This window comes from Pseudomonas sp. MDT1-17, assembly GCF_054898105.1.
Genome location: NZ_JBUBVM010000001.1, coordinates 2,572,363 through 2,803,048, shown reverse-complemented (window position 1 = coordinate 2,803,048; position 230,686 = coordinate 2,572,363). Strand labels below are relative to the sequence as shown.

Below are 230,686 nucleotides of genomic sequence, written 5' to 3'. Positions count from 1 at the left end.
GAATGCCGTTGATCACCCCGTTGAGGTTGACGTTCAGCATCCGTTGCCATTGCCTCTGAGTGATTTCCCAGCTGTAGCCGGTCTGCATCACTCCAGCATTGTTGAACAGCAGATCAACCCCGCCAAAGTGCTCGACGGCGATATCGCGCAAGCGCTCAACCTGCGCCAGATCGCCTACATCCGTGACGCAAGCCATCGCCTGCGCACCGCCAGCCTGTAATTCATCGCACAGCGCTTGCAGGCCTGGGGCATCCAGGTCGGCCAACACCAGACGCATGCCCTGCTTTGCCGCGTGTTCGGCCAGGCCTCGGCCAATACCACTGGCGGCACCGGTAATCACCGCGACCGGCCCTTGTTCATTGCTCATCGCCAACTCCTGCCATGGGTCCAAGGGCACCAGTAGAGCCGGCCGTCGTTCACCGGCCATCGTCCATTCAGACGATGCCTGCTTCTACAGGGGCGGCAGAATCCCTGATACGCGCCAAACCCGTGAACCTTGGGAGAATAATAAGATGAGTACCCTGCACCGCATCGAAGCCAAACTGCTGGAAGACCGCTACGCCCGTGGCTGGCATTGTCTGGGTCTGGCCGCCCAATACCGCGACGGCAAAGCCCATCGTCTGGAGGTGTTCGGCACCCGGCTGGTGGCCTTTCAAGGCGATGACGGCGAGTTGCATATTCTGGATGGCTACTGCCCGCACATGGGCGCCGACCTCAGTACCGGTTGTGTTGAAGGCAACTCGATTCGCTGCCCGTTCCACGCCTGGCGCTGGGGTGCCGACGGTGTCTGCGATGACATTCCTTACGCCAAGCGTATTCCGCCACGGGCGCGACTAAAGAGCTGGCCGCTCATGGAAGAAAACCAGCTGCTGTTCGTCTGGAATGACCCGGAAGGCAACCCGCCGCTCCCTGAGCAACGCATCCCGCGCATTGACGCTTGCTTCAGTGACGAGTGGGCCGCGTGGGAAGTCGCCGAACTGCAGATTGGTACCAATTGCCGCGAATTGATCGACAACATCGCCGACATGGCGCACTTCGGCACGGTGCATGGCGCACCCGTCGAGGCGTTCAGCAACGTCTTCGAAGGCCACCTGGCCACCCAGATCATGAGCGCTCGCAGTGAGCGCTTGTCCGGTGACAGCGTGTTGAGCACCGTGGCCACCTACTTCGGCCCGGCCTACCAGATCACCGAAATGACCGGCGCGATGAACGGCCAGCCGATCCATTCAATCCTGCTCAACTGCCATGTGCCGATCGACCTCGACAGCTTCACCCTGCGCTACGGCGTGCTGGTGAAAAAGATCCCGGGGCTTAGCGAAGAACAGAATCAGGCGATGGCAAAGGCCTATGTGCAACAGGCCCAGGAAGCCTTTTACGAAGACGTGACTATCTGGCACAGCAAGACCCACGTCGACAACCCGCTACTGTGTGACGGCGACGGTCCGGTCTATCAGTTGCGCCGCTGGTACGAGCAGTTCTACACCGACATCGCGGCACTCTCGGCCGACGTGCTGGAGCACAAACGGTTTGTCGTGCGCGCCAGCGAACGGGCCTGATTCCCACGGCCTGTCGCGCTCCCTGCGCCTGACCGGCTGCCGCCCGTCAGGCCTTGAGCCCGAGCGTTGCAAGGAGTCGATATCGGCGCTTATTCTCGGCCACCGCCAACGCTAATAATAAGAACGGTTTTCCCTATGCAGCAGAGCCTCAGCCTCGATACGTTCAGTGATCTACTCGGCAACCTCTATCAGGGGCCGCTGGAAACCATTCCCTGGGCGACCTTTCTCAACCAGCTCAACGTGTACCTGGAAAGCAAGTACGTGACCTTCATCCTGCGCCCGCCCAGCGCGCATGTGGACGGTCTGATGGTCAACACCACTGGCACCTCGACCGAGGCGACCGCGTCGTACAACAAACACTTTTTTACCCTCGACCCGTTCGTCGACCTGCCCAACCGCCAGGTGGTGACCCTCGCCGAGTTCGTCTCCAACGACGATTGGCAACACTCGGAGTTCTACAAGAATTTCCTCGAACCGGTGGATGTGTTCCACATCCTCGGCGCCGATATCAACACCTGCGACGGCGCCCAGTGCCGTATCCGCATCAGTCGCGGCCGCGATGACAAGGCCTTCGGCAACGAAGAGAAAGCCTTGCTGACGCATTTCATTCCGCACCTGGAACGCTCGATCAAGATCCACATGCAGCTCAATCGCATCGAAGCCGAACGCAACCTTTACGCCGGTGCGGTGAATCAGATGGCGGTCGGTACGATCATCCTCGACGAGGCCGGCAAAGTGCTGCAAACCAACCAGGTCGCCGATCGGCTGATCCAGGAAAAGGACGGCATCAAACTGGTCAACGACGCCCTGCAAGTCGGCACGGCACGTGACACTCAAGAGTTTCGGCGGTTGGTGAAACAATCGCTGCTCTCGCAAAAAAGCAGCAACCCGTCGGTGGTCGAAGCCCTTCGCGTGCAACGGCCGTCCGGGCGTGCGGACCTGGGGATCATCGTGCGCTCGGTGCCATTGTCGGACTGGAGCGAAGGCAAACAGTGCCCCACCGTGGTGATTTTCATCAGCGACCCGGAACAACAGTCCACCGCGCCACAGGAGATCGTCCGCGCGCTGTTCGACTTCACCCCGGCCGAAACTCAACTGGCGATGTTGTTGGCCAACGGCTTGACCCTCGACGAAGCCTCAGAGGCGCTGGGCATCAGCCGCAACACCTCGCGGGCGCACCTTCGGTCAACCTTCTCCAAAACCGGCGTGACCCGCCAGACCATGCTGGTGCGCCTGATCCTGCGCAGCGTGGCGACCCTCGGTTAGCGTTCAACCTCCGCCCTCGTCCGCTCGGACGATGGCGGCCATCCCGGCATGGCGCACAGTGGTTTTATCCCAACCAGGGGCCTGACCATGCGCAACTGTCCAACCATCCTCAAGACCGAATTGCTGGCTGAAAGCGGCTATTTTCAGATCGAAGCGTTGCACCTGCAATTCAGCAATGGCCAGCAGCGGGTTTACGAGCGTCTGCGCGGCACCGGCTATCGCTCGGTGATGCTGGTGGCGATGCCCGATCCGCTGCATGTGTTGCTGGTTCGTGAATATGCGGTCGGTGTCGAAAAAACGGTACTCGGCCTGCCCAAGGGCGGCGCAGAACCCCATGAAGACTATCTGCAAGCGGCGCAACGCGAACTCTGCGAAGAAGTCGGGATGCGCGCCGCACGCCTCAGTGAATTGGGTGAGCTGACCCTGGCACCGGGTCATCTGTGTCATCGCTACCAGGTGGTGCTGGCCGAGCAACTGAGCCCCTGCCAACTGGTCGGCGACGAGCCCGAACCGTTGGAATGCCTGCGCGTGCCCCTGACGCAAATCCCCGACCTCGTCGCCCGCGGCGAACTCAACGAAGCGCGGGCCATTGCTGCACTGTTCATGGCCATGGGGGCCATCGCCCGGCGCATCTAAAATCGCCAAAATCAAAAGATCGCAGCCTTCGGCAGCTCCTACAGGTTTCGTGTACATCCATTGATTTGCGGGTGTACACAATCCATGTAGGAGCTGCCGAAGGCTGCGATCTTTTGATCTTTTTCCATCTAGTCCATTTGGACGAAGCCACGTTCCGCCAGCCGCAATACCTTGCCTCTACAACAATAAAATTTGTGTCGAGACTCGCCATGCGAAAAGCCACCTGTGCCCTGTTTATCATCGTCTGCGCCGGCAGCAGTGCCAGCCTGTGTCAGCTGTTCAAGAACGAAGCCTACCGACCGACCACCGCGTTTTTCAGTTGTTCGAGTGCTGCCATCAACTGCTATCCCCCACTGGTGCGTAATCTTCTTCCATAAAAAAACCACCGGGCCTGCAAGCAAGGCCGGTGGCTTTTTGTGCGGTCGCCAGATCAGGTTGGCAGGACACCCCGCGAACGTGACAGGGTCAGCGCCAGGTCTTCGATCATGTCTTCCTGACCGCCGACGGTGCCGCGTCGACCCAATTCCACCAGCAGTTCACGTGCGGCAATGCCATACTTTTGCTCGGCACGTTTGGCGAACAACAGGAACGAACTGTAGACCCCGGCGTAACCCAGGGTCAGCGCATCGCGGTCGAGACGGATCGGCTGGTCCATCATCGGCACCACCAGGTCCTCGGCAACGTCCATAATCCGGTACAAGTCGATGCCACTGTTGACGCCCATCCGCTCCAGCACCGCGACAAACACTTCGAGCGGCGTATTGCCCGCCCCCGCGCCCAGCCCCGCCACCGAACCGTCGATACGTGCGGCGCCCGCCTCGATCGCGGCAAGGGAATTGGCAATCGCCATGCCCATGTTGTGGTGACCGTGAAAACCTACTTCGGTCCCGGCACTCAGCCCTGCGCGCAATGCAGCGATTTTCTCAGTGACTTCATCAGGCAGCATGTAGCCGGCCGAGTCAGTGCAATAAATGCAGTTGGCCCCATAACTCTCCATCAACCGCGCCTGCTCCAGCAGCTTTTCCGCGCTGATCATGTGCGCCATCATCAGAAAGCCGACGGTATCCAGGCCCATCTTCGCTGACATGCCGATGTGCTGGCCGGAGACGTCCGCCTCGGTGCAGTGGGTGGCCACGCGAATGGTCGATACTCCGTGTTCATGGGCCATTCTCAAATGATCGAGGGTGCCGATACCGGGCAACAACAGCGCCGAGACCTTGGCCTGCTTCATACGCGGGATCACCGCCGCGAAGTATTCCTCGTCGCTGTGGGCGGGCAAACCGTAGTTCAGCGACGCACCGCCCAGGCCATCGCCGTGGGTAATTTCGATCAGCGGCACGCCGGCCGCATCGAGACCGGTCGCCACCGAGATCATCTGTTCCAGACTGATCTGATGCTGTTTGGCATGCATGCCGTCGCGCAGGCTCATGTCGTGCAGACGGACGCTTCTACCTTGCAAATTCATGGCAATTCTCCACTCAACGGACGGGCAGTTGCAGGGTGCCCTTGTGGGCTTCTTCGGCGAACATCTCCGCGGTACGCAGCCCCGCGGCGGTCATGATGTCGAGGTTGCCGGCGGACTTTGGCAGGAAGTCGCCGAGGCCTTCGACCTCGATGAAAATCGACACCTTGCGCCCATCGAACACCGGTCCATTGATCAGCTTGTAGCCGGGAACGTAGCGCTGCACCTCGTGAACCATCTGCAACACCGAGGTGCGAATCGCATCCTGATTCGGCTCATCGTCAGTCAGGCAGTGGATGGTGTCGCGCATCATCAGCGGCGGTTCGGCCGGGTTGATAACAATGATTGCCTTGCCGCGTCGGGCGCCGCCGATCTTCTCGACCGCGCCGGCCGTGGTGCGGGTGAACTCATCGATGTTCTGACGGGTGCCCGGACCGACCGACCCGGAGGACACGGTGGCGACGATCTCGCCGTAACTCACCGACTGGACCCGCGACACCGCAGCCACCATCGGAATGGTCGCCTGACCACCGCATGTCACCATGTTGACGTTCATCGCCAGGCTCAAGGCATGCTCCTTGAGATTGACTGGCGGCACGCAGAACGGACCGATGGCCGCTGGCGTGAGATCAATCATGATCACCCCCAGTTCGTTGAGCTTGCGGCTGTTTTCTGCGTGTACATAGGCCGACGTGGCATCGAAGGCGATGCGAATATCATCGTCGAGCACATGGGGCAGCAGCCCGTCGATGCCCTCGGCCGTGGTTTTCACGCCCAATTCACGGGCGCGTTTAAGGCCCTCGGATTGGGGGTCGACGCCGACCATCCAGACCGGCTCGATCCATTGCGATCGATACATTTTCATCAGCAGGTCGGTGCCGATATTGCCCGGGCCGATAATGGCCGCTCTGAGTTTCTTGCTCATCCGGTTAAACCCCACAGGTCAGGCGCAGAAGGACACCTGGGCACTGCCCAGGCCATCGATGGTCAGAGAAAAACGGTCGCCCGCACGCGCAGGCTCCAGCGGCACCAAAGAGCCTGAGAGAATGATTTCTCCGGCCTTGAACGGAATACCGAAAGCACCCAGGGTGTTGGCCAGCCAGGCCACGGCCGTCAGCGGATTGCCCTGCACCGCCGAGCCCAGGCCTTCGCTGAGAGGCTCGCCATTCTTGAACACGCGCATGCGCAAGTTGGGCAAATCCAGCGTCCGTGGATCGACCTGAACATCGCCCAGCACGAACACACCGCAAGAGGCGTTGTCGGCGACGGTGTCCTGAATGCGAATGCGCCAGTCATGAATTCGTGAGTCGACTATTTCGAAGCACGGCATCACATACTCGGTCGCTTCCAGCACGTCGGCTTCGGTAACACCGGGGCCGATCAGATCGTGCTTGAGCTTGAACGCAATTTCGCCTTCGGCGCGCGGCTGGATCAGCTTGTTCGCGGCGAGGGAGATTTGCGCGTCATTGGCGAATGACATCTGCCGGGTGATGAAGCCGAAATCCGGCTGATGCACGTTGAGCATTTGCTGGACCGCCGCCGACGTTACGCCGATTTTCTTGCCGACAATCCGGTCACCGGCGGCCACGCGGCGTTCGATGCTGTAGAGGGAAATATGGTAGGCGTCTTCGATGCTGATCGATGGCCAGCGCTCGGTCAGCGGCGCCAGGGTGGTGCCGCTCAGTAGCGCCTGATAAAGCTCTTCGCCGTATTGATGACGCAGTTGTTCACTCATGAGCGAGCCTCCTCAAAGAACGCCAGGCACTCGCGGTTGAACAGCTCACGGTGCTCGACCATGACCCAATGCCCGCATTCGCTGAGCAGTACAAAGCGGATGTTCCGGCAGTGCTGCATCATCGTTTGCGCGCCAGACACCGGGCAGAATTTGTCGTTCATGCCCCAGAAACCGAGGGTCGGACACTGCAACTCACCGAGGCGCGAGGTCATGTTCGGTACTTGCATGGTCGACAACACGCAGACCGGTTGTTGTCGCACCACGGCGACCCGCTCATTGACCGTCTCGTCGCTGATCAAGGACTCATCGAACAATTGCAGCGCCAGTAGCCGACGCATTCCTACCGCATCGTGCAGTTCACCCTTGGCGAACGCCGCACCCATTTTCTGGATGCCTTCCATCTGCGAGTAATACTGTTCTTTTTCCATCAGGCCGCCCGGGGCCATCAGCACCAATCGGCTCACCCGCTGCGGCTGGTCGAGGGCCAGTTTGATCGCGATTGCACCGCCCAAAGAATTGCCGACCAGCACGCATCGCTGGATATCCAGGGCATTGAGCAAATCGCTCAAGGCGGCCACAAAGAAGTCCAGGGTGTAGAGGGTGTCTGGCTTATCTGAAGCGCCATAACCCGGCAGGTCGGGGACGATGGTCCGGTAGCCGGCCGCGACAAACGACGGGTAGTTTTGCTTGAAGTTGCCGTGACCACTGGCGCCCGGTCCGCTGCCGTGGATGAAAATCACCGGCTCGCCGCTGCCGACGTCCTGCCCGCCGATGTCCAGATAATGCAGCTGCAAACCCTGCGGCAGCGTAACGAAGTGCCCTTGCGCTGATGCGCCCATAAGGTGTCCTCCCGGCCTGTTGTTGTCGCCGGATTATTCCGAGCGCCCGGGCAAACAACATCGTCCGACAGGACTACGCCGCTCTAGTCTTTTCGGACGTTGGCTACCTGGTGCCGCGGACCTAGCATCGGCAGCATTCCCGAGCGACAGAACGAGGTATCCCATGCTTGATCCGATGGACTTTCGCGGCAAAGTGGTACTGGTCACCGGTGGTGGCAAAGGGGTCGGTCGCGGCATCAGTCAGCGTTTTCTCGACTGCGGCGCCGAGGTGGTGATCTGCGGTCGCGAAGCACCGCAAACGTTGCCCGCCAGTGTTGAACGCGAGGCGCTGTTTGTGCCCTGTGATCTGCGGGATGTCGAGCAGTCCGGGCGGTTGATCGACGGTATCGTCGAGCGTTTCGGTCGCCTCGATGTATTGATCAATAATGCCGGCGGTTCACCGAATGCCGACGCCGCCAGTGCCTCGCCGCGCTTTAGCGAAGCGATCATCCGCCTCAACCTGTTGGCGCCGCTGAATCTCTGTCAGCAGGCCAATCAGGTGATGCAGATGCAGACCGACGGCGGCGCGATCATCAACATTTGCAGCATCAGCGCGACCCGCCCCTCGCCCGGCACTGCCGCCTATGGCGCGGCCAAGGCCGGGCTGCTGAACCTGACCCGCTCGCTGGCCGTGGAGTGGGCACCCAAGGTACGGGTCAACGCCGTCACGGCCGGGCTGATTCTCACCGAGCAGGCGGCCATGCATTATGGCGATCAGGCGGGCATTGCCCGGGTGGCAGCGACCATCCCGCTGCAACGCCTGGCGGCTCCGGAAGACATCGGCGATACCTGTCTGTACCTGGCATCAACGCTGGCACGTTATGTCAGCGGCGCGGACATCACCGTGCACGGCGGTGGCGAGCGCCCGGCCTTTCTCGACGCGGCACACTCCCATTGAACAAGAGGAATTCCAACATGCCCGCGATTGCCAGCCACAGCGTCCTGCTTGACCTTACCCCGGCCGCTGCCTGGGCCAAACTGCGCGACTTGAGCCTCGCCCCGCATTACGTGCCGGGCTTGACCGGTTGCCAGCTTCATCCCGGCGCACGTGAAGGGCTTGGCGCCAGTCGCCGGGTGTTTCGCAAAGGCGGCCAGTGGCTGGATGAGAGCGTGGTGCAATGGCAGGAAGGTGCAGGCTTTGTCCTGATCCTGCACCGCGCCAGTGACGGCGCGCCCTTCCCGTTTCGCGAGGCCAGCTTCAGTTATGCCTTGCAGGCTGAGGGTGACGCGACACGCATCACCACCCAAATGAACTACAGCCTGCGCGGTGGCAGGCTGGTGGAATGGTTGCTGGCCAAGGCGTTCAACAACGTCGTGCGACAGATCGCCGAGAACCTCAAGGCCTTCTACGAAACCGGGCAGACTCAGAATGCGGAATATTCCCAAGCCCTCGGGGTGTAACCGGTCACTGTAGGAGCTGCCGCAGGCTGCGATCCTGGCGATATCTGCGTCGCCGACCAGATCAAGATCAAAAGATCGCAGGCTGCGCCAGCTCTCCTACAGGGAATCGTCTCAGGGCTGCGGGCCCAGATTGACCTCGCTCCAATAGGCTTTCATCGAGCGGATCTTGCCGTCCGCATCGAACTCCATCACATCGATCACATGAAGCGAACACGGTTGCCCGGCCCACTCCATATCAACCCGAAATGGCATAGCCCCGCAACCGTTCGTCGTCGCCCGAACAGGGCCGGTCAAGGTCGCCGAGACGTTGCTCGCGCCCAGACCTTCACGGTAAAAGCGTTCGATGGCGACAAGGCCCTGAATCGGCGGCTTGCCGACCGGGTCTTCGACCACCGCGTCCTGGCTATAGAGCACAATGATTGCGTCGATATCACCGGCATCCACCAACTCCACATAACGCGCCATGGTCGTTTGAATCTGTTGTGCACTGACCATTCAGACCACCTCGAAGAGTGCTGCTGCACCCATGCCGCCGCCGATGCACATACTCACCACCACGTAACGCAAACCGCGGCGCTGCCCCTCGACCAACGCGTGACCGACCATCCGCGCACCGGACATGCCGAAAGGATGGCCCACCGAAATCGCGCCGCCATTGACGTTCATGCGTTCGGGGGGAATGCCCAGGGTGTCGCGGCAATACAGCACCTGACAGGCGAACGCCTCGTTCAACTCCCAGAGGCCAATGTGGTCCACGGTCAGTCCATGGCGCTTGAGCAGTTTCGGGATGGCGTAGACCGGGCCGATGCCCATCTCATCGCTATTGCAGCCGGCGACCGCCATCCCGCGATAAATCCCCAGCGGCTCCAGGCCACGCTTCTCGGCCAATTTGGCACTCATCAACACCGAGGCAGAAGCACCGTCGGACAGTTGCGAGGCGTTGCCGGCCGTGATGAAGCGGCCCTTTTCACTCCACTGACCGCCCGGCCACACCGGTTCCAGCGCACTCAGGCTTTCGCGGGTGGTGTCGATGCGGTTGCACTCGTCGCGCAGCAAGGTGACGGCCTCAAAGCGCGTTTCGCCACTGGCCTTGTCGAAGATCGCCTTGCGGCTGGCCAGCGGTGCGAGTTCACGGTCGAACAATCCATTACTCTGAGCCAGCGCGGTACGCTCCTGGCTCTGGTAGCTGTATTCGTCCTGTTCCTCGCGGGAAATGCCGTAGCGTGCGGAGACGATCTCGGCGGTTTCGATCATTGGGATATAAGCGTGCGGATCCAGCTCAATCACCGAGCCTGACTGATTGCGGTACAGGTTCTTGTGCTTGTTCTGCACCAGCGAAATCGACTCCAGGCCACCGGCCACGGCGATGTCGATTTCATCGCACATGATGCCTTTGGCGGCCATGGCAATGCTCATAAGGCCCGATGAACATTGGCGTTCAACGGCCATCCCGGCGACGGAGGTCGGCAAGCCGCCGGCAATCGCGCACAGACGCCCCAAGTTATAGGACTGCGTGCCCTGCTGCGCCGCCGCGCCGATGATCACATCGTCCACTTCGCCCGGCTCGATGCCGGCGCGACGCACGGCTTCGCGCACCACATGACCGCCGAGCTGCGGGGCTTCGGTGTCATTGAATGCACCGCGAAAGGCTTTGCCGATCGGGGTACGGGCGGTCGAAACGATGACGGCTTCTTTCATACTGGATTCCTCGAATGTTCTGCTAAAGGGTTCACGCGGGGTAGTAACGGCTGATGGTGTCGACCACACAGCCGGGACGCTCCTCGCCGTCGATTTCGACGCTGACGCGAATGGTCGCCTGAACGCCGCCCTTGACCTCCTCGACCGCCATCAATTGCGCACTGCCGCGCACCTGCGAGCCAACACGTACCACCGTGGGAAAGCGCACCCGCTCGCAGCCATAATTGACACCCATGGCAATGCCGCGCACCTCGACGATCTGCGGTAAAAACAGATTGACCAACGCCAGGCTCAGATAGCCATGGGCGATGCAGGCGCCGAAGGGACCGCTGGCTGCCTTGAGCGGATCAACGTGAATCCACTGGTGATCACCGGTCGCCTCGGCGAACCGGTCGATGCGGTCCTGCGCAAGAACCAGCCAGTCGCTGACGCCCAGCACCTCTCCCACGGCATCGTGCAAGGCGCAGGGCGTGTCGAAAACACGTGGCATGTTCAAGCCCTCTGACTGGAAACCGACAACACTTCGCCGGTCATGTAGGAGCTGTAGTCGCTGGCCAGAAACATCATCACGTTGGCCACTTCCCAGACCTCGGCGGCACGGCCAAACGCCTCGTTGGCGGCGAGCTGATCGAGCACCGCCTGGGGGGCGGACTTACGCAGGAAATCGTGCAACGCAATGCTCGGGCTCACCGCGTTGATGCGGATCCCGTAGTCGGCGGCCTCGACCGCGGCGCATCGAGTCAACGCCATGACCCCGGCCTTGGCCGCGGCGTAGTGCGACTGCTCTTTCTGCGCCCGCCAGCCCAGAACCGAAGCGTTGTTGACGATGACCCCGGCGCGCCGCTCGATCATCTTCGGCAACATGGCCCGGGTCATGCGCATGGTGCCGGTGAGCGTCACATCGAGGACCCGGCTCCACTCCTCATCCGTCATGTCTACCAGCAGCCGTGAACCACCCAGACCGGCGTTGTTGATCAGCACATCGACACCCTGCAGATCACGCTCGGCGCTGGCAATCAGCTGTTGAACCTGAGCTTCGTCAGCGACATTGCAGACCTGACCGAAGACCTGTTGCAGACCAGTCGTTTCGCGGATTTTCGACACCGCTTCTGCAAGCCGGCCTTCATGGATATCGCTGATCATCAAGGCGCGGCAACCCTCCTCGGCGGCACGCACCGCGGCGGAAAAACCGATACCGGCACCGGCCGCGGCCGTGATCAGCACCGACTTGTCACGCAACAGGCCGTGACCTGCAACATAGTGAGGAACAGACATGGAAAACTCCTTGGTCAGGTAGGCAGGCGCGGTTCTTTGGGCATTCCCAGGGCGCGCTCGGCGATGATGTTGCGCTGGATCTCGTTGCTGCCGCCGTAGAGGGTGTCGGCGCGACTGAACAGGTACAGCGATTGCAAACGAGTGAGTTGGTAAGGCGCGGCCTCCAGCACTTCGGCCTCGGCGCCGAGGACGTCCATCGCCAGCTTGCCGAGGCTGGCGTGCCAGGTGGACCAGAACAGTTTGTAGATGGTCGCTTCCTTGCGCAGCGAACCGTCCTGCGCACCCGACAGCATGCGCAGCGAGTTGTAGCGCATGATCCGCAGTCCGCTCCAGGCCTCGGCCAGGCGCTGGCGCAGGATCGGGTCACGCGCGGCGCCATTGGCCCGGGCGATGGCGATGATTTCGTTCAGTTCATTGTGAAATTGCATCTGCTGGCCGAGGGTCGATACCCCGCGTTCGAAACCGAGCAACGCCATCGCGATCTTCCAGCCCTCGCCCGGCGCGCCGATGATATTGGCGGCGTCGGTGCAGGCATCATCGAAGAACACTTCGTTGAACTCGCAGGTGCCTGTGAGCTGCTCGATAGGCCGCACGGTAATCTCCGTCTGGGCCATGGGCACTAGCAAGAAGGACAAGCCGCGATGGCCAACGCTGCCCGGTTCAGTGCGGGCGATCACAAAACACCAGTCCGACTCATGGGCCAGGGAGGTCCAGACTTTTTGTCCGTTGATCACCCAAGTGCCGCTGGCTTCATCAAGCACCGCGCGGGTCTTGACGTTGGCCAGGTCGGACCCGGCCCCCGGTTCGGAATAGCCCTGGCACCAGAACGCCGTGCCACTGACGATTCCCGGTAGAAAGCGCTGTTGCTGCTCGGCAGTGCCGAACGCGGCAATGGTCGGCCCGGCCAGCCCTTCGCCGATATGCCCCATGCGACCGGGGCCGCCAGCGCGGGCGTACTCTTCGTGGAAAATCACTTGCTGGCTGATCGACAGACCACGCCCACCGTGCTCCGGCGCCCAACCGACACAGGTCCAGCCGCCCTCGGCGAGTTTGCGTTCCCAGGCTTTGCGTTCCTCGGGAAACATATGTTCGTCACCCGGGCCACCCCGAAAACGCAGGGGCTCGAATTCGCCGCACAGGTTCGCGCTCAACCAGTCGGCCACTTCCTGACGGAAGCACTCGTCCTGCTCACTGAAACTGATTTTCATGGCTGCTCTCCAAGAATCACTGCGGCAATGCGCTCGCGATGCCAGGCCGGTAGCCCGAGAAAGCTTTCGCTGGCACGGGCGCGCTTGAAGTAGAGGTGCGGGTCGTATTCCCAAGTGAAACCAACGCCGCCGTGCAACTGGATCGACTCGGACGCGCAGTGGAAATAGGTTTCGGAGCACTGCGCCTTGGCCAGCGCCGCCGCCAGCGGTAGCTCGGCGGCCACCTGCGGGTCGCCTTCAGGATCGAGGACTTCCTGGGCCACGCAGGCCGCGTAGTAACTGGCCGAACGTGCACATTCGACCTGCAGCATCATGTCGGCGGCGCGGTGTTTGAGCGCCTGGAAACTGGCGATGGGTCGACCGAACTGCTGGCGTTCCTGCATATAGGCAACGCTCAGGTCGAGCACCTGCTGCGCGCCACCGGTCTGTTCGGCAGCCAGGCCGATGCAAGCCAGTTGCAGGACCCGCTGCAGATGCGGCCAGCCCGCGCCGAACTCACCGAGCAGGCAGTCAGCGCTGAGGTACAGCCCCTTGAGCTGAATCCGAGCCTGACGACGGGTCTGGTCCATGGTCGGCAACATTTGACGCTCGATCCCTGCCTGGTCCGCATCCACGGCGAACAGGCTGATGCCCGCCTCGCCGGTCGACCCGGGAGCCCGTGCGGCGATGATCAAGAGGTCAGCGCTGTGCCCGTCGAGCACATGATTGAGGGTTCCATCAAGCACAAAGCCCTCGCCCTCTGTCACCACCGTGGCCTGAACATCCTTGGCCGCCCAGCCGTTGGCGCTGCTGAAGGCCAGCGTTGCGGTGAGGCTGCCGTCGGCGATCAACGGCAGCCAGCGTTGTTTTTGTTGTTCGTTGGCGGCCAGCAACAGCGCGGGTGTGGCCATGCAGGTGGTGGCGAAGAACGGCGAACACAGCAAGCGTCGGCCCATCTGTTCCAGCAAAATCGACAGTTCGACAAAGCCCAGTCCCAGGCCGCCGTACGCTTCGGGAATATGAATTGCCGGCCAGTACATTTCGCGGCACAGGCGCTGCCAGAGCGCCTCGTCAAAACCTCGCTCGCTGACCATCGCCGCTCGCACGGCGGCAGAATCCGAGACGTCGGCGAGAAAGCCCTCGGCCGATGCGCGGATCATTTCCTGTTCGTCGCTGAATGCAAACTCCATCGCGGCGCCTTCTGCTCGTTAGGCGGGGCACGCATGAAGCGACACCCCTCTGGCCTTCGAGTTTGGTGCCAGTGGCACACGACAGAATCGTCAGCCTTGCCTAGTCCGAATGGGCGATGCCGAGGCCGATCCGCCGAGGATTGAACGCCTGGCCCATGGGCGGCCGCCCCCATCACTACTGATACCAACCCTGTAGCACTCGGTAACATCCGGCGCTGTTACGGTGCGTCTTTTCAAAGACTCGACATCACGCGCCCCGCCCTACAAGGCCAAAACAGCCATGGCGTAAATTGTGCATCTAAATGCAATCCAATTCTGCTTGAAGCCGCCATGCGCCCCAAGGAACTGAAACTCTGGACTACCGGTGTTGCCCATTTACTGGACCTTCCTCCCGGGCATGCGCGGTTAGCGGGCTTAAGTCACTGGTTGCGGCAAGTATGCCCGGTCGATCACTTCGTTCTGTTCGTCTATGAAGGCAATCATCGGCCATTGGCGCTGTTCGACACCTTCGCAGCCGACAAGCGTGTGGTGTATGTCGATGACTATCAGTGCGGGCCCTATTTACTTGATCCGTTCTACCTGGCATGCACTCGCGGGCAAGCGCCTGGACTGTGGCGTTTGCGACAGTTCGCACCCGACCACTTCTACCTCGGCGAGTATTACCTGACGTATTACCAGCAAACCGGGCTGGCTGAAGAAGTGGCGTTTTTCGTCGACCTCGGTGGCGGCGCCATGGCCGTTCTGTCGTTGATGCGATCCACCGCCAGCTGTGCTTTTGGTCGTGACGAGATGCAGTTGATCGAGTGCGCGCAGGCCGTGGTTGAACAGGTGATCAATGAAGCCTGGCGTTTGCGTCAAGCCCAGCAACCACGCCCGGCGCAGGACCTGGACTTCAAGATCCGCGAAGCCTTCGATCAGTTCGGCGCGCACATCCTCACCGGCCGCGAACAAGAGATTGTGCAGTTGCTGCTACGCGGTCACTCCAGCGCCTCGGTCGCCGAACAACTGAGCATCAGTCCTGGCACGGTGAAGATTCACCGCAAGAACATCTACGCCAAGCTCGGCATCGGCAGCCAGTCCGAATTGCTCGGGCTGTTTATCCGCGACCTTACCGGCCAGGAACTGGTCGTCGAAACCTGACACCTGAAAACGACTCTATCCCCCAAGGGATATATACAGCGCAAAACCCCGATTGCTAGTTTGGCCCTCGACGCACTGATTCATCACTGCAAGGGAGCCCGCCTCGTGAACAACAGCGTGAACGACACTTCGCCAAGCGATATCGAATTCTGCAATGTGGTCAAACGCTATGGCGAGGTGTCAGCCGTCGATGGCCTGAACTTCGCGGTGCGCCGCGGCTCATTCCATTCCTTCCTCGGCGGTTCCGGCTGCGGCAAAACCACCACCCTGCGCATGATCGCCGGCTTCGAACAGCCCAGTAGCGGCGAAGTGCGCCTGTCGGGCAAAAACGTTGCCGGAGTGCCGGCGTTTGAGCGGCCGGTGAACATGGTGTTCCAGCACTACGCCCTCTTCCCGCACCTGACAGTGGCGCAGAACATCGCCTATGGACTGCGTTATCGCACCCCGCGACCCGACAAAAAAACCCAACTGCGCATGGCTGATGAAGCGTTGGAAATGGTGCGCCTGAGCGGCTTCGGTCAACGCAAGCCGAGTGAACTTTCCGGCGGCCAACAGCAGCGTGTGGCCCTGGCCCGGGCGCTGGTCAATAAGCCGACCGTGTTGCTGCTGGACGAGCCGCTGGCGGCGCTGGACCGCAAGCTGCGCAAGGAAATGCAATCCGAATTGCTGCGCCTGCAACGCGAAGTCGGCATCACCTTTGTGCTGGTCACCCACGATCAGGAAGAAGCCTTGTCGATGAGTGACAGCATCAGCGTGATGCACAACGGTTCGATCATCCAGACCGCCACCCCGGAACAACTGTATGAAGCGCCGGCCAGCCGTTACGTGGCCGATTTTATCGGCGAATCCAATCTGTTCAACGGCACGGTTCGTCAATTGCAGGGCGACTCAGTAGTGCTGCGCACCGAGCAAGGACTGGAACTGACCAGCCCACTGACGCCCACCGGCAAAGCCTTAAGCGCAGACGCCGCCGGTTGCATCGCGGTGCGCCCGGAGCTGATCAGCATCGCCAGCGCCAACGCCGACATGACCCGCGAAGTGAAGCTGCAAGGCTACGTGGAAGACCGCATCTACCTCGGCAACTCCACCGAATATCGCGTGCGCACCCAAGCCTTTGGCGTGGTTTGCGTGCGTGTGCCGCGCCAGCAGGATCACGGCGCCAATGCATTCGAACACGGCGCTGCAGTGAGCGTCGGCTGGGATCACGCCAATGGCCTGGCCATGGCGTTGTAATTCATCGATTCGTTTCATCAACCGAATGTGGAGCGTGCTATGGACCGGAAGACGTTTATCAAAACCCTGCGTAGCTGGCAGAACGGCTCGATCAGCCGCCGCGAGTTCCTTGGCCGCACTGGCCTGGGAATTGCCGCAGCGGTGGTCGCAACCAACATGCCCGGCCTGCTGACCTCCACCGCTGAGGCTGCCGAGCAGGCCAAACTGGGCGATCGCCTGTCGCTGGCGACTTGGCCGAATTACCACAGCCAGGAAAACCTCGACACCTTCGCCAAAACCACCGGTGCGCGCGTTTCGATGAGCGTGTTCGGTTCCAACGAAGAGATGCTTGCCAAATTGCAGGCCGGTGGCAGTGGCTGGGACGTACTGGTGCCGACCAACTACACCATCAGCACTTACGTTGGCCTGGGCCTGATCGAACCATTGGACCTGTCGCGCATTCCCAACTTTGATGCGTCGGCTTTCCAGCAAAAATTCATGGCCCAAGGAACGGTGGACGGCAAGGTGTATGCGGTGCCGAAAAACTGGGGCACTACCGGCATGCTCTACGACACCGGCAAACTGAAGAACGGCCCCTCCAGCTGGAAAGAATTCTGGGTTGCAACTCAAGGCCCCGCCAGCGGCCGGACGATAGTTCACGACTACCAACTGACCGCCATCGGCAACGCGCTGAAAAGCTTCGGCTATAGCTTCAATTCCCTGGACCCGAAAGAACTGGCCGATGCCGAAAAACTGCTGATCGAGGTCAAGCCGCACCTGTTCGCCATCAACTCCGACATCCAGCCGTCAATGCGCAGCGGCGATGCCTGGCTGGCGATGGCCTGGACCGGCGATGCCTCTCAGTTGCACCGCGACAACGCGCAGATGCAGTTCGAACTGGGCAAGGAAGGTGGCGAACTCTGGAGTGACTTCTTTGCCATTCCCAAAAGCTCGGAGCACAAGGACGCGGCCTACGCCTTCATCAACTACCTGCTCGATCCGCAGCACAACAAGCTCGAAGTGTTGAGCCACGGTTACCCGAGCGGCGACAAACGCGTCGATGCGTTGCTGCCCACCGCCATGCTCGACGATCCGATCATGTACCCGGCCGCCGAAGCGCTCAGTCCTCTGGAGTTCGGTGCCGCGGCGACGCTCACCAGCCCGGCGCGCGCCGAACTGATGGCTCGCTTCAAATCCGCCTGATCGCCTAGCCATGGCCAATGAGGAGTCCCCCATGAACGCTGCCACCCACCCGCAAACGGTGCAGCCGGACAATGCCCGGTCGGTCGAGGTTCGCCAGCGGCGCAGCCTCGGCCGGCGGATCACCCTGCTGATGCTCTTGCCCTCGACCTTGTGGTTCCTGCTGCTGTTGTTGATGCCGCTGGTGATCATCCTGGTCTTCAGTTTCGGCGAGCGCAGTGCCGTGGGCGGTTACGCCGGTGGCTTCACGCTGGCCAACTACCTGAACCTCGGTTCCCGTGGCGCGGCGTTCAGTAACACGCTGATGTTGGCGCCGCTGGGCACGCTGGTGTGCCTGGTGGCGGCTTACCCGCTGGCGTATTTTCTGGCGGTCAAGGTCAGCAGGAACCGCTCGCTGCTGCTGACGCTGGTGATTGTGCCGTTCTGGACCAGTTTCCTGATCCGCACTTACGCCTGGATTTTCATCCTCAGCGGCAAGGGCATTCCGGCCTTGCTCGCAAGCCTTGGCCTTGAGGACGTGCGGCTGATCAATACGCCGTGGGCGGTGCTGATCGGCATCGTTTACGGCTACTTGCCGCTGATGGTGTTTCCGATTTACGTCAGCCTGGAAAAACTCGACAAGCGTCTGCTCGAAGCCTCGGCGGACCTGGGTGCCAGCGCTTTCGAAAGCTTGCGACGGATCACCCTGCCACTCTCCGCGCCCGGGATCATCACCGGGGTGATGCTGGTGTTCATCCTGTTGATGGGCGAGTTCCTGATCCCGGCCATTCTCGGTGGCGGCAAAGTGTTCTTCGTCGGCAACGCACTGGTCGACCTGTTTCTGCAATCGCGTAACTGGCCCTTCGGCAGCGCGCTGGCGATGACCTTGGTGGCGATGATGCTGCTGATCATCGGTGTGTATTTGAAACTGGTGGCGCGCTATGGCGGCCGCCCTGCCGACGGAGGGTTGTGACATGTGGCTGCGCAGCTATTCGACTTCGCTGTACCTGTTTCTCTACGCACCGATCGCGTTGATCGTGCTGTTCAGCTTCAACGCCGGGCGCAGTGGCCTGGCGTTCGAATGCTGCTCGGTGCAATGGTTTGGTCGCGCGTTTGGCAACCCGTTCATCATAGAGGCGCTGGGCCATAGCGCGTTCATTGCCTTCACTTCTGCGGTGATTGCGACGCTGTTCGGCACGCTCGCGGTGTTCGGTTTGCAACGTGCCGGCGCCAAAGTGCGGTTGCTGTTCGATGCGCTGACCTATTGCGCAATCATCGTGCCCGGGATCGTCATCGGCATCTCGACGTTGATTGCGTTCATTAGCCTGTTCGACCTGATCAACCCGTTGCTGGCGAGTTGGATACCGAGCATTCCACGGTTGAACATGGGCTTCTTTACCGTGATCGCCGCGCACTCGCTGTTCACCATGGCGTTCATGGTGATCGTGCGCAGCCGCGTCGACTCACTGGACAAGGCCTTGCTGGAAGCCTCGGCCGACCTCTACGCGCCCCCAATGCAAACGTTCTGGCGGGTCACCCTGCCGCAGATCAGTCCGGCGATCATGGCCGGGTTTCTGCTGGCGTTCACCTTCAGCTTCGACGATTTCATCATCGCGTTCTTCGTCGCCGGCTCCGAAACAACCTTGCCGATCTACATCTTTTCATCCATCCGCCGCGGCGTGACCCCGGAGATCAACGCGGTTTCGACCGTCATCATCTGCGCGTCGCTGGCGCTGCTGTTCACTTCCCGTCACCTGCAAAACCGCCGCACCGGCGTCCAGGAGTCTCACAATGCGTGATCAGCTATACATCAACGGCGAGTGGGTCAGCCCGGATCTGGGCGGTTACCTGGACGTCATCGACCCGGCCACCGGGCAGGCTTTCCATCGGGTAGCCGCGGGCACCGAAGAAGACGTCGATCATGCGGTGCGCGCCGCCAGGCGAGCGTTCGATAACGGCTGGAGCCAAACCACTGGCGCCGAGCGCGCGCAGTGGCTGGAAGCGTTGGCTGATGAACTGGACAGTGGTCAACAGGCGTTGGCTGAACTGGAAGTGCGTGACAACGGCAAACCGTTGCCCGAAGCGCAGTGGGACGTTGGCGATGCGATCGGTTGCTTGCGTTACTACGCCGGGTTGGCCCGGGAACTGGACCTACAGCAGGACCAACCGCTGGCGCTGCCGGACGAGCGTTTTCGCTGCCGCATCCGCCATGAACCGATCGGCGTTGCCGGGCAGATCATCCCCTGGAACTACCCGCTGCTGATGGCCGCGTGGAAGGTCGCGCCCGCCTTGGCCGCCGGGGCCACGCTGGTGTTGAAACCGTCCGAACTGACACCACTGACGGCGCTGGAACTGGCCGCGGCCGCCGACCGCATCGGTCTGCCGGCCGGGGTCCTGAACGTCGTGACCGGTCTTGGAGCCGACGCCGGCGGTCCGCTCACCGAACACCCTGGCGTGGACAAACTGGCCTTTACCGGCAGCGTACCCACCGGGGCAAAAATCATGTCGGCGGCCGCTCGCGACATCAAGAACATCAGCCTGGAGCTGGGCGGAAAGTCTGCATTCATTGTGTTCGACGACGCCGATGTCGAAGCGGCGGTGGAGTGGATTCTGTTCGGGATTTTCTGGAACCAGGGCCAGGTGTGCAGCGCCACTTCACGCTTGCTGGTACAGGAAAACATCGCCTCGCGGTTGATCGAGCGACTGGTTGAGGAAACTCGCAAGATCACCATCGGCCCAGGGCTGGAACCCGGCGTGTTGTTGGGCCCTTTGGTCAGCCGAGGTCAACACGACAAGGTCCTCGGCTTTATCGATCAGGGACTGGCCAGCGGTGCACGCCTGCTTACCGGAGGTCGGCAACCGGCGCATCTGCCAGAGGGTTATTTCATCGAACCGGCCATCTTCGACGAGCCCGGACACAGCAGCATCCTCTGGCGCGAAGAGGTGTTCGGCCCGGTGCTGTGCATCAAGCGCTTCAAGACCGAAGAGCAAGCCTTGCAAATGGCCAACGCCAGCCGCTTCGGCCTCGCCGCCGCCGTGATGAGTGCTGATTTGCAACGTACCGCCCGCGTCGCCAACCAACTGCGCGCCGGGATTATCTGGGTCAACTGCTCGCAACCAACCTTCGTCGAGGCACCGTGGGGCGGCATGAAACACAGCGGTATTGGCCGGGAACTCGGCCAATGGGGGCTGCACAATTATCTGGAGGTGAAGCAAGTGACCGAATACGTCAGCGACCAGCCATGGGGCTGGTATCTGAAATAGACGGTCAGTGCCTCAGCTCACGCGACATGACAGCCGCTGCCAGGCCGAAGGGCGATTTACCGCCCAGCTCCCAGCGGCTGCTCCAGCCGAATATTTTCCAGACGACTGAACGCGTCGACCCGCACCCCGCTGCCCACGCTCACCCCCGGTCCAAACACCACGCAAGGTTCGATGCACACGTCCCTGGCGAGCTGCGTATCAGCACTGAAGAACACCGTATCCGCCGCCATCAGGCTGACGCCCGACCGCATGACGGCCTGGCGTCGACGCTGCTGGAAAAGCTGTTCGGCAGCATGCAATTGCTCGCGATCATTAACCCCGAGCACGTCGCCCTCGTCGACCTCCACCGCTGTAACTTGCAGCCCGGCGTTGTTGGCCACGGCAACCGCGTCGGTGAGGTAGTACTCGCCTTGCGCGTTTTGATTGCCGATGCGTTCCAGCAACCAGAGACAGGTGTCTGCACGCAAGCCCATGACACCGCCATTGCAGAAGCCGACTTCCAATTCTTGTGGGCTGTGTAGTGGTCTAATGAAACCGGACACCCATTTAGGCGAGGATGCTCGCCAGATAGAGGTGTCTGATGACCAAGCAAGGTCGCAGGCCTCGTGCTCGATCGCTTCAGATTTTTTTCAACGCTGGTAACGGATTGACGGCGCGCCTTTGTCGTCTGCTGAATGGCTGCGGGACGATCTGCGAAGCGGTGTTGGAACGCTGCTGGCTTCGGCCTCAATTCGGATCCAGCAAACCACCGCTCCAATTACGCGATACCCGGCTGCCGGTGAATTTGGCAACGACCATGCCTTGAGACACCAGCCGATCCCGATTGCGTGTCACCATCCGCCCTGCTTGCTCGGCGTACAACACCACTTCAGAAGAGGGATCGCCTGGCCGTTGGAGGATTCGCGCAAAGCGTTGCGCTGCTTCGACGAAATCGCCCAATTCCTTTTCAAAAATCAGCACCCCGGACTGCGGTGCGAGGTGGGTTTCCATATGGCTCATCTGCACGGCCTCGACGGGCCAGTCGCCGGACGTCAGCGCCTCTTCGATAACACCGAAACCGCACAACCAGGCATACAACCCTTGCGCATCCTGTTCGGCAAACTGATCGCTGACATCGCCCTGCCCTCGCAACTCCAGGGTCGCCGCCATCTTCCGATCGGTGACGCCATCGCGCAGCCAGGGCGCAATGATTGTTTCCTCGAAGGACCCCTCTTCGCCGTCATCCCAGATGATCGCCACGTCCATTTTCATCGCCGCCGCCAGTGCACGGCCACGGGGCCAGAAGCTGCTGTGCATGTAGAGGTATGGCAGGGCTTCATCATCGGTGTGCAGATCAAGCATCACGTCCGCCGTGGCCGCAAGTTGCACCAGGCTTTTTTGCCATTCCTGGACGTTAGTCGAGGGTCGCTGCAGCGCAGCCGACACGTCAAACGAGCGGTTGAAGTTATGCCCGGTCGCGTCATGAAAGCGCCCGAGAATCCGCCCTTGGCGAAACTGCCCGATGCCAAGGGGATTGGCCTGCGGCACCACCGTCACGCTGCTCTTGAGCCGGCCCTCGGCCTCGGCGATCTGAAGCCGCTGTATCAACAGATGCAGGACCAGCATCCCGGCGATTTCATCGGCGTGCACCCCCGCCTGCAAGTGTACATTTGGCCCGTTGCCATTGCCCTCAAAGCGCCAGGCACCGACCCGCACCGCGTCGCCGTTATTGTTGCGAACACTGAACGAAATATCCTGCGCCATCTGTTTGTCCTCCTGTCATGACCATTAAGAAGCGATGTTTCGCCGTCGTCTATGCTGGATATTGAACGCACGTTCAACTAAGCTCGCCAACCAGGCACTGCACCCAAGGATTCCCTTGTGACCACCGACTCTCCAAAATTCCGCCGCGTTGAACCCGACGAGCGTCGCGAACTGATGGTTGCCGCCACCCTGCGTTGCTTGGCTCGCGACGGCCACGCTGGTATCTCCGTGCGCCGTATTGCTACCGAGGCCGGGGTGTCCGTCGGACTGCTCAATCACCATTTCGGCAGCATCGATGCGTTGATTGCTGACACTTACCAGAAGCTCGCCAGCGAACTGACCAGCGCCCTGCTCCAGGAAATCCAGCAGGCCGGTACACCGGCCGAAAAAATGGACACCTTCCTCGTTGGCTCGTTTTCGCCCCGGGTCATGGACCCGCAATTGCTCGGCGTTTGGGTGGTGTTCTGGAGCCTGATTCGTCACTCGGAACATGTCAGCCAGTCACACGAAAAAAGCTACCGCGACTACCTCGACCTGCTTCGCCAACTGCTGGACGATCTAGCGGCCAGCGAGGGGTTCGTAATCCACGACACTCGCCTGGCCGCCATTGGCTTATCGGCGATGCTCGACGGACTCTGGATCGAGTGGTGCCTGAACCCCGAAACCTTCAGCCCCGCCAACGGCCTCCACATCTGTCGTTGCTGGATAAAGGGACTGCGTCACGGAGCATTCAGCACCGACGACGTCCTGTGACGGGTGACGGCCGAAGATCATTGCCAGGGTGCCGCTGACCGCGATCAGCCCGGCACCGATCATCAGCGATACATCCATCAGCGTGCCCCAGATCAGGTTCGATAGCGCAAACGCCCAGATCAGCCCGGTGTACTCGAATGGCGCCAGCAAGGTCGCGGTAGCGCGCTGAAAACTGGCAAATAGCAGGAACTGGCCGATACCGCCCACCAACCCAGCCGCAAGCATTCCCAGCCAGGCCGGTGTCGGCGCCGGGGTGTGAGTCCAGGGCAGCGCCACCATCATGCAAATGACAAACACCACGTTGGTGATCAGCATTTGCTCCAATACCGAAGTCTGATCATCCACCTGCCGCAACTGGATGTAGGTAAATGCCCAACACATTGCCGCCAGGAGCGTAAGGATGATCGGCAAAGGATCGGTGATGTTGCTCGGGCGACAGGCAATGATCACACCGACAAAGCCTATGACCAGGCTGAACCATTGCCAGCCGCTGGCGCGTTCCTTGAGGATCATCGCGGCCAGCACTGTGACCATGATCGGCGCCGAAAAATACAGCGTGGTCATCTCGGCCAGGGTCAGATCCCGGGCTGCCGTGTAGTACAGCAGCCAGGCCACAATCGACAATAAACCGCGAACCACCAGCAAGCGCCGACTCGGCGAACGCCAGGCCCGCTGGATCAGCCGAAGTCGTCCCGCCAGCAAACAGGCGACCACCACCACGAGGCTGCGCCAGAACAGAATGCTGACCACCGAATAGTCGGCCACCAGCCACTTGATGCCCGCGTCCTGCAATGCCAGGAATGCGTAGCCCAAGGTACATAGGCCAATGCCCTGCAGCGACCGGTCGACGACCTGTGGCGTACTCATTACACGGAACTGCGCACGGGTGTCCCGCGCCGCTCAACAAAGGCAAATAGCGCCTCAATCAGGAAGGTCAGGCAAACGTACACCCCTGCCACCAGCAGCAACGGTTCATATACTTGCAGGGTCTGCGCCCGGACCACGTTGGCGGCGCCCAGCAGGTCGATCACCGCGATGGTCGAGGCCAGCGCCGTGGATTTCAGCAACATCACAGTTTCCCCGGCCAATGTTGGCAACAGCAACCGCATGGCGCGGGGCAAACGCACCCGCAACAGTGACTGGCGTGAGGTCATGCCGAAGGCCGAGGCGGCTTCAATTTCACCCTTTGGCACCGCCAGCAGGCCGCCGCGAATCACTTCGCCGACATAGGCGCCCATCGACAACACCAAGGCAAACACGATGTACCAGTAACCGTCACGCAGATAGGGCCAGAGGAAGCTGCCGCGAATCAGCGGAAACTGCGCAAACAGGCTGCCGAGCCCGTAGTAGAAAATGTAGATCTGGATCAGCAACGGTGTACCGCGAAACACGCTGGTATAGAACAGACTGGCCTTGGCGATCACTCTGTATTTCGAGATCCGGGCCAGCGCCACCAACACCGCCAGCAAAAAACCGAACACACTGGACAGCAACAGTAGGGTAATGGTCGTTTGCAGCCCTCGACCCAACAGTGCCGCGTATTCAACTATCCACGCTGGAATCATTTCAATCACTCAGCCAAAGGCATCCAGCGACGAATGCGTCGCTCAAGCCGTCCCGACAGATAGTTGGACACCAACGTCACCGCGTAATACATCGCCGCGGCCGTGAGGTAGAACAACAGATAATGGCGCGTCGAACCCGCGCCTTGCTTGGCGGTGTACAACAGCTCGTTGGTGCCGACCACACTGATCAATGCACTGTCCTTGATCAGGTTGATCCACAGATTCGACATCCCCGCCATCGCATAGGGCGCCATGATCGGCAGTGTGACTCGCCGGAACAGGCCAAACCCACTCAAGCCGAACGCCCTCGCCGCCTCGATCTGGCCGAACGGAATCGCCTGGATCGCCGCCCGGAAAATTTCCGAGGCGTACGCGCCCTGCACCAACCCCAGCACCACGATTGCCGCCAGAGGACCACTGACATTCACAACGCCGTAACCCAGTTGGGCCATCAGCGAGTTGAGGAGCATGGAACCGACGTAGTAGAGCAACAGGATCAGCAATAGCTCCGGCACTGCGCGGAACAACGTGGTGTAACTGCGCATGAGCGCGGCAATCGGTTTCGGGGCGTTCAGCTTGAGGCAGGCAACGACCAGCCCGATAGCTAGCCCGAGCACAAAGGCCCCGGCCGAAATCTGCAGGGTCATCCAGAGCCCTTTCAGCAGCGCACCGCCCCACCCTGTTTCGCTGAAATTGATCAACTCGAACATTGCTGACTCTCCTCTCTCCCGTCGGCGGTCTTGAAAACACCGCCGCTCCTACAGGGATATGTGTTTGTCATACAAACTGTGTTCAGGCCTTGGCGTCAGAAAGCAGGTTTCACGCTGGTGCCGAAGTAGTGCTGGGAGAGGTCGTCGTAGTCCTTGCTCGCCAGCAAGGAGGTGATTGCCTTGTCGAGCTTGGCCTTGAGTTCGGCGTCATCCTTGCGCAGCCCGGCGCCCACACCTTTGCCGAAGATGGGGTCATAGGGCACCACGCCGAGGTAAGCCTGGTCCTTGGCATCGGGGGTCTTGATGAAGGCCGCCATGGCCGTGCCGTCCGCCATCATCAGGTCAATACGTCCGGCAATCAGGTCTGCGTTGGCCGAGTCCTGCGTGTCGTAATACTTAACGTCCGCAATTTTCTCGTAGTAGGTCTTCAGGAAGCTGGCGCTCACCGTCGAGTTCTGCACACCGATGGTCTTACCCTTGAGATCATCCGGATACTTTTTCACTGAAGCGTCCTTCGGCCCGACAATCGCAATCACCGAGTCGTAATACGCCTTGCTGAACGCGATGTGTTTTTCGCGTTCTTCAGTCACGGACATGGAGGAGAAAATCACGTCGATCTTCTTTGCCAGCAGCGACGGAATGATCCCGTCCCAAGCGACTTCCTTGATCTCGCATTCTGCTTTCATTTCGCTGCACAGCTTGTGAATCAGGTCGACTTCAAACCCTTTCCACTCACCGTTGGCCTGTTTCTCGGTATACGGTGGATAGGGTTCCGCTGCGACTGCGAACCTGATCGGCTGCGGCTGAGATTGAGCTTGGGCCGCGCTTATACTGGCCAGCATTACGCAGGCCACGCCGGTCAACCAGTTTGCCAAACGTCGATTTCCCATGATTTTTTCCCGTCTTTTTATAATGCGTTAGCGAGTCTGATGAGCGTTGACGAACTGCCGGCAACGTTCGCTGCGTGGGTGTACGAACACTTCATCCGGCGAACCGGTTTCTTCGATTTGCCCTTGATGCAAATAAGCGACTTTGGAAGACACATCGCGAGCAAAAGCCATCTCATGCGTCACCAGGATCATGGTCCGGCCTTCTTCGGCGAGGGAGCGGATCACCCGCAGCACTTCCCCGACCAGTTCCGGGTCGAGTGCCGAGGTGGGTTCATCGAACAGCATGACTTTAGGTCGCATAGCCAGGGCGCGGGCGATGGCCACCCGTTGCTGCTGTCCCCCGGAGAGAAACGCCGGGTACTCGTTGCGCTTGGCCGCAAGCCCCACGCGTTCAAGCAAGGCTTCAGCCCGCTCAATGGCTTCGGCACGGCTTTCACGCAGGACCTGCGTTGGCGCTTCGATGAGGTTTTCCAGCACCGTGCGATGGGGCCAGAGGTTGAAGTTCTGGAACACCATGCCCAGGCTCGAACGAATACGCACAAGTTGTTTGGCGTCCGACACCAGCGGTGCGCCGGGACGATCGAAGTTCAGGTGAATGCTTTCACCATCCACCAGGATGCGACCCTGGTCCGGCACTTCGAGCATGTTGATGCAGCGCAACAAGGTACTTTTGCCCGAGCCGCTGGCGCCGATCAGGGAGATCACATCGCCTTCGCGGGCGGTCAGCGAAACACCCTTAAGGACCTCGATATTGCCGAAGCGTTTGTGCAGGCCATCGACTTCGATCATGGTTTTGGCCGCGACCGGCTCAACCGCCGCTGCGCTGGTAATGCCCCGCGCAATCACGGGTCTGTGCGCTTCGCCTTTCAACACCAGGACAAAATCGCGAATGCGCTGGCAGGCCTGGGCCAGTCTTTCTTCACCCAGGGTGAACGAAAGTCGCACAAAACCTTGTGCTGGCTCACCGAAAGCGGCCGCATCCAACACCGATACACCCGCCTCGCGCAACAAGCGCCAGGCGAATTCCAGCGAGGTCAGCCCGGTGCCACGCACGTCCACCAGCACAAACATGCCGGCATCGGGGTTGAGCACTGATATCCCTGGGCAATCCGATAGACCGGCCACCACCAGATCGCGGCGATGGCGATAGATTTCGCGCATGCCGTGGGTGACTTCCTCATGGGTCTGCACCGCCTTGAGCGCGGCCTCCATGACAAAACCGGGCAAGCCGTAGAGCATGCTCAGCACCAGATTTTCGGCATGGGCCACCATCGCTTCGTCGGCGACGATCCAGCCGGTGCGCCAACCGGTCATCGCATGGGATTTCGACAGACTGCCGATCACCACGCAACGTTCGCCCATGCCTGGTAAGGCCGCCAGGCTGAGGTGCTCACGTTCAAACGTCAGGCTCTCATAAACCTCGTCCACCACCACCCACAAGTCGTGGGTGATGGCGAGGTCGGCGATGCCTTGCAGCTCCTCGCGGCTGAGCACCACGCCGGTGGGGTTGTTTGGGTTGGAAAAGAAAATGGCCCGGGTCCGTGGGGTGATGGCCTTGGCCAGTACGGCGGCATCAAGCCTGAAACCTGCGTCCGCCGAGCATGGCACGCGGACCAGCGTCGCGCCGGACGCCTTCAGCGTTGCCTCGTAGGTGACGTACATCGGGTCCAGGGCAATCACTTCGTCGCCAGCATTGAGCAGGCACATCGAGGTCGCAAACAGAGCGTTCTGTGCCCCGGCAACGATGATGACATTGGACGCTTGCAGCTCACGGTCGAACAACCCGCTGTACCGCGCAGCGATGGCTTCGCGCAAGGCCTGGCGACCAGCGATTTCCGTGTAGTGGGTGTCGCCCTCACGCAACGCATGGATCGCCGCATCGGTGATGAAATCGGGGGTGGGGAAATCCGGATCGCCAACGCTGAGGATGATCACATCTTCGCCGCGGCGTCGGGCGTCAAACGCCGCATTGTGAATATCCCAAGCGGCCACGCCATCACCTGAAATCCGCTCAACAAAGGGTGAAAACCGCATGCCAGTGCCTCGTTCGAATGGAAGAAACGCAAGCCCGCAACCAACCGGGGGTGGTGGGGCCAACATAGTCGAAGCTGAACAGTCGTTCAATAGAAAAGTCGTGACGCTTCGCGTTCAGCGTAAACAGGTCGTTTTCACGACAGTCGAGCCGTGTTTCAGTACGAGATTTCTTGGGTTTATTGGCAAGCGCAGGCGTGCTTGAGCTCGATCAGGGTCACGCCGCCATGGGTAAAACCGCGGCGCAGATCGCGCTCCAGTTCGTCGAGATTTTGCGGCTCGTGCACCGTGCAGCCGAATGCTTTAGCCAACAGCGCGAAATCCGGATTGCGCGGCAGCACACCCACCGGTTCGATATCCAGGCTGAGCATGTCGTCGCGGATCTGCCCCAGTGCGTCGTTGTTCCAGAGCAGCACCACCAGCGGGCTGTCCAGTTCCTCGACAGCGGTTGCCAACTCCTGCACGGTGTAAAGAAAACCGCCGTCCCCCACCAGCACCAGACCAGGCCGCTGCGGTGCGCCGAATTTCGCACCGATGCCTGCTGGCAAGCCATAACCCAAGGTTCCGTAGCCAGTGGGGTGCAGCCAACTGCGGGTACTCTGGCTGGCGAACGCGTAGTTGCCGGTGTAGGCCAGTTGGGTCATGTCACTGCTGATGCAGGTGTCGGCGGGCATCGCGGCGGCGATGCGGTCCAGTATGTGTTGATGGATCGTTTGTAATTCACCGTGACCGCTGCGGATAGCTGCCTTCAAACCCGCCACTGCCGTCGCCGCTTCACGGGTATCGCGCGCCTCGTCAGGCAAGCGTGCCAGCAAGGCCCCGAGGGTTTGCCGGGCATCGCCGTGCAAGGCAACGGTACAAGGATAGAAATCGTTGAACTTGCGTGAGTCGATATCAACCCGGATCACTTCACCGCTCAGCGGCAGGCGCTCCCGCCAGTAATCGGTATCGGCCATTTCAGTACCGACGGCCAACACCACATCCGCTTGCGCGATCAAGTCCCAACCGGCTTGAACGCAGAGGCTTGAGCCGGCATTCAACGGCGCATCCGGGGCCAACAGACCTTTGCCTGCAACACTGGTGAACAGCGGCGCGGCGAGACGTTCGCTCAATGCCTGCAACTGGGCACCCGCCGCCAATGCACCGCCGCCAGCAATGATCATTGGACGCCTGGCCTCTCGCAAACGCCGGGACGCCTCATCCAGCGCGCCAGCCTCCGGCAGACCGCGCCCGGGGCGAAGCACCACTTCTGCGCTCCAGTCACGACTGATTGCCCCGGACAGCACATCCAGCGGTACCGAAATATGCACCGGCCGTGGCCGCTCACTGTCGAACACGGCAAAGGCGCGGGCGATCAGTTCCGGTAGATCGTCAGTGCTCAGGGCCACCGCCGAAAACGCAGTGATGGGTGCTGTGATTGCCCGTTGATCCTGGGTTTCATGCAGGCAACCCCAGCCTTTGCCGAGGCTGGCGGTGTGGTTGACGCTGGAGATCACCAGCATCGGAATCGAGTCGGCGTAGGCCTGGCCGATAGCGGTCGACGCGTTGGTGACGCCAGGGCCGGTGATGATGAAGCAGACGCCTGGTTTGCCACTGACCCGAGCATAACCGTCAGCCATGAACCCGGCGCCCTGCTCGTGGCGGGTCAACACATGACGAATGCCGCTTCCAGGCAGGCCGCGATAGAGCTCCAAAGTGTGCACGCCAGGAATACCGAACACGGTGTCGACACCGTAATTAGCCAGCAAACGAACCAGTGCCTGGCCGCCGGTGAGACTCGAGGAAAAAGGTTGCAGGGTCGATTGGGAGCTCATGCTAGCCCTCGTTTTTTGTTTTGGAGTGATGGAGGATTGCGTCGATATTAAACACTCGTTCAATAGCGAGGCAAGCTTTTACTTAAGCGCGAAAACACTTCACAAAAACTCGTTAATTGATTGTTTTAAATAGAGTTTATTGAGCTGCAGCAGATAACCGGCTGACGAGTGTTACATCTTCGTACATTCCCGCATGCTCAGGCCGCCAGCGATGTACCGGCGGTAAACAGATAGCCTGCACCGTGAATAGTGATGATCAATTCCGGTTCGGCCGGATCATCATGCAGTTTGCGGCGCAGACGCCCCACTAGCACATCAATGGAACGGTCGTTGGGCAGCCATTCACGGTTGCGCAACTGGTCCATCAATTGGTCGCGGCTCAAGGTGTGACCGCTGTTGCGCATGAATACATTGAGCAACTGGAATTCGCCATGACTGAGCAGGGTTTCGCGACCGTCGCAGGCCTTCAGTCGGCGGCGGTCGGTGTCCAGGGTCCAGTCGGCAAAACGCTTGAGGTGCGCATCGGGTTGCACCGCGGGTTGCGCGAGCAATTGGGCGTGGTGCACGCGACGCAGCAGATTTCGGGCGCGCGTGACCAGCTCAGGTGGGGTCAGGGGTTGGGTCAGGTAATCATCGGCGCCGCATTCCAGGCCCGCGAGACGTCCGGCGTCATCGCAACACCCACCGATCAGGATAATCCCGACCTCCGAACGCTCTCGCCATTGGCGAGTCAGGGTCAAGGCGTTGCTGTCCTGCAAATGCACGTCCAGCAACACCAGCCCCACCGGAAAACAATTGAGGCAAACATCGGCCTGATCGGCAGTGTCGGCACAGTGGACTTCATACCCTTCCCCGGCCAGAAAAGCCTGTAACGGTTCACGGATCAGCGGGTCTTCACTCACCACCAGCACGCACGGCATCACCTTCATGATCTGGCTCCTGTTCGTGCCGCGAACGGCCGATTTTTGGATTTTTACGAAGCGCGAAGAACGGCACTGTAGCGCCTACTGAACAGTTGATCAACAAGCCGACGTCAGTGCTGAATGAAACGTCGGTACCCGCCCATTTGCAGGCCATCGACCCACGCCTCACAAATTTGCATGCCCTGGGCCGGGGTGAACGTGCTGGGATTGAGCCCACATTCCAGCCACAGGCCATCCAGCAAGGCGCTCAACCCGATGGCCGCCAGACCGCTGTCGAAACACTCCCAGCCCTCCTCCTGGGCCAGTAAAGTCAAGGCGTCACCCATAATGGTCCGGTACTCGCCATAGGAATGATCGTGCGCGCGGTTAATGGCGTCGGCAGTTTTCACCGCGCCCCAGAACGCCAGCCAGGCTTCAAGCAGTTCCGGATCGAGCATGCGCGCGGAAAACGATGCCTCGAAGAACGCTGAGAGATGTTGTCGCGCGCCGCTGCCCGACGCAGCCACGGACTCGCGCAACAGTCCCATCACCTGACCGGTGATCTGCAAATAGGCGTCGGCCACCAACTCATCTTTGCCGGCGTAGTGATGACTGATCAACCCCACCGAAACGCCGGCCTCAGCGCAAATCTTGCGGATCGAGGTCCCGACAAAGCCGTACTTTTTCAGGCACGTCAGCGTGGCGGCCACCAGATTGGCCTTGCGTAACTCGGGGTCCATTCGCAGAAAACGCGCTTCCTCGGCCATGGTGCTCCTGCCCTCTTGAAATCAACGGATCGGATACAGCGCCTCGTCAAACTGCGCCAGGAGCGGGAAGACCAGCGGCGAATCCTGCTCTAGATTCTCCAGGCGCTGCTGGTAATCAACCAGAAACTGTTCGCGGGCATCGGCGCTGATGTAAGGCACATGCCACGCCACAAACGGCGGCAGGACGTCCAGGCCGACATACGCCAGCGTGCCGCGCAGCAGTGGCCGCAGCATATCCTCCAGAGGGCCGTGAATCGCGTCTTCGCCGAACATGTGCTCGCGTCCGCCAAGGGTCACGGTGACCAGCGCTTTCTTGCCCGCCAGCCCGCCCTGATCGTAAAAACGCTTGCCGCCGTAGCAAACGCCGGATACCAGCACCCGGTCGATCCAGCCCTTGAGGATGGCAGGCATGGAGAACCAGTAGATCGGAAAGTTAAGAATCAGCAGGTCAGCCCACAGTAACTTGTCCAGCTCCTGCTGGATGTCCGCGGCCAGGCTTTTGGTTTTGACGCCCAGGCGCTGTTCGAGCGCGTACACCAGATAGTCGGGGTTGTCGCGGTCGGAGAAATCCTCGGCGCTGGCGACCGGGTTCCAGTTCATGGCGTAGAGGTCGGAGACCTGGACGTCGTGACCCAAAGCTTGCAGGGTTTGCTCAGCCTGACCGCGCAAAGCGCTGGTGAAGGATTGCGGTTCGGGATGGGCGTGCAGTATCAGAACATTCATTTGAGCAGCCTTATGGCAATCGATGATTCAGTCAGTGTTCAGGCCAGCCGGATCAGTGCATCCACCGCCACAGCGCCTTCGGCATTGACCAGCAATGGATTCACATCCAGCTCCAGCAACCGCTCGGCGTTCTCGCAGGCGTAATCCGCCACCGCACGAATCGCGCGGACTACTGCTGGCATATCCACCGCTGGCCCACCTCGAAAACCCGTGAGCAACGGCGCACAGCGCAGGCCCAGCAGCGCCTCGTGAATGGCTTGGTCGGTGGTCGGTAGCAACAGGCTGCGACTGTCCTTGAGCAGCTCGACCAAAATGCCGCCAGCACCCATCACCAGCGCCAGGCCGAAGCCGGTTTCGCGTTTGATCCCGACGATCAATTCAGCCATGGGTGGCGGCGCCATGCGTTCGAGCAGAACCTGATCGAACACCAACCCCGGTGCATGCCTCGCGAGGCTGCCTCGCATGGTATCCAGCGCTGACTTCAAAGCCGCCTGGTCTTTCAGGTTGAGGTCGACCCCGCCGGCTTCGGTCTTGTGCGGCAGGTCGGCACTGACCACCTTGAGGACCAGCGGATAACCCAGGCTGAGTGCTTCGTCCAGCGCCTGCTCCGGACTGCACAGGCGCGCATCGGGCAATGGCAGTCCAAACGGACGCAGCGCCTGTTTGGACTGCCACTCATTCAGCAACCGCCCTTCAGCCATCGGCGCATCCGGACAGATCGGCGCCAGCGCCGATTCACCATTGGCCAGTAACGCCTGACGGTGCGTCTGGTATCGGGCGATTCGCCCCCACGCAGCCAAGCCATCTTCTATCCCTTGCAGCGCTGCCACGCCGCGGGCATGCAGTCGATCACGAGCAACGGCCGGGAGCAATTCGGGGAACGCCGAGGCCACCACACCGGTCTTGCCATGCCGTTCCAGCAGCTCGCAATACAACTCCAGCAGCAAGTCGCATTCCTTACGTTCACCGGTGAATTCGGCAGGATAATCCAATACCAGCAGTGCCGCATCCGAGGGCGTGCGCAAAGCACTATCGAGCATTTTTTCCAGGGCGTCGCGGTCGCCCCAGATCGCCGTGGTGAAGTCCAGCGGATTGACCAGGTTGGCGTAGCTCGGCAACACCTGCGCCAGTTCAGCGCGCTGGCTGTCGTCAAACCCAGGCAACTTCAGGCCATTGCGTTCGGCGTAATCGGCGATAAACCCCGCGTCGCCACCGGAACAGGCCAGCGCCGTCAGGCGAGGACCTGCCGGCAAACGCCCACAGGCCGCTGCCTTGAGGGTTTCGACAAAACTCACCGGCCCGCTGACACGGATCACGCCGAGACGCTCGAACAGGCTGTCGTACAGCGCATCTGAACCGGCCAGGGAGCTGGTGTGACTCAATGCCAGTTCGGCGCCGATCTGCGACACACCGGTTTTCAGGGCGATCACTGGAATACCCTTCTCCAGCGCCTTATGCGCGGCGCGGGCAAAACCGGGGACATTCTTCAGCCCTTCAAGGTGCAAACCAATGGCCGTGACACGCGGTTCGTCGAGCAGCACATCCATTAATTCTGCCACGCCCAATTGCGCCTGGTTGCCCACCGACGCCATGTAGGCCAACGGCAGCGACCGATCGCTCATGCTCAGGTTGTAGGCAAAGTTGCCGCTCTGGGTCAGCACCGCGACCCCCTTCTCCACGGACTTACCTCCATGGGCCACTGGCCACAACGCGGCGCTGTGCAGGTAGTCGAGCAAGCCATAACAGTTCGGCCCGAGCAGCGCCATGTCGCCAGCGGCTTGCAACAGTTGCGCCTGCATAGCCTGCCCCTGCTCGCCGGTTTCAGCGAAGCCGGAGGCATAACAGATCGCGCCACCAGCCCCCTTGACCGCCAAGTCGGCGACACAGTTCAGCGTAAGCTCGCGGTTGGTGGCGATAAATACCGCATCCGGCCCGCAGGGCAAGTCGGCAATCGATGCCACGCACGGAATGCCGTCAAGGCTTTCGTGCTGCGGATTGACCAGCCACATCTGCCCCTGAAAACCGCCGTCGGCGCAGCGTTTGAACGCCCGCGCCATACTGCGCCCGCCAACGAACGCCAAATGACGCGGGGATAGCAAGCGCTTGAGATTGTCTCTGATTGACATGGGACCCTCCTCGACTAATCAGCGCAACAACGGCCGCAACAGCTCGCGGGAAATGATATGGCGCTGGATCTCCGACGTGCCTTCCCAGATCCGCTCGATCCGCGCGTTGCGCCAGATACGCTCTACCGGCCCCTCGTCCATAAGACCCATGCCACCAAAAATCTGCACCGCCTCATCGGCAGCCCGGCCCAATACCTCGCTGGCGAACAACTTGGCCATGCCGGCCTCGCCGTCAGTCATGGTGCCTTGGTCCATTTTCCAGGCTGCGTGCAACGCCAGCAATTCAGCGGCGCGGATTTCGGTCGCCATGTCCGCCAGTTTGAACGAGATGCCCTGGTAAGTGCCGATGGCCTGACCGAACTGTTTACGGTCCGCCGCCCATTGCAGTGCCACGTCCAGCGCGCGCTGCGCCTGACCGACACAATTGGCTGCCACCATCACCCGTCCCGCGGTCAACCAGGCATTGGCAACGTCCCAGCCTTTGCCAACCTCACCCAGCACCTTGGACGCCGGTACACGGCAATCGTCAAAGAAGATCTCACTGGTGTGATAACCACGGTTGCTCACGCATTTCGGTCCTCGGCGGATGGTCATCCCCGGTGTGTCGCGATCCACCAGGAAGGACGTCACGGCGTTGCGATTGCGGCCGTTATGCTCATAGGTATCGGTTACCGCGAAAACAATGGCGAAGTCGGCATGCCCGGCGTGGCTGATGAAGTGCTTGCTGCCGTTGATCACGAAGTCATCGCCGTCACGCAAGGCGCGAGTCTTGATCGCATTGGCGTCCGAGCCAGCGCCCGGTTCGGTCAGGGCAAAACAGTCGATCTTTTCCCCACGCACGCACGGCAACAGATAGTCCTCGATCTGCGCGCCTGTACAGGCCATGAGTATCTTCGACGGACGCGCGACGAACACGTGCAGCGCCCACGACACCTTGGAAAGCTCGCGCTCGATCAATGCTTGGGACAGATAATCGAGGCCGCCACCGCCGACTTCCTCGGGCATGTTGAAGGCATAGAAACCCGCGGCAATCGCCTTGGCGCGAATCTGTGCGGCCAGTTCCGGCGGCACGGCATCGGCTCGGTCGACGGCTTCTTCGTGGGGCAGCAGTTCTTTCTCGACAAAACGACGCACCGCATCCACCAACATGTCCTGCTCTTGAGTCAGTTGGAAATTCATGGCTATCAGTACCTTCTGTTCGATTACCGGCCGATAAAATTAGGCGAGCGTTTTTCCACGGCAGCCTTGAGGGCTTCGGCGCCGTCGTGGCTGCGACCACAGAGCAAACCAGCGGCCTGTTCGGCCTCAAGCTGTTCGGCGAGGCTGCGTTGGGCACCGTCGCGGATCAGGACTTTGGTCTGGATGAAGGCGAACGTCGGGCCGCTGGCCAGTCGCATCGCCAGCTCGGCGGCGCTGCTCAGCAACTGCTCATCGGCGCAGATTTCGCTGACCAACCCGACGGCCAACGCGCGATCGGCACTCCAGATTTCGTCGAGGAACAGCAGACGCTTGGCCTGTTCGGCGCCGATCAAACGTGGCAGGTGCCAGCTCGCGCCCGCATCCGGCGAGTAGGCCAGGCTGGTGTAGCCAGCCTTGAAACGCGCCGACCGGGCTGCCAGGCGAAAATCGCAGGACAGGGTCAAGTCCATCCCGGCGCCCACGGCGATGCCGTTGATGGCGGCGATGGTCGGTTTGCTGAAACCATTGAGGCGGTTCATCAAGGTGTGGGCTGTCTCGGTCCAGCCATAGCTTTCGAGAATGCCGCGGCTTTCAGCATCGGCCCATTCGGCCACATCGGCGCCAGCGCAGAAGCCTTTGCCAGTACCGCTCAACACCAGTACCCGGACCCCAGGGTCGGTATCATGCTGGTCGAGCAAATTGATCAATGCCTTGAGGGTCGGAATATCCAACGCGTTGCGTTGCTCTGGGCGATTGAGAGTGACCCAGGCGATGCCGTTTTCAACCCGGCTCAGCAGTGTCGAATGGGAAGTCATGAAAGGCCCTCATCTTATTGTTTTTGAACAGCGGGTGTAGAACTGCAGCCGATACTAAACAACTGTTCAGTAAGGCGGCAATCCCGTGCAAAAAGTCGTGCGACGCTTGTCGCAGGACTTAACTCATTGATTAATTGATAACTTTTTAAGAAATAGAAGATGACGAGGATGGAAGTTGTTACATCTTCGAACAACTCCCTCCCCGTTCCCCGTGGGAGCGAGTCTGTATTACTTTCCGGTTTTCACGTTATTCCACACCCGGGTGATTGCCCGCATGCCCTGCGCGTCATGTGTCTTTTGCGCAAACAGGCGCTGACGTGTCGTGTCATCGGGGTAGATAGCCGGGGTGGCAAGCACATCCGCATCGACTAAGGCGGTCGCCGCCGAGTTGCTGTTGGCGTAGTGAATCAGGTTGGTGACGTCGGCCATGTTCTGTGGCTGCAACATAAATTCGATGAACTTGTGTGCATTAGCGGCATGCGTTGAGTCTTTCGGGATGTACAGGTCATCGAACCAGATCAGCGAACCTTCTTTGGGCACGAAGTAAGACAACTCCGTCTTGAGCCCTGCCTCTTTCGCCCGCGCCTGAGCGGTTGCTGCGTCACCCGACCAGGTCATTGCCAGGCAAGTGTCGCCGTTGGGCAAACTATTGAGGTAACTCACCGAGTCAAACTTTTTGATGTACGGGCGTACCGCCAACAGCACGTCCTGCGCGGCTTTAAGATCCTCGGCAGAAGCGCTTTGCGGGTCACGTCCAAGGTATTGCAGAACCAGGGGAATGACTTCGGTGGGGGCGTCGAGCAAGGTCACGCCGCAATCGGCGAATCGCGAAACAACTTTTGGATCGAAGAGCATCGCCAATGAACTGACCGGCGCATCGGGCATCCTTTCCTTGATCATGTCGACGTTGAACGTCACACCATTGCTGCCCCAAGTGTAAGGAGCCGAATAGACGAGACCCGGATCGTAAGTCTGCAACTTTTGCACAATCTCCGGGTTAAGGTTATTCCAGCTAGGCAACTGTTTCTTGTCCAGCGGCTGGAACACGTTCGCCTTGATCAAGGGTGGAACGAGCGAAGCGTTAAGCATGACCAAGTCATAGCCGGAGTGGCCGGTGAGCAGTTTGGCCTGGACCGTCTCGTAACCATCAAAAGTGTCGTAAATGACTTTGATTCCGGTGGCCTTTTGGAAGTCCGCCAGTGTGTTTTCACCGATGTAGTCCGACCAGTTGTAAATGCGAAGCGTGTTATCCGCCTCCGCCGCATGAGTCACCGAGCACAAGGGGAAAATCAAAAGACTGGAAAGGATGGCAAGCGCAGTTCGCATTGTTGTTCACCTGTTGGTGTTTTCTTCTGAAGGAAGCGTGCGCCTCTACTATTTAGCCATTGAGGGAACCGCACCATACTCCAAATGGGTAGGTGCACTTTTGTGCCGATAGAATCCGTTTGCCAAGGCAGCGCTAAGCTTTCTGCAACCACTCGATAAACTGCGCAAACAACTCCGACTGCGAGTTGATGCCCAGCTTCACGTACAGATTTTTCCTGTGCATGCGCACGGTCTCGGGCGAGATGCCCATTTCCCGAGCGGTGGATTTGATCGAGTGCCCGCGCAATACCATGTGCGCAACCTCCCGTTCGCGCTCGGTCAACACGTCACAGCCGAACTGCTGCATCGCCACCTGGATGCGCTGGTTGAGCGCGGTCGACGCCGTTTGCGCGGCGGTTTCGCCGGCCGCAATGATTGAATGGCGTTGCCGGTCGATGTAGCCGCACTGGCTGAGGAACAAACGCACCATCGGCTCGACGGCCCGCAGCACATTCAACTGGTCGGCGCTCAAGCTGCTGGCACCCATGCCCTGGAAAAGACTGACGGAAATCTTGCTCTGGTCATCCAGGTTGACGATGTAATAACTGTCTTCGGTGCAGCCCAGATTCAGGTAATAGGTTTTGTAGTAGTCGCTGTCGAAAAAATTGTCAGGGGCAATCTCGGCCAACGAATAAAAGCCTTGCGCAAGACCACTGTCCACCGCCAGACAGAACGGATCGAGCAAATAGCCCACAGAAAAGTAGCGATTGAGGATGGCGTCCAGGTGCTGCTCGGGAATGCCATGCTGATAGAGCAACCTGGGAGGGCAATCCTTGCGCTCCAGGCTGATCATGACCGACTCGAGCGGCGCCAGCGCCGTCAACGCCACCACCAGATGCCGAAGTGCATCGGGCTCTGCGGCATGTGTGAACGCGCGCTCAAGTTCAACATGCCATTGGTGCAGCGCATGCAATGCCAGAGTGATCGAGTGAGGGGGGGCCAATGATTCCATGCGGGCCAGTCTAGCGATTACCCCCTCCCCGTGCAAAGTTGCGAAGCTGCGGTTCATTGCCCGGCGTATTCACCACTGCATTGAAGCTCCACGGCGACTTCGAGAATACATTCCCGCAGCGTCTCAACGATCTCATCGACCTGTGCATGGCTGATCGTCAACGGTGGTGACATCACGTTGAGGTGCACGATCGGCCGGACCAGTAAACCCTTGTACTGGGCCCGCAGATGGATTTTCTCGCCAATGTTCAATGCCTCTGGGAATAGTTTTTTAGTGCTCTTGTTCTCGACGAACTCAACACAGGCCATCAATTTTTTGCAGCGCACATCACCCACCAGCGGCAGCCCGACCAGGGTCTTCAGGCGCCGTTCAAAGTAGTCTCCAACATCATCGACATGGGCCAGCAGGTTTTCCCGCTCGATGATTTCGATGTTCTTCAGCGCCGCCGTGCAGCACACCGGGTGCCCGCTGTACGTGAACCCGTGGGTGAAGCAGCGTCCCTGGCCTGGCTCGCTGATCACGTCCCAGATGCGCCGGGAAAATATGCAAGCCCCCAGTGGCAGGTACGCAGAAGTCAGGCCTTTGGCGGTGGTGATTATGTCGGGTTGCACACCGAACACATCGCAGGAGGAAAAGAACTTGCCCAAACGACCAAAGGAAGTCACCACTTCATCCGCGACAAAAAGAATGTCGTACTTTTGGCAGACCTCCCACATCCGCAGCAAATAACCTTCTGGCGGAATGATTACACCGCCGGAGCCCATGATCGGCTCGGCATAGAAAGCGGCGACCTTGTCCGCACCGATGCTCAGGATCTTGTCCTCGAACTCGCGCACCAGGAACTCGAGCAGTTGCGCTTCGTTCATGCCATCCGGTGCACGATAAGGATTGGGGCTGGAAACGTGATGGATCTTGTCGTGGACATAATCGAACTCGGGGACCCGGTCCGCCGCTTTGTTGCCAATCGACATCGTCAGGCAAGTCGAGCCGTGATAGGCGCCGAAACGCGCGATCACATGCTTTTTCTCAGGCTTGCCACGGCAGTTCTGATAGTACTGAATCAACCGGTAGCTGGTGTCCACCGCCGTCGAACCGCCAGTGGTCAGAAAAACGTGATCCAGATCACCCGGTGCCAGGCTTGCCAGTTTCTCGCACAAGCGAATGGCGACCGTATTGGCCATATCGGAGAAGGGATTTGAATAGGCCAACTGACGAACCTGGTCTGCGATGGCTTCGGCCATTTCTTCACGGCCAAGGCCAATGTTGGTGCACCACATTCCGCCGACCGCATCGAGAAATCGATTGCCGTCGGCGTCGTAGATGTAAGCGCCTTCACCGGCAACAATGTTCAGAGCGCCCATTTCCCTGTGGTCATCGAACACATGATATCCATGCATGTAATGCGCCTTGTCAGCGTTGGTCAATTTCGCCTGCTCTGCAGGAGTCAAAAACGCTTGTTTTGAAATCGGCATGAACGCTTCCTTATCGAATAGTTGTCATGGCGATCATTCAGCCGATTGAATAGCCGCGCCATACTCCAAATGGGTAGGTGCTTTTTCATCGTGGATTATTCGCAGGGATTTGATGGATGTCGTTGTACCGAAGAACACGGGATCCAGCACCAAATCGCGCAAAGTCTTCAAGCGTTTTTCGGCTCAGCTGGCAACAGTAGCGATCACAGCGACGACGTTCAAAAAATATCTCTAGGTGCTCAGTTAAGCTTTTTACTACCTGTTAGCCAGTTCGGTCTGAAGCGCATTTACCTGGGACACCGTTGTAATATCCGGCACTCGATCTGGTTCCATGGATAGCTGCACCGCGAGGTATGCCAAGGCCTGAACACGGGCCAGTGGTGTTCCAAATTCCTTGGCAACTTTCTTCGCAGTGGCCATGTCATTCAGCGCAAATTGTGCGTTGTCCAGCAGTTCGGTCAGCACGGCATCATCAAGCTTTGCAAGGGTGTCTTTGATGCTCATCATCGATCCTTTTTTTCGCGGACGCGAAACTCACGCCCTGGTACTGAATTTATGCTGACCAAATTATGTAACCAATCTTACTCGGCAACGAAAAATAAGGCCCTTGGAGAGCCAAGGTTTCTAAAGAGTGGAAATAAATACCCGAGATTCGACGAGATATTAACAAAACTCAGAAATCGCCCCAGCCCCCTCATTTGCCATCGGGTCAGTCGTGACGGGATCCGGGGCGACTCAGTGAACAGCATTACACCAAGAACAGGATTTTTATGAGGGCCATCACGAATATCACGTATCGGTGACTAAAAATGTTTACTTATGTTTGGGAATGATTACTATTAGCGCGCACCCAGCTTGAAGGATTAGCGAAGTGATACGAACCTCTCCGGTGTTTTCCCGGTTACACGCAGGGAACAACGTCTACGGCCTGCTCAACTCTCTCCCTTCACCAATGCTCTGCGAAATGCTCGCATTTGCGGGCTACGACTTCGTAATTCTGGATCTTGAGCACTTACTGCGCTCCGAAGAAGACATCATGCATTGTGTCCGCGCGTGTGAGGCCGCTGGCATTTCGCCTTGGCTGCGCATACCTGAAGTGGACGAAAAAATGATCGGTCGGGCACTGGATGCCGGTATCGAAGCCATCGTCCTTTCACGTACCGAAAGTGCTGCGCAAGTTCAGCGCGCCATCGAAGCGGCCTTCTTTCCTCCCTTGGGGAAACGTGGAATAACCGGTGGCCGTATCACCGGATTCGGTCGCCTTCCATTACCCGAATACATTGATCTGGCCAATCGTCAGACGCCGATTATTCCCATGATCGAAAGCCGCGCCGGGGTCGACGCTCTCGGCGAAATCCTGCAACTGCCGGGCGTCGGCATGATCATGGAAGGCGCTCTGGACCTGTCCCTCGATCTAGGTCTGGGACCCGATCCGCTCAATCCTCAAGTCTGGCAAACGCTGCAAAACATGGCCGATGCCTGCCTCAACGCCGCAATACCTTTCTGCGCAAATCCCCGCACGGCCGAACAGAACACGCTGTGGCGCGCTCGCGGGATCCGAAGCTTTCTGGCCGGCGAAGACCGGGGCTTGTTGCATAACGCATTGAAAGCCCGCCTGCATTCTCTCCAACAGTAAAAACGAGCCAACGTAGCCCACATGAAATTAACAAACCTGCATTTTTCACTCAGTCTGATCACTTTGGGCATCTGTCACGGTGCCATGGCCGCCGATCAAGCCGTCGATTTGTCCACAAGCCCTGCCAGTAACCTGGAATTGGCACCCACGACGATTCAGGGTGACGTGCTGGGCACGGCCAGCGATCAGGACGTGCGTACCTATGCCGGCAGCCGCAGCGTCGTCGACGCAAGCGAACTGAAAAAAGCCAGTGTTCGCGGTCTGGACGATGCGCTGCAACGGGTACCGGGCGTCAAGGTTTTTGACGAAACCGGCACCGGCGCCCTGCCACAGATATCGGTACGCGGGCTGTACGAGAGTCGTAGCGGCCGGATTCAAGCGTTGTCGGATGGCATCCCACTCGCACTGGCGCCGTACGGCCAGACAGGTATGTCGCTGTTTCCAATGACCATGGCCACTGTAGACCGTATTGATGTAGTGCGTGGGGGCGCCGCGGTGCAATACGGTCCGAACAACGTTGGCGGGGTGATCAACTTCATCAGCAAGCCGATTCCGCGCGAGTGGGAAACCACTCTGCAGGAGAAGTTGACGTTCAACGCTGGTGGGCGCCAGTTGTGGGACAACTATCTGGGTACCGGCGGCTACCTGACCGATAACTTCGGCCTGCAACTGGACCTCAATACCCTGGGTGGCGAATACGGGCGCGAGCACTCCGAAACCGATGTTCAGAACTATCGTCTGCGCGGACAGTGGAACATCGACGACGATCGCGATCTGAGCTTCGGTATCCAGCACTACAAGGCCGATATGGACCTGGCCGGAGCACTCAGCGTGAAGGATTACAAGGATGATCCACGGCAATCGACGCGTCCGCTGGACCGCTTCGAGGGCGACACCAATCGCGTGTGGGGCACCTACACCCAGCGCCTCGGCGCCATGGGGCCGTTCGACTCAGTGGAATACAGCTGGACCAACTTCGCCCACGACAGCTACCGCAACTTTGTCGTCGGCCTGCCGTTCACGCCGGACGGTACGGCGGTGACCAAACAGGACGGTCCACGCGACTTTAAAGTCTGGGGCTCGGAGCCGCGCATCAGTGCCACCATCGATGGCGACACGGTTGGCCAGACCTGGTTGCTGGGCGCCCGCTATGTCAGCGAAGACATCGACTACAAGGTCAACCGCCAGAGCGTCGCTACCGGCAGAACGACGCCATTCCGGGACTGGAAGTTCGATGACGACGCCCGCGCGTTCTACCTCAGCAACGCCATCAGCCTGCTCGATCATCGCCTGACCATTACTCCCGGCGTGCGCTACGAAAACGCCCGTATGGATTACGCAGACGGCATTACCGGTTTCTCGCGCGAGAACAAATCCCAAGAATGGCTGCCGGGCCTGACAGTGGGTTATCAGGCGACCGACACCTGGTACGTCTACACCAACGCCCAGAAGTCCCTGCGTCCACCGCAAGTCACGCAGATCGTCAAGGAAGGCGATGTCGGCGCCGAGCTGGCGTGGAACTACGAAACCGGCATGCGCTATACCCCGTGGGACGGCCTGCGCGTCGACTTCAACCTGTACCGCATCGATTTCGACGACCAGATCAGCTACAACGCCACGACTGACCGCTTCAACAACCTTGGCAGCACACGTCACCAAGGTGTCGAGAGCGAAATTTTCTGGACACCGCAAGCGCTACCTGATCTGGACCTGCACGCCAGCTACGCGTACCTCGATGCCAAGCAACGCAATGGCACATTCAAGGGCAACGAAGTGCCGTATTCCTCGCGCAATCAGTTCACGGTTGACGGTCGTTACCGTTTTGCCGAGCACTGGACCTACAACCTTGACGGCCTGTATGTCAGCAGCGCTTACACCGATGCGGCCAACTCCAGCGATGAAAATGCCACCGCCAGCGTGGGCAAACTGCCTGCTTACTGGGTCTGGAACACCGCCCTAGAGCGTGAATTCAAGCTGGCCGACAAAAGCCTTCTGACCGCATCCGTGGGCGTCAGCAACCTGTTCAACCGCGAGTACTACTTCCGCGGTATCGACACCAGCCCATGGGGTCGTCAACCCGCGCCAGAGCGCTCGCTCACCGTAGGCGCCAACTACCGCTTCTAAACCGCGCATCTGCGCCCCTGTAAACCTGCTGCCCGATCCTTCGGGACGGACAGCAGCTGCCCCCAGGAAACTGCCATGGAACGCCCATTCGTCATTCTTGCCCACGTCGCCCACCCTGCCATTCTCGAGGGTTTCCTGCCTGCCGCGCACAAACGCGGGTTGCCGATCGTGGTGATCACCGACCACGCTCAGGAGCACCGGCGCCTGCTCGCCACCTCGCACATTTCGCCAGATGAGCTGCACATTATCGAATGTGATGTGTTCAACCCGCTAGCGGTCGTCGAGACACTCAACAGCCAGGGTTTGCGCCCAGCCGCAGTGTTCTCCAACAGCGATCACCTGCAGACCGCGACAGCCATGGTGGCCGAGATATTCGAATGCCCCGGCAAGGACTGGCGACTGTGCTATGCGGCCAAGAACAAGGCGGCCATGCGCGAGCGCATGCAACGTCTCGGCTTGCCCGGCCCCTGGTTCCAGGTGATTACATCGAATGCCGAACTGCCGACCGACGCGCCATGGCCGGTGGTCGCCAAGCCTCGTGAAGGCGTCGCCAGCCTGGACGTCAGACTGTGTCACAACGCCGCCGATCTGGTCGTTTACTGCGAACAGTTCTGGCAGCAGCAACCGGACCGGGCGTTGTTGCTGGAGGCGTACATGGAAGGTCCGTTATTCACCCTCGAGACGCTGGGCGACGGGCGCAATCTGCAAGCCATTGGTGGTTTCGACGTCACCCTTTCCGCACCGCCGCATTTCGTCGAACTCGCCGCTCGCTGGAACGGCCAACTCAGTCGCGAACAGCGCGCTGGCGCACTGGCTCAAGTGGCCGCGTTCGGGGTCAATTTCGGGGTTTGCCACAGCGAGTTCATCCTGACCACCGAAGGCCCGGTACTGGTTGAGATCAATTACCGCAGCATCGGTGATGGTCGCGAGTTCCTGCTGGATAGGCTGCTGCCCCAGGGTTGGTTCGACCGCATCATCGCTTTGCATCTGGGCGAAAAGCTGGTCGACACGCAACCCGCGCAAGCCGAAGCCACCGTTCATTACCTGGTGGCCAACGCTTCGGGACGGCTGAAACAGGCCAGTGCCAGCTTCAATACCGAACGTGAGAGCCATTGGTGCGATTACCGCGCACTTCACAACACCGGCGACTCCGTGACCATCAGCCATTCCAACAAGGACTACGTTGGCGTACTGAGACTGATCGCGCCGGATGAAGTGAGTCTCGAAACGCAACTGAATTTGACGCTGAACGACCTGAAGTGGGTGATGGCATGAGCCTTTCTCCGAATGCCGCGGATCAGGCGTTCATGACTCGACGCATCATCGATTGCTGTCTGCGCGAAGACATCCGAGGGATCGTCAGCGCAGGACAGATGGGGCGGTTGCCGCAGGAACTGAGGCACAATTTGCTGCACCAGCCCGACGCCAGTTGGCTGCGAATCGCCCATCTGGGCCCCGACGAACTCTGGCTGCCGGTGGTCAAGGCGTATCCGTTGCAGGACTGGATCGGTACCGGCGACGCCTGGATCAAGGTCTCGCCGCAAGGCCACGGCGAGATTCAACGCGGCTACGCGCTCTGGCTGGGCCACCTGAGCCACGGTCTGGACGAAGAAAGTCTGGCACTGTTCGCGGCGTATCTGAAAGAAGCAGATTGCGCGAACGAACACCGGACCCTGTGCAATCAGGCGTATCGCCAACATGCGCCCGCGCTGAGCGATGTGACCGACCTGAAGGACTGGTCGCAGAGGCTGCTGAAGATCGATCAACTGGCGAGCTATCTGGATCACCCGTTTTATCCAACGGCGCGGGCCAAAAGCGGCTTCGATGCCGCCGCGCTCAGAGGCTACGCGCCGGAGTTCGCGCCGCGCTTCGATCTCAATTGGCTGGCGATTCCCAACAACGCCCTGACCCTGACCAGCCCGCAGCCGCCGCACTGGCCGAACTTCGAGGAAGTCGGCTTGTCATCGGCCCTGCAAAACAGCCATTCATTACTGCCAGTACACCCGCTGACATGGGGCGAACTGGAGCAATACGGCTTGCCTGAAGGCACGCTCAAGGCTCCACGTACCGCCATGCAGGTCGAGCCAACGCTGTCTGTGCGCACGGTGGTCTGCATCAATCAACCTCAGTGGCACATCAAACTGCCGTTGTTGGTCAGCACGCTCGGTGCACGCAATTTGCGCCTGATCAAGCCCAGCACCCTCTACGACGGTCACTGGTTCCAGACCACCCTGCAGGCCTTGACCGAGCGCGATCCGGCACTGGCGTCACATTATCTGCACGTTGACGAAAAACACGGTGGTCATGCCGCCGAGAGTCGTCATCTGGCCTATATCGTGCGCCGTTATCCGACAGGGCTGGAGAACGTAACACTGGTACCTGTCGCCGCGTTGGCCAGCCCGCTTGCCGACGGGCGCCTGTTCCTTGAACAACTGGTCGAGCGCTTCTACGCAGGTTCGTTGCAACACTGGCTGGATGAATATCTCGATCTACTGCTGCAGGTGCATCTGCGACTGTGGCTGCATTACGGCATCGCGCTGGAGGCCAACCAGCAGAACGCCGTTTTGATGTTCGAGCAAGGTCAGCCATTGCGTCTGTTGATGAAGGACAATGACGCCGCTCGCCTGTGGCCTCAGCGCTTCGCCACTGCCTGCCCGGATCTCGCTGATCTGCCGGCAACCTTGCAGGATGAGCGCATTCGCGTCGACAGCAGCCAACCGTTGGCCGAGATGTTCTGCACCATCACGTTGCAGTTGAACATCGTTGCGATCCTGGAAGCGATAGCGACCGCAGGCCTGGCCTCCCGATCCAGCCTGTACGGCACGCTGCGTCAGCGTCTGGTGACCTGCCTGCAACAACTCGAAGCCGAAGGAATCGACTGCAACGATGCGCGCCGATGGCTGCTCGACAGCCCGAAATTGCCGGTGAAATACCTGCTCAGCGCCGGCAGCCTGTTCAGCAAGGCGCATTCCGGTGCCAGCGACATCAACAAATTCTATGGCTACAGCGCGGCGAACTTCCTGCTGGAGGACGCTCCATGCAACGACGATTGATCTCCAGCGTCTTGCTGGGACATTACCTCTCGGCTTTCACGGCGTTGGGTATTCCATTGTACCTGCCGCGCATCCTCACTGACCTCGCACCTGGCACCCCAGGATGGGCCATCGGCGTGTTGTTCGTGTTGCCGACGCTATGCACCGCACTGGCGGCGCCGATCTGGGGACGCTGGGCCGATCGCAACGGTTGTCGCTTGTCGTTACTGCGCGCTCATGCCGGATTGTTCGCGGGTTTTCTACTGGCAGGCTTCAGCCCCAATCTGACGGTATTCGTCCTGGCGTTGGTCATCCAGGGCACCTTCGGCGGCGCAATGGCGGCGTCCAACGCCTACCTGTCGACCCAGTTCAAGGGCGGCGATTTGTCCCGTGCCCTGAACTGGACACAGTATTCGGCGCGCCTGGCGATGATCAGTGGCCCGATCCTGTTGGGGCTGCTGACCGCGCAAGGCATGGGATTGAGCCTGTATCGCTATCTGACCTGGTTACCGCTGCTGGCCTTCGTTCTCATCCTGCCGCTACCCAAGGACGCCCCCAAACATGTCTTGCGCAGCAAAAAAACTGTGGCATTGGGCGAACTACCAGACGACATGCCGCGGCTACTGGCCGTGCAGTTTTTGTTCAGCTTCGCGATGGTCGTCACCTTTCCATACTTCATGCCTTTCGGCGAGCAACTGGGAATTGGCAGCGATGCCGTGATCGGCGTGCTCTACAGCCTGCCGCATCTGGTTTACCTGCTGGCCCTGCCTTGGGTTCAGAAACATCAGGGCAATCTGCTTTTGCCGGGGCTGGCGTTGCTTGCAATCAGTAACGCGCTGCAATTCTGGAGCGTGCAGGCCGAGCCGCTGTTCATTCTGCGTCTGCTCAGCGGGGCCGGCATGCTGCTCAGTTTCGTCGGGTTGCACCGCTGCCTGAGCCAGCGCAGCCGGACAGGCAGCGCCGGTCGCTTGTTCGGCTGGTTCGACTCCAGTGGCAAATGGGCCGGTACCGCTGCGGGTGCCGCAGCCGCTCTGGTCAGTCAAACCTGCGGCATCGCGTCCCCCTTTCTTGTTGCGTGCCTGGCAGCCATGGCGGCCATGGTGCTAGCGCGCCCTCTATTGATGACCTCCCGGGAGATTCCGGCATGACGCTCGTTACGAACACCGCATCGTTGAACACCGTATCCCTGCATGATCACGCCCTCGATGGTGAAGCCCAGCGACATGCCATCGAGTGCCTGCTCAATTGCTATCTGCGCGAGTATGCATTGCCACGCAACGAAGCGAACCTGAACTATCAAGCCCAGGATCTGCCGATGAGCCTGCGCCAGGCCAACGGCCGTTGCATCAGCATTCGCCTGCCCAGTGGCCGGTTGGTTGTACGCATTGATCGCGCCAGCCTTCTGGGTCGTTGCCATTACATCAGCGCGCCCTATTTCAAAGGCAACAACCAGAGTTGGCGTCCATTGAAGGCCCACGAACTGGCGCGCCTGCTATGTACCCCGTTGAGTGGCGCTGACCGCGTCGGCGAGATGCTGCAACAGGTCGCCAACAGCCTGCAGGTCACCCGCACCTTTCTGCGTCATTCACGCCCGGCCGACGACGCTGCCGACAGCCTGCTGGCGTCCGAGCAGCATCAGCTGTGGGGCCACGCCCTGCATCCGACACCGAAAAGTCGTGAAGGCATCTCCCATGACGATTTGCTGGCCTGCTCGCCGGAAGTCGGGGCGCACTTTCAGCTGCACTGGTTCAAGGTCGAGCCCACGCTGATTCGTCATCAGGGCGAAGATCCGCGCAGTACTCTGCGCCAACTGTCGGGACGCGACGACGCCTACCCGTGCCACCCCTGGGAAGTCGCCCGCGTGCTTGCCGACCCGCTGGTACAGCGTGCTCAACAACAGGGTTTGATCCAATACCTCGGCCCCCTGGGCCAAGGCATGTACCCAACGTCGTCGGTGCGCACGCTCTACCATCCGCAGATGGCCTATTTCATGAAGTTCTCGATGCATGTGCGCCTGACCAACTGCGTGCGCAAGAACGCCTGGTATGAACTGGACAGCGCCGTCGCCCTCACTCGCCTGCTCGGCCCGATCATGAGCGAGTTGGCGACACAACAACCGGGCTTCATGTTGATGCCCGAGCCCAGTGCCACCAGCCTGGACCTCAGCGCCCTGGGTACGCTGGAAGAGGCCCGCGAAGTCACCGAATGCTTCGGTATCGTTTACCGGGAAAACCTTCCCGTCGCCGACCGCGAGCGGTACCAGCCGCAAGTGGCAATGGCGTTGTTCACTTGGGATAAACAAGGTCGCAGCGTGTGCCACCAACAGTTGCAGCGCTACGCCGACAAGGTGGGATTAACCATTGAGCAAGCCACGCTGAACTGGCTGGATGCCTACGCCAGCCAGATGCTCGGCGGTGTGCTGTATTGCCTGTTCCGCCAGGGCGTAGTGCTGGAGCCGCATCTGCAGAACACGGTTATTGGCTTCGGTGAAGACGGACTGCCTGGCCTGGTCTGGATTCGCGATCTGGAAGGCACCAAGCTGGTCCCTGAAATCTGGCCCGCCGAACGTCTGAGTGCGCTGGATGAACGTACCCGCAGCTCGGTGTACTACAGCGCGCAAAAAGCCTGGCAACGAGTCGGTTACTGCGCACTGGTGAACAATCTCGGCGAAGCGATTTTCCATCTGGCCAACGGCAGCGACGTGCTGGAACAGCAACTGTGGGCGCGAATCGGCGACCTGCTGCACGCGCAATCCGCGCGTCTCGGCTATCCGACAGAACTGCGAGAGTTGTGCGCCGGCGCGCCCTTCCCGAGCAAAGAAAACTTCATGACGCGCCTGATGATGCGCGCCGACCGCGAGGCCGGTTACACCTCACTGCCCAGTCCGCTGGCGATCATTGAAAAGAGGAAACGCGCATGAATCTTCCTGCCTCCGTCACCCGATGCATCGAGCAGCTCAAGACTGAACACGACGCGCCGTTGTGCGCGTACGTCTACGACCTGCCTGCCCTTGAACGGCATGTAAAGGCAATGCGTCAGGTGCTGCCGGAAAACTGCGAATTGTTCTACGCCGCCAAGGCCAACCCGGAAGCCCTGGTGCTGAAAACCCTGGCGCCGTGGGTGGATGGTTTCGAGGCGGCCTCGGGCGGCGAACTGACGTGGCTGCATGAGCAGTGTCCAGACCAGCCACTGATCTTTGGTGGACCCGGCAAGTTCGATCGCGAACTGGACCTCGCCATGCAGTACCGAATTTCGGCGTTTCACGTGGAGAGCGTGACCGAACTGCGTAGCCTGGCACGCATCGCCCGCGAACGCGGTGTGCGGGCTCCGGTGATGCTGCGATTGAATCTGAAGCTGGCTCAGGCACCGCAGAGTCGATTGGTCATGGGCGGCAAACCCACGCCGTTCGGCCTGGATGAAGAAGGTCTGGCAAGCGCCCTGCAATTGCTGCGCGAAGAACCGTCTCTGGAGCTCAAGGGGCTGCACTTTCATCTGCTGTCGCACCAACTGGATGTCGACGCGCACCTTGAATTGATTCGCAGCTACTTTCTGACCTTCCACGATCTGTGCGCCGACCACGACCTGCAACTGCCGCTGCTGAATGTTGGCGGAGGGATGGGCATCAACTATCAGGATGCGGCGAAGTCGTTCGACTGGCCACGGTTCTGTCAGGGCCTGAAGGGGTTGATCGATGAGTATGACATGGGCGCGACCCGCATACGTTTCGAGATCGGCCGCTTCATCAGCGCTGCCTGTGGCTATTACCTCATGCAGGTGCTGGACATCAAAAGCAGCCACGGCGAGTTTTTTGCCATCGGACGAGGCGGTACTCATCACTTTCGCACGCCTGCGGCTCAAGGCCACGACCATCCGTTCACGGTACTGCGAGGCTCGCAGCCGGCGCAAATCAGCGATCAGTCCGTGACGCTGGTGGGTCAATTGTGTACGCCAAAGGACGTCCTCGCCAGGCAACAACCAGTGGCGCAGTTAGCGATTGGTGACCTGCTAGTATTCACTCTCGCGGGCGCCTATGCCTGGAACATCTCGCACCAGAACTTCCTGATGCACGAACCACCGTTGAAGGTTTTTATCGAGGGCTGATTCCACGCGTATCTGTGGTTGCTTGTCCGATGTGTCCTTCAAACTCTTCGGACAGCTTTCACCCTGTGTAATCAAATTTTCAACGAATGAGAAGTGAGTGGTGATTACTCCTTTCGAAGTCCCATATTGAGGCTCGGCACTTGCCGATGGGGTTGCCGTCTGCCAGCGGACAGCATGTCGAGATGACAATCCGGGTCATATGATGAGTGGGTCAGAGCAGTTTTGACATTCCCTGTGAACAATCGGAATAAACTCGCGATCTTGCAGATTAAGCGCAGGGTGCAAAATGCGCGACCTTTCGAGTAATCGGCCAGTAGCGTCACCCGGTCGTTGGCATCACCGGCAACAGCCAGGGCCACAAACGCCCGATCCAACAGTCACCACACCAGGCAAGCACCGACCCAGCGGCGCCTCCTGAATCGTTTGCAAAAGTCACGACCACCCAGCGGGTCAGTTTTGAAACGGTAGGATGAGGTAGTTTGCATTGGCACTGATAGCTATCCGGCAACCGGTAAGGCGCCAGCAAGTCTCAATTCTGTGAGTTAGCAGCGGATTTGGCACCGACCAGGACCTTGAAAGAGATTCCGAGCTGACCGCTAGAAGCCGCGGCCGACGGATCTTTCGAGGGTTCAGCGGCACTCAATCGGTGCCAACTACCTGCAAAATGGTTTGTCACCAAAACAGCAAGAAGTCGGGTGAATTTGCGGTCTGTTTGGCACTGCGGTTTGGGCCCAAAAACGTCGAATTTGGAGGTATCCGTCAGGCTCTCGGACGCGATGGTTTGATCCCAAATCGGCCCCAGGACCTTGTGATCAAAGGGCTCGGCCGGCGACTAGAGACCTTCCGCAGACCTGGCGATTGCCCAACCACCCTCCCCGCCTCCCCGCGCTCTGTTCCGTTTCCCTAGCGCACAATCGGAAGTCCGGCCTAAAGGTGCTTTCGCTGCTTCCGTTTGTCTTCAAAGGCACGGCCCGCTTGACGTACAGCCGGTTTCGCTGATTTGGGATGGTGACCTTTAAGAACGAAGAATCGGAACTGAGCTTCCAGGGTTTAGCGCCGTGGAGCGGGTGAGGAAAAACGCCCTAATCGCCCGGAAACAGGGCGCTTGGCAAGGCTATCTGACATGCGAAAAAGCGGAGAAAGGAAGAGAAATATCAGACAGGATTGGTGCCAAAGGCAGCACGAAAAAGGGCCAGAAGCGGCGTGAACTCACATGGACGCAGGCTAGAGAGTAAGAAAGAGCGCTAGAAAGGCATTTCGATAGGTGCTGACAAGGTACAAGGTGTTTTGACTTGGCGATTTTCGTGCAGCACATTAGCGCAAAGCGAAAGTGATGATTCGAAGTGGCCGCTATTGGCCGGTGGTAGCCCATCGCGACAGGCAGCATTCGCACTAGAGTGCTAAAACAACGCTCATTGCCTCCTTGGATCATCGAAACTTTTGCTGAGCGACTGCACGGCCAATGTTGCGAGTTGCATCGGGCGCGACCTGAAACGCGTCAATAAAGCGGCTACTCGCCGATCTAACTGAGAAGCCGTGTGGTGTAACAGGAAGGCTGGCAGTCATGGGTAGTACAATTGGCTCATTTCCGCGTAGCGGGCGCACGAAAGAGCCGCTACGCGGAAAGAATCCAGAGGGTTACTGCTGACCTAACCTACGGCAGGTGCCTGGATCAGGTTTAGGTCAGCGGTACCATTCATAACTGCGTCACGGAATGACGCCGTGCTCAAGCTGTCCGATGAGCGTCAAGATCTGGTGCTGGCCGCCCACAGTTCCTGCCAACGCCAACGGAATCGTATGTGCAAGCGCAGGCGCTGGTTGAGTCAACCAGCGGGCCGCGGCCTGACCATCAAGTGCGAATAACGCCAACGCAGCGCCCAGCAACTCACCCATAGGAGGAACTAGCAGCAGGTTATTCTCCAATGTCAGGGGAGCCCCTTCATAAACAGTCGTACTTTCATGCGCCGGGCAACGCGTTTGCATCCAACCGAAGAGTGACACCGACTTGCCGAGAGCGCCGCATATTTCACAGATGTACGGCGATAGAAATTCTGCGAGATCAACCGCAGCAGTTGCGTAACCGCTTCCCTGCCGGTAGTAAAAACGAAGCCCGCCAAATTTTTCTTTAATTTGTGAAGCCAGTAACTGCTGAGAGCCATTGGTCTCGATGTCGTGCTGAATCAACTCACACGTAGCATCGATAAGCGTGAACCAGCCATCACCGCACTCAAAGCCGAACAAGCGCTGACCCGCCGAGCGCTCGGCTGAGAAAATGGCTGGATATCGCGTACACAGAAGCGTGTCGAGTTCTTCATGCATGATTTTAGTACCCTCCTCTTGCAAGTCAGTGGTGGCCCATGCTTTAGACAATGCGCTTGAATGACTTGTTAGGCGCCGCCCTCTAATGATTCAATGGCTGACATTGCGAGCCGCTTGAAGGTGAAAACTTTCTGTGCAGGGAATTTTATTCCTTTATACTTTAGTAGAGCGATAGCGAGAGACGCAAAATACAGCCAGTAGAAGTCATTCTCCTCTAGTGCAATGCTGCCTAGTGTGTTCGACCACCGTTTATGTACTGGCGGATGACTTGTTGTGCCCCCCAAGTTGGCTCTAGGTGTGGCTACGGCTAAAAAGGCATTGCCGAGAGAAATCCCTATGGCTCGCTTCATGCGCACCTTGTCTTTTGTGAATCCACTTACTTCGGAGTATTTCTCTATCTGAGAAAGCATCATTTCAGAGGCGAACGCATCGCACTGCATTTCTTCTTCTACGCGATCTTCTGGCGCATTTCCTTCTGTTTCGAATATCACATGCTTGAGTTCATGAAGGAATACGTAAGCAGTTGCCATTAAAACAAGATCAAAGACAGCTGCTTGCTCAATGTTGTTTGGCCTCCCATCTTCGGGCTTTGGAATGCCGTCAGGCCAAGTGAAGTCATACTCACTTTCTACGCTATTTAGCCGACCAATGATATCAATAAGTGATGAGAATCGATCATCCGCCGCTTTTTGATCTGGCAGGCTTTCAATTTCATTTAGAGAAAACGTGAGTTCATCGTTTTTTGCCAAGAAGGCAATTCCTGCGTAGCAATGCAGTGCAAATATTCCGGAGAATCCGAAAAGCCACAGTTGGTCTAAAGAGCGCTGTGTAAATTGAATGGCACCGAAGGCACCTGCATCAAGATTGAACCCTGATTTGTCTCCAACTCTGCGAAATTGAGCAGAGTTGGTTTTAATAAGGCCAAGAATCTCATCCAGCCTTTCAGGTACGACACCTTCAAATAGCTTCTGTATTTCGATGTTCTCGCTCATGGTCTTCCGTGGTAGCTAACTATAAGTAGAGGAAAGAATTAGCATTGTACTATTCCGTCGCTTGTGTCGCATAGCGTTTCGCGCTCATATGCAATTCCTTGAGCAGATCTCATGACGACCAAAGACGCGACATAATAGAGGGAAGAAAAGCGGCTCGACCCATACGCAGATTATAAAGTCGGTAACAGCGTGTCTATGGTCTGCTTTTGGCTAGTTGCTGATTATCGAGATCGGCAGCCACTGACCGTTAGCTGTCTTTCGCGAAGGGCTGCTACGGGGCGCCCTCCCTTCACCACAGCCCACTTTCGGCCGAGAACGCCAATTGCAGTAACAATGGAAAAACGGTTTCGGCACTACAGCCGATGTTACTACTGGCACCATCCCGATCAGCGGGTTCCGGACTTCTGAGCAGCTACGCGGAAGCAGGACAGCGGTACTCGGAAAACCAGCAGCTATTGGCCCGACTGTGTGAAACCGTTTTTGAACGTGTTTGGCAGTCAAAACCGCAATGAAAATTGCGCCCCTACACAGATTTTAGATCTGCTCACTATCCAACGCCTCTCACCCGGAGTTTCGTCAAGATACACAGCTGTGTAATCAGACGGCTGATTCAATGCCCCTCCTTACGAAATGAACAAAATTTACACAGCTGTGTAAACCAGGGGTGATTCAGTGCCCCTTCAGCGCGAAAGGAACAACATTTACACAGTTGTGTAATCTGACGGCGGATTCAATGTCCATCCTTACGAAATGAACAAAATTTACACAGTTGTGTAAACCATGGGTGATTCAATGCCCCTTCAGCGCTAAATGAACAACAATTACACAGCTGTGTAATCAGGGGCTAATTCAATACCCCCTCATTGCAAAATGAACAACATTTACACAGTTGTGTAATCAGGGACTCATTCAATACCCCCTCATCGAGAAGTGAACAACATTTACACAGCTGTGTAATCAGGGACTCATTCAATACGCCCTCATCGCGAAATGAACAACATTTACACAGCTGTGTAAATCAGGGGTGATTCATTGCCCCTTCTGCGCGAAATGAATCAAAGTTACACAGCTGCGTAATCAGTTTGGATATGCAAGATTGATAAATGACAGCGGGCTGAATAATTTGCCCGCGAGTATATTTCCGGCAACGATAGGGATTAAAATTAGGTCAGCGCCCGCAAAAATTAACGCTCGGAACAAGTCCGGAAACTCCACGACCTGTAATTGCCGCATATCGCTTGGCATGTGCTGGATATGTGGGCGACTGAGATATGTCCCGATGTTCCACACAGCGTTCATGCCAACGCAGCAGCAACCCAAAATATCGCAGATTCGAGTCCAAGCGAAAATAAACGCAGCCCGGACTTGCCGAAGTTGACCAGCAGGGTTAATAATCTCGGCTCATATTCTTAGTGTGAGGGATTTGATTATGATTCAAGTTACGATTGATTCAGAATTTCGAATAACAATCCCAAAAAACCTACGTGCCGGTTTTCCAGCAGGCTGCACCGTAACAATCCAGGAGAGTTCCGAGGAAGGCCTTTTCATCTCCCGCAGCATAAAGCACCGCTTAAGAAACTTCTATCTGCGATGCCCGCTGATTCGATTATCCTAAAGTGGGAGAACATGCCAGCGGCTGGGTTGGAATTGAAGTAACTTGCTCTCTCAGTCCTACGAAATAAAAGCAAGCAGTTCATGGACGTTGCGGACAGGTTAAATGCGATTTACGGTCGCGGATTTATTAGATATTTGATTACGCTAGCCATGTCTCTTGGGTATATTGAGAAGCAGTTACTTAGCCGAACGACACAACACGGTGGACCGATGTGATGAGCGTTAACACATGAGTGAGATGAAACAAGTAGTAATGGCTAATGAGTCAAATCTACTCAAAAGGCTATTGAATACGCTGCATTGCGGCGCCCGAGATGGCCTAATTTCAATTGCAGATGTCCGAAATTTTGTTTCCTCACCGAAACTTTCCGAGTTTCACATCCGAGGCTTACATGGCGAAGGATTAGTGCCCGTAGGCGATACATTTCTCGACGCTCGAACAATGCTTGCTGATCGACCGTATAAAACTTTCGCAGTGCCGATTCAAATCTGGCCGGAGTTTTCAAAGGGGAAGATTTTTTTCGAAAATGTTGAATTACACGATAAACAAATCACCCGAATCGAATTGTGGCCATTCGATCCAGCCGAGCTAGACGAGGTTCAGCTAACTCTCGCAATTGGCCTCAGCTACACCCTGAGGGAGTTTTATGCGGAGCCGAGAATTGCAGGTGCGGTAGACGAGTTGATCCGCCCTCTAGGTTTTTTTGTGCCAGACGAAGAGTACTGACACGGCTTCGCCGTAAGCTGGCCAGCGGGTTTGAGGGTGATTGCCAATCGCTCTCATGAAAGTCAGGTAAATTGTTTCAAACCTAATCTATAGATCCATTCTGTCAAAAACGGCTCTACGCGAAATCAATAGACCTACGGGCACTGCAAAAACCCGGATTTCACGCAGCGAAACCTATCCAATATTTTTTGTTGTCAACCAAGGGTCTGATCATGAGTGATGAAAGAGAAAAATCAGTAGATCCACTTGCGTCAATTCGGCATATGCTGCCCGACGCTAAAACTGAATTTAGCTGGCTTGGTGAGAATTATCGCGGCTGGCAAGGCTTTGCCAATTCCCTGCAAATTTTGAGCGAGGATTACGAATGCGAAGTCGTGTCTCGGCCTGAACATGGGTTCCTACGCGTAGATTGCGCGTTTGCACCACCACACATTCAAAAACTTGGCTATGCCGTTGAGCTTGCGACTAGCCAAGTCTGTCAGCGCTGCGGTGACTGCCCAGCTGCCGAAGAAATTATCGACGGTTGGAAATGGAAGCTATGCCAGCGCTGCATCAATAGAAAGGGTCGTTGATTCTTACGCCTTGGGGGCGTGTTGCACTGACTGGAACTGACGGTCGGCAAATGCAAAATGCCCCTACTATTACTAGATTCTTAGGAACAATTTGAGAGCACTTATCGGCATGTGTACGCAGATTGTTCCAGTCCTAAAGCCCGTTCTAATACGGGCCTTTGGTGGAATCACTCTGTAACGCTTCTCCTGAGTTCTTTCAATATTGCTCTGCCTTCGGTGGCGGCGTTCCTACCGTTGCGATCACCTGAAATTTTGCCCTGTCCAGTAATGTCGTCTTCCATCGTTGCTCCGAGGGCAGACCAAGCAGCGCGAATATCCAGCAATTCGTTCACGTTGTACAAGTTATCACCCTTGTATCCGGTGCGATATTGATGCCTCAGAATTCTGGAAGAGATCTCCAAAATCGAGTGAATGATGGACTGAGCATCTACTCCATCGATTGGACCAACTGGAGACACGGACTCAACTCTCTGACCGGACATCGCTGCCTTAATCAATCCGACCTGTACTTGAATGACTGGTTCGATGACGCCGCTGAACTCACCAACCTTGGCTGAAGAGTCACCAAAGATGGTGCGTGTTTTGAGAACTGGTGAGCCGCCCAGTTTGCCGACAGCGGCGGCGTCAATGAACGCTTTACGAATGCGACTGATCTGGAGGTCTCTCCAGGATTCGAACTCGACCGCTTGTTCAAGGGGAATATCAGGATGAGCTATCGGCTCAAGGAGGCCGAACGATGCAATCTGGACCGTCGTGCTCCTACGGACGCCTTTGAGCAGATTATGGTCCGCATCGAATGCCTCTACGGAGGTTGAAACTGATTTGAGAATGACTACACGGTCGCAATTTTGGTTCATACGAATATACATACTTTTTACTCATTATTATTGTTCTTATATCTAAAGTATAACATGCTAAAGATAGCTCCAACACACACCCATTAAAATTATTAAACACAGTTAATAAATTTAAATATTGCGTTATTCTGCGATGCTTGACGATTTCAGAGAATTTTTTGCTTTTTAGCTCAGCAAACCCGTCTTCAAAATCACTGGACTACTCCGCCTATTTTTGATGCAAACTTTTGCCCGAATATACCTGAACGCTGAGCCCCTGCCTGCTGACACATCGCGACTGGGGCTTTATTTTAGGACAATGAAATATGGCCTTAGAAGCGTGCAGATGCGTACTCTGAAATTGATCGCATAATATGAACAACCCTTAATACCAGAGAGTCGATAAAATTATCTTGCTCTTCAACTTGACCCCAGTATTCATTTGAATCAAGCGGCGCGCATGGCATGAAGCGGTAGTCATCTCCGAGAACCCGATACTTTGACTCTTCGATAACTTCAACTATCTGTTGCAGGAGATCAACTACTTCGTCCTGTTTAGCTCTGAGATCCGGGTCGTGTGATCTCAGTCTCTGCTCGTAGTCTAATTCGTTACAGAGAAAATCTTTAATCTTATTAAAAATTTCAATCGGGAAATCGTAACCGGCACCTGTTAGTATTAAAATATAATCATCCGCATTATGATAGTGCAAAATATCTAGTATAATTTCCTTGAATGCGAACGCACGATCACTCTCAGCAGCTCTCACAAACGCAACAGAAAAAGATTCTCTTTTAAGCTCATTCTTGTATTGCCTGAGAGTTTCGGCCTTAATTTTTCCATCGTGGGCCATACGGTGATGCACAAGGCAAAGAACAATTAAGTTCTCTGGACGATTATCTTCCCGATTTTCATTTATGTGATGAATGTCATTGTAAGTGAAATTCTCAGTACAACGGCGCACACTGCACCTGTGACCAGCCTCAATTAGCAGCTCCTTTCGGATTCGCCCAGGTATGCGCGGCCTACTTGCATCATATCTCTTAGACATTTTTCACCATTTGTCCGATCTAGAATCTCTGAATAGCTTCACCTCATGATACCTTTTTAGCATCAACTCGACAGCCCACCCTAGCAGTATCTAAGCGTTGCGTTTAGCTAAGAGACCTCCTTGGTAGGAACTGTAGGGAAATGGCGAGGTTATCTTGGAAGATTCATTTTTGGCGCGAGGGCTTCGTCTTTGCAAAGCGTTGCCACAAGCTGTAGCTGTGTTACGCTCTGGTCATTTATCGCCTCCTCAGCATCATCGGCTAGAATGAGGTTTTCGACACCTATACTCAGTCGCAAGGCAGGCCTAACAAACTCAGAAGTATCTGCTTGATAGTCAATGTGTACTTCGAAGATGGAGAATAAATTTCGCAAAATTGATTCAAGCAACTTCATGGTTTGACGAAGCAGCTCACTCAGTCTTGTGCGCTCTTTTTCAAGCTCAACCTCGGCTTTCTTAAGCTTTCTGAATGAGTAATTTATTCCAATGTTGAACCCCAGATAGGTACTGAGAAGGTCATCACTTCTGAAGAAGCTCATGCGATTCGAGCGCTTACGTACATACTCCTTTAACTCTTTAGTTTGCCGGGGGAGTTTTACGTATACGCGGAATAACGTGCCATCATTACGGACGGATTGCGCATCTGGCTGAGCTATGCCAACACCGACACCAAGCTTTACGTTGTCACGATGAGGGGAATAACTGACGCCGTTTCGTTGCAAAGCACTCCATGTCAGCTTTGTTGACATCACTGTGGTCCCACTGATCCAGCGTCCGTCCTGACGATCAAGGCGATAGCTAATACCTTGGACTATTCCGTTCCTCTCAGAGACACGAATTTGGATCCCCCTCTCAGCAAGCCGGTCAACAAGCTGAGACATCGTGCGAGGCCTGTTTGGTGCCTTAAACACGCCTTTGGAGATACCTCGAATAATGTGCGCTTGGTCTTTCACAGGATCTGTATGTCGCGGAAGTTCTTTTGACCAGCCATCTGTCTTCGGTGTTGAAAGTTCGTATTTGTGCTCAATCTCGCGTGCTGCGCTAATCCCCTTGTGCCTGTCGTTGCTGTCTGGGACGAGCTGAAAATTTGCCCCAATGGAAGCTCGCTGGCTGCCGGGATCGCGCTCTACGAGCCGCACACGTGATGCAACTATGTGGACATGCTCTTGCTCTGTGTCTCGATGCACGACTGCTACGTACTTCGTAGAGCTGTCGTAGCCCAGATCAGTCATGTACTGATTGACCGCTACCAGCCAGTCCGCGCTGGACAACTTCTCGCCGGCGGCGAGGGAAAGGATGTAGTGGGCACACAGCTTATCGCTATCACCCTTATACATTGAAGTGTGGTTTTCAAACTCTTCAATGATGGGTTCAGGATCTACGAACACCCTTCGCTCACCCGCTTCATTGAATTCGTAGTAAGGATTCGCTGAGATGAGATTTCCCCCGACAAATTCAACGTGCTTGATTTTTTCTCTATCACACTGACGAGCAGCGAACTCGTAAATAATCCGCTCACGAAACGTTCTTGAAAACTCTTTGATTTTGCTGATCATAAATCCACCTTTCTTATTATTGTTTTTGGATGAGGCTGTTTAACTTCCTGATTTTTTCTTGTACTGTGCCAGAAATGAGAAATGCTGCCTCAGGCATGCCAGGACGGCTTGAAAGTTCGTGCAATGAACTGATGTCTGATGCAATTGCGCCGAGATGCGCTGCGACAGCCGCAGATTTGAAACCTAGGCCAATGCTCTTTTGCTCTATAAGCGCAAACGCTGCAACGCGAATAAATTGAGAGAGGTAAGCGAACCCAAACGCTTTCCCTGCCGTTCGAAGCTCCTTGGCCTCTTCGGGTGTCAAATAGATTTCCGCTACAATGGTTCTGGGGTTGTATTTTTTTGGGCGACCGCCCTTGTTTTTGATTTTTTCCATCCAGCACCTTTGTTATTTTGTTATTTTTATTATTCTATTATTATTATTTGACAACTCGCGCAGAACCCGAAGGGTTTGAGCACAAGCGTTTGATCACTGCGCCAAGCTGAGGGACGAGGTTTGGTGCGGGGGTCAAACATAGCTTGCAATTTAAATCAATAAATACATTATACCATCTCGACATTGACTTTTTTTGAAGCCCTGCTGATTAACTTTAATTATTTACTAGCAATCTATCCGGCTTTGAATATACTTTGGATATGTAAAGGATTGCAGAACGTAAATTCGGCTATGCGGACGTACGCGCTTGAACCAGCTGACGCTGAAATGGCCCAGTTGATAGGTACATTAAGTTTACAGACTCTCGAATAAAGAAAAATACAAGTGAAGTGTATACCGTTAAATCCATGCGTCGGCATGGAATAATGTGGAGTACCCAGATAAGCGAGCATGCACTCTCAGTAAAACTTTAGCATATTGAGCAGACAACGCAGCCCCCTCTTTTTCCTTAGCAGCCTTGGAGAGATGCGACCAGCGGTGTAATCACTCAGTAATATCTCGCACTCCAGAATGCTCACGGCAAAAGCTTTCCGCGACTCAAGAGACTTTCCGTTAATTGATATTGAGTCCGCATTCCGGTTTGATGTCGAACTGCTCTTCGACACCATCAACCATTGTCCTGGTGGTCTCGACCTCGGCCGTTCGATGAGCAGGTGTTGGTTCCACATCCACGATTACACCGTGTTCGGTATCGATCAGATAGTTCGTGGAATAGGCGAAGAACGCAGGGCCTCCCGGAGCAGCGGTCCAGCGGGATTGAGGATCAGTCAGCGATAGGCGCTTCGGTAGCGTTTCGGCCAAGGCCTCTTCATCGAGTGCCTCAAGGTACTCACGCACGGCACGGGCGCCAAAGCAAAGGAGGCTTGCAACGAGGAGGAGTCCATATACGGTCGTTCAGCTACAACAATCTGGGCGCCCGATTACCGGCAAACGAATTCGACTTCATGATTGACAGAAGGATCTCAGGTTGAGAGCTTGGAAGCCGCCACCCAGCGGAACGGAACCCCATGTCGCGCAGACCTAGAAGCCGAGAAGCAACACCATTACAATGGTGTTTCCGCGTTTTTCACGAAATTAAACTCCTTCGCGTTGCTAACAATATTATCCTAACGGCTAAACCTAAAATTCTGCCGTCCCAACAACTTCATAATGAGTTGGATCATGATCTGCGATAGATGTGTTTTAATCCCGCCTTTGAAAAGGTTTGTTGTTGAATCTGGCCATTTCTCTAAATGCACCTATTGCGGAGCACAAGGAAATGCGTGCGATGAAAAAAGTCTCATTTCATATATACGAGACCGATTCGTAGAGTCTTACAGCCCTGTCGACACCCTGTCACCATATGATTACTACATGTCGATGGAAAGCGGAGCGGATGAACCGCGAGCAGTTGAGTATTGGGAGCCACTACAAGATACCTACGAATTAGCACATCCAGACTTTGTCGAGAAGCTTGTAGAGGTCTTGGAACCAGAACTTGGTGAAAACCAATTCTACTACCTAGACGACGGCAGCCTGGAAAATAACTCATATGAGGTAGAGTGGAATGATTTTGAATGGAGTGTTCACCACCACCAACGATTCTTCAACTCTAACGCAAAAGATTTCCTCGACTCGCTTTTCAATTTTTCGTGCAACGATAACAACTTAAGTTCCGAAGTTATTATCCGCCTTACCAATGTTGATTTACTGTATAGGGCACGCAAAGCCGATGGTTTCAAGAGTTTACAGGAAATTGAAAAAGATCCGATAGTCCAGCTTGGCCCTACACCTAAACAACTCGCCTCGAGTCAACGTATGACGCCGCGAGGCATTTCTGCGATGTATTGTGCTCGCGATAGACAAACTTGCCTTAGCGAATTACGCCCTTTGGCTGGCGACATAATGGTCTCTGGAGCATTTGTACCAACATCCTATTTGGACTTCCTGGATTTGTCTAGGCTGGAAAGTATGAGCAAACCAGACCTACACCCTTTTGATCCCGGTTACACGAAAGCTAACAATGCGCATAGCTTCTTAAAGAAACTAGTAAAGAAAATGTCCAAGCCGAACACTAAAAAAGATGAATTAGCCTACTTGGCAACTCAAGTTGTTTTTGAATACCTAAGAGACCGATTCAGTGATCAAGTGGCAGGACTCGCATTCCCATCGGTTCAAACTGGTCTGATTGGACAGAATTTCGTAATCTTTCCAGAAAACTGCATTTTGGATACAAAGCCACTCGATGAGTTCTATCCCACTCCCCCGACGCTCGCATTCAAAGAGTTGTCTTTAAAAGTTCACCATATTAAGGCGGTTGTAACCGACGCCGAGGATTTTGACGGGGCGCTAGATTATCGTATAAAATTCAAACTTTAATCTAGCTGCGAGTAATGACCAATAGGTCCCGCGGCCAATTTCTTCTGAGATATTAAAGTTTTTTCGGGGGGGCGGACTACGCCGCAAAAGCTTTGCTATGAAGTGGCTGCCCATATATGGCCAAGGCTGGCCAGATGCGCTTATCACCCTGCAACCGAGCTGATTTTGCATTCACTCCGGCACCCCAGCGTCAGTTGTCCTTTAATAAGTCCGCTTGGAGTCAAAAGCTACCGCTTGGCACTGTCCGCTCTCGACCGAGGCTGTGTAAAAACGTTTTTGAGTAGGTTTCTCGGTCTGAACCGGAATAAAAATCGCACTCCTACGAAAGTTCCAGGTCAGCTGACTAGCCAAATGCGGGCAGATTTTACGTAGCAACGTACACGTCAAAGCGGTGTCTGCGTTTTTACACAGCCTCGGCCAGAAACAGACATTTAGAGTAAGGAAAATAAATTGTAACCTTTTTCCAGATACTCGCCGCGCTCGCGATCGGAAGCACCGCCAATGAGCGGCTGTATCGCGCTCGACCTGACCGTCACGACGGCGGTTACCGTCGCAGCAATCTTTCGGACAACTGTTGTGCGCGAATACGTTCGCTCGTACCACTTTACGATTTACTGCCAGTCGCATCTCAGTTCAGGATCACCGCATTTTTATGATTTGGGGCGCTCCCTCAATCTGCGCGAGATTGCATTCGAGTTCGAGACCGGCCTTAGGCAGCCAGACGCCTACGGTGAATCCACCCCACGCCTGGATGCGCAGTTGGGCGCGGCTTCCTCGAAACGTAACTTTCAGTGCTGACGGCGAGAAGGTCGGGTGAAGAACGAACCATGCGAAGTCGCCGAGCCCAATTTCGACTGACCGCTCGGCCTCCAACGTAAGGATGATCGTGACCCAGTTGCGGCTTTTCGTCGGTTCGAATGCCGCTGTCAGGTGAACCCCCCTACGACTGGTCTGCCCGCCGAACCTACCTTTGTTGGGGTCGTCGTGAGGTCCCGGAGTTCGGCCGAGCGCTGGCATCTGGGAAAAGCCATACTCCGGCTCGACGACACTGGAAGTGCCCTCGTTCGGTAAGTGCTGAAAGGCGTTTGGGCCTCCTCCGATGATCGCGATCTGGCCGGCGCTCACCTGCCCTTCAAATATGATCGAAGAATCTCTCTGTCGCAGCTTTCCGGACGAGTCCCGGTACGGCACAAGGACCTTGTGCTTTTTCAACGCAGCCTGATCGCGTGCAAGCCAGGTGAACGTCGATCCCGCGCCACGTTGCAGTGGAAGCTCGCGATACCAGCGGCCATAAAGCCGATCGAATCTCTTCACAGCGGCTGGATCGACGCGAGGCTTGTTCGTCTTGAGATAGTCGGCGATGCCTGCCGCCATCTCCGCGAATAGCTGGTTGGTGTAGCGGTAGTAGGGCGATCCCGCGACCTGCGCCTTGGCGAGAAAAGCAACGGCTTCAGCGACGGCTTCGTCCTGAGCCTCAGGAGAGGTGTCACGTGCTACGGAAAGCGCCTGGCTGGCTCGAATGACATGTGCGTCGAAGGCCCAGCCGGCCCGCTCGACAAGCTTGTCAGCCCATGCCGAATCGATCGGCGGGAACACCTCCGGAAAGCGGATCGCAAGAAGCCCCACGAGAATCGCAGCCCAGGGATCAGCCTGGTCGGCGAGCAAGGCGGCCGGATCACTCTTGCCGAGTACATCGTCGCGAACCGCGATCACCTCGGCGGAAGTTCCGGTATCCAATGCCCGCACGAGGGCTCGCAGCTTTGGATCAACCGGCATGATGCCGAGTTCAAGATCAGAGGGCGCGAAGGGCGGTGCCGCTATCGTGATCCTCGTCCCGCCACGATAGAGTGGGAGAAGGCATCTTTCGACCCGTACCTGCTCGATGGCGGCCGATAGCCTGACCCGATGGCCAGCCCAGTGATCGCGACACAGGTCCGTCGGGATCTCGATTTCCAGCCGCCCGGAGAACAGCTCCATCTTCGATTGGCATCGGAACGTATCGAAGGTCTCGCGGCCGTGTTTTTCTTCCGACAGACCGATGGAGATGCGCTTCCTCTCTTTGGAGATGTCGATCTGCCGCGAACGTTTGGAATCGAGGATCTTCTCGCTGACGAGGCCAGAGAAGGCCTCGCTCTGATGCGGAAGCAGATCCAATTTTTCGAGGACGTTCAGGTTCACCAAATACGGCACTTCCGCAACCGTTTGCTGGCTGTCCGTATTGAAGAAGCTCGTGTTGCTGCCGGACGAAGAGAGTGCCGAAAAGGACGGCAGGAGCACGTTGTTGGCTTGTCCCTCGTGGATTTCGAAAACGACGGACTGGGGCGAAACGCCGGCAGGGCTGATTACACAGGAATAGATACCGGGCTTCAAATCGTCCCGCAGGAAGGTGCGATTATCGGGGGTCGCGACCCAATCGGCAATCGTTTGCCCCTCGCCCTTAATCTGAACGGTCCCAACGGAAAGGTCGCTCGGCGCTTCGAAATGCAGGCTCGTTTTCATGGCACGGACACCCACTGATCGAACAAAGGCCCGTTGGGTTGGAATAGCAGCGGATAGTGTTCGGCGCCCTTGACCGCTATGGCATAGAGCGCATTGCAGCTAGGTGGAACCGTTGTACACCAAGCGTTCGGGTCACCCGCATCTCTGTTCTTCAGCCAAGGCAGTGTCGGATCGTTCTTCTGGCTGATGACGAAGTTGTAGTGGGACATCCGGTCCGGCGGATCGGTCATGATGACGAGTGGCAGCTCGAACTCGTCGGGAAACACGATCGAGATCGGATCCGTCGGCGTGACAGCCTGGTAGGGTTCGAAGGGGTGGTTCTCGTCCCAGTGGCTGAAAAAGACGCGGCGCAGAGATTTGAGATCACCAAGCAAGTCGCGAGAGCTGACGCCCCAACGGTTCCTGGACCACCGCGCAGATGAGCCGCTCAGCCCTTTCAGCACCGCCTGGGTGAAGCGTCCGAATTTGAGAGCACTGCCGTCCGTGCCCTCGCCCTCGTAGGCCAGTTGGCCCTCGGCGGCGGCGCATAGCAGCGATACCTGGTTGCGGCATGCTGCGAACAGGTTGGGGTTAGGGAAGAAACGGCAATCCTGTGCCATCCCAAGTTCGAACTCGGGCACAAACTGACCGCACGCGTCGGAAAACAAAAAAGCGGCGGAGATGGACTGGCTCTTTCTCAGCGCATGCGCGAGTGAGCCCAAATTTATGTGCTTCCATACATTAACCGGGCTTTGGTTTAGGTCTTCGAGGAACAAGACCGGCTGCTGGAGATGCGACGCGCCATGCCCACAGCAATAGAAGAACGCGATGTTGCCCGGTTCGGCAACGACGCGATCGTACCATTGTAGTCCCCTGGCCGAGACGTTGACCTCGGTGGCTGTGTCAACCGGCCCTCGGGCCCACGGGTAGCGGCCATTGGGATCCTCCGGATCTGAAATCAGTACGTCGAGAGTCGCGAGCGGAGCGGCAAGCCTGTCCTGGTTTTCGAGCAACCAGTCGCACATGAGCTTGGCGCTGTCCGCAGCGCTGGGGAGATTGGGAACCCTGCGAAGGTTATCCTGAACACCATGGCCTGCCCTCGCGTGCGGGTAATTGCCCACGCCGATGATGAAGGCGTGGGTCTTGGGGCCTTGGATGGGGCGATCGAGCAGCAGTGGCAGTGGCATTGGTTCGACCTCACAATATCCCGAATCCCTGGAGACGCTCGCGCGAGCGTGCATAAAACTGCGGCCGCTGGAAGTACTTCGAATGCGCTTCCGTAATCCCCGTCACGGAGTTGAACGCGAAGTCGACCGCGTCCTTGAAGATCTTCTCCGTTCGAAAGGCCAGAGGATCGATCGGGTCGAAGACATTGAGCCAGTGCTTGACGCAGTCGGGCTTGCGACGCTGCGAGCCGGCCGGAAGGTTGTGCGCGAGAAGATCGAGAGCGGCGAAGAAGCCGGGCTGCGAGCCAACAGTCAGAAGGGCATCGACCTTGAACCCATCAGGGAGGCCCGCCAAAGCTGGATTTGTCAGCATATCGACGAGAATGACGCCACCCATGCTGTGCCCGACGACCACGAGGGGGCCCTTGCCCGCCTTGGCCCCCTCATGAGCCTTGGCTAGAGCCTCCCCGACTTCGCTTCGGATTCTCTGGCGATCCTCCCCTTCCTTCAGGTAGACGAAGACGTCACCGATGAAGAGACCGATGGCGGGGCTAAGGCTGTCTCTGATAGCGCCAAAGCCGAGCGTCGACGCCGCGTTGCGCACCCGATCCGTGACGGCTGAGATGGCGTCGCTGATCAGACTTCCGATGCCGTACGCTGTCGGCGCCCCGACGTTTAGTTGATCCGCGATTGTCTGTGAGTTGGCATCACCAACGAACGCGGTCGAGGCTTTGCCCGTGGCGATGAGATCGGAAGCTTTGCGGAACGCCTGAAGTTCCTCCGGCTTGAGGTCTCGTCTCTCGCGCGCAGCCCGGTCGGCTATTTCTGAGCAAATGGCGTCAAGCGCCGCTATGGGATCCTGCTTCCCTACAGCACCAATCGAAACATCGGATGTGCCCCCCGCCTGCCCGCCCCCCATAAGACCACCACCAAGCCCTGGAGTCGCGCCCACATTTAGAGCGTAGGTCCCCACTCCCTTATCGGTGCCGAAAACATCTTGTGAGATTGGGGGGACGAACTTGCCCCATATTGGCGAGTGGATCGTGACGTCACTTCCGGTGAACAGCAATTCGCGAAACAGCTTGTCACGGTTTGCGATCGCGTCCTGATACTCCAGCGTGTCGCGCGTTGCGACACCATGTACGAACACTAGTTGTGCCATTTGTTCCTCCCTGAACGATGTCCATGCGCTTAAGGTACATGTCTTGTAGCACAGTTCCCCATTGTCATCCACGGACCCAGCTTTTACCGAGCCGTTGATTTGAAATATGATTTATAGCCAAGCGAAATAACCTTTCAGCCTTATGCTAAATATTCGCGTTACCACATCGTCACTTAATAAATTTCGGCTGTTGGCACATTGGAGCGCAACTCTGGGCTGAATCGCTCTTGGACTTAGCGGACACATAACCGATCGCTTCGAGCGAGAACTCGACTGGACACCCATCAAACCACGACTACGCTAAGAATCTACCAGCCATAAAAGTAATCGGCTAGAGAAGCTCGATATCAGCGAAAAGCTGTGTATTTTTTAAGCCAATAAACTTGAACAGGGGTCAGCTCGTGAAAGCACTAAAAGCAATAAGTTCTATTGTTTTTGCATTGCTCGCTCAGTCAGTTTATTCGGCACCTACTGTTCAAACACGTAGCACTTGGGAACAAGCATGTCCCAACGCAAAGGCCGGACCTGGTATCGCACCCATTGCAGCGATACTCGCCCCGGCCGTTATTGACGCTGTCGTCGACCACACAGCAGCCTCGTTAAAAGCAGCAAGTGACTCTGAGACGAAACAATTCACGACTTCCACCTCCACTGGTTTATTTTACGAAGTGAATAACTCCGGAGAGCTTTCATTAAACCGAATGGATAGTTGCTTGGTCGTAATACGTGGCGAGTTTGAAGGGCAAAATGTAACCAAAGAGTATTTTCGTTTAGAGGTTGAAAGAAAGGCTATCCCCAATAGCGATTATTTCAGGCTTGAACCTAGGTATTTCAAAGCGAGCAAGCTTGAAATTGGTAACTGGCTATCTAAAACTGGTGATCACAGTATTTCCGTATCTCTTTATGCCCCGGCAGCAGCGACCCCATACGGGTCAGCAACATTCACATTTGAACAAATAAAAGAAGATACAGAAATCAAAATTGGAGACTATCGATTAGAAACGGCGTATAGCGATCCAATTCCATATCCGGAGGTTTTAGAAGATGCCAATGGAAGCCGAGACAAACAAGCAAAGGCGGCGGCCCCATATTTACTTGCCCTTGGAGTGCTTAAAAGGCAGAAGAAAGAACTAGAAAATACTGCGGGCCAGCATGCTATAAGCAACCAAAAGCCTGACCCGTTAGACTTGGCGACCGTGAAAATATTACTCAAAAACTACTGTGATGCCGAATCAAATGACAATCTAAACATTCCGAGCAAGCAACGAGTACGAAGCGAACGATGTGCCATTGATAAAAGCACTGCATCAAGACGACTTGAAGAAGGAATATTGCGAGCCAATCTTTCTTCTGAAGTTAAAAAATGGGCTGAGGAAATATGCATAGATTGGAACTACAAAGATCAATGCAATAAAGCGTTTGCGCTTGAAGGAACGAAGCAACCAACAGGATTGTTTGTTACTAAAACGATACTAACCGAAACTAGAAATGCGAACATATATGGCCAAAAGCTCGCTGGTATATTGGGTGCTGCGTCAGACGATTTGAAGAAAGAATTCAAGTCCAAGCTTCCAGATGCGAAGGAAGCAACTGAAAAAGCTAATGATACAGAGGACAGAACATTACTCTATACGTACAGTCTCGCGCTGAGCAAATTAAACGTAGCCAAATACGCTTACACCTCAACGTCAAAGCAGGATGAAAAGTTAGATGCCCATATAAAGCTAGTCGAAGCCTGCTTCGCTGCTAACGAGGCAGGAATTGCAGTCGGAATGCCACCAGCATGCCCTCAGTATGAGTAATATAAAATGAAAAAAACTCCTTCACGTCGCAGGAAATACCGTTCAGGCTGGATACCGGAACCTCAAGCCCCGGTAGATCATAGCTACTCTCTACAACTTGACATCTCTTTACAACTTGGCATTGAGACAGTTGATTTAAGAAGCAACGACATACCAATATTCGATCAAGAAAATCTTAGTAGCTGTACAGCTAATGCACTGGCAACAGCGCATCAAATATGCCAACAACAACAAGGACACAAAGTATTCGAACCATCCAGACTTTTCCTACACCACAATGCCCTCCGCTTAACAAATAATATTGGAGTTGATAATGGTGTAGAAATAAGCCTGGCATTTAGCGCACTTGAAAAATATGGCGTATGCCCAGAGGAAATGTGGCCATATATAACCGCTTACGCCCCGGACAAACCATCAGAAAATTGCTATGACGACGGCGCCTTCCATCGAACTATAAAATCTAAACCTCTAGGCCAAAGTATATCTGCCTTGACATCGTTTCTGGCATCTAAACGACCATTTGTATTTGGAATATATGTGCGTGAGAGCTTTGAGTCAGAAGAGGCCATTCAAACTGGGGTTATTCCAATTCCAAAGGAAGGTGAAAAAAAACTATATGAACATGCTGTAGTTGCTGTTGGTTTTAATCCTGGTTTTATAATCTTTCAAAACTGCATGGGAAGCGGATGGGGGGACCAAGGTTACGGATACATGCCGTTTAATTTCATAGCGAATCCAAAGAATGCTAGTAATTTTTGGGGCCTCATTGAGGTTAACCACCCGCATGATCATTAACCTAGACAGGCTGAAACCACTTTCAACTGACTCAATGAGGCGATCATGAGCGTGCATAGTCTTTTAGACTTAGCACGTAGCTTTCAAATTTTTTTGTCGGTGGAGAGAGCGCCGAAAACGCAAACAGCTCAGCAAGGAGCTGTTTTTACATCGAGCGGGCAGAGACCCGGGGCTTCACGGACAGAGCCTCGTGCCCCCAGCCTAGCTCCAGACGCCAGATTCAGACCGGGGCATGTATGTCTTCGCGTTGACTTTCCTCGTCAGTTTTTGCCTTCTTGAGCACCTCGGCCAAGTGATGGCCCGCAACCGGATCGTGGTGCGCCTTTAGCGGAACGCGGATCTCGATGCTCCAGTAGATCAGCGGCCAGTAGTTATCTTCGATACGCTCGAGAATGCCACCCTTGCTACGAATATGTTCCTTGAACAAATACGACCAGCAGAGCAAGCCTGGCAGGAAGTCTCGGACGATCACCGACTCCGGGTACCGGTGCAGATCCAGCTTGGGGCCGATCAGATCGTCGGGCTCTATCTCGTACCGTTGCGCCATCTCTTTGACCGACACATCGGAGAGGTAGAAGCGAAACACCTGACGCTCTTTATGGTTAGCATGAATACCCCAAGGCGAAAAGGAGTTACTGCTGTGGCCGTCTGCCTCCCAGCTCTCCGCCCCTTGCAGGTGATAGGCATGACGGACCAGGCCCAGACAGACCTCGGCGATCTCGTCATCATTGAGGAGTCGCTCCATTCGTGTCTCCGCGTCCTCGGGGTTCTGCACGAAGGGGAGCATCAAGGCGTTACAGCGGGCAGAAAATTCCGTGAGCCCCGCACGAAACTTCGCGAACAGATGGTCGCCAGGCGCGTCACCTCGGTCGACATTCACCCCCTGAGCACGCCGCGCCTCCTTGCGCACCTCCCACACCTGTGCATCGATATGCACCAACTCTAGGCGACCGTCACGCACCAGCCGGGCCAGTCGGCCCCGCGCCGCCACGGTGTCACTGGTCGCGCCTTTGGACCAGAGCCCTTGCAGATACGGCAGACAGACCACATCACCGGCTGGGGTGATACGCAGCGTGACGGCCTTGATGCAGCGTCCGAAATCCTCGATCACCGCCGTCAGATAGCTATTCAGGCCGGCTATGGCCATCAGCGAGCCCAGCACTTCCCGCCAGTATTGACTGTTGGCGCTGACCAGCAGCACCTGGACGCTGGTAATCAGCCAGATCACCGAGCAGATAACCACCACCAGCGGCATAAGGCGTGGCATAAGGCGTGAGTTCATTCGGTTTGATTCCCTATCACTTGATATTTTTACAAGCGATAAGTCTATCTGGTTAGGAGGAAGTGGCGAAATGCCATTTCACTGCGAGAGTCTTTGAAGTCGTAGTGAATTGCCCCTAGTTTCGTCGACGCTCCCGACTGGCCACTTTTGGCTAATTCTGCCGGTGCCAACCAGCAGCTATGGGTCGACTGCTCGGGGTGTCGCTCAATGAAACTGAGGTGCTGGCCCGTCGAAGGCCTGACGCTGATACTCGTTAACAGCAACGAACAGCGCTTCCGCTTCGAGGCGCAGCTTCTCCACTTCTTCCGCAGGCTGAGTCTCTTGCGCTTCGTGGTACCGGCGTAATGCTTGCACCGCCTGTTCCATCACGGGTTCGCCTGCCTTTACCTTTTCACCCAGGCTCTGGTCTCCCCTGCTATCCCTATCCTTACTCATCGAATCCACCATTTCCTTTTACTTTGCCAGCGCAGTATAGGCGTCGTTACTAGCCGGCACCCTACACAGCTGTGTAATCAAGGGCTGATTCATTGCCCAGTCATCGCGAATTGCACAGCGATTACACAGCTGTGTAATCAGGGGTTGATTCAATGCCCAGTCATCGCGACACGCACAACGATTACACAGCTGTGTAATCAGGTTTAGATATGCAAGGTCGATACATGACAGCAGGCTGAATAAAATTCGCCCGAGGGCACGTTGCCGACAAAGACTGGGATCAAAGGGATGTCAGCGTCCGCAAAACCAACCTTTGGAATAAAGCTCGAAATTCCACGGCCGGTAATTGACGCATATCGCTTGGGATGTACTTGATATGTGGGCAAGTGATGTATGTCCCTGTGTTCGACACTGCGTTCAGCGTTTATGCCGACGCAGCAGCCAAAATATCGCTGCTTCAGGTTCAGGCAAAAAAGTGCAATCGCAGATTTACGCGAGTACGGCGTCACGAGGAAGGCCTATGCCTTTAAAAAAGAGCCCCCCAAAGGATGAGGAACAACCGTACGCGGTCCATGAACTACACCTACCGCCAGAAGCGCGTAGTTTTTACCGAGGCATCTCTGGCGAGCAGTTCCACCGCAGCAACGCTTCGTAGTCCGCCACTGCGGCAGTCGCCCCAGGACGTCGCGCAGCCACGCATAGGGCTCTTGGCCGTTGACCTTGGCGGTCGATTTGCGCACTGGCGGTGGCGCCTTTGAGCCTATCGCTGAACAGCCATGCCTTGCGATTATGCCAAGCTTGGCATAAACGCAATTATCCGCAGTCGGAAATTATGCTCAGTTCGCCCATGCCCGGTTTTGTTATCGCATAGCCCGCCTGCTTTCCGGGTCTCCTGACGCGTTTAGGGCACGCCATAATTTTCGGTGGTTTCCTGTAGATCCAGCCCCCTCTACTGGAGCGCACCATACCTGCGGATCAACACCTGGCGAGACTTTCTTGCCACCACGCAATCAACGACAGCCCGTTAAGCAGCGCTGAATGTGCTTGCCGCCATCGACCCACCAGGGCGCTAGCCCACGCGCTATAGCCCGACTGACGCCCTGCTCAAGTTTCTGTGAAGTCTCTGAAATTATGCAAAGCCGACAATGGTGAGCAGCCAGGCACGCTGCCACCGCCGCCGCATACCTGACATAATTTCCGACCTCGCATAATTGCGCCCGATCACAAACGGCTTTATCGCTCTTTTCGGCGGCGTTGTTGTTGATCGGTAAAAACCCAGCCTCCACGTAGCGCTCCAGCCGGTTCCAGTTGTTGGCCAGATAATTCACCGCCTTGCCCAGCACGCTTTGTGCCGTGACCAGTGGCTGCGTTTTATCCAGCCAGTTTTTCAGTTGGGTCAGGACCGGTAGACTCTTTTCCTGGCGGCCAGTAAAACGCTGCTCATCGCTGGTGTCCCTGAGTTCGCGCTCGATGTCGTACAGCTTGTTGACCATCGTCAACGCGATATCGGCACGTCCGGTCTTGCCCTTGAGCTACCCCGTCCGCGCCAGTAGAAACCAAATGCATCGCTCAGAGACAGACAGCGCCAGCGCTGAGTACCCCGCTAATTGAAAAAGGAAAACACCAGCCCGAGTGTGTCCCCCCAGGTAGTGTTTCGATCTGCGGAGCCGCGGCTTTCCCGAAGCGTCGAGGCACGACTGTTCGAATGTTTACGGCGAGCAAGGTTTCTACAAGCTCAAAAGCGGGTCGGCCACAGTTGTGCTAACAATCACGTACGATCGCTCTCGCTCGCCCAAGCGCACAAACGACTGGCCTAGTAACGAGCGTGCCCGAACATTTAGTCCGAAAAGGTGGCTGGGATGCTCGTAGGTGCTGGAGGTGATCGTAATAGGCCGTTTCAATCCTATGCTCGAAATGCTCTCTAGCGCCTTGGCAACCTGCTTTTTTTGTCCTGGGATCGTGGATTGAGTATGCGGATGCGCTCCAGAGTCATCATTACTGGTCGTGGCATCCCCGAAATGGTGCGGTCTAATTGAGTGTTTGGGTATATTCACGAGACTCTACCCACGACCGTGCAATGAGAAAACTGCGCAAAAATGGGCAATTCCACCGGGCGATGAGCGTCCAGCATCCAGGAGTTCACCGAACGGCTAAACAGTTTCATCTTCACACCCCCGGTTTTTAACGAAAACCTGCCCTTTCAACCATTCAAATCTCAACGACACTTGGCAGCTAAAATTTTTTGCCTTCCTAAGGGGTCAAATACGACCAAGCCCGCCGGGAGTTTTAGAAAAAACAATACCAAAACAACACTTGACAAAAAAATAAGTTCATTGACGGTCATATGAGAGCGGCTTATTATGGGAAACCTCAAGCAAATGAGGTAAGTCATATGCCAGCACAAAAAAGCCTTCCAAGCATCCAGCAAAGCCCCACTTCAAAATTCAGTTTATCGAAAGACTTATAGTCATCTTCAGTCCTTAATCGACCAAATTTTCGTGTTCACGTGAATGCGAGAATCAGGCTCTTTTCGACTTTTTGCAGCCCGCCTCGGGTACTTATAATCTGGCTATTTCAATGGCGCTCGCTTGTCTTTGATTTAAGACCAGGGTGGCGGGTTCCTGCAACACACTTACATAACCAGCCACATTTAAACCACCCTTAAACAATTGCCGTTTGGCATATCCATACGACACTCCTACCAGGACATTCCATGACCATGATGACCGCTGAAGAAATTCTTGCACGGTGCAACATGCGCAAAGTGCTCAAAGACGCTGACAAAAAACCCGAATGGATCATTCAAGGCCTCATCGAGCGTGGAGAGCAGTGGATAATATCCGGCGCCCCAAAGACAGGAAAATCAAGACTCGCTCTTCAACTCGCTGTAGCAGCAAGCTTGAATTCAGAGTGCATTGGATTCAAAGCTAACGGCCACCAAAAAGTGCTCTATATGGACATGGAAATGTCAGAACGTAGTTGCGGTAGCCGGGCCCTACGGCTTCATGGTAACGATCGTGAAAAAATGTCAAACAACGCCAATCTTTTCATATGTAAAGACTTCATGAACATAAACGTACTTAACTCAGATGATCTAGCCAAGGTCACCCCCTATATCAATACAATCAAGCCGGATCTGATCGTATGGGACGTACTCACCAGGTGCCACATTGCCAAAGAAAATGACAACGGCGAAATGGCCCAAGTAATGCTCGCGTTTCGAAAATTGTGCGCAGGAGTCGCACACATTGTGGTCCACCACGACAAAAAACCCCAATTTCAGGGTGGCGCCATGGGTGCCGGTGCCATGCGTGGCGCGTCCGCAATCCATGGCGAAGTAAATGGTGTTCTCTCAATCGTACGTCCAAACGAAGCAAAAAACGATTATCGACTGAGTCTTTCCGGTCGCGATATCAATATGGCAGAACGAATGCATTTGGTAGGCAATGACGACTTGTCTTTTTCGGCCGTGTTGCCACCACAAAAGGTCTCTATTGAATCAAAATTGTCAGTTGCTTTCGGAGTTGAGAGCACGCTGACAAAGACCGTCCTGATAGATGCGTTGAAAGGGAGTCAGTCGATCAAGACTGCTGAAAGGCTGCTCAAAGAAGGCGTTGAGAAAGGCCTGCTGACTAGCCAACGCGCAGGCAAAGCGGTCGAGTACACGTATCTCAAATCGAATCAGGTCTGTGCTGTTTAGAAGCGGTACAGCCCCCCTTAGCATGAATGTCGTCCGATGTTGGCTGATCGAATACTGTCAATGGACATACGACACATCCCCCCTAAAGAGCGAATTGTCTAAGGTCACCCCCCTCTCTAAAACTCTCCCCCGTTATAAATGGGGGGCGGGACAAAAAAAAACAAAAAAAAATTTTATTGTTTACAAAAAAACCGCATCCACGGTGCTGAAAGGGATCCAGAGGGCGGTCTGCTACAGAGCCCATTAGATTCGGGAATTTTATCAGCCAAGAACGAATATCGTATTTAAATAATATCAACATTGAAAATATCAAAGCCCAACACTAATAGGTGACCCCATAGAATCACCCCACTGGCTACATTCCGGCAAAGCCGGCTCTGGCGGAGAGGGTCGAAAAAATTTGGATAGACAGAGTGCTAAAGTCAATGATGAGCGGCGAGGTGACCAAGGGAGCGGCAGAACAGACCTGCAACCCTTACACTCAAGGAAGCTCAATCTGCGCCTTTACAGGCAGCCAAAAAACTGAACCCCTACCTGTATGCGCAAATAGAGGTTTCGGAAATTAATCTTGACGACGATCGACGCTCACAGAAAGAAACCCCGCACGACCACCGCCGACCATTACCTCTCCTACAGCAGCGAACCCCACCCGCTCTCGCAAGCTTGTACGCTGCTCTTTAATACGCAAGCAGTGCCACTGCCCTGGCGGCACATCTGCGGCGCGCCTCAAGCTCAACCCCACACAGGGTCGATTGTCCTGGTGCCTCCGTTACGCGACGGTTTGACGCCTGCCCAGCCTCTATCGCGCGGCAACCGCGGCGTCGAATGCACGCTGAAGGTCCGCTGACGAAAAAGGATCGGAGATGTGTTCCCGATTAAAAGGTGCCTCGGGGCATGAAGGGTTTGTGATTGGCGCCGCGATAGGGATTCACGTTGCCATTGGGGAAACACACCTGGTAGTTGGGCTGGATCCCCTGCCCCATTTCACCGGACTGCACGGTCGCGCCTTCAACGGATCGTAGGTTTTTCATCACCTTGCGCAAAAAAATACGACCGAGCGAAGTGAGGGTGTCGACATCCCATTGGAGCGTGTTCATCGTGGAGTTCCTCTTGAGGGGGGTAAACAGGTTTGGAGAGCGGATTCAAAAGCCGAAGACGCGTGGCCTCAAGCCTGCGTCGACGGTGTCAGTAGCTGCGCTTCGATTTGAAACGCCTCCTCCACCGACAGGCCGTTCATGATGTTTTCGATAATGGCTTCGCGCAGAGCGCGAATGCCGCTCGGGTAAACATTCAGCGGGTCGTGGTAGTGGGCGGCCATCAGCTGTTTCGCTTGCTCACGCGGTACACGCCGAAGGGGCGTGACCGCTTTTTCACTGTGCTGGCCGTACCGGTCAAAGGCCTGATCGGCCGTGGACCAGTCAAAGGCAAAACAGCGTTGTTGTTCGCCGAGGCAATCGTGCTGCCACATGGCGCTGCCGGGGTACTGATCCCCGGCGCTGACGATGATCAGGGTCAAACGCGGCAGGTCGCGCTCTGCCACAAAATCGTAGATCACCCAGAGAATGCGCCCCATGCGCACCGGAATCAGGTTGGCCACCCGTTGATCATCTGGGTAACGGGCCTGGGCGCGTTCGATCAGTTGGCCATACGTCAGGATCTGCCGAGCGGTGGCCAGCTCAATGAGCAGCGGATACAGCAGACGGGCGAGTTGGACATCCAGCAAGGTGCGGGCCATGGCGCATTCCATTGAGGTTTATGAGGGGGACGCACGGTTCGTCCGTGCTTTAGCGTGGGCGGGTCACCTGGCTGAAAGCAACGGGGCTTATTCCAGGGCCAGTTCGATTGTGACTTTACCATTGGAGGTTTCAAGCTTTACGATAGTGCACGCGCTGAGGCCGATGCCCAGCAGCGTCTCCAGCCCCTCTTTAATGCAGGTTTGGACCGCCAATGGGGTCACGGCGCGCAGGGCATCGGCGGCGTTGCCAGCAGCGGGCCGTACGGCAGTCCCCGCCGGTGCAGTGATGAGGGTCTGGGCAAAGTTCACCAAGGCTTGAACGCGTGAGGCTTGGCCCGAGTTGTTTTCACGCCAGCGGCGCACGCCTTGTTCCGTCACGCCGGCGGCGTCGCCGATCTTTTTGTAGGAGAGGTGGGTGTGGGCTTTGATGCTCTCGACCAAGGCGGCGGTGCCATGGATCAGGTCACCCTCGGTAGTGAGTTGGTTTAAAGCGGCTTGGATGGTGTCGACCATGGGGAATGTCCTGTTGGGTAAACGGTTGATATGGTCTGCACGGTACTTGAGCTAATTAAGACTGTCAACGTCTGCTTATCAACACTTTGGTTTACAGCTGTGCGGTGTTTACCCTGTAACGGGCTAGGTAGGCTTGGGCCCTAGCGTGTGATCCGAGGGCTCGACCGCTGTCTCGGTGCGCTTCTGGGCGGGGCCGGCGGATTCGAACCGCGTTGCGTGTAATCGAGGATCGGTTAAATGGTAGAAATCTATGACCGGGCACAGCTGCTGGACGAGGTCTGGTCCGAGCCGGTGCAGGCGGTGGCGCCACGTTACGGGCTGTCCGACGTCGGCCTGAAAAAGCTCTGTGCTCGCTTACAAATCGCCACCCCGCCACGCGGTTATTGGGCCAAGCTCAAGGCCGGTAAACGGGTGCCCCCTCGCCCCAAGCTACGCGAATATAAAGGACCTGCCCTCCACTTGTACCGCAGGGTGCCGCCGCCCCATCCGCCCAAAGCCGCTTTGGACGACAGGCTTGAAGCCGTGCTGGCGTTTGAACGGCAGCCTGAACATCACATCACGGTGCCGGAGCGCGTCACGCGTTGGCATCCCATGGTGCTGGCCGCACGGGAGTCGCTGAAGAAACCGGTTATCGACACGCGGGGACTGCCGCAAACCCGAGGCAACGTGCTGAATATTTCGGTCTCTGAACGCCTGCAACCTCGCGCCTTGAGAGTGGCGGACACCCTGCTCAAGGCGCTCGAAGCGCGCGGCTATGCCGTCACGCAGGGCGAGCGTCAGGTCGAGATTGTGATGCTCGACCAAACGCTGCGTTTGCGTCTTTATGAACCGTCTTTGCGCTCAGAGTACGTTCCAACGGCCGCCGAGGTCACCGAAAAAACCAAGGGCGGTTGGAGCTATTGGCCGAAATGGCAATTCACCCCGTCCGGGCGACTCCAGGTGCTGGCCGATGACGGCTATGGGGGCAAAGTCACGGATTCGGAACGTCACTCCGTTGAGTTACAGCTCAATAAACTGATTGGGCTGATGGCCACAAGGGCCGTCGAGTTTCTGGCCCGCAATGAACGCCAGGCAATTGAAGACGCCGAGCGCCAGCGAGCCCGCGACATTGCACTGGAGCGAAAGCGCCTGCAAGACGCAGAAAAGCAGCGGCTGGCGAAGCTTGAAATTGATGCGCAGAACTGGCGGCGTGCTCAAGCCATCCGTGAGTATCTCAACGCATTGGAGCAGACAGTCGAACGCCACGAGCTTTCTGCGGAGCAACTAGAACTGCTCCGCTGGGGCCGTGCAAAAGCGGACTGGCTCGATCCACTCACGCTTGGGGTGGTGGACGTTCTGAACGAAAAGATTCCGTCTCTGGAAGCACGCTTTCAGTATGAAGTGCTTCGCAAGTAAATATTGAGATAGGGCAAACGGCTGATTACACGCTGCTCGCCACCCCCTCCGATCAATGCGGCTTTAGCCTTGGTCGAGCACGAGACCAAGACCGCGCGTTTGAATTCAGCGGAGAAGAAACGATGACGCATGGTTATCTACGACGTTAAATGCAGCGGAATCCTCACTCACAAACCGTACCTGTTCGCTCAATCGGATGCCCCGAAAAAACCTCTTTGAGAGTCGGGTTTCTGAATACCAGGCTGGTAGTATGCTTATTAGTAAATACTTCGGATCGCCATGGCGTCGCATTAAAACCTGAACCCGTCTCATCAAAAAATGAAACGGTTTCTGCGAAAAGAGTTGCCAACTGGCAACCCTTTTTTGTTTTTTCTTCTGCGGAATAGTGAGCCTTCACGCTCAAAAAAATCAAACCGTGAAACGTGTTTATTCCCGGCGAACGATCGCACCAAAACAATGCAAAAATGAAACCCCAAACGAAAGGGCTTTTATTTTGTCCCGCTGATCGGCAGCTCAAAGACCCACGTCGTTAACGCTTGGGCGATTCAATCGGTATCAGATCATACAGATCGAACTTCCCAATGATATTGACCACGAGTACTTTCACGTTTGGTTGATGGGCTCTCAATGCTTTGATTTCGGGTCTTCATAAATTTGAAGCTAATCTCATTGCGATAGAAATCAACCATCGGCGTCATCGCCAGTGCGCGAGCGGATTCCCGCAAGGTACGGCCAATCACGCTCCTAAGGATCAACCTGAAGATCACACTTCGACTGGATAAACTCAAAAATTGGACGGAAAACCTCAAAGCACTCCGAATCCAGTGTATGCACCACATTTTTTGAAAAGTATGTTTTGTCTCCATCCGACTTGAAAACTATTTTGCTACCGCCAACACAAGGCTCCTCTTCGTAATAATCCTCCGTTCCTTTTTTCCCGTAAAAAAGATGCTCTATCTCACAACACGAATCGCCGCCAAAAGTGCCGGTTGGTGCGGCCGGGCTAATTACTTGCCTCTGAATTTTAGGATGTAAGGGCACCGGCAGCATGATGGCAAAAGACTCTCCGCCAGCCCATTTCTTAATCATGCCCAACAAAGGGTCAGCCGCAATGACATCACCGTTTAGCCCATTCCATTGATTGAAAGCCTTATCAAAATCAAACAGAGCAAAAATTGGCAAGCCACCCATCTCGGTATGTATACGGTTGTCCGTTAACAACTGATTGATATAGGTACAACTAAATGCATAAAAGGGGATAAAAGGCATCTCCCTCTCATACAGCTTGTACCAAGCAGCCTTGAGGATAATGGGATCGGTACTACCTTCGGTGAATAGCACCGGCTTACTTTCGATCTGCACAGCATTGATTATGCTAAGTAATTGCTCCTGTTCGGAGTACTTGATCAAGTCCGAACTGAGCTTCTTGATGGCAATGTTTTTTGGCAGATCGTAGCAACTGACCTGGTTATCCTTGATATCGAAGAACTTAATTTTCTTTTTGTCGTGTGAAATCAGCGTAACCGCACTGTGACTGCTCATCAGCACGTGATTGTTCTTTGCTACAATGTCAGTAATGTCGAAAACCTGCTTAAGGAAGTCGAACTGCCATTCGGGGTGCATGAAAGCATCGGGTTCATCAAGCAGGGTCAAGCAATTACGGTCTTTGAAAAGTTCGACGATGGCGTAGATGTACACTGACTGAAACTGGCCATCGCTGAAATGAGAGACCGTTGCATCGACTCCGCTGGTCAATCGTAGCGGTATGGATATGTCGGCCAACATATCCAGCGTTTTGAGGTTGTCGAATTGGCGAAAAATATCGGCCGCCCCAATACCCGCAAAGCATTGCTGGAACAATTCCAGATTAATACTGAGTCGATAACAATCGGAGGCAGCGTCATATAAGTCAGCGTGCCTGAACTCGCCCTTGATGCAGCTTGCCAATTGGTTAACAAACTCACTGGTAATGCCTTTCGCGCCCCAGTAGTGGGTGCGCGGATCAAAGTCCTCAATACCCTCCACTTTCAAGGCTTTCAAACTGTTAGTTGCGAATTCCGGGCGACTGAGTTCTACTAGAATCTCTGTTCCTATCGATTCTATGCCCAGCTTCTGACGAGTGAAATCGCTGGCTTTGTTACCTTTTGGCTGCGCTAAAAGTACCGCTAGCAACAGAGACTTGTACTCGGGGCCGATGCCTATAAAGCGTCGACTGTCGTCAAGACTTGCGCCCTGAATGCGTTTACGGAACGAGATTTCATAGCGTGCCACCAAACCAGATACTGCAATGTTGTGACCGGAGTAATAAATCAAAACATTGTCAGGCAAAGGGGTTTTGCCGAGTGTCTTGCGATCTGCATCTTCATTGATCTTGAGTTTGCCATCTCCCCATTCGATGCAAATGTCCTGCCCATCGATCTCGTAGGACACTACGTAGTCAAAAATAATGCTGTTATCGGGCCTGCCGAATTCGGTCAGATGGCGAAAAATTTCGATCAGAGCTTCAAACAGATTGGATTTTCCACTGCCGTTCTTGCCAACGAACACGTCAATGAAGCTGTCGCCGTCAAAGCGCAGCTTGAAGTCACACAAATTCTTGTACTGACTGATAAACACAGATTTCAAACGCATAGCACGCCCCTCATGCCTGCGCCATCATGGCATTCAACAATGCAGACTGCTTCTCGGTCGCCGCGTTGATCTGCTGCTTCAACGTATCGCACAGCGCCATTAGCTGGTCGACTTTGGCGACGATGCGGTGTTGCTCGGCAAGGGGCGGCAAACAAACGTTTATCGACCAGAGCTTTTCTGAAATGAGCTTACAAGTGCCATGACTGGAGCGATCAACAAGTTCAACAGCCATGCCCTTCATAGCCTGCAAATAGAACAGCATGTAATTTTTAATTTCCGACGGGACAACGAGCGCTTTCATGTCTTGATTGATCGTCACATCGCTGGTGGTCAACGCGACAGGAAACGAATGGATCAGAATCATTCCTCTGACCACCATCAGTAAGCTGCCTGTCGGTACAAGTTTCAGCGCTGTTTCTTGAACTGCTTTAGCGCTTACATGGTCTGCGGCATCACCTATCAATGCGCGCTTCATATCTTTTGGGGAAACCCATGGGATATCGCCCACCCAATATTCCGGTTTAGCCTTGCTTGGGGTAGCTCCGCCAAGCACGGGCCCTAGCTTGCCGAGTGGAACATTGACCCATCCTGCCAGCGCGGAGGGTTCTGCATTTATACCTTCGCGTTTGAGCAGTTCGCTGGCGGATTCGTCGCTGGGGTCTTGGGGAACGAGTTTGCCCTTGACGGCCAGTTCCAGAAGGGTTTGTTTGAGGGCGTCGATGCTGGGTTCGGTGCTGAACAGGGTGTGGAAGTGTTCGGTGAGCCGTTGCCAGTTGGCGGCAAAGTCGGTGGCATCGTTAGCTTGGGTCAGGCTGCCGAGAAGGGCTTGCACCAGTTGGGCGTGGGCGCTGACGGCGTGGGCTTGCTGGGTTTCCAGGCGGTCGCACAGAGCCATCAGCTCATCGACTTTGGCTACGATACGGTATTGTTCGGCGAGTGGAGGCAACGCAACAGGAATCTCTTTGAGCCGAGATGATTTTATCCCCGTTGCTGTCATTCCTGTTGCAGCGTTGAGGAGTCGCATCTGAAAAGCAGTGGACATGATTGCTAGTTTCAAAAACGGACCAATTTGTAGCTCGTGAAGCTGAAAGCAGATTACCCGCTGGGCTAGTGCAAATTTCTCTGAAATATCAATGAGCGCAATGTTGCCCATTGGGGCTTCGGTTGTAAAAAGCATGTCTCCCAGCCGAGGGAGGCCTCTTGTCATCCATGACATATAATCTTCTTCTGCGATGAACTCCTGCGGGTCACGACTGATGAAGCCTACCCGTACATTCTTTGCCGTGATAAGTGGGATACCGGTTGTTGTTTTTGTAGGTGTTCTCCCTCGGTAATCAATAAAACGGGCAAGATTTCCAAGGCGGGAATATACCCAACCGCTGTTCAGTTTAAGGTAGTGCTCATCTTCCGGCACATCGTCTCTTGCGGTGGTGCGCAAGCCATCCTCTGCTACTAACCGCGTCTTTTCGTTGGCAATGCGCTTAAGCAAGTCACTGGCGGGCTCATCGCAGGCGTCCTGCTCCACCAGTTTACCGCGCACGGCCAATTCCAGAATCAGCTCGCGCAACTTCTTGATGCCATTGGGCGCACCGGCCAGCAGAGGCAGGTTATCGGTGAGCAGCGCGGTCATGCCTGGCGCTCCAGGGCTTCAGCCAGAACGGCCTTGAGCTGATCGCGAAGCTGGGTGATTTCGGCCTGCATCCGGTTGTAGTCGCCCAGCAGTTCATCCGGATCGTGGCTGACTTGCTCGCCGATATGCGGATTTTTGCAGTCGAGGTTGTAGTTGCGGGCTTTGAGGTCGTCGGCACTAACCTTCCAGGCGAACGGGCCTTCGACGCGGGCGGCAAAACCGTCTTCCGCGTTTCCCCACCAGGCTTGCTCGACCATGAACTCTTCGAAGCGCATGGGTCGGGTTTTGCTGTAGTTCTTTACGCCGGCTGGGTACTGGTGCTCGTAGAACCAGGTCTCGCGGGTCGGGCTGCCTTTGCTGAAAAACAGCAGGTTGGTCTTGATGCCGGTATAGGGGTTGAACACGCCGTTGGGTAAGCGAACGATGGTGTGCAGGTTGCACTCGTTGAGCAACTTTTCCTTGATGCGGCTCTTGATACCTTCACCAAACAGAAAGCCGTCAGGCAAGACCACGGCGGCGCGGCCACCGTCTTTAAGCAGGTGCATGATCAGCACCAGGAACAAATCGGCGGTTTCACGAGTGCGGAAGCTGGCCGGGAAGTTGCTCTCGATACCGTCTTCCTCCATGCCACCGAACGGCGGGTTGGCGACGATGCAGTCGACCCGCTCCTTGGGGCCCCAGCTGATCAGCGGGCGGGCCAGGGTGTTGTCGTGGCGGATCTGGCTAGGCACTTCGATGCCGTGCAAGATCATGTTGGTGGTGGCCAGCAAGTGCGGCAGCGGCTTTTTCTCGACGCCGAAGATGCTGGCTTGCAAGGTACGTTCGTCATCGGCGGTGTGCACATAATGTTTGCGCTTGTACTCGATGGTGCAAGTGAGGAAACCACCTGTGCCGCAAGCCGGGTCCATAACTTTTTCGTCGATTTTTGGGTCAACCATGCTGACCATAAATTCTGTGACGGGTCGTGGAGTGTAGAACTCGCCAGCATTACCGGCGCTTTGCAGGTCACGCAGCAGTTGCTCGTAGAGGTTGCCGAACTCGTGGCGCTCTTGGGATTTATTGAAGTCGACGCCGTCCTGGATCTTGTTGATCACCTGGCGGATCAGCTGGCCGGACTTCATGTAGTTGTAAGCATCTTCAAACACGCCGCGCACCACATAGGCGGCCGGGGTAGCGTTATAGTCGTGGACGTTTTGCAGGGTCGGGAACAGCTGGGTGTCGATAAATTCTTTTAGCTCATCGCCGGTCATGCCCTCCGGGTCGGCGGCCCAGTTGCGCCAGCGGACGCTCTCGGGGATTGGTGAGCGGTAGTCGTCGCTAAGCAGCTCCCACTCCAGCTCACGGTCGTCATAAATCTTCAGAAAAAGCATCCACACCAGTTGGCCGATACGCTGGGCATCACCGTCGACACCGACGTCTTTACGCATGATGTCTTGAATGGATTTGATCGTGCTGCTGATGGACATGCGTCTTCCTTAAAACGGGCAAGCCTGAGCCTTGGGGGGCTCAGGCGTAGAGAGTTTGTTCGAGTTCGTGCAGGGCTTTGTTGTAACCGGCCCTGCCGCCAAAGGCTTTGACCAGCTCAATCGGCGCGCCGATATGGCTGAAGGGGGCGAGCTGAAGGATTTTAATGTCTTCGATATGCTCGATGCCGGTGTCGGCGTATTTATCCAGCAGCGCTTCAAGCACTTGGCGAGCGGCCCCGGAGTATTTGCCGAAGTAGTTACATTTTTTAACCTGCGCGGCACGCTCTTGGCGCGACAGGGCTGGCTGGTCGAAGGCAACGTGGCAGATCAGGTCGAATGGATCGAGGGGCTGGCCGTGTTTGGCTTGCACCTCTTCGGCCAGCGCCTCCCAAAACACGCCTTGGACTGCGAGTTCCTCGATGATGGCCCTCTTCTGCTCGCTGTCGCTCCAGCGCCGCAGGAAGTCGTCGAGTGAGGCGAAGTGTTTTTTCACGCAGGCGCGGGTGTAGTCGCGCAGCGACTCGGTGATCAGCTTACCGTCAGGGCCGTAGTACTGCACGCGCTCCGCAATCACCGAAATCGGAATATTATCGATCACGTACTTGAGGCGTTTTTTGCCGCCCTTTTCATCTTCGCCAAAGGGATCGACCTCCTGGCCTTCACCTGCACTGATTTCATCACCTGCCGGCACTTCGTCTGGCGGCACGGGGGATGCATCGCCTTCGGGGGCGTAAATCACCACCGGCTCGCCATCGAAGGCTGGATCGGCAAATAGCTCGGTGGCTTTTTTGAAGTCCATGATGGTGAACCAGAACTTGTTGTAGTCCTCGTTGATGCGTGTACCGCGACCGATGATCTGCTTGAACTCGGTCATGGACTTGATGTGCTGGTCGAGCACGATCAGCTTGCAGGTCTGGGCATCGACGCCGGTTGTCATCAGCTTGCTGGTGGTGGCGATAACCGGATAACGCTCTTCGGGGTTGATGAAGTTATCCAGCTCGGCCTTGCCCTCTGGCTCATCGCCGGTAATCCGCATGACGTATTTTCGGTTTTCTTGGATGCGCTCAGGGTTGAGGTTGACCAGCGCTTGGCGCATGCGCTCGGCATGGTTTATGTCGTCGCAGAAGATAATGGTCTTTTGGAATGGGTCAGTGGCCTTGAGAAAATCTGTGACCTTCTGCGCCACCATGCGGGTGCGCGCCTCGATAACCAGGGTGCGATCCATGTCTTTAAGGTTGTAGATGCGGTCCTCGATCAGCTCGCCATTTTTATCGAGCATGCCCTTGGGCGGCCGCCAGCCTTGCAGGTCTTTGTCGAAGTCGATGCGTACTACTTTATAGGGCGCGAGAAAGCCGTCTTCAATACCTTGCTTAAGTGAGTAGCTGTACACCGGATCGCCGAAATACAGGCTGCTGGAAACTTCTTTGGTCTCTTTGGGCGTGGCGGTGAGGCCGACGTGGGTGGCGTTGCCGAAGTATTCTAGAATCTCACGCCAGGCGGAGTCTTCGGCGGCGCTGCCACGGTGGCATTCGTCGATAACGATTAGGTCGAAGAAGTCGGGGCTGAACTGTTTGTAGACGTTGCGCTCTTCTTCGCTGCCGGTGACGGCCTGATACAGCGACAGGTAAATCTCGTAGGAGGTGTCAATGTTCCGGTTGCTGATTTTGGTCATCGCCTGGCCGAACGGCTTGAAGTCGTTATTCTTAGTTTGATCAACCAGGATGTTGCGGTCGGCAAGAAACAGGATGCGTTTCTTCTGCTTGGACTTCCACAGCCGCCAGATGATCTGGAAGGCGGTGTAGGTTTTTCCCGTGCCGGTGGCCATCACCAGCAGAATGCGTTGCTGGCCTTGGGCCATGGCCTCAACGGTGCGGTTGATGGCGTTGGTTTGGTAATAGCGCGGCATGCGCCCGGAGCCATCGTCGTAATAAGGGGCTTCGATCCTTTGCTGGGCCGGGCCATCGAGGCCCTTCCATTGGCAGTAGCGCTGCCAAAGCTCGGTTGGGCTGGGGAACTGATCGAGGGTTAGCTCGGTTTCCACCAGGGTGCCGGTGCCACTACGGTCATGGAACAGAAAGCCGTCGCCATTACTGGAGAACACAAACGGGATGTCGAGCGCCTCGGCATAACCCAGCGCTTGCTGCATTCCGTGGCCGAGTGAGTGGTTGTTGTCCTTGGCCTCAATCACGGCGATGGGCAGGTTGGCTTGGTGATACAGAATGAAGTCGGCGCGCCGAGACTCGCCACGGATGTGCAACTTGCCGCGCACGATGATGCGGCCTTTGGTAAAGCTGACTTCCTCGCGAACTTGCTTCTGAATGTCCCAGCCGGCCAGGGCAATGGCCGGGGCGATGAACTTAGTGCAGATGTCTCGTTCGGTGAGCGACTTCTTGTTCATTACCCCAAATCCCTTTCATGCCTGCACGGGTCACCAAGCGGGCAACACTGATGTTTGATGGGTTCAAATATACCTTGTTAGGCGTTAGTACAGACTGACCAAAGGCAACTTTTGCTGCTTATCACTCAAGGGCTTGCTGGATAGCCGTATTGCGAGGTAAGTTTCAGTCGTCGTGATCCCATTAGGGTCGATATTGGGCCAGTGCGCTTGAGTCGACTGGCACCGTGTGTTGCCCTGAGAACACAGCGGACTTCCTTAAATTATTAGGAGACCGCCGTGGTCACTCAGTCAAAAAACCTCTTCAAATCCCGATCCACGGCCTTTGAACGCCAAGACGGTCGCTGCTTTTATTGCGACTATCCGATGTGGCGCGGCGCTCTCGAACCTTTTGCCCGCCTTCACAGCCTCACCCCTGGCCAGGCACGCCAGTTTCAATGCACAGCCGAGCATCTGGTGGTGCGCCAGGATGGTGACAAAGACGGGGTCGGCGATATCGTTGCGGCTTGTTGGACCAGCAACCAGCGACGGTATAAGCGCAAGTTCGCGCCAGAACCTACAGCTTACAGAGGGTCCAAGGCCAGATTAGCCGTGGAGGGTGGCATCCGGGCATGGGTGTGCGCAACACCGCTCAATTACCTAGCTGTTAGGCGCGTGAGTGCAGCGTTCCGCCATTCCTACAGGCTAAGCTCCACTGTCAGCACCTTGATCACCACCGCTGCACAGAACCGCCCCACCGCCGTCAGCGAGCGCCAATACCTAATCGGCTCCGTGAGCAGATCGGCAGCCATTTGGCGCCAAGGCGCAGTTCCAGGCGCCAGGGTCTCCTGCGCGATGGCTTTCTTCATGTCGTGCCCCTCCAGCGCGACGGTTTAACCATAGCCCAGGGTACTGGTAGTGCGCAGCATGCCGCTCTGGTGCTCAGCATCCACTCGGCATGTCACCAGCGCCGCCCCGACTGTGGGGCTGATTTGACGTAACGTCCAACTACGCGCAGCCGCTTGCACTGCTGGGGGGCCGCCTCAAGTGAACTCATTCGGCGCCTATCCAATCTGTTTATTGAGGCAGGGAAGGCAGCCATGTGTTTTGACATGCACGGTATGTAGGTACACCTCCACCATTGATACCAGCTCGGGATCAGACACGGTCACCACCCCCAGAAAGGCATCACCTCCGAGGATACAAGCCGTTTGCTCAGGTGGATAAGCTCGCTCACTGAACCCATGCTTTGGAAAAGTTCGTCTGCCATCAAGCTCGACCTGCGGGGTTTTCACATGGTCCCATACTCGGTGATGCAGATTTGTTTTTGGTCGCCTTGCCGATATAGATAATCTCGCCCTCCGGCGAGCCAAAAAAGTACACCCCGCTCTTGGAACCAACGCCATCACCGGTCGCGAGGAGGCCTAAGTGTAGTGGATCGAACCAGTTCCCTATGGCCGGTCTATTTTCGCCAAACGCGAAATTGACCGTGACATCGAAAAAGAGGCTAGGGAGGCTATGAATCAGGCTTTCTAGGGCGGCATAAGCTTGTTGAAAATTCAACGATTTCTCCAGGTGATCAGTCGGTCGCGGTAGGGACGGCAGTTACCTGCCGCCCCCCGCACAGATCCGTACGTGCGGAACTACCGCATACGGCTCCTGCCTTGGGTACGTGACGCAAAGCGATCCTCAGGATAAGGATGTGCATTTCTGGGTCTTGGTATATAGAGGTCGGCAAGGCGTCCGTAGCGTGACCATTGAAGCCGATGACGCTGGCTGCGACGTTTGAGGGCTTGCCGCCATAGACGGCATACCGCCAACCGAAAACCGCCAAGACGTATCAGGTTTCCCGGCACTGCGTGGTAATTGAAGTACCCACTGACAACCCGGTTAAGCCACTGACCCACGACCCGAACAGGCTCATGACGTCGGCGTTTCAGCTCATCCCGGATAGCCAGTAGCGTTGCACGCATTCGCTTCTTGACCGTCAGTCGCAGTATTTGAAACCCACCGCTTCTGTTGGTACTACAACAGTGCGTGAAGCCCAGGAAGTCAAATGTCTCCGGTTTACCTAAACCTCGCTTTCTACGATTTCTTGCAGCAAAACGACCAAACTCAATCAGCCGTGTCTTCGAAGCGTTGAGCGATAAACCGAACCTGGCCAGCCGTTCCCGCAATTGCTCCAAGAACTGCTGAGCCTGCCATTGCGTCCTGAAACCCACCACACTGTCGTCCGCGTAACGCACGACAATCACATCGCCACGGGCGTGGCGCTGGCGCCACTGCCTTGCCCATAGATCCAGCACGTAGTGAAGATAGATATTCGCCAGTAACGGCGATATCACTGCGCCTTGGGGAGTCCCCTTGGTCGCAGCCACCCTACGGCCATCCTCCATAACACCCGCTTGAAGCCATTTGCAGATCAGTCCGAGCAGGCGCCGGTCTGCAATCCGGTGTCCTAGAAACATCAGCATCCATTCATGGTCGATCTCATCAAAGAACGACGTGATATCCGCATCCAATATCCAGTTCACCTTCTGGCCCTTCAGCGCGACCGTCAACGCATCCAGCGCATCGTGCTGACTACGTCCCGGCCGAAACCCATACGAGAAACCTAGAAAGTCTTCTTCGTAGATCGCATTCAGAACAGTGACAACTGCCTGCTGTACGATCTTGTCCTCCAGAGAGGCAATGCCCAGCGGACGCTGCCTGCCGTCGGCTTTGGGAATGTAGACCCGCCGCGACGGCGTTGCTCGATAGGCTCCACTGTGGAGCCTTGCGTGCAGATCGGTTACCCGCTGGAGAAGACCTTCCTCATATTCTCGCCACGACATGCCGTCCACGCCCACCGCCGCATCGCGGCGAAGCGCATAAAAGCTCTGCGCCAATAATTGCGGTGTGATGTGGTGCAGCAATGCCGTGAACTGCATGCCCTTATCCCTTCGGGCTGCTTCACGTACACCTTCAAGTCCCATCGACGCGCAACTGATCTGGCTCTGTGTCCGGGGCGCGGGGGACGTGTCGGTGTTTCCCTTGGCTACGTCCCTTTCCTCCACCATCTCCGCAGGGCTAAGCCCCTTGTTCGATGGCTTCTCAGGTACTACGGACGTATCCGACTTCTCAGCGACGTAGACAGCAGGGTTACGGCTTTTGGCCTTTCCTACTCCGCCCGGTGCTTGCGCACCGGGCATCGCTGAGATCTCCCAGTTTCTGTGCGAAGGACTTCCCGACGTGCACAGGGTCTCCGACCGCGCGGGATCAGAGCATGACTGGCGTATAACGCCATGCTCCATATTGCCTTCTGCTTCGCATAACAGCATCGGCATCCCGGATTCCTGATTACGCGGCTCAATGGCTGGCCCATCGGTTTCCCCTGTCAACGCTTCACCCTGCACCTCACGGTGCAACATGCATGACTCGGGGTCTGGTTGATTCGCCATTTCTTACCAGTATCGAACTTTCATCGACTATCCTCCGCCAGCTTTAACTGGCGCACTAAGCGTCCGGCGAAGTCACCTACCCGATCCCAGCGATAAGGGCGATGTTGTCCACTTAAAAATACGTGGACACTATCGCCCCTATCATCAGGATTGCCATGCGCCAAAGAACCTCTTATCCCAAACCCTTTAAAGCCCAGATCGTCCAAGAATGCCTGCAACCTGGCGTGTCGATGGCCAGCGTGGCCCTGCGTCACGGCATTAACGCCAACCTGGTTCGAAAGTGGATACCTGCTTATCGTGATCATCAGGCGCCGGCTTTGCCTGCTTTTGTTCCGATGAAGCTTGCGCCCGCAACCCAGCCCGATCAGCAGATGTCGGTCAACATCGAGGTTCCTTTCGGGCCGCAAAAACTCACTGTGAAGTGGCCATCCTCAGATCCTGGCGGGTGTGCTCGTTTTGTCCGAGAGCTTGCCAAGTGATCCGCATCGATGCCATCTGGCTCGCCACCGAGCCCATGGATATGCGTGCCGGTACCGAGACCGCGTTGGCCAGAGTAATTGCAGTATTCGGTGCGGCGAAGCCGCACTGTGCTTATCTCTTTGCCAATCGACGTGCTAACCGAATGAAAGTCCTGGTTCATGACGGGATTGGTGTTTGGCTGGCTGCACGGCGGTTGAACCAAGGCAAATTCCAATGGCCAGGCATTCGGCAAGGTTGCGAGATGGAACTGGATACCGAGCAACTTCAGGCCTTGGTATTAGGTCTGCCTTGGCAACGTGTTGGCGCTGGCGGCACAATCACACTGCTGTAAAAACTGTAATTAGCTTCTTGGCCTACTGCCGCAAGCGATCTGCTTTGGTAAAATCCAAGGCATGACTTCTTCGCCCAATATCGATCAGATGACCCCCGACCAACTGCGTGCATTCGCTGCGCAGTTGATGTCGAAGGTCGACACCATGGGCAGAAAGATCCACCGCGATCAAACCATCATCGAACAACTGACCCACGAGATCGCCATCCTCAAGCGGCACAGGTTTGCCAAGCGCAGCGAGCAGATCAGCCCTGAGCAAGGCAACTTGCTCGACGATCTGCTCAACACTGATCTTGAGGCTATCGACGCCGAGTTGAAGGCCCTCCGACCAGCTCCCGCTCCAGAAGAGAAGCGCCAGCAACCCAAGCGTGCGCCGCTGCCACCGCAGTTTCCACGCACCGTAATTCATCACGAACCGGAAAACACCCAGTGCGCCTGCGGCTGCCAACTTCAGCGCATCGGCGAGGACGTCAGCGAGAAGCTGGATTACACGCCGGGCGTGTTCACCGTCGAACAGCATGTGCGTGGAAAATGGGCCTGCCGTCAGTGCGAAACACTGATCCAGGCACCGGTGCCGGCCCAGGTAATCGACAAGGGAATACCTACAGCAGGTCTGCTCGCTCACGTAATGGTGGCGAAATTCGCCGACCACTTGCCGCTGTACCGGCAGGAGAAAATCTTTGGCCGCGCCGGCTTAGCCATCGCGCGTTCAACTCTCGCGCAATGGGTTGGGCAGACCGGTGTACAGCTTCAGCCATTGGTTGATGCCTTGCGAGAAGCTGTTCTGGCCCAACGAGTTGTCCATGCTGACGAAACTCCGGTGCAGATGCTTGCGCCCGGGGAGAAGAAAACTCACCGCGCTTATGTCTGGGCTTACTGCACCACGCCGTTCTCGGCGCTTAAGGCAGTGGTTTATGACTTCAGCCCGAGCCGCGCCGGTGAGCATGCACGTAACTTCCTCGGCTCGTGGAACGGCAAGCTGGTGTGCGACGATTTTGCTGGCTACAAAGCCGGTTTCGAGAAGGGCATGACCGAAATTGGTTGCATGGCCCACGCACGCCGCAAGTTTTTCGATCTGCACGTGGCGAATAAAAGTCAGTTGGCAGCACAGGCACTGCACTCGATTGGCGGCTTGTACGAAGTTGAACGCCAAACGTGCGAGATGAGTGATGAGGATCGCTGGCGGATACGGCAAGAAAAAGCTGCGCCGTTAGCGAAAGCGCTGCACGACTGGATGTTGGCCCAGCGCGATCTTGTACCCAACGGATCAGCGACGGCCAAAGCCTTGGATTACAGCCTTAAACGCTGGGTCGCGCTGACGCGCTACCTGGAAGATGGGGCCGTGCCCATCGACAACAACCCAGTCGAGAATCAGATCCGGCCGTGGGCGCTCGGGCGTTCAAACTGGTTGTTTGCCGGGTCGCTTCGCAGCGGCAAACGAGCGGCGGCGATCATGAGCTTGATCCAGTCAGCGCGTATGAATGGGCATGATCCGTATGCCTATCTCAAAGATGTGCTGACGCGGTTGCCGATGCAGCGAGCGAGTGAGATCGACCAACTGCTGCCGCATCAGTGGGTATCTGCCTGAGTCATGCAAGGTGACTTCGGCGGACGCTTACGATCAGTCCAGGGCTGAGCGAAAGCGGCGTAACGATTCGCGTCCATAAATGCCATTTTACGAGACCGCGCTCCAACCTGTTCCACTGCGAGCAACGCACCACGAGAGGTCGGAATGCCTACCTCTCGGTCAATTTCACGTCCACTCACATCACTCAAGCATTTAGAAACATCACCACTTCGATAGCTCGTAGCGGTGACACTGGGTAACCCATTTTTTCGTTGATCGAAGAGTGAAGGCCCGGAAACCGTTCGTCCTTTCGAAGCTCACTCAACTGGCCCAGATACTTCAAATAAGCCCCCGTATTGTTCACTCTGTACTGATGAGCCGCATGACCATGAATAAAGCGATAGATTTTCGAATCCCAAATAGCGAAAGCATCGGGATTAACAAAGTGCAGCAGCTTGGATGCCCCTACCACCGAATTGTTGACTAGCGCCGCCAGCTCGGACAATTCGCATTGATTCAAAACGCCATTGACACGCGCTTTGTTGAGTAAGTTGGCTCCTTGCTGCAATGTCCGTTCAGCCGTTGGGTACAGATCCAAGATGGTCGGCATCCAGCCGTACACGATGTGCGCTCCGCAGACAAAATCCCGCTCGGTTAAGGCCGACTCTGTCTGCAATTGCGCGAGAATATGCGGGTAAGATCGAATGTAGGACTTCTTACGGTCTACCTTCGTTTGAGGCTCCAACAGAAATATGTCCTGCATTGGTTTGGGCTCCTGATTAACGTGAGTCGTGTTTAGATAAAGCGGGCTTCGAAAGGTAAATCAACGGCGAGTCGCAAAAAAATCAACCGCGACACAAGTTGTCGTCAAACGGCTTAGGCTAGGAGATCAACAAACAAGGAGCCTCACCTGATGAAAATTTATTCAGCTTTTATGCAGCGCGTGGTCGCCACCGCAGGCCCCCAGGCCAACTTCAGCATCACGGTGCAAGCCGTGACTTCAAACATGGCCAAGATCACCGCCGAAGCCCAGTACCCTGGCTACAAATGCATCAACGCACCGACGCAAGTTCGCTGAGAGTACTACTCGATGCAAAACTGCGCCGCCCGTTGGAGCGGCGCACCGTCAGCTCTACACTCTGTCGCGCGTCATTGATCCACTCTTGACCACCTTACAAAGTGTATTCACCAGCGACATCTCCTCTGGTGTCTTGCAGCGGATGGCCGTCAAGGCTGGGCTGGCTATCACACAGGCCAAGGTTTTGGCGCGACTGACCGCTACATTCAAGCGGTTTTTTGAGTAGAGAAAACCAATATCACGAGGTAAATAGTCTTCATTCGAAGTGGCCATCGAAACAATCACAATTTCGGCCTCTTGCCCCTGAAACTTGTCCACCGTCCCGACTCGGGCGCCGGCCGGCAGCTCCCGCTTGAGCAATTGCACCTGAAGGTTATACGGTGCGACAACCAAGATATTGTCCACGTCGACTCTGTGCACTTCGCCATCCTTATCTACATAAGTTTGCCCTAGGAAATAGCAGTAGAGGTCGCGGACGACAGCGGCTTCCTCCTCTGAGCTTTGGCTATTGGCATCGTGCTCCACCGCACAAAAATACAGCCCGCAATCGGGTATCTCTGGACGCTCGCCATCTAGCACCAGTACTTGTCGCTCGGTTCCCGGGGCCGATGTTAATTGTCCGTCGTACACCGCATCGGAAATAAAGGAACACACCTCAGGGTGCATACGCCATGTCTGCGCCAGGAATACCCCACGATCCGTGGGAATCGTGGCCACGCCATCGAGCAGATAATCCAGAATCGAATCTCCTGAGCGCCCTGGGTGCGCCCCCTTAATCGGTTGCGATAACTGCATCTGATCGCCCATCAGCACCAAACTGCGGGCTGACATCCCCATGGCCACGAGGTTGGCCACACTGACCTGACCAGCTTCGTCAATGAACAGGTAATCCAACGCTTCGCTAAATGCTTCATCCGCGAACAGCCAAGCAGTACCGGCGACAAGGCCTGCTCCCGAGTTCCATGCGGCCAACAATTTCGTATTGTCCTCTAGGGACGTGATGCAGCGCCCGGCAAAACGACTCTCCTCAGCCCCCTGAGTGGATTTTTTCAAGCCGACGAAGTTGAAACCAGACGCCTCAGCACAGGTTTCTATCGCTGCAAGCAAGTTGTTGATCGCGTGATGAGAGTTAGAGGTAATCCCGACCCGCTTGCCAGCTTGCAGCAGATCAACTATCAGGTAAGACCCCGTATACGTTTTACCAGCACCCGGAGGCCCCTGAATGAACAGCACACTATGGTCGAGGTTACGCACCACCTGCTTGACTGCATCGAGAGGATCCAGTCCAGCCGCTAAAAGGGCCGTCCCGGCTTCCAAGCCAATCACTCTGGGTGAGCGACGAAACAAAAAGTCCTCCACCGCTTGAAAATGCCCACCACCTGCCAGAACCGCATCGGCGTAGCGGAATAATGCTTCGCGAATAACGTTGCTATTAATTGGCCCACCGGGTCCCATATCAAAGTCTTCGGGAGGTTGCCGTTCGGCAGTGGCCTTAAAGGTCGCCAATCGGTTTTCCATGTCCAATTCATGCAGAGTAATCGCGCTCAGTGTTTCGACCACCATTCCCTGCGACCCGATACGCAGCTTGGTCTCCTGCTCGGGGAAGCGGTATTGATAAAGGAATGAGCGCTTTTCCGGTACGGGTGGCTGTGTCGTGCGTGTCAACCCAGCCAGGCTCTCGATGTCCTCAAGAAGCTCATCCCTCGCCATGTCCTGACGCTTGAACATATCCCACCACACCGGCTTCTCGGTGCGCCGATGAAAATCAAGCAACTGAAAAACCAACGCCCTGACAAGCGCCTCGTCATCCCACTGCGATTCATCCTCCGGCAACTGACCAATAAGGCGCTGACGATAACTTTCCAGGCGAATCTCCTGTTCGCTGGCCCCTACGGCAACAGGATCAACTTCGACGGTCCCCACATTCTTCGCGGCAATATTGCTGCCAGCGGGGTTGATCGAAAGCAGCCAGTTACGCAGCAAGTAAGTGGAGCGCACATCATCCTCGTTGTAGCGCTCAATGGTTTCCAACAGTTCAGCATCACCGCTCTGCTTCCAACGCTCATAAAACACGATACTCGCGCCGGCACTGGTCACCTCGCCAACCCGTCTTTCCATGTAGAAATGTTCGATGTACTTGATCGAGTAGCTCGGTTCGGAAACGCGTATCGCCTCCCGCACCACTTTATACAGATCGATCAACTTGCCGTTCCGCAGCAACCAGTCGACTTGAGTCTCACGGGTGCCGTGCTGGCTCATCAAACGCTTGATCGCTGTCTCTTCGTAGCTGGCGTAGTGATAGATGTAGGCTTGCGGATAGCGCGCCAAATGCGCCATCAAAAAATCGATGAAAGCCTCGAATGCTAGTTTTTCTCCTGAACGAGAGTGCCCCCAAAATGGCATGAAGCGTTGGCTCCCTGACTCATCAATGTACAAGCCAAATAAATACTCCAAACCACCCTCTTCAAGCGGATCGCCCTCCATATCAAAAAACAGATCGCCTTCCGCTCGTTCAGGCATACGGCCGAATCCACGTAGCCCAGCCTGCGGAGGCAACAGTTCATAAATTGGTGTGTCGCTATGACGGCCTTGGTGTTGCAAACGGGCTTGATACCTCAATTTATTCAAGGACTCGCCGTTTAGTTTGGGAATTGAAATACGTTCCGGAATGTTGGCCAATTGCTCCAAGGTCTGAACACCGGCGCTTTGCAATTTTTTGATTTGGGACTTGCTGATATTCGCGACCGCAGACAAATGATCATCTTGCTCGCGTCGAATGGTACAAAGGTCGCGCCATCCGCAAAAGCGGCAATGATCACAAGAGTCAGGATAGGTGATTGACGGTTGTGGGGCAGAGACAAAAGCGTCGAAGCGCTGAAGAACCTGATCGAGATAATCGGAGTAATCTGCCACACGAAATGGCCGTTCGCTCCGCGCTGCATCACCGAGCACAACATGCATGAAGTGAGGACGAATACCTTGCAGTGGAACCAGCAGCTGGGAGTACAGCGCTAACTGGACAATGAACTTTGCTTTGGGTGTTTTCGCCAGTTTGGTATCGATCACTTCGTAGCTGTAATCACCAAGATCTGAGGGCAGTGCTACCTTTCGGAGAAAGTCGGCATGACCAATAAAAACATCGTCCTGTAACGTCGCCTGGAAAATGATATCGGCACCGGCCTGCATCGCTTCCCGTGTCAACTCGACCTTCTTTGAGATAGACCGCGCGCCGCTCGCAGCGATATCGACCACGAAGGGATACGCGAGCTTCAGCCGTTCAAGATAGGCCGCCTCATGCTCAAGTCCCTTATCCTGAATCAGGCGGTTTTCTTCCGTTTCTGGTGCCCTCTCCATAGTCGATAGCAGATGGGCCATATCAAGAGCCGTCAGGTGCTCGCATTCTAGAAAACCGCAGAGATCTGAAGCGGAGTAAAGCCGGACACCATCGACGATTTGCATACACACTCTCCCTTGCAGCGAACTGCCCCTGCATGGCGAGGCGCCCATCGTATCGAGTGCCAGAAGGCTCTCCATAATCCCAGCTAACTAAACGCGCGGAACGAATTACTGCACTAACGAAAGTTTTCTCTGGAGCTGCTCGACATGGGCGCGTTCAGCCCGCAATCCCGCAGTCAATTCCTTTCTTTCCAACTCCAGCTGTCGAATGACTGCGCCGATGTTGTTCAAGAGGTTGCGCAGCACCATCAACTCCCGCTTTTGCACATCAATATGCTGCCACTGCAACCACAGCAATAACGCCATGACTGCCACCATGAGCATCGCCCCTCCCATGCTCAACCAATACCAGCTCATCGCATCCATTTTGTAGCTTCCTTCGCTTGTTCGACGGTTACAAGATATGTAGTCTTTTATGACACGTCGATAATGTTTGCCTGTACAGGTAAACAAATGGAACAGGTACTCAACCGATGAAACGTAAGCAGCAGTTAAATCAGATTCGCTGGGATCTGGCATTACGCTACCGACTCATCGAGACCATTGCCTGGTGGGAAGGCCGCCTGACTACTGGTCACCTGATGCAGAGCTTTGGCATCAGTCGGCAGCAAGCCTCAAAAGACATCAACACTTACCTGACCGAACATGCGCCTAAAAACCTTACATATGACAAACATCTGAAAGGCTACAAACCAAGCAAAGTGTTCAAACCGCTATTCATCGATGGAAGCGCCAGTGCTTACCTGCACCTGCTCAACCAGAATCGGGAACGTGCCGCGCATATCGAAGGACTGGCCTTTGCTTATGCGCACACTGAACTGCTGCTCATCCCTGATCGCAGCATTCGCCCCGAAATATTGCGACCGATTTTGCAGGCCTGTCGTGAAGGTCTACGGCTTGAAACGGACTATGTGTCCTTGGCCAACCCCAAACCGGAAACACGCGTGATCGTGCCGCACACACTGGTATTTACCGGGATGCGCTGGCACGTACGCGCTTACTGTGAAAAGAATGGTGACTTTCGAGACTTTGTTCTGAGTCGCTTTCGCGGCGTACCGGATTTAATCCATGCGTCCGATCATAAACGTGAGGCCGATGTGGATTGGATGGCCGAAATAGATGTGATTTTTGAGCCTGATCGAAGGTTAAAACCTGAGCAAAAGCTGATAATTGAAGCAGATTACGGCATGCAAAACGGCCAACTGTTGATACGCACCCGAGGGGCGTTGGTACAGTACATTTTACAGCGCTATCAAATAGACCCCACGAAAATACAGGCCAAAGCAGCGGCACAACAGATAGTGGTGGCAAACCTGGAGGAGCTTGGGCGCTGGCTTTACGTTTGATGATTCGAACCTATTTTGCGTAAACCCCACAGCTCCTCCCCCCTTCAATACTGCACGAGCGTGTAGTATCGAAGGGGCTGCAAGAATGCTGTTACACGTCAAATCACGCTTAGCCCTTTGAGTACCAGTGTTGTAGCCATCACTAGACTAGAACCGGCAAGAGCCACCAGCAGGCGATTAGTACGCGACGAATAACGTGCAAAGCGGTTTTCCTGAACCACTAATCGCTCTTTAAACTCCAGCACCTCACGTTCCAGCACCTGAATGGCCTGAGCGCGTGTGAGATCACTACGACTGCTTTTTTGTAGCGTCTCCAGGATCGCTCGAATGGCGTTGTCTCGTTTCTCACTCAGCACATTTTGTTCATTGAGCAGCTCGTTCAGGCGGGCTATTTGTTCAGCATTTTGGGTCAACGATGTATCGACTGCTCCCAAATGCAGCTCCTGACGTGCGATTTCCTCCACTTTCAGCGATAAAGTAGATTGTATCGCTTCAATGTCACCGCTGTTGCGCTCAATGGTTTGCGCCCGCTCCTGATCGACACGACCGTTTTCCTGCAACTCCACCAGAATGGTTTGGATAGCATGATCCTGTTGTTCATCAAGGGTGCTTTTTTGATTGAGTAAAGTATCGATGCTGGCCAAGCGTTCAGTCTTGAGTTCGAGCGCGGTCTTGATTCTGTCGATATCCTGACTTTGTTGTGTGTCCAGCGCGTTCTTTACCGACAGGGCACTCTTGACCTCTTCAATGTTCTGTTTATTGAGTTCAATACGGTCTTGAGTAGACTTCGAACCTTCGGCAATTTTTCGAAAAATGGATTGGGCTTTGTCCGCAAAACCCTGGCCAGTTTCGGAAAGCTCTTGGAAACGGCCTTCGCTATCCGTCCAGCCCATTTTGGCGCGCTCTTCCAGCTCGCAGATTACTGCGGCAAGGAACGAGTAGCTCATAGTGTTGAGGGTAATGACCTCTTGAATTAAGCCCAGCATGAGGTCGTTGATTTTGTTCTGAGACTTGGAGATGTCCACCAAATCGGTTTTAGCACTGGAGAAGGTGCTTTTGAACCAGCCTCGATTTTCTATAGCGCTAACATGACTACTGGCATTTTCGATGCTTAACTCAATATCCTTGATTACATCCAGAAGACCTGAAGCGATGTTGACTGGGGTCAGATCTTCCTTGATTATCAGTTCTTGCGCGCTCATTAAAATAGCTCCAGTAAATCATCCAGGCTGTTTACAGAATTTCGGTAGTCGTTTAGACGGTGTTGCGTTACGACTTTGGCGTCTTTTACTTCGAGCCAGTCGCTTTCGAATTGTGCTCGCATGACTTGAGTCGAGACAATCATGTGGCTGTAAGCCCTATCGATCATCACTACTGTTTGCTTGACCCTCAACAGATTGACCTGCTGACCACGATGGGTATCGGCCAGCGCCTTGTTGCGAAAAGCGATACCACTTTTTAACCGGTCAAAAGCTAAGACGGTGAAAAGCGTCAAGGCACCGGTAATGACACCGGTAATAACCGGGGCCAGTGTCGCAGCAAAAGGCAGTAGCAGTGGTACGGCTTCCAACGCTTTCTGGATGACCTCCTCAAGCGCAATACCGAGACACAGCACGACAGTGCCCGAGAGAATTTTAAGCACCTCCATGGCTATATCGCCACGGGCCATGCTTTTCGGGGGGGAAACAATCACTTTGATCGCCCGAACAATCGAAAGTATCGCTTCCCGAAGCATCCGCACCACATTTTTTGCGGTAGTGATAAAGGAGTTGATGACTAACGTGATCAAATTTGAGAGAAAGCCCGTTAGCCCCGCGCTAACACCTTCTTTCAGGTATTCCGCCCACTTCAACTTAATTTTTTCGTAAGTCGACTTGATTCGCTCTTCAGCCAAAGTTAGCAGCGATTTGGCGCCATCAAAGCCTTCTTTGACCAGATACCGTACATCCTGAATCAAACCTTCGATTAGATCTTTGAGCAGTAAACCCAGTACTTGTCGAAGGGCAAGCTTACCCGCCGCAGCGCTGCCCTCGATCAGTAATTCGCCCATTTGCTTGTCAAAGACAGCCTTTTTTTGTACCCCCTCCACTGCTTTTTTGGACTTCTCGTAGGCCGTATCTATTGCCTGCGGATCCAAATCGTAATATTCAGCGTTGGTCTTACTCGGGTCTTGACTGTTTTTTCCTGCCGCCCACACTTTCAGATCGGACTCTTGTTTCGAGGAGTTCATATTGAAAGATGTCAGGACGACGTTTTCTTTTTGCGTTGCTGTTGCCACACGCTCTTCACGTGTTTGTGCCAGGTGACCACGCGTAGACCTCTCGATTTCGCTGGCGCTGGTAACGTGATCCCGTGCAGTCATTCTCGGGCCTTCGGCAAACTCCGTCTCAGGCTTCTTGTACGCGTCGTAGAACTTGCCGTCGGCACTACTCATGTCGGAGTGGGCGGCATCCATCGCAGCATCGTAATCCTTGCGTTGAAACGATTCCTTTTGGGCCTCCTGCCAGCCCGCATGACGTTTTTCATCTGCGTCGTTGGCGACGACCCCTTTTTCGAAGTTATGCAGAGATGTAATGGCGCCGCCATCGCGATCCTCGAACATCGCAGCAGTCAATCCGAACGGCCCCATCAACTGATCGATCATCATCTTTTGAAACGAATCGATGAAGTCTGTTTGTTGCTGCCCATTTGGTGCAGCATTTATGTCTCTGATCAACGCCTCAACGTCCGCGTCGATTTCGATAATCATTTCTTGCATGCCGCTCTGCATTGTAGTGATCTCAAAATGCCATGCCTCTAACAATATCCATATGCTCGTCATGGTGTCTAGCGCTGTCTTGATCGTTAGGAGCATCCAATCAAAGACATAAAGCCCGAAATTTAACCCGCCATCGGTCTAACCTTTCATAAACCGAAGCCTGATGCTGGCCACACTTTGCTTGTCCTCCGCCAAGAAAGGGGCTGGGTTCAAACAGAGTTTTTCAAAGCAATGGCACTCATTCGTGAGTGCAGTTAGCTATTCAGGGAAAAGCTTAGAGATCACAATCAGTCCCTTGCAACGATGTCCGGTTGTTGGACAGCTCATGTTCACCCGACTAAAACGGCCAGTGGCAACCAACTGGTCGACTACCTGCGTTTCCGCTTGCATCTGGTTTTTGCGATGAGCCCCATTGGTTCTGATCCAGTAATCCAATGAGTCCGGCTTCTTGTGATCGGTCAACGCAGCCTTGATCGGCCCAAGCACCATGGAACCGCCCAAGGCCTCAACTTTTGAAACCAGAGCATCAATGCTGAATGAGCCGCCATCTCTCAACGTAATCATCACGCGTCCTTAAATTTTTTCATCCAATACACAGTAAAAAACTGGAGACCATCAGTGGATGTCCAGGCCAAACAATGGAAGCCCCCCTCATTTACCCTAAATCAACGCGACGGGCTCTCAAAAGGTTCTCGCAGATCTTCGGCATACGATGCCCAGAACAAACGCATACGTCCTTGAGGATCCGGCATGTACAGGGCATCCTCGTAAAAATACTCCAAGGCATCAGCAGCCGCTGCATCACCATTGAGCGCCGCTCGCTGCAACCAAAAAAGTCCCTTTGAGACGTGACGCGAAACGCCATTGCCCTCCAGGTAACTCTTCCCAAGGCGTGCAAACGCCGCAGTGTCACCGGCACGAGCGGCTTTTCGGTACCAACGAAATGCCTTCCGGTTATCGGCCTCAACCTGTGAAGCTTCACAACTGCCTTTTCGATCCCGCGCGTCGTAAAGCCACGCGACCTCCAAAGCTGCCTCGCGGATCCCACCTTTAAACGCCTTTTTCAGCCATCGCTGGGCCATTTGCTCATCGACGGCGACACCTATTCCGTAGGTATAGAGCTGCCCTAGATTGAAAAAGGCTTCAGGTAAATCGTCCGCCGCAGCCAGCCGAAAAAGGTGCAGGGCAATCGCTGGATCCTCAATCAACGTGCGCCCATCCAGCCATAACCAACCGAGGTCATTTAGCGCATCTGCATCATGTTCGAGAGCTGCTCGTCGAAGCTGCGCATATAGCAGGAGAAATGATTCTCGCGGCAAGACTGCTTTTAAAGGATTCATAGCCTTCACTTCAGCGTATGACACCAGCCCATAACGCTCATACATCTCAACAATCCTCAGCGTCGGCATTCCCAACCCGGCCCCCAGACCGTCATTTTCACTGGTCTCCTGGAACTCCAGCAGTTCAGGCGCGACCAGAAAAGCTTCAAGTATGTTGACGACATTGGCAGGCTTGGGCATCGCCATTTCTCGACTCCGGCATCACATTGATTTCTCAAGACGAATCATCCACCCTCTGAACGACAAATTGTGTCGCCATTTAGGGAGCATTCACATGTCAGGAAAACGGCTGGAAGAAAAATTTCGTCTGGAGCTGCTCTTGGCCATGATCCCGACGGCGCGCGGTAATACAACGGCCACTGGACTGCGCGTGGCGCAGTTCCAACAACGGCTGAGGGCGCAGGATGTGGCGGTTGATGACCGGACGATTCAACGCAACCTTAAAGCGCTGATCGACGATAAAAGATACGGCATTAAGAGAAGAAAAGAGGGGCGTGAGTATGTGTATTGGGCCGATAAAGAATTGTCGAGGTTCGTACTCAAGCCAACGGACGCGATGAATTTGATTATGGTCATCAAACATGCGCGCCCATATCTCAGTCGTACACTTGGAGGGAATCTTCAGGAACTGTACGAGCATGCCCAGGCCATTCTGAACAAGCACTCCCACCGGTTGCATGATTGGACGAAGAAGGTGATCAGCAACTCCCGCTTCCAAAATTTACAGCCAGGATTGATAGACCCTCAGGTCTTTCAAACCATCCAAGAAGCATTGCTGGAAGGAAACAAGCTGGATGTACTCTATCAACCACGCGGCGCGCTGCACCCCAAGCCCTATCGGTTAACCCCTTTGGGACTGTCCTTTCAGGACGCCAACATCTACCTATCGCTCATCGTTGACGGCAGAGACCCGGCCACTCCCTATGCCTGGCCGGTGCACCGTTTCAATTCCGCTGAAACGGCGGGTTTTGAACCGGCTCAAGTACCTGCTGATTACGACATCCGCAATACCAGTTCACTGAAGAGCCTAATTGGGCTGGAGGACGAACATCCCATCCAGCTAGAGTTGCTAGTCGATGAAAATATGTTTCAGCGCCTCAGCGAAAACTCGCTCAGCTCAGACCAAAAATTACGAGTCTATGACGCAGGGCGCTGGCACTTGAGTTGTGCAGTGCACTTGAGTCAAGGTTTACGGCTTTGGATCCTGAGCCAAGGACCGAGCGTTGAAGTGCTCAGCCCCTCGGAACTGAGAGTTGAAATCTACGCGGAAATCCAAAAAATGGCGGCGCTATACCAAAACAGTAAAATGCCTCCTGCCTATTGAGTTGTACCCACAGGACCTGCCCCCTCAATTCAGCCACACATTTTTCGCTGAGTAGCTTCGCATTTGGGATCCACCAGTGCTTGCAAGTGCAGGCGCGCAATACTGAGCTACGTCGCTTCATCGCGACATATTTGGTCGTTCCAGCAGTCAATCCTGCCTCCGTGTTCACTGCGCTCAGAAGGTTGTATGTTTCCCTTGGTTTCCAGCGGTCATTTGAACTCCCCAGAGGGTGATACCTGCCCATTGACCAAACTCTGGATGTTTGCCCTGATCGTTGATCTCGGCGACGTGATGCACCGGCCTTATACGCTTGCTGTGATCTTGTTTCATCGCACTCAAAGCGTCATAGAGACGAGCGTCCGACACACAACAGAACTTGCCTGGAGTCAATGGGTGCCCGACAACTGAGCGCCCATACCCGAAACCGCGAAGCAGTCTTCGACAGGGCCTGCTACCAACAGGGTGGTGACATGTTGGTGCTCACTAGAGCTAGGTGATCAAAAAACAGGCGTTTGTGGCGGGTCTAAGCTGATATCAGGTCGACATCATAGAATGGATTTGCTAGCGTAGCGCCGTGTGTACATACCACATGCTTTTCAACTTTGTAATGGAATACAACTCGGATGACGCAGCAGACCATAGACCGTGACGCATCCGATAAAACTAAAGGGTTTCGCCTACAAAAAATTCGAGCAATTAAACACATAATTGAAGAACTCGAAAACCCAGCCAGCGTCATGTTTTATGCATCTATCGAAGTCCTTGAAGATGTATCAATAATAAAAGTCAGCGAATCGGGAACATCGACTTATCTTGAAGAAGATAAAAACTATGACCCCAACAAAAACTTCACACTCTTTTCGCATCAAGTGTTAAACACTCTTGTGGCATTCTCGGATATTTATTTTGGACAATGGCAGGAAAGTGAAGGACTTTTATTAGGATTTTATACCACCGCGGGTATAGGCAAAGAAAACAAAATAAAACTCAAAAATGGCATCGATCTGACACTGCCGGAAGATCCGATACTGGAAATACTAAAAGACAATTCCGAGATTGCTGACACCACTCTGCAAACAATCAAAGACACTTTGATTGAGGAATATTCAGCTCAGTATGAAAAAAGAAACAGTACTGGAAACCTAGAGAACCTTAAAGCTCTTACACTACAAGAGCTGTCAAAATTCCTGGGGAAAATTAAATGGTGTTTTGGTCAAGCTGACGAAATCAGCCTAAAACAGTCCGTTCTGTCGGCAATCAAAGAAAGTTCTCTACAAAACATTCACACTGAAAAAAAAGAAGAGTGCGTATTTTCACTTCTAATGGAGTGCCTAGATGAGCGGCAAAATCTTCCGAACCTAAATCAGCGATTCGTACATATTGCCGATGTCAAACTTGTCTTTAAAAATGTGGAGTCTGAGCCATTGGATGATCGAACTGATCCAGCTTGGCTTCAACTGAAAACGCAAAAAGACAAGGTATCAGACAAAAGAAATCTAGAAAATAAATTGTCTGATGTATGTGCAGATTATGATCAAAAGAAATCTGGTCGATATGCTCGCATGGCAAGTATGTCGAAGCATGAGGAGACCGAGAGCAATAGAAGCTTTAAGTCTCTTAAGTACCGTGTTTTTGAAGCCTGCGACGAGTTCTACAGCTGCCATGCACCGATTACTTCCCCGATAGAATTTAAAGATATCAAACCAATTGTGGATTCCATAAAAGAAATCGCATTAGAAAACGTGCAAAATTTGAAGCGCGACTATACATACTCCGCATCTAACAGCATCACAATCGAGCAAATAATATTAAACCTATACGACGAGTGCTTTGTTTCGTTCGACGTCGGGGTAAGCAATGACTGACGCTATTAAAAAGCGGATAATGTTTTCGCCAGACTATGATTTTTATTTTACGACATACGCACTACTAGTAAGCCTAGACGCACTTGGCTGTAAGAAAGGGCGCTACTTCAAGGACTATAGAAAACTAGCGTTTTTGGTTGAGTTCGCCACCGAAGAAAAATTAGTTAGCATACTTGAGCGCCCCGAAGGCAAAGATCTAAACAGAATTGACAAAGAATATCTATTCAAAAGCTATACAAACGGTCTAAGCCGGAGAAGTGAAATTCTGAAAATATTATTCAGACTTGAAAAGTCAGGATTTGTCATACTGCGAAAAGGAGACATAAACTCACTAGTCGATGTATCCCTTTCCGAACTAATCCCCAAGAGTTTTTTTGACAAGAATTTTTTTCATAGCGAATATTCAAATGTTCGACGAACAACTGCGCAGATCAAACAACTGACTCGACTTACTCTAGACACAACCATACAAAAGATCTACGAAGCTCACGGGGTCAAAACATGGGATTTCTAAGAATAACCAAAATCAATTACAGGGGCAATATCTACCAATATGAATCACCTGATCTTGATCAGGATATTGTTATGATTGAAGGTGACAATGGCACCGGAAAAACCACGTTTTGCAACCTGATATACTTCGCACTCGGCGGTCGAGTTTCTGAATTCATCCGAGATGAAAAAGAAACACACAAAGAGATCACAGGAGATCGCGATAACTTCGTAGAGCTTTTTTTAAACCTCAACGGTGAAAATTTTCAAACAATAAGATTTATCGGTGACAACGACGTTACAATTACGCCTTATAATTGCAGCGAGGTGACTTTACCGGACGGCACAACTAAAACACACTATCACTATGACAGCCAGAATCTGAGAATTCTTCCTGTAAACAGGACTGCACATACTCCTGAAACCTATTCAGACTGGCTTCTTGGGAAACTGGGAATTTCTGTCGTAGATATTCAACAAGGCATTTCATCGTTCAAAATTAACGCCTACGACATCTTCCGCCTCATTTATGTAGACCAACAATCCGACACCAAACAAATCTATAAAAAAATCGACAAGCAAGATAACTACGTATCAGACTCAAGCACACTTCGCCGCGCTATATTTGAGCTTTTAGTGGGAAAATCATTTTCAGACTACTACAAAGCAATTATAAACTCGAAGACACTTGAAAGACAGAAAAATGTAGCCAGCGGGTTGCTTCGAGAGTACAAACGACTTGCTGAGGAGCTGGGCGACGGCGATACGCCCAAGAACAAATCTTTTTTAGTCACCGACCTCAACTTAAAGGAAGAGCAGCTTAATAAATTACATGACACCAGATCCAGATTCAAACGCAACAGAAGTTCAGACTCTGCGATAGAGTCCGCCATTACCAGTACCAAATCGGCAATGATGAGCGCTCAGATTATTCTCAGCGAGAAGAAGGAAACGCTGACTAACCTACTAGAAGAGAGGCAGAAATTAGCGTTGATACGTGAAAGCGCAAAAAAAGAAATTGATCAGATAACGAAAATCATACACTCCCACGACCAACTGAATCTTTTCTCTTCCGACAGTTGTCCGTACTGCCTGGCGAAAGTTGACCGCGTCAGCGGTCATTGTGTTTGTGGCTCGGAAATTGACGAGGAGCAGTACGAGCGTTTTTCGTACACGTCGCTAGAATATAAAAATATCTTAAAATCAAAAATAAAGTCACTCGACACCATCGATCTCGCTATCACTGACTGCAATTCCGAAATCACTGGCATTAGAATTGATGTACGAAACTCCGAAAGCACAATCCCCATGCTGACTGAAAAATTGCGCTCACAAATCTCCAACATTGATGAACATGTGGACTTAGAAACAATCAACACCATCGACGACAAAATATTAGATTTGAGAGAAGACATAAGCAGATTACACCAACTTATTGCAATCGAATCCAAACTAGAAATCTTTCAATCAGACTTTGATTCAAAAAGAACTGAATTTCAAAAATCCGAGCTAGCTTTAAAAGGCTTAGACGCACAAACCAAATTGGACATAAGAAATAAAGTTGACGAATTCAGCATTATTTATAAAAAACTCATGACTGAGACACTGGCCGAATGCAGAACAGCTCGAATTAGCCCAGACACATACCTTCCAGTGCTCGACGAAGGGGAATACAAAGAACATAGTTCAAGCGTATCAACAAGACTCATGTACTACCTTACTCTGCTTCAGATGTCACTTGACGACCCTGATGTTCCCTTCCCACGTTTCTTGCTAATCGACACTCCTGAAACGGCGGGTATCGAACTAGACAAACTAAAAATCTGCTTGAAAAAAATTGAAGAAATCAAAGAAAAATCTAAAATTCAGTTCCAGGTAATACTGACGACTGGCCTCGGAAAATATCCGGAGGAATTTAAACCATATAGAAAAATATACATGCCAACCAAAGCTGATGCATTGCTTAAGCGTAAGTAATGGTTCGTACCAGGCATCAAAAAGGCCGTACAGATTATTTTCTGCTACAAAGTCTACATCCAAGCCCCGCTAGCAGATTGTGATCCCAGGCAAATGGTGCTACTGGCCTTACCAGCTATGCCTAACAACCTGTGCGGCTTGAGTTATCCACTCAAGACGCCGGCGACTTCAGAGTCAAGACATGAATTTATACTAGTTTTAAAAGACGACGGCCTGAATCGAGTATGTTGCGGACCCAACGCCTTTTACTCATAAAACCCCAGGAGCACCCGATGGACAAAAGCAAAGAACTGTTATCGGCGCTGCTGACTCCGCACGTGTTTGAGTTTATTGATTTTTGAAAGCTGGCATTTTCATCCTTAATACTCGACTTGGCGACCAATGCTGCGCTGCATGCGATTCAACATGGCGATACTGGATACATTGATAAAATTCTTGAAATCTTTAAGGGCAGCCAGTACGCCATGCAGATGAAGAACTGGTTCAGCTTTCGAACTGGTTTAGATATCCAAGAGGTGCTAGGGCAACACCTATTCACGTCAACAGGCATGCCGCCCGACTTGCGGGTGCAGTTCCAAATGTTTCTAAAGTATCCGCTCCACGAACCCCACATTCCAAGCGAATAGCTGACAACGGATGCTGTACTCCCGATTTCCATCAGGAGCCCATCACCATGATGCGTCCCAATGCCAGTGTTGAAAAAGTGTACCTCTACCCCAAACCGGTGGACTTTCGAAAGTCCATCGACGGCCTGGCTGCGCTGGTCGAACTGGATATCAAAGTCGCGGTGTTTGACCCCGTGCTTTTCGTTTTTCTGAATCGCCACCGCAACCGCGTCAAGGTGTTGTATTGGGAGCGCAACGGCTTCTGCCTTTGGCTCAAGCGTCTGGAGTCCGAGCGGTTCAAAACTTCACCCGATGAACTGGATGAGGCCATCGTGCTGACGGTGCAAGAACTGAACTGGTTACTGGATGGGTTTGACCTCTGGCGCAACCGGCCGCACAAGGTTTTGACTCCAAGGTTTGTTGCCTGACGGGTATAATCCAGGGCATGCGACCATTGCCCGAAAACCTTCCTGACGATCCTGTACTGCTCAAACAGATGCTGCTTGAGAGTTACGAAGCACGCTCGCGCGAGCAGGAAGTCAAAGACGCTTACGCCACCCACATTGTTGATCTGAAAGAACAGATCAAGCTGTTGCGTGACCGTATCTTCGGGCGCAAATCCGAGCAGACGGTCGAGCCCAACACACCGCAACTGGCACTGTTCAACGAGCCCGAAAGCGAGCCGATGCCTTCAGTCGGCGACGCTGACGAAGAAGTCGTTGCTCCGACTCTACGCCGTGGTAAGCGCAAACCCTTGTCGGCTGATCTGCCGCGTATCGAAGTCATCCACGAACTGCCCGAACACGAACTGACCTGTGCCTGCGGTTGCCGCAAGCATGTGATCAGTGAAGAAACCAGCGAACAGCTGGACATCGTGCCGATGCAGATCCGCGTGATCAAACATATCCGCAAGGTTTACGGCTGCCGTGGCTGTGAAACAGCGCCGGTCACCGCCGACAAGCCCGCTCAATTAATCGAAAAGAGCATGGCCAGTCCAAGCGTGTTGGCGATGCTGCTGACCACCAAGTATGTCGATGGCTTGCCGCTGCATCGTTTTGAAACGGTGCTAAGCCGACATGGCATAGAAATCCCGCGCCAAACGCTGGCCCGCTGGATTATCCAGTGCGGCGAACATCTGCAACCGTTATTGAATCTGATGCGCGAGCGGTTGCTGGAAAGTCCGGTCATCCACTGCGATGAAACCCGCGTCCAGGTACTCAAAGAGCCGGATCGAGACCCGACCAGCCAATCCTGGATGTGGGTGCAAGCAAGCGGCCCGCCGGATCGCAAAGTCGTGCTGTTCGACTACACCTCCAGCCGTGCGCAGGACGTACCGCTGCGTCTGCTGGAAAGTTATCGCGGCTACGTCATGACCGACGATTACGCAGGCTATAACGCGCTGGCGTTGCAGCCGGGCGTGGAACGTCTGGCGTGCATGGCTCATGTACGTCGCAAGTTCGTGGAAGCACAGAAAGTGCAGCCCAAGGGCAAGACCGGGCGTGCCGATATCGGGCTGACGATGATCAACAAGCTGTATGGCATCGAGCGTGAGCTGAAAGACGTCAGCGACGAGCAGCGATTTATCGGTCGGCAGGAAAAGAGCTTGCCGATCCTCGCCCAGTTGAAAAGCTGGCTGGATAAAACGCAGTCCCAAGTGACACCGCAAAGCGTGCTGGGTAAAGCGGTTAATTATCTGGCGAGCAACTGGCTTCGGCTGGAGCGTTACGTTGAAGCTGGTTTTTTACCTATCGACAACAACGCGGCGGAGCGTGCAATAAAGCCGTTTGTGATTGGGCGCAAGGCCTGGCTGTTCAGCGATACACCCAAAGGCGCCACCGCCAGTGCGCAGATCTATAGCTTGGTCGAGACCGCCAAAGTCAACGGCCAAGAGCCCTATACGTGGCTGCGCCACGTACTTGAGCGCTTGCCGCATGCCTCGTCGGTGGAAGACTACGAAGCCTTGCTGCCGTGGAACTGCTCACCGGAAATGCCACGGTAAACGAGAGGCCCACCTGGCGATAGGTGTGCTTCATGGATCGGATACTTTCTAAAGGCCAAACCTGCTCGCCAAGCTACGATAAAGCATGCGAAACAAGCCACTCAAATCACTGCCAAGATCACCACAAAAAAATCCAACAAAAAAGCCAAGCGTGTTGACATGCTGGACTCTTGGGCTCGATTACCAGGAAGCTTTGGAGCGGGTAACCGAGGTTAATCCCATCAGACATTTGCAGCACATGCTAATTGCGCAGTCGAACCGCTGTGCGCATAACACGGTATCGGTTAAACGCCGGACGACGCACCCGGCCCGGCGGTTTGATCCCGCCCCCCGCCGACTGATAGCCTAAACCCCACAGGTCATTCCCCAACACCGAGGCTCGATGCGGTGACCGACACCCAGCTGTTGGCGACACTCCAGGCGGAGAACGCGCGCTTGATTGCCTTGCTCGACGCGCACGGCATCGATTGGCAGCCGCCTTTCGAACCGGCGCTGATCCCCCTGGCGCCCGTTGATCCGTCGTCCACCCTGGACACCCGCAGCAAGGTCGCCCTCTTTCGGAGCTTGTTCAGAGGCCGTACCGACATCTACCCGCTACGCTGGGAAAGCAACAGCGGCAAGTCCGGCTATGCGCCCGCCTGCGCGAACGAGTGGCGTCCGGGGATCTGCGAGAAACCCCGGATTAAATGCGCCGACTGCCACCAGCGCCAACTGCTGGCCGTGACCGACGACGTCATCTTTCGCCACCTGGCCGGCGCGGTCGTCGTCGGTGTCTACCCCCTGCTGAAGGACGATACCTGCTACTTTCTGGCCGCCGACTTCGACGAGGCCGAATGGCGCGATGACGCCCGCGCATTCGTGGAGTCCTGCCAGGCGCTCGACGTGCCCGTCGCCTTGGAAGTCTCACGCTCGGGCAACGGCGCGCATGCCTGGATCTTCTTCGAGGACAAGGTGCTGGCCAGCGATGCCCGTCGTCTCGGGGCCGCCATCATCAGCCATGCCTGTGAACGCACGCGGCAATTGTCGCTCAGTTCCTACGACCGGTTGTTTCCCAACCAGGACACCCTGCCCAAAGGCGGCTTTGGCAACTTGATCGCGTTGCCGCTGCAAAAACGCGCCAGGGCCCAGCATCACAGCGTGTTTGTCGACGACGCCCTGGTGCCCTATGCCGATCAGTGGGCGTTCCTCGCCACCCTCCAACGCATGAACCCCGAGCGCCTCCACCCTGTCATTACCCTGGCCATGGGCAACCGCGACCCCATTGGTGTGGCGAACGTCGATGAAGAAGAAGGAGCCCAGCCATGGAAAGCCCCCTCGCCTCGACCACAGAAGCTCAACGGCCCGATGCCGGCCACCCTGAGCATCACCCTGGCGAATCTGATCTACTTTGAAAAGGCCCAGCTGCCTCAACCCTTGGCCAATCAGTTGATCCGCCTCGCGGCGTTTCAGAATCCCGAGTTTTATAAAGCGCAGGCCCTACGCCTGTCGGTATGGAACAAACCCAGAGTCATTGGCTGCGCACAGAATTTCCCCAAACATATCGCCTTGCCCCGTGGCTGCTGGGAAGCGGTGCAGGCGCTGCTGGCGGAGTACCAGATCACGCCATTGGTGGAAGACGAGCGTTTCGCGGGCCATCCGTTGGACGTCAGTTTCCTCGGCACGCTGCGCCCTGACCAGGAAACGGCCGTCACCGCCATGCAAGCGCATGACACCGGTATCCTCTGCGCGCCGACAGCGTTCGGTAAAACCGTAAGTGCAGCGGCGCTGATTGCCAGGCGGCGTGTGAACACCTTGGTGTTGGTGCACCGGACCGAGCTGCTCCGGCAGTGGCAAGAACGCTTGCAGGCGTTCCTCGGCGTCGGCAAAGAAGTCGTCGGCACCTTGGGCGGCGGCAAGCCCAAGCTCACCGGCCAGATCGATATCGCCGTCATGCAATCGCTGTCGCGCCAGGGTGAGATCAGCGACTTGGTGAAAAATTACGGCCAGATCATCATCGACGAATGTCATCACTTATCGGCGGTGTCCTTCGAGGCCCTGCTGAGGAGTGCTCCCGCACGTTACGTCCTGGGACTCACCGCCACCCCGATCCGTCGTGATGGGCAGCAGCCCATCATTTTCATGCAGTGTGGGCCGATCCGCCATACGGCGGCTCGCCCGGCCAGCGCCCCTCACGACTTGTCCGTGAGCCCTCGCCTGCTGTCCGGCCCGATCCTCGTCCCCGAGGGCGCGGGCATCCAGGAGGTATTCAGGCGACTGGCCGATGATGCACAACGCACGGCGACCATCGTTTCTGCGGTGGTGCAGGCTTACCGGCAAGGCCGAAAGGTACTGGTACTGACCCAACGCACCGAGCATGTGGAGACGCTAGACGTCGCGCTCAGGGAGCAGGTGGCGAATCTGTTTACCCTGCATGGCCGCCTGCCCAAGAAACAGCGGACGTCGCTGATCAGCGCCTTGGAATCTTTGCCCGAAGCCGCCCCTCGGGTGCTCCTGGCCACCGGCACGCTCATCGGCGAGGGCTTTGACCACCCACCGCTGGACACCCTGGTGCTGGCCATGCCCATTTCCTGGCGAGGCATCCTTCAGCAATACGCCGGGCGCCTGCATCGAGCGCACGCCGCCAAGGCCGACATCCAGGTGATCGACTTCGTGGATGAGGGCCAGGTCGCCTTGCTGAGGATGTGGGAAAAGCGCAAGGCAGGCTATAAAGCGATGGGGTACCGGCTGGCAGATCCGTCGACCACAATGGCACTGCTCTAGCCGGTATATGTGGGGTGTACCTCCTGACAAGATGAGCCAATGAGACAAAGTCCACTTGGCAACTGGGTCGAGCATGAGGCGCGGTGAGAAATCCGGCCACCCTGATACCGTTTGGGACAAGGGTTCGCCCTCCTGGTAGAGGACCGCGCTGATGCTGCAAAAGTACGACCGGGCCAAGCTGCTCGCCGAGATCTGGACAGAACCTGTGACGGCCGTCGCACCGCGCTACCAACTGTCCGACGTGGGACTTCATAAACTCTGTCGCCGCCTTCAGATTCCCACGCCCCCCCGAGGCTATTGGACGCGGCTCAAAGCCGGCAAGCCGGTTGCGCCGCGCCCGAAGCTGCGCGAATACATTGGGCACCCGATGCACCTGTTTCGCACCACCGCGCCGCCTGTGCCACAGCCGATGGATGAACGGCTGGCCGTAGTGCTGACCTTCGAGCGCGACCCGGCCAATCACATCGTCGTGCCTGACCACATCCGCCACTGGCGTCCACTGGTCGCCGCCACGCGCGAATCGCTGAAAAAACCGCTGATTGACGCACGCGAGATGCCCAGTACGCGACGTCCAGCGCTGAGCATCTCGGTGTCTCTAGCGCAGCAAGCACGCGCCTTAAAAGTCGCCGACGTGCTGCTCAAAGCGTTCGAGTCCCGAGGTTATTTGAAGCATGTTCTCACGCGTCTACCGACGCAGCGGGCGAGTGAAATTACGGAGTTGCTGCCGCATAGGTGGGCACCCGTTTAAACACGCAAGGTGTGCTCGGTAGACGCTTACCTAGCTTTCTCAACGGCCGTCTCAGGAGACCAGCAACAATCGGCCAGACTCCGCCCTCCTCTGGATATATTCCGGCGCCAAGCCGGCTTCGTTAGGAGGCTTCAGAGAGACCGCACAGACTGAACTGGACCGTTAGCGGACAGCTCCGAAGATACAAGCAAGCAACATCGTGCCTTGGAATCCATGCAGCTTCAGTCGTGAACGTACGGAATAATGCCTAAATAGCTCCCAAGCTTGGCACAGCTATTGGCGTGAGCCGCAATGTCGGCACAGCAACGAGTAAACAACAACCTCCCACGCTTTATGCCAAGCGCGTAGCTGAGCGGAATTCTCGTTGATATCCGCACTGTAAATCGGGATAAACATAAGAATCTCTTCATTACAAACACCCCGAATCGGTTCCGATCATAAAACCAAAAATGAAAAAAGTGTCAGAAAAGGAAAGGTATCTTTCTGGACTGACTACCACGGTCACTTCGATATCGAGCCACTCATCTGACTTGGGGGTACAGCCATGAAACCAACTCACAATACATATCAGCAATAAAAATATTTAATACCTAACATTGACGATCAAAATTCGAGTCCTACATTCCTAATACATACCGTAGCAAGGAGCCAAATGTGATTATCAAAACCAACACCACTCAGCGAACAAATTACAGCCCGCTTGAGCCGTTTGTAGGCGAACTGGAGACAGTCGAATACGACCTGTCAGGGCCATATCACTACACCAAAAATGGGAAGCCGTATACTGAAGTTTCAATTGAAGCCACAATAATCGGCAGCATGCATCATATGATCAGCAGGTACCATGCTGGCCGACCTTATGATCAATTCAATGACAGCATTAATCTACGCCCCGCTGAAATTGATGACGAGCTTAATTATGGATACCCCTCAATACAAGATATTTGTCCAACATACCATGAGAATTATAACGCGAGGCTTGTTATAAACTTATATCTGACAGCACTACTTAAGGAAAATAACGAACTGCTTACCCAGCTCCTGGGTAACGCGGCGACTTCTCACTAATCGAGATCAGAACCTTAAGCCAAACAAAATCATCACCTAGAATGGCCAACAATAATCGACATTCTGGACCAATGCCTCTTCGTCACTGATTAAATATCAGAGGTACCTATGAAAAGCGGGTACACAGCTAAAGAGCTATCAGGAAAAATAGGCATGCCCAGTACTGTTCGAGGCGTAAAAGCACGAGCCGCTCGCGAAAACTGGCCAGGTCAACGCCGCTCACATAGTAAGGCAATTGAGTATCCTCTCAACGTACTACCAACAGAGACACAAACGGCGATAATCGCAGCGCAAACCCAATCCTGCTCAGACTTTTCTGACCATAAACAATGCTTTCCGGAAAAAGGAAAATCCACCCCCTTCTCCGCCACAGCGCTAAATGATGATCAACGCCTAACTATGGGGGCTCGTCTTTCATTCGTTTTGGAAATAGAGAGAATGACGTCAGCCATGACTCAAAAGCAGGCTATTGCAGTGACAGTAGCATTCTCCAAGGAACGCAAGCTGGATCTCTTTCTGCAAGATCGCCTTCTGTTTGCCAATGATCGCTCGACGCCAATTTCAACTCTGTCAGAAAGGACGCTAAAGCGTTGGCTAAGTAAATACCGTGAGCATGGGGAGGTTGGATTAGCACCAGGCCGCCGCAGAAAAGATCTGACTATGCCGCTCTGGAGTACCGATTTCTTGCGTTGCTATCAGCGGCCGACAAAACCTAGCGTTGAAGCCAGCTATATGGAATTCTGCAAAAAATACGCCTCTGACCGACCGAGTATTCATCAGGTACGCCGATTCCTAGACAAACTCAGTCCAGAGGCTCGCAATATAGGCCGTCATACTGCTCAACAGCTCAAAGCTCTTCAACCATTTAGACGCCGCACAACCAAAGATCTAATGCCTTGTGACGTATTCACGGCTGACGGTCATAAATTCGACGCAGAGATAATTAATCCTCGCACGGGAAAGCCATACAGACCCGAAGCTACCACAGTGATTGATGTGGCAACCCGAAAGGTTGTCAGAATATCCATTGGAGAGTCGGAATCCTCAATCGCAGTCATTGATGCTCTAAGAGATGCGGTACAGCACGGTATGTTTGCGTTGCTATATGTCGACAACGGATCCGGTTTTGTAAACGATACTGTTCGAGAGGTAGTTGAGCGACTGGGAGGAACTCTTACCCATGCCCTACCATACAATAGCCAAGCACGCGGCCTAATTGAACGCGCCCATAAAACAATCTGGGTTAACGCCGCGAAGAAGCTTACTAGCTACATCGGCGCAGACATGGATCGACATGCAAGCTCCAAAGCATTTCGTATCAGCCGCAAGCAGATTCGAGAAAACGGAGGCACCAGTCTCATACCTAGTTTCGAAACGTTTATGGCTGGCATTGAGTACGAGATCGAAACTTATAACAACGCCCCTCATCGAGGACTTTCCAAAGTTCGCGACCCTATTACAGGCAAACGCCGACACTTAAGTCCAAATGAAGCTTGGGCAAGAGCAAGCTCAACTGGCTGGCAGGCAATTATTGCTCCTTCGGATGTCTTGAATGATGTAATGCGCCCTCAAGTAATTCGCCCCACCCGTCGCGGCGAAATCAGTTGGGCCGGGAACAAATATTTTCTAGACAGCTTGCGAGACTTCCATGGGGCGGATGTTCGTATCAGCTATGACCTTCGTGATGCTTCGAGGGTATGGGTCAGAAATCTCAGTGGTGAATTAATAGGTGAGGCACATCTCGATGGAAACGCCAGCCCGTACATGCCGAAATCGATGGTAGAACAAGCGTACGAAAAACGGGAACATGGTCAAATAAGGCGAACATTAGAAAAACTTAAAATGCTTAGTGATAAAAAAAATCACATGAGTATAGTTGAGCACTTTTCTGCACCAACACTTGACGCCGCTCGGCTTGCCGAGGCTAAACGAGTCGCTATAGCACTTATCGATTCGGGCTCTACCCCATTTACGTTGCCACCCGACCCAATAGCGAAATATCGACTATGGCAAAAATTGAACGCAGACATATGCAATAGTTCACCTCTAACAAAAGATGAATCCATCTGGCATTCAAACTATCAAACAGACGTTGAGTTTGCTGCTATGCGCCGAATGTTTGAACATGTCGAAAGCTAACTTTTACCACACCACAGATTCAAAAATATGAGAAGGCTGAATTGATATGAGTGCAACAAAAATAGCGCCTTTGACAAATGTTGGCCTTATAGCAAGTGCAATTGAAAAATCTTTAGCTCGACCGAAAAACTTGCCAGGGCTGGTTGTCATGTACGGAGCAAGTGGCTTGGGAAAAACTGTGGGGGCCACCTTCGCAGCGAACGTATATCGCGCCTATTACATAGAATGTCGAGATACCTGGACGAAGAAAGCTTTCTTGACCGCAGTTCTAAGGGAGATGACCGTCATGCCAAGCCGTACAACATCAGAAATGGTTGACCAGATTTCAGATCAACTATCCCGCAGCGGTAGGCCTCTTATCATTGATGACGCCCAATATCTCTTAGACAAGCCTGCTGCAAACGTCCTGACAGACATCTACAACTCGAGCAGAGCCACGATCATTCTCATCGGAGAAGAACGTATCCCTGCAAGCTTAGCGAAGCTAGAGCGGCTTCATAACCGCGTTCTAGAGTGGGTACCCGCCCAGCCGGCGTCTAAAGATGACATTAGGGCTCTAACGCAGCAGAGCTATCCCGAACTCCGCTTTGACGATGACCTTTTAGAAAGCCTGAGGCTGACAGTGAGGGGTTGTTTACGCCGAGTGGTCGTCAATCTTCATCGCGTATTTTCTGAAGCCCAGACGCAAGGTTGGTCTTCTGTCAGTCTTTTGCAATGGGGACAGCGCGGCTGGTTTACCGGTGAGCCGCCGTTGAGGAAAAACGTAAAATGAGTAATGGCCGTAAGCCTGCTCATCTGACCATCTTAGAGGGGCGAGATAATCGACAGAGAATTTGGGAGACGCTGAGGAACCAACCGCAGGGGATAAGTATTTACACAATCAGTCGCCTAACCAGCATTCCGGACGAAACAGTTAAGACCTACGTCGATTCTCTTCGTAAGGGAGGCTACCTTGAACGAGGAGAAGGAGCTGGTACTCAGAAAATATACAAATTAATGCTTGATACTGGAGTCGAGGCTCCTCGGCTCAAATTAGATGGGAGCCCTAGCAAAGTTGGGCAAGGCACAGAGGCTATGTGGAGAACGTTACACATGCTCAAAGACATCAACGCCACGGAGCTGGCGGCCCACGCCAGCCATGCAACGAACACCAGCACTTCAACAGCCAAGAACTTTCTTAAGTGGCTAAATTGGGCAGGGTATTTAGACGTAACGATACCAGCGCGACCCGGAAGACAAGCGCGTTATCGCCTAGCATATGGAATGTATACCGGACCGTTACCTCCGGTAATTCAGCGCAGCGGGCAGCTTTTTGATCCGAATCTCGGGACAGTCGTTTACGTTCTTCCCTCCAAACGCTCAAACCATGAGTTGTAAGTTCCGATTGTTCTGAATCCTCGATACCCACGCCCTATAGCCTTCTTCGTCGCTGTACCCCATCTAGTGCCAATTCAACCGCAAAAAATCATTTCTGATTCCTTTCTATGTGAGTTAGCAGCGGATTTGGCACCGACCAGGACCTTGAAAGAGATTCCGAGCTGACCGCTAGAAGCCGCGGCCGACGGATCTTTCGAGGGTTCAGCGGCACTCAATCGGTGCCAACTACCTGCAAAATGGTTTGTCACCAAAACAGCAAGAAGTCGGGTGAATTTGCGGTCTGTTTGGCACTGCGGTTTGGGCCCAAAAACGTCGAATTTGGAGGTATCCGTCAGGCTCTCGGACGCGATGGTTTGATCCCAAATCGGCCCCAGGACCTTGTGATCAAAGGGCTCGGCCGGCGACTAGAGACCTTCCGCAGACCTGGCGATTGCCCAACCACCCTCCCCGCCTCCCCGCGCTCTGTTCCGTTTCCCTAGCGCACAATCGGAAGTCCGGCCTAAAGGTGCTTTCGCTGCTTCCGTTTGTCTTCAAAGGCACGGCCCGCTTGACGTACAGCCGGTTTCGCTGATTTGGGATGGTGACCTTTAAGAACGAAGAATCGGAACTGAGCTTCCAGGGTTTAGCGCCGTGGAGCGGGTGAGGAAAAACGCCCTAATCGCCCGGAAACAGGGCGCTTGGCAAGGCTATCTGACATGCGAAAAAGCGGAGAAAGGAAGAGAAATATCAGACAGGATTGGTGCCAAAGGCAGCACGAAAAAGGGCCAGAAGCGGCGTGAACTCACATCAGCCTTGACAGGCTTCAACGTGACGAAGCCCCGCATGGCACTTTACGAGCTTTTTGCTAACGGTGACCCAACGGTGACCAATATGATCAAAGCCCAGAAACAACAAAGCCCGGTCGTTTCCGAATCGGGCTAAGTCATTGAAAAATATGGTCGGGACGGAGTGATTCGAACACTCGACCCCTAGCACCCCATGCTAGTGCGCTACCGGACTGCGCTACGCCCCGACTAGGCGTGAAACTCGCTCTCCTTCTCGAAGAGCGCTCAAGAATATATCGCAAGCTTTTGAAAACTGGAAGTATTTAAAAGCAGGAATTTATTTCTTGAGTACCACCAGAACATCTTCCAGTTCGGCGATCATCTGGCGAATCATTTGCTTGTATTGAGTGGTGTCGTCTTTAGCTTCATCACCGGACAATCGCAAGCGTGCACCGCCGATGGTGAACCCTTGATCGTAAAGAAGCGCGCGGATCTGCCGGATCATCAGCACGTCTTGTCGCTGATAATACCGGCGGTTTCCGCGGCGTTTGACCGGGTTGAGTTGAGGAAACTCCTGCTCCCAGTAGCGCAGCACGTGTGGTTTTACCGCACACAGCTCGCTGACTTCACCAATGGTGAAGTAGCGTTTGCCCGGGATGACGGGTAGCTCGTCGTTATGACTTGGTTCCAGCATAAGCCTCAACTCGGGCCTTCAACTTCTGCCCTGGACGAAAGGTGACCACACGGCGAGCCGTGATCGGGATTTCTTCACCCGTTTTCGGATTGCGGCCAGGCCGCTGGCGTTTGTCCCGAAGGTCGAAATTGCCGAAACCAGACAATTTGACTTGTTCGTTGTCTTCAAGAGCGTGCCTGATTTCTTCAAAAAACAGTTCGACCAATTCCTTGGCTTCCCGTTTATTCAGGCCCAGCTCTTCATACAGACGTTCCGCCATCTCAGCTTTCGTCAGAGCCCCCATACGTCACTTCCTTAACGTGGCGTTCAACCTTTGTTCGAGCGAGGTGAGGATGTTTTGCGTCGTGGTATTCACCTCATCGTCATTAAGAGTGCGCGATGGATGCTGCCAGGTCAAGCCGACTGCAAGGCTTTTTCTATCAGGATCAATGCCTTTACCCTGATATACGTCAAATAGCCTGAGGTCTGTGAGCCATTCGCCTGCATTTTCACGGATTACATCCAGTACAGCGCTGGCCGCGACGTCCTTGGCCGCAATCAGTGCCAAGTCACGACGCACTTCAGGAAAGCGCGATAACTCCTGGAATTTAGGCATTTTGCCCAATGCCACTTCCGCCAGAACCAGCTCGAAAACGAAGACCGGACGGTCGAGACCGAGGGTTTTCGACAATTCAGGGTGAATAGCACCGACGAAGCCGACCAATCGACCTTCACGTTCGATGCGTGCGGTTTGACCCGGGTGCAGCGCAGGATGTTTGCCCGGTACGAAAGTGAACGAACCCAGTGCACCGGCAAAACCCAACACCGCTTCCACGTCGGCTTTGACGTCGAAGAAGTCCACGACATCGCGACCTTGTGCCCAGCCTTCCGGCAGACGGCTACCGCAAACAACACCCGCCAGCATCGGCTCTTGCTTCAGGCCTTCCAGCTGACCGACGAAACGCAGGCCGCTTTCGAACAAACGGACACGATCCTGCTGACGGTTCAGGTTGTGCTGAAGTGCCTTGACCAGACCAGGCCACAGGGACGAACGCATGGCGGCCATGTCGTTCGAAATCGGGTTGGCCAGCAACAGCGGTTCAACACCAGGATTAAACAGCTCAAATTGTTTCGGATCGATGAAGCTGTAGGTGATCGCTTCCTGATAACCACGGGCTACCAGCAGACGGCGCAGCTCAGGCAGATCGCTACGCGCTTCAGCCTTGGCTTGCGGCGCCAGACGAGCTTGCGGGTAACGAACCGGTAGACGGTTGTAACCGTACAGACGGGCCAGCTCTTCGATCAGATCAACTTCCAGACTGATGTCGAAGCGATGGCTTGGCACTTCAACGCGCCACTGCCCTGCCCCATCGGCAGCAATCTTCAGACCCAAGCCACTGAGCAGACGCTCGACTTCAGCCGAATCCATTTCCATGCCCAGCATCTGAGTGATGCGTTGCGCACGCAGAGTAACCGGCGCAATCGACGGCAGATGCTGCTCGCTGACGGTTTCGATAATCGGGCCAGCCTCACCGCCAGTAATTTCCAGCAGCAGGCCAGTGGCACGCTCCATGGCTTCACGGGCCAGTTGCCAGTCCACGCCACGCTCATAGCGGTGCGAAGCATCGGTGTGCAGACCGTAGGAACGAGCCTTGCCTGCGACTGCAATCTGATCGAAGAACGCGCTTTCCAGGAATACGTCGCGAGTGGTCGCAGTGTTGACACCGCTGTGCTCACCACCCATCACGCCGGCGATTGCCAGGGCGCGGGTGTGGTCGGCAATCACCAGCGTATCGCTACGCAGGCTGACCTCCTGACCATCGAGCAGCACCAGCTTCTCGCCTTCTTCAGCCATGCGCACGCGGATGCCGCCATTGATTTCGGCGAGATCGAACGCGTGCAGCGGTTGACCCAGTTCCAGCATCACGTAATTGGTGATGTCGACGGCAGCGTCGATGCTGCGCACGTCGCCACGACGCAAGCGCTCGACCATCCACAACGGTGTCGGCTTGGACAGGTCGACGTTACGGATCACACGACCCAGGTAACGCGGGCAAGCGGCAGGCGCCAGCACTTCAACCGAACGCACTTCATCGTGCACGGCTGGCACGACAGCAACCACCGGGCGGGTGACTTCAGCGGCGTACAGCGCGCCGACTTCACGGGCCAGACCGGCCAGGGACAGGCAATCGCCGCGGTTCGGGGTCAGGTCGACCTCGATGCTGGCGTCGTCCAGGCTCAGGTATTCACGAATATCCTGACCCACCGGCGCATCGGCCGGTAACTCCATCAGACCATCGTTGCCTTCGCCGACTTGCAGCTCGGACTGGGAGCACAGCATGCCGTTGGACTCAACGCCACGCAGCTTTGCTTTCTTGATTTTGAAGTCGCCTGGCAGTTCGGCACCGATCATGGCGAACGGGATTTTCAGGCCCGGGCGCACGTTTGGCGCACCGCAAACGACCTGGAAGGTCTCCGAGCCATTACTGACCTGGCAAACACGCAACTTGTCGGCGTCCGGATGCTGTTCGGTGCTTAGCACCTCGCCCACCACCACACCGGTGAATTCGCCGGCGGCCAGCGTAACGCTATCGACCTCAAGACCGGCCATCGACAGACGAGCAACCAGCTCGTCGCGACTTACCTGCGGGCTTACCCAGCCACGCAGCCATTGTTCACTGAATTTCATCCTGCTCTCCTAAAAATTCGTTACGACTAGCGAAATTGCGCGAGGAACCGCAAGTCGTTGTCGAAGAACAGACGCAAGTCGTTCACGCCGTAACGCAGCATGGCCAGACGTTCAACGCCCATGCCGAAGGCAAAGCCCGAAAACTCTTCCGGGTCGATCCCGGACATGCGCAGCACGTTCGGGTGAACCATGCCGCAGCCCATCACTTCCAGCCAGCCCGTCTGCTTGCAGACACGGCAGCCTTTACCGCTGCACATCACGCATTCCATGTCGACTTCAGCGGATGGCTCGGTGAACGGGAAGTAGGAAGGACGGAATCGCACGGCCAGTTCTTTTTCAAAGAACACGCGCAGAAACTCTTCGATGGTCCCTTTCAGGTCGGCAAAGTTGATATCGCGGTCGACCAGCAGGCCTTCGACCTGGTGGAACATGGGCGAATGGGTGATATCGGAGTCGCTACGGTACACACGGCCCGGGCAGACGATGCGGATCGGCGGCTGTTTCGATTCCATGGTGCGGACCTGTACCGGCGAGGTATGGGTGCGCAACAACATGTTGGCATTGAAATAGAAGGTGTCATGCATCGACCGGGCCGGGTGATGGCCTGGGATGTTGAGCGCTTCGAAGTTGTGGTAGTCGTCTTCGACCTCAGGACCTTCGGCGATGCCGTAGCCGATGTGGGTGAAGAACTGTTCGATACGTTCCAGAGTGCGAGTAACCGGATGCAGACCACCCGAGGTCTGGCCACGGCCAGGCAGGGTCACGTCAATGGACTCGGCAGACAGTTTGGCGGCCAGGTCGGCCTCTTCAAACAGTGCCTTGCGCGCATTGAGAACCTCTGTGACACGCTCCTTGGCAACGTTGATCAAAGCACCGACTTGCGGACGCTCTTCTGCCGGCAAATTCCCCAGGGTCTTCATCACCTGAGTCAATTCGCCCTTTTTGCCAAGGTAGTGAACCCGGATTTGCTCCAGGGCATTGATATCTTCAGCGCTTTGCACAGCCTCTAGTGCTTGAGAGACGAGCGCATCCAGGTTTTCCATGTACAGACTCCAGATACAAAATAGGGGAAGAGCTTGAAGGCTCTTCCCCTATTTATGACGTTTAACACCTGGCCCCACAGAGGTGAGGCCGGGTGACTGTCGGGGGTACTTAAGCCAAGGTGGCTTTAGCTTTCTCGACAATCGCAGCAAACGCCGCTTTTTCGTTCACTGCCAGATCAGCCAGAACCTTACGGTCGATCTCGATGGACGCTTTTTTCAGGCCGGCGATGAAACGGCTGTAGGACAGACCGTTGATACGTGCACCAGCGTTGATACGAGCGATCCACAGAGCGCGGAACTGACGTTTTTTCTGACGACGGTCACGGTAGGCGTATTGGCCTGCCTTGATTACCGCTTGCTTGGCAACACGGAATACGCGCGAGCGAGCGCCGTAGTAGCCTTTAGCAAGTTTCAGAATTTTTTTGTGACGTTTACGGGCAATGACGCCACGCTTTACACGAGCCATGAGTTACTTCCTCTATTCTTGACTAAAATTAACGAAGGCGCAGCATGCGCTCGACTTTTGCCACGTCACACGGTGCCAGCAAGCTGCTACCGCGCAGTTGACGCTTACGCTTGGTCGACATTTTAGTCAGGATGTGGCTCTTGAAAGCGTGCTTGTGCTTGATACCGTTAGCAGTTTTCAGAAACCGCTTAGCAGCACCACTTTTAGTTTTCATTTTTGGCATGTTCGGATACTCCGCATTCAGTTGATAAACATAATCAGAAGGCCTGCCGTGCCCTATTGATTATTTCTTCTTTTTCGGGGCGATGACCATGATCAGCTGGCGTCCTTCCATCTTAGGATGCTGTTCGACCGAACCGTACTCGAGCAAGTCACCTTCAACTCGCTTGAGGAGTTCCATCCCCAGCTCCTGGTGGGCCATCTCACGGCCGCGGAATCGCAAGGATACCTTGGCCCTGTCCCCATCACTCAGGAAACGTACCAGGTTGCGCAGTTTTACCTGGTAATCCCCTTCCTCCGTCCCTGGACGAAACTTGATTTCTTTAACCTGAATCTGCTTCTGGTTTTTCTTGGCCGCGGCAACCTGCTTCTTCTTCTCGAAGATCGATTTGCCGTAGTCCATCAGTTTGCAAACAGGGGGTACTGCATCGGCGGAAATCTCCACCAGATCCAGCTTGGCCTCTTCAGCCTTAAGAAGCGCGTCTTCAATTGACACAATCCCAAGCTGTTCACCTTCAGCCCCAATTAACCGAACCTCGCGTGCCGAGATATTCTCGTTGATCGGGGCTTTCGGTGCAGCTCGTTTATCTTGTCTCATTTCACGCTTAATAGTAATTACTCCGAATCTGGGCGACCACGCCGGGAAACCGCTTGCGCGAGAAACTCAGCGAACTGGGCGACGGGCATCGAGCCCAGGTCAGCACCTTCACGAGTACGCACAGCGACAGTCTGCATCTCGACTTCCCGATCTCCGATAACCAAGAGATAAGGAACCTTGAGCAAAGTATGCTCGCGGATTTTAAAGCCGATCTTTTCATTTCTCAAGTCAGACTTGGCACGAAATCCGCTTTCATTGAGAGTTTTTTCAACCTCAGCAGCAAAATCGGCCTGTTTATCTGTGATGTTCATGATCACTGCCTGGGTCGGAGCCAGCCACGCAGGGAATGCACCCTCGTAGTGCTCGATCAGGATTCCGACAAAACGTTCGAAGGATCCGAGGATCGCCCGGTGCAACATCACCGGGTGCTTGCGACTGTTGTCTTCGGAGACGTATTCGGCTCCCAGACGGACAGGCAGGTTAAAATCGAGCTGCAGGGTACCACACTGCCAGACACGGCCGAGGCAATCTTTCAGCGAGAACTCGATCTTCGGACCGTAGAAAGCACCCTCGCCCGGCTGCAGATCGTACGGCAGGCCAGCACTATCAAGGGCTGCAGCCAATGCAGCTTCGGCGCGATCCCACAGTTCGTCGGAGCCGACGCGTTTTTCCGGACGAGTGGACAGCTTCATTTCGACGTCTTTGAAGCCGAAGTCGGCGTAGACGTCCATGGTCAGCTTGATAAATGCTGCGGATTCGGCCTGCATCTGCTCTTCTGTGCAGAAGATGTGGGCGTCGTCCTGAGTGAACGCACGCACACGCATGATGCCGTGCAGCGCACCCGATGGCTCATTACGGTGGCAGGCACCAAATTCGGCCAGACGCATCGGCAGTTCGCGGTAGCTCTTCAGGCCTTGATTGAACACCTGCACGTGGCAAGGGCAGTTCATCGGCTTGATGGCGTAGTCGCGGTTTTCCGACTGAGTGGTGAACATGTTGTCGGCGTAGTTGGCCCAGTGTCCGGATTTCTCCCACAGGCTGCGGTCAACGACTTGCGGAGTCTTGATCTCCAGATAGCCGTTGTCGCGCTGAACCTTGCGCATGTACTGCTCGAGCACTTGATACAGAGTCCAGCCGTTCGGGTGCCAGAAAACCATGCCCGGCGACTCTTCCTGGGTGTGGAACAGGCCCAGACGCTTGCCGATCTTGCGATGATCGCGCTTTTCAGCTTCTTCGATGCGCTGGATGTAAGCCGCCAACTGCTTTTTGTCGGCCCATGCGGTGCCATAAACGCGCTGCAATTGCTCGTTCTTGGCATCGCCACGCCAGTAGGCGCCGGACAACTTGGTCAGCTTGAAAGATTTCAGGAAGCGAGTGTTCGGCACGTGCGGACCGCGGCACATATCGACGTATTCTTCGTGATAGTACAGGCCCATGGCCTGTTCGTTCGGCATATCCTCGACCAGGCGCAGCTTGTAGTCTTCGCCGCGGGCCTTGAACACTTCGATCACTTCGGCGCGCGGAGTGACTTTCTTGATCACGTCGTAATCTTTTTCGATCAGCTGCTGCATGCGCTGTTCGATGGCGGCCAGGTCGTCCGGAGTGAAAGGACGTTCGAAGGCGATGTCGTAATAGAAGCCTTCGTCGATGACCGGACCGATGACCATCTTGGCAGTCGGGTACAGCTGCTTGACCGCATGCCCCACCAGGTGGGCACAAGAGTGGCGAATGATCTCCAGCCCCTCTTCATCCTTTGGCGTAATGATTTGCAGCGTAGCGTCGCTGTTGATGATGTCGCTGGCGTCGACCAGCTTGCCATCGACCTTGCCGGCCACGGTGGCTTTGGCCAGACCGGCACCGATGGATGCGGCGACCTCGGCTACGGAAACCGGGTGATCGAATGAACGTTGACTGCCGTCGGGAAGAGTAATAGTTGGCATGGCGCCTCCTCTCCTAGTGGTGACCCCTACCAAAGGTCACGTGGGTTGGGATGAGCCAGTACAAGATCCGATCCAGGCCATTCAATGACGAACGCCTGCCTTACAGCGGCAGGAGCCTTGCGGCCAACCGGAAAACCGAACCAGAGTGACTGGGATTCAAATCAGGGTTATTCGCTCATTTGCCGCTACCGGGACTGAAGATCATCCGGAGCCTGCAAATGCCGAGCGAGGCATGCTAGCACAGATGAACGGTCGTCGATGCAACGAGGCTTTGCACTGGGGCAAATCATGCAATTTATGCCAGAGTGCTGAACTTGAACCCCGCTTTACCCCTCAGATAACAAGACATTGACCCAAAAGGAGCATCCCAGCATGCGTCTGAATCGTTTGTTCGCAGTCGTCGCCCCCATCGTTCTACTGCTGCCAATGGCCGCCCATGCCGATTGGCCGAAGGGCGAGCGCGAGAAATATATGGCTCAGTGCACTCAGGCAGCCACCCCGCAAATCGGTGCTGCTGCAGCGAAGTCTCACTGCGCTTGCGGTGCTGATTCGATCAAGTCTTACCCGGCGGCTGATATCCAGGCGCTGATGGACAACAAGGCCACCCCGGAATTGCAGCAAAAGGCGTTGGGCCAGATCGCCAAATGCAAGGCCAATGCGCCGGCGAAAAAGTGAGTAAAAAGGCCTTTTGACTCGGCTCAACGCTGATAAAAAGTGCTGGATTTGAGCTTTTTCGTACAATTTATTCAGGTTTTACAGGTTTTTTTATTGTCTTTACTTTTGGCTGAAAGCCTTTTAAAACGGGGCTTGCAGCCAAACAAAGCAGCAAACAGAACGCGACTGCAGGGCAAACAGCACGTCCGGGGGGCTCCCAAAGCGAACATTTCGACTATGATACCCCGGTGTGCCCAGTTGGCCTGAGCAGCACAGCACTACTGAAAATATATGTTTCTTGGAGATACACCATGTCTAATCGCCAAACCGGCACCGTTAAATGGTTCAACGATGAAAAAGGCTTCGGCTTCATCACTCCTCAAGGTGGCGGTGACGACCTGTTCGTACACTTCAAAGCTATCGAAAGCGACGGTTTCAAAAGCCTGAAAGAAGGCCAAACCGTTTCCTTCGTGGCTGAGAAAGGCCAAAAGGGTATGCAAGCTGCACAAGTCCGCGCTGAGTAATTTTCAGCCGCACTAAAAAAACCCCGTCCATGTGACGGGGTTTTTTATGGGCGAAGCAAAAGCCTGAAAAGATCAGCCGCAGTTGACGCGGGTAACCACCCGGCTAGCATCGGTATTCAGGTTCAGGCGATCGGAGCGGTACTCCAGGGTCACCATATCGTTAGGCGACAGGAATCGTGCGTTCTGTGCACCTGCGCGGGTCCGCGCCTGCTCCAGCAGGGCGGGCGAAGCCGCTTTGCCGATGGTAAATTCGGCCGCCTTGGCCTCACAACGGCTGTGACCCGTATCAGTCGTCGTGACAGGGTCTGTTGTCGACTCGGTGGAGGTAGTGCTGCAACCGGCCAGCATGGCAACGGCCAACAAAGTACCCAATGACGCGAGTTTCCAAGGCATGAAGCCTCCTTTTTTCAATAGTTAAGCTGAGATCGTGCGACCGCCAATCTGGCGTTTGGTTTCACAGGGAGTACTAGCATCCTGCCCTCTACTCGGACACGCGGCGAGTTTGCCTGAGCATCGCCCTGCCGTTTACCACTCAATCGTGACTGAATATGAACAGTGTTCAATAGACGTCAATGTAGTCGAACGGCGGATTCGGCCAGTTCTCTTCCAGCGCATTGAAAATCTGCATGACCCAGACCTCGTCACTGGCCGCGACCAATCCGACATATCCGGAACCCTTGGCCCACGTCTCCAGACGAAACAGCAGCCCGCTGATATCAGTGCCGCCCACAACACCTGATGAAATGTAGGCGATGCCGCCCTTGGTCACCCGCAATTGAGTGTGCTCATCGTCGCTGGCAGAGGCCAGCAGCTGACGCACGGCCTCAAGGGTCAAGCCGTCAGGAGTGTTCAAATCGATCTGCACAGCACAGTCCTTGAAAATTCGTCAAAGACCAAGTGTCGCATAGCCCTCCCCTCATGCCTAAGTCGGAGTGCCAAAAGCCGCGCAAAATGGTTAACTCGACACTCAGACTTTCCGACTTCACGAGCGCCATCATGACCACCGTAAGCATCGACGCCGACATCAAAGCCAAGTGGCCTCAGGGCCACAGCTCTTACAGCCCGGGCAGCCCTGAAGAGTTGGCAATCATTGGCATCGATCTACTGGTCAAGGAGTTGGGGACTGTAGCTGCACGATCCTTTATCGCGCAGGTGTTCGAGAAGTACCCGGTCGACTACAAAGGCGCAGAACATAATGATAGAGAGTAAAACCCGCAGGCTGTCACCTGCGGGTGTATGGCTTACTTCAGACGAGCCAGACGCTCGGTCAGCAGGTCAAAGAAGCCCTGGGCGTCACCACTTTCAACCCAGAAGGCATTCTTCGGCGCTTTAAGGCCGTCATACCAGTCAACGATGGTTTGGCCGAACGTCGGGCCTTCGCGACTATCAACGACCACATTGACCGAACGACCGGTGAACAACTCAGGCTTGAGCAGGTAGGCGATGACGGTTGCGTCATGCACCGGACCACCCGGAATACCGTAGTGCTCCATGTCGCCCTTGACGTATTCGTTGAGAATATCGCCTACCAGCTTGCTGGCATTGTTGTTGATTGCCGCGATCTGCTTCAGGCGCGCTTCGCTGGTGAGGATCTTGTGGGTCACGTCCAGCGGCAGGTAGGTCAGCTTCACGCCACTTTTCAGTACCACTTCCGCAGCCTGTGGGTCGGCGAACAGGTTGAACTCGGCCACCGGAGTGATGTTGCCACCATTGAAGTGCGCACCACCCATGATCACCACTTCCTTGATGCCCTGAACGATTTCAGGCTCCTGGATCAGCGCCAGGGCCAGATTGGTCTGCGGGCCCAGCATGGCGATGGTGATGCTATGGGGCTTGGCGGCTTTCAAGGTATCGATCAGGTAATTGACCGCATTGCCTTCGGCCAGGCCTTTCTTTGGTTCATGTACGGTGACGCCCGACAGGCCTTCCTTGCCATGGATGTTCTCGGCATAAATCGGCGTACGCATCAGCGGCTTCGGTGCGCCCGCGTAGACCGGCACCTCCTCGCGCCCCGCCCACTCGCGGGCCAGCCGCGCATTACGGGAAGTCTTGTCCAGACGCACATTGCCGGCGACGGTGGTCAGCGCACGAATGTTCAGTTCTTCCGGCGACGCCAGGGCAAACAGCAAGGCGACCACATCGTCGGCACCCGGATCGGTGTCGATGATCAAGTCGATTTTTTCCGCCGCCTGGGCGCTTGTTGCGGTAATCAGGGACAAAAGCAGCAGACTCCGGAGCAGGTGGTGCAGTTTCTGAGCATAGCGGTGCATAGCGCACTCCTTGTGCGTGGGACAGCAGAAAGACAACAGCGAGTTAGAACGTTACCCCCGCCACCAGCACGATGTTGCAATACGGCTGACATTCGCCTGTACGAACAATCGCCCGTGCCTGTCGGCTGAGAACTTTGAATTGGTCATGACTGAGCAGCTCACGCTGACCTAGCGCACCTTCAGCATTCAGCTCATCGAGCGTCGCCAACGCCGAAGGTTGCTTGTCCAGGATCTCCTGCGCCAGCACATGGCTCTCGACCTGCATTTCGCTGAGTACAACCTTCAACGTGCTGACGAAATCCGGGATGCCATGGGTCAGGGCCAGGTCGATCAGCTCAACGCCTGGTGGCACCGGCAGACCTGCGTCGCCGATCACCACTATGTCGCCATGGCCCAGGGATGCGATCAGCCGCGACAGCGCGACGTTGAGCAAAGGTGTCTTTTTCATGGTGCTTTAAAGGCCTGTACGTCGGACAAGGTGGGGATCGAGGGTTGCGCGCCAGCACGGGTCACCGACAACGCTGCGGCGACCTGGCCGAAACGAATCGCTTCGGCTTCGCTTTTGCCGGCCGCCAGTGCTGCGGCGAAACCTCCGACGAAGGTGTCGCCAGCCGCCGTGGTATCGACAGCCCTCACCTTCGGCGCAGGGAAATGCTCGAAGCTTTTGCCGTTGGCAAACAGCGAACCCTGAGCCCCCAGGGTGATGATGACCTTGTCGGCGCCCATGGCGATCAACCGGGTCGCAGCGGTTTCAGCAGATGCCAGAGAATCCACTGGCAAACCACTCAGGGCCGAGGCCTCGCTTTCGTTGGGAACCAGGTAATCGATGGACGCGTACCAGTCCGCCGGCAGCGGGCGGCTGGCTGGCGCCGGATTGAGGATCACGGTCTTACCCAACTCACGGCCGCGCTTGAGCGCATGACCGACAGTGGCATCCGGCACTTCCAGCTGACAGATGATCACGTTCGCCGCCTGCAATACTGCATCGAAACGGTCGATCACCGCTGGCGTCAGCGCGCCATTGGCACCGGCAACGATCACGATTGCGTTCTGACTGTTGTCATCGACCACGATCAACGCTACGCCGCTGGAATCGTCGACAGTGCTGACCGCCTGGCAATCGATCTGCTCGGCCAACAGCGCCCCGCGCAGTTCTTCGCCGTAGGCATCGCTGCCCACGCAACCGACCATCGACACCTGCGCCCCCAGCCTCGCCGCGGCAACCGCCTGATTCGCACCCTTGCCACCGGAAACCGTGGCAAACGACTCGCCGATCAGCGTCTCACCGCCACGGGGCAGCCGTGGTGCCCGGGTGACCAGGTCCATGTTCAGGCTGCCTATAACCACTACTTTTGCTGGCATACATCATTACTCATAAATGCTATTCAACGGTATTCGGCGAACACGCCGGCCAGCGGCGCAGTCGACTCCCGCAGGACAATACTGGGTGTCACGATTCGTTGATCGGTCGCCATATCTGGTGTGGCGATTCTTCTTAAAAGCACTTCGGCCGCCATTTCACCGAGCTGCAGAATCGACTGCCCCACGGTGGTCAACGCCGGGTACACATAGCGGCTCATCTGAATATCGTCGAAGCCGATCACCGACAGCTCCGTCGGCACACGAATATTGCGCTCGGCCGCCGCTCGCAGCACACCGATGCCAATCATGTCGTTACCGGCGAAGATCGCGCTCGGCGGGTTCTTCTCCAGCAGGATCGCGGCGGCGCTGTAACCGCCAGTGCTGGTGAAGTCGCTTTCAAGCATGCGCTCGCGGGACACTTCGACACCCGCCTCTTTCAGGGCACGGCAATAACCGGCCAGACGCATCTGCGCCACGCTGGTACTCGCCGGCCCACCAATGGTGGCGATGTCCCGATGCCCCAACTCCAAAAGGTGGCGGGTGGCCAGATAGGCACCGTATTCGTGATCGATGCGCACCAGATCGGCATTTACACCTTCCAGTCCACGGTCAACGATCACCATCGGTGTACGTACGCCTGCCAGGCCTTCTGCAAGCCCCGCATCACCGCCGGCCGAAGCGACGATCAGCCCGTCGATGCGTTTTTCCAGCAGTACGCGCAGGTAGCTGCGTTGCTTGTCCGGGTTGTCGTCGGAATTACAGAGGATCACGCAGTAGCCGTTACGCTCGCAGTAATCCTCAATGCCTCGCGCCAATTCGGCGAAGTACGGGTTGAGGCTGTTGGGCACCAGCAGACCGATGGTCGCCGTGGTTTTGGCCTTGAGGGACCGGGCGACGGCACTGGGCACGTAGTCAAGGGTTTTAATCGCAGCCTCGACCTTGATCCGCACCTGCTCACTGACCGGCCGGGTCTTGTTCACCACGTGGGAAACCGTGGTGTAGGAAATCCCCGCGAGCGCTGCCACATCCTTGATCGTTGCCATGACTCAGGTCCGCCGGCTTGCGCGCTGACTGCGATAAGTATCAAGCACCACCGCCACCACGATCACTGCGCCGGTGATGATGCGTTTGGTGGGTTCAGTCGCACCGATCTGAGCCAGACCGGCCGCCAACACAGAAATGATCAGAACCCCGAAGAACGTGCTGATGACCGAACCGCGGCCCCCCATCAAACTGGTACCGCCGATCACTACCGCGGCGATCACTTGCAGTTCAAGCCCGGAGCCGGCATTCGGATCTGCCGCTTCCAGACGGGAAATCTGGAACAGCGCGGCAATACCCGCCAGCAGCCCCATCAGGCTGAACACCAGGATCTTGTAAGGCTTTGGATTGATCCCTGCCAGACGCACCGCCTCTTCGTTGGTGCCAATGCCGATCAGGTAACGACCGAACACGGTACGTGTCAGCACAGCCTGGGCAATGAAGATGATCAGCAAGGCAATGATGAACGAAGGCGATATACCAAAGGCGATCGGGTTGGACAACCAGGCAAAGGCGTCACCGATATAGGCCGTGCGCGATCCGGTCATCTGATACGCCACGCCGCGGGCCATTTCCAGGACGCCGAGGGACACGATGAACGACGGAATCCGCCAGGCCACGGTGATCGAACCGGTGATGGTCCCGGCCAGTGCCGCCGCCGCCATTCCAAGCAGCGCCGCAGGCAGTACGCTCCAGCCCCAACCTAGAATGGCCACGCTGACCGTTGACGCCGCGAGCGCGAGCACCGAACCCACCGACAAGTCGATGCCGCCGATGATCAACACGAACGTCATGCCGACCGCCAGCACCATCAAGTCCGGAATCTGGTTGGCCAGGGTGCTGAAAGTGTCGTATGACAGGAAATGGCTGCTCAGAACCGAGAACAGCGCGACCATTGCCAGCAAGGCACCGGCCAGGCCCAGATAGGTACCGAGGCCGTAAAAGTTGCCACTACGTTTGCCGGCAGACACTGCAGTATTCATGTGAGATCCCTAGGCGCTGCTTCGTTGAGCAACGCATCACGTTTTTGGTAGCCGGCGAACGCGGCGGCAAGCAAGTCATCCTGGGTCCAGCTGTCGCGCTCAAAGGTGTCGATCAGACGTCCCGCGGAGAGCACACCGATACGGTCGCAGATCAACATCAGTTCACGCAGGTCGCTGGACACCACCACCAGCGCTTTGCCTTGACGGGTCAGCTCGCCGAGCAAGGCATAGATGTCAAACTTGGCGCCGACGTCGATGCCACGCGTTGGCTCGTCGAACAGCAACACCGAACAATCGCGCTCCAGCCAACGGCCGATCACGACTTTCTGCTGGTTGCCGCCGGAGAGTTCCGAAACCAGTTGTGTCGGGCTGGAGCTGCGGATGCGCATGACGTCGATCTGACGCTGGGCCAGGGCCATCTCGTCACCGTTGTTGACGAAGCCACCGCTGGATATCACCGGCATATTGCCCAAGGCAATGTTCGCGCTGATCGATTGAGTCAGCAGCAGGCCTTCGCCCTTGCGGTCTTCGGTGATCAGGGCGATGCCATGGCCGACCGCGTCAGCCGGTGAGCGGATACTGACAACCTGCGCCGGCGAACCGAGCGCAACAGTGCCGCTGTCTGCGATATCAGCACCGAAAATCAGCCGCAGCAATTCGGTGCGCCCTGCCCCGATCAAACCGGAAATCCCGTAGATCTCGCCGGCGCGTACTTCGAAGGATACGTCGCGAACCTTGTCGGAACGGGTCAGCCCTTTGACCGTCAAGGCTGGAGCACCGATCTTGCGCGGGCCCATGTCGATGTGTTCGCCGAGCTCACGGCCGACCATCAGCGTAACCAGTTGCTCGCTGTTGTAATTGGCCATCGGCTCGACGCAAACCAGGTTCCCGTCGCGCAGGACCGCAATACGCTGGGCGACCCGCGCCAGCTCTTCGAGACGGTGCGAGATATAGATGATCGAAACGCCGCGAGCTTGCAGACGAGTGATTTGCTCGAACAGCATCTCGACTTCACGGTTCGTCAACATCGCCGTCGGTTCGTCGAGGATCAGCACGTGGCAATCGCCGATCAGGTTACGGGCGATCTCCACCATTTGCTGATGACCGATGCCCAATTCGCCCACCAGCGTGTCCGGGTCAATCGCGTCGAGGCCGACCTGGGCCATGGCTTCGATCGCAGCCTTGCGCAATTGCTTGCGACTGATCCAGCCGCCGTTGCTGGGCAGGTTGTCGAGAAACAGGTTTTCCGCCACCGACAGGGTCGGCAACAGATTGAGTTCTTGCATCACCATGCGGATGCCCAGGGCTTCGGCCTGAGTGCGGCTTGCGGGGCGGTAATCCTGCCCCTGGAATTGCATCTGGCCGGTGGTCGGTGTGACCAGCCCGCCGATGATCTTCGACAAGGTGCTTTTGCCGGCGCCATTTTCGCCGGTCAGCGCCAGCACTTCACCGCGCATCAGCGTCAGGTCGATGCCAGTCAGGACCGGTTGGGCGTAGGTCTTACCGATACCGCTGACCGAGAGGACAGCGTTCGGGGCGGAAACTGACATAAAAACTCTCCATGCGCTCGCCCCGATGGGCGAGCACCGTTGTGTCGCCAGAAGGACTACTGGGTGACCAGCTCTACCGGAGTTTCGATGACGCTATAGGCGCCGCTATCGACTTTCTCACCTTTGATGATCTTCAGCGCAGTCTCGATGCCGAACACGGCTTGCCTGGCTGCAAACTGGTCAGCAGTGGCCAGAACCCGGCCATCTTTAAGCATCGGTTTGATGGCGTTGATGTTGTCGTAACCGACCACTTGCACCTTGCCAGCCTTGCCCGCTGCACGCACGGCGGATACTGCGCCGACGGCCATGCTGTCGTTGCCGGCCAGCAGGGCTTTGACTTGCGGGTACTCGCTGAGGATCGAGGCAGCAACCTTGTTGCCTTTGTCGATTTCCCAGTCACCGGACTGCAGGGACACGACCTTGATCTGCGCCGCTTCCATCGCATCCTTGAAGCCTGCGGTGCGGGCCTGGGCGTTGGTGGTGGTTGAAACACCTTCGATGATGCCGACTTCGTCGCCAGCCTTCAGCTGCTTGGCCAGGTACTCGCCCACCAGACGCGCGCCTTTGCGGTTATCCGGGCCTACGAACGGTACGGTGATGTTCTTGCTTTTGACCACAGCCGGGTCCAGCTGGTTGTCGATGTTGATCACGGTAATACCGGCATCGATGGCTTTCTTGATCACTGGCACCATGGCCTTGGAGTCAGCTGGCGCGATGACCAGCGCATTGACCTTGGCCAGAATCATTTGCTCGACGATGCGCGTCTGGCCAGCCGTGTCGGTTTCGTCCTTGATGCCGTTGGAGATCAGCTCGAAATCGCCGGAGTGGTCTTTCTGATAGGCCTTGGCGCCGTCTTCCATGGTCAGGAAGAATTCGTTGGCCAGGGATTTCATGACCAGCGCGACTTTGGGTTTTTCAGGGGTCTCGGCGAGGGCCGAAGAGACAGGCAACGCAGCAGATGCGGCAGCCAGCATAGCGACAGCGAGAAGACGTCCAGCGAATGGCAGCTTCATGGGTTCACTCCGATCTTATGATTATGGTGAGCAACGCTTGCGCTGGCGTAGGCTTCATTGCACTCACCGACGAATAACCACCGGAAGCACTGCGCAAACGTTTGCGTTGATCGAACTATGCGAACCCTGCCGGAATTTGTCAACGACCAGGAAAGCCGTTTTGCGGGGCAACCGGCAAAACAGGGTATTCACGTCATGCCGTCGTGTTGACCACCGATCCAGCACCGGAGCCCTTGGCCATTTCCTTGTACAGGCTGTTCGCCGTTTCCAGAATTGCAGCAGTGGTATCGGCTATTTGCCCTTGAATCGCCATTACAACGGTGGTCTTGGCTTCAGGCGTCGGGTAAGACGCCGATTGGGCCGCTGCCAATTGTTGCTGCTGTTGACGCAGTTGCTCTTGCAGCTCTTTCAGACGTTTGAGCAATACCTTTTCCGCGACAGAGGCGTTGTCCGCCCCATCCGTTTCAGTCGATTCCGCACTTTCACCCAGCCCCACAACACCGGTTCTGACTTGCTTGCTGTCGCTTTCCTTCGTGCCCAACGCTTGATTCGCGGCATCAGCCGTCTCATCGCTCAACGCTCGAATCGTAGCGGCGGACTTATCGCCGATGGTGACCCCTACGGCGTTTGGGATACCAACAGATAACGACATGTGAACTCCTGAAAAAGAAAGATCCTTTGAAGAAGCATCGACCGGCGCGCAGGTTTCTTTAGCACTGATTTGCAATCTGGCAAGGCGATTTGCTCTACAGAGGTCGTAGTACTTTTCGGAGAGCCGAACAAAAACGCTCAACACGTTCGGAAACCCGGACAACCGACTGTGTAACCGCTTCATCAACTCACACAAATATTGATGAAAATCATCGGGTTAAAAGTTTTTCTCATTCAAGGTACGACTGGTACGGATCCTGCTCTTCTCCTGCACCCCAAGCGTTCAGACCGACCTGGGGCGTATCTAGATGAACCTGCATCAGCACCGTCTCACAACTAGAGAGAAAAATAATGACATCTGCTTTCAAGACCTTCGTACCGGGCGCTTTGGCCCTCTTGCTGCTCCTGCCCACCGCCCTTCAGGCAAAAGAAGTCGAAACCCAACAGAAACTGGCGAACGTGGTGATCCTGGCCACCGGCGGCACCATTGCCGGCGCGGGCGCCAGCGCTGCTAACAGCGCTACCTATCAAGCGGCAAAAGTCGGCATCGAACAATTGATTGCCGGGGTTCCGGAATTGAGCCAGTTGGCTAACGTTCGTGGCGAACAGGTCATGCAGATCGCGTCCGAAAGCATCACCAACGACAACCTGCTGCAACTGGGTCGTCGCGTGGCTGAACTGGCCGACAGCAAAGACGTCGACGGCATCGTCATCACCCACGGCACCGACACCCTGGAAGAAACCGCCTACTTCCTCAACCTGGTGGAAAAAACCGACAAGCCAATCATCGTCGTCGGCTCCATGCGCCCAGGCACCGCGATGTCGGCCGATGGCATGCTGAACCTGTACAACGCAGTGGCCGTGGCCAGCAGCAAAGATGCACGCGGCAAAGGCGTACTGGTGACCATGAACGATGAAATCCAGTCGGGTCGCGACGTCAGCAAAATGATCAACATCAAGACCGAGGCGTTCAAAAGTGCCTGGGGTCCACTCGGCATGGTGGTCGAGGGCAAATCCTACTGGTTCCGCCTGCCTGCCAAGCGCCACACCATGGACTCTGAATTCGATATCAAAACCATCAAGAGCCTGCCTGACGTCGAAATCGCCTATTCCTACGGCAATGTCAGCGATACCGCCTACAAAGCGCTGGCGCAGTCCGGCGCCAAAGCCATCATTCATGCCGGTACGGGCAATGGATCAGTCTCTTCCCGTGTAGTCCCAGCGCTGCAAGCCCTGCGCAAGGACGGCGTTCAAATCATTCGTTCGTCCCACGTCAACGCCGGCGGTTTCGTACTGCGTAACGCCGAACAGCCTGACGACAAGTACGACTGGGTTGTCGCGCATGACCTGAACCCGCAAAAAGCCCGCATCCTGGCCATGGTCGCACTGACCAAGACCAACGACAGCAAAGAACTGCAACGGATGTTCTGGGAATACTGATTCACCCTCGCCTGACCGGGTCCGGTCGGGCACCGTTTCACCACTCGCCAACCCAGGCGAGTGGTTCATACCTCCTTCCAATAATCCGATAAAAATTTTCTCATCGTCCTACACCAAACGGGGAAAAGCGCTGTCAGAGGATTTTCTTGAATTTTAAGCAGTTGCGAAAATGCTTACAGTTAAATACTGTATGCACGTACAGCTTAATAAGGATAATTCCGTGGCCAACACCTCTGCCTCTCCTGACGCCTATGAACGCATGGGTATGCGCGTTCAGAAAATCATCAATTCCCCCACCGCCCAAAAAGCCAAAGCCGCATTGATCTTCCGTCTACCGGACGAACCCGTGGACGAGTGGGAGCAATTGCTCGAAGAAATCGACGAGAACGACAACGTCACCCTCGCCTATCGCGACGATGGCGGTGTGCAGATTTTCTGGGTTGTGCCGAAGGAAGATTGAGTCAATGAGTGTTCGCTGGTTTGCTTTTCTGTTTCTCCTCATCACTCTCGGCGCCCAGGCTGGCGCGCCCCGTACCTTCAACGAAGCCAAGAAAGTTGCCTGGAAGCTCTACGCGCCGCAATCCACGGAGTTCTATTGCGGGTGCAAATACACCGGCAACAAGGTCAACCTCGCAGCCTGCGGTTATGTACCGCGCAAAAACGCCAAACGCGCTTCCCGCATCGAGTGGGAACACATTGTTCCGGCCTGGCAGATCGGCCATCAGCGTCAGTGCTGGCAAGAAGGTGGGCGCAAGAACTGCACGCGATACGATCCGGCTTATCAGAAAGCCGAAGCTGACTTGCACAACCTGGTGCCGAGCATTGGTGAGGTGAACGGTGATCGCAGCAACTTCAGTTTCGGCTGGTTGCCGGTGCAGTCAGGCCAATACGGATCGTGCCTGACCCAGGTCGACTTCAAGGCGAAGAAAGTCATGCCCCGCCCATCCATACGCGGCATGATCGCCCGGACGTATTTCTACATGAGCAAGCAGTACGGTTTGCGCCTGTCGAAACAGGATCGACAACTGTACGAAGCCTGGAACAAAACCTATCCGGTAGAGGCCTGGGAACGTCAGCGTAACCAGAGCGTGGCGTGCGTCATGGGACGCGGCAACGAGTTTGTCGGCCCGATCGATATGAAAGCCTGCGGTTAAGCGTTCGCTGAAAACACGAAGGCCTCGGGTTTAATGCCCGAGGCCTTTGTTCGTTTCTTCGACAGTGACTACGTCTAGAAACGAGTCAATGTGGATCCTTTTTAAGGCGTTCCGTCGAAAGCTCCCAAGAAAAGTCCGTTATTGGGCCACCGGACGTTCGACAACCAGCAATTCGATGTTCCGTTTCTTCGCCCGGACGAGCGCCGCGCCCACTTCTGCCTGTTTGGCCTCGGCCTCGGCTTTCGAATTGAATGGCCCGACCAGAATCCGGGTCTTTCCATTTTCCTTGACGACACTGGAAACGAAACTGTGCTCAATCAGCCAGCCGCTAAGGTCGCTGACCGCCTGAGTTGTTTCGCCTCGAACTTCGAGATCCCATTGTGGCGCGGATGCCACCAAGGGTGCAGCCGCAGCTGTCGGCTGCGGCTTTTGCGCGTCAACGCTCTTACCCTCACCGCATCCCGCCAGCGCCAGCACCGCGATTACCAAGACCATTTTGCGCACAACGCTTCCCTCAAAATGCTTAAAGCGACGATTTTAACATTCATGAATACTTCGCGAGTGCCGCAAAATGGACTTAAAACAACGAGAATGATGGTTGCGGCCTCTGTATAGTTACGCCTTGGGAATTAATGCAGCATCTGCACGTCAGAAAGAGGCACCCAAACCGTGAGACTTCGCACTAATCTATACATACCACCGACCCCTGCACTGTCCGAATCAGGTGCCCTACCAAGCAATCAAGGAGAAGACCATGCTGATACTCACCCGCAAAGTCGGTGAAAGCATAAACATTGGTGATGACATTACGATCACCATTCTTGGCGTTAGCGGCCAGCAAGTCAGGATTGGCATCAACGCCCCGAAAGACGTTGCGGTGCATCGCGAAGAAATTTATCAGCGCATTCAGGCTGGCCTCACCGCTCCAGACAAACCACAGACCCCCTGAATCCTGTTGCAGTCAGTAGCCAGCCCGTTCGTTACAGCGCAATGGCTGGCTAAAGATTCATGCTCGGCATTTTGCTGAGCACTCGCCTCCTCCCCCCATTACGTGAAGCCGATGCTACCGGCTTCGGCCACGCCGTGGCTGTCAGATTATTCGCTTTAACCCCGACGAATCACGCCGTTATTAGCCGAATGTCACACCGCGCGCCATGCCGGTGGCCGCAATCAACATCAACATCAACAACAGCGCTTCGATATGGCTGATGCGTACAAACAGCTTGGCTCGGCCCTGGTCAATAGAAGCGCCCCTGCCCAAGGCGATCCGCCACTTGATCAAGGTGATCATGGGTGCCACTTCAAGCAGCAGAATGATCACGAATAGCGTCATCTTCAGATGGAACAACGGCTGATGAAGGTAGTAATCGGTGCCTTTTTCGTACCCACCGAAGGCCCGCATCAAACCTGTGATCAGCAAAATACCCGCACAGATGCCCCATACGTTATCGGCAACCAGCACGTTGCGAACCTGCCCCGAACCGACGACCAGGCGGTTTAACGCCGTCCCTCGGGTGAGCACCGCCCAGAGGCCCAAGGCAACAGCCAATAGGTGGATCGCTGCAAGAAACCAGTGAGACAGCATAGGGATGCTCCTGTCAGGGATAAGGAAATGAGCTTGTCAGTAGTAGTCCAAAACCTGGAAATCTGCCTGCCAGGCACCCACGGGCTGAGGCGATTTTTTCGAAGCATGCCTGCTCAGGGCGACATGACTGGCGAACAGCCAGCTATCTCCCTATCATGCCGCCCACTGGCCCTTGCGTAAGGAGCCAGAGGATAATCATTCAAAAGGGAATAGACGTGAAAGAATTCGTAATTGGCGTAAATAACGTAGTTCTGTATGTCGCACTGGCCGTTATCTGGATCGCCGCAGTGGTCATGATCTTCGTTCAGGGCTTCTGGCCCGGGGCAGGGGTTTTCATTACCGGCACCCTAACGTGGTGCATCATCTCCGGCTTCTGGTTTGTACAGTCGGCGACTTACGAAGAACTGAAGAAGTTGAACGCCAAGTAAGATTGGTTTTAGTTGGCTGGACCTGCCACGCAGTCCTTAGGTCGGCGATAGCACTGGCCATAACGCTGGCCGGCGCCAACGATTCGCAGGCAAGGACGAGCAGCGCTTCTTCATCCACCGCCGGATCAACCCACGCCGCTGCCTTGCCTTGCCTTGCCTTGCCTTGCCTGGCAGCAAGCGCTGCACCAATGCCGAAATCCAGAGGTGAAGAGCCCCGCGCGATGGCTGGGCTCTGGTTATTTTCTGTTTTCCATCATCTTGTCGGCGAGAGCTTTGGCCCTTTCAATCAACAGGTTCTGCCTGTCTTCATGAGTAGCCCCTCCTACAACCGGTGCCGTCAGATTGCTTTCCGCAATCAACGCAGCGCAGAAGTATTGATCCCAAACAGCTCTGTCCTCAGATGCCTGTTTGCTCGTTTGGTCGGCGATCATATGCGGCTCCTTTCGATGAGGTAGCACCGCTATCTTACGCCTGAATCGCAGGCAACCCGCGCACTGAAGACGATCAGCAACTGGGTGGATACCAAAGCAGAAGGAAACTTATTTGCACGCCGATAAGGAAACTTATAAATTCCAGCGAATGAGCACACTCGCCGAAAAAATCAAATCCGCACGAATTCACGCCAAGCTGCCAGTGAGCAACGAAGCCACGCTCAACAAGCTCGTCAATGATAGCGGGAGATTGTACTTAAAGCCGTTGAACACTAGGTACCCGATTGAACCGCTTCACGAACAATGCCGGATCGTGGGCGTCGTCGTGCGTGCGCTGCAGAAGATCTGACAATGCCAAAGAAGCGGCCGGCAGACACCACTACAACAACCTCTGCAGAGATTGAAAGATCTATCCAGGCCCTGAATAAAATGGCTGAGCGCCTTTGGGGAGATGGTCGAGAGACCGAGGCGAAAGCCCTCCTTGATGCCTTGGACTCTCTAAACCGTGCGCTGGACCGGATCAGGATTGGCGAAAGTCGCAGGGTCAGGACTCTTCATTGAAGACCGCCATGGACTCATTGGCATCATCACTGGCGCGTACCGAATGCTCGAAGACGACTTCCGAAAACGCTTCGGCCACGCTCCTTACCATCGCCCTATCGCGCAGAGCCCGCACAGTGCGGGCTCTTTTGTGCCTGCCGCTCGTCAGACGCCCAGCACGCTCCCTCTCCCCCATCTTCCAATGCAGTACATCCCCCGCATGGAAGACTCCAAAATGAACAAAAAAATCGCAGCTCTCACGCTTGCCAGCCTTGTGGCAACTTGTTCGCATTATGCGTTTGCTGCCGAGACGACGACTCAGGAATCCACCCTTCCTCCCACCGCTATTCCCGGCATTAACCAGGCTCAAGGCTCTGAATCCAATGAGGAGAAGGCCGACAAGAAGGGCGAAGAAGCCGCGGGCTCGAACTCTGGCGCCGATGCAGAAACCCTGGAGAAAGATGCAAAGTCGACGGACGACGGAACGAAGCAAAGCGGTAGTGGTTCTGGAAGCTGAGCCTCACCAAAGCCTGCACTAGACATCAAGGCCTTCAATCCAGAGAAACGCTGGAGAGGAGATCAGCCGGGGCATTAACCCACCCGGAGGGCAAGCCAGAAAGGGTCAGTCGTCTCTATCGTCACGATCGCGACTGTGATTGCGGTCATACCGTGAGTCGTTGTCACGGCGCTCATATCCACGGCCATGCCCTCGATCATCGTCATACCCTCGGTCGTATCCACGACCGTGATCATGACTTCGATCACGATCACGATCCCGACCGTATCTTTCTCCGTCTTCCCAGTGAGGCCCACAGCCTCCCAGTAAGAGAGAACCTGAAATGGCCATAAACATTATTACTGCGCGCTTCATTTGAACGTCCTGAAAACAAAGGTCGGCGTTATGACCATGAGGCGGATCAATGATTCATTGGTGAGATACAGCGCACGATGAAAAGAAGATCAGTACTTGGAGGTGGGCGCCGAGTTGGCGTTTTGAGTGGGGTTTTGCAGAAGTTTTGCAAATCGCATACAACAAAAAAGGGCCCACCTTTCGGTGAGCCCTTCTAGACCGCCCAGCAGAGCGGATTTTGTTTGGTAGGCGCGATTGGACTCGAACCAACGACCCCCACCATGTCAAGGTGGTGCTCTAACCAACTGAGCTACGTGCCTGCTGTGAGGCGGCATTCTACGGATTTCCGAAGGGCTGTCAACACCTTTTTTCGAGCTAACCCTATGAATATGCAAAATATTTAATTTTGCCGCTACAAAGAAGATTTTACGGTGGCTGGCGGTCGATTTTTATCTCGGGTAGGATCGATGCACTCGTAAAATATATTAAACAGAGGCTGCAGGATGGCGAACACACCCTACCCGGAATCCTATTACGCCGCATCGGCCAATGCGGTCCCGCCGCGCCCGGCGCTGCAGGATGACGTAGAGACTGATGTCTGTGTGATCGGCGCCGGTTACACCGGTCTGTCCTCTGCCCTGTTTCTGCTGGAAAACGGTTTCCGAGTCACAGTGCTTGAAGCCGCGAAGGTAGGTTTTGGTGCATCGGGGCGTAACGGTGGCCAGATCGTTAACAGTTATAGCCGCGACATCGATGTGATCGAGCGCAGTGTCGGGCCCAAGCAAGCGCAGCTGCTGGGGCAAATGGCGTTCGAGGGCGGGCGGATCATTCGTGAGCGGGTCGCCAAATATAATATCCAGTGCGACTTGAAGGACGGTGGTGTATTCGCCGCCATTACCGCCAAGCAGATGGGCCACCTGGAATCCCAGAAGCGCCTGTGGGAGCGTTTCGGTCACACGCAGCTTGAACTGATGGATCAGCGTCGCATCCGTGAAGTGGTCGCGTGCGATCAGTACATCGGCGGCATGCTCGACATGAGCGGCGGGCACATTCATCCGCTTAACCTGGCACTGGGTGAAGCGGCGGCCGTCGAGTCGTTGGGCGGCACCCTTTATGAGCAGTCGCCGGCGGTGCGCATCGAGCGCGGCGCGAATCCGGTGGTGCATACGCCTCAGGGCAAGGTGAGAGCCAAGTTCATCATCGTCGCGGGCAACGCGTATCTCGGTAATCTGGTGCCGGAACTGGCCGCCAAATCGATGCCCTGCGGGACGCAGGTGATCACCACTGAACCCCTGGGCGACGCATTGGCCAAGAGCCTGTTGCCGCAGGATTACTGTGTTGAAGATTGCAACTACCTGCTCGACTACTACCGTTTGACCGGCGACAAGCGTCTGGTCTTCGGCGGTGGCGTGGTGTATGGCGCGCGGGATCCGGCGAACATCGAGGCGATTATTCGGCCGAAGATGCTCAAGGCCTTCCCGCAACTCAAGGACGTGAAGATTGATTTCGCCTGGACCGGTAATTTCCTGCTGACCTTGTCGCGCCTTCCTCAGGTCGGACGCCTGGGCGACAACATCTACTATTCCCAGGGCTGCAGCGGCCACGGCGTGACGTACACGCACTTGGCGGGCAAGGTGCTGGCCGAAGCGTTGCGTGGCCAGGCCGAGCGTTTCGACGCCTTTGCCGACCTTCCCCACTACCCGTTCCCGGGTGGACAACTGCTGCGTACACCGTTTGCTGCGTTAGGCGCCTGGTATTACGGACTGCGAGACAAATTCGACTTCTGACCGAATAGATGAAAAAAGGGGCAACTGCACAGTTGCCCCTTTTCATTTCAGCTCGGAAAGTCAGCTCTTTCGCCAACGCGCGCGTTGTCGCCAACTCACTGACCATATTCGATAAAACACTGCGATCTGGATGATTCATGGGTGCTCCACAGTAGCCGTGATGCCACTGGATACGTTATATCTCGGCAGAAAATTAGTTGCTGGCCGACCCATTTAACAGCCGACAGAACCCCACATAACGAGATCACCTCGCTGAACCTTTTAAATAATCGGACGACTATCAAAATTACTAGAGCCAATGCCATCAAACTGCACGGCGAGTTGTTAACGTAACTTCGATTGACTCATTAAATGGCGCAACTGCAATAAAGCTGCCGCCACGGCGTTATCAATACGCTGGATCACTTGCTGGCATTGTTCATCGTCGATAATCAATGGCGGCAATAAGCGGATGATATTGCCCTGACGCCCGCCGCGTTCCAGCAACAGGCCTTGTTTGAAACACTGTTGCTGGATGGCCAGGGCCAACGCCGGGTCCATCGGGAAATGCCCGTGGCGATCAGCCGGCTGGCGCTCGTCGACGATTTCGACGCCCAGCATCAGGCCGCGACCGCGCACCTGGCCAAGGGCCAGATAATGCGCCTGCAACTCGACCAGTCGGTCCTTGAGCCACTGGCCGCGGCGCTCGACCTGGGCGGCGAGGTTTTGCTGTTGCAGCACCTGCAACGTGGCCAGCCCGGCGGCCATGGCCATCTGATTGCCACGAAAGGTGCCGGCGTGGTTGCCTGGCTCCCAGGCGTCGAATTCACGACGGATGCCCAGCACCGCCATGGGCAAACCGCCACCGACCGCTTTGGACATGACGATCAGGTCTGGCTCGATGTCGGCGTGTTCGAAGGCAAACATCTTGCCGGTGCGACACTTGCAGGCGCTCGGCAATCTCGTGATAACCCAGGCCTTCCAACTGGCTCCAGAGAAATGCCCGTCGCACCGCTGTCGGCAATCCATCGAGCAGTTCGTCCAGGGCCTGCAGGGTTTCCAACAGCAACCAGCGTTGCTCGGGCGACGGCACACAGTCCTCCGGCAGCAGCGCCAGGGCATCGAGGTAAGCCTGCTCCAGGCTGCGACGCTTATAGAAGTTAGTCAGCAGCCGTTTGCCCACGGTCGCCAGATAGGCACGAGGCTCTTGCAGATCAGCAATGCGCTGGGAGCTGGCGAGTAAACGCACGAACGTATCCTGACTCAAGTCCGCCGCATCATGGCCATTGCTCATGCGTCGCCGCAACCAGCTTTCGAGCCAGCCACGATGGTCGCGGTACAGGTCGTGGAAGGTTTGCCCCGTCGGCATCGCTGCATCACTCATCTAAAGGAACCCTGCGCGAAGAAATATTTTAAATGCGACTCATTCTAATTAGTGTTGAGACGTCAAACCAAGCCTTTTGTGCGGTTTGCCCCCAGGAAAAATTTGAATACGTGAATGAGAGGCAGGTGTTTCTGCCGCGCGACCACCGGTTAATCAGGGCTGAGCGTTATTGAGGGAAATCGTCGAGATGAGTAAGAATTCGAAGCACGGCACACATGGTCGGCAGACACGAATACCCGTGGATGCGGGGCAAAGGAGAAAAGCCAAATCGCAGACACAAAAAACCCCGGTCTTTCGACCAGGGTTTTTGCTATCGACTCGAAGTAGACACTGGCTTTACCAGCACCTTTCTTCGTAGCTCCAAGGCGTTCAGTGGGCCTTGAGGCAGATATGGCGCAGCGGACGGGACTCGAACCCGCGACCCCCGGCGTGACAGGCCGGTATTCTAACCGACTGAACTACCGCTGCGTATCGCTTTGGACTTGCGTCCAATTAACTCGTCTGACTGAAAGCTTCGAGGCTTTTCAATCTCGAGGCAGGCGAACCTGACTCGGAAAATATGGCGCAGCGGACGGGACTCGAACCCGCGACCCCCGGCGTGACAGGCCGGTATTCTAACCGACTGAACTACCGCTGCGCGTCGGTGGAGGCTTTTAAAAGCTTCCATCTTGCTTTCGCAAGACTCTCGGAAGTGGTGGGTGATGACGGGATCGAACCGCCGACATTCTGCTTGTAAGGCAGACGCTCTCCCAGCTGAGCTAATCACCCGTTTGCATCTCCGAGGCCGCGAAATTTACGCAGGTACCGAAGCTAAGTCAATACCCCGCTTGAAGTTTTTCTGAAAAAGACAAAATCATGTCATTTCCCGCGGTGCTGCCAATGGCCACCTGCAACCTCAAGCCGCAGCTTTCGCGGCCCCTGCCCGGATTACTCGCTGTAAATCATCTTCTTGGTCATGCCGCCATCGACCACGAACTCCTGGCCCGTGACGAAACCGGCGTTCTTCGACAACAGCCAAGCGACCATCGCCGCCACGTCCTCGACCGTCCCTACCCTGCCCGCAGGATGCTGGGCATGGTCGGCATCGGTCAGCGGTTCGGCTCGACGTGCGGAGGGGTCTCGCGCATCGATCCAGCCCGGGCTGACCGCATTGACGCGGATTTCCGGCCCAAGGCTGATGGCCAAGGCGTGAGTCAGGGCCAACAAACCGCCCTTGCTCGCCGCATAAGCTTCGGTGTCGGGTTCCGACTGCCCGGCGCGGGTCGAGGCCAGGTTGACGATCGCACCGCTGTGAGCGCGCAGGTACGGCGCACAGTGCTTGGCCAAGAGCATCGGCCCACTGAGATTGACTGCCAGTACCCGATTCCAGTACGCCAGATCAAGGCTCTCAAGGGTGATGTTGTGCGGATCGGCAACCGCCGCGTTGCACACCAACGCATCCAGGCGCCCGAATTGCCCCAGCACCTCGGCGACGCCCAACGCCACCTGCCCTTCGTTCGCGACGTCCATGGCGATGAACCAGGCATTGTCGCCGAGCACTTTCGCCACTTTCGAACCGCGCACTCGATCAAGATCTGTCAGCACCACCTGCCAGCCTTCGCTGATCAGCCACGCCGCGATACCCAGACCAATGCCCCGTGCAGCACCCGTGACCAGCGCGACGCGGCCATTGGTGCCGGTGGTCGGTGTGGACAACTCGATCACAAGGCAGCCAACCCGCGCGCCAGATCGGCTTGCAGGTCTGCCACGTCTTCCAGACCGACCGCAACGCGGATCAGGCTGTCACGAATGCCCGCTGCTTCACGCTCTTGCGGCGCCAGACGGCCGTGAGAGGTGGTGCTCGGGTGAGTAATGGTGGTCTTGCTGTCACCGAGGTTGGCGGTGATGGAAATCAGACGGGTCGCATCGATAAAGCGCCAGGCGCCCTCTTTGCCACCCTTGACTTCAAAACTCACGACCGCACCGAAGCCTTTCTGCTGACGCAGGGCCAACTCGTGCTGCGGATGGCTTTTGAGGCCGGCGTAATGGACTTTTTCGATGCCGTCCTGCTGCTCCAGCCACTCGGCCAGTTGCTGAGCGTTGGCGCAATGCGCCTTCATCCGCAGGCTCAGGGTTTCCAGGCCCTTGAGGAAGATCCAGGCGTTGAACGGGCTCAGGGTCGGCCCGGCTGTGCGCAGGAAACCGACGACTTCTTTCATCTGTTCGCTGCGACCGGCCACAACACCGCCCATGCAACGGCCCTGGCCGTCGATAAACTTGGTCGCCGAGTGCACGACGATGTCCGCGCCCATTTTCAGCGGCTGCTGCAACGCAGGGGTGCAGAAGCAGTTGTCTACCACCAGCATCGCACCTTTGGCGTGAGCGATTTGCGACAGCGCGGCGATGTCCACCAGCTCGGCCAGCGGATTGGACGGCGATTCGACGAAGAGCAGTTTGGTATTGGCCTTGATCGCTGCATCCCAGCCGGACAAGTCCGCCAGGGGCACGTAATCGACTTCGATGCCGAAGCGCTTGAAATACTTCTCGAACAGGCTGATGGTCGAACCGAACACGCTGCGCGACACCAGCACGTGATCACCAGCGCTGCACAGGCTCATCACCACCGCCATGATCGCGGCCATGCCAGTGGCCGTGGCCACGGCTTGCTCGGCGCTTTCCAGCGCGGCAATGCGCTCTTCGAACGCGCGCACGGTCGGGTTGGTGTAGCGCGAGTAAACGTTGCCCGGCACTTCACCGGAAAAGCGTGCCGCCGCGTCGGCAGCGGTAAGGAATACGTAGCTGGAGGTGAAGAACATCGGTTCACCGTGTTCGCCTTCCGGCGTGCGGTGCTGACCGGCGCGTACGGCAAGGGTATCGAACGCTACGCCTTCGAGGTCGCTGTCCAACCGACCGGCATCCCAATCCTGACTCATGCTGTCACTCCTTGCCTTGCTCGTTTAGTAGATACAAAACCGGCCCCTCAGGGCCGGTAGTTACTCAGTTGTTGTACAGATCGATGATCGCACTGACTGCCTGCGTCTTGACCTTGGAGGCATCGTTACGTGCCTGCTCGATCTTGTTCAGGTAAGCCTCGTCGACGTCGCCGGTCACGTACTGGCCGTCGAACACTGCGCAATCGAACTTCTCGATCTTGATCTTGCCGCCACCGACCGCTTCGATCAAGTCAGGCAGGTCCTGATAGATCAACCAGTCAGCGCCGATCAGATCAGCCACGTCCTGGGTCGAACGGTTATGGGCGATCAGCTCGTGTGCGCTCGGCATGTCGATGCCGTAGACGTTCGGGTAGCGAACGGCCGGTGCCGCGGAGCAGAAGTAGACGTTTTTGGCGCCGGCTTCGCGAGCCATCTGGATGATCTGCTTGCAGGTGGTGCCGCGAACGATGGAGTCGTCCACCAGCATTACGTTCTTGCCGCGGAATTCCAGTTCGATGGCGTTGAGCTTCTGGCGTACGGATTTTTTCCGTGCTGCCTGGCCCGGCATGATGAAGGTCCGGCCGATGTAGCGGTTCTTCACGAAGCCTTCGCGGAACTTGACGCCCAAGTGATTCGCCAACTCCAGGGCCGCGGTACGGCTGGTGTCCGGAATCGGGATAACCACGTCGATGTCGTGTTCTGGACGCTCGCGCAGGATCTTCTCGGCGAGTTTCTCACCCATGCGCAGGCGTGCCTTGTAGACCGACACGCCGTCGATGATCGAGTCCGGACGCGCCAGGTAGACGTGTTCGAAGATGCACGGGGTCAGGGACGGGTTAGTCGCACACTGACGGGTGTGCAGCTTGCCGTCTTCAGTGATGTAGACCGCTTCGCCCGGTGCCAGGTCGCGAATCAGGGTGAAACCGAGCACGTCCAGGGAGACGCTTTCGGAGGCGATCATGTACTCGACGCCTTCGTCGGTGTGACGCTGGCCGAAGACGATCGGACGGATGCCGTGCGGGTCGCGGAAACCGACGATGCCGTAACCGGTCACCATCGCCACGACCGCATAGCCACCGACGCAACGGTTGTGCACGTCCGTGACGGCCGCGAACACGTCTTCTTCGGTTGGCTGCAACTTGCCGCGCTGGGCCAGTTCGTGTGCGAACACGTTGAGCAGTACTTCCGAATCGGAGTTGGTGTTGACGTGGCGCAGGTCAGATTCGTAAATCTCCTTGGCCAGCTGTTCAACGTTGGTCAGGTTACCGTTGTGCGCCAGGGTGATGCCGTAAGGCGAGTTGACGTAAAACGGTTGGGCTTCGGCCGAAGTCGAGCTGCCCGCGGTCGGATAACGCACATGGCCAATACCCATGTGGCCGACCAGACGCTGCATGTGACGCTGATGGAACACGTCACGCACCAGGCCATTGTCCTTGCGCAGGAATAACCGGCCATCATGGCTGGTCACGATACCGGCAGCGTCCTGGCCGCGGTGCTGGAGGACGGTTAGCGCGTCATACAGCGCCTGATTGACGTTCGACTTACCGACGATACCGACGATGCCACACATGCGACGCAACCCCTACTTAATGGATCTGAACTGAACACAACTCACTGAGGCGTTTTGGCCATCGGCAGGAGGTGCTCCTTGAACGGTATCTCAGCGGGTACGCTGATACCGCTGGCAAGCCACTGACTGCTCCACCCGAGGATCAGGTTTTTGGACCAGTCTGCGACCAATAGAAATTTTGGCACGAGCTGTGACTCTTGCCACCACCCGTCCTGCTGTACCGGCCCCAGGCTCAACAGCCCGACCGCCACGACCACCAGCAACACGCCACGCGCGGCGCCGAAGGCCATGCCGAGGAATCGATCGGTCCCGGATAGCCCGGTGACGCGAACCAATTCGCCGATAAGATAATTGATCATCGCGCCTACGATTAACGTGGCGACAAACATGATGGCACAACCCGTGATCACACGAGCCGACGGCGTTTGGATGTATCCGGCGAGGTACTCGGACAATGAACCACCGAACATCCAGGCGACGACTCCTGCGATGATCCAGGTCACCAGCGATAGTGCTTCTTTGACGAAGCCGCGGCTTAGACTGATCAATGCGGAGATGGCGACGATTGCAACGATCGCCCAGTCAACCCAGGTAAATGGCACAGTGCAGCCTACAGACGGATAAGGCGGCGTATTTTAGCAGAGCCCATGCTTATCGGTAAGCTGCGATTGTCAGTGCATTTCAATCGGGCGATAGTTTTAACCACGCTCTGGCTGGAAACGCACCACAAAACCCTTGAGGTTCTGCTGGCGGCTCAACAAGTCACGCAGACGATCGGCTTCAGCGCGCTCGATCAGCGGTCCGACAAACACTCGATTCTTACCGTTGGCAGTACGGATGTAGGCATTGTAGCCCTGGCTGCGCAGGGATTTCTGCAAACTTTCTGCGCTTGCACGGCTAGACAGACTGGCCAGTTGCACCGACCAGCTGACCGACAGGCCATTGGCATCGACGCGGCTTTGAGTCGTGTCCGGTTTGCCCGGTGCGGCCGTGATCGACTGGCCAGGCGCTGTCGTAGGCTTGGTGACCGGAACAGGAGCCGGAGCGACCGGTTTGGCGGCAGGTGCAGGCGCCACCGGGACACTTGGGGCAATCGCTGTCGACGGCGCCTCTTGCTGAGCAATTTCATCATCACTCGGCACAGGTTCCTGAGGCAGCACTTGTGGCTCAGGCACCACCACCGGTTCGACCTGCACTTGCGGCATCGAAGGCGCTTGCGGCGCAGCCGGTGCTTCAACCGTCACTTGACGCTGTTCATCCTGACGGGAAAACAGCATCGGCAGGAAAATCACCGCCAGCGCCACCAGAACCAGGGCGCCAACCATGCGCTGTTTGTATGCCTTATCCAGCAATGCCATTTGCCGCTTCCTCCGTGGAGCGCCGGGCCAGCCATTCAAGGGCCTCGGCGACACAATAAAATGATCCGAACAACAGAATTTCGTCGTCGCTCGTCGCCAGCGCACACTGCCCTTCCAGGGCGGCGGCCACGCTGTCATACGACGTTACCGACGCGCCAAGGTTCTGCAATGCCGCGAGCAAATCGGTAACCGGGCGTGCTCGCGGTGAATCCAGCGGCGCGACGGCCCACTGCTGGACACTAGCATTCAATTCACCGACAACACCATCCAGATCCTTGTCCGCCAGCAATCCGAACACCGCCAAGCGCTTGCCGGCCGGTGGTCGGCTGGCCAGGCGGCGAGCCAGATACTCTGCCGCATGGGGGTTATGCCCCACGTCCAACAGCAGATTCAGGCGCTTGCCCTGCCAATCGAACTGACGGCGATCGAGGCGACCGACCACACGCGTCGCTTTCAGCGCTTCAATAATCTGTGCATCCACCCAAGGCAAGCCGAGCAACAGGTAAGCCTGCAATGCCAGCGCGGCGTTTTCCATCGGCAGATCGAGTAACGGCAGTTCATGCAGCTCGACCACACGCCCTTTAGCGTCTAGACCGCGCCATTGCCAGTTGTGATCGGTGATGCCGAGGTCGAAATCGCGCCCACGCAGGAAAAACGGGCAATTGAGTTCGCGCGCTTTGTCCAGCAGAGGTTGTGGAGGATTCAGATCGCCACACAGCGCAGGTGCGCCCTGGCGGAAGATGCCAGCCTTTTCATAAGCCACGGACTCACGGGTGTCACCCAGATAGTCCGCATGATCGACGCCGATGCTGGTGACCAGCGCCATGTCGGCATCGACCACGTTGACGGTATCCAGACGCCCGCCCAGCCCGACTTCCAGCACCACCGCATCGAGACTGGCGTGTTGAAAGAGCCAGAACGCCGCCAGGGTGCCCATTTCGAAGTACGTCAGGGAAGTGTCGCCACGCCCCGCCTCGACTGCCGCAAAGGCTTCGCACAGCTCGGCGTCGGTGGCTTCGACTCCATTGACCTGCACCCGCTCGTTGTAACGCAGCAGGTGCGGAGAATTGTAGACACCCACTTTCAGACCCTGCGCCCGCAGCAACGAAGCCACGAATGCGCAGGTGGAACCTTTGCCGTTGGTGCCGGTGACCGTAATCACCCGTGGCGCCGGCTTGCCCAGTCCCATGCGGGACGCTACCTTTTGCGAGCGCTCAAGGCCCATGTCGATGGCCGAAGGGTGTAACTGCTCAAGGTAGGCGAGCCACTCGCCAAGGGTACGTTGGGTCATAGGTTGGCAGGTACCGGTGGAACGACGATGGGTTCGATTGGCGCGGCGACGAATTTCGGTGTCGGCAGGCCCATCATTTGTGCCAGCAGATTGCCCAGACGCGGACGCAGTTCCTGACGGTGAATGATCATGTCGATCGCACCGTGTTCCAGCAGGAACTCACTGCGCTGGAAGCCTTCCGGCAGTTTTTCACGCACGGTCTGCTCGATCACGCGCGGACCGGCGAAGCCGATCAGGGCCTTTGGCTCACCGACAATCACGTCGCCGAGCATCGCCAGACTGGCGGAAACGCCGCCGTAGACCGGGTCGGTCAGTACGGAGATGAACGGAATGCCTTCTTCACGCAGACGCGCCAGCACCGCAGAGGTCTTGGCCATTTGCATCAGGGAGATCAGGGCTTCCTGCATCCGCGCACCACCGGAGGCGGCGAAGCAGATCATCGGGCATTTGTTTTCCAGCGCGTAGTTGGCGGCGCGGACAAAACGCTCACCCACAATGGCGCCCATCGAACCGCCCATGAAGGAGAATTCGAACGCCGAAACCACCACCGGCATGCCCAGCAGCGTCCCGCTCATGGAGATCAGTGCGTCTTTTTCGCCGGTCGCCTTTTGCGCAGCGGTCAGGCGATCCTTGTACTTCTTGCCGTCGCGGAACTTCAGACGGTCAACCGGCTCCAGGTCCGCACCCAGTTCGGCACGGCCTTCAGCGTCGAGGAAGATGTCGATACGAGCGCGAGCGCCGATGCGCATGTGGTGGTTGCACTTGGGGCAAACATCCAGGGTCTTTTCCAGCTCCGGACGATACAGCACAGCCTCGCAAGACGGGCATTTGTGCCACAGACCTTCAGGCACCGAGCTCTTCTTGACCTCGGAACGCATGATCGAAGGGATCAGTTTGTCTACTAACCAGTTGCTCATGCTTTCTTTCTCCAGTACCGGCGGCCCGAACGCTTTGGTTCGCAGCCCCGCGTATGCCCTTGAGCTAAATTCATGTGTGTGGCGATGATTGATGGGTTGCCGGGTCAGTGAAGCGTGACCTGCGTACAACCCAAAAACCCTCAGCCATGCCTGTGGACGGCGGCAGTGTGCCAGCCGTCACATCAACGTAGGAGCTGTCGAGTGAAACGAGGCTGCGATCTTTTGATCTTGTTTTTAAAAAGCAAAGTCAAAAGATCGCAGCCTCGTTCCACTCGACAGCTCCTACAGGCTCCTACGTACAGCCTTGATAAATGCCTGAATCTTTGCGTGGTCCTTGATGCCCTTGCTTGCCTCTACCCCACCGCTGACGTCCACGGCATACGGCCGAACCCGGGCAATCGCCTCGGCGACGTTATCCGCGGTCAGGCCGCCAGCGAGGATGACCGGTTTGCTCAAGCCTTGCGGTATCAATGACCAGTCGAACGCTTCGCCGGTTCCGCCGGGCACGCCTTCAACATAGGTGTCGAGCAAAATACCGCTGGCGGTTGGATAAGCATCGCAACCGGCCGCGATGTCATCACCGGCCTTGACCCGCAGTGCCTTGATGTACGGGCGGTGCCAGTCTTCACAGTCGGCTGCGGTTTCGTCGCCATGGAACTGCAACAGATCCAGCGGCACGGCGTCGAGGATTTCCCCCAACTCGCAGCGGCTGGCGTTGACAAACAACCCCACGGTGGTCACGAACGGCGGCAGCGCCTTGATGATCGAGCGCGCCTGCTGGAACGTCACGGCCCGTGGGCTTTTGGCATAAAACACAAACCCAATGGCATCGGCCCCGGCCTCGACCGCTGCCAACGCATCTTCTATGCGGGTAATCCCGCAAATCTTGCTGCGAACGGACGACATGTCGATAGAACCCCAAGGCAAATCCGAGAAAGTCCCGGATGGTAACAAAAGCGTTCGAGGGCGTCAGCCGTCAAGTTCAGAGAAGCCGGTGAGGAAGTGCGGCCCGATGTAACGCTCGGGCAATTCGAACTCGTCGCGGTACTCGACCTGCACCAGGTAAAGACCGAATGGATGCGCCGTCACCCCACCGGAACGGCGAATGCGGCTCTCCAGCACCTCTTTCATCCACTCCACCGGGCGCTCGCCAGCTCCGATGGTCATCAGTACGCCAGCAATGTTGCGCACCATGTGGTGCAGGAAGGCACTGGCACGGATATCCAGCACGATCATCTTGCCGTGGCGCGTGACGCGCAGGTGATGCAGTTCCTTGATCGGTGACTTGGCCTGGCACTGACCCGCGCGAAAAGCGCTGAAGTCGTGGGTACCGACCAGATACCGGGCCGCCTCGGCCATGCGCTCGACGTCCAGCGGGCGGTGGTTCCAGGTGATTTCATCGTTCAGGTGCGCCGGACGAATCTGATCGTTGTAGATCACGTAGCGATAACGCCGGGCAATGGCCTTGAATCGCGCATGAAAATGCGCCGGCATGACCTTGGCCCAGCTGACGCTGACGTCATGGGGCAAGTTGATGTTGGCGCCCATGACCCAGGCTTTCATCGAACGCTCGACCGGAGTATCGAAATGCACCACCTGGCCGCACGCATGCACGCCAGCATCCGTACGCCCGGCGCAGAGCAGCGACACGGGCGAATCGGCGACTTTGGACAAAGCCTTTTCGAGCGTCTCCTGCACGGTGAGTACGCCGGAGGCCTGACGCTGCCAGCCGCGATAGCGCGAACCTTTGTATTCAACGCCCAACGCGATCCGGAATAAGCCGTCGGCCGCCATTTCGGCGGCCGGATTATCTATATTTGCCAAGGAGTGACAGCCTGCTGATGTACGCAAAGGCGGGCATTATAAGGCTGTCAGGCAGGGACGCCAGAGCCGTGTGTTTTTTGGGGCCTGCGGGGGCGGGAATTATGTTGAATGTGCCGACCTCTTCGCGAGCAGGCTCGCTCCCACAGGGGTTTTGTGAATACCAGAGACTCAATGTGGGAGCGAGCCTGCTCGCGAAGACGGCCCAACAGACACCAACGCACTACCGACAGAAACAAAAACGGCAGCCTCAATGGGCTGCCGTTTTGTTTACACCTTACCGATCAGTCAAGCCAGACGCGAGAGCATTTCCTTGGCTTCGCTCTTCTGACCGTCGTCACCCTCGGTCACCACCTCATTGAGGATGTCCCGGGCGCCGTCGGCGTCACCCATGTCGATGTAGGCCTGGGCCAGATCGAGTTTGGTAGCCACTTCGTCGGTGCCGGAAAGGAAGTCGAATTCCGGCTCGTCAGCTGCGGAGGCCATAGCGTCTTCCGCTGTGAAGGTCGGCTCGCCAATGCTCTGGGATAGACGATCCAGCTCGGCGTTGACGTCATCCAGCTCGGCTGCGAAAGCATCCGGAGCGTCAGGGGCGTCCATTTCGTCAGCCAGCGACAGGTCGAAATCGGCCGGCAGCTCCAGATCGTCCAGCGCAACTTCGGGAACAGCCGGCGCTTCTGGGGCAGGTAAATCCAAGTCCTTGACGCCGTCATCCAGGCTCAGCAGGAAGTCGTCTTCGGCCAGGGTCGCCGGCGAGGCATTGCCACCCAGATCCATATCCAGGTCAAAGTCCGACAGGTCATCGAGGTTTTCCTTGATGTCGGTTTGCTGCTGCAACACCGACTCGAAGCTCAGGTCGTCATCCAACGGGAACTCGTCCAACTCAGCCGCAGACACTGGCTCTGGCTGTGCTTCTGCTTCTGGTGCAACCACTGCCGGCGAGGCCGCTTCCAGATCATCCAGACTCAAATCGAAGGCACTGTCGAAATCATCGGGCACTGTCGGTGCCGGCACTTCAGGCTCGTCCAGCAGCAGATCCTTGACGTATTGCGCGTCCAGTTCGGCAGCGATCGCAGCAGCTGCGATACCACCGGCAGCCGCAATGACCATGGCCGGGAAGCGGCTTTTGAGTTTTTCGACCTGAGCAAAGTTGTCACCATTGGCCACCAGTTGGCGCTCCTGCGCAACGAATGCATCGCGGTCACCTTGCTGACCGTAGACTTCCATCAACTTGAGGCGCAGGTCACTGCGTTGCGGCTCTTGCTTGATCCCGTCCTCCAGCAAGGCAGCCGCCTGATTCAGACGACCGGCGGTGATGTGCGACTGCGCCTTGCTCAGTACGTCGGCATCGCGCTCGGCAGCAGGCGATACCAGTGGCGCGGCGATCGGCGGGGTTACCACAACCGGAGCGATCACCGGTGCCGGTGCCGGGACTGGTGCAGGCGTTGGCGTTGGCGTTGGCGCCAGCTTCACGCTCGGCGGCGGCACTTCCAGGTCTTCAAAGATGCTTTTCGGCAGGTCGCGGTCAGCGGAGAACTCCTGCTCATCGGCCAAGTCACGGGCCATGCGCAAATGCTTCTCGGCTTCTTGCTGGGCTTTGCGGCGACGCGCCAGCAACAGCAGCAACAGCAGCAGAACCAACACACCGCCACCCACCAGGCCGAGCAGCACCGGATTGGTCAGCAGCTCGTTGAATTTTTGATCGTCGGACGCTACGGGCGTCGGTTCGATTGGCTTATCGACCGGAGGCGGAGTGGCCTCAGGCGCAGCAGCCGCTTCAGGTGCTGCCGGAGCTGCGTCCGCAGGCGTTGCCGCAGGGTTGGCCGCCAGTTCGGCTGATATCGCCGGAGCGGTTGCAGCAGCCGGTGCGCCCGCGGCACCTTCAGCCTGCAACTTGGCCAGTTGATTGTTCTTCAGTTCGATCAGGCGTTGCAGCTTGTCCATCTGGCTTTGCAGATCGGCCACGCGGCTTTTCAGTTCGGCGTTGTCACGACGGGACGTGTCGAGGCTTTCCTGGGTCACGGCCAGCTTGTTGCCCAGGTTCTTGGCATCACCCGCGGCGCCTTTGCCACCGGCCTTGCCGGACTCGGCAGAGACCAGGCTCAGGCTGTCTTTCGCCGTTTGCGACGAAGTGTCTTCACCGCGAGCGCGCTTGGTGGCATCGAGCTGCTGCTGTCCGGCCCCGGGCTTCGCCACGTAGCGACGACCCTGACGCCACGCGGTGTTCTGCGCGGAGACTTCAGCAATGGCGTTCTGTTGCGCCAGGCTGATGCTTTGTGCCTGATCCGGCAAACGCAGCACCTGACCGGTTTTCAACCGGTTGATGTTGCCGTCGATAAAGGCATCCGGGTTCAACGCCTGGATGGCCAGCATGGTTTGCTGGACCGAACCGCCGTTGCGCGACTTCGCAGCAATCTCCCAAAGGGTGTCGCGCGGCGTGGTGGTGTATTGGGTCGGCCCGGTCACTGGCGCGGTGACGGATTGCGTCGGTGCAGGTTGCGCCGCCGCATCAGCGGTCTGCGGCGAGAATTTGGACGGATCGAGCAGCACACTGTAATCGCGCAGGAGGCGACCGTTGGGCCACGTCACTTGAACCAGGAATTTGAACATCGGTTCGGACAGCGGCTTGCTGGACGTCACTCGCAGGATGCTTTTGCCGCCGGCGTTGAGCACCGGAGTAAAGCTCAGGTCATTGAGAAATGCCTGACGGTCGACACCGGCCCGGATGAAATCTTCAGGGTACGCAAGGCTCGGCACCACTTCAGCAGCGGTGAGGTCCTTGACGTCGAGCAACTCGATTTCCGCCACCAGGGGCTGGTTCAGCGTCGACTTCAGGGTCAATTCCCCGAGCCCGAGGGCATGCGCCATACCGGAGGACAGCGCCGAGGCGGCCGCTATTGCTAACACCAGTTTGCGAACTTGAACCATAGCCTCATCCTTTGTTTGAACATTCCTCGGCCAGCGAGAAGGTGTTGATAGCCGCTGCCGTAAGGCATTGCGCGCGGCGGCGAAGAGTCGTCGCGCGCGATCGTTTCATTCCTGCCACGCAAAGCCCCGGAGGGTGACCCGCCTTCAGCAGTCCGGCCAAGCATAGTGCCCAGCTGAATTCATTCGACAATTTGTTGCCAAGTATCTTTTACAGCAGGTCTTTTATCAACAATTCAGCCACCTGCACAGCATTGAGCGCGGCGCCTTTGCGTACGTTATCTGACGTCAGCCACAAATTAAGTTCCGACGGGTCGTCGATCCCGCCGCGGACCCGACCAACGTAGACCACGTCCTGCCCTACCGCATCGCCTACCGGCGTCGGGTAATCACCGGCTTCCACCAGCTCGATACCGGGTGCGTCTTCCAGGGCGGCGTTGATTTTCGCCAGGTCGATGTCGCTCGCTGACTGCAAAGTCACGTTAAAGCTATCGCCAAAAAACACCGGGGCTTGAATGCAAGTGACGGAAATCTTTAATAAAGGCAGTGCCATGACCTGACGCAGCTCGCGTACCAGGCGTTTTTCCAGCAGCGTATGCCCTTGCTCATCAGGCTTGCCGACTTGCGCCAGCAGGTTGAAGGCCATCTGCCGATCGAAGAAGGTAGGCTCCAGCGGACGCACGTTGAGCAGTTCGGCGGTTTGCCGGGCCAGCTCGGTGACGGCTTCGCGACCCTGGGCGGACACGGCCAGGCTGGCGGTCAGGTTGATGCGTTGCAGGTCGAGCAAACCGAGCAACGGCGCAAGCACGACCGCCAGCGTGGTGGCCGAAGGGCTTGGACTGCTGACCTGGAACGGCTTTTTCAAACCGGCGAGGATTTCGGCGTTGGCTTCAGGCACTACTTGCGGCGCCTGATCAGCCGGCAAGGCGCCGGACAGGTCGATCAGCGAGCAACCCGCCGCTGTGGCACGCGAAGCGAAACTCAGGGTCACCGCCGGGCCTGCAGCGAAGAACACCAGCTGGACTTTACTGAAGTCGAACTCATCGACTTCCCGCACCCGCACGTTCTTGCCGCGAAAAGGCACCGAATGCCCGGCCGATTCGCTGCTGGCGAGCAGGTGCAGATTGCCGACCGGGAAGTCGCGTTCTTCGAGAATCTGCACGAGCGTTTCGCCGACAGTACCGGTGGCGCCGATCACGGCAATATCAAAGGACTGGCTCATGGTTCTACCTCTGGCGAAACGGGGGGAGCGGCACTTTACCGGGTGGTTGGCATGCAGGCAATTCTGCCTGGGATTTGCGGTGGCAGAACCGGCCCCTTCGCGAGCAAGCCCGCTCCCACAGGGTTCGGTGACTTCCTTGTGGGAGCGAGCCTGCTCGCGAAGAGGTCGGCTCAGGCAACCGATCAACACCAGACTACCTGGAATAAAAAAACCCGCATCTCTTTCAAGGCACGGGTTCTTTCATTACTTCAATCGATCAACGCTCAAGCAGGATCCGCAGCATGCGACGCAGCGGTTCGGCCGCGCCCCACAGCAGTTGGTCGCCGACGGTGAACGCGCCGACGTACTGCGTGCCCATGTTCAGTTTGCGCAGACGGCCAACCGGTACGTTCAGGGTGCCGGTGACTTTCGTCGGGCTCAGTTCCTGAATGCTGACGTCACGCTGGTTCGGCACCAGTTTGACCCAAGGGTTGTGCTGGCTGATCAGCCCTTCGATGTCGGCAATCGGCACGTCTTTGTTCAGTTTGATGGTCAGCGCCTGGCTGTGGCAGCGCATGGCGCCGATGCGCACGCAGATGCCATCGACCGGGATCGGGCTCTTGAAGCGACCGAGGATCTTGTTGGTCTCGGCCTGGGCCTTCCACTCTTCGCGGCTCTGACCGTTCGGCAGTTCCTTGTCGATCCACGGGATCAGGCTGCCGGCGAGCGGTACACCGAAGTTTTCGGTCGGGTACGCATCGCTGCGCATGGCTTCGGCGACACGGCGGTCGATGTCGAGGATCGCGCTGGCCGGGTCGGCCAGTTGATCGGCGACAGCGGCGTGGGTCGCGCCCATTTGCTTGATCAGTTCACGCATGTTCTGCGCGCCGGCACCGGAGGCCGCCTGATAGGTCATGGCGCTCATCCACTCCACCAGGCCGGCTTCGAACAGACCACCCAGGCCCATCAGCATCAGACTGACGGTGCAGTTGCCGCCGATGTAGTTCTTGGTGCCCGCGTCGAGCTGCTGGTCGATGACCTTGCGGTTCACCGGGTCCAGCACGATCACCGCGTCATCCTGCATGCGCAGGCTGGAAGCGGCATCGATCCAGTAACCCTGCCAGCCGGCTTCGCGCAGCTTCGGGAAGACTTCGCTGGTGTAGTCGCCACCCTGGCAGGTCAGAATCACGTCGAGGGTTTTCAGCTCTTCAATGCTGTAAGCGTCCTTGAGCGGAGCAATGTCCTTGCCCACGGACGGGCCTTGGCCACCGACATTGGAAGTGGTGAAAAACACCGGCTCAATAAGATCGAAATCCTGCTCTTCCAGCATCCGCTGCATGAGCACGGAACCGACCATACCGCGCCAACCGATCAGACCTACACGTTTCATCGCAACTACACCTTCTTTAAAAAGTGGGCCGCTGCTTTCAAGAGTGAAAGTTGCAGCGGGCCCAAGAGATTACAGATTCCGCAGCGCGGCGACTACTGCGTCGCCCATTTCCTGCGTACCGACTTTAGTGCAACCGGCCGACCAGATGTCGCCAGTGCGCAGGCCCTGGTCCAATACCAGACTGACGGCCTTCTCGATCGCATCGGCCGCATCCTGCAGATTGAAGCTGTAACGCAGCATCATCGACACCGACAGAATGGTCGCCAACGGGTTGGCGATGCCTTTGCCAGCGATGTCCGGCGCCGAACCGTGGCACGGCTCGTACATGCCTTTGTTGTTGGTGTCCAGCGACGCCGACGGCAGCATGCCGATGGAACCGGTGAGCATCGAGGCCTGGTCGGACAAAATGTCGCCAAACAGGTTGTCGGTGACGATCACGTCGAATTGCTTGGGTGCGCGCACCAGTTGCATGGCGGCGTTGTCGACGTACATGTGGCTCAGTTCGACTTCAGGGTAGTCCTTGGCCACTTGCTCGACGATTTCACGCCACAGTTGGCTGGAGGCCAGCACGTTGGCCTTGTCCACCGAGCACAGCTTCTTGCCGCGCACCATGGCCATGTCGAACCCGACACGGGCGATCCGACGGATTTCGCTTTCGCTGTACGGCAGGGTGTCGTAAGCCTGACGCTCGCCGTTTTCCAGGGTGCGGGTACCGCGAGGCGCGCCGAAGTAGATACCGCCGGTCAGTTCACGGACGATCAGGATGTCCAGGCCCGCAACGATTTCTGCCTTCAGGCTCGAAGCTTCGGCCAGTTGCGGGTACAGAATCGCCGGACGCAAGTTGCCGAACAGGCCCAGTTGCGCACGAATCTTCAGCAGGCCGCGCTCAGGGCGGATGTCACGTTCAATGGTGTCCCATTTCGGGCCCCCCACGGCGCCGAGCAGTACAGCGTCGGCTGCGCGCGCACGGTCCAGGGTTTCGTCGGCCAAAGGCACGCCATGCTTGTCGATGGCGGCGCCGCCGATGACGTCGTGGCTCAGCTCGAAGCCGAGGCTGTACTTGTCGTTCGCCAGCTCCAGCACCTTGACCGCTTCGGCCATGATTTCCGGGCCAATACCGTCACCTGGGAGAATCAGAATCTGCTTGCTCATGCTTTCCTCATGTCATCAGTCGGCGTGCCCGCAGGCACACCGTGGAAAAAGTCTATCGCTGCGCCCACAGCACCAGTACATCTGTACTGAACGAACCATCGGCCTCAATCTCAAAATATTCGCGTACTTCGTTGCCCATCGACTGCTGCAACTCACGGATCGCCGCGCGCATCACCTCTGGCGTGCGCATGCGTTCGACCCAAGAGCTGTACTCCAGACGCAGCCGTTGACGCGTGGTGCTGCGGGTATGCAACCCCGCTTCGCTGACCTGACGCAACCACTCGCCGGCGGAATAATCGCGCACATGGCTGGTGTCGCGCAGCACTTCGACGCTTTGCAGGTAAGTGTCGAACAACGGACTGCCCGGTGACAACACATCGATGAACGCCGCCACGCCGCCCGGCTTCAGCACCCGTCGAACCTCCCGCAGCGCCAGGCCGAGATCGCTCCAATGGTGCGCCGAATAACGGCTGAAGACGAAATCGAACTCGCCATCGGCGAACGGCAACCGCTCGGCGGCGCCCAGCACCGTGGACACATTGCTCAGGCCGCGATCGACAGCGGCACTGGCCACCACGTCGAGCATTTGCTGCGACAGGTCGTAGGCCACCACTTCTTTCACCAGTGACGCCACATGGAAACTGACGTGACCGGCGCCGCAGCCCAGGTCCAGCACTCGGGCATCGCCCTGCCCTGCCAGTTCAGCCTGTAGCAGTGCGAATTCGGTGCCTTGAGCGTGTACGGCACTGCTCAGGTAGGCCGAGGCCTGTTCACCGAATTGCTTTTGTACAACCTGACTGTGGGCGGTGCTAGTCATCGTAATGTCCTGATATTTGTGTTGTCTGGGCTGCCGCCATCGTCGGAACGCCGCCCGGAGCAGGCTCGCTCCCACAGGGATTTCGTAAACACTGACGATCCAATGTGGGAGCGAGCCTGCTCGCGAAGAGGCCCGCCTTACCTACCGAAATGCCGGATCAATCAAACGTCGCGAAACAACCACGGCTGGCTCGCCCGGTGCTTGCTTTCAAACGCTGCAATCGCCTCGTGATCCTGCAAGGTCAGGCCAATGTCATCCAGACCATTCACCAGACAATGCTTGCGGAACTCGTCAAGCTCGAAGCTGTAAACCTTGCCATCAGGCCGGGTCACGGTCTGGGCTTGCAGGTCGACCGTCAACTCGTAGCCAGGATTCGCTTCGACCTGTTGAAACAGCTCATCGACTTCAGCATCGCTCAGGATGATCGGCAGCAAGCCGTTCTTGAAGCTGTTGTTGTAGAAAATGTCGGCGTAGCTCGGCGCGATGATGCTGCGAAAACCGTACTCTTCCAGCGCCCACGGCGCGTGTTCGCGACTGGAGCCGCAACCGAAGTTCTCGCGGGCCAGCAGCACGCTGGCGCCTTGATAACGCTCGGCGTTGAGGACGAAGTCCTTGTTCAGCGGACGCTTGGAGTTGTCCTGGTAGGCATAGCCCACGTCCAGGTAGCGCCACTCGTCAAACAGGTTCGGACCGAAACCGGTGCGCTTGATCGACTTCAAGAACTGCTTCGGAATGATCTGGTCGGTGTCGACGTTGGCTCGGTCCAATGGCGCGACCAAACCGGTGTGCTGGGTAAAAGCTCTCATGTGCGGTTCCTCAGATCAGTTCGCGAACGTCGATGAAACGACCGTTGACGGCAGCCGCCGCGGCCATGGCCGGGCTGACCAGGTGCGTGCGGCCACCGGTGCCCTGACGCCCTTCGAAGTTGCGGTTGGAAGTCGAGGCGCAATGTTCGCCCGACTCCAAACGGTCCGGGTTCATCGCCAGGCACATCGAGCAACCCGGTTCACGCCACTCGAAACCGGCTTCGAGGAAAATCTTGTCCAGGCCTTCGGCCTCGGCTTGTGCCTTCACCAGGCCCGAACCCGGCACTACGATGGCTTGCTTGATCGTCGACGCGACTTTACGGCCCTTGGCAATCACCGCCGCAGCGCGCAAGTCTTCAATCCGCGAGTTGGTGCAGGAACCAATGAATACCCGGTCCAGCTGAATATCGGTGATCGCCTGATTGGCGCTCAAACCCATGTATTTCAAGGCGCGCTCGATGGAGCCGCGTTTGACCAGGTCCATTTCTTTCGCAGGATCGGGCACGTTCTGATCAACTGCCAGGACCATCTCGGGCGACGTACCCCAGCTGACTTGAGGCTTGATCTGAGTGGCGTCGAGCTCGACGACGGTGTCGAACACGGCGTCAGCGTCGGATACCAGGTCTTTCCAGGCTTCGACCGCCATGTCCCATTCCGCGCCTTTCGGGGCGAATGGACGACCCTTAACGTAAGCCACGGTTTTTTCGTCGGCAGCCACCAGACCTACGCGAGCGCCGGCCTCGATGGACATGTTGCAGATGGTCATGCGGCCTTCGACCGACAGATCGCGAATCGCGCTGCCGGCGAATTCGATGGCGTGGCCGTTACCGCCGGCGGTGCCGATCTTCCCGATCACCGCCAGCACGATGTCCTTGGCGGTCACGCCGAACGGCAATTTGCCTTCGACCGACACCCGCATGTTTTTCATTTTCTTGGCGACCAGGCACTGCGTGGCGAACACGTGCTCGACCTCGGAAGTCCCGATGCCGTGGGCCAATGCGCCAAACGCGCCGTGAGTCGAGGTGTGCGAATCGCCGCAGACCACGGTCATGCCCGGCAAGGTGGCACCCTGCTCCGGACCGATCACGTGAACGATGCCCTGGCGCACGTCATTCATCTTGAATTCGGTGATGCCATATTCATCGCAGTAGTCATCGAGGGTCTGAACCTGCAAACGCGAGACCTGGTCGGTGATCGCTTCGATGCCGCCCTTGCGATCCGGTGTGGTCGGTACGTTGTGGTCCGGGGTCGCGATGATCGAGTCGACGCGCCAAGGCTTGCGCCCGGCCAGGCGCAGGCCTTCGAAAGCTTGGGGCGAAGTCACTTCATGGATGATGTGGCGGTCGATATAGATCAACGACGACCCATCGTCGCGCCGTTTCACTTCATGGGAATCCCAGAGCTTGTCGTAAAGCGTTTTGCCGGCCATCAGACGGTCCTCATCAGCTTGCTTCTTTTCTATGCCTTGGGTCGTGCACGGTTCTATAACCCCTTGGCTTGTGAGGTCGATCCTAGGGGGTTACATTAAATAACTCAAATTCATATTTTTTATGCTTTGGATAACCAACTGGAATACCACAATGGATCTGGCCAACCTCAACGCTTTTATCGCGATTGCCGAGACCGGGAGTTTCTCCGGCGCGGGCGAACGGCTGCACCTGACCCAACCGGCCATCAGCAAGCGCATTGCCGGACTGGAGCAGCAATTGAAGGTGCGCCTGTTCGATCGCCTGGGCCGTGAAGTCGGCCTGACCGAGGCCGGTCGCGCCTTGCTGCCGAGGGCCTATCAGATCCTGAATGTGCTGGACGACACCCGCCGTGCCCTGACCAACCTGACCGGCGAAGTGTCCGGTCGCCTGACCCTCGCCACCAGCCACCATATCGGCCTGCACCGCTTACCCCCCTTATTAAGGGAGTTCACTCGACGTTACCCGCAAGTGGCGCTGGATATTCAGTTCCTCGACTCGGAAGTGGCCTACGAAGAAATCCTCCATGGCCGCGCCGAACTGGCGGTCATCACCCTGGCACCGGAGCCCCACGCACTGGTCAAGGCCACGCCGGTGTGGGACGACCCGCTGGACTTCGTGGTCGCCCCGGAGCACTCGCTGATCAGCGACGGCCCGGTCAGCCTGGCGGACATTGCCCTGCACCCGGCGGTATTTCCGGGTGGCAACACCTTTACCCACCACATCGTCCGGCGCCTGTTCGAAACTCAAGGCCTGACGCCGAACATCGCCATGAGCACGAATTATCTGGAAACCATCAAGATGATGGTCTCGATTGGCCTGGCCTGGAGCGTGTTGCCGCGCACCATGCTGGATGATCAGGTTGCGCGAATACCTTTGCCGGGCATACAACTCACTCGCCAGCTAGGCTATATCCTGCACACAGAAAGGACGCTATCGAATGCGGCGCGAGCCTTCATGGCCTTGCTGGATGCACAAATCGATCTGCCAGGGACTCTCGGCTAAGCTGTGCTACTTCTATAGAGCCTCGAGTTACTGTCACTAACACCCCACTCAGCCAAGGCTTGCCAATGCCGAAATCTGTTGACCGTATTCCGCCGATGCCGCGTATACAGGCGCTTGACCCAAAACGGTCCGAGCAGAGCTGGGAAAGCGCCCCACAATTGCTGGCCGCCCTCAACGGTGCACGTCTGGGCGCCTGGTATTGGGACATCGAGCGCGGGCAGATCAGTTGGTCGCGCGGTACCCAGGCGCTGTTCGGCTTCGATCCTCGGCAACCGCTGCCGGCGGATCTGGAATACCTCGACTTGTTGCCGCCGGAGGATCGGGCGAAAACCATTCGCGCCTTCGACGCGGTGATCGCCGGCGCCCCGCTGGAACAGGCGATGCACCACCGCATTCGCTGGCCCGACGGCAGCCTGCACTGGCTGGAGATCAATGGCAGCCTGCTGCCGGACAAACACGGCCGGCCACGGATGATTGGCGTCATCCGCGAAATCACCCACCAGCGCCAGCGCGAACAGGCGTTGAGCAGCTCGGAAAAGCGCTTTGCCACACTGTTCCACCTGTGCCCGAACATGGTCCTGCTGACCCGCCAGGAAGACGGCCTGATTACCGAAGCCAACCAGTATTTTGAAAGCCTGTTCGGCTGGCCCGTGCAAAACGCCATTGGTCGTACCACCGTGGAACTGGGCCTTTGGGTGCACCCGGAGCAACGGGAACAACTGGTCAAGGCCACCAAGGCCAAGGGCGAACTGGTCAGCATGGAGGTGCAGTTTCGTGCCAGCAATGGCCAGGTCCATGACGGCATTCTCAGCGCACAAAAGGTAGAGCTCGAAGGCCAGCCGTATCTGCTGAGTACGTTTCTGGACACCACCGAACGCAAAGCCGCCGAGCTTGCCCTGAAAGACAGCCAGGAGCGGCTCGACCTTGCTTTGGATTCGGCGCAACTGGGTACCTGGGACTGGCATATCCCCAGCGGCATGCTGTACGGCACGGCACGCGCCGCCCAGTTACACGGGCTGGAAGCCAAACCGTTCCATGAATCTTTCGATGCGTTTTTCGAAGGCGTGCCCGACGAAGAGCGCGGCACCATGCGCGACGCCTATCACAGTCTGCGAGAAGGCCCTGCCGGCAATTATCAACTGACCTACCGCGTGCAATTGCCGGATGGCAGCTCGCGCTTCCTGGAAAGCCGCGCCCGACTCTATCGCGACGACAACGGCGCCCCGTTGCGCATGGCCGGCACGCTGCTCGACATCACCGATCAGGTGGAGCGCGAGCAGCTGCTGGTGGCGTCCGAAGAGAAGTTTGCCACCCTGTTCCAGGTCAGCCCGGACCCGATTTGCGTGACCCGTCAGGACACAGGCCAATTCATCGAGATCAACTCCAGCTTCACCCAGATCTTCGGCTGGAGCACCGCCGATGTGATTGGCCGCGGCGCCGACGAAATCGGTTTATGGGACGCGTCGACGAAAAGCCTGCGACGGATCGAGCAGGTCATCCGCGAGCAAGGCCTGAACAACGTGGCGATCCTGGTTCAGCACAAAGACGGGCAATCCCTGACCTGCGTGATTTCCAGCCGCCAGATCAGCGTTGGCGACCAGCCGTGCATCGTCACCACCCTGCGCGACATCACCCAGCAACAGCGCTCGGAAGCGGCGCTCAAGGCCAGCGAAGAGAAGTTTGCCAAGGCGTTCCACTCAAGCCCCGACGCCATCACCATCACCGAGCGCGACACCGGGCGTTATCTGGAGGTCAACGATGGCTTCTGCCGCCTGACCGGCTATCGCGCCGATGAAGTGGTCGGCCGCACGGTGTATCAGGTCGGCATCTGGGCCGAGGAAAAACAACGCTCGGCGCTGCTTGCCGAACTGCAGATCAAGGGCCGGGTGCATCACCAGGAAATGCTCGGGCGCAATAAACGCGGCGAGCTGCTGACTGTCGAGGTCTCGGTGGAGCCGATCATCCTCAACGAAACCGCTTGCCTGCTGCTGACCGCACGGGACGTCAGCCTGCTGAAAAATGCCGAAGCGCAAATCCGGCACCTGGCCTACCACGACCCGCTGACCAACCTGCCTAACCGCGCGCTATTGATGGATCGCCTGAGCCAGCAGATTGCCCTGCTCAAGCGCCATAATTTGCGCGGCGCCTTGATGTTTCTCGATCTCGACCACTTCAAGCACATCAATGATTCGCTCGGCCACCCGGTGGGCGATACGGTGCTGAAAATCATCACCGCGCGCCTCGAAGCCAGCGTGCGCATGGAGGACACCGTCGCCCGTTTGGGCGGTGACGAATTTGTGGTGCTGCTCAGCGGGCTCGAAGGCTCGCGCAACGAGGTCAGCGAACAGGTTCGGCAGTTGGCGGACACCTTGCGTGAACTGCTGTCGGAGCCGATGTTCCTCGACGGACAACGCCTGCAAGTGACCCCGAGCATCGGCATCGCGTTGATTCCCGATCATGGTTCGACCCCGACCGACCTGCTCAAACGCGCCGACATCGCCCTCTACCGAGCCAAGGATTCAGGCCGCAATACCACGCAGATGTACCACCACACCATGCAGAAGGCTGCGAGCGAACGCCTGCGCATGGAAACCGACCTGCGCCTGGCCCTTTCCCGGGGTGAGTTCCGCGTGCACTACCAACCTCAGGTGGACGCCCGGGACAACCGCATTGTCGGTGCCGAAGCGCTGGTTCGCTGGAACCATCCGGCACTCGGCGCGCAATCGCCCACCGAGTTCATCAAGGTGCTCGAAGACAGCGGACTGATTCTGGAAGTCGGCACGTGGATCATCGACGAAGCTTGCGGCGCCTTCAGGCAGCTGATTGCCAAGGGCCTGATAGACCCGCTCGACTTCAGCCTGTGCGTCAACATCAGCCCGCGGCAATTCCGGCAGAACGACTTCGTCGAACGCATCGAACACAGCCTCGTCAGCCACGGCCTGCCCTGTTCGCTGCTGAAACTGGAAATCACTGAAGGCATCGTCATCCAGAACCTGGAAGACACCATCAGCAAAATGCGAAGCCTGAAAAAACTCGGCGTGAGCTTTGCCATGGACGATTTCGGTACGGGTTATTCCTCGCTGACTTACCTCAAGCGTCTGCCGGTCGACACCCTGAAAATCGACCAATCGTTCATCCGCGACGCCACCACCGACCCCAACGACGCCGAGATCATCCGCGCCATCGTCGCCATGGCCCGCAGCCTCGAATTGAAAGTGATTGCCGAAGGGGTGGAGACGCCAGAGCAGCTGGAGTTTTTGCAGGGGCTGGGCTGCCATTTTTATCAGGGGTATTTGCACAGCCCGCCGCTGCCGGTGGAGGGGTTTCAACAACTCCTCAAATGACACCGAGCTTGGATCAGCTACAGAGCCCGCGTAATGCTTGAAATCATCTGGATGACGGGCACAAAAAAAGGGCGCCATTGGCGCCCAGGACAGTTTGATCAATCGGATTCAGGCGGCTTCAGACACCTGAAGACCCAGTAAACGCGAAACCTGGTCCAGCTCGGTTTCGCGACGAAGGACGGTGAACAGCTCGACCGCTTCGGGATAATTGCGGGTCAGCATTGCCAGCCACTGCTTCAAGCGACCTGGCGACTGGCGTGGCGTCATTTGCGCCTTGGCTTGCAGCCAGAAGTCCTGAATCAGCGGCAGCAACTCGGCCCAGGTCATCTCGACGACGTCGTCACCGGCCCGCGCCGCCGCGATTTGCCGCGCCAGATCCGGACGCGAGACCAGGCCACGACCGAGCATGATGTCTTCCACGCCGCTGATTTCGCGGCAACGACGCCAGTCTTCGACGCTCCAGATATCACCATTGGCGAACACCGGCACCTTGACCACGTCCTGCACCCGCGGAATCCATTCCCAATGGGCCGGCGGCTTGTAGCCATCGGTCTTGGTCCGCGCGTGAACGACGATGTGCGCCGCGCCACCTTCGGCCAGGGCCGTGGCGCAAACCAGCGAACCGTCCGGGCTGTCGAAACCGAGGCGCATCTTCGCGGTCACTGGAATGTGCGCCGGGACGGCACGACGGACATGTTCGACGATCTGGTTCAGCAGCTCAGGTTCTTTGAGCAGCACCGCGCCACCACGGGACTTATTGACGGTCTTGGCCGGGCAGCCGAAGTTCAGGTCGATAACTTCGGAACCAAGTTCGCAGGCAAGGGCGGCGTTTTCTGCCAGGCATACAGGATCGGAGCCGAGCAGTTGTACTCGCAACGGCACGCCGGACGCGGTCCGGGCGCCGGTCAGCAGTTCCGGGCCGAACTTGTGGTAATAGGCAGGCGTGAGCAGTTGATCGTTGATCCGAATGAACTCGGTCACGCACCAATCGATACCGCCCACACGGGTCAGTACGTCCCGCAGGATGTTGTCGACCAACCCCTCCATGGGCGCCAAAGCAATTTGCATGAAAAACACACTCAACGAAAAACGTGCGGCAGTTTACTCGAAAGCATCAATTAGATCGCGACTTGCAACGCGGGGCCGTAACCCTCGATGAATTCCGCAGGCATGCGCTTGGGCTTGCCGGTCGACAGCTCGATGCAGACGAAGGTGGTTTGTGCTCGCAGCAACGTGGTGTTGTCGCTGGGGCGCTTCAACTGGAAGTGGCGGGTCATTTTCAGGCGTCGGTCCCAATCGACGATCCAGGTCGCCAATTGCAATTCATCGCCTTCATAGGCGGCCGCCAGGTAATCGATTTCGTGCCGCACCACCGCCATCGCCCGGTCCAGCCGACGATACTCGACCAGGTCCAGGCCAAGCCGCTGGGAGTGGCGCCAGGCACAGCGTTCGAGCCAGGTCACGTACACCGCGTTGTTCGCGTGACCCAGCCCATCGATGTCCTCTGCGCCGACTTCCAGATCAATGATAAATGGCGTTGCCCGATCCCAGCCCATGCCCCACTCCTGGTCAGAAAATTTTGACCGGGGCAGTGTAACGGATGCTCAGGCCGATTGGCGCGATTGCAGACTGCGACCGGCCAGCAGCGAAAGAACGCCTTCGATCACCCGAGGGTCAGCCAGCACCCGTTGATGACCACCCGCTTCCAGGCGCAACAGACGACTGTCAAACCAGGCTTCGTTGATCAGCTGCGATTCCTTGACCGGAACGTAGCAGTCGTCTTCGGCATGGACGATCAGGCCGGGCATGTCGAGCTGATAGTGCGCGACATCCAGCGCCGCAGCGCGCATGCCGACGTCTCTTTCGATCTGACGAATGAACGCTGAACGAGCTTTCGGTGGTAACCGCACGTAACGGGCGAAGCCGCGCAACACGGCGAGGATTCGCGCCGGGGCGGCGATAGTGACCAGGGTTTCGGTGCGCAGGCCCAGTTGAACGGCGAGCATGGCACTGGCGCCACCCATGGAGTGACCGATGACGGCTTGCAGCGGCGGCAACTCGGCGGCGGCTTCAAGCATGGCCCGGGCGAACAGCACCACATTAGCCTCGCGACCCGGCGAGCGACCGTGAGCCGGACCGTCCAGCGCCACCACGGTGTAACCGGCATCGACCAGTGCGGTGATGAGGCTGGCAAACTGCGTTGGCCGACCTTCCCAACCGTGCATCAGCAACACGGCCGGGCCCTGCCCCCAACGCAGTGCCGAGAGGCCGAAGCGCAAGGTGATCCGCTCGGATTTCGCCAGCAGCGGCAATTCCCAATCACGCGGCGGCAGCTCGCGCGGCGTCATGAATGCCAGTCGCATTATGTTCGCAACCAGTTTTGGTGCGACCCAGCCCAAGGTGCCATTAACGCCACGAACCCACTTCAACGTGCTCATCGCTCTCACTCCTCAGGCCTAGGCCTTTAGGTCATAGCACCGCCGATTTGGCGGCGCGCAGCAATCGATCGGACAACTCTCCTGGTCCCAGCGCACGCGCCAGAGCCAAACCACCGACCATCAAGGCCATGTCGGCCAAGGCTTTGTCGGTGTCTTCCGGGCTGGCCGCCAACTGCGCGACCATCATTTCCACATGCTCATTCAACGCCACGCGAAACGCGTCCGGCAGCCGACCCAGCTCACCGACCGAAGCCGGGATCGGGCACGCTGACTCAGAGGAATCACGGTGTTTGCGTGACAGATAAAACGCAGCAACCAACACGCGACGCTCTTCGCCGGTCAACTCGGCGTCCATGTCGGCGATCAAGCCACGGCGGTGACCGAGCAGTTGCTTGAACGCTTCCAGCATCATCGCGTCCTTGCTTTCGAAGTGCGCATAAAAGCCGCCGACGGTCAGGCCGGCCGCGCCCATCACTTCACCCACGCTCGGTTCGGCTGGGCCGCGCTGAATCAGCGCTGCGCTGGCAGCCTTGAGGATGCGTTCGCGGGTTTGAGCTTTTTTATCGTTCATCGTTGCCTCCGAATATTACGACTAGAATATTATTCTCATAATAATTTTACGCAAGTCGTGGATGTGACCGCTGGTCTGAAGAACAGTTTGAAAGAAATAGGGGATTTGGCCAAACGCCAGACAAACAAAAGGGCCATTCAATAATTGAATGACCCTTATAAAATCCCGCAGAGCGGGTAATCGTGGCGTCCCCTAGGGGACTCGAACCCCTGTTACCGCCGTGAAAGGGCGGTGTCCTAGGCCACTAGACGAAGGGGACGCAAAACCTTCTATACAACTGATCAGTGCTGAGAGCTGATCGATTCAAGGCCGGTGTGGCCAGACCTTGAACTGTAAAATTGGTGGAGCTAAACGGGATCGAACCGTTGACCTCCTGCATGCCATGCAGGCGCTCTCCCAGCTGAGCTATAGCCCCGATTTATCGCCTGGCGGCGGAGCAGCATCTTGCGACACTGCTTCTGTAAAACTGGCGTCCCCTAGGGGACTCGAACCCCTGTTACCGCCGTGAAAGGGCGGTGTCCTAGGCCACTAGACGAAGGGGACGCAAACCCTTCTATACAACAGATCAACCCTGAGAGTTGATCGCTTCAAGGCCGGTGTGGCCAGACCTTGAAGTGTAAATTGGTGGAGCTAGACGGGATCGAACCGTCGACCTCTTGCATGCCATGCAAGCGCTCTCCCAGCTGAGCTATAGCCCCTCATCGCTGAGGACGGGGCGAATCTTAATGGCGCTTCGGAAAGCTGTCAAACTTATTTTTAACAATCTCCAAAATTTTTTGTCGCCATAACAATCACTTACCGCCCTCCCCCCGAAAAATCGGGGCTTGGGGAAAAAACGCAGGCCCGTAGGAGCTGGCGCAGCCTGCGATCTTTTCGGGCCACCGCAGATCAAGATCAAAAGATCGCAGCCTTCGGCAGCTCCTACGCGATGTTGCCCAAGAGTTTTTCCCACTCCTTGTTTTCCTTCTTCGACACGCCGCCCAGCAAGTCGATTGCCTGGCGCAGACGGAAACGGGTCAGGTCCGGACCGAGGATTTCCATTGCATCAAGCACCGACACCGAACTGGCCTGGCCAGTGATCGACGCAAACATCAGCGGCATGGCGTCACGCAACTTCAGTTCCAGGGATTCGACCACGGCTTGAATCGTTGCGGTGATGCTGTCCTTCTCCCACTGACGCAGGCTTTCCAGCTTCCACAGAATCAACTGCATCAACTGACGCACCTGATCGCCCGACAGCTTCTTGGATTCAAACAGCTTGGCGTCCGGGTTCACGCCACCGGCGAAGAAGAAACCAGCCAGCGGTGCGACCTGGCTGAACGTTTCAACCCGACCCTGCACGTGCGGCGCGATCTTCATCATGTATTGCGGGTTCAGCGCCCAGGTCTGCAAGCGGCTGGCGAACTCTTCCACCGGCAGGTCCCGCAGCCACTGGCCGTTGAGCCACGACAGTTTCTCGACGTCGAATATCGGGCCGCCGAGGGAGACGCGGCTCAGGTCAAAGTGGTCGACCATTTCCTGCAGCGAGAACTTCTCGCGCTCGTCCGGCATCGACCAGCCCATGCGCCCCAGGTAGTTGAGCATCGCTTCCGGCATAAAGCCCATGCGCTCGTAGAACGTCACCGAGGTCGGGTTCTTGCGCTTGGACAGCTTGCTCTTGTCCGGGTTACGCAGCAGCGGCATGTAGCACAGCTCCGGTTGTTCCCAGCCGAAGTACTCGTACAGCAGAATCAGTTTCGGCGCCGAGGGCAGCCACTCTTCGCCGCGCAGAACGTGGGTGATGCCCATCAGGTGGTCATCGACCACGTTAGCCAGGAAGTACGTCGGCAGGCCGTCGGTCTTCATCAGCACTTGCATGTCCATACGATCCCACGGGATCTCGACATCGCCACGCAACATGTCCGGCACCACGCAAACGCCTTCGCTCGGCACTTTCATGCGGATCACGTGCGGTTCGCCGGCGGCCAGGCGGCGGGCGACTTCATCCGCAGACAGCAACAGCGCACGGCCGTCGTAACGCGGGGTTTCGCCGCGAGCCATTTGCTCGGCGCGCATCTGGTCGAGTTCTTCGGCGGTGCAGAAGCACGGGAAGGCGTGACCCATTTCGACGAGTTGCTGGCAGTACTTCTGATAGATCTCGCCGCGCTCACTCTGGCGGTAAGGACCGTGCGGACCGCCGACATCCGGGCCTTCGCTCCAGTCGATACCCAACCAGCGCAGGGCATCGAAAATCTGTTGTTCGGACTCGCGGGTCGAACGCAATTGGTCGGTGTCTTCAATGCGCAGGATGAACTCACCGCCATGCTGCTTGGCAAAGCAGTAGTTGAACAAAGCGATGTAAGCGGTACCTACATGGGGATCCCCGGTAGGCGATGGCGCGATGCGAGTGCGGACGGTGGTCATGGCAAGTCTCGAAATGAAGATAAAACAAAGGGCGAATGGTAACAGGCGTTGCCCGCCCGGCTCCAGTGAGCAGGGCATTTAAGCCAAGGTTGCGTCTACAACGCGCGTATGGCGCGGCGGCTCGCGGTGTGGGTGTCGCTCGATTGTGCCGACCAACCCGCAGGTCGCCGAGCGGATGGCATCGCTGGCGGATCGGTTTGGCAGTGAGGCGGCGGCGCTGGGCAACCTCAGTGAGATTGCGCATCAGCAGGCGTCGATCATGGCTTACAACGATGCGCTTCACTTTGTCGGGATTGCGCTAGGGATCAGCATGCTGGCGGTGTTGTTGACCAAGGCGTTGCCGGCGGGGTTGAAGGCTGGTGGAGCACCTTGAAATCGCGGCGCGGCCTCGGGTGCTGCAAAACTCAAACGGCGATCAACCGCTCCCGCAACTTGCCAATCTCATCACGCATCTGCGCCGCGGCTTCGAATTCAAGGTCGCGCGCAAGCTGGTACATCTTCTCTTCCAGCGCCTTGATGCGCTTGGCGATTTCGCCCGGCGAACGCAATTCGGCCTCGTACTTGGCGTTTTCCTCGGCGGCCTTGGCCATGCCTTTGCGCTTCTTGCTGCGCGAGCCCGGCACGGTGGCGCCTTCCATGATGTCGGCAACGTCCTTGAACACGCCCTTGGGCGTGATGCCATTGGCCAGGTTGAAGGCGATCTGCTTGTCGCGACGACGCTCGGTTTCGCCGATCGCCCGCTCCATCGAGCCGGTGATGCGATCCGCGTAGAGAATCGCCCGACCATTGAGGTTGCGCGCCGCCCGGCCGATGGTCTGGATCAGCGAGCGCTCGGAACGCAGGAAGCCTTCCTTGTCCGCATCGAGAATCGCCACCAGGGACACTTCCGGCATGTCCAGACCTTCGCGCAGCAGGTTGATCCCCACCAGCACATCGAAGGTGCCCAGACGCAGATCGCGGATGATTTCGACCCGTTCAACCGTGTCGATGTCCGAGTGCAGATAACGCACCCGTACGCCGTGGTCGGCCAGGTAATCAGTCAAGTCTTCGGACATACGCTTGGTCAACGTCGTGACCAGCACCCGCTCCTCCAGCGCCACGCGCTTGCCGATTTCCGAGAGCAAATCGTCGACCTGGGTCAATGCCGGGCGGATTTCGATTTGCGGGTCGACAAGTCCAGTCGGGCGGACCAGTTGCTCGACCACGCGACCGGCGTGTTCCGCCTCGTAATTACCAGGGGTCGCCGAGACGAAAATCGTCTGAGGGCTGATGTTTTCGAACTCGTCGAAACGCATCGGCCGGTTATCCAGCGCTGACGGCAGACGGAAACCGTATTCCACCAGCGTCTCCTTACGGGAGCGGTCGCCCTTATACATGGCGCCGACCTGCGGCACGCTGACGTGGGATTCGTCGATCACCAGCAAGGCGTCGGCCGGCAGGTAGTCAAACAAGGTCGGTGGCGCCTGGCCAGATTCACGGCCCGACAGGTAGCGCGAGTAGTTTTCGATGCCGTTGCAATACCCCAGCTCGAGGATCATCTCCAGGTCAAACCGGGTGCGCTGCTCCAGGCGCTGCGCTTCCACCAGTTTGTTGTTGGTACGCAGGTAGTCCAGGCGCTCCTGAAGCTCCACCTTGATTCCTTCGATGGCGCCGAGCAGGGTTTCCCGTGGCGTCACGTAGTGGCTTTTCGGATAGAAGGTAAAGCGCGGCAACTGGCGGATCACTTCGCCGGTCAAAGGATCGAAGGCGGAAATCTTTTCGACTTCATCGTCGAAGAGTTCGATGCGGATCGCTTCAAAGTCGGATTCCGCCGGGTGGATATCGATCACATCGCCGCGAACCCGGAAGGTCGCACGGGCGAAGTCCATATCGTTGCGGGTGTATTGCAGGTCCGCCAGGCGTCGCAGCAACGCACGCTGATCGAGCTTGTCGCCGCGATCCACGTGCAGCACCATCTTCAAATAGGTTTCCGGGCTGCCCAGACCGTAGATGCACGACACCGTGGTGACGATGATCGCGTCTTTGCGCTCCAGCAACGCTTTGGTCGCGGACAGTCGCATCTGTTCGATGTGATCGTTGATCGAAGCGTCTTTCTCGATGAACGTATCCGACGACGGCACGTAGGCTTCGGGCTGGTAGTAGTCGTAGTAGGAAACGAAGTACTCGACGGCGTTGTTCGGGAAGAACGCTTTGAACTCGCCATATAACTGTGCAGCCAGCGTTTTGTTCGGCGCCAGTACCAGGGTTGGACGTTGCACCTGGGCGATCACGTTGGCGATGCTGAAGGTCTTGCCCGAGCCGGTCACACCGAGCAACGTCTGGTGTGCCAGCCCGGCTTCGATGCCCTCGACCATCAGGCGGATGGCTTCCGGCTGATCGCCGGCGGGCTCGAAGCGGGTGACTAGCTGGAATTCAGACATGAAAAACCTCTGGGTTCGCGCCTGTCCGGGCGAACCGGGCAGCAACGGGAAAGACCGCAAACGACCGATGTCGCCCGAGGAAAAAACTGGATTGTGCTCAATGTGGAGTCGATTGCCCGCGCTTTCAAGGCAAACGTCCTACATCGGGTAAAACGTTTGACGCTGCCAATCGACTAACGGTCGAAAAATATTCGGGAAAACTTAACGTAAAAGCCGAATCGTCTGTCGCCATCAATCGCCGATGACCTCTATACTAGCTCCCCGTTTGTGCACCGCTCTAGTGCATTCGGCTGGAGCGCGACACGTCCCTCCACTCTCCATTCAGAGCCGCCGCAAAATGAGCCTGTTCTCCGCTGTCGAAATGGCACCACGTGATCCAATCCTGGGCCTCAACGAAGCATTCAACGCCGATACCCGTACCAACAAGGTCAACCTGGGGGTCGGTGTTTACTGCAACGAGGAGGGGCGAATTCCACTCCTGCGCGCCGTTGTCGAAGCCGAGACGATTCGCGTCGCTCAACACGCTTCCCGTGGCTACTTGCCAATCGACGGCATCGCCGCCTACGACCAGGCTGTGCAGAAACTGCTGTTTGGCAACGACTCCCCGCTGATCGCTGCAGGCCGGGTCATCACCACCCAGGCCGTTGGCGGTACTGGCGCGCTGAAAATCGGTGCCGACTTCCTCAAGCAACTGCTGCCGAACGCTGTCGTGGCGATCAGCGACCCGAGTTGGGAAAACCACCGCGCGCTGTTCGAAACCGCCGGTTTCCCGGTTCAGAACTATCGCTACTACGACGCTGCGACCCACGACGTTAACCGTACCGGCCTGCTGGAAGACCTGAATGCCCTGCCGTCCGGTTCGATCGTTGTGCTGCACGCGTGCTGCCACAACCCGACCGGCGTGGACCTGAGCCCGGCGGACTGGAAAAACGTTCTGGACGTGGTGAAAGCCAAAGGTCACGTGCCGTTCCTCGACATGGCCTACCAGGGCTTTGGCGATGGCATCGACGAAGACGCCGCTGCCGTACGTCTGTTCGCTGAATCGGGCCTGACGTTCTTCGTTTCCAGCTCGTTCTCCAAATCCTTTTCGTTGTACGGAGAGCGCGTGGGCGCCCTGTCGATCGTCAGCGAATCGAAAGAAGAAAGCGCGCGCGTGCTGTCGCAAGTCAAACGTGTGATCCGCACCAACTACTCCAACCCGCCGACCCACGGCGCTAGCATCGTCGCCGCCGTGCTGAACAGCCCGGAACTGCGCGCTCAGTGGGAAGAAGAACTGGCCGAAATGCGCCTGCGGATTCGCGGCATGCGCATTCAGATGGTCGACCTTCTGGCGAAAAACGCACCGCAACGCGACTTCAGCTTTGTCGGTCGTCAGCGCGGCATGTTCTCCTACTCCGGCCTGACGGTTGAGCAAGTGACCCGCCTGCGCAGCGAGTTTGGCATCTACGCCCTGGACACCGGCCGCATCTGCGTTGCCGCGCTGAACCAGAGCAACATCGACGTCGTGACCAAGGCCATCGTTGCGGTGATCTGAGTCTCGCGCGATACGAAAAACGGGAAGCCCTTGGGCTTCCCGTTTTTTATTTGTCTCAGATAATTCTCAATGCATCGACCGAGGGCTCTAGACTGCACCCTCAGGTTTTATGTACACCCCGAAATTCTTACGAGAGCCGACATGAAAAACGATGACCTACGCGCCGACCGCGATGAGCTGGACCACTTCGCGCCTCGCACCCCGGCCAAACGTAGTAATAACCTGGTGATGCAAGTCGCTGCCGGCGTGTTTCTCGGCGGCCTGGCCTTGTGGCTGGTGCAACTGGTCGCAACGATGCTGTACGCCAAACTAATGCTCGGCACCGTCACCTTCGGCGGTTAGGCCAATTCGGTTGCGCGTTGGCTGGCAGCGTCGTCATAAGCGACGTAGAGCGATTCGGCGACCTGGCTTTTGATGGCCTTGGCGCTTTCCAGGCCCAGGACAAAACCCTCGGCCTTGCCACCGGCACGGTTCAATTCGTCAGCGGTGCTGGCCTGAGTGATTGCGTCGAACAGTTTTTCGGCGTGAGGACCGACGCCTTTGGGCAAGCTGATCTGAGCGATGCTCATGCGAACACCCCGTTGTGGCGAGGCGTGGTGGTTGGTTGATTCATGGCGCGTACCTTTTCGGCGAATGGCCGGCAGCGCGTGTAACCGCTTCCGGGCGGCCATGGTAGACCTCTGAGGGGATTCTGGTAACCGCCCACGGTCGATAAACCACCGTCCGTCCCCATGAATCCGTCAAGAGGCCAACAGGTGCTTGACTTCTCTTTTTGAATCAGTAACATACACGCCATTCCGCGATAGCTCAGTTGGTAGAGCAAGTGACTGTTAATCACTGGGTCCCTGGTTCGAGTCCAGGTCGTGGAGCCAGACAGCAATATCGAAAAGCCCCTGAATCGAAAGGTTCAGGGGCTTTTTTGTGGCCGCAATAAAAGCAAAAAGGCCGACCTGTCTATTCGACAGATCGGCCTTTTTTAGTGTGAGCAGCCGTCAGACATGCTCACTGCTTTTAGCATGAGCCCCTCGATGCTCGCTCGAATCATGAGCCGCTTCCACCGGGATCTCATTCCCGTCGCAGTCACGCAGTTTACCTTCGCTGAAGTAATCCCCTTCGCGCAACGCCGCCAGATCCTGATAACGCAGGACGCGCTCAGTACCGGCCGCGAACACGGACTGCTGATCGGAGTTACCGGCAGTGAGGTGGTTGAAGGTCAGGTTGAGCACGATGGCCATGATCGCCGAGGAGCTGATGCCTGAGTGGAAGATCGTGGCGAACCAGCTTGGGAAGTGGTCGTAGAAATTCGGCGCAGCGATGGGGATCATGCCGAAACCGATGGAGGTCGCGACGATGATCAGGTTGACGTTGTTGCGGTAGTCGACCTTGGACAGCGTACGAATACCGCTGGCCGCCACGGTGCCGAACAGCACGATACCGGCGCCGCCGAGAACAGAAGTCGGTACCGCGGCGATGACCCGGCCCATAAACGGCAGCAAGCCGAGGATCACCAGAAACAAACCACCGGTAGCCACCACGAAGCGGCTCTTGATACCGGTCACCGCCACCAGTCCGACGTTCTGGGCGAAGGCGCTTTGGGTAAAGGAGCCGAAGATCGGCGCGATCATGCTCGACAGCATGTCGGCGCGCAGGCCGTTGCCCAGGCGTTTGGAGTCGACCTTGGTGTCGATGATTTCACCCACCGCCAGGATGTCAGCCGAGGTTTCCACCAGGGTCACCATCACCACGATGCACATCGACAGGATCGCGGCGAAGTGGAAGGTCGGCATGCCGAAATGGAAGGGTGTCGGGAAGCCGAACATTGGGCCTTGGGTGACCGACGAGAAGTCTGCCATGCCGAGGAACACTGCGATCACCGTACCGATGACCATGGCCAACAGAATCGACAAACGAGAAATGGTCGCGCTGCCGATCTTGCTCAACAGTAGAACCAACACCAGCGTCACGGCCGCCAGACCGATATTCGCCATGCTGCCGAAGTCCGGGGCGTGGCTGTTGCCGCCCATGGCCCAACGAGCGGCTACCGGCATCAGCGTCAGGCCGATGGTGGTGATCACGATGCCCGTCACCAACGGCGGGAAAAACTTGGTAATGCGTGAGAATACCGGCGTGATCAGCAAACCTATCAGGGAGGCGGCAATCACCGCCCCGAGAATCGATTGAAATCCGCCCTCCCCGCCGCTGCTGACAATCGCCACCATCGTCGCGACGCCAGAGAAAGACACGCCCTGCACCAGCGGCAATTGGCAGCCGAAAAACGGTAGACCCAGCGTTTGCAGTAATGTCGCCAAGCCACCCGCAAACAATGAAGCAGCAATCAACAAACCGATGTCCGCCGGCGAGAGCCCGGCCGCCTGGCCGATGATCAAAGGCACCGCAACGATGCCGCCGTACATGGTCAGAACGTGTTGCAGGCCGTAAGCCATATTCGCGCCGACACCGAGATTTTCGTCCTCAGGCCGTTCGTGTGAAACAGGGGGCGTTTTCATGGTTTGGGGGGTTCCCTGGTTTTTGTTGTGCGCACACTGTATGCAAGAGTCAGGACAAATGTCTATAGAGTTGTATACAACTTATCAGTCATATTTTCGACACCTGTCCATGCGGTCCTTTACCTGCGCCGCCTCCACTCCAAAAACTTTTGAAATACATCCTTTCTTTGCCTCCTCCCTCGCCCGCTAGTCTTTGGAGTTCCAAGCGACCGCTGGCACGGACGCCTCTCATTTATACATATAAAGTATGCATAATGAAGCCATTCGAGTTTCAGTATCACAAGGCAAAAAACGCAGCTAACAAATTAAAGCATCAAGGGATCAGCCTCGCGGAAACGGAGGCCGTGATTTATGACGAGAGCGAGCGCCGGCGCTATACGGAGGTTTGATCAATGAAAGACGAATACGACTTCAGCAATGCCAAGCGCGGAGCCGTTGCTGGCGGCAAAGGCAAAACCCGAATTACCATCATGCTGGATGATGTCGTCATAGAGGCTGCTCGCTCAATGGCCGAGAGCGAGGGGTTTGGCTATCAGACGGTGATCAACAACACCTTGCGCCAGGCCTTGCTCACCGATAAAGGCAAAACGGCGGATCCGGATCAATGCACCGCTGTGGCGAACGCGGGACATTTCAAAGAAGGGATTACGACCTCCGAACTGCGCAGTCTGGAGAAAAAACTCTCAGAGGTACTCAGCGAAATCCATCGAGTGATGGAGTCTTGATCCTGCCTCATGAGCACTGTCGAGCGATTCACGCCCGAATTCCGCGGCTTGGTACTAAAGCTGCTAGCTGGATTCAATCAGCCCCGCAAACACCCGCTTCAACCCGGCATGCACCGGCACCCGAATTCCGAACTCACGCTCCAGCAACTCGATCAACTCATCCAAATCCGCCACTTGCCGCCGCTCAGTCTCACTGCCGATCCGATGAATCGCAAAATTGCCGTTATTCAGCGTGCGTCGCCATCCCTCCCCTGTGCGCGCCACCATCAACTGCCTGGCAAAAGACGATTCGGGATGGGTAGAGACATACCAGTTGCCGACGGTGTAATCGATGTCCTCCTGACGCTGCAAATCGAAAATGTACATCGCCCGCCACTCGCCGGCGACGTTGGCACGGAGGGTGTAGCCATCCTCGTGCTGTTCTATGCGATAGGGTTCGTGAGGTGTGAGCTGCTCAGCCGAGGTATCGAGCATCAGCGGGGCGGTGGGCACCATGCCGCCGAAGCCAACGTCAGTGATGTAGCGCACGCCGTCCAGGGTGACCAGGCTCAAGCGGTGCGTACGGGCGGTCCACGCGCCTTCAGGCTGGCCCAAGACCACTCGGCCGGAGAGGCCGCGAGCATCGAAGCCCAGTTCCTGGAGCAAGACCAGAAACAGATAGTTGAGTTCGTAGCAGTAACCACCGCGGCCATCGCGCAGGACCTTTTGCTCGATGGACGGCAGGTCGATGAGCACCGGCTGGCCCGACAACGTGCTGAGGTTTTCGAACGGGAAGGCACCGGTGTGGCGCAGTTGAAGTTGGCGCAGGGTTTCCAGAGTCGGCGCCGGGGGCGCGTCGAAGCCCAGACGCTGCAAGTACAACGCTCGGTTCGTCAGGTGTGGCTCGCTCATTGCTCTGTCCTTATGCAGGGTGCCGCGGATCTCTCCGCCGATGGGCGCCATGTATAAGGGATAAAGCGGTTCGACTGACAATTGATTTAGCCAATCGCCGCACACATAAAGATCAACGCCGTTTGCGCGAACCCAACCGAATCCACGTCGGCGCGTGATCGCTGGCATGCGGCTCATTGCGAACCCAGGCATCCACTCCGGCCTCATGCAGATAAGGGCTCAGCGCAGGGTTAAGCAACAGATGATCGATGCGCAGGCCTGAGTTTTTCTGCCAGTGCTGGCGAAAATAATCCCAGAACGTATAGAGCCGATCTTCCGGATACAGGTGGCGCAAGGAATCAGTCCAGCCCTGGGCCAACAGGCGCTGATAACACTCGCGGCTTTCGGGTTGCAGCAACGCATCCTTGAGCCAGGATCGCGGGTTGTAAATGTCCAGGTCGGTGGGCACCACGTTGTAATCACCGGCCAGCACCACGGGATGCTCACTGGCCTGCAGCGTCTGCGCGTACTGGATCAGCCGTTCGAACCACGCCAGCTTGTAATCAAACTTCGGCCCCGGCTGCGGGTTGCCATTGGGCAGGTACAGGCAGCCCACCAGAATCCCGTGCACGGCGGCCTCCAGATACCGGCTGTGAGTGTCGCTGTCATCGCCCGGCAGACCTCGACGACTCTCCAGCGGCTGTGCATCCCGCGCCAGAATCGCCACCCCGTTCCACGAAGACTGACCTTGCCAGATCGCGCCATAGCCAGCGGCCTCAAGCTCGGCGGCGGGGAATGCACTGTCGACCGACTTGAGCTCCTGCAAACAGGCAATGTCCGGTTGCTCTCGCGCAAGCCAGGTCAGCAAGTTCGGCAGTCGGGCGCGCATGCCGTTGACGTTGAACGTCGCGATTTTCAGGTTCTTCATGTTCCAACGCTCGCAATGGCGGGTCGATATCCAGTTGTGACCGGGGTGCGCCCCGGCAGTTGCCGCCGCGAGCGAGACAGGCGACTAAAGGCACGCCTCTACACGGGGAACTCGTCCTGCGACGCCTTGAGCAATGGCAGCAACGCCTGCTTTTCCATAGGTCGACTCAAATAGAATCCTTGCACCTCATGACACTGATCCGAGATCAGGAAGTCCATTTGCTCCAGGGTTTCGACCCCCTCTGCCGTCACGGTCAGGCCCATGGCCTTGCCCAGGTTGATGATTGCCTGCACCACGGCGCGGTCATTGCCGCCGCTGCTCATGACAAGGCCAACAGGGCGATCAACACACCCAGAACAAACAGCAGGCCAACGACAAACACCAGGCTGCGGGTGATCGGCGTATAACGGGGAGCGACGACGGTGGTAACGGCAGTCATATCCATGCACTTGATCCTGTCAATCGATTACCTGATCGGGATGCGACGCTCTCAATGCTTTTTTTTACCAGGGCACTCGCCGAACGTTCACTGACCATAGCAGCCATGCTGGGCCCTGGCGCCTGGATAACGCAAGTCATTGCCGCCATTGAAGAACCGTTGACACAACCCTTGCCAATCGACGGCCGCTGCCCTGTAATTGCACGCATCCCCCGCGTTCCTTTTGATGCCGAGACTGCCTGCTGATGGACACACTGGAAGGTCAACGAATCTGCCTGCGCCCCCTGCAATTGAGTGACGCCGATGCTCTGGTAAATGCTGCGCGGGAAGGTGAAATGTGGAACCTGACCGTCACCGTTGTGCCCTCCCCGACCACCGTCGACAGCTACCTCAAGAAAGCCCTCGACGGCCGCGATGCCGGCACTGTGTTGCCCTTCATCATCATGCTCAAGGACACCGGCGAGGTCATCGGCTCGACACGCTTCTGGAAAATCGACCGGCTCAACCGCAAGCTCGAAATCGGCAGCAGCTGGATTTGCGCCCGCTGGCAGAAAACCTTCGTCAACACCGAAGCCAAGTACCTGATGCTGCAGTACGCCTTCGACACGCTGGATTGCGTGCGGGTGCAATTCACTACCGACGAAAACAACCAGAAGTCGCGCAATGCGATCCTCAGGCTCGGCGCGCAGCAAGAAGGCATCGTGCGCCACGAACGGATCATGCCGGACGGACGCAAGCGCAACTCGGTGCGGTTCAGCATCATTGATGATGAATGGCCGCAGGTGCGGCAGAACCTCGAGCAGAAGCTGGCCGACTAAAACTTAGCTGACTCCTGCGTGAGGCTTTCGCCTGAAACGCGCGTCAACCACTCGTCAACCCACCGGCACCAACCACCCAGCCCTTCACACCAACATCAGGTAACGACTCATCTTTGGAGACACACCATGATGATCATCAAAGTCACCTCGCTGTTATTGGCGGGTGTGCTGTCCGTCGCATCCGTGGCCACGTTTGCAGCCTCCGGCGATGGCGCTGACGCTACCGGAACCCAGTCTGGCTTGACCGGCGGTTCGACAACGGCGCCGAACACCAACCCAGGCGGACCTTCAGGCGGCCATAGCGGATCGGACTCTACCAGCGGCGGCAACGGCGGTAATGGTGGAAACAGCGGCTCTGGCGCGGGTGGTGGCACGGGTGCTGCCGGGGGAGGAACGGGCGGTGCCGGAGGCGGGACAGGCAGCTGAACGCGTAGAGACAGCCGATGAGGAGAGATCGTCGGCTGCTGTCAGTTGGGTGCTACACACCAGCCTTGAGCTCACACAAACGTATGGTCAGATTGAACCTACCCTTCGGCCGTTGACCCCGCGAGTCTTCAGGTCCACGGTCGGGTCGATTTTCACGCTGGCCGGCTCGGGGCTTTTACCCAGCCGGGACAACGGTGTCACGGTGTAGCCAGCCTGAATTTTGTGTACGGCCGCGTAGTCCGCCGCGCCGTCGGTGTTGGCGCGGCCAATGACCCAGACAAAGGGTGTAGGCGCCGGCAGATGGTTCAGTCCGGCAGGCACCGTCCCGGTCCAGTCCGGCGGTGTCACCAGAAACTGCCCCGCTTGTGTACCCGTGGTGTGCCAGCCCGGTGAGGCGAACACATCGGTCCACAGGTCGAGCATCGGCAGCACGTAAAAACGCCCGGCCGTATCGGGCGCTGCGATCACCAGCGGTTCTTTGGTCAAATCCAGCCAGGCAATGGAATACACGGTGTCGACGTTCGAGCGCACCACCCCTTTGAAATCGGCAGGTGGATACTGCGGCACGCTGACAAACCTATTCATCGGACCTGTACCGAATTCCTTGCCCGGTTCGATGTTGGTGAATTGCTTGCGGGTGATGTCCATGGTCAACAGCGGGTAAAAATAAAGGTAGGCATCCACGCCGGTGACGCGAGCTTCTTCGGCTGTGACTTTCGATTGAGCGTGGCTCGCGAGCGGAAAGATCGCGGTGACTGCAACGGTTAGAGCAACGGCTGTCAATGCTTGAGTTATCAACATTTTGGCGATCGTCCGTGCTGTGGGGAGATCTACCGGGTTCGGCAGAGCTACCGCAACTCTAGACGATCAATTGAAGAGGATCTGACAGCCAGACAGCCGGCTGGTCGGGGTGTTGCGCGGGCGAAACAACCTTGAGCTACACCTCAACGATCTGAACGCAGCAGTGCCTCGACACCGCCCTCCATCGACAGCACCGCCGAGCGGTTTCGCCCCGAATGCTTGGCTTGATACAGCGCCGCGTCCGCTCGTTCGATAAACACTTCCATGCTGTCCCGCCCCGTCGGCACAAACGAATAACAGCCAAGACTGACCGTCACGAAGCCCGAGGGTGAACCGCTGTGGATGATGTTTTTGTCCATGACGCTGCGGCGAATCTGCTCGGCAATCACCATCGCGCCGCGGATGTCAGTGTCGGGCAGCAAAACCGCAAACTCCTCACCGCCGTAACGCACGGCCAAATCGGCTTTTCGATGGCAGCCCCCCTTCACCGCCCGCGCCACTTCAGCCAGGCAATGATCCCCCGCCACGTGGCCGTAAGCGTCGTTGTAGGGTTTGAAGTAGTCGATATCGAGCATGATCAGGCTCAGCGAACTCGCCTGCCGGGCGCCACGGCCGAACTCGATGTCCAGAGCCCCTTCGAACAATCGGCGATTGGCCAGGCCGGTCAGGCTGTCATGCGTCGCAATCAGCTTCAGCGCTTCCTTCGCCTTGCGCAAATCCGCCTCGACTCGTTCGCCGAGGCGCACCTGATAAAGGAACACCCAACCGAACAGCCCCACGCCCAGTACCACCAGGGCAACGATGACCGTGGATTGAAACGCCGTGTCGTGCCAATCCTTGAGAATCGACTCCCTGGATGAGGCGGCGGACACAACCAGCGGATAAGTGTCGAGCTGACGGTAGCCATACAACCGCACAACACCATCGACCAGCGAGCTGAACATCGCGTTACCGGAGGGCGCATGGGGCAGCATCTTCTCAAAGATCTCGCTCTTGGCCAGTGATGTGCCGATCAGCGACTCCACAAATGGCCGTCGCGCCAGCAGCGTTCCGTCGGTCAATCCCAAAAACATCGAACCGTTGTCATCAATGCTGAAGCTTTTGAAGAACTGATCGAAGTACGCCATCTTGATGCCGGCCAACAAGACGCCTTGGAAATTGCCATTCTTGTCGTTCACACGCTTGGATATCGGAATGATCCACTCGCCATTTTTCCGACTGCGAATCGCTGGCCCGATGTGCGCCAGGGATGAGACGTTCTGCTGGTGGAACTTGAAATAATCGCGATCCGCCACACCCGGGCCGCGAGGCAGATCGTCGAAAGAGGTCACGACCCACTGCCCCTTCTGGTCGAACAGAAATATCCCGTGCAATTGATTCAGCGCCTGCACCCGTCGGGCGAAAGTCTTCTGCAAGCGTGGATTTTGCAGCGCGCCGAAACCGTCAGCCTGAATCCAGTCCGCCAGGCTGGTCAGCACCAGATCGGCTTGCATGAAGGTGTCTTCGGCCTGCTGTGCCATGGCCCGTGTCAGGTTTGATGACGCGACTTGCGCCAATGCCAGGTCATGCCGGCGCGACTGCTCCAGTTGCAGGTAAAGCAAACCGCACAGGCTCAGGCACACAACCGCAATAAACAGCACCGCTGCTTTGCGCAGCGGTAAACGTTTCAAGGTGACACCAATAGCGTTGTGCGGATCGTGAAGAGGGATTGGCAAAAGCTCATCCTGCAAGGGCAAGGCATGGGTAAAAGACCCAAAACCCTTATTTTTTGTGAGCTTAGTCTACGGGGGGGTAACGGGCAAATGTCCATTGGCTAGCCGCCGCATCGCACTGTGCAAATGTGCCCGGGCACTTTCTGCATCCCCCAGGCGTATTTGCTCGTACGCACGCTGCGCAATCTCGTGGGGCACAGGCTTGAGTTCGCGCTGTGTCGCCATCGCCATCAACTGCACCTGGGCGGCACGTTCGAGGTAATACAGGTCGTCCCACGCTTCGGCGATGGTTGGCCCGGCGACGATTACCCCGAGGTTCTTCAAAAACACTCCTGCTGGATGTGGCTCAGCGGCCCTGGCGGGTTGCGTTCGGCAGTCATAGCCTGACGGGCATTCAGGCGGCGGTGACGTCCGGTCTGGGCGTGTCGGTGCTGCCCGCTTCGGCGGTATTGCCTGAGCACAGTGTGTGCACCGACTTACCCGAATTGCCACCGACAGAGTTGGCGTTGATCAGCCGCGAGGGTGCGCTGACCGGGTTGCAACGGGCGTTGGTGGAGTTTTTGTGCGAGGAGCTGGGCCAGGCATGATCACAAAGAATCGGCGCTTCCAGGGCGCCCATTTCAATAAAGCACGAGCAACCGTTAGATCAACTTGTCGATCTCATCCAACGTCACCCGGGGAATGAGCTCACCAGGAATCCTTGAAGAACTGGACAGGTTGTACACCTGAAAAACTTCATCTACGACGTACTTCGACAAGATCTCGAACGACGGCAGGATTCGCGTATAAAAATGCTGATCGAGCAGGCATGGCGACGCTAACGTGTCGGCCTCTTCGTAAAAACGGCTCACAGACTGATTCAAGTCGACGCCTACCAAAAACACCTTGGTAAACCCCACGTGATAGGCAATCTGCAATGCCAGATAGGCCACCGTGCGCGCATCAAAAAAACCGCGTTTGAGGTTCTTGCTGAAACCGAGGGTTCTATTGCGGCCATTTCCGAGTTTGCGACTTCTGACGAGTTCTTTATCAGCCCTGAACACCAGGTCCGTCCAGGAGAGCTTGGGTGCTCGGCCGAGTAAATACAGCTCGCCCTCAGGCGCTACCGTCGTGTGCCAGATATGCTCTTCACGCAACGCAACTCGCTGACTGATGCGCATGGCCTGTGAAAACAGTTCGGGCTGCTCCCGGGAAAAGCCTTGATCCGTACAGGCATAAAAGAACGGCCTGATACCCGACCCGGTGAACATAGAGATGGCGCCGTTCATCGTGATCATCGGAATGTCGGCAAACTTTTCCAGCGGGAAATCTTTAGCGGTCGCCCCCGAGGCAATGATAAATACAGCTCCTTTTTGAATGTTGCGGCACTCATCGAGGTCATGCGCATGAAGCATACCTGTGATGAGTGACGAGTTTTTTTGCGCAACATCCATCTTCAATTTCCCTATCCCTTTACATCGATGATCGGTGACTATTTTTGCATTGTGATAGTTTTCAACGGGTGAGCCAACCTTTTGGGTTCGCCATTGCCGGAATCTGCGACGGAGCGCAAAGGCTGACGCAGAGCGCTTGCATCGTTGGTGCATCGATGACATGCCCTTAACCCTACCGATATCGATTCCCCGCCTTCATGCCTACTGCTGGTGTTGCTTCGTGGCTACAGCAGACGTTCCTGCCTGCCGCACATCCAGAATGGGCAGCTCCGAGGGCAGATTCAATCCCCGCAGTACCGCTGTATCGTACCCGTAGACATCGGGCTTAAACATAACTCGACCATCGTTACTCAGGTCCACCGTCCAGTACGCCAACAGCACCGGCACCTTGACGGGAAGTCTGATGTTTTCGGTCTTGCCGTTAGCCAACTGGGCCTTTATCCCCGCGCTATTCCAATGAACCGGGTCGTTGAACAGCAGCTCAACCAACTGCAATGGATTCTCCACCCGTATACAGCCTGAACTGGTGGCACGGCGCGATTGAGCAAACAACTCGCGATGCGGCGTGTCGTGGAGATAAATCGCATAGTCATTGGGAAACCGAATGACCACCTGCCCCAGCGAATTGTCCGGCCCGGCATCCTGTCGTAGCGTGATACCGCGAGCGTTATCCCAGTCGACGGTCGACGGATCGAGCACATTCCCCTCTCGATCAAGGGCTCTTATACGGTTGGCGGCAAGGTAGCCGGTGTCTCTTTGAATTTTTGGCAGCATATCTTTGACGAGGATCGTCGGTGGCACGGTCCAAGTGGGGTTGAACGTTACATAAGTAATCTCGGATTGAAACACCGGCGTACTGCGAAACGGCTTACCGACCTGTACCCGGGAACGCCAAATCGCTTTACCGTCGCGATAGAGCGCAACTTTGTAACCGGCTATATCAACAATGACAAACGTACCCTGAAGTTTGAACAGTAACCAGCGCGCGCGCTCCATGTTCACCCGGACCTGGTCTATCCGCGCCTCTACGGGCACATTCAACGCAGCCAATGTCGCGGCCCCCGCCACGCCGTCCGCGCCCAGGTATTGCTCGGTTTGATACTTTTTCACTGCCGCGGTGACACTGTCGTCGTAATCAGTCCGTTGCTTCATTGATGGGGCCAGATAACCTCCCACCACCAAACGTGCTCGCAACTGCGCGACAGAGGCGTCATCCATGCCTGGCTTGAGCGATTGGCCTTCGGCAATCTTCGGCCAGCCGCCCGCGTCCCGAACCTTGCGCAGTTGCGCCAGGCCCATGCGCAGGCTGCCGTAGACCGCCTCCTGTGGCGGCGCTTGCGCGAAGGCGCGCGCCACGTCATGAGCATCGAGCGCGGCGAATAAGTTGTTCATGTCTCCGCGAGGATCGGCACCCACGGGGTCGAAGTTCCAATGGATGTCCAGGCGCGAAGGGTCAACCTTGCCGCGCCTCAACTGCAGCAGCGCCGTGATAAAGGTCCGGGTGGCAGCAATATCGAACGCCGCCCTTTGCTCCACCGTCGGCTCTGCTGCCTGCATCGACGCTCTGGCGTTCGCCAACTCATCAATATGAAAGTCTGCGGGGTCCAGCCCGTCGGCCTGAGTGTCACTCAGGCTTTTCAATAACTGAATGACATCGCTGTCGTTCGCCCAAGCCGAGCGATAACCGCGGTGCATGTAAAAATCCATGACCACGCGACTCGGATCCATCCGTTGATGGCCACGTGAAGTGAGCAAAGGTGGAAAAGACGAACTCAACGGTTCAAGTGCCGCCTGAATCGCTTGAGCGACGATATCATCGGGTGCCGCGTCGGTTCTGCTGATGACTGAAGATACCGGCTGAATCGGCGAAGTTTGTGCGATCGCTGCGCCGCTGATCAGAAAGCCCATAAAAAAGACGCGGCTTATGACGAATAATCTTGTTAACTGCCCCATGAATAATCCTTAATCGCCCCGTATTCAACGGCTAGCATCCTGCCCACTGCTAGACTCGAAACATTAATGTGAGACTTACCTATGGCGCTAGACCGCTTTGGCTTTCTATTCACGGCCCTGCTGCTGACATCAGTTTCGGTACCGGCAGCCTACGCCGATTCGCTTGAAGCCGCATTGATCAAAGCCGCTCCACATGCCAACGCCAAGGTGATCGGACTGGCCGTCCGTGCTTCCCAATGCAGCTTGGCCCAAGGCGCCGCTCCTGTGCAAAGACTCGCCGTCATCGATTATTCCCTGCCCTCCACCGCGCAACGCCTTTGGGTTTTCGACCTTAAAAAGCGCAAGTTACTGTTTCACGAACTTGTGGCCCATGGTCGCAACAGTGGCGAAAACATGACAGTCAAGTTTTCCAACCAGAATGAAAGCTTTGCCACCAGTTTGGGCTTGTACCGCACGCAATCGAGCTATGTCGGACAGAACGGTTACTCCTTGCGCATGGAAGGACTGGAGCCGGGTTTCAACGACAACGCGTTCGAGCGAGCGATCGTTATTCACGGGGCGCCCTATGTCAGTCCGGTGCTTGCCCGAACCAATGGCCGGATCGGTAGAAGCCTGGGTTGTCCGGCAGTGCGGCCGGCGATTGCGCATAAGTTGATTGATTCGATGAAGGATGGGCAGTTGTTGTTTTCGTATTACCCGGATCAGCGTTGGTTGAAGTCTTCTTCGTATATCAATTGCGGGGGCGGCACTGTAGCCGCGGCTTCAACGCCCGATTCACGCCAATAGACACGGTTTGAACCTGTCAAAATTGTAATCTGCGCCTCAGCCTGCTGAAAGGCATCGCTCGTTAGCCTCGTCGTCAAGCTGTCCTCTCCACGCTGACGGACCGGGAAAACGGAATGCATTCCAACACATCAAGACGTACCTTTGTGAAGGGGCTGGCCGCGGGCGGGCTCCTGGGCGGCTTCGGGTTATGGCGCACGCCTGTCTGGGCCATCGCCAGCCCTGGCGAGCCTCAGGTGCTGGCGGGCACCGACTTCGACCTGTTCATCGGTGAAACCCCGGTCAACATCACCGGCAACCCGCGCACCGCGATGACCATCAATGGCGGCATACCCGGCCCCCTGCTGCGCTGGCGCGAAGGCGACACGGTCACGTTGCGGGTGAGGAACAAACTCAACGCTGACACTTCCATTCACTGGCACGGCATTCTGCTGCCGGCCAACATGGACGGCGTGCCGGGCCTGAGCTTTCACGGCATCGAACCGGGCGGGATGTACGTCTATCAATTCAAGGTTCGGCAGAACGGCACTTACTGGTACCACAGCCATTCAGGCTTACAGGAACAGTCCGGCGTTTACGGGCCGTTGGTGATCGATGCGAAGGAGCCGGAGCCTTTCCAGTACGACCGCGACTATGTGGTGATGCTGACCGACTGGACCGACGAAGACGCCGTCGACCTGATGAAGACGCTGAAAAAACAGTCGGACTACTACAACTACAACAAGCCCACCGTGGGTGATTTCATCCACGACGTGAGCGAGAAAGGTTGGGGGGCCACGGTTGCCGATCGAAAGATGTGGGCCGAAATGAAGATGAACCCCACGGACCTGGCCGACGTCAGCGGCGCAACTTACACCTACTTAATGAACGGCCAGGCGCCGAACTCGAACTGGACGGGTGTGTTCCGGCCGGGCGAGAAGTTGCGCCTGCGCTTCATCAATGGCTCCGCCATGACGTACTTCGACGTGCGTATTCCCGGGCTGAAAATGACGGTGGTCGCTGCGGATGGGCTGTACGTCAAACCGGTGAGTGTCGATGAGTTTCGCATTGCGGTGGCGGAGACCTTCGATGTGATTGTCGAGCCGACCGAAGCGGCTTACACCTTATTCGCCCAGTCGATGGATCGGACTGGCTTTGCACGTGGCACGCTTGCAGCGAAGGCTGGTTTATCCGCGTCGGTACCGCCACTGGACCCTCGACCGCTGGTAACCATGGATGACATGGGCATGGGCGGGATGGATCACGGCAGCATGGCGGGCATGGATCACAGCCAGATGACGGGTATGGATCACAGCGGCATGGCTGGAATGGGCGAAATGCAGTCCCATCCCGCGACGGAAAGCAACAATCCTCTGGTAGACATGCAGGCCATGACCACCTCACCCAAACTCGATGACCCTGGCCTCGGCCTGCGCAACAACGGCCGCCGCGTCCTGACCTATTCCGACCTGCGCAGCACCTTCGAAGACCCGGATGGCCGCGAGCCCAGTCGTACTGTCGAACTGCACCTCACTGGCCACATGGAAAAATTCGCCTGGTCGTTCAACGGCGTGAAATTCTCCGACGCCGAACCCCTGCGCCTCAAATATGGCGAGCGGATCCGGGTGGTGCTGGTCAACGACACGATGATGACCCACCCCATCCATCTGCACGGCATGTGGAGCGACCTCGAAGACGAGAACGGCGAGTTCATGGTGCGCAAACACACCATCGACATGCCGCCCGGTTCCCGACGCAGCTATCGCGTCACCGCCGATGCGCTCGGCCGTTGGGCCTATCACTGCCATCTCCTGTACCACATGGAAATGGGCATGTTCCGTGAAGTTCGCGTGGAAGAATGAGGCGCCTACCCATGACCAGACTCACTCCCCTCTCATTGGCACTCGTGACCGCGAGCCTGACGCTCTCTTCGGCGATGGCCGCCACCGACGACATGCAGAACATGGATCACAGCCAGATGCAGGGCATGGACCATAGTCAAATGCAAAGCATGGACGACGGCCAGATGCAGCCCGCCGCGCCGACCGAAAGCCGCACGCCGATCCCGCCGCTGACCGATGCCGACCGTGCCGCCGTGTTCGTCAGCCCGGACGGCCATAACGTGCATGACTCCGCGCTCAACTACCACTTCCTTGCTGACAAACTCGAATGGCAGGACGCCGATGATGGCAGCACCCTGGCCTGGGATTTCTCAGGCTGGATCGGGGGCGACATCGACCGCCTGTGGCTGCGCTCCGAAGGCGAACGCACCAACGGCAAGACCGAAGATGCGGAAGTCCAGGCCCTCTGGGGCCACGCCATCTCCCCGTGGTGGGACCTGGTGACCGGCGTTCGCCAGGATTTCAAACCCGGCGACCCGCAAACCTGGGCGGCATTCGGTGTACAAGGCATGGCGCTGTACAACTTCGAAACCGAAGCTACGGCGTTCATCGGTGAAGGTGGCCAAGCCGCCGCGCGACTGGAAGGCGACTACGACATCCTGCTGACCAACCGGCTGATTTTGCAGCCAACCGCCGAACTTAATTTCTACAGCAAGAACGACCCGCAACGAGGCATCGGTTCCGGCCTGTCCAACACCGAAGCGGGCCTGCGCCTGCGCTATGAAATCCGCCGGGAAATCGCGCCCTACATCGGCGTAACCTGGAACCGCACCTACGGCAAAACCGCCGATTACGCCAACGATGAAGGTGAGGATCGCAGCGAAGCACGCCTGGTCATTGGCGTTCGCCTGTGGTTCTAAACGCACTGACTCAACAACCAAAAAAACAACCGCTTAAAGCGGAAAGAGGCCTCGCATGCGCATTCTCAAAACCACCGCTGTTGCCATTGGGCTGCTCATGAGCGCGCTCGCTCAAGCGCACCCGAAACTGCTTTCCTCCACTCCGGCGGAAGGTGCGGATGGCGCGGCACCGAGCAAGATCGAACTGCACTTCTCGGAAAACCTCATGACCCAGTTCTCCGGCGCAAAATTGGTCATGACGGAAATGCCTGGCATGGCGCACTCCCCCATGCCCATGAAAGCCAAAGTCTCCGGTGGTAGCGATCCGAAAACCATGGTTATCACACCGCTTTCGCCACTGCCTACCGGCACCTACAAAGTCGAATGGCGCGCCGTGTCGTCGGACACTCACCCGATCACCGGTAACGTCACATTCAAAGTGAAGTGATGGATGAGCGACTCGGTCAGCATTGCCCTGCGCTTTGGCTTGTATGTGGATTTGATGTTGCTGTTTGGCCTGGCGCTGTTTGGGCTGTACAGCCTGAAAGAACGGGAACGGGTATCGGGCGCGGTGTTGCCGTTTCGGTCGGTGTTGACGGGGTCGGCGTTGCTGGGTGTGCTGCTTTCTGTCGCCAGCATGGTGATGATGGCCAGCGCTATGAGCGGTGAGACGGACTTTGCCGAGTTGCGCCCGCATATTGAGATGATGGTGTTTGAGACGGACGTGGGACTGGCTTGGACGGTTCGCATTGTTGCGCTGGTTGTCGGCGGCTTAGCAGTTATGTTCAACCAACGAACGCCCGGCGTCAGTCTGCTGATGGCGTCTACTGCCGCAGGCATCGCCCTCGCCAGTCTGGCATGGAGCGGTCATGGGGCGATGGATGAAGGTGGCCTGCGGTATTGGCATTTCATCACCGACATCTTGCATCTGCTGGCGGCGGGGGCGTGGCTTGGTGCGTTGATCGCATTTGCCTTATTAGCGAGGATCAACTCACTGCAAAGCGAGGAGCGCACCCGGCTGCTGGTCCGTGCTGTTAATCGATTTGAATGGGTGGGCGCAGTGATTGTGGTCGTGATCACCGTGACGGGAATCGTGAACTACCTGTTCATCGTCGGCCCTAAACTTGACGAGGTGTTTCTCAGTACCTACGGGATTTTACTATTTATTAAAGTGGGGCTGTTTGCCGGGATGCTGGTGCTGGCCGCGTTGAATCGGTTTCACCTTGGGCCACTTTTGGAACGGTCGCTGCGGGACAGGCAATACCGGGTAGCGGCGAATGCATTGCGGCGTAGTGTGGTAGTAGAGTTGGTGGGGGCGGTGTTGATTGTGGGGTTGGTGGCCTGGTTGGGGACATTGAGTCCAGAGATGGAAGTGAGCGCGGAGTAACGTAAAGGGCACCACTTGATATGGATCAATGACGGCCTCTCTTGCTTGGGACTAAGCTCAAGATAATCCCTCGGATCGGGTACACAATATGCTCTGGTTTCGCAGTCACCTATCGCTGCTGATCCGCCAAGTGCTCGCACTGTGGCTGTTGGCCTTTGCGGTAGCGGCGAGCCAGGGATGCCTGAGCCTGCCGCCTCATGACCTGACCACCGCCCATGAAATCAGCCGCAGCGCCGGCCATGACGACAGTCATGAGCTGCATGCCAGCGGCTGCCTGCCATACTGCGAACACAGCTCGACAGCACTGAGCCCCACCCTACCCCTGCCCACCTTCGAACACACCCTTTGGGCCGTCCTGTTTCTGCTGCCCGCGCTGATTCTGAGTGCACGCTCCCAGACTCCGTTCGCGTTTCTCACCTTACACCGCCCGGCGCCACCCCGGCCGCCAGCACGCCTGCGCTTCGTTCGCTTCAACGATTAAAACCGTCCTCCGAGCGCCCGGAATTCCGGCCGCCCCCTTTTGGCTTCGCCTCTTTAGCGCGGCTCAATAGTTCCTGTACGTCCCTGACTCACTGGAGATTGCCATGCATACGCACTTCAAAACACTCGTCGCCGCACTGCTCATCAGTAGCCCATTGGTTGCTCTGGCCGTCGACGAACATCACCCCGACACACCGCCAACCGTACCGGCCACCGCCACCGCCACCGCCACCACGCAAGACAAGGCCATGAGCGAACAGATGCAAAAAATGCAGGCGGCCCACGAAAAAATGATCGCAGCCAAAACCCCGGCCGAACGCCAGGCCGCCATGCAAGAAGGCATGGCCACGATGAAGGACAGCATGGGCATGATGCACAACCACTGCCAAGGCATGGGAATGGGAATGGGAATGGGCAAAGGCATGTCCCACGGCAAGGACCGCTCAGACCAGATGATGAACATGATGATGAAAATGATGGATCAGCAATCGAGCATGATGAAGATGCCGATGAGCAACTAACGTCCTTAAAGAAGCGCTTGACCTTGCCATCGTGGCAGGGTCAACCATCGACCCACGTCATCACACCACCTGCCACTCACAGTAAAAGAGGCTTACGCAATGAACAGCACTGAACTGCAAGTCGAAGGCATGAGCTGCGGGAGCTGCGTCAAACACATCAACGCCGCGTTGCAGCCGCTCGCCGGGGTGGGTGAAGTGACAGTCGATCTGGCGTCCGGTCGGGTCAAGGTAACTGGGGATGCCGAGAGCGATGTTCTGTTATCCGCACTGAAGGAGGCAGGGTATCCAGCAAGCGTACTGACAGAAGACCAGCATGAAGGTGTAAAGAAAAAATCTGGCTGCGGCGGTTCAAGTTGCTGCTGTCACTGAATCCGCCCCGACCAGGATGATGTTGAGCGGGGCAGCAGAAAGTAAGTATTCTCAGCCCCCACTCCATCATGGAAGCCGGATAACAATGAACAACCTGAAAAGCACACTGATGCTCGGTGGCCTGCTCGCTCTATCGTTTGCCGCTCAGGCAGAGCCATCGCACTTGGACAGCGTCATCCAACAGGGCCAACTGCGCGTGTGCACAACAGGCGACTACAAACCCTATACCGTCAAAGCCGAGGACGGCGAATACTCGGGCATCGACATCGCCATGGCTCGTTCGCTGGCCGACAGCCTGGGCGTCAAAGTCGAGTGGGTGCAAACCACCTGGAAAACCCTGATGCCCGACATGCTCGCGGGCAAATGCGACATCGGCGTCGGCGGCATCTCCGTCACGCTGGAGCGCCAGAAAAAAGCCTTCTTCAGCACCACGCTGGACGTCGACGGCAAAATCCCGCTGGTGCGCTGCGAAGATCAGGCGCTGTACCAGACCATCGAGCAAATCAACCAACCTTCGGTTCGCTTGGTCGAACCGGCCGGCGGCACTAACGAAGCCTTTGTTCACGCCTTTCTACCCAAGGCGCAATTGCGCCTTCACGACAACGTGACCATCTTTCAGGAGCTGCTGGACAAGAAGGCTGACGTGATGATCACCGACGCCTCGGAAGCGCTGTATCAGCAGAAACTCAAACCCGGCCTGTGCGCGGTGAACCCGACGCAATTCATGCAGTATGGCGAGAAGGCATACTTGCTGCCCCGGGACGACATCACCTGGAAGTTGTATGTCGATCAGTGGCTGCACCTGGCGAAGGTGACGGGCAACTACCAAAAAGTCCTCGGCCAGTGGATAGCAACGCCCTCCCCCAAATAGCCGCCACACATACAACCCATGTAGCAGCTGGCGAAGCCTGCGTTCGGCTGCGCAGCAGTCGCCAACCCAAAGCACACGGCACATCAGGCGAAACGCAAAACGGCGGAAACACTTCCGCCTTTAATCGTCGTGCAACAACCCCGAACTGTACTCGCCGAAGCTGTTGCCGAGCGCACTGCCATGGGAACTCATCTTATTGGGGTTGTTGGTAGGCCCCGGACCAAAACCGGCAGACGGCAGGGTGGCTTCCGAATATTCGCTATGGGTGCTTGCACCCGAACAGGCGCTCAACAGCAATGCACCGGCGATCAACACGACTTTGAAAAGGTTCGAGATCATTTTTCAGTTCCCTGTGGGTTGGAAGCGCGGTGACCTTAGGGAGTCATCCTATGCCGCGAGACCACCAGGAATTATGAAACTTGGTTGGGCGACAGCGTTGGTTCAGGTGATGCGGTTTCTCGATACAAAAAAGGGCGCTCCCCCAGACAAACTGTCAAAAGAGTAACGTCCTACACGACTCTGGGAATTGTCCGTACACTTGCGCATTGCTGTGCCTTTGTCACGAGGCCTATAGTCCGATCCGCGTCCATATGACGTATCGGGTTTGGCGACTCGATGATAAGGCACAGAAACCTCCGAGCCAGCTCGGAGAGTTTCTAAACGCACTTGGCTACCTTTTTTTTGGTGGCTGTGCGTGGGAGATCTTCGGGTCTGCCGGTTTGTGCCTTGTCCGGTTCGCCAACCCGCGTACAGCTACCACCCTTTGTTTGGCGACAACGAGTGGTAGGTGATCTCACTTCACTTCAAGGCAATCACTCATGAAAGAATATATGGCTTTAACCAGCAACGCCGACGACCTTCCCTCGCTGTATGTAAATACCACCCAACCGCTGCACTCACTGCTTAGCACCGCTCGCTACCGAATTGGCGCGGTAACGCAGATCCTGGAAAACCTCGCGATGCGTGGCGATATCACCACGGACTCGGTGATTCTCAGCGACTTCGCATTGCTTTGCTGCATACCCTTGCGCGATGGCTGTGATGTGCTGGATGTCGTTGCGCGACGTATGGATGCTGAACCGTCCTGATGTCACAACGGGGCGCCCTGCTCGGACGCCCCTTCGGTCTCATGGAACCTGGCAGTAAAAGAAACCCCCATACCGCCTTTTGCGGTTTGCCCATACCATCGATCACATCAGCTGATCACATCAGCTGATCACATCCTTCGGAGGCTCCGATGGCCACCACTAAAAAAACCGACAAGCCACGCAGAAAGGTCATCCATAGAGAACTGACGTTCCTGGATGTTCGAGAAGCAGCGTGTGATGGGCAGAAAGTGTTCAATACGTTTGTGACCACTGGCAAGCTTCCTAGTACAAAGTAGCTCTCAGTGCTGGTTACGAAAAACACATCCACCGTTCTATTTACTCGTAGCGATCCAGTCGATTTCTCTCATGCTTTTGCTCAGATGTACTGAACAATCGCAGAAAAGCTCGTCTGAGCCCTGCAACCCCAATCCTGATAAACTCCCCACCTCCCAGCCCCACCCATCTCAGAACCGCCAATGCCCCCAATCACCGCCGCACCCGCCCCGCTCTCCCGCCGCTTCTCCGTCGCCCCGATGATGGATTGGACAGATCGCCATTGCCGTTTCTTCCTGCGCCTGCTCTCCAAGCACGCGCTCCTCTACACAGAAATGGTCACCACCGGCGCGCTGCTCAACGGCGATCACGACCGTTTCCTGCGTCACAACGAGGCCGAACACCCGCTCGCCCTGCAGCTCGGCGGCAGTGTCCCGCTGGACCTGGCGATGTGTGCACGCATGGCTCAGGACCACGGTTACGACGAGGTGAATCTGAATGTCGGCTGCCCGAGTGATCGGGTGCAGAACAATATGATCGGTGCGTGCCTGATGGGGCATCCGCAGTTGGTGGCTGATTGTGTGAAGGCGATGCGCGATGCGGTGTCGATTCCGGTGACGGTGAAGCATCGGATCGGGATTAATGGGCGGGACAGTTACGAGGAGTTGTGTGATTTCGTCGGCACGGTTCGGGATGCCGGGTGCACGAGTTTTACGGTGCATGCGCGGATTGCGATTCTGGAGGGGTTGTCGCCGAAGGAGAACCGTGACATTCCGCCCCTGCGCTATGACGTGGCGGCGCGGTTGAAGACGGATTTTCCGGAGCTGGAGATTATTCTCAACGGCGGGATCAAGACGCTGGAAGCCTGTCACGAGCATTTGCAGACGTTCGACGGTGTGATGCTGGGGCGAGAGGCGTATCACAATCCTTATGTGATGGCTGAGGTGGATCAGCAACTGTTCGGCAGCACTTCGCCGGTGATCAGCCGGGCCGAGGCGCTGGCGCAGTTGCGGCCTTATATAGCTGCGCACATCGATGCGGGCGGCTCGATGCACCACATCACTCGGCATGTGCTGGGGCTCGGTACCGGATTTCCGGGGGCGCGCAAGTTTCGGCAGTTGTTGTCGGTGGATATTCATAAGGCTAAAGAGCCTTTGGTGTTGCTGGATCAGGCAGCGGAGTTGTTGGAGGGGCGTTGATCAGTTGCGTTGGTCAACTCCTCCAGCCCGTGTTTGTTGTGCCGGGATAATGCGTCTTTACCGAAGCGGCTGGTCTGTTCCAGGATCAGCTTCGTTTTCACCGCCCATCGTTCCCTGTTCCGTTGAGCATTGATTTCCAAAAATCCTTACCTTAATGTAAGGAAAATCTGACTTGACGGAGTATCCACCATGGCAACCGCCACACTGACCTCGAAAGGACAAATCACAATTCCGGCACAGGTTCGGGCTTCTCTTGGCCTCGACACGGGGGATCGCATTGAATTTGTAGCCATAGGCGATGGTAAATTCGCCATTATGGCCGCGACTCATTCGGCTCGCGACCTCAAAGGACTCATACGCAAGCCCGCTAAAGCTGTAAGCATCGAGGACATGAACCAGGCCATCGCGGTACAAGGATCCAAAACCATATGATAGGTCTGGATACCAACGTACTGGTCAGGTATGTCGCTCAGGATGATCCAAAGCAGTCAGCTAAAGCCTCCGAACTGATTGAGTCGCTGACAATAGCTTCTCCTGGGTTCATCACGATGGTTTCGATAGTCGAGTTGGTCTGGGTACTTCAATCCTGCTACGAGAGCGCAAAAAGCGAGATCATTACTGTCCTCGAAACGCTTTTGCGGACTCGTGAATTGACGGTGGAAAACTCCGAAATTGTTTGGCAGGCGCTGCGTAGATACTCACAGGCCAACGCCGACTTCGCAGATTGCTTGATTGAGCGCAGCGCCAACGCGGCAGGCTGCGAGTACATCGTCACCTTCGACAGCAAGGCCGCCAAGACGGCAGGCATGCGTCGCTTGGCGTGACTTGGCACGCTCAGATCAACCGCTTTGCATTCGTAGCGCGACACGCCCAGGAGAGAAATGGAATACCACCGAGCTCGCCTTCAGTATCAATTCAATAAACTCCAACCTATCCGCGATGGCATCTTTCCGGCCTACGGTGGGAACATCGAGTTTGAGTTATTTAGCTTCTTTGAGGTCTGTTATCACCTCAAAGACTGGGTGAAACACTCCCCTAGCTACGCCTCGTTCAGCAACGTGGAAGACTACATAAGCCAAAGCCCTGCACTGAGAATATGCGCCGACGTCTGTAACAAGCTTAAGCACCGGAAGCTTGATAGGAAGTTGCGAAGCGGGTCAGAGCCTGGAGTCTTCATGATCACATCTACGATGACTGTCGGTCCAATTGGGACTACCTCGATCGTGAGCATCGACGAGGCAAGAATTGAGACTGAACGTGGCGATGAATGCTGTTTTGAGCTCGCTCAGGAATGCATGGAGGCGTGGAAGACGTATTTCATCTTGAACAATGTCACGTAGCCTCAGCTCCATCGGCATTAAGCCGCGTTAGCCGTCAGACCGGTTGAACCTGTGGTCTGATTTGGCATCGTATTTATCGACACCGCGCCCCGCCATTCAAACAGCCGTTTTCCAGATGTTGCCGCAGGGGCCATCGATACGTACACGCACCCTTGAGTGGCTGACAGCGCTCGGGTAATGTCATTAGACCCATAGGACAGAGCACGCCCATGACTTCCAAGCTGGAACAACTCAAACAAATGACCACCGTGGTTGCCGACACTGGCGACTTCGAAGCTATCGCTCGCGTTAAACCCGTGGACGCTACCACCAACCCTTCCCTGCTGCTCAAAGCGGCGGCCATTCCCGGTTATGCCGAGTTGCTGAACGCTTGCGTTCACGACTGCAAGGGCGATGTTGGCCTGGCCAGCGACCGTTTTGGCGTTGCGGTAGGGCAAGAAATTCTGAAGGTCATCCCTGGCCGTATTTCCACCGAAGTGGATGCGCGCCTGTCGTTCGACACTGACGCCGTATTGAAGCGTGCGCACCGTCTGATCGACCTGTACGACAAGGCCGGCATTGGCCGTGACCGCGTGCTGATCAAGATCGCATCCACCTGGGAAGGCATCCGTGCCGCCGAGACGCTGGAAAAGGAAGGCATCCAGACCAACCTGACCTTGCTGTTCTCGTTCGCTCAGGCGGCGGCGTGTGCTGATGCAGGGGTGTTCCTGATTTCGCCGTTCGTGGGCCGTATCTACGACTGGTACAAAAAGGCCAACGGCAACGACTACACCGGCGCGGATGATCCGGGCGTGCAGTCGGTGACGCGTATCTACAATTACTTCAAGGCCAATGACTACAAGACTGTGGTCATGGGCGCGAGCTTCCGTAACCTGAATCAGATCGAGCAACTGGCCGGTTGCGACCGTCTGACCATCAGCCCGGATCTGATTGATAAGCTGGCGGCGGACACCGGCAAGCTGGAACGCAAATTGGCACCGGGTCATGCCGGTGAAGCGCGTTTGAGCCTGAATGAAGCGCAGTTCCGTTGGTTGTCCAACGAGGACGCGATGGCGACCGAGAAACTGGCTGAGGGTATTCGTCAGTTTGCTCGCGACCAGGAAAAACTCGAAGCATTGTTGCAAGCCAAGCTCTGATCCAACAAGAGCAAACGCAAAAAGGGCAAACCCTCATAGGTTTGCCCTTTTTTGTGTGCGGTCGCTTATGGAATCAGTGACGCTCGAGGGCGTTCACCAAGTCATGGAATGCTTCACGATTGGAGTCGTTCAAGCCCATGAGGATCTTGTGCGCCTCGAGCACTTTGATCCGCACCACTTCTTCGGACTGATCCTGGTCTGGCAGGTCGGTCAGGCATTCCGGGCACGGGATCGGGCGGTCAACGATGTTGAACACTTGCTCGAAGCCCATGGACTGCAGCAGACGGGTGATGTCTTCGTGGGTTGTGACGACAGTCGGCAGCAAGCCGACCTTTTGCCGAGACAGGATCGACAACTTGGCCAGCAGGCCCAACGTGGTGCTGTCGATGCTGCGGGTTTCGGTCAGGTCGATCACGATCGCATTGAAGTTCAACGCCGTGAAGATCCGCTCAATAGTCGCATCCAACGCCGAACATAGGGTCAGGCGAACTTCACCGACGAACTTCAGGACGAAGGTGCCATCCTGCTCGGCGAACTGGATTCTACCGGTACTCATTGAAGATTCCTGCTCAACACCAACAGGGCGATATCATCCGGCATCTCCCCTAGCGTGGCCAATCCAAAAACCTGCCGCAGACCATCCAGGCTGCCGCCCGCTGCCTTGACCCGTTGGGGCAAAGCCGCTTCTTTTTCTTTGAGTGTAGGTTCTGGCAAAAGGTCCAGGATGCCATCAGACATCAGCGTCAGGCTGAATGTCGGCGGCAGCTCCAGTACGTGGTCTTCGTAGGTGGCTTCATTGAAGAGGCCCACCGGCAGACCACGCCCTTCCAGATAACGAACACTGTCTGGCGTGTACAACACAGGCAACGGCAAATGACCACCGATGCTATAGGTCAACAAACCTGTCTCCTCGTCGATGACTCCACCGACCATTGTGACGTGTTTACCCAGCTTACAACTGATCAGGCCTCGGTTGATATGACCAAGGACCTCTGAAGGCTTGAATTCCGGCAATGTGCCGCTGCGCTTGGATTCGAACAGCAAGCGCGTGGTCATGAACTTCAGCAGCACGGTAACGAAGGCTGAAGAGGCGCCATGCCCGGAAACGTCCGCCAGGTAGAAGGCTACCCGACGCTCGTCGACCCGAAAGTAGTCAACGAAATCACCCGACAGGTACAGCGACGGGATGATCTGGTGAGCAAACTGGAACTCGTCGATGGTCCAGGGACTGACCGGCAGCATGTTCATCTGCACCTGGCGACCGGCGTTCTGGTCTTCCTGGAGCAGGTTCAGGCTGGCGGCGAGCTCGCGGTTGGCCTTTTCCAGCTTCTCGCGATAGCGCTGGTTTTCCAGCAGCAGGCGCGCACGATCCAGAGCCCGGCGCACAGAGTGCTCGAGCACGGCAAGATCTTCGAGAGGCTTGATCAGGTAGTCCGCCGCGCCCAGGCGCAAGGCCTCGACCGCGTCGTTCATCACGCCGGCACCCGAAACCACGATCACCGGGGTTTGTGGCGACAGCTCGGTGACCTGGCGAATGAGTTCGAGCCCGCCCATCTGCGGCATGCGCAGATCGCAGATGACCAAGTCGGGCTTGTCTTGCTCGAATACCTGAAGTCCCTGCTGGCCGTTGCTGGCCTGCAGGACACTGAAACCACTGTCTTCCAAGTAGGCCGCGAGGCTCGCGCGCACTACTTCGTCATCATCGATTATCAGCAGCGTGGCACTGGTTTTTGGCATGTGGGCAAACGGCGCCAGAATTAGGTTGGCGTAGCAGGCAGGGCTTTATCCCGGCTCACACTACTGGATTCGCTTTCTAGCCTCTCTGCTGCACTGTTTTCGAGCGTTTGCCCTACACACAGCTCCACCAGAGGTGCCCTTCTAAGGCGCAGACGGTACTCCCATCCGCGGGGCGTTTCAAGCTCACGCCGATGGTCGCTTGACGACTTTCCATTTCAAATCACCGGGAGTTATAAGAACCGTCAAAACCGTAACGTAATGGAAGGTTCGAGCCCCTGATTCAAACCGGTCCCGGAGGCCCAACGAAAGAAGGCGGCCAACGGGCCGCCTTTTTTCGTTTTTACCGGTCGAGATCAAAAATCGTCTTCGACCTGGCCGTCTTTGACTTTGAATTCGCGGTTCTGCAAGTACGCATTACGGATGAAGGTGTACTTGTCGCCACTGATCAGCTTCTCGGCCGACAGCAGGCTGGCACGCGTATCGACAATGTTCAGGCCGAAGATCGAGTTACGCACGGGCACGTCGTGGATGTACGGGTACGGGCCGGTGTAGCCGTCGACATACTTGGACGGCGCGTCACGTAGCGTGCTTGGCCCCATCAACGGCAACATCACGTACGGGCCGCTACCCACACCCCAGTAGCCGAGTGTCTGGCCGAAGTCTTCGTCACTGCGTTGCAGGCCCATTTTGGTGCCCACGTCGATGAAGCCCAGCAGGCCGAAGGTGGTGTTGAAGATCAAGCGTGCGGTATCGACGCCAGCGGCGGCCGGCTTGGCCTGCAAGATGTTGTTGGCAAGGTTGGTGACATCACCGACGTTGCGGAACATGTTGTGAATGCCGTCTTCAAGAAACTGCGGCGTCACGAACTGATAGCCTTGCGCCAAAGGCTTCAGTGCATAGGTATCGACTACGTCGTTGAACCTGTAGATCGGACGGTTGATGCTTTCCCAAGGGTCGTCTTCCGAGGCTGCCTGGGCAACGAACGGAACCAGCAATACGCTGGCAAACACACAAAGCTGAGCTAGATGATTGCTCCAGCGCATAGAAAAACTCCTTGGATTGTACTGGCGCGGGCGCTTGGCCCAAGCGTAAAGCTGGCTAGTATAAGACGGAAAAGCCGCTTAAGGCAGCACCGCGCGAAGCAGCCTACGGATCATTCGCGATGATTGTGAGCGATTCACCTCAGTGTCACTCAACTGTCACCGTCGCCCCCTAGCCTTGAGGCTATTTCAGGGACGTTAATATGCCGCACGCCGAAACATTACCCCACGTTGCGCCCAGCCTGACCGCCGTACTGTTCGGCCTCAGTGGTTGCCTGGTGGATTTCGGCGCCCGCACGCGCACGCACGGCAGCCACTCTGCCGTGCACGCCGAGACGACGCCCGGTGCGCTGGATAGCCTGCGCAGCTTGCAGCATCAGCAGATTCCCTGTGTCTGGCTCGATGAGCTCCCCCCTGCCCTCAGCCATTCCCTGGCCGCCGCATTGCCTTCATGGATCAAACCCTCGCAATACCCCGAAACAAACAATCCATGGCCGGCACCGCACGCCTGCTGGCAAGCCTTGATGACGCTGAATGTCGAACGACTGGAGGGTTGCGTGCTGGTCAGCGGCGAACCGCGATTGCTGCAAGCGGGGCTCAATGCCGGATTGTGGACGATTGGGCTGGCGTCCTGCGGCTCACTCTGCGGCCTGGCACCCAACGACTGGCAGGCGCTGACTCAACAGGAGCGGGAATTCAAACGCGGCAAGGCAACGGTGCAACTGTTCGGCCTGGGTGTGCATTCGGTGATCGATCACCTCGGTGAACTTGACACCTGCCTGGCAGATATCAGCCTGCGTCGGCTCAAGGGCGAAAAGCCCTGATGGAGATCATGCAGGTTGCGCGCGAGTGGATTAATCTAAAGGTCAAGCCATAGACCTTTGGCGTGCTGCTGCGGTCTATGCCAGTGCCTATCGATAAAAGGAAGAACGCCATGCCTGCCCGCGAACTGCAACAACAGCTCAATACTCTGCGCGAGCAATTGGAACAGAATCCACCGCTGACCGAAGCCGAGCGCGAAGATCTGCACGCGCTGATGGCACAAATCGAACTTGAGCTTGAACTTGAAACCAAAACCCAGGACACCAACCTCGCCGACAATGTGAACCTGGCCGTCGAGCGCTTCGAAATAGATCACCCGACCCTGGCCGGCACTTTGCGCAACATCGTGCAAGCCCTGGGCAACATGGGGATCTGAACCCACCGAATACGCAAAAGCCCCGCTATCACTAGCGGGGCTTTTTCATATCCGGGATGTGCAATCCCACATTGGTTCTTTACTGGCGGACCAGACGATGGTTCGGCAACTGCACTTCTTCAGTGCTGCGATACGGGTTGATGTCCAACCCACCGCGCCGTACATACCGCGCATACACCGTCAATTTCTCCGGTTTCAGCAACCGTTGCAGGTCGAGGAAAATCCGCTCCACGCACTGTTCGTGGAAGTCGGAGTGCTGACGGAAACTCACGATGTACTCCAGCAAACTCGCGTGATCCAGCGCCGCGCCACGGTATTCCACCGCCACGCTGCCCCAGTCCGGCTGGCTGGTGACCGGGCAGTTGGATTTGAGCAAATGACTGTGCACGCTCTCCTCCACTGTGCGCGATTCATCACAACGCAATAGCTCAGGACGCGGACGCTCGTAGTTGCTGACGCTAATGTCCAAGTCATCAATACACACGCCCGGCAATGCCACGACGCCTTCCGCTTCTACGTCGCGCAGGCTGCGAATGCGCACGCCGACCGGTTTACCGGCAGCGGCCGACAGGTCTTTCGCCAACGTCGATTCGAGGCTTGCGGCGTCGGCAAACGGTGTCTGGTTCAGGGAGTTGAGGTACAGCTTGAACGACTTCGACTCGATGATATTCGGTGAATCCGCCGGGATGCTGAATTCACCAATGGCCACCACTGGCTTGCCCGACGGCAATAGCCACGACAGTTCGAAGCAGTTCCAGAAATCCACGCCTTTGTAGGGCAGGGTTTCAGCCGTCAGGCCCAGTTCGGCCCATTTCGCGGTGCGCGGGATCGGGAACAGCAACGACGGCGTGTAGGTGGCGATGTATTCGCTGGATTTGCCCAGCGGCGAGTGTTCGGCTGCGGGATGCATGGCGGAAACCTGACTGAAGAATCAGCGGATTCTACCAGCCTTTGCTCCCGCCTTTGAGTGCTTACTGACTGACAGTCAACTTGCCGACCATCCCGGACTGGTAATGACCGGGGATGTTGCAGGCAAATTCCAGGTTGGTGGCCTTGCGGAAGATCCAGGTCAGCTCGGCGGTTTTACCCGGCTCCACGAGCACGCTGTTAGGGTCGTCGTGCTTCATTCCATGATCCAGACCGGGCATTGAGCCGTGGTCCATATCCTCCATGCCTGTAGGCGTGAGCATGCCGCTTTGCTGCATCTTCATCATTTCCTGCTGATGCCTGGCATGCATCGCTGCGTCACCAAGGTTGAATTCGTGCAACAACTGGCCTTTATTCACCAACACAAACCGAACCGTCTCACCGGCCTTGATATCAATCGCCTTGGGGGTAAACGACATGTCGCCCATGACAACTTCAACGCTACGAGTCGCCTTGGCCGCCGGGGCCGATTGACCGAAATCGTAGGCCGGCGCCGGGGAAGCCCACGCCGGCGAGCTCAACGCCAGCAAACACGCGGCCCGCACCAGTGATTTGCGCAAAAACATAGTCGTACTCCAACAAGGTAAGGTTCAGCCTGTGGAAAACTCTAAACTGCTGCGCCTGCCCGCTACCTGACAGCCAGATTACAAGTTTGTAAGGTTGGCCTGTACTAACGCCGCCCACGGTATAAAGCGTTCGTTCCATTCATCCCGAGTTGCCCATGAAACTACTGATCGTCGAAGACCAACCGAAAACTGGCCACTACCTGCGCCAGGGCCTGACCGAGGCCGGCTTCAACACTGAGTTGGTGGCGGACGGCTGCACCGGCCAGCAATTGGCGCTGACCGGCGATTACGCCCTGTTGATTCTCGATGTGATGCTGCCCGGCCGCGATGGCTGGCAGATTCTGCAAGCGGTGCGCGGTGCCGGCCTCGACACACCGGTATTGTTTCTTACAGCGCGAGACGCGGTGGAGGACAGGGTTCACGGCCTCGAACTGGGCGCCGACGATTACCTGGTCAAACCTTTCGCCTTCTCCGAACTGTTGGCCCGGGTCCGCAGCCTGCTACGACGCGGTAGCGCCACTCCTCAGGAAACCAGCCTGCAACTGGCGGACTTGCGCCTTGATCTGATCCGCCGCCGGGTCGAGCGCAGCGGTCAGCGCATCGACCTGACGGCCAAGGAATTTGCCCTGCTGGAAATGCTCCTGCGCAGGCAAGGCGAAGTCCTTCCCAAGTCGCTGATTGCATCCCAGGTCTGGGACATGAATTTCGACAGTGACACCAATGTCATCGAAGTGGCGATCCGTCGTTTGCGCCTGAAGATCGACGATGAATTCCCCAACAAGTTGATCCACACCGTGCGCGGCATGGGTTATGTCCTTGAAGAGCGCCCCGCCTGATGCGTCGACTCTCGTTAAGCAGTCGCCTGGCGCTACTGTTTGCGGCGTGCACCGCCGTCGTTTCATTGTTCGCCGGAGTGTTGTTCAACCGGGCCAGTGAAGCGCATTTCGTTGAACTCGATCAGCAGTTGCTGGACGGTAAGTTGATTGGCTTGCGCCGGGCACTTAATGACATTCAGTCGAGTGAAAGCGAAGTCAAACTGGCCGATGAATTGAGCCGACAGGCTGATCTGTCGCTGCGAATCACCGGCAGCGACGGCAAGCGTTGGTATGACAGTTCGACTCGTCTGCCCCAGACATTGCCTACCCAGGCGGGCTTGTCCACGGTGAGCAACGACGGTACAGACTACCGCGTCCTCAACGCTCCGTTGTATCTCGACAAACCCGACTCGCCGCAGCTGACCTTGCTGCTGGACATCACCCATCACCAGCACTTTCTGCAACGCATGCAGCACCTGATCTGGCTGACAGTCGGTTTGTCAGCACTGGCCACTGCCCTGCTTGGTGCCTGGGCGGCGCGCAGCGGGTTGTATCCGTTACGGCATATGAGCGCGGTCGCCCGGGGCGTTTCGGCGCAATCGCTCAATGCACGCCTGCCCGAAGAAAACATGCCACCAGAGCTCGCGGAAATGGCCCACAACTTCAACGCCATGCTCGGACGCCTTGACGACTCTTTTCAACGGCTCTCGGCCTTCTCCGCTGACATCGCCCACGAATTACGCACGCCGTTGTCGAACCTGCTGACCCACACCCAGGTCACCCTCACCCGCCCACGTCCCATCGAGGATTATCGCGAAGCACTGCACAGCAACCTCGAAGAACTGCAATGGATGGCGCAACTGGTTAACGACATGTTGTACCTGGCCAAGGCTGACCACGGGTTGTTGACGCCCAAGCGCGAACCGCTGGAGCTGGCGGAAGAAGCGGATTTATTGCTGGAGTTTTTTGCGCCGCTGGCGGAGGACGCGCAGGTGACATTAAGTCGTGAAGGCAGTGCGCTCATGCAGGGCGATCGCAGTATGTTGCGGCGGGCGCTTTCCAATTTGCTGGACAATGCGTTGCGGTTTACGCCTGCCCAGGGCGAGGTTCGGGTGCGGATCGTCGAGCAAGCCAAAGGGTTGAGGCTGACTGTTGAGAACAGTGGAGACGGAATTGACGGGGCGTTGCTGCCGCGTTTATTTGATCGCTTCTACCGGGCTGATCCGGCGCGCCAGGAAGGCAGTAGTGAACATGCGGGATTGGGGTTGGCGATTACTCAGTCCATCATCCGTGCCCATGGCGGGCAGATTCGTTGCGAGTCGGATAACGGGTGGACCAGGTTTGTGATTGAGTTACCAAAGGGAGATTGAGACCAGCAGAGCTGACCTCATCGCGGGCAAGCCCGCTCCCACAGGGTTCGGAGTCGTTCACAAATGTGTGATTCAACTCGATCAACTGTGGGAGCGAGCTTGCTCCGGGCGGCGTTCCGACGATAGCGGTGTAACGGCTTACGAATACCGCAACGCGTGAGCCGGCTCGATCTTCGCTGCACGCCATGCCGGGTAAACGGTGGCGAGGAAGCTCAGAATGAAACCCGCGGAGCAGATCAACAACACATCCCCACCCTGCAATTCAGACGGCAAGTTACTGACGAAGTACACGTCAGAACTGAAGATGTGCTGCCCACTGACCCGCTCCATCCAGCCCACCAGCTCACTGACATTCAGCGCCGCAATCACGCCAAGCACGCCACCGATCAAAGTGCCGACAATCCCGATCACCGTGCCCTGAACCATGAAGATCGCCATGATTTGTCCCGGCGTGGCACCAATGGTGCGCAGGATCGCGATGTCCGCGCCCTTGTCGTTCACCACCATGATCAGGGTTGCGATGATGTTGAACGCCGCCACCGCGACGATCATCAGCAACAACAGGCCGATCATGGTTTTTTCCATTTTCATCGCGCTGAACAGACTGCCCTGAGTGTGGGTCCAGTCGTCAGCCTTGTAAGCGGTGCCCAGCCCGCCCGCAATATCGTTGGAAACCTTCGGCGCCGCGTACAAATCCTTCACCGCCAGGCGCACGCTCTGCACCTGATTCGGCGCCCAGTGCTGCATCTGCGCGGCATCGGCCACGTGGATCAGCGCCATCGAACCGTCCAGCTCGGCGCCGACCTTGAACACGCCGACCACGTTCAAGCGCTGCATGCGCGGGGTGATGCCGCCCGGTGCGTTGCTGACTTCCGGCACGATCAGGGTGATCTTGTCGCCGACGTTCAAGCGGAAGCGGCGCGCCGTGATCTCGCCGATCACTACGCCGAACTCACCCGGTTTCAAGGCATCGAGACGGCCCTGAACAATGTGCTGGGCGACGATCGAAACTTTGCCTTCCAGCGCCGGATCAACGCCGCTGACCTGGATCGGCTGCATCGTCCCCTTGTAGGACAGCATGCCTTCCATCTCGGTGAACGGCACGGCGGCCGTCACCTCAGGATTCTTCATGGCCGCAGCAGCGACGGGCTGCCAATCATCGATCGGATTGACGCCGACGATCGTCGCGTGAGGCACCATGCCGAGGATGCGCGAGCTCATTTCGCGCTGGAAGCCGTTCATCACCGACAGCACCACGATCATCGCCAGCACGCCCAGGGCGAGGCCGATCATCGAGGTCATCGAGATGAAGGAAACAAAGCGATTGCGGCGCTTGGCGCGGGTATAGCGCGTGCCGATAAAGATCGATAACGGTCTGAACATTCGCTGGGGCACCGTATAAAAATAAAAGACCCGACGCACTTTTCAGTTGCGCCGGGTTTCGGCCAATCAGATGGGCGTCAGGCAACCTTCCTGCAAATGCAGGACGCGATCCATCTGGCGAGCCAGGTTCATGTCGTGAGTCACCACCAGAAACGCCGTGCGCATCGAGGTGCTGAGTTCCAGCATCAAATCCTGAATGCCCTGGGCGGTGTGGGAGTCGAGGTTGCCGGTCGGCTCGTCGAGCATCACCAGGCCTGGCTTGTTCACCAGGGCGCGGGCGATGGCCACACGCTGACGTTCACCACCGGACAGTTCCGAAGGCTTGTGTTCCAGACGATGCCCCAGCCCTACCCGCTCCAGCAATGCCGTCGCACGCTGACGCGCCTCCGGGATCGCGGTCTTGCCGATCAGCAGTGGCATGCAGACGTTTTCCAGTGCGGTGAACTCGGGCAGCAAGTGGTGGAACTGGTAAACGAAACCCAGCGACCGATTGCGCAGCAAACCGCGAGCCTTTTCGTTCAGCGCCGACAACTCTTCGCCGGCCAGCCAGACGCTGCCCTTGGTCGGCGTATCGAGGCCGCCCAGCAGGTTGAGCAAGGTACTTTTGCCCGAACCCGAGGTGCCGACAATCGCCACGCGCTCACCCGGATGCAGTTCCAGTTGCAGACCCGCCAGAACTTCTACCGATTCCGGGCCTTCCTCGTAGGATTTGCCCAGGTTGCGGCAGCTCAAGATTGCTTTATCACTCATGCCCGACTCACTCATAACGTAGCGCCTCCGCAGGCTGGGTGCGCGCGGCACGCCAGGCTGGATACAGGGTGGCGAGGAAACTCAGGACCAACGCGGCGGCGCAGACCATCAACACATCCTGGCTCTGCACTTGCGACGGCAGGTAATCGATGAAGTACACGTCGGCGTTGAGGAACTTGTGCCCGATCAGGCCTTCGAGGGCCGAAATTGCGGCGCTGACGTTCAGCGCGGCGAAAATCCCGACCACGGCGCCGATCAGCGTACCGATCACACCAATGACCGTGCCCTGGACCATGAAGATCGCCATGATCTGCCCCGGCGTGGAGCCAAGGGTGCGCAGAATCGCGATGTCGCCCTTCTTGTCGTTCACCACCATCACCAGTGTGGAAATAATGTTGAACGCAGCGACGGCGACGATCAGCAGCAACAGCAAACCGATCATGGCTTTCTCCATGCGGATCGCTTGATACAGATTGCCGTGGGTGCGCGTCCAGTCGCGGGCATAGAAATGGTCTTCGCCAAGCTGCTGTGCGATGGTCCACGCGACACGTGGCGCCTGGAACAGGTCGTCGAACTTCAGGCGAATGCCCTGGACCTGATCCGGTTTCCAGCGATGCAGTTTGGCCAGATCCTGAAGATTGGTGATGCCCAGGTAGCCATCCAGCTCGCCGGCGCCGACATGGAAGATGCCGACCACCGTGAAGCGTTTCATACGCGGGAACATCCCGGCCGGGGTCACGGTGACTTCCGGCGCCACAAACGTCAGTTTGTCGCCGATCGCCGCGCCAAGCTTGGCCGCCGCCTTGTCGCCGATGACGATGCCGAAACTGCCCGGCGCCAGGTCGTCGAGTTTGCCCTGCTGCATGAAGTTATCAATGATCGAGACCTGCCGTTCCAGCGCAGGGTCGATGGCATTGAGCAGGACTTTGGAGACCTTGCCGTTGTTGGTCAGCAAACCCTGCATCTGGGTAAACGGCGCCACGGCCGTCACCTGCGGGTTCTGCTTGACCTTGGCGGCCAGGCTTTTCCAGTCGCTGATCGGTTCACCGGACTCGATGGTCGCGTGGGGCACCATGCCCAGCACGCGGGTGCGCATCTCATGATCGAAGCCGTTCATGACCGAAAGTACAACGATCATCACGACCACACCAAGGGCGAGCCCGATCATCGAAGTCAGGGAAATGAACGACACAAAATGATTGCGACGCTTTGCACGGGTATAACGCGTGCCAATAAATACGAAGAGAGGTCTGAACATGTCGGGGCTTGTTCGGAGGGAAAAGGAACGTCCTTGTGGCGGGGGTCGATAACCAGCTTTACACTCAGACCACCGCCGCTACCATGGGTTCGCCATGTCGACATTAGATGAAGAAGATCGCCGCGAATACTACCGTATCGAGGACACGATCGCACTGGAAATTCGGCCCCTGTCCGCTCCCGAAGCCGCAGGCCAGGAAGTGTTGCAGGATGCTTCTCCTCTGTTCAATTTGCTCAGCGAACTGCACCTGAGCGAATTCGAGTCACAGCACTTGTTGCGCCAGATCAATGAGCGCGACCGGAACCTCGCGGCGTTCCTGAAATCCCAGAATAAACGCATCGATTTACTGAGCCAGGTGATCGCAATCACCGTGCTCGGGCAAATCGGCGAGCCGCAGCCGGTGATCATTTCCGAGGGCGGGATCGAGTTTCAGCATCCGACGCCCATTGCCGAGGGTGCACACCTGTCGGTCAAACTGGTGCTGATGCCGCAATCCCTCGGTCTGTTACTGCGGGCCCGGGTCACCCATTGCGATCGCAAAGGCGACGGCTACGACGTCGGTACCGAGTTCGAGTACCCCTCCGATGCCCAGCGCCAATTGCTGGCCCGCTACATTTTGCAGAAGCAGGCCCAGGAACGACGTCTGGCCCGCGAACAAAACGAATCAGGCATTTAATTTAAGGAAGAACCGTGACTCTCATCTACGGCCATCGCGGCGCCAAGGGCGAAGCACCGGAAAACACGCTGACCAGCTTTCAGCAATGTCTCAAGCACGGCGTACGCCGCTGCGAACTGGACCTGCACCTGTCCATGGACGGCGAGTTGATGGTCATCCATGACCCGACACTCAAGCGCACCACCGACCGACGCGGCAAAGTCGTCGAGCACACGGCGGCCAATCTGGTGACCTACGACGCGCGCATTGGCGGCCCGGGCTGGATCAAGCCCTGCCCGATTCCCACACTGGAAGAACTGTTCGAGAAATGCGATTTCGAGCACTGGCAACTGGAAGTCAAAAGCGCCTCACGCACCCGCGCCGCGACGACGGTGTTGGCGATTCGCGAGTTGGCTCAGCGTTTCGGCTTGCTCGACAAGGTCACGATCACCTCGAGTTCACGCGAAGTGTTGAAAGCCGCGCTGGACCTGGTGCCGGATGTGTCCCGCGGATTGGTGGCCGAGTACGCCTGGCTCGACCCGTTGAAGGTCGCGCAAAGCTATGGCTGTGAGATTCTGGCGCTGAACTGGACCCTGTGTACGCCGGAACGCCTGCAGAAGGCGCAGCGTCAGGGGCTGCATGTGTCGGTATGGACAGTCAACGAGCCCGCGCTAATGCGCAGACTCGCCGACTTCGGCGTTGACAGCCTGATTACAGACTTTCCCGGTTTGGCCAGCGCCACGCTCGAGAATTGCTGAAATCGGTCTCCCCGGCCGGCTCAGGCCACCGGCCGGAGCCACTCAAAAAAGCCGGTTGAGGCCATCGTACGCCGCTACCCGATAGGCTTCGGCCATGGTCGGGTAGTTGAACGTCGTGTTGACGAAGTACTTCAGCGTGTTCAGTTCGCCCGGCTGGTTCATGATCGCCTGACCAATGTGAACGATCTCCGACGCTTGGTAACCGAAGCAGTGAACGCCCAGCACTTCCAGGGTTTCGCGGTGGAACAGAATCTTCAGCATGCCCTGAGGCTCGCCGGCGATCTGTGCACGCGCCATGCCCTTGAAGAACGCCTTGCCCACTTCGTACGGCACTTTGGCCTGAGTCAACTCCTGCTCGTTCTTGCCGATCGAGCTGATCTCCGGAATGGTATAGATACCGGTCGGCACGTCGTTGACGAAGCGCCAGCTATGGTTGTCAACGATGCTGCCAGCGGCCGAACGACCCTGGTCGTGAGCGGCACTGGCCAGGCTCGGCCAGCCGATCACGTCACCGGCGCCGTAGATGTTCGGCTTGCAGGTACGGTAGGCCTCGTCCACTTCGATCTGGCCACGGCTGTTGACCTTCACGCCGATGTTTTCCAGACCCAACTGATCGGTGTTGCCGGTACGACCGTTGCACCAGAGCAAGGCGTCGGCCTTGATCTTCTTGCCCGACTTGAGGTGCAGGATCACACCGTTGTCCACGCCTTCGACGCGGTCGTAGTCTTCGTTGTGGCGAACCGTGATGTTGTTGTTGCTGAAGTGGTAGCTCAGGGCCTGGGAAATTTCCGAGTCGAGGAAGCTCAGCAACTGACCGCGGTTGTCCACCAGCTCAACGAGTACACCCAGACCGCTGAAGATCGAGGCGTATTCGCAACCGATTACGCCAGCGCCGTAAACGATGAGTTTGCGCGGGGTGTGGCCGAGGCTGAGGATGGTGTCGCTATCGTAGATACGCGGGTGGTGGAAATCGATGTCCGCCGGGCGATAAGGACGCGAACCGGTGGCGATGATGATGTGCTTGGCCACCAGTTTTTCGACCACGCCGTTGGCGCAGACCACTTCGATGGTTTGCTCGTCGGCGAAGCTGCCGGTGCCGAAGAACACGTCGACGCGGTTACGGGCGTAATAGCCCGTGCGCGATGCGACTTGTTTGGAGATGACTTTTTCGGCGCTTTTCAACACGTCCGGGAACGAGAACCAGCGTGGCTCACCAATGGCCCGAAACATCGGGTTGGTGTTGAACTGCATGATCTGCCGGACCGAGTGACGCAGTGCCTTGGACGGGATGGTACCCAGGTGGGTGCAGTTGCCGCCGACCTGGCGACGGCTATCGACCATCGCCACCTTGCGCCCTGCTTTGGCGGCGTTCATTGCCGCGCCTTCTCCCGCCGGGCCGGAACCCAGCACCACCACGTCGTAGTTGTAGACAGCCATGCGTACTCCTCAGAACAGGCCGCGGCGCCATCGGCACCTGCGGCTAAATCACGCCGATCTGCGGCGTGAAGGAACAATTTGGGGCCAGTGCAGAACCCGGACACAGTCTATATAAGCGTCAACGCCGCGCACATTAACCCTTGGTCGCGTCGTAGGCTACTTTTGCCTGCACTACAACGCCAGTCTTCGATGCGTGCATCGCCGTCATCATTCGGTTTTTGCGCCACTCAAGCGTTCAAAAGCCTGATTGGTTCGTGTGACGAAACCTGTATCGGCACGAATCACAAAGAATGCACCGATGTCGTGTTTTTCTGCGTAGTCCCAACCCCGTTCAGGACCCAGAATCAGCAACAGCGTCGATAAGCCATCGGCCATCAACGCTGAAGGATGAATCACCGTGACTGACGCCAGGGTGTGTAAGACCGGTGCCCCGGTGCGGGCATCGAAGGTGTGGGAATAACGCCGCCCGTCCTGCTCGAAATAATTGCGGTAGTCGCCGGAGGTGGAAACGCCGTAGCCGTCGACATCGATGATGCGCTCGGCCACTTGCTGGTCGTCGCGGGGCTCTTCCAGGGCGATGCGCCACGGTGAGCCGTCGAGTTTTTTACCGGCCGCCTTGAGTTCGCCGGTGGCTTCGGCAAGGTAGTTATGGATGCCCATCCCATCGAGTTTTGCGGCAATCGTATCGACCGCATAACCGGCGGCGATGCTATTGAAGTCGACCTCGACCGCGGCATCCTTGCACAGCTGCTCGCCGTCGATACGCAGGTGCTGGTAACCGACGCGCTGCCGCACTTCGGCCAGCGCTTGGGCCGTGGGGATTTTTTCCTCGCGAGCCTGCGGGCCGAAACCCCAGAGGTTGAGCAGTGGTTCCACCGTAAGGTCGAAGGAACCTTCGCTTTGTTCCGACAGACGCTCACCGATTCGCATCAGTTTGAGGATCGGCGCGGGCATCTTCTGACAGCGGTTGGCGGGCAGATCGTTGAAGCGCTCGATGTCCGAGTCGCTGCGGTAGGTCGACATTTGTTGATCGACCTCAGCGAGGATCTTTTCGACCTGAACACGGACCTCGGCCGGGACTGGAAGACCGGCATGGCGCAGGTACTTGATCGAATACGTGCTGCCCATGGTCGGGCCGCCGAAGCTTTCCATGGAATCGCTGTTGCCGCAGCCTGACAGGGCGCCCATCAGGACCACAAAAACGCACAGCCGCCATTTCAACAATCCTGCATCCCCTGGAGAGTCCCATGACACAACGCCAAGGCTCGCCATTATGCGGTAGAAGTGTGGGAGCGAACACCGCACAAACAAAAACGCCCCGACCAAAGTCGGGGCGTTTTCATGTGCAGCTAACGCTTAGCGCGGGAATGCTGGCGGGTTTACACCGGCCATATCTTCCATCACGCGAACCACCTGGCAGCTGTAACCGAATTCGTTGTCGTACCAAACGTACAGAACAACGCGGTTGTCTTGGCTGATGGTCGCTTCAGCGTCCACAACGCCTGCGTGGCGCGAGCCAACGAAGTCGGTGGAAACCACTTCCTGCGAGTTGACGTAGTCGATTTGCTTGTGCAGATCGGAGTGCAACGCCATGTAGCGCAGGTAATCGTTCATCTCTTCACGGGTGGCGGCTTTCTCAAGGTTCAGGTTGAGAATGGCCATCGACACGTTTGGCGTCGGAACGCGAATCGCGTTACCGGTCAGCTTGCCGGCCAGTTCAGGCAGCGCCTTGGCAGCAGCGGTGGCAGCACCGGTCTCGGTGATAACCATGTTCAACGCGGCGCTACGGCCACGGCGATCGCCTTTATGGAAGTTGTCGATCAGGTTCTGGTCGTTGGTGTACGAGTGAACAGTTTCAACGTGACCATTGATGATGCCGAACTTGTCGTTGACGGCTTTGAGCACCGGCACGATGGCGTTGGTGGTGCACGAAGCAGCAGAAACGATCTTGTCATCAGCGGTGATTTCACCGTGGTTGATGCCGTGAACGATGTTCTTCAGCTTGCCTTTGCCCGGCGCGGTCAGAACAACGCGGTCGATACCCGGGCAAGCCAGGTGTTGACCCAGGCCGTCGGCGTCACGCCATACGCCGGTGTTGTCCACCAGCAGCGCGTCTTTGATGCCGTACTGGGTGTAATCCACTTCAGTCGGGTTTTTCGCGTAGATAACCTGGATCAGGTTGCCGTTGGCGGTGATGGTGTTGTTGGCTTCATCAATAGTGATGGTGCCATCGAACGGACCATGAACCGAGTCACGACGCAGCAGGCTTGCACGCTTGACCAGATCGTTCTCGGCGCCCTTGCGGACAACGATGGCGCGCAGACGCAGGCCGTCGCCACCACCGGTTTTCTCGATCAGGATGCGCGCCAGCAGACGGCCGATACGACCGAAGCCGTACAGGACAACGTCGGTGCCTTTACGAGCGGCAACGTTTTGCTGACCAACGACGTCAGCCAGTTCTTCGCGGACGAACTGCTCGGCAGTGCGACCATTGCCTTCGGCCTTGAACTTGACCGCAAGCTTGCCCAGGTCAACCGAAGCGGCGCCGAGCTTGAGCTCGCTCATCGCTTTGATCAGCGGGAATGTTTCGTGGACGGACAATTCGCTGTCATCGGACTGACGATGACGAGCAAAGCGGTGAGCTTTGAGAATCGCAATGACTGAACGATTGATCAGGCTGCGGCCATAGATCGAGCTCACCACGCTGTTGTTGCGGTAGAGCTGACCGATAAGCGGAATCATCGCTTCTGCGAGTGCTTCACGGTCGATCCATTCACCAAGACACTGGTCGGGCTTCTGAGTCACGGGAACCTTCCACATATGTAGGGGCAGAAAAAAGGGGCTACATTATGCCGCCGAGTGCCTCCCGTAGCAATGCGCGCCTGTCGCGCGGGCCGTAACAAAATCCTCTTCAAAAAAACCACGCAGTGCTGAAGCCCAATAAAACCGGGGCCTCCAACGTAGTCAATTTTTTGGGGACTGCGCTACCTTGTCCGTAACCATCCGTAACACCGGTTCGTTTTGCCACTACATAATCGGTAGTTTTCACAAAAAAACGGCCGGATTTTGTCTTTACCACTACATTTCGCCCAACCCGCGTAATAGACATATCTGCAACTGACAGCCGGCACCTGAGACCGCTACAATTACCGACTTTGTCGCAACGCTTGGAGCTCAACCTTCCGTGCCCGTTCTGCGTCTACCGCTTCTCCCTGCTGCGGCAGGTAAACAGCACTGGGGCAATCTGCCCGGTGCCGCCTTGAGCCTGGCCATCGCCGAGGCCGCCAGCGCTGCCAAGCGCTTTACCCTGCTACTGACCGCCGACAGCCAAAGTGCCGAACGGCTGGAACAGGAGCTGAGTTTCTTCGCCCCGGATTTGCCTGTGCTGCATTTCCCGGACTGGGAAACCCTGCCCTACGATCTGTTTTCGCCACACCAGGACATTATTTCCCAACGAATCTCCGCGCTGTATCGATTGCCGGAGCTGAGCCATGGCGTTTTGGTCGTGCCGATCACCACGGCCCTGCATCGCCTGGCGCCGACCAAATTCCTGCTCGGCAGCAGCCTGGTGCTGGACATCGGCCAGAAGCTCGATGTCGAGCAAATGCGCACCCGGCTTGAGGCCAGCGGCTATCGCTACGTCGATACCGTCTACGAGCACGGCGAATTTACCGTACGCGGCTCGCTGATCGATCTGTTCCCGATGGGCAGTAAATTACCTTTCCGCATCGACCTGTTCGACGACGAAATCGAGACTCTTCGTACATTCGATCCGGAAAACCAGCGCTCCATCGACAAAGTGGAAACGGTTCGCCTCCTGCCAGCGAGAGAGTTTCCGCTACAAAAGGATGCGGTCACCCGCTTCAAGGCGCGTTTCCGTGAGCGTTTCGATGTGGACTTTCGTCGCTGCCCGATCTTTCAGGATTTGAGCAGCGGGATTACACCGGCCGGTATCGAGTACTACCTGCCGCTGTTTTTCGATGAAACCTCCACGCTGTTCGATTACCTGCCTCAGGACACACAAGTGTTTTCCTTGCCGGGCATCGAGCAGGCGGCGGAAAACTTCTGGAACGACGTGCGCAATCGTTATGAAGAGCGCCGCGTCGATCCGGCCCGTCCTTTATTGCCGCCAGCCGAGTTGTTCCTGCCGGTGGAAGATTGCTTCGCTCGCCTGAAGAACTGGCCGCGTGTGGTCGCCAGCCAACAGGATGTGGAAACCGGTATCGGCCGCGAGCGCTTCCCCGCTCGGGAGCTGCCGAACCTGGCCATCGAAGCCAAGGCGACTCAACCGCTGGCGGCGCTGGCGGGTTTCCTCGACGAGTTCCCCGGCCGCGTGCTGTTTACCGCCGAATCCGCGGGCCGTCGTGAAGTCTTGCTGGAGTTGTTGGAACGCCTGAAGCTGCGACCGAAAACCGTCGACAGTTGGCCGGACTTCGTTGCGAGCAAGGAGCGCCTGGCGATCACCATCGCGCCGCTCGACGAAGGTCTGGTGCTCGACGACCCGGCCTTGGCCCTGGTCGCCGAAAGCCCGTTGTTCGGTCAGCGGGTGATGCAGCGCCGTCGCCGCGAGAAACGCGCCGATGCCAACAACGATGCCGTCATCAAAAACCTCACCGAGCTGCGTGAAGGCGCGCCAGTGGTGCACATCGATCACGGCGTTGGGCGTTACCTCGGGCTGACGATCCTGGAAATCGACAATCAGGCCGCCGAATTCCTGACCCTTGAATACGCCGAAAACGCCAAGCTTTACGTGCCGGTGGCCAACCTGCACCTGATCGCCCGTTACACCGGCAGCGACGATGCCCTGGCTCCACTGCACCGTCTCGGCTCCGAAACCTGGCAGAAAGCCAAACGCAAAGCCGCCGAACAAGTGCGTGACGTCGCCGCCGAGCTGCTCGACATCTATGCCCGCCGTGCCGCTCGCGAAGGTTATGCGTTCGCCGACCCGAAAGCCGATTACGCGACCTTCAGCGCCGGTTTCCCGTTCGAAGAAACCCCGGACCAGCAAACCACCATCGAAGCGGTGCGCACCGACATGCTCGCGCCGAAACCGATGGACCGCCTGGTCTGCGGCGACGTCGGTTTCGGCAAGACCGAAGTGGCGATGCGTGCAGCGTTCATCGCGGTACACGGCGGTCGTCAGGTGGCGATTCTGGTGCCGACCACCCTGCTCGCGCAGCAGCACTACAACAGCTTCCGCGATCGCTTCGCCGATTGGCCGGTGAGCGTTGAAGTGATGAGCCGATTCAAGTCGACCAAAGAAATAAATGCTGCGGTCGCGGATCTGGCCGAAGGCAAGATAGACATCGTCATCGGCACCCACAAACTGCTATCCGACGATGTGAAAATCAAAAACCTGGGGCTGGTGATCATCGACGAAGAGCACCGTTTCGGTGTCCGTCAGAAGGAACAGCTCAAGGCGCTGCGCAGTGAAGTCGACATCCTCACCCTGACCGCTACGCCGATTCCCCGCACGCTGAACATGGCGGTGTCGGGCATGCGCGACCTGTCGATCATCGCCACGCCGCCGGCCCGTCGCCTGTCGGTACGGACGTTCGTCATGGAGCAGAACAAGAGCACGGTCAAAGAGGCCTTGCTCCGTGAGCTGTTGCGTGGCGGCCAGGTCTATTACCTGCACAACGACGTGAAGACCATCGAGAAGTGCGCCGCTGACCTCGCCGAACTGGTGCCGGAAGCGCGGATCGGCATCGGCCACGGGCAGATGCGCGAACGCGATCTCGAACAGGTGATGAGCGACTTCTACCACAAGCGCTTCAACGTGCTGATCGCCTCGACCATCATCGAGACCGGCATCGACGTGCCGAGCGCCAACACCATCATCATCGAGCGTGCCGACAAGTTCGGCCTGGCGCAGCTGCACCAATTGCGCGGCCGGGTCGGTCGCAGTCACCACCAGGCTTACGCTTATTTGCTGACGCCGCCGCGTCAGCAGATCACGCCTGACGCCGAAAAACGTCTGGAAGCGATCGCCAATACACAGGACCTTGGCGCGGGCTTCGTGCTCGCCACCAACGACCTGGAAATCCGTGGCGCCGGCGAATTGCTCGGCGACGGGCAGAGCGGGCAAATCCAGGCCGTCGGTTTCACGCTGTACATGGAAATGCTCGAGCGCGCGGTGAAATCGATCCGCAAGGGCGAACAACCCAACCTCGATCAACCGCTGGGTGGCGGCCCGGAAGTCAATCTGCGAGTACCGGCGTTGATTCCCGAGGACTACCTGCCGGACGTACATGCTCGACTGATTCTCTACAAACGCATCGCCTCGGCCACCGATGAGGAAGGCCTCAAGGACCTGCAAGTGGAGATGATCGATCGTTTTGGCCTGTTGCCGGAGCCGACCAAGAACCTGATGCGCATCACCGCGCTGAAATTGCAGGCCGAGCTCCTGGGCATCAAGAAAGTCGACGGCGGCCCGCAAGGGGGTCGAATCGAGTTCGCGACGCAAACCCCGGTTGACCCGCTGACACTGATCAAGCTGATCCAGAGCCAGCCCAAACGTTACAAATTCGAAGGCGCCACGATGTTTAAATTCCAGGTGCCGATGGAGCGCTCGGAAGAGCGCTTTAATACTGTAGAGGCGCTGTTTGAGCACCTCATTCCAAAAACTGCTTGAAGGACGCCGCATGCGCCTGTTTCGCTCACTGATCCTATTGATGACCCTGGTTGCGCCGACGACGTTTGCCGATGACCTGTATCAGATTGAAATGATTCTGGTCCGTCAAAACGCCGTACCTGCCATTGTCAGCAAAGCCGCACCCGAAGACTGGGCTGCCGGAGCTCAACCCATCAGCCCCGACAGCCTGCGCACGCCGAGCCTCAATGGCGAAGTGGAAAAACTCACCGCCAGCAATGAATACACGGTGTTGCTGCACAAGGCCTGGCAACAGAACCTTGGCGAAGAAGCCAGCAAAGTCGCGATCAGCGAGGGCAAAGAACAGTTCGGCCAATTCCCGATCGAGGGCACGTTGAACCTGAAACTGGGGCGTTTCACCGACGTCGACGCCGACTTCTGGGTCAACCAGATCGACGCCAACGGCATGGTCACCGCCAGCGAACGCCTGAAACAGGAAAGCCACACCAAGAACGGCCAGCTGAACTTCCTCGACAACGGCCACCTTGGCCTGCTGATCAAGATCACGTCCCTCACCGCCCCTGCGCCTCGGCCAGACGCTGTTGAAATACCGGACTGATTGAAGTCCTTATGCCTGCGACCCTGAGCAAACCCCTGGCACCTTCCTGGGTCAGCCGATTCAAGGAACAGAGCCTGGAGCGTGGCCGCCGCTACGCGCTGGAAAACCGCGTCAGGATCGTCGAAGCCGGCGACGCCACAATCATCGCTGCTTGCGAAGGCTCTGGCGGTAACGTTTATCGTCAGACCATTCGCCTGCGCGAGTCGGCCAAAGCCACCTTGCTGATGATTGACGCCACCTGCACCTGCCCGGTCCACAGCAACTGCAAACACTGCGCGGCGGTGCTACTGAAAGTACAGGAAACCCTCGCTTATCCCGCTGCGGCGCAAGACGCCGAGCTGCTGGAAAAACTTCAGGCCGTACTGGAAAACCGTAGCCCGAAAGCGCCGCCGCAAGTGCTGGTGGATAACGTGCAACCGGTGCCGCGCTTGTGGCTGGCGAGCATTGAATTCAGCGCGTTCGAACCGCGCAACGGCAAGATGCAGCGCTATATCCAGCATCGCGCAGCGCTGTCCTTCAGCTACCTGGATGAATACGCCAGCGGGCAGAAGAACGCTGACATCCTGATCCGTCAGGAAACCCAGACGCTGCGGATAAAACGTCACCCCGAAGTCGAACAGACCTACCGGGAACAGCTGCGAATCCTCGGTTTCAAAATCGCCACCCGGCAAAGCAAGGCCTTGCCGGAAAGTGCCGGCGAGCTCTTCGAGATGGTCAACGACAGCGCTTGGCTGACCTTCACCCTCAATGAACTGCCGAAGCTGCGCACCCAGGGCTGGGAGCTGCAGATCGACGAAGACTTCGGTTTCGACCTGACGGCCGTGGACGACTGGTACGCCACCGTCGAACAGGCGCCGGAGCGCGACTGGTTCGACCTGGAACTGGGGATCATCGTCAACGGCGAGCGACTGAGCCTGTTGCCGATCCTGTTGAACCTGATGCGCTCCCACACCGAGATCCTCAACCCGGAACGTCTGGCCCGACGTCGCGACGACGAGTTGATCCTGGTGAACATCCCCAACCGCCCGAACTCCGAGTACGGCCCGTTGCAAGTCGCCCTGCCCTTCGGTCGGTTGAAACCGGTGCTGGCGACCCTCGGCGAGTTCTACCTGCAAGGGCCCGGCGAAACTGCGCTGCGCCTGAGCAAGGCCGATGCGACGCGATTGAATCCGCTGGAAGATCTGCCGTTGCTCTGGGAGGGTGGCGAGCAAATTCGTACCTTTGCCCAGCGCCTGCGGGACATCAAGGACTTCACCGCGACCGCGCCGGAAGGCTTGAACGCGACCTTGCGCCCGTATCAGCTGGAAGGGCTGAGCTGGATGCAGTCGTTGCGGCAACTGGAAGTTGGCGGGATCCTCGCGGACGACATGGGTCTGGGCAAAACCCTACAGACCCTGGCGCACATTCTCAGCGAGAAGATCGCTGGACGCCTCGATCGGCCGTGCATGGTGGTGATGCCCACTAGCTTGATTCCTAACTGGCTCGACGAAGCCGCGCACTTCACACCGCAACTCAAGGTGCTGGCGTTGTACGGTGCCAGTCGCAAAAAGCATTTCGACAATCTGGCCGATTACGACCTGATCCTGACCACCTATGCGTTGCTGCCCAAAGACGTCGAACGTCTGGCGGCGCAGCCATTGCACGTGTTGGTTCTGGATGAGGCGCAGTACATCAAGAACCCCAACAGCAAGGCCGCCCACGCTGCCCGCGAGTTGAATGCTCGTCAGCGCTTGTGCCTGAGCGGCACGCCGCTGGAAAACCACTTGGGTGAGCTGTGGTCGCTGTTTCACTTCCTGCTACCCGGCTGGCTGGGTGACGTGAAAAGCTTCAACCGCGATTACCGTGTGCCGATTGAAAAGCGCGCCAGCGAAGTACGACTTCAGCACCTCAACGGTCGGATAAAACCATTCCTGCTGCGCCGAACCAAGGAACAGGTGGCGACCGAGTTGCCGCCGAAAACCGAAATCATCCATTGGGTCGAGCTCAACGAAGCCCAGCGCGACGTGTACGAAACCATGCGCTTGGCCATGGACAAGAAAGTCCGCGACGAGATCACCCGCAAGGGCGTGGCGCGCAGCCAGATCATCATTCTTGAGGCGCTTTTGAAGCTGCGTCAGGTGTGCTGCGATTTGCGCCTGGTCAATGACGCCGCCCTGCCCACTCGCGGCAGCACGTCCGGCAAGCTCGACAGCCTGATGGAAATGCTAGAGGAATTGTTCGATGAAGGTCGGCGGATTCTGCTGTTCTCGCAGTTCACCTCAATGCTGTCGTTGATTGAAGATGAGCTGAAAAAGCGCGGAGTCGAGTATGCGCTGCTGACCGGGCAGACCCGCGACCGGCGCGCCCCGGTAAAAGACTTCCAAAGCGGCAAGCGTCAGATCTTTCTGATCAGCCTGAAGGCAGGTGGCGTTGGCCTGAACCTGACCGAAGCCGACACGGTGATTCACTACGACCCTTGGTGGAATCCGGCGACGGAAAATCAGGCGACTGATCGG

206 protein-coding genes, 10 tRNA genes and 12 pseudogenes (2 of these 228 running past the window's edge) are annotated in these 230,686 nt (G+C 56.9%); 90 read left to right on the top strand and 138 right to left on the bottom strand.

The window, feature by feature from the left end; all coding sequences use genetic code 11:
• A protein-coding gene (locus ACYZTX_RS13000) for an SDR family NAD(P)-dependent oxidoreductase (RefSeq protein ID WP_462034369.1) crosses the window boundary here: on the bottom strand, window positions 1-367 show its 5' end (the start). It extends 473 nt beyond the left edge of the window; 367 of the gene's 840 nt are visible here — the first part of the coding sequence; its start codon is at window positions 365-367; its stop codon lies beyond the left edge, outside the window.
• A gap of 145 nt (window positions 368-512) precedes the next feature.
• Here ACYZTX_RS13000 and ACYZTX_RS12995 point away from each other — a divergent pair, with 145 nt between their 5' ends.
• The 4 genes from ACYZTX_RS12995 to ACYZTX_RS12980 all read left to right on the top strand — a co-directional run bounded on the left by ACYZTX_RS12995 (window position 513) and on the right by ACYZTX_RS12980 (window position 3,835).
• Entirely contained in the window at window positions 513-1,556 is a 1,044-nt protein-coding gene (locus tag ACYZTX_RS12995) for a Rieske 2Fe-2S domain-containing protein (protein WP_462034368.1), read from the top strand.
• A gap of 135 nt (window positions 1,557-1,691) precedes the next feature.
• Window positions 1,692-2,822, top strand: a complete 1,131-nt coding sequence (locus ACYZTX_RS12990) for a helix-turn-helix transcriptional regulator (RefSeq protein ID WP_462034367.1) — start codon at window positions 1,692-1,694, stop codon at window positions 2,820-2,822.
• An 87-nt stretch (window positions 2,823-2,909) separates the two neighbouring features.
• Complete coding sequence (gene nudE, locus ACYZTX_RS12985; RefSeq protein ID WP_462034366.1) at window positions 2,910-3,458, top strand: ADP compounds hydrolase NudE; 549 nt, start codon at window positions 2,910-2,912, stop codon at window positions 3,456-3,458.
• Window positions 3,459-3,667: 209 nt separating this feature from the next.
• Window positions 3,668-3,835, top strand: coding sequence for a hypothetical protein (locus tag ACYZTX_RS12980; RefSeq protein WP_462034365.1), 168 nt, complete (start codon window positions 3,668-3,670; stop codon window positions 3,833-3,835).
• 53 nt (window positions 3,836-3,888) lie between these two features.
• Here the strand turns inward: ACYZTX_RS12980 and dmpG are convergent, their stop codons facing one another.
• Genes dmpG through ACYZTX_RS12960 form a run of 4 tightly spaced genes read right to left on the bottom strand, consistent with a single transcriptional unit; the run spans window position 3,889 to window position 7,494 of the window.
• Window positions 3,889-4,923: a 4-hydroxy-2-oxovalerate aldolase gene (gene dmpG / locus ACYZTX_RS12975; protein WP_462034364.1), complete on the bottom strand. Its 1,035-nt coding sequence runs from the start codon at window positions 4,921-4,923 to the stop codon at window positions 3,889-3,891.
• 13 nt (window positions 4,924-4,936) lie between these two features.
• On the bottom strand, window positions 4,937-5,845 hold the full coding sequence (locus ACYZTX_RS12970; protein ID WP_462034363.1) for an acetaldehyde dehydrogenase (acetylating): 909 nt from the start codon (window positions 5,843-5,845) through the stop codon (window positions 4,937-4,939).
• Window positions 5,846-5,863: 18 nt separating this feature from the next.
• Window positions 5,864-6,655, bottom strand: a complete 792-nt coding sequence (locus ACYZTX_RS12965; RefSeq protein WP_462034362.1) for a fumarylacetoacetate hydrolase family protein — start codon at window positions 6,653-6,655, stop codon at window positions 5,864-5,866.
• Complete coding sequence (locus ACYZTX_RS12960) at window positions 6,652-7,494, bottom strand: alpha/beta fold hydrolase (protein WP_462034361.1); 843 nt, start codon at window positions 7,492-7,494, stop codon at window positions 6,652-6,654. Before ACYZTX_RS12960 ends, ACYZTX_RS12965 begins: the two co-directional genes overlap by 4 nt.
• Window positions 7,495-7,657: 163 nt before the next feature.
• Here ACYZTX_RS12960 and ACYZTX_RS12955 point away from each other — a divergent pair, with 163 nt between their 5' ends.
• Window positions 7,658-8,431: an SDR family oxidoreductase gene (locus ACYZTX_RS12955; protein WP_462034360.1), complete on the top strand. Its 774-nt coding sequence runs from the start codon at window positions 7,658-7,660 to the stop codon at window positions 8,429-8,431.
• Window positions 8,432-8,448: 17 nt separating this feature from the next.
• Window positions 8,449-8,934 (top strand): SRPBCC family protein, encoded by a 486-nt coding sequence (locus ACYZTX_RS12950; RefSeq protein ID WP_462034359.1) that lies wholly within the window; start codon window positions 8,449-8,451, stop codon window positions 8,932-8,934.
• A 111-nt stretch (window positions 8,935-9,045) separates the two neighbouring features.
• Here ACYZTX_RS12950 and ACYZTX_RS12945 read toward each other — a convergent pair whose 3' ends face one another.
• Genes ACYZTX_RS12945 through ACYZTX_RS12920 form a run of 6 tightly spaced genes read right to left on the bottom strand, consistent with a single transcriptional unit; the run spans window position 9,046 to window position 14,284 of the window.
• Window positions 9,046-9,429 carry a steroid Delta-isomerase gene (locus ACYZTX_RS12945; protein WP_462034358.1) on the bottom strand — a complete coding sequence of 128 codons (384 nt, stop codon included), beginning with the start codon at window positions 9,427-9,429 and terminating at the stop codon, window positions 9,046-9,048.
• Window positions 9,430-10,632 carry an acetyl-CoA C-acyltransferase gene (locus ACYZTX_RS12940; RefSeq protein WP_462034357.1) on the bottom strand — a complete coding sequence of 401 codons (1,203 nt, stop codon included), beginning with the start codon at window positions 10,630-10,632 and terminating at the stop codon, window positions 9,430-9,432.
• 31 nt (window positions 10,633-10,663) lie between these two features.
• Window positions 10,664-11,122 (bottom strand): MaoC family dehydratase, encoded by a 459-nt coding sequence (locus ACYZTX_RS12935; protein ID WP_462034356.1) that lies wholly within the window; start codon window positions 11,120-11,122, stop codon window positions 10,664-10,666.
• 2 nt (window positions 11,123-11,124) lie between these two features.
• Entirely contained in the window at window positions 11,125-11,907 is a 783-nt protein-coding gene (locus ACYZTX_RS12930; protein ID WP_462034355.1) for an SDR family oxidoreductase, read from the bottom strand.
• Window positions 11,908-11,921: 14 nt separating this feature from the next.
• A complete protein-coding gene (locus tag ACYZTX_RS12925) occupies window positions 11,922-13,115 on the bottom strand; it encodes an acyl-CoA dehydrogenase family protein (RefSeq protein WP_462034354.1) in 1,194 nt (397 codons plus the stop codon).
• A complete protein-coding gene (locus ACYZTX_RS12920; RefSeq protein WP_462034353.1) occupies window positions 13,112-14,284 on the bottom strand; it encodes an acyl-CoA dehydrogenase family protein in 1,173 nt (390 codons plus the stop codon). Before ACYZTX_RS12920 ends, ACYZTX_RS12925 begins: the two co-directional genes overlap by 4 nt.
• 330 nt (window positions 14,285-14,614) lie before the next feature.
• Here ACYZTX_RS12920 and ACYZTX_RS12915 point away from each other — a divergent pair, with 330 nt between their 5' ends.
• The 6 genes from ACYZTX_RS12915 (at window position 14,615) to ACYZTX_RS12890 (ending at window position 21,079) form a co-directional block, all read left to right on the top strand.
• Window positions 14,615-15,424, top strand: a complete 810-nt coding sequence (locus ACYZTX_RS12915) for a response regulator transcription factor (protein WP_462034352.1) — start codon at window positions 14,615-14,617, stop codon at window positions 15,422-15,424.
• Window positions 15,425-15,529: 105 nt separating this feature from the next.
• On the top strand, window positions 15,530-16,657 hold the full coding sequence (locus tag ACYZTX_RS12910) for an ABC transporter ATP-binding protein (RefSeq protein ID WP_462034351.1): 1,128 nt from the start codon (window positions 15,530-15,532) through the stop codon (window positions 16,655-16,657).
• A gap of 39 nt (window positions 16,658-16,696) precedes the next feature.
• Window positions 16,697-17,839: an ABC transporter substrate-binding protein gene (locus tag ACYZTX_RS12905; protein ID WP_462034350.1), complete on the top strand. Its 1,143-nt coding sequence runs from the start codon at window positions 16,697-16,699 to the stop codon at window positions 17,837-17,839.
• 31 nt (window positions 17,840-17,870) lie between these two features.
• Window positions 17,871-18,788 carry an ABC transporter permease gene (locus ACYZTX_RS12900; RefSeq protein WP_462034349.1) on the top strand — a complete coding sequence of 306 codons (918 nt, stop codon included), beginning with the start codon at window positions 17,871-17,873 and terminating at the stop codon, window positions 18,786-18,788.
• A gap of 1 nt (window position 18,789) precedes the next feature.
• Window positions 18,790-19,614 carry an ABC transporter permease gene (locus ACYZTX_RS12895; RefSeq protein WP_462034348.1) on the top strand — a complete coding sequence of 275 codons (825 nt, stop codon included), beginning with the start codon at window positions 18,790-18,792 and terminating at the stop codon, window positions 19,612-19,614.
• A complete protein-coding gene (locus ACYZTX_RS12890) occupies window positions 19,607-21,079 on the top strand; it encodes an aldehyde dehydrogenase family protein (RefSeq protein ID WP_462034347.1) in 1,473 nt (490 codons plus the stop codon). The genes ACYZTX_RS12895 and ACYZTX_RS12890 overlap by 8 nt, the downstream gene beginning before the upstream one ends.
• A 56-nt stretch (window positions 21,080-21,135) precedes the next feature.
• Here the strand turns inward: ACYZTX_RS12890 and ACYZTX_RS12885 are convergent, their stop codons facing one another.
• Together ACYZTX_RS12885 and ACYZTX_RS12880 are read right to left on the bottom strand one after the other, a co-directional pair.
• On the bottom strand, window positions 21,136-21,552 hold the full coding sequence (locus ACYZTX_RS12885; RefSeq protein ID WP_462034346.1) for a hypothetical protein: 417 nt from the start codon (window positions 21,550-21,552) through the stop codon (window positions 21,136-21,138).
• Window positions 21,553-21,805: 253 nt separating this feature from the next.
• Complete coding sequence (locus ACYZTX_RS12880; RefSeq protein ID WP_462034345.1) at window positions 21,806-22,822, bottom strand: M14 family zinc carboxypeptidase; 1,017 nt, start codon at window positions 22,820-22,822, stop codon at window positions 21,806-21,808.
• A 174-nt stretch (window positions 22,823-22,996) separates the two neighbouring features.
• Here ACYZTX_RS12880 and ACYZTX_RS12875 point away from each other — a divergent pair.
• Window positions 22,997-23,479 (top strand): annotated as a pseudogene (locus tag ACYZTX_RS12875) (TetR/AcrR family transcriptional regulator); the annotation flags it as partial.
• Here the strand turns inward: ACYZTX_RS12875 and ACYZTX_RS12870 are convergent.
• From ACYZTX_RS12870 to ACYZTX_RS12795, 16 genes are all read right to left on the bottom strand, one after another.
• The gene (locus ACYZTX_RS12870; RefSeq protein ID WP_462034344.1) at window positions 23,435-24,442 is read right to left on the bottom strand and encodes a DMT family transporter; all 1,008 of its coding nucleotides are present in this window, start codon (window positions 24,440-24,442) and stop codon (window positions 23,435-23,437) included. The pseudogene ACYZTX_RS12875 and the gene ACYZTX_RS12870 overlap by 45 nt on opposite strands.
• Window positions 24,442-25,140, bottom strand: a complete 699-nt coding sequence (locus ACYZTX_RS12865; protein WP_462037031.1) for an ABC transporter permease — start codon at window positions 25,138-25,140, stop codon at window positions 24,442-24,444. The genes ACYZTX_RS12870 and ACYZTX_RS12865 overlap by 1 nt, the downstream gene beginning before the upstream one ends.
• Before the next feature lie 5 nt (window positions 25,141-25,145).
• Window positions 25,146-25,850, bottom strand: coding sequence for an ABC transporter permease (locus ACYZTX_RS12860; protein ID WP_462034343.1), 705 nt, complete (start codon window positions 25,848-25,850; stop codon window positions 25,146-25,148).
• Between the two features lie 95 nt (window positions 25,851-25,945).
• Window positions 25,946-26,740: a transporter substrate-binding domain-containing protein gene (locus tag ACYZTX_RS12855; RefSeq protein WP_462034342.1), complete on the bottom strand. Its 795-nt coding sequence runs from the start codon at window positions 26,738-26,740 to the stop codon at window positions 25,946-25,948.
• A gap of 27 nt (window positions 26,741-26,767) precedes the next feature.
• The gene (locus ACYZTX_RS12850) at window positions 26,768-28,774 is read right to left on the bottom strand and encodes an aminotransferase class I/II-fold pyridoxal phosphate-dependent enzyme (protein ID WP_462034341.1); all 2,007 of its coding nucleotides are present in this window, start codon (window positions 28,772-28,774) and stop codon (window positions 26,768-26,770) included.
• 176 nt (window positions 28,775-28,950) lie between these two features.
• A complete protein-coding gene (locus tag ACYZTX_RS12845; protein ID WP_462034340.1) occupies window positions 28,951-30,585 on the bottom strand; it encodes a 5-guanidino-2-oxopentanoate decarboxylase in 1,635 nt (544 codons plus the stop codon).
• A 197-nt stretch (window positions 30,586-30,782) separates the two neighbouring features.
• Entirely contained in the window at window positions 30,783-31,508 is a 726-nt protein-coding gene (locus ACYZTX_RS12840) for a winged helix-turn-helix domain-containing protein (protein ID WP_462037030.1), read from the bottom strand.
• 110 nt (window positions 31,509-31,618) lie between these two features.
• Window positions 31,619-32,254 (bottom strand): TetR family transcriptional regulator C-terminal domain-containing protein, encoded by a 636-nt coding sequence (locus ACYZTX_RS12835; protein ID WP_462034339.1) that lies wholly within the window; start codon window positions 32,252-32,254, stop codon window positions 31,619-31,621.
• Between the two features lie 21 nt (window positions 32,255-32,275).
• Entirely contained in the window at window positions 32,276-32,977 is a 702-nt protein-coding gene (locus ACYZTX_RS12830; RefSeq protein WP_462034338.1) for an NAD(P)H-dependent oxidoreductase, read from the bottom strand.
• 38 nt (window positions 32,978-33,015) lie between these two features.
• Window positions 33,016-35,103 (bottom strand): acetate--CoA ligase family protein, encoded by a 2,088-nt coding sequence (locus ACYZTX_RS12825; RefSeq protein ID WP_462034337.1) that lies wholly within the window; start codon window positions 35,101-35,103, stop codon window positions 33,016-33,018.
• 18 nt (window positions 35,104-35,121) lie between these two features.
• Window positions 35,122-36,282, bottom strand: a complete 1,161-nt coding sequence (locus ACYZTX_RS12820; protein WP_462034336.1) for an acyl-CoA dehydrogenase family protein — start codon at window positions 36,280-36,282, stop codon at window positions 35,122-35,124.
• A 23-nt stretch (window positions 36,283-36,305) separates the two neighbouring features.
• Complete coding sequence (locus tag ACYZTX_RS12815) at window positions 36,306-37,097, bottom strand: enoyl-CoA hydratase/isomerase family protein (RefSeq protein WP_462034335.1); 792 nt, start codon at window positions 37,095-37,097, stop codon at window positions 36,306-36,308.
• A 228-nt stretch (window positions 37,098-37,325) separates the two neighbouring features.
• The gene (locus ACYZTX_RS12810) at window positions 37,326-38,423 is read right to left on the bottom strand and encodes a polyamine ABC transporter substrate-binding protein (RefSeq protein WP_462034334.1); all 1,098 of its coding nucleotides are present in this window, start codon (window positions 38,421-38,423) and stop codon (window positions 37,326-37,328) included.
• 133 nt (window positions 38,424-38,556) lie between these two features.
• Window positions 38,557-39,471, bottom strand: coding sequence for a helix-turn-helix transcriptional regulator (locus tag ACYZTX_RS12805; RefSeq protein WP_462034333.1), 915 nt, complete (start codon window positions 39,469-39,471; stop codon window positions 38,557-38,559).
• Window positions 39,468-40,886, bottom strand: a complete 1,419-nt coding sequence (locus ACYZTX_RS12800; RefSeq protein WP_462034332.1) for an aminotransferase — start codon at window positions 40,884-40,886, stop codon at window positions 39,468-39,470. Before ACYZTX_RS12800 ends, ACYZTX_RS12805 begins: the two co-directional genes overlap by 4 nt.
• A 255-nt stretch (window positions 40,887-41,141) precedes the next feature.
• Window positions 41,142-41,390, bottom strand: coding sequence for a hypothetical protein (locus tag ACYZTX_RS12795; protein WP_462034331.1), 249 nt, complete (start codon window positions 41,388-41,390; stop codon window positions 41,142-41,144).
• A 367-nt stretch (window positions 41,391-41,757) separates the two neighbouring features.
• Here ACYZTX_RS12795 and ACYZTX_RS12790 point away from each other — a divergent pair, with 367 nt between their 5' ends.
• From ACYZTX_RS12790 to ACYZTX_RS12760, 7 genes are all read left to right on the top strand, one after another.
• On the top strand, window positions 41,758-42,522 hold the full coding sequence (locus tag ACYZTX_RS12790; RefSeq protein ID WP_462034330.1) for an HpcH/HpaI aldolase family protein: 765 nt from the start codon (window positions 41,758-41,760) through the stop codon (window positions 42,520-42,522).
• 21 nt (window positions 42,523-42,543) lie between these two features.
• On the top strand, window positions 42,544-44,646 hold the full coding sequence (locus tag ACYZTX_RS12785; protein ID WP_462034329.1) for a TonB-dependent receptor family protein: 2,103 nt from the start codon (window positions 42,544-42,546) through the stop codon (window positions 44,644-44,646).
• A gap of 75 nt (window positions 44,647-44,721) precedes the next feature.
• On the top strand, window positions 44,722-45,921 hold the full coding sequence (locus tag ACYZTX_RS12780) for an ATP-grasp domain-containing protein (protein WP_462034328.1): 1,200 nt from the start codon (window positions 44,722-44,724) through the stop codon (window positions 45,919-45,921).
• The gene (locus ACYZTX_RS12775; protein ID WP_462034327.1) at window positions 45,918-47,699 is read left to right on the top strand and encodes an IucA/IucC family protein; all 1,782 of its coding nucleotides are present in this window, start codon (window positions 45,918-45,920) and stop codon (window positions 47,697-47,699) included. The genes ACYZTX_RS12780 and ACYZTX_RS12775 overlap by 4 nt, the downstream gene beginning before the upstream one ends.
• Window positions 47,684-48,826, top strand: coding sequence for an MFS transporter (locus tag ACYZTX_RS12770; RefSeq protein WP_462034326.1), 1,143 nt, complete (start codon window positions 47,684-47,686; stop codon window positions 48,824-48,826). Before ACYZTX_RS12775 ends, ACYZTX_RS12770 begins: the two co-directional genes overlap by 16 nt.
• The gene (locus ACYZTX_RS12765) at window positions 48,823-50,598 is read left to right on the top strand and encodes an IucA/IucC family protein (RefSeq protein WP_462034325.1); all 1,776 of its coding nucleotides are present in this window, start codon (window positions 48,823-48,825) and stop codon (window positions 50,596-50,598) included. The genes ACYZTX_RS12770 and ACYZTX_RS12765 overlap by 4 nt, the downstream gene beginning before the upstream one ends.
• Window positions 50,595-51,779 carry a type III PLP-dependent enzyme gene (locus ACYZTX_RS12760; protein ID WP_462034324.1) on the top strand — a complete coding sequence of 395 codons (1,185 nt, stop codon included), beginning with the start codon at window positions 50,595-50,597 and terminating at the stop codon, window positions 51,777-51,779. Before ACYZTX_RS12765 ends, ACYZTX_RS12760 begins: the two co-directional genes overlap by 4 nt.
• A gap of 1,707 nt (window positions 51,780-53,486) precedes the next feature.
• Here ACYZTX_RS12760 and ACYZTX_RS12755 read toward each other — a convergent pair.
• Both ACYZTX_RS12755 and ACYZTX_RS12750 read right to left on the bottom strand, forming a co-directional pair.
• Entirely contained in the window at window positions 53,487-54,098 is a 612-nt protein-coding gene (locus ACYZTX_RS12755) for an antitoxin Xre/MbcA/ParS toxin-binding domain-containing protein (RefSeq protein ID WP_462034323.1), read from the bottom strand.
• Between the two features lie 68 nt (window positions 54,099-54,166).
• On the bottom strand, window positions 54,167-55,090 hold the full coding sequence (locus tag ACYZTX_RS12750) for a phage exclusion protein Lit family protein (protein WP_462034322.1): 924 nt from the start codon (window positions 55,088-55,090) through the stop codon (window positions 54,167-54,169).
• A gap of 1,843 nt (window positions 55,091-56,933) precedes the next feature.
• Between ACYZTX_RS12750 and ACYZTX_RS12745 the strand changes: the two genes are divergently transcribed.
• Both ACYZTX_RS12745 and ACYZTX_RS12740 read left to right on the top strand, forming a co-directional pair.
• Window positions 56,934-57,431 carry a hypothetical protein gene (locus ACYZTX_RS12745; protein ID WP_462034321.1) on the top strand — a complete coding sequence of 166 codons (498 nt, stop codon included), beginning with the start codon at window positions 56,934-56,936 and terminating at the stop codon, window positions 57,429-57,431.
• 212 nt (window positions 57,432-57,643) lie between these two features.
• Complete coding sequence (locus ACYZTX_RS12740) at window positions 57,644-58,003, top strand: hypothetical protein (RefSeq protein WP_462034320.1); 360 nt, start codon at window positions 57,644-57,646, stop codon at window positions 58,001-58,003.
• 167 nt (window positions 58,004-58,170) lie between these two features.
• On the opposite strand, the gene ACYZTX_RS12735 is transcribed toward ACYZTX_RS12740, so the two are convergent.
• The 5 genes and pseudogenes from ACYZTX_RS12735 to ACYZTX_RS12715 form a co-directional block, all read right to left on the bottom strand.
• Complete coding sequence (locus tag ACYZTX_RS12735) at window positions 58,171-58,872, bottom strand: hypothetical protein (protein ID WP_462034319.1); 702 nt, start codon at window positions 58,870-58,872, stop codon at window positions 58,171-58,173.
• Window positions 58,873-59,171: 299 nt separating this feature from the next.
• Entirely contained in the window at window positions 59,172-59,801 is a 630-nt protein-coding gene (locus tag ACYZTX_RS12730) for an HNH endonuclease signature motif containing protein (protein WP_462034318.1), read from the bottom strand.
• A gap of 236 nt (window positions 59,802-60,037) precedes the next feature.
• Window positions 60,038-61,441, bottom strand: coding sequence for a relaxase/mobilization nuclease domain-containing protein (locus ACYZTX_RS12725; protein WP_462034317.1), 1,404 nt, complete (start codon window positions 61,439-61,441; stop codon window positions 60,038-60,040).
• Between the two features lie 16 nt (window positions 61,442-61,457).
• A complete protein-coding gene (locus ACYZTX_RS12720) occupies window positions 61,458-61,817 on the bottom strand; it encodes a hypothetical protein (protein ID WP_462034316.1) in 360 nt (119 codons plus the stop codon).
• Window positions 61,818-62,450: 633 nt separating this feature from the next.
• A pseudogene (locus tag ACYZTX_RS12715) lies at window positions 62,451-62,723 on the bottom strand (IS5/IS1182 family transposase); the annotation flags it as partial.
• Window positions 62,724-63,026: 303 nt separating this feature from the next.
• Here ACYZTX_RS12715 and ACYZTX_RS12710 point away from each other — a divergent pair.
• The gene (locus ACYZTX_RS12710; RefSeq protein ID WP_462034315.1) at window positions 63,027-64,235 is read left to right on the top strand and encodes an RES family NAD+ phosphorylase; all 1,209 of its coding nucleotides are present in this window, start codon (window positions 63,027-63,029) and stop codon (window positions 64,233-64,235) included.
• A 639-nt stretch (window positions 64,236-64,874) separates the two neighbouring features.
• On the opposite strand, the gene ACYZTX_RS12705 is transcribed toward ACYZTX_RS12710, so the two are convergent.
• Genes ACYZTX_RS12705 through ACYZTX_RS12695 form a run of 3 tightly spaced genes read right to left on the bottom strand, consistent with a single transcriptional unit; the run spans window position 64,875 to window position 69,041 of the window.
• Window positions 64,875-66,734 (bottom strand): pYEATS domain-containing protein, encoded by a 1,860-nt coding sequence (locus tag ACYZTX_RS12705; protein WP_462034314.1) that lies wholly within the window; start codon window positions 66,732-66,734, stop codon window positions 64,875-64,877.
• The gene (locus ACYZTX_RS12700) at window positions 66,731-67,900 is read right to left on the bottom strand and encodes a hypothetical protein (RefSeq protein WP_462034313.1); all 1,170 of its coding nucleotides are present in this window, start codon (window positions 67,898-67,900) and stop codon (window positions 66,731-66,733) included. The genes ACYZTX_RS12705 and ACYZTX_RS12700 overlap by 4 nt, the downstream gene beginning before the upstream one ends.
• Before the next feature lie 10 nt (window positions 67,901-67,910).
• Window positions 67,911-69,041 (bottom strand): hypothetical protein, encoded by a 1,131-nt coding sequence (locus ACYZTX_RS12695; RefSeq protein WP_462034312.1) that lies wholly within the window; start codon window positions 69,039-69,041, stop codon window positions 67,911-67,913.
• Window positions 69,042-69,442: 401 nt separating this feature from the next.
• Here ACYZTX_RS12695 and ACYZTX_RS12690 point away from each other — a divergent pair, with 401 nt between their 5' ends.
• Together ACYZTX_RS12690 and ACYZTX_RS12685 are read left to right on the top strand one after the other, a co-directional pair.
• Window positions 69,443-70,843 (top strand): hypothetical protein, encoded by a 1,401-nt coding sequence (locus tag ACYZTX_RS12690; RefSeq protein ID WP_462034311.1) that lies wholly within the window; start codon window positions 69,443-69,445, stop codon window positions 70,841-70,843.
• A gap of 6 nt (window positions 70,844-70,849) precedes the next feature.
• Window positions 70,850-71,638 carry a C1 family peptidase gene (locus ACYZTX_RS12685; RefSeq protein ID WP_462034310.1) on the top strand — a complete coding sequence of 263 codons (789 nt, stop codon included), beginning with the start codon at window positions 70,850-70,852 and terminating at the stop codon, window positions 71,636-71,638.
• A 220-nt stretch (window positions 71,639-71,858) separates the two neighbouring features.
• On the opposite strand, the gene ACYZTX_RS12680 is transcribed toward ACYZTX_RS12685, so the two are convergent.
• From ACYZTX_RS12680 to ACYZTX_RS12665, 4 genes and pseudogenes are all read right to left on the bottom strand, one after another.
• Entirely contained in the window at window positions 71,859-72,920 is a 1,062-nt protein-coding gene (locus ACYZTX_RS12680) for a hypothetical protein (protein ID WP_462034309.1), read from the bottom strand.
• Window positions 72,921-73,124: 204 nt separating this feature from the next.
• Window positions 73,125-73,355, bottom strand: coding sequence for a hypothetical protein (locus ACYZTX_RS12675; RefSeq protein ID WP_462034308.1), 231 nt, complete (start codon window positions 73,353-73,355; stop codon window positions 73,125-73,127).
• A 518-nt stretch (window positions 73,356-73,873) separates the two neighbouring features.
• Window positions 73,874-74,095 (bottom strand): transposase domain-containing protein, encoded by a 222-nt coding sequence (locus tag ACYZTX_RS12670; protein ID WP_462034307.1) that lies wholly within the window; start codon window positions 74,093-74,095, stop codon window positions 73,874-73,876.
• Between the two features lie 473 nt (window positions 74,096-74,568).
• Window positions 74,569-74,884: pseudogene (locus ACYZTX_RS12665) on the bottom strand (IS66 family transposase); the annotation flags it as partial.
• A 1,184-nt stretch (window positions 74,885-76,068) separates the two neighbouring features.
• Here ACYZTX_RS12665 and ACYZTX_RS12660 point away from each other — a divergent pair.
• Window positions 76,069-77,055 (top strand): AAA family ATPase, encoded by a 987-nt coding sequence (locus ACYZTX_RS12660; RefSeq protein WP_462034306.1) that lies wholly within the window; start codon window positions 76,069-76,071, stop codon window positions 77,053-77,055.
• A gap of 875 nt (window positions 77,056-77,930) precedes the next feature.
• Here ACYZTX_RS12660 and ACYZTX_RS12655 read toward each other — a convergent pair.
• The 3 genes from ACYZTX_RS12655 to ACYZTX_RS12645 form a co-directional block, all read right to left on the bottom strand.
• Window positions 77,931-78,152, bottom strand: a complete 222-nt coding sequence (locus ACYZTX_RS12655) for a hypothetical protein (protein ID WP_462034305.1) — start codon at window positions 78,150-78,152, stop codon at window positions 77,931-77,933.
• A gap of 68 nt (window positions 78,153-78,220) precedes the next feature.
• The gene (locus ACYZTX_RS12650) at window positions 78,221-78,790 is read right to left on the bottom strand and encodes a hypothetical protein (protein WP_462034304.1); all 570 of its coding nucleotides are present in this window, start codon (window positions 78,788-78,790) and stop codon (window positions 78,221-78,223) included.
• 87 nt (window positions 78,791-78,877) lie between these two features.
• Complete coding sequence (locus ACYZTX_RS12645; RefSeq protein WP_462034303.1) at window positions 78,878-79,303, bottom strand: hypothetical protein; 426 nt, start codon at window positions 79,301-79,303, stop codon at window positions 78,878-78,880.
• Between the two features lie 237 nt (window positions 79,304-79,540).
• On the opposite strand from ACYZTX_RS12645, the gene ACYZTX_RS12640 reads away from it, so the two are divergent.
• Window positions 79,541-80,698 carry a hypothetical protein gene (locus ACYZTX_RS12640; protein WP_462034302.1) on the top strand — a complete coding sequence of 386 codons (1,158 nt, stop codon included), beginning with the start codon at window positions 79,541-79,543 and terminating at the stop codon, window positions 80,696-80,698.
• Between the two features lie 744 nt (window positions 80,699-81,442).
• Here ACYZTX_RS12640 and ACYZTX_RS12635 read toward each other — a convergent pair.
• The 7 genes from ACYZTX_RS12635 to ltrA all read right to left on the bottom strand — a co-directional run bounded on the left by ACYZTX_RS12635 (window position 81,443) and on the right by ltrA (window position 92,209).
• A complete protein-coding gene (locus ACYZTX_RS12635) occupies window positions 81,443-83,329 on the bottom strand; it encodes an AAA family ATPase (RefSeq protein ID WP_462034301.1) in 1,887 nt (628 codons plus the stop codon).
• Between the two features lie 10 nt (window positions 83,330-83,339).
• On the bottom strand, window positions 83,340-84,959 hold the full coding sequence (locus ACYZTX_RS12630; protein ID WP_462034300.1) for a restriction endonuclease subunit S: 1,620 nt from the start codon (window positions 84,957-84,959) through the stop codon (window positions 83,340-83,342).
• Complete coding sequence (locus ACYZTX_RS12625; RefSeq protein WP_462034299.1) at window positions 84,956-86,425, bottom strand: type I restriction-modification system subunit M; 1,470 nt, start codon at window positions 86,423-86,425, stop codon at window positions 84,956-84,958. Before ACYZTX_RS12625 ends, ACYZTX_RS12630 begins: the two co-directional genes overlap by 4 nt.
• A 40-nt stretch (window positions 86,426-86,465) precedes the next feature.
• Window positions 86,466-88,823: an EcoAI/FtnUII family type I restriction enzme subunit R gene (gene hsdR / locus ACYZTX_RS12620; protein ID WP_462034298.1), complete on the bottom strand. Its 2,358-nt coding sequence runs from the start codon at window positions 88,821-88,823 to the stop codon at window positions 86,466-86,468.
• A gap of 674 nt (window positions 88,824-89,497) precedes the next feature.
• The gene (locus ACYZTX_RS12615; protein WP_462037133.1) at window positions 89,498-89,668 is read right to left on the bottom strand and encodes a hypothetical protein; all 171 of its coding nucleotides are present in this window, start codon (window positions 89,666-89,668) and stop codon (window positions 89,498-89,500) included.
• Window positions 89,669-90,068: 400 nt separating this feature from the next.
• Window positions 90,069-90,362 (bottom strand): hypothetical protein, encoded by a 294-nt coding sequence (locus ACYZTX_RS12610; protein ID WP_462034297.1) that lies wholly within the window; start codon window positions 90,360-90,362, stop codon window positions 90,069-90,071.
• 80 nt (window positions 90,363-90,442) lie between these two features.
• Window positions 90,443-92,209, bottom strand: coding sequence for a group II intron reverse transcriptase/maturase (gene ltrA / locus ACYZTX_RS12605; protein ID WP_462032462.1), 1,767 nt, complete (start codon window positions 92,207-92,209; stop codon window positions 90,443-90,445).
• Between the two features lie 185 nt (window positions 92,210-92,394).
• Here ltrA and tnpA point away from each other — a divergent pair, with 185 nt between their 5' ends.
• From tnpA to tnpC (ACYZTX_RS12590), 3 genes are all read left to right on the top strand, one after another.
• Complete coding sequence (tnpA, locus tag ACYZTX_RS12600; protein ID WP_462034296.1) at window positions 92,395-92,718, top strand: IS66-like element accessory protein TnpA; 324 nt, start codon at window positions 92,395-92,397, stop codon at window positions 92,716-92,718.
• The gene (tnpB, locus tag ACYZTX_RS12595) at window positions 92,715-93,050 is read left to right on the top strand and encodes an IS66 family insertion sequence element accessory protein TnpB (RefSeq protein ID WP_462034295.1); all 336 of its coding nucleotides are present in this window, start codon (window positions 92,715-92,717) and stop codon (window positions 93,048-93,050) included. The genes tnpA and tnpB (ACYZTX_RS12595) overlap by 4 nt, the downstream gene beginning before the upstream one ends.
• Window positions 93,051-93,111: 61 nt before the next feature.
• The gene (gene tnpC, locus ACYZTX_RS12590; RefSeq protein WP_462034294.1) at window positions 93,112-94,638 is read left to right on the top strand and encodes an IS66 family transposase; all 1,527 of its coding nucleotides are present in this window, start codon (window positions 93,112-93,114) and stop codon (window positions 94,636-94,638) included.
• A gap of 184 nt (window positions 94,639-94,822) precedes the next feature.
• Here the strand turns inward: tnpC (ACYZTX_RS12590) and ACYZTX_RS12585 are convergent, their stop codons facing one another.
• Window positions 94,823-95,380: a hypothetical protein gene (locus tag ACYZTX_RS12585; RefSeq protein WP_462034293.1), complete on the bottom strand. Its 558-nt coding sequence runs from the start codon at window positions 95,378-95,380 to the stop codon at window positions 94,823-94,825.
• Window positions 95,381-95,530: 150 nt separating this feature from the next.
• On the opposite strand from ACYZTX_RS12585, the gene ACYZTX_RS12580 reads away from it, so the two are divergent.
• Window positions 95,531-95,695 (top strand): hypothetical protein, encoded by a 165-nt coding sequence (locus tag ACYZTX_RS12580; protein ID WP_019692636.1) that lies wholly within the window; start codon window positions 95,531-95,533, stop codon window positions 95,693-95,695.
• 54 nt (window positions 95,696-95,749) lie between these two features.
• Here the strand turns inward: ACYZTX_RS12580 and ACYZTX_RS12575 are convergent, their stop codons facing one another.
• Window positions 95,750-99,154: a TM0106 family RecB-like putative nuclease gene (locus ACYZTX_RS12575; protein WP_462034292.1), complete on the bottom strand. Its 3,405-nt coding sequence runs from the start codon at window positions 99,152-99,154 to the stop codon at window positions 95,750-95,752.
• A 105-nt stretch (window positions 99,155-99,259) separates the two neighbouring features.
• Window positions 99,260-99,517 carry a hypothetical protein gene (locus tag ACYZTX_RS12570; RefSeq protein WP_462034291.1) on the bottom strand — a complete coding sequence of 86 codons (258 nt, stop codon included), beginning with the start codon at window positions 99,515-99,517 and terminating at the stop codon, window positions 99,260-99,262.
• 107 nt (window positions 99,518-99,624) lie between these two features.
• Between ACYZTX_RS12570 and ACYZTX_RS12565 the strand changes: the two genes are divergently transcribed.
• A complete protein-coding gene (locus ACYZTX_RS12565; protein WP_462034290.1) occupies window positions 99,625-100,497 on the top strand; it encodes a helix-turn-helix transcriptional regulator in 873 nt (290 codons plus the stop codon).
• A 98-nt stretch (window positions 100,498-100,595) separates the two neighbouring features.
• Here the strand turns inward: ACYZTX_RS12565 and ACYZTX_RS12560 are convergent, their stop codons facing one another.
• From ACYZTX_RS12560 to ACYZTX_RS12545, 4 genes are all read right to left on the bottom strand, one after another.
• Window positions 100,596-101,699 (bottom strand): hypothetical protein, encoded by a 1,104-nt coding sequence (locus ACYZTX_RS12560; RefSeq protein WP_462034289.1) that lies wholly within the window; start codon window positions 101,697-101,699, stop codon window positions 100,596-100,598.
• Complete coding sequence (locus ACYZTX_RS12555; RefSeq protein WP_462034288.1) at window positions 101,699-103,255, bottom strand: hypothetical protein; 1,557 nt, start codon at window positions 103,253-103,255, stop codon at window positions 101,699-101,701. The genes ACYZTX_RS12560 and ACYZTX_RS12555 overlap by 1 nt, the downstream gene beginning before the upstream one ends.
• A gap of 258 nt (window positions 103,256-103,513) precedes the next feature.
• Window positions 103,514-103,819, bottom strand: coding sequence for a hypothetical protein (locus ACYZTX_RS12550; protein ID WP_462034287.1), 306 nt, complete (start codon window positions 103,817-103,819; stop codon window positions 103,514-103,516).
• Window positions 103,820-103,920: 101 nt separating this feature from the next.
• Window positions 103,921-104,781, bottom strand: coding sequence for a tetratricopeptide repeat protein (locus ACYZTX_RS12545; protein WP_462034286.1), 861 nt, complete (start codon window positions 104,779-104,781; stop codon window positions 103,921-103,923).
• 88 nt (window positions 104,782-104,869) lie between these two features.
• Here ACYZTX_RS12545 and ACYZTX_RS12540 point away from each other — a divergent pair, with 88 nt between their 5' ends.
• From ACYZTX_RS12540 to ACYZTX_RS12485, 12 genes and pseudogenes are all read left to right on the top strand, one after another.
• Window positions 104,870-105,919 carry a helix-turn-helix transcriptional regulator gene (locus ACYZTX_RS12540; RefSeq protein ID WP_462034285.1) on the top strand — a complete coding sequence of 350 codons (1,050 nt, stop codon included), beginning with the start codon at window positions 104,870-104,872 and terminating at the stop codon, window positions 105,917-105,919.
• A gap of 623 nt (window positions 105,920-106,542) precedes the next feature.
• Window positions 106,543-107,784 (top strand): hypothetical protein, encoded by a 1,242-nt coding sequence (locus tag ACYZTX_RS12535; RefSeq protein ID WP_462034284.1) that lies wholly within the window; start codon window positions 106,543-106,545, stop codon window positions 107,782-107,784.
• Window positions 107,777-108,298 carry a hypothetical protein gene (locus ACYZTX_RS12530; protein ID WP_462034283.1) on the top strand — a complete coding sequence of 174 codons (522 nt, stop codon included), beginning with the start codon at window positions 107,777-107,779 and terminating at the stop codon, window positions 108,296-108,298. The genes ACYZTX_RS12535 and ACYZTX_RS12530 overlap by 8 nt, the downstream gene beginning before the upstream one ends.
• Before the next feature lie 71 nt (window positions 108,299-108,369).
• A complete protein-coding gene (locus ACYZTX_RS12525; RefSeq protein ID WP_462034282.1) occupies window positions 108,370-110,253 on the top strand; it encodes an AAA family ATPase in 1,884 nt (627 codons plus the stop codon).
• Window positions 110,254-110,926: 673 nt separating this feature from the next.
• Window positions 110,927-111,286 carry an IS66 family insertion sequence element accessory protein TnpB gene (gene tnpB, locus ACYZTX_RS12520; RefSeq protein WP_412041168.1) on the top strand — a complete coding sequence of 120 codons (360 nt, stop codon included), beginning with the start codon at window positions 110,927-110,929 and terminating at the stop codon, window positions 111,284-111,286.
• A gap of 17 nt (window positions 111,287-111,303) precedes the next feature.
• Window positions 111,304-112,857, top strand: coding sequence for an IS66 family transposase (tnpC, locus tag ACYZTX_RS12515; RefSeq protein WP_462033115.1), 1,554 nt, complete (start codon window positions 111,304-111,306; stop codon window positions 112,855-112,857).
• A 387-nt stretch (window positions 112,858-113,244) separates the two neighbouring features.
• Window positions 113,245-115,617: a TOTE conflict system archaeo-eukaryotic primase domain-containing protein gene (locus ACYZTX_RS12510; RefSeq protein WP_462034281.1), complete on the top strand. Its 2,373-nt coding sequence runs from the start codon at window positions 113,245-113,247 to the stop codon at window positions 115,615-115,617.
• A gap of 589 nt (window positions 115,618-116,206) precedes the next feature.
• Window positions 116,207-116,365, top strand: a pseudogene (locus tag ACYZTX_RS12505) (transposase domain-containing protein); the annotation flags it as partial.
• A gap of 654 nt (window positions 116,366-117,019) precedes the next feature.
• Window positions 117,020-117,433, top strand: a complete 414-nt coding sequence (locus tag ACYZTX_RS12500; RefSeq protein WP_462034280.1) for a hypothetical protein — start codon at window positions 117,020-117,022, stop codon at window positions 117,431-117,433.
• A gap of 108 nt (window positions 117,434-117,541) precedes the next feature.
• Window positions 117,542-119,572: a Mu transposase C-terminal domain-containing protein gene (locus tag ACYZTX_RS12495; RefSeq protein ID WP_462034279.1), complete on the top strand. Its 2,031-nt coding sequence runs from the start codon at window positions 117,542-117,544 to the stop codon at window positions 119,570-119,572.
• A gap of 46 nt (window positions 119,573-119,618) precedes the next feature.
• A complete protein-coding gene (locus tag ACYZTX_RS12490; protein WP_462034278.1) occupies window positions 119,619-120,344 on the top strand; it encodes an AAA family ATPase in 726 nt (241 codons plus the stop codon).
• A 1,235-nt stretch (window positions 120,345-121,579) separates the two neighbouring features.
• Window positions 121,580-121,870 carry a hypothetical protein gene (locus ACYZTX_RS12485; protein ID WP_462034277.1) on the top strand — a complete coding sequence of 97 codons (291 nt, stop codon included), beginning with the start codon at window positions 121,580-121,582 and terminating at the stop codon, window positions 121,868-121,870.
• Between the two features lie 14 nt (window positions 121,871-121,884).
• Here ACYZTX_RS12485 and ACYZTX_RS12480 read toward each other — a convergent pair.
• From ACYZTX_RS12480 to thrS, 9 genes are all read right to left on the bottom strand, one after another.
• A tRNA-Pro gene (locus ACYZTX_RS12480) sits at window positions 121,885-121,961 on the bottom strand.
• Between the two features lie 89 nt (window positions 121,962-122,050).
• On the bottom strand, window positions 122,051-122,407 hold the full coding sequence (locus tag ACYZTX_RS12475) for a MerR family transcriptional regulator (RefSeq protein WP_003179985.1): 357 nt from the start codon (window positions 122,405-122,407) through the stop codon (window positions 122,051-122,053).
• The gene (gene ihfA, locus ACYZTX_RS12470) at window positions 122,388-122,690 is read right to left on the bottom strand and encodes an integration host factor subunit alpha (protein ID WP_002553164.1); all 303 of its coding nucleotides are present in this window, start codon (window positions 122,688-122,690) and stop codon (window positions 122,388-122,390) included. Before ihfA ends, ACYZTX_RS12475 begins: the two co-directional genes overlap by 20 nt.
• 3 nt (window positions 122,691-122,693) lie before the next feature.
• Complete coding sequence (gene pheT / locus ACYZTX_RS12465) at window positions 122,694-125,075, bottom strand: phenylalanine--tRNA ligase subunit beta (RefSeq protein WP_462034276.1); 2,382 nt, start codon at window positions 125,073-125,075, stop codon at window positions 122,694-122,696.
• Window positions 125,076-125,101: 26 nt separating this feature from the next.
• A complete protein-coding gene (gene pheS, locus ACYZTX_RS12460) occupies window positions 125,102-126,118 on the bottom strand; it encodes a phenylalanine--tRNA ligase subunit alpha (protein ID WP_007905876.1) in 1,017 nt (338 codons plus the stop codon).
• Window positions 126,119-126,227: 109 nt separating this feature from the next.
• Complete coding sequence (rplT, locus tag ACYZTX_RS12455; RefSeq protein WP_007905879.1) at window positions 126,228-126,584, bottom strand: 50S ribosomal protein L20; 357 nt, start codon at window positions 126,582-126,584, stop codon at window positions 126,228-126,230.
• Window positions 126,585-126,612: 28 nt separating this feature from the next.
• Window positions 126,613-126,807: a 50S ribosomal protein L35 gene (rpmI, locus tag ACYZTX_RS12450; RefSeq protein WP_008145659.1), complete on the bottom strand. Its 195-nt coding sequence runs from the start codon at window positions 126,805-126,807 to the stop codon at window positions 126,613-126,615.
• Between the two features lie 60 nt (window positions 126,808-126,867).
• Complete coding sequence (gene infC / locus ACYZTX_RS12445) at window positions 126,868-127,419, bottom strand: translation initiation factor IF-3 (RefSeq protein WP_176469887.1); 552 nt, start codon at window positions 127,417-127,419, stop codon at window positions 126,868-126,870.
• A complete protein-coding gene (gene thrS / locus ACYZTX_RS12440) occupies window positions 127,419-129,341 on the bottom strand; it encodes a threonine--tRNA ligase (RefSeq protein ID WP_095057989.1) in 1,923 nt (640 codons plus the stop codon). Before thrS ends, infC begins: the two co-directional genes overlap by 1 nt.
• A gap of 372 nt (window positions 129,342-129,713) precedes the next feature.
• On the opposite strand from thrS, the gene ACYZTX_RS12435 reads away from it, so the two are divergent.
• Complete coding sequence (locus ACYZTX_RS12435) at window positions 129,714-130,016, top strand: hypothetical protein (protein ID WP_462034275.1); 303 nt, start codon at window positions 129,714-129,716, stop codon at window positions 130,014-130,016.
• Between the two features lie 290 nt (window positions 130,017-130,306).
• Window positions 130,307-130,519, top strand: coding sequence for a cold-shock protein (locus ACYZTX_RS12430; RefSeq protein ID WP_007905882.1), 213 nt, complete (start codon window positions 130,307-130,309; stop codon window positions 130,517-130,519).
• A gap of 72 nt (window positions 130,520-130,591) precedes the next feature.
• Here the strand turns inward: ACYZTX_RS12430 and ACYZTX_RS12425 are convergent, their stop codons facing one another.
• The gene (locus ACYZTX_RS12425) at window positions 130,592-130,912 is read right to left on the bottom strand and encodes an I78 family peptidase inhibitor (RefSeq protein WP_462034274.1); all 321 of its coding nucleotides are present in this window, start codon (window positions 130,910-130,912) and stop codon (window positions 130,592-130,594) included.
• A gap of 166 nt (window positions 130,913-131,078) precedes the next feature.
• On the bottom strand, window positions 131,079-131,384 hold the full coding sequence (locus ACYZTX_RS12420; protein WP_462034273.1) for a hypothetical protein: 306 nt from the start codon (window positions 131,382-131,384) through the stop codon (window positions 131,079-131,081).
• 131 nt (window positions 131,385-131,515) lie between these two features.
• Between ACYZTX_RS12420 and ACYZTX_RS12415 the strand changes: the two genes are divergently transcribed.
• On the top strand, window positions 131,516-131,728 hold the full coding sequence (locus ACYZTX_RS12415; RefSeq protein WP_462034272.1) for a hypothetical protein: 213 nt from the start codon (window positions 131,516-131,518) through the stop codon (window positions 131,726-131,728).
• Between the two features lie 32 nt (window positions 131,729-131,760).
• Here the strand turns inward: ACYZTX_RS12415 and ACYZTX_RS12410 are convergent, their stop codons facing one another.
• The 8 genes from ACYZTX_RS12410 to ACYZTX_RS12375 form a co-directional block, all read right to left on the bottom strand.
• Window positions 131,761-132,789 (bottom strand): nucleoside hydrolase, encoded by a 1,029-nt coding sequence (locus ACYZTX_RS12410; protein ID WP_462034271.1) that lies wholly within the window; start codon window positions 132,787-132,789, stop codon window positions 131,761-131,763.
• 43 nt (window positions 132,790-132,832) lie between these two features.
• Window positions 132,833-133,237: a D-ribose pyranase gene (gene rbsD / locus ACYZTX_RS12405; protein ID WP_462034270.1), complete on the bottom strand. Its 405-nt coding sequence runs from the start codon at window positions 133,235-133,237 to the stop codon at window positions 132,833-132,835.
• Entirely contained in the window at window positions 133,234-134,151 is a 918-nt protein-coding gene (rbsK, locus tag ACYZTX_RS12400) for a ribokinase (RefSeq protein WP_462034269.1), read from the bottom strand. The genes rbsD and rbsK overlap by 4 nt, the downstream gene beginning before the upstream one ends.
• A gap of 23 nt (window positions 134,152-134,174) precedes the next feature.
• Window positions 134,175-135,194, bottom strand: coding sequence for a LacI family DNA-binding transcriptional regulator (locus ACYZTX_RS12395; RefSeq protein ID WP_462034268.1), 1,020 nt, complete (start codon window positions 135,192-135,194; stop codon window positions 134,175-134,177).
• A 3-nt stretch (window positions 135,195-135,197) separates the two neighbouring features.
• A complete protein-coding gene (locus ACYZTX_RS12390) occupies window positions 135,198-136,175 on the bottom strand; it encodes an ABC transporter permease (protein WP_282376628.1) in 978 nt (325 codons plus the stop codon).
• Window positions 136,172-137,725, bottom strand: coding sequence for a sugar ABC transporter ATP-binding protein (locus tag ACYZTX_RS12385; RefSeq protein WP_462034267.1), 1,554 nt, complete (start codon window positions 137,723-137,725; stop codon window positions 136,172-136,174). Before ACYZTX_RS12385 ends, ACYZTX_RS12390 begins: the two co-directional genes overlap by 4 nt.
• Window positions 137,726-137,781: 56 nt before the next feature.
• Window positions 137,782-138,738, bottom strand: coding sequence for a substrate-binding domain-containing protein (locus tag ACYZTX_RS12380; RefSeq protein ID WP_462034266.1), 957 nt, complete (start codon window positions 138,736-138,738; stop codon window positions 137,782-137,784).
• 193 nt (window positions 138,739-138,931) lie between these two features.
• Window positions 138,932-139,390: a hypothetical protein gene (locus ACYZTX_RS12375; RefSeq protein WP_462037029.1), complete on the bottom strand. Its 459-nt coding sequence runs from the start codon at window positions 139,388-139,390 to the stop codon at window positions 138,932-138,934.
• Window positions 139,391-139,740: 350 nt separating this feature from the next.
• Between ACYZTX_RS12375 and ACYZTX_RS12370 the strand changes: the two genes are divergently transcribed.
• The 3 genes from ACYZTX_RS12370 (at window position 139,741) to ACYZTX_RS12360 (ending at window position 141,983) form a co-directional block, all read left to right on the top strand.
• Window positions 139,741-140,829, top strand: a complete 1,089-nt coding sequence (locus ACYZTX_RS12370) for an asparaginase (protein ID WP_462034265.1) — start codon at window positions 139,741-139,743, stop codon at window positions 140,827-140,829.
• 169 nt (window positions 140,830-140,998) lie between these two features.
• The gene (locus tag ACYZTX_RS12365) at window positions 140,999-141,289 is read left to right on the top strand and encodes a DUF1654 domain-containing protein (RefSeq protein WP_462034264.1); all 291 of its coding nucleotides are present in this window, start codon (window positions 140,999-141,001) and stop codon (window positions 141,287-141,289) included.
• A gap of 4 nt (window positions 141,290-141,293) precedes the next feature.
• Window positions 141,294-141,983 (top strand): endonuclease, encoded by a 690-nt coding sequence (locus ACYZTX_RS12360; protein WP_462034263.1) that lies wholly within the window; start codon window positions 141,294-141,296, stop codon window positions 141,981-141,983.
• A 138-nt stretch (window positions 141,984-142,121) separates the two neighbouring features.
• Here the strand turns inward: ACYZTX_RS12360 and ACYZTX_RS12355 are convergent, their stop codons facing one another.
• Window positions 142,122-142,487, bottom strand: coding sequence for an SPOR domain-containing protein (locus tag ACYZTX_RS12355; RefSeq protein ID WP_462034262.1), 366 nt, complete (start codon window positions 142,485-142,487; stop codon window positions 142,122-142,124).
• A gap of 250 nt (window positions 142,488-142,737) precedes the next feature.
• Here ACYZTX_RS12355 and csrA point away from each other — a divergent pair, with 250 nt between their 5' ends.
• Window positions 142,738-142,932: a carbon storage regulator CsrA gene (gene csrA / locus ACYZTX_RS12350; RefSeq protein ID WP_007938114.1), complete on the top strand. Its 195-nt coding sequence runs from the start codon at window positions 142,738-142,740 to the stop codon at window positions 142,930-142,932.
• A 180-nt stretch (window positions 142,933-143,112) separates the two neighbouring features.
• On the opposite strand, the gene ACYZTX_RS12345 is transcribed toward csrA, so the two are convergent.
• Window positions 143,113-143,568: a DUF2214 family protein gene (locus ACYZTX_RS12345; protein WP_462034261.1), complete on the bottom strand. Its 456-nt coding sequence runs from the start codon at window positions 143,566-143,568 to the stop codon at window positions 143,113-143,115.
• Window positions 143,569-143,783: 215 nt separating this feature from the next.
• On the opposite strand from ACYZTX_RS12345, the gene ACYZTX_RS12340 reads away from it, so the two are divergent.
• Window positions 143,784-143,996 carry a hypothetical protein gene (locus tag ACYZTX_RS12340; protein WP_462034260.1) on the top strand — a complete coding sequence of 71 codons (213 nt, stop codon included), beginning with the start codon at window positions 143,784-143,786 and terminating at the stop codon, window positions 143,994-143,996.
• 236 nt (window positions 143,997-144,232) lie between these two features.
• Here ACYZTX_RS12340 and ACYZTX_RS12335 read toward each other — a convergent pair whose 3' ends face one another.
• Complete coding sequence (locus tag ACYZTX_RS12335; RefSeq protein ID WP_462034259.1) at window positions 144,233-144,427, bottom strand: hypothetical protein; 195 nt, start codon at window positions 144,425-144,427, stop codon at window positions 144,233-144,235.
• Between the two features lie 148 nt (window positions 144,428-144,575).
• Here ACYZTX_RS12335 and ACYZTX_RS12330 point away from each other — a divergent pair.
• From ACYZTX_RS12330 to ACYZTX_RS12320, 3 genes and pseudogenes are all read left to right on the top strand, one after another.
• A pseudogene (locus ACYZTX_RS12330) lies at window positions 144,576-144,776 on the top strand (LexA family protein); the annotation flags it as partial.
• A gap of 2 nt (window positions 144,777-144,778) precedes the next feature.
• Complete coding sequence (locus ACYZTX_RS12325) at window positions 144,779-144,988, top strand: hypothetical protein (RefSeq protein WP_462034258.1); 210 nt, start codon at window positions 144,779-144,781, stop codon at window positions 144,986-144,988.
• Between the two features lie 214 nt (window positions 144,989-145,202).
• Window positions 145,203-145,484, top strand: coding sequence for a hypothetical protein (locus tag ACYZTX_RS12320; protein ID WP_462037028.1), 282 nt, complete (start codon window positions 145,203-145,205; stop codon window positions 145,482-145,484).
• 74 nt (window positions 145,485-145,558) lie between these two features.
• Here the strand turns inward: ACYZTX_RS12320 and ACYZTX_RS12315 are convergent, their stop codons facing one another.
• A complete protein-coding gene (locus ACYZTX_RS12315) occupies window positions 145,559-145,738 on the bottom strand; it encodes a hypothetical protein (protein ID WP_462034257.1) in 180 nt (59 codons plus the stop codon).
• 322 nt (window positions 145,739-146,060) lie between these two features.
• Window positions 146,061-146,137, bottom strand: a tRNA-Val gene (locus ACYZTX_RS12310).
• Window positions 146,138-146,320: 183 nt separating this feature from the next.
• Here ACYZTX_RS12310 and ACYZTX_RS12305 point away from each other — a divergent pair.
• The gene (locus ACYZTX_RS12305; RefSeq protein WP_462034256.1) at window positions 146,321-147,604 is read left to right on the top strand and encodes an NAD(P)/FAD-dependent oxidoreductase; all 1,284 of its coding nucleotides are present in this window, start codon (window positions 146,321-146,323) and stop codon (window positions 147,602-147,604) included.
• Between the two features lie 324 nt (window positions 147,605-147,928).
• On the opposite strand, the pseudogene ACYZTX_RS12300 reads toward ACYZTX_RS12305, so the two are convergent.
• The 21 genes and pseudogenes from ACYZTX_RS12300 to leuC all read right to left on the bottom strand — a co-directional run.
• Window positions 147,929-148,522 (bottom strand): annotated as a pseudogene (locus ACYZTX_RS12300) (aminotransferase class III-fold pyridoxal phosphate-dependent enzyme); the annotation flags it as partial.
• Window positions 148,410-148,967, bottom strand: a complete 558-nt coding sequence (locus ACYZTX_RS12295; RefSeq protein WP_462034255.1) for a sigma-70 family RNA polymerase sigma factor — start codon at window positions 148,965-148,967, stop codon at window positions 148,410-148,412. The pseudogene ACYZTX_RS12300 and the gene ACYZTX_RS12295, both read right to left, overlap by 113 nt.
• Window positions 148,968-149,358: 391 nt before the next feature.
• Window positions 149,359-149,435: transfer RNA gene (locus ACYZTX_RS12290), tRNA-Asp, on the bottom strand.
• Window positions 149,436-149,527: 92 nt separating this feature from the next.
• Window positions 149,528-149,604, bottom strand: a tRNA-Asp gene (locus tag ACYZTX_RS12285).
• Between the two features lie 55 nt (window positions 149,605-149,659).
• Window positions 149,660-149,735, bottom strand: a tRNA-Val gene (locus ACYZTX_RS12280).
• A 159-nt stretch (window positions 149,736-149,894) separates the two neighbouring features.
• Window positions 149,895-150,671, bottom strand: a complete 777-nt coding sequence (locus ACYZTX_RS12275; protein ID WP_462034254.1) for an SDR family oxidoreductase — start codon at window positions 150,669-150,671, stop codon at window positions 149,895-149,897.
• A complete protein-coding gene (locus tag ACYZTX_RS12270) occupies window positions 150,668-151,879 on the bottom strand; it encodes an O-succinylhomoserine sulfhydrylase (RefSeq protein ID WP_462034253.1) in 1,212 nt (403 codons plus the stop codon). The genes ACYZTX_RS12275 and ACYZTX_RS12270 overlap by 4 nt, the downstream gene beginning before the upstream one ends.
• Window positions 151,880-151,943: 64 nt before the next feature.
• Window positions 151,944-153,449, bottom strand: coding sequence for an amidophosphoribosyltransferase (purF, locus tag ACYZTX_RS12265; protein WP_010456022.1), 1,506 nt, complete (start codon window positions 153,447-153,449; stop codon window positions 151,944-151,946).
• A 41-nt stretch (window positions 153,450-153,490) separates the two neighbouring features.
• The gene (locus ACYZTX_RS12260) at window positions 153,491-154,051 is read right to left on the bottom strand and encodes a CvpA family protein (protein ID WP_074875247.1); all 561 of its coding nucleotides are present in this window, start codon (window positions 154,049-154,051) and stop codon (window positions 153,491-153,493) included.
• A gap of 96 nt (window positions 154,052-154,147) precedes the next feature.
• Entirely contained in the window at window positions 154,148-154,807 is a 660-nt protein-coding gene (locus ACYZTX_RS12255; protein ID WP_462034252.1) for an SPOR domain-containing protein, read from the bottom strand.
• Window positions 154,791-156,098 carry a bifunctional tetrahydrofolate synthase/dihydrofolate synthase gene (folC, locus tag ACYZTX_RS12250; RefSeq protein WP_462034251.1) on the bottom strand — a complete coding sequence of 436 codons (1,308 nt, stop codon included), beginning with the start codon at window positions 156,096-156,098 and terminating at the stop codon, window positions 154,791-154,793. Before folC ends, ACYZTX_RS12255 begins: the two co-directional genes overlap by 17 nt.
• Window positions 156,095-157,015, bottom strand: a complete 921-nt coding sequence (accD, locus tag ACYZTX_RS12245) for an acetyl-CoA carboxylase, carboxyltransferase subunit beta (protein ID WP_123512527.1) — start codon at window positions 157,013-157,015, stop codon at window positions 156,095-156,097. The genes folC and accD overlap by 4 nt, the downstream gene beginning before the upstream one ends.
• A 282-nt stretch (window positions 157,016-157,297) precedes the next feature.
• Entirely contained in the window at window positions 157,298-157,921 is a 624-nt protein-coding gene (locus tag ACYZTX_RS12240) for a phosphoribosylanthranilate isomerase (protein ID WP_462034250.1), read from the bottom strand.
• A gap of 63 nt (window positions 157,922-157,984) precedes the next feature.
• A complete protein-coding gene (gene truA, locus ACYZTX_RS12235; protein WP_462037027.1) occupies window positions 157,985-158,809 on the bottom strand; it encodes a tRNA pseudouridine(38-40) synthase TruA in 825 nt (274 codons plus the stop codon).
• A gap of 315 nt (window positions 158,810-159,124) precedes the next feature.
• A complete protein-coding gene (locus ACYZTX_RS12230) occupies window positions 159,125-161,764 on the bottom strand; it encodes a FimV/HubP family polar landmark protein (RefSeq protein ID WP_462034249.1) in 2,640 nt (879 codons plus the stop codon).
• A 208-nt stretch (window positions 161,765-161,972) separates the two neighbouring features.
• Window positions 161,973-162,983 carry an aspartate-semialdehyde dehydrogenase gene (locus tag ACYZTX_RS12225; RefSeq protein WP_462034248.1) on the bottom strand — a complete coding sequence of 337 codons (1,011 nt, stop codon included), beginning with the start codon at window positions 162,981-162,983 and terminating at the stop codon, window positions 161,973-161,975.
• A gap of 256 nt (window positions 162,984-163,239) precedes the next feature.
• Complete coding sequence (gene asd / locus ACYZTX_RS12220; protein ID WP_462034247.1) at window positions 163,240-164,352, bottom strand: aspartate-semialdehyde dehydrogenase; 1,113 nt, start codon at window positions 164,350-164,352, stop codon at window positions 163,240-163,242.
• A gap of 69 nt (window positions 164,353-164,421) precedes the next feature.
• Window positions 164,422-165,504: a 3-isopropylmalate dehydrogenase gene (leuB, locus tag ACYZTX_RS12215; protein ID WP_462034246.1), complete on the bottom strand. Its 1,083-nt coding sequence runs from the start codon at window positions 165,502-165,504 to the stop codon at window positions 164,422-164,424.
• Window positions 165,505-165,556: 52 nt separating this feature from the next.
• On the bottom strand, window positions 165,557-166,321 hold the full coding sequence (locus ACYZTX_RS12210) for a class I SAM-dependent methyltransferase (protein WP_462034245.1): 765 nt from the start codon (window positions 166,319-166,321) through the stop codon (window positions 165,557-165,559).
• Window positions 166,322-166,482: 161 nt separating this feature from the next.
• Window positions 166,483-167,127: a 3-isopropylmalate dehydratase small subunit gene (gene leuD / locus ACYZTX_RS12205; RefSeq protein ID WP_462034244.1), complete on the bottom strand. Its 645-nt coding sequence runs from the start codon at window positions 167,125-167,127 to the stop codon at window positions 166,483-166,485.
• A gap of 10 nt (window positions 167,128-167,137) precedes the next feature.
• Window positions 167,138-168,556 carry a 3-isopropylmalate dehydratase large subunit gene (gene leuC, locus ACYZTX_RS12200; protein WP_462034243.1) on the bottom strand — a complete coding sequence of 473 codons (1,419 nt, stop codon included), beginning with the start codon at window positions 168,554-168,556 and terminating at the stop codon, window positions 167,138-167,140.
• A gap of 151 nt (window positions 168,557-168,707) precedes the next feature.
• On the opposite strand from leuC, the gene ACYZTX_RS12195 reads away from it, so the two are divergent.
• Entirely contained in the window at window positions 168,708-169,598 is an 891-nt protein-coding gene (locus ACYZTX_RS12195) for a LysR family transcriptional regulator (RefSeq protein WP_461973109.1), read from the top strand.
• Window positions 169,599-169,663: 65 nt separating this feature from the next.
• Window positions 169,664-172,942 carry a sensor domain-containing protein gene (locus ACYZTX_RS12190; RefSeq protein WP_462034242.1) on the top strand — a complete coding sequence of 1,093 codons (3,279 nt, stop codon included), beginning with the start codon at window positions 169,664-169,666 and terminating at the stop codon, window positions 172,940-172,942.
• A 108-nt stretch (window positions 172,943-173,050) separates the two neighbouring features.
• On the opposite strand, the gene ACYZTX_RS12185 is transcribed toward ACYZTX_RS12190, so the two are convergent.
• The 9 genes from ACYZTX_RS12185 to gltX form a co-directional block, all read right to left on the bottom strand.
• On the bottom strand, window positions 173,051-174,010 hold the full coding sequence (locus ACYZTX_RS12185) for a tRNA dihydrouridine synthase (protein ID WP_462034241.1): 960 nt from the start codon (window positions 174,008-174,010) through the stop codon (window positions 173,051-173,053).
• Window positions 174,011-174,060: 50 nt separating this feature from the next.
• Window positions 174,061-174,498, bottom strand: coding sequence for an acyl-CoA thioesterase (locus ACYZTX_RS12180; RefSeq protein ID WP_462034240.1), 438 nt, complete (start codon window positions 174,496-174,498; stop codon window positions 174,061-174,063).
• A gap of 48 nt (window positions 174,499-174,546) precedes the next feature.
• On the bottom strand, window positions 174,547-175,380 hold the full coding sequence (locus tag ACYZTX_RS12175; protein ID WP_462034239.1) for an alpha/beta fold hydrolase: 834 nt from the start codon (window positions 175,378-175,380) through the stop codon (window positions 174,547-174,549).
• 31 nt (window positions 175,381-175,411) lie between these two features.
• Entirely contained in the window at window positions 175,412-175,951 is a 540-nt protein-coding gene (locus tag ACYZTX_RS12170) for a TetR/AcrR family transcriptional regulator (RefSeq protein WP_461973116.1), read from the bottom strand.
• Window positions 175,952-176,134: 183 nt separating this feature from the next.
• Window positions 176,135-176,210 (bottom strand) — tRNA-Glu (locus ACYZTX_RS12165).
• Between the two features lie 80 nt (window positions 176,211-176,290).
• A tRNA-Ala gene (locus ACYZTX_RS12160) sits at window positions 176,291-176,366 on the bottom strand.
• Between the two features lie 52 nt (window positions 176,367-176,418).
• Window positions 176,419-176,494 (bottom strand) — tRNA-Glu (locus tag ACYZTX_RS12155).
• A gap of 79 nt (window positions 176,495-176,573) precedes the next feature.
• Window positions 176,574-176,649: transfer RNA gene (locus ACYZTX_RS12150), tRNA-Ala, on the bottom strand.
• A gap of 223 nt (window positions 176,650-176,872) precedes the next feature.
• Window positions 176,873-178,354 (bottom strand): glutamate--tRNA ligase, encoded by a 1,482-nt coding sequence (gene gltX / locus ACYZTX_RS12145; RefSeq protein WP_462034238.1) that lies wholly within the window; start codon window positions 178,352-178,354, stop codon window positions 176,873-176,875.
• A gap of 139 nt (window positions 178,355-178,493) precedes the next feature.
• Here gltX and ACYZTX_RS12140 point away from each other — a divergent pair.
• Window positions 178,494-178,727, top strand: a pseudogene (locus ACYZTX_RS12140) (EmrB/QacA family drug resistance transporter); the annotation flags it as partial.
• A 31-nt stretch (window positions 178,728-178,758) separates the two neighbouring features.
• Here ACYZTX_RS12140 and uvrB read toward each other — a convergent pair.
• Entirely contained in the window at window positions 178,759-180,774 is a 2,016-nt protein-coding gene (uvrB, locus tag ACYZTX_RS12135; RefSeq protein ID WP_462034237.1) for an excinuclease ABC subunit UvrB, read from the bottom strand.
• A 337-nt stretch (window positions 180,775-181,111) separates the two neighbouring features.
• Between uvrB and ACYZTX_RS12130 the strand changes: the two genes are divergently transcribed.
• Window positions 181,112-182,308, top strand: coding sequence for an amino acid aminotransferase (locus ACYZTX_RS12130; RefSeq protein WP_462034236.1), 1,197 nt, complete (start codon window positions 181,112-181,114; stop codon window positions 182,306-182,308).
• Window positions 182,309-182,449: 141 nt separating this feature from the next.
• A complete protein-coding gene (locus tag ACYZTX_RS12125; RefSeq protein ID WP_462034235.1) occupies window positions 182,450-182,650 on the top strand; it encodes a hypothetical protein in 201 nt (66 codons plus the stop codon).
• On the opposite strand, the gene ACYZTX_RS12120 is transcribed toward ACYZTX_RS12125, so the two are convergent.
• Window positions 182,647-182,877: a hypothetical protein gene (locus ACYZTX_RS12120; protein WP_033061947.1), complete on the bottom strand. Its 231-nt coding sequence runs from the start codon at window positions 182,875-182,877 to the stop codon at window positions 182,647-182,649. The two genes, ACYZTX_RS12125 and ACYZTX_RS12120, sit on opposite strands and share 4 nt — an antisense overlap.
• Before the next feature lie 227 nt (window positions 182,878-183,104).
• On the opposite strand from ACYZTX_RS12120, the gene ACYZTX_RS12115 reads away from it, so the two are divergent.
• A tRNA-Asn gene (locus tag ACYZTX_RS12115) sits at window positions 183,105-183,180 on the top strand.
• 120 nt (window positions 183,181-183,300) lie between these two features.
• On the opposite strand, the gene ACYZTX_RS12110 is transcribed toward ACYZTX_RS12115, so the two are convergent.
• On the bottom strand, window positions 183,301-184,815 hold the full coding sequence (locus ACYZTX_RS12110) for a nucleobase:cation symporter-2 family protein (RefSeq protein ID WP_462034234.1): 1,515 nt from the start codon (window positions 184,813-184,815) through the stop codon (window positions 183,301-183,303).
• A 254-nt stretch (window positions 184,816-185,069) separates the two neighbouring features.
• On the opposite strand from ACYZTX_RS12110, the pseudogene ACYZTX_RS12105 reads away from it, so the two are divergent.
• Together ACYZTX_RS12105 and ACYZTX_RS12100 are read left to right on the top strand one after the other, a co-directional pair.
• Window positions 185,070-185,174, top strand: a pseudogene (locus ACYZTX_RS12105) (BrnT family toxin); the annotation flags it as partial.
• A 33-nt stretch (window positions 185,175-185,207) separates the two neighbouring features.
• Complete coding sequence (locus tag ACYZTX_RS12100; RefSeq protein WP_462034233.1) at window positions 185,208-185,540, top strand: BrnA antitoxin family protein; 333 nt, start codon at window positions 185,208-185,210, stop codon at window positions 185,538-185,540.
• A gap of 63 nt (window positions 185,541-185,603) precedes the next feature.
• Here ACYZTX_RS12100 and ACYZTX_RS12095 read toward each other — a convergent pair whose 3' ends face one another.
• From ACYZTX_RS12095 to ACYZTX_RS12080, 4 genes and pseudogenes are all read right to left on the bottom strand, one after another.
• Window positions 185,604-186,431, bottom strand: coding sequence for an arylamine N-acetyltransferase family protein (locus ACYZTX_RS12095; protein ID WP_462034232.1), 828 nt, complete (start codon window positions 186,429-186,431; stop codon window positions 185,604-185,606).
• A gap of 112 nt (window positions 186,432-186,543) precedes the next feature.
• Window positions 186,544-187,338 (bottom strand): exodeoxyribonuclease III, encoded by a 795-nt coding sequence (locus ACYZTX_RS12090; protein WP_462034231.1) that lies wholly within the window; start codon window positions 187,336-187,338, stop codon window positions 186,544-186,546.
• A 98-nt stretch (window positions 187,339-187,436) separates the two neighbouring features.
• Window positions 187,437-187,661, bottom strand: a pseudogene (locus tag ACYZTX_RS12085) (EAL domain-containing protein); the annotation flags it as partial.
• Window positions 187,658-187,783, bottom strand: coding sequence for a hypothetical protein (locus ACYZTX_RS12080; RefSeq protein ID WP_462034230.1), 126 nt, complete (start codon window positions 187,781-187,783; stop codon window positions 187,658-187,660). The gene ACYZTX_RS12080 and the pseudogene ACYZTX_RS12085, both read right to left, overlap by 4 nt.
• Before the next feature lie 239 nt (window positions 187,784-188,022).
• Here ACYZTX_RS12080 and ACYZTX_RS12075 point away from each other — a divergent pair, with 239 nt between their 5' ends.
• Together ACYZTX_RS12075 and ACYZTX_RS12070 are read left to right on the top strand one after the other, a co-directional pair.
• A complete protein-coding gene (locus ACYZTX_RS12075) occupies window positions 188,023-188,595 on the top strand; it encodes a GNAT family N-acetyltransferase (protein WP_462034229.1) in 573 nt (190 codons plus the stop codon).
• A gap of 126 nt (window positions 188,596-188,721) precedes the next feature.
• A complete protein-coding gene (locus ACYZTX_RS12070) occupies window positions 188,722-189,021 on the top strand; it encodes a hypothetical protein (RefSeq protein ID WP_462034228.1) in 300 nt (99 codons plus the stop codon).
• Window positions 189,022-189,144: 123 nt separating this feature from the next.
• Here the strand turns inward: ACYZTX_RS12070 and ACYZTX_RS12065 are convergent.
• The 3 genes and pseudogenes from ACYZTX_RS12065 to ACYZTX_RS12055 all read right to left on the bottom strand — a co-directional run.
• Window positions 189,145-189,822: pseudogene (locus ACYZTX_RS12065) on the bottom strand (DUF1254 domain-containing protein); the annotation flags it as partial.
• Window positions 189,823-189,965: 143 nt separating this feature from the next.
• On the bottom strand, window positions 189,966-191,537 hold the full coding sequence (locus ACYZTX_RS12060) for a sensor domain-containing diguanylate cyclase (RefSeq protein ID WP_462034227.1): 1,572 nt from the start codon (window positions 191,535-191,537) through the stop codon (window positions 189,966-189,968).
• Window positions 191,538-191,603: 66 nt separating this feature from the next.
• Window positions 191,604-191,864 (bottom strand): annotated as a pseudogene (locus ACYZTX_RS12055) (class II aldolase/adducin family protein); the annotation flags it as partial.
• Window positions 191,865-191,866: 2 nt separating this feature from the next.
• Between ACYZTX_RS12055 and ACYZTX_RS12050 the strand changes: the two are divergent.
• A pseudogene (locus ACYZTX_RS12050) lies at window positions 191,867-192,121 on the top strand (LysR substrate-binding domain-containing protein); the annotation flags it as partial.
• Window positions 192,122-192,175: 54 nt separating this feature from the next.
• Here the strand turns inward: ACYZTX_RS12050 and ACYZTX_RS12045 are convergent.
• Window positions 192,176-192,967, bottom strand: a complete 792-nt coding sequence (locus ACYZTX_RS12045) for a lipopolysaccharide biosynthesis protein (protein ID WP_462034226.1) — start codon at window positions 192,965-192,967, stop codon at window positions 192,176-192,178.
• Between the two features lie 201 nt (window positions 192,968-193,168).
• Window positions 193,169-194,920, bottom strand: coding sequence for a L,D-transpeptidase family protein (locus tag ACYZTX_RS12040; RefSeq protein WP_462034225.1), 1,752 nt, complete (start codon window positions 194,918-194,920; stop codon window positions 193,169-193,171).
• Between the two features lie 81 nt (window positions 194,921-195,001).
• Between ACYZTX_RS12040 and ACYZTX_RS12035 the strand changes: the two genes are divergently transcribed.
• The 9 genes from ACYZTX_RS12035 (at window position 195,002) to ACYZTX_RS11995 (ending at window position 202,050) form a co-directional block, all read left to right on the top strand.
• Window positions 195,002-195,706, top strand: coding sequence for a murein L,D-transpeptidase catalytic domain family protein (locus tag ACYZTX_RS12035; protein WP_462034224.1), 705 nt, complete (start codon window positions 195,002-195,004; stop codon window positions 195,704-195,706).
• A 113-nt stretch (window positions 195,707-195,819) separates the two neighbouring features.
• Window positions 195,820-197,544 (top strand): copper resistance system multicopper oxidase, encoded by a 1,725-nt coding sequence (locus tag ACYZTX_RS12030; protein WP_462034223.1) that lies wholly within the window; start codon window positions 195,820-195,822, stop codon window positions 197,542-197,544.
• A gap of 11 nt (window positions 197,545-197,555) precedes the next feature.
• Window positions 197,556-198,443: a copper resistance protein B gene (locus tag ACYZTX_RS12025; RefSeq protein WP_462034222.1), complete on the top strand. Its 888-nt coding sequence runs from the start codon at window positions 197,556-197,558 to the stop codon at window positions 198,441-198,443.
• A gap of 55 nt (window positions 198,444-198,498) precedes the next feature.
• Window positions 198,499-198,870 (top strand): copper homeostasis periplasmic binding protein CopC, encoded by a 372-nt coding sequence (copC, locus tag ACYZTX_RS12020; RefSeq protein ID WP_462034221.1) that lies wholly within the window; start codon window positions 198,499-198,501, stop codon window positions 198,868-198,870.
• 3 nt (window positions 198,871-198,873) lie between these two features.
• Entirely contained in the window at window positions 198,874-199,809 is a 936-nt protein-coding gene (gene copD, locus ACYZTX_RS12015; protein WP_462034220.1) for a copper homeostasis membrane protein CopD, read from the top strand.
• Between the two features lie 88 nt (window positions 199,810-199,897).
• Complete coding sequence (locus ACYZTX_RS12010) at window positions 199,898-200,290, top strand: hypothetical protein (RefSeq protein ID WP_462034219.1); 393 nt, start codon at window positions 199,898-199,900, stop codon at window positions 200,288-200,290.
• Between the two features lie 103 nt (window positions 200,291-200,393).
• Complete coding sequence (locus ACYZTX_RS12005; RefSeq protein WP_462034218.1) at window positions 200,394-200,810, top strand: hypothetical protein; 417 nt, start codon at window positions 200,394-200,396, stop codon at window positions 200,808-200,810.
• Window positions 200,811-200,909: 99 nt separating this feature from the next.
• Window positions 200,910-201,179, top strand: coding sequence for a heavy-metal-associated domain-containing protein (locus tag ACYZTX_RS12000; RefSeq protein ID WP_348134640.1), 270 nt, complete (start codon window positions 200,910-200,912; stop codon window positions 201,177-201,179).
• 85 nt (window positions 201,180-201,264) lie between these two features.
• Window positions 201,265-202,050: a transporter substrate-binding domain-containing protein gene (locus ACYZTX_RS11995; protein ID WP_462034217.1), complete on the top strand. Its 786-nt coding sequence runs from the start codon at window positions 201,265-201,267 to the stop codon at window positions 202,048-202,050.
• A gap of 120 nt (window positions 202,051-202,170) precedes the next feature.
• On the opposite strand, the gene ACYZTX_RS11990 is transcribed toward ACYZTX_RS11995, so the two are convergent.
• A complete protein-coding gene (locus ACYZTX_RS11990; RefSeq protein ID WP_462034216.1) occupies window positions 202,171-202,389 on the bottom strand; it encodes a hypothetical protein in 219 nt (72 codons plus the stop codon).
• A 479-nt stretch (window positions 202,390-202,868) separates the two neighbouring features.
• Here ACYZTX_RS11990 and ACYZTX_RS11985 point away from each other — a divergent pair, with 479 nt between their 5' ends.
• The 5 genes from ACYZTX_RS11985 (at window position 202,869) to tal (ending at window position 207,086) form a co-directional block, all read left to right on the top strand.
• Window positions 202,869-203,138, top strand: a complete 270-nt coding sequence (locus ACYZTX_RS11985; RefSeq protein ID WP_462034215.1) for a short-chain dehydrogenase — start codon at window positions 202,869-202,871, stop codon at window positions 203,136-203,138.
• Between the two features lie 476 nt (window positions 203,139-203,614).
• Window positions 203,615-204,610, top strand: coding sequence for a tRNA dihydrouridine(20/20a) synthase DusA (dusA, locus tag ACYZTX_RS11980; protein ID WP_462034214.1), 996 nt, complete (start codon window positions 203,615-203,617; stop codon window positions 204,608-204,610).
• Window positions 204,611-204,799: 189 nt separating this feature from the next.
• The gene (locus ACYZTX_RS11975; protein ID WP_462034213.1) at window positions 204,800-205,042 is read left to right on the top strand and encodes an AbrB/MazE/SpoVT family DNA-binding domain-containing protein; all 243 of its coding nucleotides are present in this window, start codon (window positions 204,800-204,802) and stop codon (window positions 205,040-205,042) included.
• Window positions 205,039-205,434, top strand: a complete 396-nt coding sequence (locus ACYZTX_RS11970) for a PIN domain-containing protein (RefSeq protein ID WP_461963288.1) — start codon at window positions 205,039-205,041, stop codon at window positions 205,432-205,434. Before ACYZTX_RS11975 ends, ACYZTX_RS11970 begins: the two co-directional genes overlap by 4 nt.
• 725 nt (window positions 205,435-206,159) lie before the next feature.
• A complete protein-coding gene (tal, locus tag ACYZTX_RS11965) occupies window positions 206,160-207,086 on the top strand; it encodes a transaldolase (RefSeq protein ID WP_462034212.1) in 927 nt (308 codons plus the stop codon).
• Between the two features lie 73 nt (window positions 207,087-207,159).
• On the opposite strand, the gene rssC is transcribed toward tal, so the two are convergent.
• From rssC to ACYZTX_RS11950, 3 genes are all read right to left on the bottom strand, one after another.
• On the bottom strand, window positions 207,160-207,642 hold the full coding sequence (rssC, locus tag ACYZTX_RS11960) for an anti-sigma factor antagonist RssC (RefSeq protein ID WP_007935262.1): 483 nt from the start codon (window positions 207,640-207,642) through the stop codon (window positions 207,160-207,162).
• Complete coding sequence (rssB, locus tag ACYZTX_RS11955; RefSeq protein WP_462034211.1) at window positions 207,639-208,823, bottom strand: two-component system response regulator RssB; 1,185 nt, start codon at window positions 208,821-208,823, stop codon at window positions 207,639-207,641. The genes rssC and rssB overlap by 4 nt, the downstream gene beginning before the upstream one ends.
• A gap of 353 nt (window positions 208,824-209,176) precedes the next feature.
• Complete coding sequence (locus ACYZTX_RS11950) at window positions 209,177-209,866, bottom strand: MlaA family lipoprotein (RefSeq protein WP_462034210.1); 690 nt, start codon at window positions 209,864-209,866, stop codon at window positions 209,177-209,179.
• Between the two features lie 200 nt (window positions 209,867-210,066).
• Here ACYZTX_RS11950 and ACYZTX_RS11945 point away from each other — a divergent pair, with 200 nt between their 5' ends.
• Both ACYZTX_RS11945 and ACYZTX_RS11940 read left to right on the top strand, forming a co-directional pair.
• The gene (locus ACYZTX_RS11945; RefSeq protein WP_462034209.1) at window positions 210,067-210,687 is read left to right on the top strand and encodes an HAD family phosphatase; all 621 of its coding nucleotides are present in this window, start codon (window positions 210,067-210,069) and stop codon (window positions 210,685-210,687) included.
• Window positions 210,688-210,797: 110 nt separating this feature from the next.
• A complete protein-coding gene (locus ACYZTX_RS11940) occupies window positions 210,798-211,061 on the top strand; it encodes a DUF4404 family protein (RefSeq protein WP_462034208.1) in 264 nt (87 codons plus the stop codon).
• A 79-nt stretch (window positions 211,062-211,140) separates the two neighbouring features.
• Here the strand turns inward: ACYZTX_RS11940 and queF are convergent, their stop codons facing one another.
• Window positions 211,141-211,971 (bottom strand): NADPH-dependent 7-cyano-7-deazaguanine reductase QueF, encoded by an 831-nt coding sequence (gene queF, locus ACYZTX_RS11935; RefSeq protein ID WP_462034207.1) that lies wholly within the window; start codon window positions 211,969-211,971, stop codon window positions 211,141-211,143.
• A gap of 61 nt (window positions 211,972-212,032) precedes the next feature.
• Window positions 212,033-212,554 (bottom strand): copper-resistant cuproprotein CopI, encoded by a 522-nt coding sequence (gene copI / locus ACYZTX_RS11930; RefSeq protein ID WP_462034206.1) that lies wholly within the window; start codon window positions 212,552-212,554, stop codon window positions 212,033-212,035.
• A 155-nt stretch (window positions 212,555-212,709) separates the two neighbouring features.
• On the opposite strand from copI, the gene ACYZTX_RS11925 reads away from it, so the two are divergent.
• On the top strand, window positions 212,710-213,390 hold the full coding sequence (locus ACYZTX_RS11925; RefSeq protein WP_462034205.1) for a heavy metal response regulator transcription factor: 681 nt from the start codon (window positions 212,710-212,712) through the stop codon (window positions 213,388-213,390).
• Window positions 213,390-214,739 carry a heavy metal sensor histidine kinase gene (locus tag ACYZTX_RS11920; RefSeq protein ID WP_462034204.1) on the top strand — a complete coding sequence of 450 codons (1,350 nt, stop codon included), beginning with the start codon at window positions 213,390-213,392 and terminating at the stop codon, window positions 214,737-214,739. The genes ACYZTX_RS11925 and ACYZTX_RS11920 overlap by 1 nt, the downstream gene beginning before the upstream one ends.
• A gap of 138 nt (window positions 214,740-214,877) precedes the next feature.
• Here the strand turns inward: ACYZTX_RS11920 and ACYZTX_RS11915 are convergent, their stop codons facing one another.
• From ACYZTX_RS11915 to ACYZTX_RS11905, 3 genes are all read right to left on the bottom strand, one after another.
• Window positions 214,878-216,122 (bottom strand): lipoprotein-releasing ABC transporter permease subunit, encoded by a 1,245-nt coding sequence (locus ACYZTX_RS11915; protein WP_462034203.1) that lies wholly within the window; start codon window positions 216,120-216,122, stop codon window positions 214,878-214,880.
• Window positions 216,123-216,188: 66 nt separating this feature from the next.
• Complete coding sequence (gene lolD, locus ACYZTX_RS11910) at window positions 216,189-216,872, bottom strand: lipoprotein-releasing ABC transporter ATP-binding protein LolD (RefSeq protein ID WP_462022059.1); 684 nt, start codon at window positions 216,870-216,872, stop codon at window positions 216,189-216,191.
• Window positions 216,873-216,879: 7 nt separating this feature from the next.
• Complete coding sequence (locus tag ACYZTX_RS11905; protein ID WP_462034202.1) at window positions 216,880-218,130, bottom strand: lipoprotein-releasing ABC transporter permease subunit; 1,251 nt, start codon at window positions 218,128-218,130, stop codon at window positions 216,880-216,882.
• Window positions 218,131-218,224: 94 nt separating this feature from the next.
• On the opposite strand from ACYZTX_RS11905, the gene ACYZTX_RS11900 reads away from it, so the two are divergent.
• A complete protein-coding gene (locus ACYZTX_RS11900; RefSeq protein WP_462034201.1) occupies window positions 218,225-218,806 on the top strand; it encodes a PilZ domain-containing protein in 582 nt (193 codons plus the stop codon).
• A 14-nt stretch (window positions 218,807-218,820) separates the two neighbouring features.
• Complete coding sequence (locus tag ACYZTX_RS11895; RefSeq protein WP_462034200.1) at window positions 218,821-219,543, top strand: glycerophosphodiester phosphodiesterase; 723 nt, start codon at window positions 218,821-218,823, stop codon at window positions 219,541-219,543.
• Window positions 219,544-219,585: 42 nt separating this feature from the next.
• Here ACYZTX_RS11895 and sthA read toward each other — a convergent pair whose 3' ends face one another.
• The 3 genes from sthA to ACYZTX_RS11880 all read right to left on the bottom strand — a co-directional run bounded on the left by sthA (window position 219,586) and on the right by ACYZTX_RS11880 (window position 223,800).
• A complete protein-coding gene (gene sthA / locus ACYZTX_RS11890) occupies window positions 219,586-220,980 on the bottom strand; it encodes a Si-specific NAD(P)(+) transhydrogenase (protein ID WP_129442932.1) in 1,395 nt (464 codons plus the stop codon).
• 207 nt (window positions 220,981-221,187) lie between these two features.
• Window positions 221,188-222,168 (bottom strand): FAD:protein FMN transferase, encoded by a 981-nt coding sequence (locus ACYZTX_RS11885; protein ID WP_462034199.1) that lies wholly within the window; start codon window positions 222,166-222,168, stop codon window positions 221,188-221,190.
• Between the two features lie 168 nt (window positions 222,169-222,336).
• The gene (locus tag ACYZTX_RS11880; protein WP_462034198.1) at window positions 222,337-223,800 is read right to left on the bottom strand and encodes a glyceraldehyde-3-phosphate dehydrogenase; all 1,464 of its coding nucleotides are present in this window, start codon (window positions 223,798-223,800) and stop codon (window positions 222,337-222,339) included.
• A gap of 364 nt (window positions 223,801-224,164) precedes the next feature.
• Here ACYZTX_RS11880 and mfd point away from each other — a divergent pair, with 364 nt between their 5' ends.
• The 3 genes in view from mfd to ACYZTX_RS11865 are tightly spaced (at most 11 nt apart) and all read left to right on the top strand, a layout consistent with a single transcriptional unit that may run on beyond the window.
• Window positions 224,165-227,614 carry a transcription-repair coupling factor gene (gene mfd, locus ACYZTX_RS11875; RefSeq protein WP_462034197.1) on the top strand — a complete coding sequence of 1,150 codons (3,450 nt, stop codon included), beginning with the start codon at window positions 224,165-224,167 and terminating at the stop codon, window positions 227,612-227,614.
• A 10-nt stretch (window positions 227,615-227,624) separates the two neighbouring features.
• Window positions 227,625-228,191: a CsiV family protein gene (locus ACYZTX_RS11870; protein WP_462034196.1), complete on the top strand. Its 567-nt coding sequence runs from the start codon at window positions 227,625-227,627 to the stop codon at window positions 228,189-228,191.
• A gap of 11 nt (window positions 228,192-228,202) precedes the next feature.
• On the top strand, window positions 228,203-230,686 hold the 5' portion of the coding sequence (locus ACYZTX_RS11865) for a DEAD/DEAH box helicase (RefSeq protein ID WP_462034195.1). It continues 210 nt past the right edge of the window; only the first 2,484 of its 2,694 coding nucleotides appear in the window; it begins with the start codon at window positions 228,203-228,205; its stop codon lies beyond the right edge, outside the window.

Coding starts and splice junctions, on each gene's coding strand:
- ACYZTX_RS12995 (WP_462034368.1), top strand. CDS start 513: ATGAGTACCCTGCACCGCATCGAAGCCAAACTGCTGGAAGACCGCTAC.
- ACYZTX_RS12990 (WP_462034367.1), top strand. CDS start 1,692: ATGCAGCAGAGCCTCAGCCTCGATACGTTCAGTGATCTACTCGGCAAC.
- nudE (WP_462034366.1), top strand. CDS start 2,910: ATGCGCAACTGTCCAACCATCCTCAAGACCGAATTGCTGGCTGAAAGC.
- ACYZTX_RS12980 (WP_462034365.1), top strand. CDS start 3,668: ATGCGAAAAGCCACCTGTGCCCTGTTTATCATCGTCTGCGCCGGCAGC.
- dmpG (WP_462034364.1), bottom strand. CDS start 4,923: ATGAATTTGCAAGGTAGAAGCGTCCGTCTGCACGACATGAGCCTGCGC.
- ACYZTX_RS12970 (WP_462034363.1), bottom strand. CDS start 5,845: ATGAGCAAGAAACTCAGAGCGGCCATTATCGGCCCGGGCAATATCGGC.
- ACYZTX_RS12965 (WP_462034362.1), bottom strand. CDS start 6,655: ATGAGTGAACAACTGCGTCATCAATACGGCGAAGAGCTTTATCAGGCG.
- ACYZTX_RS12960 (WP_462034361.1), bottom strand. CDS start 7,494: ATGGGCGCATCAGCGCAAGGGCACTTCGTTACGCTGCCGCAGGGTTTG.
- ACYZTX_RS12955 (WP_462034360.1), top strand. CDS start 7,658: ATGCTTGATCCGATGGACTTTCGCGGCAAAGTGGTACTGGTCACCGGT.
- ACYZTX_RS12950 (WP_462034359.1), top strand. CDS start 8,449: ATGCCCGCGATTGCCAGCCACAGCGTCCTGCTTGACCTTACCCCGGCC.
- ACYZTX_RS12945 (WP_462034358.1), bottom strand. CDS start 9,429: ATGGTCAGTGCACAACAGATTCAAACGACCATGGCGCGTTATGTGGAG.
- ACYZTX_RS12940 (WP_462034357.1), bottom strand. CDS start 10,632: ATGAAAGAAGCCGTCATCGTTTCGACCGCCCGTACCCCGATCGGCAAA.
- ACYZTX_RS12935 (WP_462034356.1), bottom strand. CDS start 11,122: ATGCCACGTGTTTTCGACACGCCCTGCGCCTTGCACGATGCCGTGGGA.
- ACYZTX_RS12930 (WP_462034355.1), bottom strand. CDS start 11,907: ATGTCTGTTCCTCACTATGTTGCAGGTCACGGCCTGTTGCGTGACAAG.
- ACYZTX_RS12925 (WP_462034354.1), bottom strand. CDS start 13,115: ATGAAAATCAGTTTCAGTGAGCAGGACGAGTGCTTCCGTCAGGAAGTG.
- ACYZTX_RS12920 (WP_462034353.1), bottom strand. CDS start 14,284: ATGGAGTTTGCATTCAGCGACGAACAGGAAATGATCCGCGCATCGGCC.
- ACYZTX_RS12915 (WP_462034352.1), top strand. CDS start 14,615: ATGCGCCCCAAGGAACTGAAACTCTGGACTACCGGTGTTGCCCATTTA.
- ACYZTX_RS12905 (WP_462034350.1), top strand. CDS start 16,697: ATGGACCGGAAGACGTTTATCAAAACCCTGCGTAGCTGGCAGAACGGC.
- ACYZTX_RS12900 (WP_462034349.1), top strand. CDS start 17,871: ATGAACGCTGCCACCCACCCGCAAACGGTGCAGCCGGACAATGCCCGG.
- ACYZTX_RS12895 (WP_462034348.1), top strand. CDS start 18,790: ATGTGGCTGCGCAGCTATTCGACTTCGCTGTACCTGTTTCTCTACGCA.
- ACYZTX_RS12890 (WP_462034347.1), top strand. CDS start 19,607: ATGCGTGATCAGCTATACATCAACGGCGAGTGGGTCAGCCCGGATCTG.
- ACYZTX_RS12885 (WP_462034346.1), bottom strand. CDS start 21,552: ATGGGCTTGCGTGCAGACACCTGTCTCTGGTTGCTGGAACGCATCGGC.
- ACYZTX_RS12880 (WP_462034345.1), bottom strand. CDS start 22,822: ATGGCGCAGGATATTTCGTTCAGTGTTCGCAACAATAACGGCGACGCG.
- ACYZTX_RS12870 (WP_462034344.1), bottom strand. CDS start 24,442: ATGAGTACGCCACAGGTCGTCGACCGGTCGCTGCAGGGCATTGGCCTA.
- ACYZTX_RS12865 (WP_462037031.1), bottom strand. CDS start 25,140: ATGATTCCAGCGTGGATAGTTGAATACGCGGCACTGTTGGGTCGAGGG.
- ACYZTX_RS12860 (WP_462034343.1), bottom strand. CDS start 25,850: ATGTTCGAGTTGATCAATTTCAGCGAAACAGGGTGGGGCGGTGCGCTG.
- ACYZTX_RS12855 (WP_462034342.1), bottom strand. CDS start 26,740: ATGGGAAATCGACGTTTGGCAAACTGGTTGACCGGCGTGGCCTGCGTA.
- ACYZTX_RS12850 (WP_462034341.1), bottom strand. CDS start 28,774: ATGCGGTTTTCACCCTTTGTTGAGCGGATTTCAGGTGATGGCGTGGCC.
- ACYZTX_RS12845 (WP_462034340.1), bottom strand. CDS start 30,585: ATGAGCTCCCAATCGACCCTGCAACCTTTTTCCTCGAGTCTCACCGGC.
- ACYZTX_RS12835 (WP_462034339.1), bottom strand. CDS start 32,254: ATGGCCGAGGAAGCGCGTTTTCTGCGAATGGACCCCGAGTTACGCAAG.
- ACYZTX_RS12830 (WP_462034338.1), bottom strand. CDS start 32,977: ATGAATGTTCTGATACTGCACGCCCATCCCGAACCGCAATCCTTCACC.
- ACYZTX_RS12825 (WP_462034337.1), bottom strand. CDS start 35,103: ATGTCAATCAGAGACAATCTCAAGCGCTTGCTATCCCCGCGTCATTTG.
- ACYZTX_RS12820 (WP_462034336.1), bottom strand. CDS start 36,282: ATGAATTTCCAACTGACTCAAGAGCAGGACATGTTGGTGGATGCGGTG.
- ACYZTX_RS12815 (WP_462034335.1), bottom strand. CDS start 37,097: ATGACTTCCCATTCGACACTGCTGAGCCGGGTTGAAAACGGCATCGCC.
- ACYZTX_RS12810 (WP_462034334.1), bottom strand. CDS start 38,423: ATGCGAACTGCGCTTGCCATCCTTTCCAGTCTTTTGATTTTCCCCTTG.
- ACYZTX_RS12805 (WP_462034333.1), bottom strand. CDS start 39,471: ATGAACCGCAGCTTCGCAACTTTGCACGGGGAGGGGGTAATCGCTAGA.
- ACYZTX_RS12800 (WP_462034332.1), bottom strand. CDS start 40,886: ATGCCGATTTCAAAACAAGCGTTTTTGACTCCTGCAGAGCAGGCGAAA.
- ACYZTX_RS12795 (WP_462034331.1), bottom strand. CDS start 41,390: ATGAGCATCAAAGACACCCTTGCAAAGCTTGATGATGCCGTGCTGACC.
- ACYZTX_RS12785 (WP_462034329.1), top strand. CDS start 42,544: ATGAAATTAACAAACCTGCATTTTTCACTCAGTCTGATCACTTTGGGC.
- ACYZTX_RS12780 (WP_462034328.1), top strand. CDS start 44,722: ATGGAACGCCCATTCGTCATTCTTGCCCACGTCGCCCACCCTGCCATT.
- ACYZTX_RS12775 (WP_462034327.1), top strand. CDS start 45,918: ATGAGCCTTTCTCCGAATGCCGCGGATCAGGCGTTCATGACTCGACGC.
- ACYZTX_RS12770 (WP_462034326.1), top strand. CDS start 47,684: ATGCAACGACGATTGATCTCCAGCGTCTTGCTGGGACATTACCTCTCG.
- ACYZTX_RS12765 (WP_462034325.1), top strand. CDS start 48,823: ATGACGCTCGTTACGAACACCGCATCGTTGAACACCGTATCCCTGCAT.
- ACYZTX_RS12760 (WP_462034324.1), top strand. CDS start 50,595: ATGAATCTTCCTGCCTCCGTCACCCGATGCATCGAGCAGCTCAAGACT.
- ACYZTX_RS12755 (WP_462034323.1), bottom strand. CDS start 54,098: ATGCATGAAGAACTCGACACGCTTCTGTGTACGCGATATCCAGCCATT.
- ACYZTX_RS12750 (WP_462034322.1), bottom strand. CDS start 55,090: ATGAGCGAGAACATCGAAATACAGAAGCTATTTGAAGGTGTCGTACCT.
- ACYZTX_RS12745 (WP_462034321.1), top strand. CDS start 56,934: ATGAGTGAGATGAAACAAGTAGTAATGGCTAATGAGTCAAATCTACTC.
- ACYZTX_RS12740 (WP_462034320.1), top strand. CDS start 57,644: ATGAGTGATGAAAGAGAAAAATCAGTAGATCCACTTGCGTCAATTCGG.
- ACYZTX_RS12735 (WP_462034319.1), bottom strand. CDS start 58,872: ATGTATATTCGTATGAACCAAAATTGCGACCGTGTAGTCATTCTCAAA.
- ACYZTX_RS12725 (WP_462034317.1), bottom strand. CDS start 61,441: ATGATCAGCAAAATCAAAGAGTTTTCAAGAACGTTTCGTGAGCGGATT.
- ACYZTX_RS12720 (WP_462034316.1), bottom strand. CDS start 61,817: ATGGAAAAAATCAAAAACAAGGGCGGTCGCCCAAAAAAATACAACCCC.
- ACYZTX_RS12710 (WP_462034315.1), top strand. CDS start 63,027: ATGAGTTGGATCATGATCTGCGATAGATGTGTTTTAATCCCGCCTTTG.
- ACYZTX_RS12705 (WP_462034314.1), bottom strand. CDS start 66,734: ATGAAAACGAGCCTGCATTTCGAAGCGCCGAGCGACCTTTCCGTTGGG.
- ACYZTX_RS12700 (WP_462034313.1), bottom strand. CDS start 67,900: ATGCCACTGCCACTGCTGCTCGATCGCCCCATCCAAGGCCCCAAGACC.
- ACYZTX_RS12695 (WP_462034312.1), bottom strand. CDS start 69,041: ATGGCACAACTAGTGTTCGTACATGGTGTCGCAACGCGCGACACGCTG.
- ACYZTX_RS12685 (WP_462034310.1), top strand. CDS start 70,850: ATGAAAAAAACTCCTTCACGTCGCAGGAAATACCGTTCAGGCTGGATA.
- ACYZTX_RS12680 (WP_462034309.1), bottom strand. CDS start 72,920: ATGAACTCACGCCTTATGCCACGCCTTATGCCGCTGGTGGTGGTTATC.
- ACYZTX_RS12675 (WP_462034308.1), bottom strand. CDS start 73,355: ATGAGTAAGGATAGGGATAGCAGGGGAGACCAGAGCCTGGGTGAAAAG.
- ACYZTX_RS12660 (WP_462034306.1), top strand. CDS start 76,069: ATGACCATGATGACCGCTGAAGAAATTCTTGCACGGTGCAACATGCGC.
- ACYZTX_RS12655 (WP_462034305.1), bottom strand. CDS start 78,152: ATGAACACGCTCCAATGGGATGTCGACACCCTCACTTCGCTCGGTCGT.
- ACYZTX_RS12650 (WP_462034304.1), bottom strand. CDS start 78,790: ATGGCCCGCACCTTGCTGGATGTCCAACTCGCCCGTCTGCTGTATCCG.
- ACYZTX_RS12645 (WP_462034303.1), bottom strand. CDS start 79,303: ATGGTCGACACCATCCAAGCCGCTTTAAACCAACTCACTACCGAGGGT.
- ACYZTX_RS12640 (WP_462034302.1), top strand. CDS start 79,541: ATGGTAGAAATCTATGACCGGGCACAGCTGCTGGACGAGGTCTGGTCC.
- ACYZTX_RS12635 (WP_462034301.1), bottom strand. CDS start 83,329: ATGCGTTTGAAATCTGTGTTTATCAGTCAGTACAAGAATTTGTGTGAC.
- ACYZTX_RS12630 (WP_462034300.1), bottom strand. CDS start 84,959: ATGACCGCGCTGCTCACCGATAACCTGCCTCTGCTGGCCGGTGCGCCC.
- ACYZTX_RS12625 (WP_462034299.1), bottom strand. CDS start 86,425: ATGTCCATCAGCAGCACGATCAAATCCATTCAAGACATCATGCGTAAA.
- hsdR (WP_462034298.1), bottom strand. CDS start 88,823: ATGAACAAGAAGTCGCTCACCGAACGAGACATCTGCACTAAGTTCATC.
- ACYZTX_RS12615 (WP_462037133.1), bottom strand. CDS start 89,668: ATGAAGAAAGCCATCGCGCAGGAGACCCTGGCGCCTGGAACTGCGCCT.
- ltrA (WP_462032462.1), bottom strand. CDS start 92,209: ATGTTGCACCGTGAGGTGCAGGGTGAAGCGTTGACAGGGGAAACCGAT.
- tnpA (WP_462034296.1), top strand. CDS start 92,395: ATGCGCCAAAGAACCTCTTATCCCAAACCCTTTAAAGCCCAGATCGTC.
- tnpC (WP_462034294.1), top strand. CDS start 93,112: ATGACTTCTTCGCCCAATATCGATCAGATGACCCCCGACCAACTGCGT.
- ACYZTX_RS12585 (WP_462034293.1), bottom strand. CDS start 95,380: ATGCAGGACATATTTCTGTTGGAGCCTCAAACGAAGGTAGACCGTAAG.
- ACYZTX_RS12580 (WP_019692636.1), top strand. CDS start 95,531: ATGAAAATTTATTCAGCTTTTATGCAGCGCGTGGTCGCCACCGCAGGC.
- ACYZTX_RS12575 (WP_462034292.1), bottom strand. CDS start 99,154: ATGCAAATCGTCGATGGTGTCCGGCTTTACTCCGCTTCAGATCTCTGC.
- ACYZTX_RS12570 (WP_462034291.1), bottom strand. CDS start 99,517: ATGGATGCGATGAGCTGGTATTGGTTGAGCATGGGAGGGGCGATGCTC.
- ACYZTX_RS12565 (WP_462034290.1), top strand. CDS start 99,625: ATGAAACGTAAGCAGCAGTTAAATCAGATTCGCTGGGATCTGGCATTA.
- ACYZTX_RS12560 (WP_462034289.1), bottom strand. CDS start 101,699: ATGAGCGCGCAAGAACTGATAATCAAGGAAGATCTGACCCCAGTCAAC.
- ACYZTX_RS12555 (WP_462034288.1), bottom strand. CDS start 103,255: ATGCAAGAAATGATTATCGAAATCGACGCGGACGTTGAGGCGTTGATC.
- ACYZTX_RS12550 (WP_462034287.1), bottom strand. CDS start 103,819: ATGATTACGTTGAGAGATGGCGGCTCATTCAGCATTGATGCTCTGGTT.
- ACYZTX_RS12545 (WP_462034286.1), bottom strand. CDS start 104,781: ATGGCGATGCCCAAGCCTGCCAATGTCGTCAACATACTTGAAGCTTTT.
- ACYZTX_RS12540 (WP_462034285.1), top strand. CDS start 104,870: ATGTCAGGAAAACGGCTGGAAGAAAAATTTCGTCTGGAGCTGCTCTTG.
- ACYZTX_RS12535 (WP_462034284.1), top strand. CDS start 106,543: ATGACGCAGCAGACCATAGACCGTGACGCATCCGATAAAACTAAAGGG.
- ACYZTX_RS12530 (WP_462034283.1), top strand. CDS start 107,777: ATGACTGACGCTATTAAAAAGCGGATAATGTTTTCGCCAGACTATGAT.
- ACYZTX_RS12525 (WP_462034282.1), top strand. CDS start 108,370: ATGATTGAAGGTGACAATGGCACCGGAAAAACCACGTTTTGCAACCTG.
- tnpB (WP_412041168.1), top strand. CDS start 110,927: ATGATGCGTCCCAATGCCAGTGTTGAAAAAGTGTACCTCTACCCCAAA.
- tnpC (WP_462033115.1), top strand. CDS start 111,304: ATGCGACCATTGCCCGAAAACCTTCCTGACGATCCTGTACTGCTCAAA.
- ACYZTX_RS12495 (WP_462034279.1), top strand. CDS start 117,542: ATGAAAAGCGGGTACACAGCTAAAGAGCTATCAGGAAAAATAGGCATG.
- ACYZTX_RS12490 (WP_462034278.1), top strand. CDS start 119,619: ATGAGTGCAACAAAAATAGCGCCTTTGACAAATGTTGGCCTTATAGCA.
- ACYZTX_RS12475 (WP_003179985.1), bottom strand. CDS start 122,407: ATGCTGGAACCAAGTCATAACGACGAGCTACCCGTCATCCCGGGCAAA.
- ihfA (WP_002553164.1), bottom strand. CDS start 122,690: ATGGGGGCTCTGACGAAAGCTGAGATGGCGGAACGTCTGTATGAAGAG.
- pheT (WP_462034276.1), bottom strand. CDS start 125,075: ATGAAATTCAGTGAACAATGGCTGCGTGGCTGGGTAAGCCCGCAGGTA.
- pheS (WP_007905876.1), bottom strand. CDS start 126,118: ATGGAAAACCTGGATGCGCTCGTCTCTCAAGCACTAGAGGCTGTGCAA.
- rplT (WP_007905879.1), bottom strand. CDS start 126,584: ATGGCTCGTGTAAAGCGTGGCGTCATTGCCCGTAAACGTCACAAAAAA.
- rpmI (WP_008145659.1), bottom strand. CDS start 126,807: ATGCCAAAAATGAAAACTAAAAGTGGTGCTGCTAAGCGGTTTCTGAAA.
- thrS (WP_095057989.1), bottom strand. CDS start 129,341: ATGCCAACTATTACTCTTCCCGACGGCAGTCAACGTTCATTCGATCAC.
- ACYZTX_RS12435 (WP_462034275.1), top strand. CDS start 129,714: ATGCGTCTGAATCGTTTGTTCGCAGTCGTCGCCCCCATCGTTCTACTG.
- ACYZTX_RS12430 (WP_007905882.1), top strand. CDS start 130,307: ATGTCTAATCGCCAAACCGGCACCGTTAAATGGTTCAACGATGAAAAA.
- ACYZTX_RS12425 (WP_462034274.1), bottom strand. CDS start 130,912: ATGCCTTGGAAACTCGCGTCATTGGGTACTTTGTTGGCCGTTGCCATG.
- ACYZTX_RS12415 (WP_462034272.1), top strand. CDS start 131,516: ATGACCACCGTAAGCATCGACGCCGACATCAAAGCCAAGTGGCCTCAG.
- ACYZTX_RS12410 (WP_462034271.1), bottom strand. CDS start 132,789: ATGCACCGCTATGCTCAGAAACTGCACCACCTGCTCCGGAGTCTGCTG.
- rbsD (WP_462034270.1), bottom strand. CDS start 133,237: ATGAAAAAGACACCTTTGCTCAACGTCGCGCTGTCGCGGCTGATCGCA.
- rbsK (WP_462034269.1), bottom strand. CDS start 134,151: ATGCCAGCAAAAGTAGTGGTTATAGGCAGCCTGAACATGGACCTGGTC.
- ACYZTX_RS12395 (WP_462034268.1), bottom strand. CDS start 135,194: ATGGCAACGATCAAGGATGTGGCAGCGCTCGCGGGGATTTCCTACACC.
- ACYZTX_RS12390 (WP_282376628.1), bottom strand. CDS start 136,175: ATGAATACTGCAGTGTCTGCCGGCAAACGTAGTGGCAACTTTTACGGC.
- ACYZTX_RS12385 (WP_462034267.1), bottom strand. CDS start 137,725: ATGTCAGTTTCCGCCCCGAACGCTGTCCTCTCGGTCAGCGGTATCGGT.
- ACYZTX_RS12380 (WP_462034266.1), bottom strand. CDS start 138,738: ATGAAGCTGCCATTCGCTGGACGTCTTCTCGCTGTCGCTATGCTGGCT.
- ACYZTX_RS12375 (WP_462037029.1), bottom strand. CDS start 139,390: ATGTCGTTATCTGTTGGTATCCCAAACGCCGTAGGGGTCACCATCGGC.
- ACYZTX_RS12370 (WP_462034265.1), top strand. CDS start 139,741: ATGACATCTGCTTTCAAGACCTTCGTACCGGGCGCTTTGGCCCTCTTG.
- ACYZTX_RS12365 (WP_462034264.1), top strand. CDS start 140,999: ATGCTTACAGTTAAATACTGTATGCACGTACAGCTTAATAAGGATAAT.
- ACYZTX_RS12360 (WP_462034263.1), top strand. CDS start 141,294: ATGAGTGTTCGCTGGTTTGCTTTTCTGTTTCTCCTCATCACTCTCGGC.
- csrA (WP_007938114.1), top strand. CDS start 142,738: ATGCTGATACTCACCCGCAAAGTCGGTGAAAGCATAAACATTGGTGAT.
- ACYZTX_RS12345 (WP_462034261.1), bottom strand. CDS start 143,568: ATGCTGTCTCACTGGTTTCTTGCAGCGATCCACCTATTGGCTGTTGCC.
- ACYZTX_RS12335 (WP_462034259.1), bottom strand. CDS start 144,427: ATGATCGCCGACCAAACGAGCAAACAGGCATCTGAGGACAGAGCTGTT.
- ACYZTX_RS12325 (WP_462034258.1), top strand. CDS start 144,779: ATGCCAAAGAAGCGGCCGGCAGACACCACTACAACAACCTCTGCAGAG.
- ACYZTX_RS12320 (WP_462037028.1), top strand. CDS start 145,203: ATGAACAAAAAAATCGCAGCTCTCACGCTTGCCAGCCTTGTGGCAACT.
- ACYZTX_RS12305 (WP_462034256.1), top strand. CDS start 146,321: ATGGCGAACACACCCTACCCGGAATCCTATTACGCCGCATCGGCCAAT.
- ACYZTX_RS12295 (WP_462034255.1), bottom strand. CDS start 148,967: ATGAGTGATGCAGCGATGCCGACGGGGCAAACCTTCCACGACCTGTAC.
- ACYZTX_RS12270 (WP_462034253.1), bottom strand. CDS start 151,879: ATGAGTCAGGATTGGGATGCCGGTCGGTTGGACAGCGACCTCGAAGGC.
- purF (WP_010456022.1), bottom strand. CDS start 153,449: ATGTGTGGCATCGTCGGTATCGTCGGTAAGTCGAACGTCAATCAGGCG.
- ACYZTX_RS12255 (WP_462034252.1), bottom strand. CDS start 154,807: ATGGCATTGCTGGATAAGGCATACAAACAGCGCATGGTTGGCGCCCTG.
- folC (WP_462034251.1), bottom strand. CDS start 156,098: ATGACCCAACGTACCCTTGGCGAGTGGCTCGCCTACCTTGAGCAGTTA.
- accD (WP_123512527.1), bottom strand. CDS start 157,015: ATGAGCAACTGGTTAGTAGACAAACTGATCCCTTCGATCATGCGTTCC.
- ACYZTX_RS12240 (WP_462034250.1), bottom strand. CDS start 157,921: ATGTCGTCCGTTCGCAGCAAGATTTGCGGGATTACCCGCATAGAAGAT.
- truA (WP_462037027.1), bottom strand. CDS start 158,809: ATGGCGGCCGACGGCTTATTCCGGATCGCGTTGGGCGTTGAATACAAA.
- ACYZTX_RS12230 (WP_462034249.1), bottom strand. CDS start 161,764: ATGGTTCAAGTTCGCAAACTGGTGTTAGCAATAGCGGCCGCCTCGGCG.
- ACYZTX_RS12225 (WP_462034248.1), bottom strand. CDS start 162,983: ATGAGCCAGTCCTTTGATATTGCCGTGATCGGCGCCACCGGTACTGTC.
- asd (WP_462034247.1), bottom strand. CDS start 164,352: ATGAAACGTGTAGGTCTGATCGGTTGGCGCGGTATGGTCGGTTCCGTG.
- leuB (WP_462034246.1), bottom strand. CDS start 165,504: ATGAGCAAGCAGATTCTGATTCTCCCAGGTGACGGTATTGGCCCGGAA.
- ACYZTX_RS12210 (WP_462034245.1), bottom strand. CDS start 166,321: ATGACTAGCACCGCCCACAGTCAGGTTGTACAAAAGCAATTCGGTGAA.
- leuD (WP_462034244.1), bottom strand. CDS start 167,127: ATGAGAGCTTTTACCCAGCACACCGGTTTGGTCGCGCCATTGGACCGA.
- leuC (WP_462034243.1), bottom strand. CDS start 168,556: ATGGCCGGCAAAACGCTTTACGACAAGCTCTGGGATTCCCATGAAGTG.
- ACYZTX_RS12195 (WP_461973109.1), top strand. CDS start 168,708: ATGGATCTGGCCAACCTCAACGCTTTTATCGCGATTGCCGAGACCGGG.
- ACYZTX_RS12190 (WP_462034242.1), top strand. CDS start 169,664: ATGCCGAAATCTGTTGACCGTATTCCGCCGATGCCGCGTATACAGGCG.
- ACYZTX_RS12185 (WP_462034241.1), bottom strand. CDS start 174,010: ATGCAAATTGCTTTGGCGCCCATGGAGGGGTTGGTCGACAACATCCTG.
- ACYZTX_RS12180 (WP_462034240.1), bottom strand. CDS start 174,498: ATGGGCTGGGATCGGGCAACGCCATTTATCATTGATCTGGAAGTCGGC.
- ACYZTX_RS12175 (WP_462034239.1), bottom strand. CDS start 175,380: ATGAGCACGTTGAAGTGGGTTCGTGGCGTTAATGGCACCTTGGGCTGG.
- ACYZTX_RS12170 (WP_461973116.1), bottom strand. CDS start 175,951: ATGAACGATAAAAAAGCTCAAACCCGCGAACGCATCCTCAAGGCTGCC.
- gltX (WP_462034238.1), bottom strand. CDS start 178,354: ATGACCACCGTCCGCACTCGCATCGCGCCATCGCCTACCGGGGATCCC.
- uvrB (WP_462034237.1), bottom strand. CDS start 180,774: ATGTCTGAATTCCAGCTAGTCACCCGCTTCGAGCCCGCCGGCGATCAG.
- ACYZTX_RS12130 (WP_462034236.1), top strand. CDS start 181,112: ATGAGCCTGTTCTCCGCTGTCGAAATGGCACCACGTGATCCAATCCTG.
- ACYZTX_RS12125 (WP_462034235.1), top strand. CDS start 182,450: ATGAAAAACGATGACCTACGCGCCGACCGCGATGAGCTGGACCACTTC.
- ACYZTX_RS12120 (WP_033061947.1), bottom strand. CDS start 182,877: ATGAGCATCGCTCAGATCAGCTTGCCCAAAGGCGTCGGTCCTCACGCC.
- ACYZTX_RS12110 (WP_462034234.1), bottom strand. CDS start 184,815: ATGAAAACGCCCCCTGTTTCACACGAACGGCCTGAGGACGAAAATCTC.
- ACYZTX_RS12100 (WP_462034233.1), top strand. CDS start 185,208: ATGAAAGACGAATACGACTTCAGCAATGCCAAGCGCGGAGCCGTTGCT.
- ACYZTX_RS12095 (WP_462034232.1), bottom strand. CDS start 186,431: ATGAGCGAGCCACACCTGACGAACCGAGCGTTGTACTTGCAGCGTCTG.
- ACYZTX_RS12090 (WP_462034231.1), bottom strand. CDS start 187,338: ATGAAGAACCTGAAAATCGCGACGTTCAACGTCAACGGCATGCGCGCC.
- ACYZTX_RS12080 (WP_462034230.1), bottom strand. CDS start 187,783: ATGGATATGACTGCCGTTACCACCGTCGTCGCTCCCCGTTATACGCCG.
- ACYZTX_RS12075 (WP_462034229.1), top strand. CDS start 188,023: ATGGACACACTGGAAGGTCAACGAATCTGCCTGCGCCCCCTGCAATTG.
- ACYZTX_RS12070 (WP_462034228.1), top strand. CDS start 188,722: ATGATGATCATCAAAGTCACCTCGCTGTTATTGGCGGGTGTGCTGTCC.
- ACYZTX_RS12045 (WP_462034226.1), bottom strand. CDS start 192,967: ATGGATGTTGCGCAAAAAAACTCGTCACTCATCACAGGTATGCTTCAT.
- ACYZTX_RS12040 (WP_462034225.1), bottom strand. CDS start 194,920: ATGGGGCAGTTAACAAGATTATTCGTCATAAGCCGCGTCTTTTTTATG.
- ACYZTX_RS12035 (WP_462034224.1), top strand. CDS start 195,002: ATGGCGCTAGACCGCTTTGGCTTTCTATTCACGGCCCTGCTGCTGACA.
- ACYZTX_RS12030 (WP_462034223.1), top strand. CDS start 195,820: ATGCATTCCAACACATCAAGACGTACCTTTGTGAAGGGGCTGGCCGCG.
- ACYZTX_RS12025 (WP_462034222.1), top strand. CDS start 197,556: ATGACCAGACTCACTCCCCTCTCATTGGCACTCGTGACCGCGAGCCTG.
- copC (WP_462034221.1), top strand. CDS start 198,499: ATGCGCATTCTCAAAACCACCGCTGTTGCCATTGGGCTGCTCATGAGC.
- copD (WP_462034220.1), top strand. CDS start 198,874: ATGAGCGACTCGGTCAGCATTGCCCTGCGCTTTGGCTTGTATGTGGAT.
- ACYZTX_RS12010 (WP_462034219.1), top strand. CDS start 199,898: ATGCTCTGGTTTCGCAGTCACCTATCGCTGCTGATCCGCCAAGTGCTC.
- ACYZTX_RS12005 (WP_462034218.1), top strand. CDS start 200,394: ATGCATACGCACTTCAAAACACTCGTCGCCGCACTGCTCATCAGTAGC.
- ACYZTX_RS12000 (WP_348134640.1), top strand. CDS start 200,910: ATGAACAGCACTGAACTGCAAGTCGAAGGCATGAGCTGCGGGAGCTGC.
- ACYZTX_RS11995 (WP_462034217.1), top strand. CDS start 201,265: ATGAACAACCTGAAAAGCACACTGATGCTCGGTGGCCTGCTCGCTCTA.
- ACYZTX_RS11990 (WP_462034216.1), bottom strand. CDS start 202,389: ATGATCTCGAACCTTTTCAAAGTCGTGTTGATCGCCGGTGCATTGCTG.
- ACYZTX_RS11985 (WP_462034215.1), top strand. CDS start 202,869: ATGAAAGAATATATGGCTTTAACCAGCAACGCCGACGACCTTCCCTCG.
- dusA (WP_462034214.1), top strand. CDS start 203,615: ATGCCCCCAATCACCGCCGCACCCGCCCCGCTCTCCCGCCGCTTCTCC.
- ACYZTX_RS11975 (WP_462034213.1), top strand. CDS start 204,800: ATGGCAACCGCCACACTGACCTCGAAAGGACAAATCACAATTCCGGCA.
- ACYZTX_RS11970 (WP_461963288.1), top strand. CDS start 205,039: ATGATAGGTCTGGATACCAACGTACTGGTCAGGTATGTCGCTCAGGAT.
- tal (WP_462034212.1), top strand. CDS start 206,160: ATGACTTCCAAGCTGGAACAACTCAAACAAATGACCACCGTGGTTGCC.
- rssC (WP_007935262.1), bottom strand. CDS start 207,642: ATGAGTACCGGTAGAATCCAGTTCGCCGAGCAGGATGGCACCTTCGTC.
- rssB (WP_462034211.1), bottom strand. CDS start 208,823: ATGCCAAAAACCAGTGCCACGCTGCTGATAATCGATGATGACGAAGTA.
- ACYZTX_RS11950 (WP_462034210.1), bottom strand. CDS start 209,866: ATGCGCTGGAGCAATCATCTAGCTCAGCTTTGTGTGTTTGCCAGCGTA.
- ACYZTX_RS11945 (WP_462034209.1), top strand. CDS start 210,067: ATGCCGCACGCCGAAACATTACCCCACGTTGCGCCCAGCCTGACCGCC.
- ACYZTX_RS11940 (WP_462034208.1), top strand. CDS start 210,798: ATGCCTGCCCGCGAACTGCAACAACAGCTCAATACTCTGCGCGAGCAA.
- queF (WP_462034207.1), bottom strand. CDS start 211,971: ATGCATCCCGCAGCCGAACACTCGCCGCTGGGCAAATCCAGCGAATAC.
- copI (WP_462034206.1), bottom strand. CDS start 212,554: ATGTTTTTGCGCAAATCACTGGTGCGGGCCGCGTGTTTGCTGGCGTTG.
- ACYZTX_RS11925 (WP_462034205.1), top strand. CDS start 212,710: ATGAAACTACTGATCGTCGAAGACCAACCGAAAACTGGCCACTACCTG.
- ACYZTX_RS11920 (WP_462034204.1), top strand. CDS start 213,390: ATGCGTCGACTCTCGTTAAGCAGTCGCCTGGCGCTACTGTTTGCGGCG.
- ACYZTX_RS11915 (WP_462034203.1), bottom strand. CDS start 216,122: ATGTTCAGACCGTTATCGATCTTTATCGGCACGCGCTATACCCGCGCC.
- lolD (WP_462022059.1), bottom strand. CDS start 216,872: ATGAGTGATAAAGCAATCTTGAGCTGCCGCAACCTGGGCAAATCCTAC.
- ACYZTX_RS11905 (WP_462034202.1), bottom strand. CDS start 218,130: ATGTTCAGACCTCTCTTCGTATTTATTGGCACGCGTTATACCCGTGCA.
- ACYZTX_RS11900 (WP_462034201.1), top strand. CDS start 218,225: ATGTCGACATTAGATGAAGAAGATCGCCGCGAATACTACCGTATCGAG.
- sthA (WP_129442932.1), bottom strand. CDS start 220,980: ATGGCTGTCTACAACTACGACGTGGTGGTGCTGGGTTCCGGCCCGGCG.
- ACYZTX_RS11885 (WP_462034199.1), bottom strand. CDS start 222,168: ATGGGCGCCCTGTCAGGCTGCGGCAACAGCGATTCCATGGAAAGCTTC.
- ACYZTX_RS11880 (WP_462034198.1), bottom strand. CDS start 223,800: ATGTGGAAGGTTCCCGTGACTCAGAAGCCCGACCAGTGTCTTGGTGAA.
- ACYZTX_RS11870 (WP_462034196.1), top strand. CDS start 227,625: ATGCGCCTGTTTCGCTCACTGATCCTATTGATGACCCTGGTTGCGCCG.